This is a genomic window from Nonomuraea sp. NPDC059007 (assembly GCF_042740555.1).
Lineage (GTDB): Bacteria > Actinomycetota > Actinomycetes > Streptosporangiales > Streptosporangiaceae > Nonomuraea.
This window is the reverse complement of the sequence record NZ_JBHYJD010000003.1, coordinates 1-223,631: the sequence shown is the minus strand read 5'-3', so window position 1 is coordinate 223,631 and position 223,631 is coordinate 1. Positions and strand designations below refer to the sequence as shown.

Sequence of the window (223,631 nt, the reverse complement as noted above, 5' to 3'; positions counted from 1 at the left end):
TGCGAACCTCGAGCGGCGGGCCGCGGACCGTTGGAAGGCCGTGCTCCCGCCGCTCGGCGTCGCCGCGGGCACGGCGGCGGTCTTCGCCTTCGTCGGCGCGGTCGACCCGAACGAGCCGGGGCACTATCCGACCTGCCCGTTCCTGTGGCTGACCGAGAAGGCGTTCGGCACGGGGCTGTTCTGCCCCGGCTGCGGGACCCTGCGGACCATCCACGCGCTGGCCCACCTCGACCCGGTGGCCGCGCTGGGGCTCAACCCGCTCGCCGTCGCGGTCGTGCCGTTCCTGCTGTTCTGGTGGGGCCGGTGGCTGGTGCGGTCCTGGAAGGGGTCGCCCAGGCGGACGACCCTCGCCCATCCCGGCTACATCTGGGCCTTCCTCGCGGTCGTGATCGTCTATTGGGTCGTGCGAAATCTTCCGTTTGGGGCTTTTTTGGCTCCGTAGGCGGGCCCCGATGGTGAGGTGAGCGCGACCGGGCCGATACCATCGCAAGAGCAGGCCGGGAGCGGACGCGAAGCGAACTCTCAGCCGCCCCCAACACTGCCGACCGGAGGGACCCCAGCGCGTGAGTGTGCTCGACGACATCCTCGACGGGGTGCGAGCGGACCTGGCCACACGACAGCAGGCCGTGTCGCTTGACGAGCTCAAGGAACGGGCAGGGCGGGCTCCCACCCCCAGAGACGCCTATGCGGCACTGGGCGGCGACAGGGTGTCGGTGATCGCCGAGGTCAAGCGGTCCAGCCCGTCCAAGGGCGCGCTCGCCGCGATCGCCGACCCGGCCGCGCTCGCCGCCGACTACGAAGCGGGCGGCGCGCACGTCATCAGCGTGCTGACCGAACAGCGCCGCTTCGGCGGCAGCCTCGACGACCTGGCCGCCGTGCGCGCCCGGGTCGACATCCCGATCCTGCGTAAAGACTTCATCCTCACCGCCTACCAGCTGTGGGAGGCCAGGGCCTACGGCGCCGACCTGGCGCTGCTCATGGTCGTCTCCCTGGAGCAGGAGGCGCTGGTGTCGCTGATCGAGCGGGCGGAGTCGATCGGGCTCGCGCCGCTGGTCGAGGTCCACACCGTGGAGGAGACCGAGCGCGCGATCGCGGCCGGGGCCAGGATCATCGGGATCAACGCCCGCGACCTGAAGACGCTGGAGGTCGACCGCGACGTCTTCAGCAAGATCGCGCCGATGATCCCCGACGACATCATCAAGATCGCCGAATCCGGGGTACGCGGCCCGCACGACCTGCTCGCCTACGCGCGCGGCGGCGCCGATGCCGTCCTCGTGGGTGAGAGCCTGGTCACCGGCAAGGACCCGCGCAAGGCCGTGGAGGCGCTCGTGACCGCCGGCGCCCACCCAGCGACGCGCCCCGACCACGGATCAGAGGGATAGCAGTGGCACAAGACGGCTCCATCCTCACGGCCGCCGACCTGGCCGGCAACGGCGCCTACGGCGACGACCCCGACGTGCACGGCAAGTTCGGCATCTTCGGCGGCCGCTACGTGCCCGAGGCGCTCATCCCGGCGCTCGACGAGGTGGCCTCGGTCTACGAGACGGCCAAGAACGACGTGGGGTTCCTGCGCGAGTTCGACCACCTGCTGCGCACGTACGCGGGCCGGCCCACCACGCTGACCGAGGTCCCGCGCTTCGGCGAGCAGGCCGGCGGCGCCCGGATCATCCTCAAGCGCGAGGACCTGACCCACACCGGCGCCCACAAGATCAACAACGTGCTGGGACAGGCGCTGCTCACCAAGCGCCTGGGCAAGAAGCGGGTCATCGCCGAGACCGGAGCCGGCCAGCACGGCGTGGCCACCGCCACCGCCGCGGCCCTGCTCGGCCTGGAGTGCGTCATCTACATGGGCGCCGTCGACTGCGAGCGCCAGGCGCTCAACGTGGCCAGGATGAAGCTGCTCGGCGCCACCGTGATCCCGGTGACCAACGGCTCGCAGACGCTGAAGGACGCCATCAACGAGGCCTTCCGCGACTGGGTCACGAACGTCGACACCACCCACTACCTCTTCGGCACCGTCGCCGGCCCGCACCCCTTCCCCGAGATCGTGCGCGACTTCGCCCGCATCATCGGCGTGGAGGCGCGCCGCCAGATGCTGGAGCTGACCGGCGCCCTGCCGGACGCCGTCTGCGCCGCCGTCGGCGGCGGCAGCAACGCCATCGGCATCTTCCACGCCTTCATCGGCGACAAGGACGTCGCGCTGCACGGCTACGAGGCGGGCGGCCACGGCCTGGCCAGCGGCGAGCACGCGCTCACGCTGACCGCCGGCTCGGTCGGCGTCCTGCACGGCTCGCGCACCTACGTGCTGCAGGACGACGAGGGCCAGACGATCGAGTCCCACTCGATCTCCGCGGGTCTCGACTACCCGGGTGTCGGCCCGGAGCACGCCTGGCTGAAGGACAGCGGCCGCGCCACCTACCACGGCATCACCGACGCCGAGGCCATGGAGGCGTTCTCGCTGCTGGCCAGGACCGAGGGCATCATCCCGGCGATCGAGTCCTCCCACGCGCTCGCCGGAGCGCTCAAGCTCGGCCGTGAGCTGGGCCCGGAGGCGACCATCCTGGTCAACCTCTCCGGGCGCGGCGACAAGGACATGGGCACCGCCATGAAGTACTTCAACCTCTAGGGTTCACGATCATGACCACTCTTCAGACGGTGTTCGCCAAGGCCAAGGCGGACAACCGGGCGGCGCTCGTCGGCTACCTGCCCGCGGGGTTCCCGTCCAAGGACGGCGCCATCGCCGCCGCCGCGGCCCTGGTCGAGGCGGGCTGCGACGTCATCGAGATCGGCCTGCCGTACTCCGACCCGCTCATGGACGGTCCCACCATCCAGGACGCGGTGCACCGCTCGCTGACCAACGGCACCCGCATCGCCGACGTGTTCCGCACGGTCGAGGGGGTGGCCGCCACCGGGGCCGCCACGCTCGTCATGACCTACTGGAACCCGATCGACCGCTACGGCGCCGAGCGTTTCGCCCGCGACCTGGCCAGTGCGGGCGGGGTGGGCACGATCACGCCCGACCTCACGCCCGAGGAGTCCGGCCCGTGGCGCACCGCCTCGGCGGAGGCGGGCATCGACACCGTCTTCCTGGTGGCGCCCAGTTCCACGGAGGAGCGCATCAAGGCCGTGGTCGAGTGCTGCACCGGCTTCGTCTACGCCGCCTCGCTCATGGGCGTCACAGGCGCCCGCGAGAGCGTGAACGTGGCCGCAGAAGGCCTGGTCGAGCGCACCCGCGCGCACACCGACCTGCCCGTCTGCGTGGGCCTGGGCGTCGGCACCGGCGCGCAGGCGGCCGAGGTGGCCGCCTACGCCGACGGCGTGATCGTCGGCTCCGCCTTCATCCGCCGCCTGCTCGACGCGCCCGACGAGGCCGCGGGCCGCGCCGCCTGCGCCGAGCTGGCGCGCGACATGGCCGCGGGGGTCCGCTCCCACGCCTGATCTCCGGTACGGCGAAGCGCGGCCACCCAGGGTTTCCCGGGGCCGCGCTTTTCGTTTGTGTGTGCTTTCACCGGAGCCAGGGCGCAAAAGTGCAACAAGGCGCATGGTTTGTCCATAGAAGCGGTCCGGTGATCGCGCCAGGGTGGCGGCACGGACCCTTCGCACGAAAGGACGCACATGCGTCGACGATCCGCCGCGTTAGCCGGGCTCCTCGCGCTCGCCACCCTCACCACCACCCCCGCCCAGGCCACCCCCGCACACCCCTCCGCGCAGACCGGCGCACAACGAGCCTCGGAGACCGGCGGGCCGCAAAAGCTCCCACCCGCGGCCTCAGCCGCCTCACCGGAGGGCGCGGGAGCGCGGGAGCCCTCGCCCACCGACGCCCCGCCGGACGTCCGCCTACCGCCCACCGCGCCTCCCACCGCACCGCCCACGACCTCGTCCCCCTCTGAGGCGCTGTCCAGCCCCTTGGTGCCGTCGGCGGCCGTCGCGGATCCGGTGACGATCTCCTCGCGGGAGCTGTCCGTCTCCCTGGACCCGGCCTTTCCCCGGGTGCTCGGCTACACCGACCGGGCCGGCGGCGCCACCCTGGGCGGCAGTACCACCGCCCCGGTCGTGGTCCTGAACGGCACGCCGTACCCGGTGACGGGGACGCTCACCGGCACGGACGGGAAGACCGCCCGCTACCGGCTGACCTTCGCCGCGCTCGACGGTGTGGCGCTGGAGGCGTCGGTGGGGGTGCGGGGCCGGACCACGACGTTCAGGATCGACAAGGTGAGCGACACGGCCGCCTTCCGGGTCGGGGCGATCGACCTGCCCGGTCATGACCTGGTTTCGGTGGCCAGTGACCAGGCGGGGGCGGCGACGGCGTTCACCCGGCTGGATCCGAACTCGACGCGGACCGCCGACGTGTTCGCCAAGGTCACGGCGCAGACGGCGGCCGAGGCGCAGCCGGTCGGGGCGACCTACGGGATCGTCAACACCGACCGGCTGGCCGCGGCGATCGAGTCGAACTCCACCTACGACCGTCCCTCCGGCCCCACCGACGTGGACCGCGCCCGCTTCTGGCACCAGGCGCGCAAGGGGGCGGACGGTGTGGTCCGGGTGGGCGTGTGGAGCGGGCAGTGGACCTACCGGGCGGCGGGCGCGCCGTTCACCGAGGAACTGCCGTGGGCGAAGGTGGTCGTGACGCCCGACGCGAACGGCGACGGGACGCTGGACTGGCAGGACGGCGCGATCGCCTTCCGCGGCATCGGCGTCAAGGCGCGGGGCGCCGAGCAGACCAAGGACCGGGTGGCCATCCACATCCCGTTCAACTTCGCCAGCCAGGCGACCCACCCGTTCCTGCGCACGCTGGACGACGTCAAACGCGTCGCGCTGGCCACCGACGGACTGGGCCAGCTGGCGATCCTGAAGGGCTACCAGTCGGAGGGCCACGACTCGGCGCACCCGGACTACGGCGGCAACTACAACAAGCGCGCCGGCGGGCTCAAGGACCTGAACACGCTGCTGAAGACCGGCAGGCGATGGAACGCCGACTTCGGCGTGCACGTGAACGCCACGGAGGCCTACCCGGTGGCGAAGACGTTCAGTGAGACGCTGGTGAACAAGGACGCCAAGGGCTGGAACTGGCTCGACCAGTCGTACTACATCGACCAGCGCACCGATCTGACCACCGGCGACCTGGCCAGGCGGTTCGGGCAACTGCGCGAGGAGACCGGCGGCGACCTCGCGCTGCTCTACGTCGACGTGTACTACAGCCACGGCTGGACCGCCGACCGCACGCTGGCCGAGCTGCGCCGCCAGGGCTGGCAGGTCTCCACGGAGTGGTCGGACAAGCTGGAACGCGCCTCGCTGTGGTCGCACTGGGCCACGGACATGAGCTACGGCGGCGCCACCAACAAGGGCCTCAACTCCCAGATCATCCGCTTCATCCGCAACCAGGAGAAGGACGTCTGGAACGCCCACCCGATCCTCGGCAACGCCAGGATCGAGGAGTTCGAGGGCTGGACCGGTGAGGTCGACTGGAACGCCTTCACCCGCAACATCTGGGAGCACAACCTTCCGGCCAAGTTCCTGCAGCACTACCCGATCCTCGACTGGAACGCCGACGAGATCGTCTTCGGCGAGGGCGTGACCGGAACGGCCAGGAACGGCAGGCGCGAGCTGTTCCTCGGCAACAGCAAGATCCTGGACGGCACCACCTACCTGCTGCCGTGGAAGGGCAGATCCTACCACTACAACCCGGCGGGCGGCCCGACCACCTGGGACGCCGACCGGCCGATGCGCCTGTACAAGCTGACCGACCAGGGCCGCGTCCCCGCGGGCACGCTCACCCCGTCCGGCGGCAAGATCACGATCACCGCCGAGCCCGGCGTGCCGTACGTGCTGTATCCCGGTAAGGCCCCCAAGCAGGACACACCCGAGTGGGGCGAGCGCTCCGGCGTCGCCGATCCCGGCTTCAACGACGACACCCTGCGCGCGTGGGAGCGTACCGGCCAGGTCTCGATCGAGAAGAACGCCAAGGGGCAGCGGGTCGCGCTGCTGGCCGCCGGCCGGCCCGCCGCGATCGGGCAGAACCTCAAGGGCCTGACCCCCGGCCGCACCTACAGCGCCTCGGCCTGGATCGAGGTCGAGCCGGGCAAGACCCGTGAGACCACCCTGGAGGTCGGCGGTCAGGCCACGCGCATCAGCGGTTCCACGGCCAGGAACAACGTCGCGGCCGACGAGAAGCACGGCACCTACTTCCAGCGCGTCAAGGTCGTCTTCACCGCGACCGGGAACCACGCCAAGCTCCGCCTCGGCGCGGGCGGCGGTGACGGCGCGGTCCGCGTGGACGACGTCCGCCTGGTCACGACCGTCAAGCCCGGCCCGGTCGAGGACTTCGAGAACGTCGACCAGGGCTGGGGACCGTTCGTGAAGGGCGACGCGGGCGGCAGCACCGACCCGCGCACGCACATCGCCCAGAAGCACGCCCCGTTCACGCAGGCCGGATGGAACGGCAAGACCGTGGACGACGTGATCGGCGGCGAGGAGTCGCTCAAGGTCCACGAGGAACGGCAGGGCCTGGTCTACCGGACGGTCCCGCAGACCGCCCGGTTCGTGAACGGCCACGCCTACGAGGTCTCCTTCGCCTACCAGAACGCCCAGCCGGGCACGTACGCCTGGGTGAGCGGCTATGACAAGGGCGGCAGAAGCGTCGAGACCCGGCGCACCCCGATCCCCGAACAGCGCTCCACGACCCGCTTCACCGAACGGGTGGTCGCCGGGTGCGGCGAGGTCTGGGTGGGCCTGCGCTCGCTGCGGCCCGAGCAGGCCGGGGCCGACTTCATCCTCGACGACTTCGCGGTCAAGGACCTCGGCCCCGCCCAGGAGCCGCTGGCCTGCGCCTCGCTGGAGGTCCGGCCCGGCACGGCCACGCTGGAGCCGGGGGTGGCCAACGACGTGACGACGGTCTTCACCAACCTGGAGGACGCACCGGCCGGGGTGGGCGTGACGCTGGCCGTACCGGAGGGGTGGCAGGTCGGCGGGCAGGGGACCGGGACCGTGCAGCCCGGCGCCGCGCTCACCACCACCTGGAAGGTGACGCCGCCGCCCGACGCCCCCTACCGGGCCTACGACCTCAGGGCGAGCGCCGTCTACGGCGGCAAGCGGGTCGAGGCGGCGGTCACCGTGCGGACGCTGCCGCCACCGCCCTCCGGTACGGCGTGGGCCAGCGACCACGACTGGGTCAGCGCCGGCAACGGCTGGGGCCCGGCCGAGCGGGACCAGTCCAACGGCGAGCAGGGCGAGGGCGACGGCCGGCCGCTGACCATCGGCGGCGTCGCCTACGCCAAGGGCCTGGGCGTCCACGCGCCCAGCACGATCCGCTACTACCTGGGCGGACGCTGCACCGGCTTCACCGCCGCCACCGGCGTGGACGACGCGCAGCCCACGCGGGGGTCGGTGCGGTTCACCGTGCTGGCCGACGGGGCGGTCAAGGCGCAGAGCCCGGTCCTGCGCGCCGCCGACGCCGCCCACGAACTGCGCGCCGACCTGACCGGGGCCCGGTACGTGGACCTGGTCGTGGACGACGGCGGCGACGGCAACGGCAACGACCACGGCGACTGGGGAGGGGCCCAGTTCACCTGCGGGTGAACCGCTAGGATCCCCTCCCGGCGTGGAGGAGGGCGTGAGGATGGCGCAGCCGTACCGGCAGTGGATGCACTACCTCACGCCCGGCCCGGCCCACCGCGGTCTCGGCCTGGTCTGCCTGGGCGTCGGCCACCAGGACGGCGCGCTGCCGACCGTGGGCCCGCGCACCATGCAGAACCACGTGGCGGTCGTGGTGACCGAGGGCGGCGGCTGGTTCGCCGAGGCGGGCGGCGCGCCCGTGGAGGTGGCCGCGCCCGCCGTGCTCTGGCTGCGTCCCGGCGTCCGGCACCACTACGCGCCGCACCCGCCCGGCTGGACCGAGTGGTTCGTCGACTTCACCGGCTCGGCCGTCGCCGCCTACACCGAGCTGGGGTTCCTGGGCGACGGGCGGCCGGTGACGCCGCTGACCACGCCAGAGCCGGCCGCCCGCGCCATCGGGCGCATTCTCCAGGCGTGCCGGCGCGGCAGCCCGTACCTGGAGGTGGAGACGTCGGCGGTCGTGCACGAGGTGCTGGTGGCGCTGCGGCACGCCCGCGTGGACGAGGGGCCGGACGGCGTGCTGGAGACGCTCGCCAGGGACGCCTGCCTGCCGATCCCGGTGGCCGAGCACGCCAGGCGGCTGGGGCTGCCGCTGGCCGAGCTGCGGCGGCGGGTACGGCGGCTGACCGGGTGCAGTCCCAAGGACTACGTGCTGACGGTCCGGCTCAACCAGGCCAAGGATCTGCTGGCCGGGACCGATCTACCGGTGGCGGCGGTCGCGCGGCGGGTGGGGTATGACGATCCGGCGTACTTCACCCGGTTGTTCACCCGCCGGACGGGGATGCCGCCGAGTGAATTTCGCGCCCAACGTTTCGGTTAAGTCAGGACTTTTTGTCAAACTTCATGTCAAATAGGAGGACAATGGGGGTTCCAGGAGGAGGATCCCTTGCGTCGCTGGTTATCAGGGCCGCTCGCCGCCGTGCTGTCCCTCGCCATGGCCGCCCCGGCCCACTCCGCTCCGCCCGACCCGCCCCCGCCCCCGCTCACAACCCCGTTCCCGCTCAGGACGGCGCCCGATCCCGAGCCGCCGCCCGCCACACCTCGGGCGCCGACCTACGAGCTGCCTTCGCCGGAGGAGTCCGCGACCGGCGCGCCGCAACCGGGCGTTCAGCGCATCCTGCCCAGCCCCGCACAGGTCGCACGCCCCCTGACGCTCGCCTCCGGCGAGCTCGCCGTCGAGGTCGATCCGGGCTTTCCGCGCGTGCTCGGCTATACCGACCGCGCGAGCGGGGCACGACTGGGCGGCAGTACGGCGCTGCCGGCCGTCGTGCTGAACGGCCGGCCGTACCCGGTCACGGTGGCCCTCACCGGCACGGACGGGAAGTCCGCCCGCTACCGGCTGACCTTCGCCGGCCTGGGCGGCGTCGAGCTCGACGCGGCGATCAGCGTGAAACGGCGGGTGGCGACCTTCGCCGTCGTGGCCGTGCGCGACACCCCGGCCTTCCGCGTGGGCACGATCGACCTGCCCGGCCACGACCTGGTGTCGGTGGGCGGCGACCAGCCGGGCGCGGCGACGGCGTTCACCCGCCTGGATCCGAACTCGACGCGGACGGCGGACGTGTTCGCCAAGGTCACGGAGCCGGAGGCGGAACCGATCGGCGCGACCTACGGCATCGTCAACACCGACCGGCTGGCCGCCGCCGTCGAGACCAACTCCGTCTACGACCAGCCCGCCGGCGCCACCGACAAGGACGCCGCCCGCCTGTGGCACCAGGCGCGCAAGGGGGCGGACGGTGTGGTCCGGGTGGGCGTGTGGAGCGGGCAGTGGACCTACCGGGCGGCGGGCGCGCCGTTCACCGAGGAACTGCCCTGGGCGAAGGTGGTCGTGACCCCCGACGCCAACGGCGACGGCACGCTCGACTGGCAGGACGGCGCGATCGCCTTCCGCGACATCGCCGTCACCCCGCCCGGCGCGGGCGAGACGAGCGGGCGCGTGGTGACGCACATCCCGTTCAACTTCAGCAGCCAGGCGACCCATCCGTTCCTGCGCACGCTGGACGACGTCAAACGCATCGCGCTGGCCACCGACGGACTGGGCCAGCTCGCCCTCCTGAAGGGCTACCAGTCAGAGGGCCACGACTCCGCCCACCCGGACTACGGCGGCAACTACAACACCCGCGCCGGCGGCCTCAAGGACCTCAACACCCTGCTGAAGACCGGCAGGCGATGGAACGCCGGCTTCGGCGTCCACGTCAACGCCACCGAGTCCTACCCCGAGGCGAAGACGTTCAGCGAGACCCTGGTGGACAAGAACGTCAAAGGCTGGAACTGGCTCGACCAGTCCTACCGCATCGACCAGCGCCGCGACCTGACCGCGGGAACGCTCGCCGAGCGCTTCCGGCGGCTGCGCGAGGAGACCGACCGCAACCTGTCGGTCCTGTACGTGGACGTCTTCCGGCCGTTCGGCTGGGTCGCCGACCGCACGCTGGCCGAACTGCGCCGCCAGGGCTGGCAGGTGACCACGGAGTGGTCGGACAAGCTGGAACGCTCGTCGCTATGGGCCCACTGGGCCACCGACCTCAACTACGGCGGCGTCACCAACAAGGGCCTGAACTCCCAGATCATCCGCTTCATCCGCAACCACCAGAAGGACGTCTGGAACGCCCACCCCATCCTCGGCAACGCCCGCATCGTCGAGTTCGAGGGCTGGACCGCCGAGAACGACTGGAACGCCTTCTACCGCAACATCTGGGAGCACAACCTGCCGGTCAAGTTCCTGCAGCGGCAGCCGATCACGAAGTGGACGGACGGGGAGATCCTCTTCGAGAACGGCGTGCGCGGCACCCTCACGAACGGCAGGCGCGAACTGTTCGTCAACGACCGCAAGGTCCTCGACGGAACCGCCTACCTGCTGCCGTGGGAGGGCAGGTCCTACCACTACAACCCGGCGGGCGGCCCGACCACCTGGGCGGCCGACCGGCCGATGAGGATCTACCGGCTCACCCCGCAGGGCCGGGTCGCCGAGGGCACGCTCACCCCGTCCGGCGGCCGGATCACGATCACCGCCGAGCCCGGCGTGCCGTACGTGCTCTACCCCGGCGATCCGCCCCGGCAGCCCGAGCCCGGGTGGGGCGAGGGCAGCGGCCTGCGCGACCCCGGCTTCAACGGCGAGCGCGCCTGGACCACGACGGGCCCGGTGAGCCTGCGCGTCAACGACCTCGGCCAGCGCCACGCCCACCTCGGCGGCGGCGCGCCGGCCGCGCTGGAGCAGCGCGTCACCGGCCTGCGTCCCGGCCGCCGCTACGCCGCCGAGGCGTTCGTGGAGATCGAGCCGGGCCGCACCCGCGCCGTGACCCTGGAGATCGGCGGGCGGAAGGTCCGGCTGGACAGGTCCACGGCCAAGAACCACATCGCCTCCGACGAGAAGCACGACACCTACTTCCAGCGTGTCCGCGTGCGTTTCACCGCCCCCGCCGGGCCGGTCACGCTGCGGATCGCGGCGGCGGACGGGGAGGGGGCCGTGCTGGTGGACGACGCCCGCGTGGTCGCGACGACCGCGGGGCAGGACGGCTTCGAGGCGCCGGAGGCGGGCTGGGGGCCGTTCGTCAAGGGCGACGCGGGCGGGTCCTTCGACGCCCGCACCCACCTGGCGCAGCGGCGCGAGCCGTACACACAGAAGGGGTGGAACGGCAAGGCGGTCGACGACGTGCTGGCCGGAGACTGGTCGCTGAAGGTCCACGAGGAACGGCAGGGCCTGGTCTACCGGACGGTCCCGCAGACCGCCCGGTTCGTGAACGGCCACGCCTACGAGGTCTCCTTCGCCTACCAGAACGCCCTGGCCGACGCCTACACCTGGGTGACCGGATACGACAAGGGCGGCAGAAGCGTCGAGACCCGGCGTACCCCGATCCCCGAGCAGCGCTCCACCACCCGCTTCACCGAACGGGTCGTGGCCGGGTGCGGCGACGCCTGGGTGGGCCTGCGCTCGCTGCGCGCCGAGCAGCCGGGCGCCGACTTCATCCTCGACGACTTCGCCGTCAAGGACCTCGGACCCGTCGCCGAGCCCGCCGCCTGCGCCACGCTGGAGGTCAGGCCGGCCGCGCCGAGCGTGGAGCAGGGCGTCGCCAACGAGGTCACCACCGTCTTCACCAACCTGGAGGACGCGCCCGCCCGCGGCGTCGAGGTACGCCTCACCGGGCCGCCCGGCTGGAAGGTCGAGGGGGAGGGGCGCGGCGACGTCGAGCCGGGCGCGGCGCTCACCACTGTGTGGAAGGTCACCCCGCCCGCCGACGCCGCCCACGACAGCTACGAGCTGAAGGCGGTCGCCGCGTACGCGGGCAAGAGCGTGGCGGGCCTCGCGGTCGTCAGGACGCTCCCGCCGCCGCCCACGGCCGACGCCTACGCCGGCGACCTGGAGTGGGTGGTGGCCGGCAACGGCTGGGGGCCGGTCGAGCGTGACCAGTCCAACGGCGACCGGGCCCAGGGCGACGGCTCGCCGCTCACCGTCGGCGGCCGGGTCTTCGCCAAGGGCCTCGGGACGCACGCGCCCGCCAGGATCCGCTACTACCTGGGCGGACGGTGCGCCGCCTTCACCGCCGTCGTCGGCGTCGACGACTCGCAGGCCGCGCCGCGCGGGTCGGTGAGCTACACCGTGCTGGCCGACGGGGCGGTCAAGGCGGAGACGCCGGTTCTGCGCGGGCCCGATCCGGCCCACGAGCTGAGCGCCGACGTGCGCGGCGCGCGGTTCGTGGAACTCGTCGCCGGCGACGGCGGCGACGGGATCGGCAACGACCACGCGGACTGGGGCGATGCCCTGTTCCGGTGCGGATGAGGAAGGATTTTGCCTTAGCCGACGCTTATCCAGCCCGTGATCGGATGTCCTGCGAGTACTGTGCGCTGTCGCAGGCGAAGACATGAAGGAGATCACCGTGGCCGCGTCGTCATCGTCACGCAACGTCAGATCGGCGATACCCTGGGTCACGACCGTCGCCCGGTTGGTCCTGGGCGTGGTGCTGATCGTGGCCGGGGGGCTGAAGATCGGCAACCCGTCCGACTCGGTGGTGGCGGTCAAGGCGTACCAGCTGCTGCCCGAGTCGCTGGCCACCATCGTGGGCTACGCGTTGCCGATCGTGGAGATCATCATCGGCATCCTGCTCGTGATCGGCCTGATGACCAGGGTGGTGGCGGTGGTCGGGGCATTGCTCATGCTCGCCTTCGTCTTCGGCATCGCCTGGGCGTGGGCGAAGGGCTACAAGATCGATTGCGGCTGCTTCGGGGGTGGCGGCGAGCTCAAGAAGGGCCAGGAGCCGACGTACCTGATCGACATCCTGCGGGATTTCGGGCTGGTGGTGCTCGGCGTCTGGGCCGCGCGTTTCCCGCCGGGGCGTTTCGCCCTCGACGGGGCCCTCGGACTGCACACGGTGGATGACAAGGAGAACGACTGATGGGCAAGGGCGACCGCGAGAAGTCGGCGCGCGACAGGATCAAGGAGCAGCAGGCCGCCGATCGCAAGCGGGAGCAGCGCCGGCGGATCATCACCTACACCACGGCGGGCGTCGTGGCGGTGGCCGCGCTGGGGGCGGGGGTCCTCTGGAACATGAACCGCTCCAAGTCGGAGGAGACGGGCGCCAACCTCGCGCCGATCACCGTCGCGGCCGACGCGGGCGTCACGATGGGCAACGCCGGGGTCGACAAGCCGGTGATCGACATCTACGAGGACTTCCAGTGCCCGGCCTGCAAGGAGCTGGAGCGGGTCAGCGGGTCCACGTTCAAGAACCTGGCCGCCGAGGGCAAGGCCAAGGTGGTCTACCACCCCATCACGATCTTCAGCGAGGAGCCGACGCGCGGCAACTCCATCCGCGCCGGGGCCGCGGCCCGCTGCGTGAAGGACGGCAAGCAGTGGATGGCCTTCCACGACACCCTCTTCGAGAAGCAGCCGAGCGAGACCGTCGAGGGCTTCAAGATCGACCAGCTCGTCGGGTGGGGCAAGGACGCCGGCATCACCGCGGCCGACTTCGAGCCGTGCGTGACCAAGCAGCAGTACGCCGGTGTCCAGCAGAGCTACAGCGACAAGGTCAACAAGGAGCAAAACTTGACCGGCACACCCACCGTCAAGCTCAACGGCGTCGAGATGGACAACGAAGTCCTCTTCCGCCCGTCGGAGCTGCGCGAGGCCGTCCTCAACGCAGCCAAGTAGCCCGCCGGTCCGCTACCCTCACCTGACATGCCCCTTGTTGCCTCGATTCCCAGCCCTCCCCAAGGGGTCTGGTATCTCGGCCCGATTCCGATCCGGGCCTACGCACTCTGCATCGTGCTCGGCGTCATCATCGCCGTCTGGATGAGCGAGCGCCGCTGGCGCGCCCGTGGCGGCGCGCCCGGCACCATGATCGACATCGCCGTGCCCGCGGTGATCTTCGGTCTCATCGGTGGCCGGCTCTACCACGTCATCACCGACTGGCAGCTCTACTTCGGCCCCGAAGCCCCCAACGAGCCGTATGAGGCGCTGTTCATCTGGAACGGCGGGCTGGGGATCTGGGGCGCGGTCGCGCTGGGCGCGGTCGGCGTCTGGCTGACCTGCCGCAAACGCGGCATCTCACTGTCGGCCGTGGCCGACACGGTCGCGCCGGGCATCGCCATCGGCCAGGCGATCGGCCGCTGGGGCAACTGGTTCAACCAGGAGCTCTACGGCGGGCCGACCGATCTCCCGTGGGGGCTGGAGATCGACATCAACAAGGACGGCACGGTCGACGGGCTCTACCACCCGACCTTCCTGTACGAGTCCATCTGGAACCTCGTGCTCGCCTTCGTGCTCATCTGGGCGGGCAAACGCTTCACCCTGCGGCACGGGCGGCTGTTCGCGCTCTACGTGGCCGGCTACACCCTCGGGCGCTTCTGGATCGAGGGGCTGCGCATCGACCCCGTCGGCGGCGTGGACCACGCGGTGACGTTCCTGAGCCTGCGCATCAACCAGTGGACCGCGATCGTGCTGTTCGTCGCGGCGCTCGCCTTCTTCTTCGCGACGCGCGGCAAGGACACCGTGGAGTACGTGCTGCCGCGCGACGGCTCCGGGCCGCCGGGTGAGGACGCGTCGGCCGACCCGGCGCACGCGGCCGACCAGGCCGACGACGCCGACAATGCCGACAATGCCGACACCGTCCGGGACGCGGACACCGCGGAGAAGTCGGCCGACGACGCGGAGAAGGCGGAGGACGGCGAACCCGCCAAGGCGGACGCCTCCACCACCGGCGACGGACCCGCCGCCGACGCAACCGACGAGCCCGAGAAGCCCGCCGAGCCCGCGAAGACCGCTGCGCCCGCGAAGACCGAAGAGGCCGAGGTGCCCGTCGCGCAGACCGACGAGCCGGTCAAGGACGACGGGGTCAAGGACGACGCCGTCAAGGATGGCGCGGAAGCCGTACGGGAAGAGGAAAAGAACCCGCGATGAATGATCGCGCGGAGCAGCACCACCAGCATCGCGATGTCACCGGCGGCTGGCTTCGGCCGTCGGTGTTCGGGGCGATGGACGGGCTGGTGTCGAACTTCGCGCTCATCGCCGGTGTCGCGGGCGGAACCGACGACACCAAGGTCATCGCCCTGGCCGGGGTCGCGGGCCTGGCGGCCGGGGCGTTCTCGATGGCCGGCGGCGAGTACGTGTCGGTGGCCAGCCAGCGCGAGCTGGCCCTGGCCGAGATCGCCGTCGAACGGCGCGAGCTCGACCGCCACCCCGACGCCGAGCAGCAGGAACTCGCCGACGACTTCGTCTCCAAGGGCGTCGCGCCCGACCTGGCCGCCGAAGTGGCCAGGCAGATCTCGGCCAACCCCGAGCGCGCCCTGGAAGTGCACGCCCAGAACGAACTGGGCATCGGGCCCAAGGACCTGCCCTCGCCCAAGGTGGCGGCGCTGTCGTCGTTCGCCTCGTTCTCGGCGGGGGCGGTGCTGCCGCTGCTGCCGTACCTGCTCGGGGTGACCAGCCTGACGTTGTCGGCGCTCCTGTCCTGCGTGGCGCTGTTCGGGGCGGGCGCGCTCGTCTCGGCCGTGACCGCCCGCAGCTGGTGGTACTCGGGCCTGCGCCAGCTCGTCGTGGGAGCGGTGGCGGCGGGACTGACCTTCGCGCTCGGCAACCTGATCGGAGGAACGGGGCTGTGAGGAGCAGCAGCAGGAAGCGGCGGCGTACCCGGAGTACCCCGTCGTCGGACTGGCAGCTGCCGCTGCTCAGCGACATGGGCCTGCGGCCCGAGCAGCAGCGCCTGCTCGTGATCATCGGCTCGGCGCTCGGCGTCGTGGTCCTGGCCGTGGGGCTGGTGGCCGTCATCGGCTCGCTGGGCACCGGCTACCTGCCCGACCGCGCGGCCACCGCCGCGGCCGGCGGGCCCGGCACCGCCCGGCCGGACTCCTTCCACGGCTGGAGCTCGCCCAAGCTGTTCGAGCCGATCAGCGAGCGGGCCAAGGACGCCAAGCCGCTGAGCGAGAAGGAACTGTTCGCCGGAAAGACGCTGGCCGACGAGAAGAAACTCACGCTCAAGCTGGTCGCGCACGAGCTCGGCGCCGACTGCGCGGCCGTGCTGTGGGGCCCCTCGCTGGTCGAGAAGGCCGCCGACGGCGAGTGCACCCAGGCCGCCCGCGCCCTCTACACCAGCTCCGACGGCCGCTACGTGGCCCAGTACACCCTGCTCAACCTGCGCGACGCCAAGGCCGCCGACGAGCTGGTCACCGAGCTCAAGGCGGGCTACCGGGGCGGCTGGACCCACGCCCTGCAGAGCGAGAAGGCATCCTTCCCCGGCGGCGGCTACACCGAGGGCGGCGCCTACGCGCTCGGCCACTACCTGGGCGTGGTCTGGATCGGCCGCGCCGACGGCGCCGAGCCCACGCCCAAGGACGACTTCGTCTCGGCCACCCTCACCCTGCGCGGAGCGGAGAAGGCCGTCTACCGCCGCGTCGTCGCGATCACCGGGCAGCAGCCCTCGTGACCCACCGTCCCGCCGGAGCCCGCCGATGATTCCCGCTCGCGTGGCCGCGCCCGTGGCCGTGCTGATCGTGCTCGCCGCCGCCCTGGCCGCCTGGTTCCTCACCCGTGGCGGCCCGGCCCGGCCCGCGACCTTCCGCGGCGAGCCCACCTCGGCCATGTACGCCGCCATCGACTCCCGCCAGAGCGACGCCGCCCCGCTCACCACCGAGGAGGTCTTCCCCCCGGCCACCGCGAAGCTGGGCGAGCTGACCAGGGGCGCGGCCGAACAGCTCGACGACTGCGCCGACGCCCTGGCCGGACCCGAGGCCACCGGCTGCTCGCAGGCCCTGCGCGCCACCTACACCGGCCCGGCGGTCAACGGCCAGTTCGTCATCTTCAACCTGCCCGACGGCCGCGCCGCCGACGCCCTGGTCTCGGCGCTGGGCAAGGAGGGCTTCCTGGAGCAGGCGGTCGCCTTCGACACCGCCAGAAGCTGGGCGCAGGCGCGGGCGCTCGGCCACTACGTGACCGTCAGCTGGGTGGGCCCGGCCGCCGAGGGTGCCAGGGTGGACCTCACCCAGTCACAGGTGACCCTGGACACCTTGGCGCGCGTCGTGCAGTCCAGGGTCCTCAAGGCCGTCTGACCCGGCCACCGCGCCCCTTCCAGCCCGGCCGGTACGGCTACCGCCCCCCGCTCCACCGCGGCCGCGTGGGGCTTGACCAGCCACGTCGACAGCCGCACCCGTGACAGCCCGAGCGCCTGGGGTTACTCGCCCACGAGCAGGCCGGGCGTGAAGTCCCCGAGCTCGTGGTCGCCGACGCTCAGCAGGTGGGCGCCCGGTGGCCAGAAGCGGGCGCCGAGCAGCGGCACGGTCTCGGGGGTGGGGGCGACGTGACCGAGCGTGTGTCGGGCCCCGGCCTCTTCGAGCAGGCGTTCGAGCCCTTTCGCGCTCCATCGGGGCGGCATATCGGCCCTGGAATTCCGGGGTTTGGGACACAGGTGTCCGTATACCGGAACAGGTGTGATGTTCGCGATGTGGACCTGGTGGGCACCATTCGGGCAACGTGTTGTAACCTCTAACGCACAACTGCAGCAGGGCCAACGTCGTCCCTCGCCTTTGAAGCACCAAGAGCAAGCGAAGAGACGACGGGAGGGATTCAATGCCTGCTGCCCACCTCGGGTTCCCTGAACCCCAGGGCCTGTACCACCCCGCCAACGAGCATGACGCCTGCGGAGTGGCCATGGTGGCCGACGTCGCAGGGCGACGTGGTCACGGCATCGTGGAGAAGGCCTTGGAGGCGTTGTGCAACCTTGATCACCGGGGGGCCAAGGGTAGCGAGCCGGACACCGGCGACGGAGCCGGGATCCTGACGCAGATCCCCGATGCATTCCTGCGCGCGAACGTGCCGTTCGCGCTGCCCGCGGCGGGCGAGTACGCCGTGGGCACGGCCTTCCTGGCCAGCGACTCCGAGGCGCGCGAGATCGGCGTGCGCATGATCGAGGAGATCGCCGCCGAGGAGGGCCTGACCGTGCTCGGCTGGCGTGACGTGCCGGTCGACCGGGCTCTTCCCGGGCCGAGCGCCCGGGCCGTCATGCCGTTCTTCAAGCAGCTGTTCGTGGCCGGGCCCGATGGGGAGTCCGGGCTGGAGCTGGACCGGCTGGCGTACTGCCTGCGCAAGCGGGCCGAGCACGAGGTGGACGTCTACTTCCCCTCGCTGAGCGCGCGCACGATCGTCTACAAGGGCATGCTCACCCCGGACCAGGTCGAGCCGTTCTTCCCCGACCTGACCGACGAGCGCTTCGAGAGCGCGATCGCGCTGGTGCACTCGCGCTTCTCGACCAACACCTTCCCGAGCTGGCCGCTGGCCCACCCCTACCGGTACGTGGCGCACAACGGCGAGATCAACACGGTCAAGGGCAACCGCAACTGGATGCGGGCGCGCGAGGCGATGCTGGAGTCCGCGCACATCCCAGGCGATATTTCGCGACTTTTCCCCATCTGTGACCCGGACGGGTCCGACACCGCCTCCTTCGACGAGGCCCTGGAGCTCCTCCACATCGGCGGCCGCTCGCTCCCGCACGCGGTCCTCATGATGATCCCGGAGGCGTGGGAGAACCACACCGGGATGGACCCCGCCCGCCGCGCCTTCTACGAGTTCCACTCCTCGATGATGGAGGCCTGGGACGGCCCCGCCTCGATCACCTTCACCGACGGTACGCTGGCCGGAGCCGTCCTCGACCGCAACGGCCTGCGCCCAGGCCGGTTCTGGGTGACCGCCGACGGGCTCGTCGTGCTCGCCTCCGAGGCGGGCGTGCTGGACTTCAAGCCCGAGGAGGTCGTCCGCAAGGGACGCCTGCAGCCGGGCCGGATGTTCCTCATCGACACCGCCCGTGGCAAGATCATCGAGGATGACGAGATCAAGGCGGAGCTCGCGGCGGCGCTGCCGTACGAGGAGTGGCTGCACGCCGGGCTCGTCCGCTTCGAGGAGCTGCGCGCCCGCCAGCGCGAGATCCCCACGCACGAGGCGCTGGTCAAGCGGCAGCAGACCTTCGGCTACACCGAGGAAGAGCTGCGGATCATCCTGTCGCCGATGGCCAGGAACGGCGCCGAGCCGATCGGGTCGATGGGCACCGACACGCCCGTGGCGGTCCTGAGCGAGAAGCCCCGGCTGCTGTTCGACTACTTCACGCAGCTGTTCGCGCAGGTCACCAACCCGCCGCTGGACGCCATCCGGGAAGAGGTCGTCACCTCGATGGCCAGCGTGCTCGGCCCCGAGGGCAATCTCCTCGACCCCGGGCCGACGAGCTGCCGTCAGCTCGTGCTGCCCTACCCGGTGATCGACAACGACGAGCTCGCGAAGATCATCCACATCAACGACGAGGGCGACCTGCCCGGCTTCCACCCGCACACCATCTCGGGCCTGTACCCGGTGGCGGGCGGCGGCGAGGCGCTGCTCAGGCGGCTGGAGGAGATCCGCGCCGAGGCCTCCCGGGCCATCGAGCAGGGCGCGCGCATCCTGGTGCTGTCCGACCGAGGCTCCTCGGCCGAGATGGCGCCGATCCCGTCGCTGATGCTGACCGGCGCGGTGCACCACCACCTCATCCAGGAGAAGACCCGCACCAAGATCGGCCTGGTAGTCGAGACCGGCGAGGCCCGCGAGTGCCACCACATGGCCCTGCTCGTGGGCTACGGCGCCGGCGTCATCAACCCCTACCTGGCCATCGAGACCGTCGAGGACCTGGTCGACACCGGTGTGCTCGCGCTCGACAAGCACAAGGCCGTGCGCAACCTGATCAAGGCGTACGGCAAGGGCGTCATCAAGGTCATGTCCAAGATGGGCGTGTCCACCGTCGCCTCCTACACCGGTGCGCAGATCTTCGAGGCGCTCGGCCTGGGCGCCGAGGTCGTCGACGCCTGCTTCACCGGGACCACCTCGCGGCTCGGCGGCGTCGGCTTCGCCGTACTGGCAGAAGAGGTCGCGCAGCGGCACAAGCGGGCCTACCCGCGCGCCGAGAACGCGCACCGGCGCCTGGAGGTCGGCGGCGAGTACCAGTGGCGGCGCGAGGGCGAGCCGCACCTGTTCAATCCCGAGACGGTCTTCAAGCTGCAGCACGCCACGCGCACGCGGCAGTACGAGATCTTCAAGGAGTACACGAACCTCGTCGACGCGCAGGCCGAGAAGCTGATGACGCTGCGGGGCCTGTTCCGGCTCAAGCCCGGCAACCCGATCCCGATCGAGGAGGTCGAGCCGGTCAGCGAGATCGTCAAGCGGTTCTCCACCGGCGCGATGTCCTACGGCTCCATCTCGCGCGAGGCCCACGAGACGCTCGCGATCGCGATGAACCAGCTCGGCGGCAAGTCCAACACCGGCGAGGGCGGCGAGGAGCCGGACCGGCTCTACGACATCTCCCGCCGCTCGGCGATCAAGCAGGTGGCCTCCGGCCGCTTCGGCGTGACCTCCGAGTACCTGGTCAACGCCGACGACCTGCAGATCAAGATGGCCCAGGGCGCCAAGCCCGGCGAGGGCGGCCAGCTGCCCGGCCACAAGGTCTACCCGTGGATCGCCAAGACCCGCCACTCCACCCCGGGCGTCGGCCTCATCTCGCCGCCGCCGCACCACGACATCTACTCCATCGAGGACCTGGCCCAGCTCATCCACGACCTGAAGAACGCCAACCCGGTCTCCCGGGTGCACGTGAAGCTGGTCGCGGAGGTCGGCGTCGGCACCGTCGCCGCGGGCGTGTCCAAGGCGCACGCCGACGTGGTGCTCATCTCCGGCCACGACGGCGGCACCGGCGCCTCGCCGCTCACCTCGCTGAAGCACGCGGGCGCGCCCTGGGAGCTCGGCCTGGCCGAGACCCAGCAGACGCTCCTGCTCAACGGCCTGCGCGACCGGATCGTGGTGCAGGTCGACGGCCAGCTCAAGACCGGCCGCGACGTGGTGATCGCCGCGCTGCTCGGGGCCGAGGAGTACGGCTTCGCCACCGCCCCGCTGGTCGTGTCCGGCTGCGTGATGATGCGGGTCTGCCACCTCGACACCTGCCCGGTGGGCGTGGCCACGCAGAACCCGGAGCTGCGCAAGCGCTTCACCGGCAAGCCCGAGTTCGTGGTCAACTTCTTCGAGTTCATCGCGCAGGAGATCCGCGAGTACCTGGCCGAGCTGGGCTTCCGCTCGCTCGACGAGGCGATCGGGCAGGTCGGCCTGCTCGACATCACGGCCGCCGAGGACCACTGGAAGGCGAGCGGCCTCGACCTCGCCCCGATCCTGCACCAGGTCGACGTGCCCGCGGGCGACGCCCGGCGCCGGACCAAGTTCCAGGACCACGGTCTGGAGCACGCGCTGGACAACACCCTCATCCAGCTGGCCGAGGGCGCCATCGAGTATGGCGAGCCGGTCAAGCTCGACCTGCCGATCCGCAACGTCAACCGGACCGTCGGCACCATGCTCGGCCACCACGTCACCAAGAAGTGGGGCGGCGACGGCCTGCCCGACGACACGATCGACGTGTCGTTCACCGGTTCGGCCGGGAACTCGTTCGGCGCGTTCATCCCGCGCGGCATCACGCTGCGCCTGACCGGCGACGCCAACGACTACCTGGGCAAGGGCCTGTCGGGTGGCCGCATCACGGTCCGGCCGCACGACGCGGCGCCGCTGGACGGCCACATCATTTCCGGAAATGTCGCCCTTTACGGCGCTACTTCGGGTGAGGCGTTCATCCGGGGCGTCGTGGGCGAGCGGTTCTGCGTACGCAACTCCGGCGCCACCGCGGTCGTCGAAGGCGTCGGCGACCACGGCTGCGAGTACATGACCGGCGGCCGCGCCGTCATCCTCGGCCCCACCGGGCGCAACTTCGCCGCCGGGATGTCCGGCGGCATCGCGTACCTGCTCGACCTCGACCTGAACCGGGTCAACCGGGAGATGGTCGCGATCGAGGAGCCCACCGCCGAGGACGTGGAGTTCCTGCGCGAGACGGTCGAGCGGCACTTCGCCGAGACCGGCTCGTCGGTGGCCGCCGCGCTGCTGGCCACCTGGGATCCGGGACGATTCAGCAAGATCATGCCGACCGACTACAAGCGGGTCCTGCAGGCCGCCGAGGCCGCCCGCATCGAAGGCCGGGACATCGACGAGGCGGTCATGGCCGCCGCGGTTCAGGGATAGGGGGCTTCCATGGCTGACCCGAAGGGTTTCCTCACACACGACAGGGAGCTGCCCGCGCGCCGTCCCGTGGACGTGCGCATCCAGGACTGGAAGGAGGTCTACCACGACTTCCCCGCCGCCAAGCTGAAGCAGCAGGCCGCCCGCTGCATGGACTGCGGCATCCCGTTCTGCCACAACGGCTGCCCGCTGGGCAACCTCATCCCCGAATGGAACGACCTCGTCTACCGCGAGGACTTCCAGGAGGCGATCGAACGCCTGCACGCCACGAACAACTTCCCGGAGTTCACCGGCCGCCTGTGCCCCGCCCCATGCGAGGCCGCCTGCGTGCTCGGCATCAACTCCGACCCCGTGGCGATCAAGCGGGTCGAGGTCGAGATCATCGACCGGGCCTTCGCCGAGGGCTGGGTCCGTCCCGAGCCGGCGGCGGTGAAGACCGGCCGGCGCGTGGCCGTGGTCGGATCGGGCCCGGCCGGGCTGGCCGCCGCCCAGCAGCTCACCCGCGCCGGGCACGACGTCGTCGTGTTCGAGCGGGCCGATGCCATCGGCGGGCTGCTGCGTTACGGCATCCCCGAGTTCAAGATGGAGAAGCGCCACATCGACCGGCGCCTGGAGCAGATGCGGGCCGAGGGCACCGAGTTCCGCACCTCGGTCAACGCCGGCGTCGACATCACCGCCGCGCAGCTGCGCGCCGAGTTCGACGCCGTCGTCCTGGCCGGCGGCGCCACCCAGTGGCGCGACCTGCCCGTCGAGGGACGCGAGCTGCGCGGCGTCCACCAGGCGATGGAGTACCTGCCCCCCGCCAACCGCGCAGTATCTGATGCGCCCGAGTCCGGCGCGGATGCACACGCAGAGATCAACGCCCGAGGCAAGCACGTCGTGGTCATCGGCGGCGGCGACACCGGCGCGGACTGCATCGGCACCGCCATCCGCCAGGGCGCCGCGTCGGTGACCCAGCTGGAGATCATGCCTCGCCCGCCCGCGTCCAGGGCGGGTTCGCAGCCGTGGCCCACGTTCCCGACGCTGTTCAAGATGGAGAGCGCCCACGAGGAACTGGCCGACGGCGGCGGCGACCGCGTCTACGCCGTCTCCACCCTGGGCTTCGCCGGCGACGCGGAGGGCAACGTCCGGGCGCTGCGGCTGGTCGAGGTCGAGGGCCCGCAGAACGGCTTCAAGCCCATCCCGGGCACCGAGCGGGAGATCCCCGCCGACCTCGTCACGCTGTCCATGGGCTTCACCGGGCCCGAGAAGAGCGTGCTGCTGGAGGAACTGGGTGTCGCCTACGACAAGCGCGGCAACGTGGCGCGTGACGCCTCGTACATGACCTCGGTGGAGGGTGTGTTCTCGGCCGGGGACATCGGGCGGGGACAGTCGCTCATCGTCTGGGCCATCGCCGAGGGCCGCGCCGCCGCCTCCCGGGTGGACGCGTTCCTGACGGGGGAGACGGCGCTGCCGTACCCGATCCTCCCGACGGCCCGCTCGCTCGTCTAACCCCATCACGGTGTACGGCGGGGCGGCCCCAACCGCCCCGCCAAACCCGTCTCCCGCCCACCCGGCACCCCCAGCCAGTCCCGCACCCCTGACCTCCCGGCTCCCAGCGCGACCCGTCCCCCGGCCCGACCGGTCCCCGGCCTGTGGCCTCGACCGCCCGGTTTGTCCCAGGCCTCAGGGCCTCGGTCGCTGCCGGGCGTCCGGGTGACACCGGCGGCCTCACCCCCCGCTTCTCCGTGCCGCTGCCCCCGCGGCCCACCCCGCTCCGTCGGCCGTCCGGTTCCCCGCGCGACCCATCCCGCTCCGCCGGTCCTCCGGTTCCCCGGGACGTTGTGGGCTGCCCGGGGTCAGGCGACCGTGGCCGGGGCGGCGGTCCAGGTGTTGCAGGCCGACGGGGTTTCGGCGGCGAAGCCCTTGTTGAACCAGCGGGCCCGGTTGGCGCGGCTGCCGTGGTCGTTGGTCTTGCTGCCCTTCTCGCCGCCCAGCGACCACGCGATGGCGATCAGCGCGCCCCACTCCGGCACCGAGCGCTTCTGGGCGTCCCACACGCTGCCGATGTAGACCCCGGCCAGGCAGTCGGCCTGCAGCTCGTAGCGCCGCTGGGCTTCCAGGACGTGGGCCTTGGAGGTGTACTTATCCCGCATCGCCCCCTGCAGCACGCCGGTCAGCCGCTGGACGTGGTGACCGTACTCGTGCGCCATGACCAGCAGGAAGCCCACCTCGGGCGCGTACTCCCTGACCGGACCCGGCAGGTAGACGCCGATGACGCCGGTGGGGTTGCAGTAGGCGCCGGGCATGATGTCGGCGGCCTTGCCCTGGCAGAAGGGCGCGTTCCCGCTGGTCATGTAGGTGAACGCCGGCTTGGCCGAGGCCAGGCCGCCGGCCCGCAGGTGTTTGCCCCAGGCGGTGTTCAGACAGGCGTAGGTCCTGGTCAGGTACGCCCGCACGGCCGCGTGCCCGCGGTCGGCCGGGGCAGGGAGGCGGCAGGCGGAGGCCGGGAACTGGCCGGTCCGGTACAGGGCGTTGTGGGTGAGGCGGCGGTCCTTGATCGGGTACGAGCCGGCCATCGCCGGGCTCGGCGCGAGGCCGGCCAGAACCGCGGCGGTGAGCGCGGTGGCGGCGACGGCGGGGAGTCTCATGCCGTTCACGGTGGCTGGAGCCTCTTGAAAGCCGGTTGCCGCTCACCTGAAAGCCACCGCATCTACCAATAGATACCGAAATATCGTCATGAAGTTGACCGATTCGATGAGTGTCGGAAAGATGCGTTTTCTGGCTGGAACAAAGGGGGAGCAATGCGGCGGATCGCCTCAGTCTTGGCGGGGTTGGCCGTCGTCACCTCACTCACCGCCTGCGCCCCGGCCGCGCAGCGCCCCACCCTTTCCCAGGCGAGCGCGGACTTCCTGGTCTTCTACGCCGACGGCAAGCGGGGCCAAGCGCTCGGCGCGATCGGGCGGGCGGGCGGCTCCGCCGTACGGACTGAGGAACGGCTTGGATACGTGCTGGCCAGAGGCGCGGGGGAGAGGTTCGCCGCCGCGCTCGACGACGACCCGGCCGTCGTGGGCGTCTCCGCCGACCGCCAGATCGGGTACGCCTCGGCGAGCCCCGCGCACCCCGGTACGGCAAGCGCCGTCCCGGACGCCTCGGCCCGCGAGGGCGCGGTCAAGGGCCGCGAACCGCTGGCCACGCGGCAGTGGGACATGCGGATGATCGGCGCGGACAAGGCCAACGCCACCCTGCCCGGCAGCAAGAAGGTGCTGGTCGGCGTCATCGACACCGGCATCGACGGCAACCACCCCGACATCGCCCCGAACTTCGAGCGCGCCCTGTCGCGCAACTTCGTCACCGACCGCCCCAGCGACAAGAACGGCGAAACGCTCGACGGCCCCTGCGAGGTCGCCGGCTGCAAGGACCCGGTCGACCGAGACGACGACGGCCACGGCACCCACGTGGCCAGCACGATCGCCTCCCCGCTGAACGGCGTCGGCGTCGCGGGCGTCGCCCCCGGCGTGCGGCTGGTCAACATCCGCGCCGGTCAGGACTCCGGCTTCTTCTTCCTCAAGCCCAGCCTCGACGCCCTCACCTACGCCGCCGACATCGGCGTCGACGTGGTCAACATGAGCTACTACGTGGACCCCTGGCTGTTCAACTGCACCGCCAACAAGGACGACAGCGCCCGCGAGCGGTCCGAGCAGCGGGCCGTCATCACCGGCATGCAGCGCGCGCTCGACTACGCCAGGGGCAAGGGCGTCACGCTCATCTCCGCCCTCGGCAACGGCGCCACCGACCTGGGCAGGCCGAAGGTGGACAAGGACAGCCCCGGCTACCCGCGCGGCGACGAGCGCGTGCGCCGGGTCGACAACTCGTGCCTGAACGTGCCGGCCGAGTCGAAGGGCGTCATCTCGATCTCGGCGGTCGGCCCGTCCGGCCGCAAGTCGATCTACAGCGACTACGGCGTCGAGCAGACCGACCTGGCCGCGCCCGGCGGCGACGCGCTCGACGGCAAGGGCGCCTCGCCCACCCGCTCCATCCTCGCCGCCGCGCCCGAGTCCGCCCTGCGCGCCGGCAACAAGATCGACAAGAACGGCAAGCCGAAGACGAACGAGGTGATCCGCGACTGCGCCAAGGGCACGTGCGCGTACTACCAGTACATGGACGGCACCTCCATGGCCGCCCCGCACGCCACCGGCGTCGCCGCCCTGCTGGTCAGCCGCTTCGGCAAGCCCGGCAAGGGCGGCCTCACGCTGTCCCCGGCGACGGTGGAGAAACTGCTCTACAAGAGCGCCACGCCCAAGGCCTGCCCGTCGCCGCGCGCGTACGTCTACGAGGTGTACGGCGAGGAGGACACGCACACCTGCGAAGGCGGCACGGCCAGGAACGGCTTCTACGGCCGCGGAATCGTCAACGCCCTGAACGCCACCACCGTCAAGCGCTGAATGTAGGGTCGGGGCATGGGGTACCGCCTCATCGCAGAAGCCGCGATGCTGGTGCACTTCGCCTTCCTCGTCTACATGGCCGTCGGCGGGTTCCTGGCCTGGCGCTGGCCGCGTACCATCTGGATCCACCTGGGCGTGGTCGCCTGGGGTGTACTGTCGATCACGACAGGTGTGGAGTGCCCGCTGACCCTGGTCGAGGACTGGGGCCGTGAGCGGGCCGGGCAGGCGGGGCTGCCGGACTCCGGGTTCATCGACCACTACATCGAGGGCGTGATCTACCCGGAGGAATACACACTCTTGGCACGCTGGGGTGTGGCCGTTCTCGTGCTGTTCTCCTATATCGGCTACGTTCTCCGACGTCGATGACGGGGTCCTCACGGTGATGGCAGCGACCGAGGATGCTCGCTTCGCTCCATCAAGTGGTCTGTACCAATTAAGGTGGGACTCGTGACTCGTCGCGCGAAAATCGTCTGCACACTTGGCCCCGCCACATCCTCCCCCGAACGACTGCGCGAGCTGATCGCCGCCGGGATGGATGTCGCCCGTTTCAACCTCTCGCATGGCAACCATGAGATGCACAAAGAGGTATTCGACCGGGTGAGGGAGGTGGCGGCCGACCTCGGCCGCGGCGTAGGCGTGCTCGCCGACCTGCAAGGCCCCAAGATCCGCGTGGGAACCTTCGAGGAGGGTCCGGTCCGGCTCGGGTTCGGCGACGTCTTCACCGTCACCACCGAGGACGTGCCCGGCGACCGCGAGCAGGTCTCCACCACCTACAAGGGCCTGCCCGGCGACGTGCGCTCCGGCGACACGATCCTGGTCGACGACGGCCGCCTGGTGCTGGAGGTGACCCGCGTCGACGGCCAGCGCGTGACCACCCGCGTCGTGATCGGCGGGATGATCTCCGACAACAAGGGCCTCAACCTGCCGGGCGTCAACGTCAGCGCCCCCGCCCTCACCGACAAGGACGAGGCCGACCTGCGCTGGGCGCTGCGCACCGGCTTCGACATGATCGCGCTGTCGTTCGTGCGCCGTCCTTCGGACGCCGACGTGGTCCGCAACATCATGGAGCAGGAGGCGGTACGGCTGCCGCTGCTCGCCAAGATCGAGAAGCCGCAGGCCGTCGAACGCCTCCCGGAGATCGTCGAGGCCTTCGACGGCATCATGGTGGCCCGCGGCGACCTGGGCGTCGAGCTCCCGCTCGAAGAGGTGCCGATCGTCCAGCGGCGCATCATCGAGCTGTGCCGCGAGAAGGCCAGGCCGGTCATCGTCGCCACCCAGATGCTCGACTCGATGATGAACGCCCCGCGCCCCACCAGGGCCGAGACCTCCGACGTGGCCTACGCCGTCATGGACGGCGCCGACGCCGTCATGCTGTCCGGCGAGACCTCGGTCGGCAACTACCCCGTCGAGGCCGTCTCCACGATGGACCGCATCGCCTGCGCCGCCGAGAAGGCCTCCCTGACGGCCACACACAGCCTCGACCGGCTGCCGGAGACCACCGGCGGCGCCATCGCCCGCGCCGCCGCCGAGGTCGGCGCCATCGTGGGCGCCAAGGCGCTGGTCGCCTTCACGATGTCCGGCGAGACCGCGCGCCGCCTGGCCCGCTACCGCTCGCCGATCCCGCTGCTCGCCTTCACCTCGGCGCCGCACGTACGGGGGCAGCTGTCGCTGACGTGGGGCGTGGAGACGTTCCACGTGCCGTTCGTCCACCACACCGACGACATGGTCCGCCAGGTGGAGGCGTCACTGCTGTCGCTGGGCCGGCTGGAGAAGGGCGACAAGGTCGTCATCGTCGCCGGTTCCCCTCCCGGCACCCCGGGCTCCACGAACGCGCTGCGCGTGCACACCATCGGCTCCGCCGTGTCGCACGCCCACTAGCCCTTCCCGCCGAAACCCCGCGAGCGCCGCCTACCCGGTCTCGCGGGGTTTCCTGCCGTCTGGACTCAGTTGGCGTGCAGGGTGGCGTTCAGCTCGATGCGCTGACCGGTGCGGGCGACCGCCTCGACCGCGCCCGACTGCGAGTTGCGGCGGAACAGCAGGCCGCTGGAGCCCGACAGCTCCTTACCCTTGACCACGCGGCCGTCCGGCAGCGCGATCTTGGTGCCGGACGTGACGTACAGGCCCGCCTCCACCACGCAGTCGTCGCCCAGCGAGATCCCGACACCGGCGTTGGCGCCCAGCAGGCAGCGCTCGCCGATCGCGATGACCTCCTTGCCGCCGCCCGACAGCGTGCCCATGATCGACGCGCCGCCGCCCACGTCGGAGCCGTCGCCGACGACGACGCCGGCCGAGATGCGGCCCTCGACCATCGAGGCGCCCAGCGTGCCGGCGTTGAAGTTGACGAAGCCCTCGTGCATCACGGTCGTGCCGGCGGCCAGGTGGGCGCCGAGCCGTACCCGGTCGGCGTCGGCGACGCGGACACCGGAGGGCAGCACGTAGTCGACCATCCTCGGGAACTTGTCCACGCCGTAGACCGCCACCGCCCCCGTGGCGCGCAACCGCAACCGGGTCCGCTCGAACCCGTCCACCGGGCACGGCCCCCGGTCGGTCCACACGACGTTGGCCAGCAGCCCGAACAACCCGTCCAGGCTCAGCCCGTGCGGGCGTACCAGGCGCGACGACAGCAGATGCAGGCGCAGGTACGCGTCGTGCGCGTCGGCCGGGGCCTCCGACAGCTTGGCGATGCCGGTGCGCACGGCGACGACCTCGACGCCGCGCGCCGGGTCGGGGCCGGTCAGGGCGGCCAGCTCACCCGCCGCGTCGGCGTCGAGCCGTTCGGTGCCGGCGAAGGCGGGCTCGCCCAGCTCGGGCGCGGGGAACCAGGTGTCGAGCACGGTGCCGTCGGCGGCGATGGTGGCCAGGCCGATGCCGTGGGCGCCGGTGGTGGTGGGATCGATAGCAGTCACGGCCCCAAAATACCGGGTCAGATGGTGCCGAGGTCGGCCGACAGCCACCGCTCGGGCCGCATGTGGAAGGTGACGAGGACGGCGAGGTTCGACTGCCCGACATATCCGGCCACCGCGTCGTCGGGCAGGTAGCGGGCGACGATCCTGGTCATCTCATCCAGCGTGGTGGGATTCTTCGCCACCACCGGGCCTTCGGCGGACACGTAGCGGTAGGTGGGATGGCTCCGCTGGGCGAGCATCGACACCCGGCCCGCCTTGCCGATCAGCTGTGCCTTGACCGAATCGCCGTCGGTGAGGAACGACACCATGCCGCCCGGCTCGTAGTCGTACCAGATCGGCACGTTCAGCGGCGCCCGGCCCTCGCCCGCCTCCACCGCGACCGCCCCGATGTGCGGCTCGGCCAGGAACGCCTCCCGATCAGCAGCGCTCAGCGCCACGGCAACCCCCCGAAGATCGTCGTACTCCTGTGGCCGACCTTAACCCAGCGAAGCCCCGCCGAACGTGACGCGGACCGTCAGCCCGCCACCCGGGTTCGCCTCGGCCGCGACGACGGCGTCATGGGCACGGGCCACGGCCGCCACGATCGACAACCCGAGCCCCGCTCCCTCGCCGGGCGTGTGCTGGCGCTCGTGCAGCCGCCGGAACGGCTCGAACAGCAGCGGCACCACCTCGGCCGGAACCACCGGCCCCGTGTTCGTCACCGTCAGCTCCCCGGCACCGGTGACGATCTCCACCCTGCCGCCCGGTCGGTTGTAGCGGACCGCGTTGGCCACCAGGTTCCCCACCAGCCGCTCCAGCAGCACCGGATCGCCCTTCACCACCAGCGGGCCGCCCCGGACGAGCGCTCCGGCGTCGTCGCCCAGCGCCGCCGCGATGTGGTGGACCGCGACCGGCTCCCGCCGTTCCAGCCCCTGCTCCGACACCGACAGCAGCAGCAGTCCCTCGATCAGCCGCTCGTTGTCGTCGGCGAGGTCGATCAGCTTCTCCCGCATCCGCGACACCCGCGCCGCGTCCGGCTCGCCCGCCAGCCCGATCTCCGCCGCCGCCCGCTGCATCGCCAGCTGCGTACGCAGCTCGTGCGCGGCGTTGGCGGCGAAGCGCTGCTGCGCGCCGACCAGCCGCTCGATCCGGTCCAGCATGGCGTCGAAGGTGTCGGCCAGCTGCTTGAGCTCGCCCGACGGCGCGTCCAGGGCGATGCGCTCGTGCAGGTTCGCCCCCGACAGCCGCCGGGCGGTCCGCGTGATCACCGACACCGGCCGCAACATCCGACCCGCCATCCACCACGCCAGCACCACCGACGCCAGCGCGAACCCCGCCGCCGCCGCGATCGAGATCAACAGCAGCCGCTCCAGCGCCGTCTCCTCGACGAAGCCGAGCAACTGCACCGTGGTGGCGAAGTCCCCGCCGGACGGCACGTCGGCGCTCACCCTGGCACCCGGGAGCGCCATCGGCAGGCCCGGCTGCCTGGCCGCCGCCGAACTGATCGTGCTCACCAGGCTGTCCCGCAGCAGGAAGTAGATGAGCGCGACCAGCCCGCCGCCCGCCAGCAGCAGCAGCCCGCCGAACAACGCCGTCAGCCGGGTCCGCTCGTTCATGCGCCGATCCGGTAACCGGCCCGTGGCACCGTCTCCACCACCGGAGGGTCGCCGAGCTTGGCCCGCAGCTTGCTCAGCGTCACCCGCACCGCGTTCGTGAGGTAGCTGGTGTCCTCCTCCCACACCTGGTCGATGAGGTCCTCGTTGCTGACGACCGCGCCCTCGGCGCGCATCAGCGCCTCCAGCACCGCGAACTCCTTGCGCGACAGGTGCAGCGGGCGGCCGTCGCGGCCGGCCGTACGGCAGGCCGTGTCGAGCACCACCCCGCCGCGCTCGATGACCGGAGGCAGCGCGGGACGCGCGCGCCGCCCGAGCGCCAGCACCCGCGCCAGCAGCTCGTCATAGACGAACGGCTTGGGCAGATAGTCGTCGGCGCCCAGCCGCAGCCCGTCCACGCGCTCACGCACGCTGCCCGCGGCGGTCAGCATGAGCACCCGGGTCATCAGCCGGTACGCCACCACCCGGCGGCACACCTCGTCGCCGTGCACGCCGGGCAGGTCGCGGTCGAGCACCATCACGTCGTACTCGCCGGTCTCCAGCTTGCGCAGCGCCTCCCGGCCGTCATGGGCCACGTCCACGGCGAGCGCCTCCCGGCGCAGCCCCTCGGCGATCATCTCCGCCAGGAACGCCTCATCCTCTACCACCAGCACACGCATGCCCCCTCTCTACCTGAAGTGCGCATTTCCTTGCCATAAAGGCGGCCGTTAGAGCGGCGAAACGCGGCCTCGGGCCAGCCTGAGCAGCATGAAGACCACCATCGCCCTGGCCGCGCTCGTCCTGAGCCTGGCCGCCTGCGGCAACACCGCGCCCGAGAAGAACACGACCGTCAACTCCGGCGACCAGCGCCTCAAGACCGCCGAATGCCTGCGTGCCAAGGGCGTCAAGGTCGGCGACCCCGGCGGCCTCGGCAAGAGCCAGACGATCGACAGCGGCGGCATGGACCAGAAGGAGTTCGAGAAGCTGCTCAAGGAGTGCGGCGCGTTCGGCGGCACCGGCAAGCAGATCAGCCAGGCCGACAAGGACAAGGCCCTCGCCTTCGCCAAGTGCATGCGCGAGCAGGGCCTCGACTTCCCCGACCCCGAGTTCGACGGCGGCATGCAGGAGGCCAGGCCCGTGCCCGCCGACAAGGCCGCCTTCGAGAAGGCCAACAAGACCTGCAGCGAGAAGACCGGATGAACCGCGCCACGACGACGCTGACCGCGGGGGCCGTCCTGGCGGCGCTCGCGGGCGGTGTCGCCTTCGCCACGTTCGCCACGCCCGGCGGAGCGGAGCCGTCCGCCGCGCCCCCGGTCACCGCCGCCACCGGCACCGTCGACAAGGGTGACCTCACGCAGAGCGTCCGCGCCAAGGGCACGCTCGGCTTCGCCGGCCGCCGCACCGTCGGCGCCGCCCTCGGCGGCGTCCTCACCTGGCTGCCGCGCGCGGGCTCGGCCATCGGCCGCGACGAGCGCCTCTACGAGGTCGACGGCAAACCCGTCCGTCTCATGTACGGCGCCAAGCCCATGTACCGCACCCTTTCCCAGGGCGCGAAAGGCGCCGACGTGCGCCAGCTCGAAGCCAACCTCAAGGCCCTCGGCTACGGCTCCGGCATGACCGTCGACGACGAGTACACCTGGGCCACCGCCCAAGCCGTACGCGACTGGCAGGAGGACCACGACCTGCCCGAGACCGGCACCACCGGCCCGGAGCAGATCGCGTTCGCCCCCCGCGCCCTGCGCGTGCAGAAGCTCGAGAGCGCGACGGGCGACCGCGTGGCCCCCGGCGCCCGCCTGCTCACCGCCACCGGCGCAGAACGCGTCGTCACGTTCAAGGTGGACGTCACCGAGGCCGCCCACCTCAAGACCGGCGACCGGGTCACCGTCGAACTCCCCACCGGCAAACGCGCCAAAGGCCGCGTCGCCGGCATCGGCCGCACCGCCGAAGCCGACGACCAGGGCGCCGACAAGACCCCCAAGGTCGACATCACCGTCACCTTCGACCGCCGCGCCGGCGTCAAGGGCGTCGACCAGGCCCCCGTCAGCGTCCTCATCAGAGGCGAGACCCGCAAGGACGTCCTGTCCGTCCCGGTCACCGCGCTGCTGGCCGTACCCGGGGGCGGCTACGCCGTCCGCGTCGTCGGCGCCGGATCGCCGCGTGACGTGAAGGTCGAACTCGGCCTGTTCGCCGACGGCCGCGTCGAGGTCACCGGCGACGGGCTGGGCCAGGGCACGAAGGTCGAGGTGCCCGGCACATGAGCGTCGTCGAACTCACCGGCGTCACCAAGCGCTACCCCGGCGGCGTCGACGCCCTGCGCGGCGTCGACCTGCACGTCGAACAGGGCGAGCTCCTCGCCATCGTCGGCCCGTCCGGCTCCGGCAAGTCCACGCTCCTGCACATCGTCGGCACCCTCGACCTGCCCACCGACGGACACGTGCGCATCGTCGGCCACGACGTCGGCCGCCTGTCCGACCGTGCGCTGTCGGCCCTGCGCGCCCGCCACATCGGCTTCGTCTTCCAGGCCTTCCACCTCATGCCCGGCGTCACCGCCCTCGACAACGTCGCCGAAGGGCTCCTCTACACCGGCCTCTCCCCGGTACGGCGCCGCCACCGGGCCGCCGAGGCCCTGGAACGCGTCGGGCTGGCCGACCGCATGCGCCACCGGCCCCACGAACTGTCCGGCGGCCAGAAGCAGCGCGTGGCCATCGCCCGCGCCGTCGCCGGCGAACCCGATTTGCTCCTGGCCGACGAACCCACCGGCGCCCTGGACAGCGCGTCGGGCGCGGCCGTACTCGATCTCCTGCACGAGCTCAACCGCGACGGCGCGACCATCGCCGTGATCACCCACGACCCCGAGATCGCCGCCGCCCTGCCCCGCCAGGTACGCGTCAGGGACGGGCAGGTGATCGGCTGATGGCCACGCTCACCCCCGCCCGCCTGCGCCCGCGCGACATCGCCCACGTGGGCTCCGCCGGCCTGCGCGGCCGCCCGATGCGCGTGGTGCTGTCCGCCCTGGGCATCGCCATCGGCATCGCGACCATGATCGCGGTGGTCGGCATCTCGGCCTCCAGCAAGGAACAGCTGATGCGCCGGCTCGACCAGCTCGGCACCAACATGCTGGTCGTGACACCGGGCGACTCGATGTTCTCCGGCGAACGCGCCAAACTCCCCAAGGACGCCCCCGCCATGGCCGCCCGCATCGCCGGTGTGGAACAGGTGGCGGCCCTGGGCGCCCTGCCGTACCCGGTCTACCGCAACGACCGGGTGGACGAGCTCGACACCAACGGCATCACCCTGTCCGCCGCCGCGGAGTCCTTGCTGGCCGCCCTGCGCGGCCGCATGGCGAAGGGCTCCTGGCTCAACGCCGCCAACGGCCGCTACCCTTCCGTCGTCCTCGGCCACGTCGCCGCCCGCCGCCTGGGCATCACCGAGCCCGGCAGGCAGGTCTACCTGAACGGCCGCTACTTCACCGTCGTGGGCATCCTCGCGCCGCTGCCGATGGCCGAGGAGATCGAGCGCTCGGCGCTGGTCGGCTGGAAGGCGGCGCAGGACCTGCTCGCCTTCGACGGCCACCCCACGTCCATCTACGAACGTTCGACAGACGAGTCCGTCGTCAAGGTCAGAGACCTCCTCCCGCGAACCGTCAACCCGGAGCACCCGGAAGAGGTGGAGATCACCGACCCGTCCGCCGCCCTGCAGGCGAAGGCAGCCTCTGCCGGCGCCTTCACCAACCTGCTGCTCGGCCTGGGCGCGGTCGCCTTGCTGGTCGGCGGCGTGGGAGTGGCCAACACCATGATCATCTCCGTGCTGGAGCGCCGCCACGAAATCGGCCTGCGCCGGGCGCTGGGCTCCACCCGCGGTCAGATCCGCCTGCAGTTCGTGACGGAGTCGCTCCTGCTCTCCGGTCTGGGCGGCCTGGCCGGCGTCCTCCTGGGCGCCGCCGCGACCTGGATCTACGCGACCTCGGGCGGCATGCCCTGGGTCGTACCCCCGTGGGCGATGGCAGGAGGCTTCACCGCCACCCTGGCCATAGGCACGGTCGCCGGCCTGTACCCCGCCGTAAGAGCCGCCCGCACCTCCCCAACCGTAGCCCTCCACGCCACCTGACCCCCGGCCTGGCATCCCGTCTCCCGCCGTCCGGCCGGTGCCGGGTCCTGGGTCGGCCCGACGCCCGTCAGGGCCGGGTCACGCTGGCTCCGCCGTCCCGGCGAGAGCCGCCGTGCGCCCCGCTCGCCTCGGCAGCCCGGCGGCGCTCGGGAGCACCGCGGCCATGGCCTGCGCGGCCGCCTCGACGAGACCGGGCCAGGACGCCGAGCCGGAGATCATGAGCCGGTAAGACGACTCGCCGGTGGTGGACGACATGCCCGTCGCCGAATGCCGGGCGGCCGGGCAGGGGAGGGCTGCGTGGAGTGGAGCGCGCGGTTGACGGTATCGCAGGGGTGCATGCGCTCAGTGTGTCGGTCGTCACTGACAGTTCTGGTGGGGTGATGGTGCCGGAAGCGGGATTCGAACCCGCACGCCCTCTCGAGCGGGCGCTTTTGAGGCGCCTATGTCTGCCATTCCATCATTCCGGCTGGGAAAACCGGCAAAATCCGGTTTTGTGCCGGGACGCGCCTGAGTAGATCAGGTTCGGACACCGGCGTGGATCTAATGTAGCGGACCTCGGTACTCTTCTGCTCGTGAGTACGCAGCGGCGAGTAGTGATCGCGGAAGACGAGGCGCTGATCCGCCTCGACCTCAAGGAGATGCTTGAGGAGGACGGCTACGTCGTCGTGGGTGAGGCGGGTGACGGTGAGCAGGCGATCCTGCTGGCCACCGAGCTCAAACCCGACCTCGTCATTCTCGACGTCAAGATGCCCGTGCTCGACGGCATCTCGGCGGCCGAGCGTATCGTCGCCGAACGGGTCGCCCCCTGTCTCATCCTCACCGCCTTCTCCCAGCGGGACCTGGTCGAGCGGGCCAGGGACGCGGGGGCGATGGCCTACCTGGTCAAGCCGTTCACGAAGGCGGACCTGGTGCCGGCGATCGAGATGGCGGTCAGCAGGCACGAGGAGATGGTGGCGCTGGCCACCGAGGTCTCGAGCCTGTCCGAGCGGCTGGAGACCCGCAAGCTGGTCGAGCGGGCCAAGGGGCTGCTCATGGCGGCGCACGGGTGGAGCGAGCCGCAGGCGTTCCGGTGGATCCAGAAGGCCTCGATGGACCGGCGCCTCAGCATGCGCGAAGTGGCCCAGATCGTCGTCGCGGACGCCACCAAGTCCGAATAGCCCCCCGAAAGTCCGACCAACCCCGGCCGAGGGCGCCACATGGCCCTGGGGTCTCACAACCGCGCGCTTCGTGGGCCGCGCACCCTCATGGGGTCCGCGCCGCCCGGATGGTCAGCGCCCCTGCGGGTCCGTGTGCTCGCGGGGGTCCGTGTGCTCGCGGGGGCCCGTGTGTTCCTGGGGGACGTGTGTTCCTGGGGGTACGTGCGCTTCGCCCCGGCCCCGAGGCGCCCGGTGGTGTGGGGTCTACAGGCCGCAGGTCTTGCGGGCGTAGCCGAGGATGAGCTGGTCCAGGCGCAGGGAAGGCGTCTGGACGGTGTCGGAGCGGAAGACGAGGTATCGCGGTTCGCCGGTCCCCAGCGCCACCCGCGCGTTGAAGAGCATGGCGATCTTGGCCTCCGCGAACGAGTGCGGGTCGCAGCGGCCCGGGGTGATCCGGACGGGGATCTCCAACCGCGCCATTCCCGCCTTGAGCGTCATTTCCCGAGAATTCAGCTCATAGTGCACGTTGCCTGACAACTCGGTAACAGTCACATCTTGATTGCTATTGCGGCGCGTCACGATAACACTGCCGTGGAGGACCTTGTCCTTCTCGGTCCAAGCCTGACCGAACCCCACCGACACCGCCTGCTGCACGAGGAACTGCTCGCACTCCTCCCGGAAAAGCTTCGCCAGCAACGGGTCCGGATGGGGCAGTGCCCAGCTGACCTCGCGTGCGGGCTCGTCGCCTGCCTTGACGTGCGCGATCACCCGCGCCGGCCGCAGTTCCGGCACGGCTCCGGGGGCGCACTTGGCCGCGCCGTACGAGATGCGCAAAGCCACCGGAACGCTCTTGATGGCGGTGTCCATGCGCGAGAACCCGGTCTCCTGGAACGAGGGCCCGCTCACCCGCACGTCGGACACCCACACGGGGGTGCTTCCGCTGTTGGCCATGACCACGCTCAGCATGTGCTTGGGCATGTCGGATCGTCCCTGCGTGAGGGTCACGGTGAGCCCCTGGGGCGGGCTCGTGGAGGGGGCGGGCGGAGTGCCCCCGCAGGCGGAAAGGCCGAGGACCAGGACCAGGAGGGCGGCGGTGCGCTTCACATCGCCACAGTAGAGGCGGCCCGCGGCCGGGCCAGGTTAAGGAGGAGTCACGACTGCGCATCGTAAGGTCGCGGCCTCTCCCACCGGATATTTCCGGGGTCATGCTGATCGTGGATTTCGCGAACTCCATGTCCCCCCTGCGCATCTGCAAGAAGGAGATATCGATGATTCGGCGAGCGTTGGCCGTCGCGACCGCGGCGGTCTCGGCCCTCGCACTCGCGGCCTGCGGATCCTCCGGCCAAGACGTGGCCGGTACCCCGGCGAGCGACACGGCCTCCGCGCCGGGCACCACCGCCGCCAAGGGCGACGGCACGCTGGTCCTCGGCTCCGTACTCCCTCAGACCGGGAACCTGTCCTATCTGGGCCCGCCGATGTTCGCGGGCGTCGATCTGGCGGTCAAGGAGATCAACGCGGCGGGCGGCGTGCTGGGCAAGCAGATCTCGGTCTCGCACACCGACTCCGGCGACACCACGACCCAGATCGCCGCCCAGTCCACCGACAGCCTGCTGGCCAAGAAGGTCGACGCGATCGTGGGATCGGCCTCCTCCTCGGTCTCGCTGTCCATCCTCGACAAGATCACGGGCTCTGGGGTGCTGATGTTCTCGCCGTCGGCGACGGGCATCGAGCTCACCAACGCCAAGGACAACGGCCTGTTCTGGCGTACGGCCCCGCCCGACGTCCTCCAGGGCCGGGTGCTGGGCGACCTCGCGGTCTCGGAAGGCGACGACACGGTGGCGATCGTGGCCATGCAGGACGCCTACGGTTCCGGCCTGGCCGACTCGACGGAGAAGGCCGTTCTCGCCGGCGGGGGCGAGGTCGTGGAGAAGATCCTCTACGACCCCAAGGCGGCTGACTTCTCGGCCGACGTGGCCAAGGTGAAGGCGAAGAACCCGAAGGGCATCGTGCTCATCGGGTTCGCCGAGACCAGCAAGGTCGTCCAGGAACTGGTGAAGCAGGGCCTGACCAGCGACAAGCACCACTGGTACATGGTCGACGGCAACCTGTCCAACACCAACTACCTGAAGTTCCCCAAGGGCACGATGAAGGGTGTCAAGGGCACCCTGCCGGGCTCGGAGGCGCCGGGGGCGTTCCAGAAGAAGCTGCTGGAGGTCAATCCGGACCTCGACGTCTTCGGCTACGGCCCCGAGTCCTACGACGCGGTGAACCTGATCGCGCTGGCGGCCGAGGCGGCCAGGAGCGACGTGGCCGCCGACATGGCCGCGAAGCTGGGCGAGGTCAGCAAGGGCGGCGAGAAGTGCAACGCCTTCAAGGTCTGCGCGGACCTCCTCAAGGCGGGCAAGGACATCGACTACGACGGCGTGAGCGGGCCTGTGGAGTTCAACGACGCGGGCGATCCCGCGACGGCCACGATTGGCATCTACCAATTCGGGCAGAACAACACCTTCGACGCGGCCAAGGCTCTGGAGTATCGATCGGGGAACATCGCGGGGTAACAGGGCGTCAGCGGCCGGTTTCCCAGCTAACCGGCCGCTACCTGGGGGTTTTCTTCATAAGTTGAGGAGTGATTACGACTCAGCATCCAAGTGCCGACAGTTCTTCCAGGCATCTAGCTGGAAGCGTGCTGCTTTTTGTACGTTTCGCTCATTCGATCGGGAACGTCGGCGGTGCTGACAGCCTCCCGGCCTGGATGAAGGAGACACTTCATGACCCGCATTGCCCCACTCGGGCGCGTGCTCGCCGTCGCGGCTGCGGCGAGCCTCGCTCTGACGGCCTGTGGCGGCGGCGCTGACACCGCCGGCACCAAGGCCACCGATTCGGCCGCGCCGGCGACCTCGGCCGCGGCCGGCAAGGGCGACGGCACGCTGAACCTCGGCACCCTCCTCCCGCAGACCGGCTCGCTCGCCTACCTCGGCCCGCCCGAGTTCGCGGGCGTCGACCTGGCGGTCAAGGAGATCAACGACGCGGGCGGCGTCCTCGGCAAGCAGGTCTCGGTCTCGCACACCGACTCCGGCGACACCACGACGCAGATCGCCTCGCAGTCGGTGGACAGCCTGCTGGCCAAGAAGGTGGACGCCATCATCGGCGCCGCCTCGTCCTCGGTGTCGCTGTCCGTGATCGACAAGATCACGGGTGCCGGCGTGGTGCACTTCTCGCCCGCCAACACCTCCATCGAGCTCACCACCTACAAGGACAACGGCCTGTTCTGGCGTACGGCTCCGCCGGACATCCTGCAGGGCCGCGTCCTGGGTGACCTCGCGGTGGCCGACGGCGACGACACGGTCGCCATCCTCGCGCTGCAGGACTCCTACGGCACCGGCCTGGCCGACTCCACGGAGAAGGCCGTCATCGCCGGCGGCGGCGAGGTCGTCGAGAAGATCATCTACGACCCCAAGGCCGCGGACTTCTCGGCCGACGTCGCGAAGGTCAAGGCCAAGAACCCGAAGGGCATCGTGCTCATCGGCTTCGCCGAGACCAACAAGGTCGTCCAGGAGCTCGTCAAGCAGGGCCTGACCGCCGACAAGCACCACTGGTACATGGTCGACGGCAACCTGTCCAACACGAACTTCCTGAAGTTCCCGAAGGGCACCCTGAAGGGCGTCAAGGGCACGCTGCCCGGCGCGGCCGCTCCGGACACGTTCCAGAAGAAGCTGCTCGAGATCAACCCGAAGCTTGAGGACTTCAGCTACGCGCCCGAGTCCTACGACGCCGCCAACCTCATCGCCCTGGCCGCCGAGGCCGCCAAGAGCGACGCGGGCACCGACATCGCCACGAAGCTGGGCGAGGTCAGCAAGGGCGGCGAGAAGTGCAACGACTTCAAGACCTGCGTCGACCTGCTGAAGGCCGGCAAGGACATCGACTACGACGGCATCAGCGGTCCGGTCGAGTTCAACGACGCCGGTGACCCGGCGACGGCCACCATCGGCATCTACCAGTACGGCGCGGACAACAAGTACCCCGCCAAGGCCATCGACTACCGCACCGGCAACATCGACGGTTAAGTAGTCAGGCGGGAGCCCCGGGACCTCGGTCCCGGGGCTTCTTCGCGTTCACCTGCCCTTGCAGCCCTCGACGATCCTGTCGGCGGCGGCCCGGTAGTCCTTCAGGAGCGCCACCTGGCGCTTCCTGGGGGTCTGGGCGCTGGACAGGCCTTTCGTGGCGTTCTCGACCTTCTCCGCCTCGTCCTGGAGCACCTGGGGGAGCCGGGGGCCGAACTCCTGGACCATGCCGCGCAGCTCGGCCAGCCGGCCCAGGACGGCGTTCTCGAAGTTCTGCTCGTCCTCCCTGCCCGCGGGCAGGAGCAGCAGCCCGGCGTAGCCGATGGAGGAGACGACGCGGGTGCAGGGGTCGTCGTCGGGGTCGCCGCCGGTGCTGTACTTGGCGCTTTCGCTCGCCGCCGCCTGCGTCTTCTGCGCGGGCGGGCTGTTCTGGCAGGCCACGAGCATGGGCATGAGGAGGGCGATAGCCGTAATGCGTCGCACCATGCTCATTTAACGCGGAGAAGGGGCCCCAAAGGGACCCCTTCGCGCGAAACAGCGTGTTTACGCCCGTGCCAGCGTGCCCAGGTAGAGCTCGATGACCTTCGGGTCGTTGGCCAGCTGGCGGCCGGTGCCGGTGTAGGCGTTGCGGCCCTGGTCGAGCACGTAGCCGCGGTGGCAGATCTGCAGGCAGCGCCGCGCGTTCTGCTCCACCATGATCACGGTCACGCCCGCCTTGTTGATCTGCTGGGCCTGGATGAAGACCAGGTCCTGCAGCTTCGGCGACAGGCCGGCCGACGGCTCGTCGAGCAGCAGCACCGACGGCTCGGTCATGAGCGCCCTGGCCATGGCCACCATCTGCCGCTCACCGCCCGACAGGGAGCCGGCGCGCTGCTTGCGCCGCTCCTTGAGGGCGGGGAACAGCTCGGTGACGAACTCGAAGCGCTCCTTGAACTTCGTGGGCGCCTGGTAGGCGCCCATCTCGAGGTTCTCCTCGATCGTCAGGCTGGGGAAGACGTTGTTGGTCTGCGGGACGTAGCCGACCCCGCGGGCGACCAGCTGGTGCGCCTTCATGTTCGTGATGTCCTCACCCTTGAGCACGACCGTGCCGCTGCGGATGTTGACCAGTCCGAACATGGCCTTGAGCAGCGTCGACTTTCCGGCGCCGTTGGGGCCGATGATGCCGATCAGCTCGCCCTCGCCGACGTACAGGTCGGAGCCGTTGAGGATGTTGACACCGGGCAGGTAGCCGGCGATGAGCTCGTCGCAGCGGAGCACGGCGTTCTCGGCCCCCGCCACGTGGGCGCTGCGGTCGGTGACGGCCGCCTTGGAATCCGGGGTGCTGCTCACTTGCCTGCCTCCTCCTCGGCCTCGGCCTCGAGCGCGGCCTCGGCCTCCTGGAGCTGCTCTTCCAGCTCCTCCTCGGACAGCGGCGCGTCGTGGTGGGCGCCCAGATAGGCGTCGATCACCCGGGCGTCGGACATGATCGTGTCCGGCGGCCCCTCCGCGATCACGGTGCCCTGGGCCATCACGATCACCCAGTCGCTGATGTCGCGGACCATGTCCATGTCGTGCTCGACGAACAGCACGGTCATGCCCTGCTCGCGCAGGTCCTTGACGTGGCCCAGCAGCGACTGCGTCAGCGCCGGGTTGACGCCGGCCATCGGCTCGTCGAGCATGACCAGCTCCGGGCTGACCATGAGCGCGCGGGCCATCTCCAGCAGCTTGCGCTGACCGCCGGACAGGGAACCCGCGAAGTCCTCGCGCTTGGCGTCCAGCTTGAAGCGCGCGAGCAGTTCGTCGGCGCGCGCGGTGATCTCGTCCTCCTGGGCGCGCCAGGAGGACGGCACCAGCGCGCGGAAGAAGCTCTCGCCCTTCTGGTTCTGGGCGCCGAGGCGCATGTTCTCGATGACCGTCAGCTTCGACAGCGCCTTGGTCAGCTGGAACGTGCGGACCATGCCGGAGCGCGCGACCTTGTGGGCCGCGACGCCGTTCATCCTGGTGCCGTTGAACGTCCACTCGCCGGCGTCGGCGGTGTCGAAGCCGGTCAGCTGGTTGAAGAACGTGGTCTTGCCGGCGCCGTTCGGGCCGATCAGCGCGGTGATGGAACCGCGCTGGATCTCCACGTGCTTGACGTCGACGGCGGTGAGGCCGCCGAAGCGGCGCACGACGTTGTCGACGACCAGGATCGGGTCGGGCTTGGTGACGCCGGGCTCGCGCTGCAGGTCCTTGAAAGCGGCCAGCGCGGCGGCCTTGCTGTCAGTGGGCTTGGTTTCAGCGTGCATCGAGTGCGATCTCCCTCTTATCGCCGAAGATACCCTGCGGACGGAAGACCAGCAGCAGGACCAGGCCGAGACCGACCAGCATGAAGCGGAAGGCGCCGATCTGGTTGACCGACATCCACGTGATGTACTGCGCCTCGATCAGTTCGTTGAGCAGGTTGCCGATGAAGACGAGCAGCACCCAGAAGATGATCGAGCCGACGACCGGGCCGAAGACGCGGGCCGCGCCGCCGAGGATGACGATCGTGTAGGCGTAGAAGGTCAGCTCGGTCGAGAACGCGTCCGGCTGCACCGAGGCGTAACCCAGCGCGTAGATGTAGCCGCCGAAGCTGCCGATGAGGCCGCCGAGGATCAGCGACTGCATCTTGTACGAGAACACGTTCTTGCCCAGCGCGCGCACGGCCTCCTCGTCCTCGCGGATGGCCTTGAGCACGCGGCCCCACGGGCTCTTCATGAGCATGTAGATCACCAGGCACGACAGGGCGACGAGGATCCAGCCGATGAGCAGGACCCAGGTGACGCGCTCGTTGAAGGTGAAGGGGCCGATGCCGTACTCACCCCTGGAGAAGGGGTTCATCGCGAAGAAGCCCTCGGAGAACCCGTAGCGGCCGTCGGAGCCGCCGAAGTAGTCCTTGAAGGTGACCGAGCGGAAGATCAGGCGGACGATCTCGGCCGCCGCGATCGTGACGATGGCGAGGTAGTCGGCGCGCAGCCGCAGCGTCGGGATGCCGAGCAGCAGGGCGAGCAGGATGACCGAGACGAGGCCGACGCCGATGCCCACCCAGAACGGCAGGCCGATCGTGACCACGGTGACGGCCAGGCCGTACGCCGCGACGCCGAGGAAGGCCGCCTGGCCGAAGTTGAGCAGGCCGGTGTACCCGAAGTGCAGGTTGATGCCGATCGCGGCCAGCATGTAGAAGACCGTCTCGACGCCCACCGCCGCCTCGACGGTGGTCACCATGATGTTGAACCAGTCCATGATTCCCCCCGTCAGCCGATCCGCTCGCGGCGGCCGAGGATGCCCTGCGGCCGGAAGAGCAGGACGATGATGAGTACGGCCAGCGCGCCCACACTCTTGAGCTCAGGAGAGATCCAGAGGGTGGACAGCTGGATGAACAGGCCCACGATGAGGGAGCCGACCAGCGCGCCGAACGCGGTGCCGAGGCCGCCCAGCGTGACTCCGGCGAAGATGAGCAGCAGGATGTCCTGGCCCATCGTGAACTTCACGGTCTGCGACAGGCCGAGCAGGATGCCGGCCAGCGCCGCGATGGCGCCGCCCGCGGTCCAGATGACGCGGATGACCCGGTCGACGTTGATGCCCGATGAGGCGGCGAGCGCCGGGTTGTCGGCGACGGCCCGCGCGGCCTTGCCGGTGCGGGTCTTGAGCAGCGCGATGCCGACGATGACGAGCACGGCCAGTTCGATGGCCATCATGATGAAGTTCTTGGGCGCCGCGGTGATCGGGCCGACGCTGATGCCCGCCTGGGCGTTGAACTCGGTGTACGGCTCGCTGTCACCGCCGTGCAGGAACAGGAAGAGGAAGCGCAGGAACATCGCCACGCCGATGGAGATGATCATCATGGCGATGACGCCGGTGCCCCGCCTGCGCAGCTGCCCCCAGAAGAAGCGGTCCTGGAGGTAGCCGAAGGCGCCGCCGACCAGCACCGCGATGATCGCGGACGGGATGACGCCCAGGCCGAAGCCGACGTTGAAGAGGTAGGCGATCAGCGCTCCGAACGTCACCAGCTCGCCATGGGCGAAGTTGGTGAGCTTGGTGGTGCCGAAGATGAGCGACAGGCCCATCGCGGCGAGGGCGATGATCAGGCCGAGGTTGAAGCCCTCGAAGGTGAGCTGCGCGGCCCGCGTCCAGAAACTGCTGTCGCTGGTGTCGGTGGGAGCCGGGGCTCCGGGAGTCTGCTCGCCGCCGGCCTTGGGAACCAGGGCGAACAGGACGGTGGAGCAGTTGTCCTTATAAACCGTCGGGGTGCGGACGTTGTTGCCGCCGCGAACCTCAGCGGTCTGAGGGAGCGAGCTGACATCCAGGGTGACCTTGTACTTCCCTGGTTTGTCGACCTGGACGTCCCATGTGCCTTGGGCGTTACTGGCGACCTCCTTGACGGGTTTTCCGTCTTCGGTGGTCACGACGATTTTCGCGCCGTTCACTGGCTGGCCTTGGAGTTTGAGTGTGCCCTTCACTCCCTGACAGTCGGCAGGACCCGCGGACGCGGGGCTGGCGAGCAGGAAGATCAGTCCACCCAGGAAGGCCGTGAACGCGATCACGGCTCTGCGCAATGGTGCTCCCTCTATTAGGTCAAGGCGGGGCTTGGGTTGTACCCCTCCATCTCGACACGCGGGCATCGCAGGCACAACTGGGATGCTGTGGCGGGAGCCTATTCCGGCGACGTCCGGTTCCGAACCGTTCGTCACCAATTAGTGATGCGGGTGTGTCGGTGATGTGAGCAAATAAGAAGGCAGGTCAGGGGCTAAATCGAGGTATACCCCTGGCACGGGCGCGGAGCCGTACTAAAACGAGACCATAACGATCGGTCGGAAAGCGCTGCACAGGCGGGCGATGTATGCATCAAGCCCGCAAAGGTGGGATGACCCGCTTATTGAGCGGGTAAAAAAGAGCGAGCCCGGGGGTGACCTTTGGGACCGTGTCCGGCTTCCCCGGCCCGACACGTTATCTACTCGGCCTCCCCGCGGGCTCTGTCCGGTCAACCGTAGCGACCCACGGGGGCCGTGTGCAAAGGGTGAGCCGAACTGCCTTCGCCGTCTCAGGCGTCACGCAGCATGCACGTGAGGCGCGAGGTGCACACGCGCCGGCCCTCCTCGTCGGCGATCTCGATCTCGAACGTGGCCAGCGAGCGGCCGCCGTGAATACGCGTCGCCACGCCCGTGACGTGCCCGGACGTCGCGGCCCTGTGATGCGTGGCGTTGATCTCGATGCCGACGGCGATCCGGCCCTCGCCCGCGTGGATCGCCGAGCCGATCGAGCCCAGGGTCTCCGCCAGCACGACCGACGCGCCGCCGTGCAGCAGCCCGTACGGCTGCGTGTTGCCCTCGACCGGCATGCGGCCCACCACGCGCTCCGCACTGGCCTCGACGATCTCTATGCCCATGCGCTCGGCGAGCGTGCCGCGGTGAAGGGAGTCGATGGTGACCCGGTCTATCTGCGTCAAGGAGGAGCCTCCAGTCTTCCGAGCTCAGGTTTTCTGTCGCACATGGAGACTAGGCTTCTGGTGTGCCGAAGAGTGAAGTGACCCCCAACCGCCCATGCCTGTTGCTCCTTGACGGGCATTCGCTGGCCTATCGCGCGTTCTACGCGCTCAAGGACGCCAACCTCATGACCACCGACGGTCAGCACACCGAGGCGGTCTACGGGTTCACCTCGATGCTGACCAACATCCTGCGCGATGAGCAGCCGACCCACGTGGCGGTGGCCTTCGACCGGTCGGAGCCCACGTTCCGGCACGAGGAGTACTCCGAGTACAAGGCCAACCGCAGCGAGACGCCGGAAGACTTCAAGGGCCAGATGCAGCTCATCTTCGAGCTGCTCGACACCCTGCGCGTGCCGCGGCTGTCCAAGGCCGGCTTCGAGGCCGACGACCTCATCGCCACCCTGGCCACCCGCGCGTCCGGCGAGGGCATGGACGTGCTGATCGTCACCGGCGACCGCGACGCGCTGCAGCTCGTCGACGAGCGGGTGACCGTGCTCATGACCCGCCGCGGCATCAGCGACATGACGCGCTTCACGCCGGAGGCGGTCTTCGAGAAGTACGAGCTGACGCCCCGGCAGTATCCCGACTTCGCCGCGCTACGCGGCGACCCGAGCGACAACCTGCTGAGCATCCCCGGCGTGGGCGAGAAGACCGCCGCCAAGTGGGTGCGCGAGTTCGGCTCGCTGACCGAGCTGGTCGACCGGGTCGACGAGGTCAAGGGCAAGGTCGGCGACAAGCTGCGCGAGCACGTCGCCCAGGTGCTGATGAACCGCAGGCTCACCGAGCTGCTGCGCGACGTGCCGGTGGAGGCCGAGGTCGCCGAGCTCACCCAGGGCGTCTGGGACCGCGAGGAGATCAACAAGCTCTTCGACACCCTGCAGATCCGCGGCGAGCTGCGCGAGCGTGTGTTCAAGGTGCTCGGCAGCGGCGAGGAGGAGCCTGAGCAGGGCTTCGAGGTCGAGACGATCATCCTCGGCCCCGACCGCGTGGCCGGCTGGCTGGAGGCGATGCCCGCGGGCCGCGCCGGCCTGGCGTTCAAGGGCGCCTACGGCAGCGGCACCGGCCGCATCGACGGCATCGCGATCGCCTCGCCCGACGGCACCGCCGCCCACATCGACCCGACCAAGCTCACCGAGGCCGACTTCGCCGCGCTCGGCGCCTGGCTGGCCGCCGACGACCGGCCCAAGGCCGTCCACGACGCCAAGGGGCCGCTGCTGGCCCTGTGGACGCAGGGGCTCGACCTGCGCGGCCTCAGCGCCGACACCGCGCTCGCCGCCTACCTCGCCATGCCGGGCCAGCGCACCTTCGCCCTCGAAGACCTCGCCCGCCGCTACCTCCACCGCGACCTCAAGGTCGAGGAGGAGTCGGGCGGGCAGGCGGCGCTGTTCGGCGACGACGAGGACGCCCCGGCCAAGGACCTCGCGCTGCGCGCCCACGCGGTGCGCGAGCTGGCCGACTCGCTCGAGGCGTTCCTGTCCCAGCGCGGCGGCACCCAGTTGCTGGCCGACGTGGAGCTGCCGCTGGTGCGGGTGCTGGCCGAGCTGGAGCGGGCCGGCATCGCGGTCGACCGCGACTACCTCACCGGCATGGAGGCGCAGTTCGCCGCCGCGGTCAAGCAGGCCGTCGAGGAGGCGCACCGGGTGGTGGGCGAGCAGTTCAACCTCGGCTCGCCCAAGCAGCTGCAGGAGATCTTCTTCAACCAGCTCAACCTGCCCAAGACCAAGCGCACCAAGACCGGCTACTCCACCGACGCCGACCAGCTGGCGTGGCTGGCCACGCAGACCGACCACGAGCTGCCGGTCATCATGCTGCGCCACCGCGACCAGCAGAAGCTCCGCCAGACCGTCGAGGGCCTGATCAAGGAGATCGCCGACGACGGCCGCATCCACACCACGTTCAACCAGATCATCGCGGCCACGGGCCGGCTGTCGTCGGAGAAGCCCAACCTGCAGAACATCCCGATCCGCACCGCCGAGGGCCGCCGCATCCGGCAGGGCTTCACGGTCGGCGAGGGCTTCGAGACGCTGCTGACCGCCGACTACAGCCAGATCGAGCTGCGCATCATGGCGCACCTGTCGGGCGACGAGTCGCTGATCGCCGCGTTCGAGTCGGGCCACGACTTCCACGCCGCCACCGCCTCGCGGGTGTTCGACCTGCCGCCGGAGCAGGTCGACGGCGAGCTGCGCGCGCGCATCAAGGCGATGAACTACGGCCTGGCCTACGGCCTGTCCGACTTCGGTCTCGCCGGGCAGCTCAACATCCCGGTGGCCGAGGCGCGGGCGCTGAAGGAGGAGTACTTCGAGGAGTTCGGCGGCGTGCGCGACTTCCTCAACGCCATCGTCTCCCAGGCCCGCACCGACGGCTACACCGAGACGATCATGGGCCGCCGCCGCTATCTGCCCGACCTGACCAGCGACAACCGCCAGCGCCGCGAGATGGCCGAGCGCATGGCGCTCAACGCGCCCATCCAGGGCTCGGCGGCCGACATCATCAAGGTCGCGATGCTCAACGTGCGCCAGGCGCTGGGCGAGGAGGGGCTGCGCTCGCGGATGCTGCTGCAGGTCCACGACGAGCTCGTGTTCGAGGCGGCGCCGGGCGAGCTGGAGCGGCTGCGGCAGCTCGTGACCGACCAGATGAACGCCGCCTACCAGCTGCGGGTGCCGCTGGAGGTCTCGGTGGGCGTGGGGCGTACGTGGGAGGACGCGGGGCACTGATCTCCGCTCGGCACGGCGGGTCCGCTTCCGGGCCCGCCGTCGCCTTTTCCCGCCATCCGGTACGGCCCGCCGCGCCGCATTCCGGACATCTGTGATGTTGCACTGTGATGCGTGACATGGTCGGACACGGTGTGCCGTGGGCCTTCTGCGGAGGGCTTCTCGACTACCCTGGACCTTTGAAATCCCCCGACCGGTACGGGAGTTCTGTGCGGCCCTCACTGTCATCCACGCGTGTCATCGGTGCGGCGAACGTCGCGGTCATCCTCGTCGCGGTCGTCGCGCTGATGATCATGCCGGGCGACGATCCGGCGGCCCACGCGCCGCCGGAGGCGGTCAAGGTGGGGCAGACACAGCCGGCGCCCTCCTCGGGTCAGCCGTCCTCGCCGGTCCCGTCCGCGCAGCCGTCCGAGCCCGCCCCGATGCCCACGGCGAGTCAGCCGCCGGCGGTGGTCGCCACGCCGGAGTTCGCCAGGCAGGTGAAGGCCAACGAGGCCGGGCTGGTGCCGATCATCATGTACCACCGCATCATCAAGAAGCGGATGGCCTCGATCGACCGCACCCCCGCCCAGTTGCGGCAGGAGCTGGAGAAGCTGGCCAAGCAGGGCTACGTGCCCATCACCGCGGCCGAGTTCGCCGCCGGGCGCGTCCAGGTACCGGCCGGCAAGTTCCCCGTCGTGCTGACCTTCGACGACGGGCATCCGAGCCACTTCGCCCTGGACGACCAGGGGCGGCCCGCGAAGAACACCGCCGTCGCCATCATCTACGACGTCTTCCGCAAATACCCGTCCTTCCGGCCTGTCGCGACCTTCTGGGTCAATCACTACCCGTTCGGGCTGCAGAAGGAGGAACAGCAGGCCTCGGCCGTGCAGTGGCTGCACAAGCAGGGCTTCGAGGTGGCCAACCACACCTGGGCGCACCCCAACCTGCGGGCGATGGGCACCAAGAAGGTGCGCGAGCAGATCGCGCGGCTGGAGCGCATGCTGAAGAAGCTCGGGGTGCCGCCGTCCACGACGATGGCGCTGCCGTTCGGGAGCATGCCGCACAAGAAGAAGGCGGCCCGCAAGGGGGAGTGGGGCGGCGTGCCGTACGACTTCGACGCGGTCTTCCTGGCGGGGGCCGAGCCGTCGCTGTCGCCCTTCGCCAAGGGGTACGATCCTGGTGCCGTTCAGCGGATCCAGAGCAACGGCAAGAAGGGCGAATGCCGTAAGTGGTGCTCGCAGTACTGGCTGGAATGGCTGCAGAAGCACCCGGGGTGGCGCTATGTCTCCGACGGCGACCCCGACCGCGTCTCGGTACCGAAGAAGCTGCAGGGTAATATCGCGCCGAAGCGGAGAGACCAGGTCAACGCCTATTAGGCGCGCTGGTTCCCGAAGGTCATCGCCGTCTCGGATTGACCCCTGCCGCTAGGTCTCATATGCTGATCGCTGCGCTGTGGGCTCGCGCGCGCCTCAGACGGAGCGGGCTCGCGCTCGGTCACGTCGATGTCGTAATCCTCGGCTTGATGCGGAAGAGGGCCTGCCGCGCGCCGCCACATCGATATCTGTCCGCGTTCGGAGCAATTCCACACATGACGTCCAGCACTGAGGCCACCTCGAGCACCCCGCAGGTAGCGGTCAACGACATCGGGTCCGAGGAAGCCTTCCTCGCAGCGATCGACGAGACCATCAAGTACTTCAACGACGGCGACATCGTCGAGGGCACCGTCGTCAAGGTCGATCGAGACGAGGTTCTTCTCGACATCGGCTACAAGACCGAGGGTGTCATTCCCTCGCGAGAGCTCTCGATCAAGCACGATGTCGACCCCGCGGACGTCGTGGAAGTCGGCGAACACGTAGAGGCCCTGGTTCTCCAGAAGGAGGACAAGGAGGGTCGCCTGATCCTGTCCAAGAAGCGTGCGCAGTACGAGCGCGCCTGGGGCACGATCGAGAAGATCAAGGACGAGGACGGCATCGTCACCGGCACCGTCATCGAGGTCGTCAAGGGTGGTCTCATCCTCGACATCGGCCTCCGTGGCTTCCTCCCGGCCTCCCTGGTCGAGATGCGCCGGGTCCGTGACCTCCAGCCTTACGTCGGCCGCGAGCTCGAAGCGAAGATCATCGAGCTCGACAAGAACCGCAACAACGTGGTTCTGTCGCGTCGCGCCTGGCTTGAGCAGACGCAGTCCGAGGTCCGCCAGACCTTCCTCAACACCCTCCAGAAGGGCCAGGTCCGCAAGGGCGTCGTGTCCTCGATCGTCAACTTCGGTGCCTTCGTGGACCTGGGTGGCGTCGACGGTCTCGTCCACGTGTCGGAGCTGTCCTGGAAGCACATCGACCACCCGTCCGAGGTTGTCGAGGTCGGCCAGGAGGTCACTGTCGAGGTCCTCGACGTCGACATGGAGCGCGAGCGCGTCAGCCTCTCGCTCAAGGCGACGCAGGAAGACCCGTGGCAGCAGTTCGCCCGCACCCACCAGATCGGCCAGGTCGTTCCCGGCCGGGTCACCAAGCTGGTGCCGTTCGGCGCGTTCGTGCGGGTCGAGGAGGGCATCGAGGGCCTGGTCCACATCTCCGAGCTGGCCGAGCGCCACGTGGAGATTCCGGAGCAGGTCGTCCAGGTCGGCGACGAGATCTTCGTCAAGATCATAGACATTGACCTCGACCGCCGCCGGATCAGCCTCTCGCTGAAGCAGGCGAACGAGGGTGTCGGCACCGAGGTCGAGTTCGACCCGACCCTCTACGGCATGGCCGCCACCTACGACGACCAGGGCAACTACATCTACCCCGAGGGCTTCGACCCCGAGACGGGTGAGTGGCTGGAGGGCTTCGACCGCCAGCGCGAGGAGTGGGAGCGGCAGTACGCCGAGGCCCAGACTCGCTTCGAGGCCCACAAGAAGCAGATCGAAGAGGCCCGCAAGGCCGAGGCGGAGGCCGGCGAGGCCGCTCCTTCGTCCTACAGCGGTGAGACGCCGGCTCCGGCCAGCTCCTCCTCCTCGACCTCTTCTTCCTCCGCTCCGGCCAGCGGCGCCCTGGCCTCCGACGAAGCTCTCGCGGCTCTGCGCGAGAAGCTCGCCGGCGGACAGAGCTAACCGGCTCGGCAAGCGCGAACCGATCAAGCCCCGCACCCTCGTGGTGCGGGGCTTGACCCGTGTCCGGGGCCGGTCAGCCCGGCGAGGTCCGGGTGTAGGTGAGGCTGAAGTCGTGGGACCAGTCCGCGCCGTCCTTGGAGAACTCCCAGGCCGCGGCGATCCTCCGGCCGTCCTCCTCGAAGGCGCCGGTGAAGCGCTGGTGGAAGGCGGGCGCGTCGCGCCAGACCCGCCAGACGCCGTCCGCGAGCGTCATCCGGTAGACCCGGTGCACGCCGCGGGCGTCGGAGTGCAGGTAGGAGAAGGCGCCGGTGGCGTCGTCCACGCCGATGAGGCAGACGGACGGCAGGGGAGAGTCCGACTGCCACTCCTGCGGGGCGTCGCCCTCGGCGGTGCCGTACGCGCGGAAGGCGAGAAACGCTCCGCCCTCGATCCACTCGAACACCGCGCGGCCGCCCGAGACGGTGTGGCCGCCGACATGGGCCTCGACGCTCCATTCACCCAACAGGGCGTCGAGAGGGACGAGGGCGGGGTTGCGTGCCATGGGGCTCTCCTCCGTGGTCAGGCCCTCCGGCGCCATCCGGTAGGGTCGTCGGCCGTGCGTCCTGCACTCCAAAGAGATCGAAGGAACGACCATATGCGCAAGCTCACCTACTACGTCGCCGCCACCCTGGACGGCTACATCGCCGAGCGCTCCGACGCCGACCCGTCGGGCGGGTTGTTCGCCATCGGGCAGGACTACGTCGAGTTCGTCATCGCGAACTACCCGGAGACGCTGCCGGTCAACGCCCGTCAGGCGCTCGGTGTCACGGACGCGGGTACGCGCTTCGACACGGTGGTGGAGGGGCGGCGCTCGTACCAGATCGGCCTGGACATGGGCATCAGCGACGCCTACCCGCACCTTCGCCACCTCGTCTTCTCCCGCAAGCTCGCCCAGAGCACCGACGTCGAGGTCGTCGCGAGCGACCCCGTGGAGCGGGTCAGGGAGCTGAAGGCCGAGGAGGGTCTCGGCATCTGGCTGGTCGGCGGCGCTGAGCTGGCGGGTGTGCTCTATGAGGAGATCGACGAGATCGTGGTCAAGGTCAGCCCGGTCACGGCCGGTGCTGGGGTGCCGCTGTTCGCGGGGCGGAGCGAGGCCGAGGCGCGCCGGTTCACGCTGACCGATCACGTGATCCTGGACAGCGGCGTGGCCGTCATGACCTACTCCGCCTGAGCTCGTCGGGTGATGCCCGGTTCCTCCGGGTTGCTGTGGCGCACGCCCTCGCGCCTACCCGCAAACCAGCCCAGAACACGCCGGTCAGCACCCCGAGGCCTCAAGCCGGACGATCCGTCCGCTGATCACCTGCGCGTAGACCGCCTCGGTGCGCTCGGCGACGCGCGGCCAGCTGTAGCGGCGGCGGGCCCGGCGGGCTCCCGCGGCGCCGAGCTCCTCGCGCCGCTGCGGTGAGTCCAGCAGCTCACGCAGCGCTCTGGCCAGCGCCCGCGGCCGGCGCGGCGGCACCAGCGGGCCCCAGCCGGCGACCGTGTCGAGATGTCCGCCGACGGCCGAGGCCACCACGGGCACGCCGCACGCCATCGCCTCGATCGGGACGATCCCGAACGGCTCGTACCACGGCACCGACACCACCACGTCGGCCGAGCGCATCAGACCCGGCACGTCCGGCCGGGCCACGCTGCCGATCAGCCGTACCCGCCCGGCCAGGCCGTGCATGGCGGCGAGGCCGCGCAACCGGGCCGGCTCCCCGTCCTCCGGGACGCCGCCCGCGATCAGCAGTTCCACGCCGGGCAGCCGGCGTAGCGCCTGGACGACGGTGTCGGCGCCCTTGCGCGGCACCAGCCGGGCGATGCAGAGGACCCGGCCGCCGGTACGCGGGCCGTACCACCAGCGGCTCGCCTCCAGGGGATCGGGCGGCGCGGGATGAAAGCGTTCGAGATCGACACCGCACGGCACGACCGAGACCCGCTCGGACGGCACGCCCATCGCGGCCAGTTCGCGCACCTCGTCGCCGCAGGTGGCCACGATCGCGTCGGCGCGTCGCCCGATCTCGCGCTCGGCGTCCACGCGGTGCGGCGGGCTGGTGTCGGCCGCGCCCTGCCAGCGCCGCTTCACGGTGCCGAGCGCGTGGTAGGTCAGCACCACGGGGACGTCCGCCGCCGCCGCGAGCGCCGCCTGCCCGCTCATCCAGAAGTGCGCGTGGATCACGTCCGGCCGCTCGCGCCGCCAGCGCTCGCGCAGGATCCGCGCGAACTCCGGCATGTACGGCGCCAGCCCGTCCTTGGCCACCGGTTCAGGCGGCCCTGCCGGAACGTAGTCCACCGTGACGCCCGGCCCCATCGGCACCCGTTCCGCCTGGTGGGGTGAGGTGCGCCGGGTGTGGACGACGACCGTGTGCCCGCGCGCGGCCAGCGCCGAGGCCAGGGCGGCCACGTGAACGTTCTGCCCGCCGGCGTCCACTCCGCCGATCGCGGCCAGTGGGTCGGCATGCTCGGAGATCATGGCGATTCTCATGCGCTCGGCTCCTTTTCACCACGTGCTCGGCACATCCGTGCCCGGGGGCCTCGAAAGATCGCGGTAGCGCGCGCACGGCCGCGCCATGGCTGGGACGACTGGAGCGCCTCGCGGGCGCGGACCGTGGGTAAGGCTGGATCGTCCGGCGGGGAGTCGAACCCGGGACGTCTCATCTACTCTCCTCCCCGCCGGCTTCACCTTCGCTACCGAGAAACGCGGGGCTCAAACCTCACCGGCCCGCCGCATGACGCCGCGTCGCAGGGGTAGGCGCGCCGGATGAGGACATTGATCCACGACTGGACGGAACGAGCCGCCTGCCTGGAGGCCGACCCGGAGCTGTTCTTCCCCGTCTCCACCCATGGGCCGGGAGAGGAGCAGGTCATGGCGGCCAAGGCGGTGTGTGCCCGATGTCCGGTACGCGAGCAGTGCTTGGCCTACGCGCTGGACACCCGGCAGGCGGAGGGTGTCTGGGGTGGCACCGACCCGGGGCAGCGCGGGGTCAGGAGTCGCCGGTAGCGCGCTTGTCGGTGGGCGGGGCTTCCCTGACGAACAGTTCGATCAGGGTGCGTACCGGCGTGTGCGCCTCGGTCGGGTAGCGGAAGCCCTGGTCGAGGTTGAGTTCGTAGCGGTTGCGGCGGCCCACCCGGTCGCGGGTGAGGTAGCCGGCCTGCTCCAGGTCGGTCACGATGCCCTGCACGGCGCGCTCGGTGATGCCGATCGTGAACGCGATCTCGCGCAGCCGGGCATCGGGGTCACGGGCGATCTCCAGCAGCACCCGCGCGTGATGGGTCAGGAACGTCCACGACGACCGATCATCAGAGCTACCCATGTTTTCATCCTCCAGCGCCCCGACCTCAACTTCAATGACTGACGAACTCTCTTTCCGGAAAAGGTCATCGGGGTTAAGCTGATCCAGTGAGCGCTCTCGACGTCAGCTGCGAGCACACGCGCGGCGCCACGCTGATCCGCGTCACCGGTGAGGTCGACGCCACCAACTCCGCCGTCCTGGCGTCCGCGATCGAGGACGCGCGCCGTCCCGGGGTGCCGGTGGTGCTGGATCTGGCCGGGATGACGTTCCTCGACAGCAGCGGGCTGAAGGTGCTGCTGAGCGCCCATCTCTTCGGTGAGCACGACGGAGGGCAGGTGCATCTGGCCGCCGTGCAGCCGATCCCGGTTCGGGTCCTGCGGATCACCGGCGTGCTGGACCGGCTGAACGTCCACGACACCCTGGAGCGAGCCTGGGCGGCCGTCTCGGCGATCGGACATCGACCCTAAGAGTGGATTTTTCCCTCCTTGTCGGGAGTGGGTGGAGTGCTTTTTTGATGGTCGATGGGGTGATTGAGGGTGTTATGCGGGCAGGGGTGAGCTGGGAAAACCTGACGAGCAGGGCCCGCATTCCGGCCCATGCGAAAGGACAAGAGCATGCCTCGGGGATCAAGCCCGAAACGGGAACGCCAGTACGAGCACATCAGGGACAGCGCCAAGAAGCGCGGCACGAGCGACAAGCGGGCCAAGGAGATCGCCGCCCGCACGGTCAACAAGGAGCGGGCGCGGGCGGGTGAGTCGAAGACGGCCAGCCGTACCTCCACGCAGGACATCTCCTCCGGACGGCGCGGCGGGCTGCGCTCGCACTCCGGCGCCGGCGGACGCACGCGCGACCAGCTCTACGCCGAGGCCAAGCGCCGCGACATCAAGGGCCGCTCGAAGATGACGAAGGCGCAACTGCTGAAGGCGGTCGGCTGAGCCGCTGCCCCGTTTCCCTCTCCGGGCCGCCGACCCACCGGTCGGCGGCCCGGCGCGCTGTCAGCGGGATTCGAGGAGTTTGGCCAGGTTGTCCAGGGCCATGCGGGTGCCGGTCTCGTTGTCGGCGGCCGAGACGGCCTCCGGGAGGCCCTCGTGCAGGATGACGACCTCGGTGCCGCCGTCCACGTCGGTCAGCGTCGTCGTCATGGTCATCTCGCCGCCCAGCGCCGGATCCGCGCTCTCGAACTCGACGACCTCCACCACCCGCTCGTCCGGCACCAACCGCACGAACCGCCCGTGGTAGGTGTCGGTGTGGCCGCCGGACTTCCCCGCCTCGTCGGGGGAGTGGTAGGTCAGCGAGATGCGGAAGTAGCCGCCCTCCCGCGCCTCGAACGTGTGCACATGGCTGCTCATCCCGTCGGGCACCCGCCACGCCGCGATCGCGCTCGGGTCCAGAAAGGCCTGGTAGACGGCCGATCGCGGGGCTCGTACCAGCCGGGAGACCTGGGTCGTGGGCATGGGCCCACCCTACGGCCCGCCGTACGCTGTCGGGAGATCGTGTTTCGCGGCGGGAGAGGTGGGCGTGCGACTTCTAGGACCCCGAGAGACCCAGGCCGACCGGCTCGCCGCCTTCCGCGCGGCCCATCCCGCCGCCGAGGCCGCAGGGTGGACCTACCACGTCGCGGGGAGCGGGCCTGACACGCTCCTGCTGCTGCCCGGCGGGCTACGGCTGGGCGAATCGCTCTTCTGCCTCATCTCGGCCTTCGAGGACGAGTACCGCGTCATCGCCCCCACCTACCCGGCCGTGAGCACCGTCGCCGGGGTCGTCACCGGGGTGGAGGCCGTTCTCGACGCGGAGGGCGTGTCCGCCGTGCACGTGGCGTGGGGCACCTCGATGGGCGGCTTCCTGCTGCAGGCGCTCCTGCGCGCGATCCCCGGCCGGATCGGGCACGCGATCCTCGCCAACACGACCACGCCCGAGGGCTGGGGGCGTGATCTGGCCGCCCGTACCGCGCGGCTGGAGCGGATGCGGGCGATGCCGGAACCCGACCTGCTCGCCCTCATCCGCGGCCAAGCCGCCGAGGCCACCTCCGCCGGGCCGTTCTGGGCCGGTTTCCTCGCCGAGGCCGCCGCCCTCGACACCAAGGCGCACCAGATCGCCATGGCCGAGCTGGCCCTCGACTATTGCGCTCGTCAGTACACCCCGTCCGACCTGGACGGATGGCCGGGAAAGCTGATGATCATCGAGTCGGCCGACGACGCCGGGATGGACGCCGAGGCGCGCCGGCTGCTGCGCGCCCTGTACCCGAGGGCTGCGCTGCACCGCTTCGGCGAGGGCGGGCATTCGCCGCTGGCCACGCGTCCCGACGAGTACGCGCTGGTGGTGGCGGCCTTCCTGCGCGCCTGCCGCGCATAGGCTCGGGTGAGGGCGACGAAGGGTGGACGATGTCAGCGACACGCCTGCTGATCCTGGGTGCGGTACGCCGTCGCGGCCGGGCCCATGGCTACCAGGTGCGTTGTGACCTGGAGTCGTGGGGCGCCCATGAGTGGGCCGGTATGAAGCCGGGTTCGATCTACCACGGCCTCAAGCAGATGGCGGCCCAGGGGCTGATGCTGGCCCACGACGTCGCGCCGAGCACCGCCGGTGGCCCGCCGCGTACCGAGTACGAGATCACGGCGGCCGGTGAACAGGCGTACTTCACGCTGCTGCGTGACGCGCTGACCCGCCACGACCAGCGGCTGGACGTCATCACCGCGGGCGTCGGCCTGATCGAGGACCTGTCCAGGGCCGAGGCGGTCGAGTTGCTCCTGCGGCGGGTGCAGGGGCTGGAGGAGTGGCGGGCCGCGGTGACCAAGGAGTGGACGCCCGGGGCGGATCCGGAGGTGTGGGGATCGGTGGGCGAGGTGCTCGGGATGTGGGTGCACACGGCCGACAGCGGCGCCCAGTGGACGCTGGGCCTGATCGAACGGCTGCGCCAGGGGGCGTACACGATGGCCGACGACGCGTAACTCCGGACAATCGGCTCGAAGTGGGTATATATCCCTGCATGAAGGACAATGCGGAGGATGTCGGGATGTTGCTGTTGCGGGTGCCCGCTGGACTCCTGCTCATGGGACACGGCGCGCAGAAGCTCTTCGGCTGGTTCGGCGGCGGCGGGCCCGACCAGACCGGCGAGATGATGACCGCGCTCGGCTACCCCAACGGCAAGCTCATGGCGCTGGCCGCCGGGCTCGGCGAGTTCGGGTCGGGCGCCGGGATCGCGCTCGGCGCCGCCACTCCGCTCGCCTCCGCCGGGCTCGTCTCCGTCATGACGAACGCCGTCGTCTCCGTCCACCTGCCCAAGGGGCTGTGGGCGCAGAACGGGGGCTTCGAGTACCCGATGCTCCTGGGCATCGGGGCCACCGCGCTGGCCGTGCACGGACCGGGCAGGTTCTCCGTGGACGCGCTGCTCGGGCTGGACCGCAAGGGGATCGGGTGGGGGCTGGCCGCCCTCGCGCTGGGGGCCGGGGCGGCGGCGGCCGTACTGTCGATGCGTGGCAGGGACGCGCCCGGCGAGGATGAGTAAAGTGGGCGGGTGCTGATAGAGCGGGCAGTCGTGGCCGACGCCGGGGAGATCCTCACGCTTCAGCGTGCGGCCTACGTGACCGAGGCCCAGCTCTACGGCGACCCGTTCATCGCCCCGCTCGTGGAGTCCGCCGAGCAGGTGCGCAAGGCCGTCGAGTCCGCGACGGTCCTCAAGGCCGTCGACGGCGGCCGCATCGTCGGCGCCGTACGCGGCCAGCTGTCCGGCGCCACGTGCCTGGTCGGCCGGCTCGTCATCGCGCCCGACCGCCAGGGCCAGGGCATCGGCACCGCCCTGCTGGCCGCCCTGCACGAGCAGGTGCCGCAGGCGACGGCCTTCGACCTGTTCACCGGGCACCTGTCCATGAGCTTGCGGCTGTACCACAAGCTCGGCTACCGCGAGACGCACCGCGAGCGGATGGACGACCACCTGACGCTGGTGCATCTGCGCCGCCCGGTCTCGGTACGCTGATCACGTGCTGAAGGTGGGACTGACCGGCGGGATCGGCTCCGGTAAAAGCGAAGTGTCCAAACGCCTGGCCGCCAAGGGCGCCGTGGTGATCGACGCCGACAAGATCGCCCGCGAGGTCGTCGAACCCGGCACCGTGGGCCTGGCCCGCGTCGTCGCCGCCTTCGGCCGGGAGATCCTCCGCCCGGACGGCACCCTGGACCGCGAGAAGCTCGGCGCCATCGTCTTCTCCGACGCCGACCAGCTCGCCACCCTCAACGCCATCGTCCACCCGCTGGTGGGCGAACGCGTGGCCACCCTCCAGAACCAGGCCGCCGCCGACGCCATCGTCGTCTACGACGTGCCGCTGCTGGCCGAGAACAACCTCGCCCCCATGTACGACGTGGTCATCGTCGTGGACGCCGCCGACGACACGCGTATCCGCCGCCTGGCCGACCACCGCGGCATGCCGGAGGCGGACGCGAAGGCCCGCATCGCCGCCCAGGCCTCCCGCGAGGCCCGCCTGGCCATCGCCGACCTGGTCGTGCCCAACGAGGGTTCGCTGGAGGACCTGGGCGGGCGGGTGGAGGAGGCGTGGGAGGAACTGCGCCGACGTGCGGGCCGCGGGTAGTCGGCGGCCGGACAGCTTGATACGCCGGCAGCCCATCCTCAGCCCGCACCGGAGCGGTGGCGCGCGCGTCTGCCGCCGGACGAGGTCATGGATGGCGGTGGAGCCGGCGCAGGGTGAGGGCCAGTTGCAGGCGTAGCCGGCCCTCGGGATCGCGGATGGTCCAGCCGAGCAGGTGTTCGGCGTGGGCCAGGCGGTCCTGGAGCGTGGAGTGGTGGACGGGGAGCTGGGCCGCGGCGGCCCGCAGGCTGGTGGCGTACGCGATCGCGTGCAGCGTGGCGAGCATCCAGGGAGCGGCGGAGGCGGCGTGCTCCAGGGCGTGGACGTCCGGGACGGGGTCGGCCCCCGCGGGAACCGCCGCCGCCAGCGCGGCCAGTCCGCCCAGGCTGTCGTAGAGGACGACGCGCGGGCCGGGATCCTGGTCGGTGCCGTCGGCGGCCAGGCGCAGGGCCAGCCGGGCCAGCGGCCAGGAGGCGGGCAGCTCGCGCACGGGTACGGCGGGCCCGACACCGGTCCTGCGGGCGGGAGGCGCGGAACCCGGATCGGTGCCGGCGGGCACGATCCTGGCGTCGCCGCCCGCGAAGGCCACGGCCCTGGCCTCGCCGCTCACCTCCAGGCCCAGGGACCGGGCGGCGCGCAGCCGGGCCTGCTCCGGGGCGGTGCCGTCCAGGACCAGCTCGACGAGCGCGGGGTCGTCGCGCGAGGGAGCCCGTCCCCGCGTCCGGTCGAGGACGTCCCTGGCGGCCACGGCGGCGCGTTCGAGCACCACCGCGTGCACGGGCCCGGCCGGACCCGGCATCTCCAGCCACAACCGCGCGGCCCCGCCGGGCGCGGCCCCGGCCGGCCAGCCCGGATCCACCCGCTCGTGCCAGCGGCCGGCGGCGGGGCCACTGCGGCGGCCGTCGGCCAGCACCCGGACGCGGACGTTGCGTTCCTCGTCGACCAGGCGGACCGGGCACCCGGCCAGTACGGCCGCGCCCCGCACGATCGCCTCAAGCCCGGCCCGCGCCTCCACCAGCCGGTCGAAGTACGCGATCACCTGAAGTGCCGCCCCCGCGTCAGGATCGAGGGCGGACAGCCTGCCCGCGAGCTCCTTCACACGGCCATCATGTCTCAGCCGCCGAGCAGGCGCCGCAGCCAACGCAGCCGCGCCTCCTTGGCGTCCTGCGAGAGCGCGGCCTGCGGGGCGAAGCCGTCGAAGCCGTGGAAGCCGCCCGGCCACACGTGCAGTTCGGCCCGGCCGCCGTCGCGCCAGATGCGCACGGCGTAGTCGACGTCCTCGTCGCGGAAGGTCTCGGCCGAGCCGACGTCGATGAACGCGGGCGGCAGGCCGGACAGGTCGGTGGCGCGGGCGGGCGCGGCGTAGGGCGACACGCCGGGGCCGCCCCGCGAGGAGCCGAGCAGCGCGGTCCAGCCGGTCTCGTTCGCGGTGCGGTCCCAGATGCCCAGCCCCGCCATCTGGTGGGCGGACGGGCTGTCGTTGCGGTCGTCGAGCATGGGGCAGATGAGCAGCTGGCCCAGGATCGCCGGCCCGCCGCGGTCGCGGGCCATCAGGACGACGGCGGCGGCCAGCCCGCCGCCCGCGCTGACGCCGCCGACGATGATGCGCTCGGGGTCGATGCCCAGCTCCGCGGCGTGCTTGGCGGTCCATTCGAGCCCGGCGTAGCAGTCCTCGACGGGCGCGGGATGCGGATGCTCCGGGGCCAGGCGGTACTCGACCGAGACGATGGCGACGCCGAGTTCCAGCGCCAGCTCGGCCAGGTCGGGCAGGCTCTGGCGGCGGTTGCCGACGATCATGCCGCCGCCGTGGACGAAGTAGAGGGCGGGCACCGGGCCGACGGCGGCCGCGGGCCGGGCCACGAGCAGGATGATGTCCGGCTCGCCCGCCGGGCCCGGCGCGGTGTGGTCGGCGATGACGAGCGCGCCGCCCCGGCTGACCTCCTCGTCCGTGGGCTGCGGCAGGCCCGCGCGGGCCGCGCGCAGCGCCGGGATCATGTCCGGCGTGATCGACGAGGACAGGGCCTCGCCGAACATCTCCAGGGCCGCGGTGAGTTCGGGGTCGAACGGCGGTGGTGTGCTCATGACGTTCATGGTGCGGTACGGCTCCGCCCGCCCGCGAGCGCCACGTGGAGGACACAACCCGCCATCTGGCGGGTTCAGATGTCGGCCTCCAGCGGGATCTGCCGCACTCCCGGCAGGTACACGTCCAGCTCCCCGAGCTCGAACCTCGACATCCCCACCACATGCCAGAACTGACCGCCGACCTGCCCCTCCAGCTTGTACCTGCCGTCGGGAGCCAGCGCCGCCCAGCCTTCCGGCAGGCCCAGGAGCGTCGCCTTGCGTTCGGCCCCCTCCCACAGGATCACCACGCCGTCGTCGCCGGCGCTGGCCAGGAGGTCTTCCGCGGGGTTGAAGGAGACCGACCAGACGCGGCGGGCGTGGCCGTACAACGTGTGAAGGAGATGGCCGGAGGCCGTGTCCCACACCCGCACGGCGGGATCGTCGCCGCCGGTCGCCAGCTGGGAGCCGTCGCGGGAGAAGGTGACGCTCCACAGCCGCCCGACGTTCTTGGTGAGCGTGTGCAGGAGGCGCGGCTGCCACGGCTGGCCGGGGCGCAGCTCCCAGACCATGGCCTTGCCGTCGTTGCTGGCGCTGGCCAGTTGCCTGCCGTTGGGGGAGAAGACGACGGAGTAGACGCGGTCGGCGTGGCCTTCGAGGGTGGCCACGCGCCCGCCGGAGTCGACGTGCCAGATGCGCACCAGGCGGTCGTCGCAGCCGGTGGCGACGAAGCGGCCGTCGGGGCTGAAGGCGATCGAGCGGACCCGGCCGCGATGGTCGGCGAGGTTGCTGAGCAGGCGCGCGGTGGGCCGGTACCAGACGCGCACGCTGTCGTCGTCGTTGGCGGTGGCCAGCAGGGAGCCGTCGGGGCTGAACGCCTCGGCCCACACGTGGTCGGTCTCGGCGTTGAGCTCGCGCTCGTAGTCGCCGGTGGCGCCGTTCCAGAAGTGGACGCCGCCGTCGTTGCTGGAGGTGGCCAGGAGGGGTCCGGACGGGGCGAACGTGGCGGAGATCAGCCGGTCGGCGCTGCCGGTGATCTCGCGCAGCCGGCGCCCGGTGCGCGGCTCCCAGATGCGGACGATGCCGTCGTTGCCGCTGGTGGCCAGCATGGAGCCGTCGGCGCTGAACCGGGCGGAGGAGATACGCCTGCCGTGGCCGCGCAGCACCCTTTGGCAGCGGCCGGTCGCCGGCTCCCACAGCCGGACGGTGCCGTCGTTGCTGCTGGTGGCCAGCTGCTCGCCGTCGGGGCGGAAGGCGAAGGGCCACACCGAGCTGCGGTGGCCGCTCAGCTCGGTACGGCGGCCGCCCCCGACATCCTGCAGCCGCACGGCCCCGTTGGCGTCACCGGTGGCCACGGTGTGCCCGTCGGGAGAGAAGGCGACCTGGTAGACGGCGGCCGAATGGCTGGTGTGAACGCCGTGCGCGGCGCCGCTGGCCGGGTCCCACAGCCGTACGACGCCCGCGGTGTCGCCGCTGGCCAGCAGGTTGCCGCCGGGGGAGAAGGCCACGCAGTAGACGCTTCTGGCGTGCCCGGTCAAGGTCTGCTCCAGGGCCCAGGTGCTGGCGTTCCAGACGCGGACGGTCCCGGCCTCGTCGCCGGTGGCCACCCACCGGCCGCCGGCCACGACCCGGTAGACGGCGCCGCGGTGCCCGCCGAGCGAGCCGATCAGGTGGCCGGTCGCCACGTCCCACACCCGCACCACCCCTCCGGCGTCGCCGGTCACCAGCGCGCCGCCGGCGAACGCGGCGGTGAACACGGGCGCCTGGTGGCCGGTCAGCTCGTGGACGAGGTCGCCGGTGGCGGTGTCCCACACGTGGATGACGCCGTCGGCGTCGCCCGCCGCGACCAGCGCGCCGTCGGGACTGAGCCGTAGCGGCCAGACGCCGTCGGGGTGGCCGACGCGGCGGTGGCGCAGCTCGCCGGTGAGCGCGTCCCACAGCAACACCTGTCCGTCGCTTGCCCCGGTGGCCAGGACGTCCCCGGCGAAGCCCACGGCGTAGACGCGGCCGTTGTGCTCCTGGAGCGTGCGGACGGGCTGGCCGTCCACGCACAGCAGCACGCCGCCGTCCTGGTTGCCGATCGCCAGCGTGGAGCCGTCGGGGCTGTAGGCGACGGGCTCGGGCAGGCGCGTGGTCTGGAAGTGGAAGCCGTACGGCACGCCGATCCCGGCCGGCGCGAGCTGCACCTCGACCGGATGCCCCGGCACGACGGCGGCGCCGTGCAGCTCGGACATCGGCGGCAGGGTGCCGGTCACGTTGATCAGCGAGGCGCGGTGCCAGCGGGTGCCCTCGGCGGCCACGTCGCTGAGGTCGGTCTTGGCCAGACGGGCCCCTGACAGGTCGGCGCCGGACAGGTCGGCGCCGGTGAGCCGGGCCCCGTCGAGCTTGGCCCCGGCCAGCCTGGCCGCGTTCAGCCTGGCCCGCGACAGGTTCGTGCCGGCGAGGGTGGCGCCGGTCAGGTCGGCGCCGGTGAGGTCGACACCGGTCAGGTCACGGCCGGACAGGTCCTCGCCGCGCAGGTCCGCGCCGCGCAGGTCGGCCTGGGCGGGCGTACGCAGCCGCGTGCTGACCTTGATGGCGTTGCCGGTGGCCACGTCGTCGGCCGGCGGGTCGGCCAGCCAGGCCCGCAGCGCCGCGGAGTCGGCCAGGTCGCACAGGAACTCCACGGTCAGCGCCGACAGCGGGCGCCGCGACAGCGCCTCCCAGTGCCCGGCCGCGATGTGCCGGGCGATCAGCCACTCCATGACGGAGGCGTGGATGAAGCCGAACATGCCCTCGTCGGTGCGGACCATCAGGCTGCCGGTGCCCACGGCGTGCGCGGTCTGCGGGCCGGTGAGCTGCCCGTCGGCCAGATCGGTGAGCGTCTCGGCGAGCTCGGTCAGCTCGGCCAGGCCCAGGAAGGCCTCCCCGGTGTCCCACAGCCGCAACGCCAGCGCGGTGACGGCCCGCCACAGCTCGTCCACGCTGAGCATCCCGGCCGAGCCGGGCATGCTGGTGCGCTGCTCCTCGAAGCGCAGCCACGAGCTGAGGATCTCCTCGTACAGCAGCGCCGGGCTGATCGTGTGGCGGGTCGTGGCCACGGTACGCAGCCGGTCGGCGTCCAGGTCGGCGATGAAGCTGAGCATGCGCGGGTTCTGCGCGAGGTCCAGCAGGTCCTTGATGCCCTCCATGAGCGACATGCGGGCCACGGCCTCGTCGCCGTCGGTGAACCGGTTCTCCAGGTACGTGCGGATCTGGGCGTGCGTGAAGTCCTCCACGGCGAAGACCCGCCGCTGCGGCAGCACCCCGACGCGCTCGCCGAGCGTGGTCAGCACCTGGCTCTGCGACTTGAAGTGCTGGGTACGGCTGGCCACCACGATCTTCGCCTTGTCCACGGCGGCGGCCAGCAACGTGGACAGGTGGTCGGCCGCCCGGTCGTAGGTCAGCCGGGTCACCAGCTCGTCGAACCCGTCGAACAGCAGCACGATGCGCCCCTGCGCGAGCAGGTAGCGGAACGCCTTGAGGTCGATGACCTCCTCGCGGTGGTTGGCCAGGTGCGCGGCGACGAGCGCGTCGACCGAGTGCGCCTTGTCCAGGGCCCGCAGCTCGATGAAGATCGGCGTCAGGTGGGGCAGCTCGGCCGGGATGCGCCGGGCCAGCTCGCGCAGCGCGAACGTCTTGCCGTGCCCGAACTCGCCGAGCAGCAGCAGGAACCGGCCGTGGTCTGCCGAAAGCTGGCGCATCATCTCGTCGGTCAGCCCCTGCTCGACCTTGCCGGGGCGGTCGAGCGCCCGGTAACGCTGCGGGACGTACAGGTCGGGCGGGTAGCGCCGGTCGCCGACGAGCCTGGCGGTCTGCTCGGCGACGTAGCCGGACAGGTCGAGCAGGCCCTGGAACTCGGTGAAGCTGCGCAGGCGCACACCCCGGCGCATGAGGTCCTCGCGCAGGGAACGTTCCGGCGGCGGACCCTGGTAGACGAGCTCGCCCTGCAGGCCGGTGGCGTGCGCCTGCCGGACGAAGCGCTCGGCGTCCCCGGCGGCGGGCGTGCCGACGTGCGCGCCGACCATGGACAGGCGCACGAACCCGTCCTCGGGGTAGGTGACCACCAGGTGGTCGGGGAAGCGGCGGATCCTGGCCCGCTCGTGCCGTGCCTCACAGACCTCGGTGAGCCGGTCGAGCAGCAGGTCGACCGGCCGCGGCGCGGGGGGAGCGGGCTCGGGCTCGGTGTCGGGAACCGGCCCCGGCACCGTCGGGGCGTCCTGGTCGGCGCGGAAGGTCTCCTGGGCCGAGCGCCAGGCGCGCGTGTCGCGCTCGGGCTCGCCGGGGCCGTCCGGCGTCCAGGCGCGCAGGCCCTCGCGGGTGAGCTCCAGCACGCGATGGCTGCCCGGCCGCAGCTCGGGCCCGTCCAGCAGCAGGTTGACCCGGTGGGCGAGCAGGCGCTCATAGGTGGCGGCGTCGCTGAGGTCGCGCACCGGATGGCCGATCGCGCCGAGCCGTAGCCAGCCGCGCTCCTCGTAGGGGCGCAGCCGTTCGGCGAACCAGGCCGCCTGGCCCTCGCCGAGCAGCGCGTACGCGTCGCGCTCCAGGTGGCTCATCGCCATCGTGGAGTTGAAGCCCGCGAGGACGACCTTGAGATCGGGGATCTCGAACATCGACCACGGCTGCCCGCCGTCGAAGACCCGGTCGTCCAGCCCCTGGAAGACCTCGGCGAACAGCCCGGCGAAGTGCCGCCACTTCGGCCAGTACGGCGGCTGCGGGCTGACGTCGTCGGCCTCGCAGGTCAGGAAGTACGCGCTCGCGGCGGCCTTGGTGACATCGCGCGGCCCCGGCACGACGGCCAGCCGGTGCGGTTCGAGCCCGACGAGGTGGCGCAGGTCGGTGAGGAAGCGGGTGGCCTGGCCGAACTGGCCGAGGCTGCCGGACTCGGTGAGGTTGCCGCTGACCACCATCAGGTCGGGACGCGGCATGCCCCTGTCGTACATGCCGGTCAGGTCGGCCCAGATCCTCGCCTGCATGTCCTCGGGCGTGAACGGCTCGCCCGGGTCGGGCAGCGCCCGGCCGAAGCGCGGCCCGCCGACGTGCAGCACGCTGACCGACTCGCGCGAGCGGGCCGCCTCCGCCTGGGGCGGGAAGCCGGGCGCCGTCACCGGCGTGCGCCTGGCGCGTGAGCGCTCGCCGGGTTCCGGCAGCGTGGGCGCGGGGGCGGGCTCGCCCGTGCCGTCGGGGAAGGCGGGCGCGAGTTCCGGCTTGGCCCGGCCGGCCAGCGACTCGCGTACCCGGCCGAGCAGCAGCGCCCTGGCCAGGCCGGGGTCGGTCACGCCCAGCAGGTCCACCCACGTGATCGTGGACAGCAGCCCTTCGAGCTGGACGTCCTCCAGCCGGATGGTGACGAGCTTGTTGGAGGGGTTGTCCGGGTCGGCGCGCAGCGCCGCCTGCCACTCCATGCGGCCGTAGCGCGAGGTGAGGTAGTTGCGCGAGAGCACCGCCACGACCAGCTGCGCCTCGCTGACGCCGCGGTCCATGAAGTCGATGAAGTTCGTGCCCGGCACGAAGTCCCAGTCCTGGATCATCGTCCGGTATCCGGCCGCCTCCAGTTGCCAGGCGATCCATGTGGCCCACGCCGTGTCGGCGGGGGAGTAGCTGACGAAGATGTCCGTGGGCCTTCCGTCACGCGCCATCTGCCCAGTATTCCGCGTGGGATCGGCGTTTTGGAGGTGGTGTGCGATCATCTTCGGGTGTGGAGGCGACTGTCCGCGCTCGACTGGGTCAGGATCGGGCTGCTCGCGCTGGGACTGATCTTCGTGGCGACGGGCTGGCTGCCGCTGAACGTCGCGGTGGAGAAGTTCGACGAGATCGCCCCGCTGCTGCTGTTCCTCGTCGGCGTGATCGTTCTGGCCGAGCTGACGAAGGAGGCTCAGGTCTTCGACGCGATCGCGGCGAGGATGGCGGTGTTCGGCCGCGGCAGCTATCTCGCGCTGTTCTTCTTGTGTACGGCTTTCGCCTCCTTCGTCACGATATTTCTGAACCTGGACACCACGGCGGTCCTCCTCACCCCGGTCATGCTCGCCCTGGCCGCCCGCGCCGGCATCGCCGCGCTGCCCCTGGCCATGACCACGATCTGGCTGGCCAACACCGCGAGCCTCCTGCTGCCGGTCTCCAACCTGACGAACCTGCTGGGCATGAACGCCCTGCAGATGTCCAACCGGGAGTTCGCCACCCGCATGTGGGCGCCACAGGTCGCCGCGATCGCGGTGACGATGGTGTTCCTGTGGCTGTTCTTCTGGCGCAGGGGGCGCCGCGGCGAGATCCGCTACACCCCGCCCAGCTTGGAGCCGATCGCCGACACCGTCCTGTTCTGGGCGGCTTCGGCGGCGTGTGTGCTGTTCATCGGCGCGCTCCTGCTCGACCAGCCGGTCCACGTGGCCGCGACGGTGGCCGCGCTGATCGTCGTGGCGGCGTTCCTCGTACGCGACCGCAAGCGCCTGACCTGGAACCTGATCCCCTGGCAACTGCTCATCTTCGTCACCGGCCTGTTCCTCGTCGTCCCGGCGCTCAGCCTGCACGGCCTGGCCGACGTCATGACCTGGATGATCGGCAACGGGGACAATCCCTATCGCACCGCCGCCGTGGGCGCGGGCCTGTCCAACGCCATCAACAACCTGCCCGCCTACCAGGCGCTGGAGGAGGTCGCCGGGCGCGACCAGTTGCTGGCCGTACTGATCGGCACCAACGTCGGCCCGGTCATCACCCCGTGGGCGTCGCTGGCCACCCTGCTGTGGTTCGAGTCGTGCCGCCGCCACGGCGTGAAGGTGCCGATGCGCCGCTTCCTGCTCACCGGCGCGGTCCTGGCCGTCACCGCCCTGGTCGCCGCGGTCTGGGCGCTGGGCGCGGTATGAGCTGTTCGCATGATCGCCACCTGCCCGTAATGGGATAGTTTCCTACCTTTGACACGCTCTCCGCCATGTCTCTCGCACCCTCCCGCCGCGGCTTCCTCGCCCTCGGCGCCGGCATCGCGGCCGGCTCGCTGCTGCCCCCCTCCGTCCACCGGGCCCTGGCCATGCCCGTCCCCCAGGGCGGCCTGTCGGCCATCAAGCACGTGGTCTTCCTCATGCAGGAGAACCGCTCGTTCGACCACTACTTCGGCAGCATGCGCGGGGTGCGCGGCTTCGCCGACCGCAACGCGGTCACGCTCAAGAACGGCAAGCCCGTCTACGAGCAGCCGAACGGGACAGGGAGCGTGCTGCCCTTCCCGGTACGCGAGGCGGCCGAACTGGTCGGCAAGGACCTGCAATGGATCAGCGCCCTGGCCCACGGCTGGACCGACGGCCAGCGCGCCGCCGCCAAGGGCTGGCACGACGGCTGGATCCCGGCCAAGAGCCCGGCCACGATGACGTTCTACCGCCGCGCGGACATCCCGCTGCAGTACGAGCTGGCCGACACCTTCACCATCTGCGACAACTACCACTGCTCCGTGCTCTCCTCGACCAGCCCGAACCGCAACTACCACGTCTCTGGCCACACCGGCTACGAGCCCGGCACCACCAAGCGGGCCATCGACAACGCCGCCTACAGCGAGGACACCCACCAGGGCTACGCCTGGGCCAACGCGGGCGAGATCCTCCAGGCCGCCGGCCGCAGCTGGAAGGTCTACCACGAGTGGGACAACTACCAGGACAACAACCTGGAGTTCTTCGCCCGCTTCCGCCAGGTCGCCCGCAAGGCGCTCCAGGGCGACTTCAAGAGCATGGACACCTTCTACGGCCAGGTGAACGGCGCCGCCGAGCCCAGGCGTCAGCAGCTCCTGGACCGCCTGGAGGAGGGCGTGGCCAAGCTCGACCCGCAGGAGCGCGAGCTGTTCGAGCGCGGCCTGCGCCGCGTGCCGGCCAAGCAGCTTGCCGCCTCCTTCCGCGCCGACGTCCAGGCCGGAACATTGCCCGAGGTCAGCTACATCGTGCCGGCGGCCGCCGACTCCGAGCACCCGAGCGCCTCCTCGCCCCTGCAGAGCGCCCGCATCACCTACGACATCCTCGACGCCATCGCCTCCCACCCCGAGACCTGGCAGTCGACCGCGCTGTTCATCACCTACGACGAGAACGACGGCTTCTTCGACCACGTCCCGCCGCCGCTCCCGCCCGCCGAGCAGACCTCCGACTGGTACGACGGCAAGCCCATCGGCCTCGGCATCCGCGTCCCGATGACGGTCGTCTCCCCCTGGACCGCCGGCGGCCACGTGGCCTCGCAGATCTTCGACCACAGCTCGACCTGCCGCTTCCTGGAGACCTGGCTGGGCGTGCGCTTCCCCGACATCACGCCCTGGCGCCGCACGGTCGCCGGCGACCTCACCTCCGCCTTCGACTTCTCCGGTACGGCCCAGCCGCCCGCCCCCGCCACCCCGGCGCCGGTCCCGGCCTTCAGCGGCCGGTGGAGGCCGGCGCCGCCGGCCAGCCAGTCGATGCCGGAGCAGGAGCCGGGGACCAAGCCGGCGCGGGCGCTGCCGTACCAGCCGAACGCCTGGGCGCGGGCGCTCGGGAAGGAGCTGGAGGTGACGCTCGCCAACACCGGCGCGGCGAGCATGCACATGACGCTCTATCCCTACAAGGGGGAGTTCGACCTGCCGCAGCACTTCGACGTGCAGGGCGTGAGCACGCGGCGAGTGGCGGTGGGCGATGCGTACCACCTGGCGGTGACCGGGCCGAACGGGTTCCGGCGCGAGTTCGCCGGGACGCTGTCGGCGGCGGCGGGCCGGGTGGAGGCGCGGGCGGTGATCGACATCGACCCGCGGCGGCTGCGCGTCGAGATCACCAACCTGGGCGAGTCGCGGGTGAAGCTGCGGGTCCGTGCGCTGGCCTACGGCGGGAAGGAGCAGGCGGTGCCGCTGCGGGCCGGGCAGTACCGGCAGGTGGTGTGGCCGCTGGAGGGCTCGCACGGCTGGTACGACCTGGAGATCACCTGCGAGGAGGACCCGTCCTACCGCCGCCGCCTGATGGGCCACGTCGAAAACGGCCGCCCCAGCGTCACGGGCTGACCTGCCCTCCCTCCGCGGGTCACCCCGGGCGGTGGTGACCCGCGCCGGGCCGGGTCGCTGAGGTGAGGAGGGGGAGGAGGGTGGGGAGGGTGTCGGGGTGGGCGGCGACGAAGCTGCGGTCCGCCGCGGTGCCGTTGACGTTCTCGTCGAACGGCGAGCCGTCCAGCGCCCGGATCTCCATCCCCGCCTCCTGGGCGATCAAAGCGCCCGCGGGCAGGTCGACCGCCTCCGCGCGGTAGCCGACCATGCCGTCGATGTCCCCCCTGGCCAGCATGACCCAGGACAGCAACGGGGCCCAGAGCTGCAGGACGCGCCGCGAGTGCAGTTCCAGGGCCGCCTTCAGCCCGAGGACGGTCGCGTCGTCACGGGTGACCGTGTAGCCCTGGGTCCAGGCCAGCAGGGGGCCGTGGGGGAGGGGGCGGGCGGGCGGCGCCAGCCGTACACCTGAAGGGGACAGTGCCCCGTGACCGCGGATCGCCGACCACGTCTGGCGGGTCACGGGGTCGTGCACGACCCCGAGCACGGGACGGCCGGCGTGGCACAACGCCAGCCCCACCACGTAGGCGGGCAGGCCGATGGCGACGTTGTTGGTGCCGTCGAGCGGGTCGACCAGCCAGGTCCACTCCGCCCCGGCGGCGCCCAGCAGGCCGGACTCCTCGGCGATCACCGCGTGGCCGGGGTAGGCGGTCAGGATGCGTTCGACCAGCACCTTCTCCGAGGCCAGGTCGAGGTCGGTGACGACGTCACCGGCCGCGCCCTTGGCGTGCACGCCGAACGCGTCCGCCGTGCCGGCCGCCAGCAGCCGCCCGGCCGCCCGCGCGGCCTCCACAGCCAGTTCGCGCGCACGCTCCAGATCCATCACGGACCCCCAAAGTGAGTCAGGACCAGCTGGACGGCCAGCGCCCGTTCCCCGTCGTCGAGCGGGCGGCGGGCGACATGGTGGCCGGGCGCGCCGAGCGGGCCCAGCGACAGGTCGCGGCTGCCGGTACGCCCCGAGCCCAGCGCGATCGTGGCGGCCTCGCCGCCCTCGGGCACGACGCTGGAGTGGAAGCTGTCGGCGGGCAGCGTGTAGGTGTCGCCGGCGCCGAACACCTCGACCAGCCCGGTCGAGTGGCGCACGGTGCGCGGCGTGGGCGAGATGCGGTCGCCGTCGGCGCCGCTGACCACCTCGAACACCCGGTGGGTGGCCTCGGCGGCGGGCGTGTCGGTCACGACGGCGTGGACGTTGCGCACCTGGCCGTACAGGACGTGGCTGACCAGGTCCCAGCTGTGGCAGTGGATCTGCGAGGTGGTGCTGCCCGCGCCGGGCAGGCGGCGCGACCACAGGTGCAGGCAGACGCCGTCGCCGCCGGTGCGGTCGAGCGGCAGGCAGACGAATCCCAGCGGATGGTGCACACCGTGGAAGTCCCCCCGGATGGCGGTGCTCACCCATGCGCGGGCGCGCGCCGCGGTGAGTTCCTCATGTGCGCTGCGGTAGCTCATACGGATCCTTGGCCCGCAAGGCCTTGCGGGCGATGTCGACGATGTCGCGATCGTTGTACGTCCTGGGCAGCGGCAGCTCGACCCCGCGGAAGAGTTCCTGGACCTCTTCGACCGTGGGCTCGTCGCTCAGCGGTACCTGCTTGTAGGACTCCAGCGGAACCCGGCGCGCCTGCTCCAGGCTGAGCCGGAGCTCGGTGTCACAGCTTTCGTAGTAGAAGGTTCCGGCCAGGGCGGTCATCGCGCGGTTCGGGTCCTCGATCGTCATGATCACCCTGCTGGCGGACAGATCCCAGCGGAAGGTGGTCATCGTGGAGGACAGGCCCACGCCGATGTCGAGCAGGCCGTAGCGCTGGCGGTGCCAGAACGCGGCCAGGATCGTCGCGAAGGACTCCTTCCTGACCCGGTCGGTGGTCCACGTCTCGCCGGTGACGTCCGGGGCGTCGGCCAGCGAGCGGCGGTAGTGGGCGTACGCCTCGCAGACCTCGTTGTCGGTCGGATCGATGATCTCGATGCGGACGGTCAGGTGACGCTTGTCCTTGCGGGCGGCCGCCACGCACTCGGGCAGCGTGACGGCGCGCAGGAACGTCCCGGTGCCGCCCTTGAAGCTCCACCGGGTGGTGCCGGTACGCGCGTCGCCGTGCGCCTGGGCGATCTCCAGCGGGCTGGCCAGAACCCTGACCAGCTGGAGTTCGTCGAGGGCGCGCCGGGTGCCGGTGACGAGGGTCTCGATCTGCTCCAGCCGGGCCAGGCGGACCGGGAGCTCGGACAGGGCGCCAGAGGTGATGGTCGCCTCGACGGGGGCCTGGCGCAGCCGGTCGCGCAGCAGGGCGGTGGCGACCAGCGCGAGGATGACCAGCGTCGCGGCGCTGACGAGCTGGTTCTGGATCTCCTGGCCGTCCTTGCCGAAGAGCTCGTCCGGCATGATCCCCAGGATGCCCACGGTGATCGCCAAGCCGAGCGCGATCGCGCCGTCGGCGTTCTGCGCCGCCCACGGAGCGACCCGCTTCAGCGCCGCGCCGACCCGCCCCATCGTCTCGCCCCGCATCCGCAACGATCAGTCAGTTCCCCCACGTCATGGTAACGAGCCGGTCATGCGATCACCAGAGCATGATCCCGTACCTGGGGAGGAGACGAGAATCCACCCCTTTGATGAGGTACGCCGCTGACCTGGTCTTACGCTAGTTGTGGGGGTTGCAAACGGGGATGAAGTGGGTCAGGGCGGCGGGGGCCGTCGTGTGCGCTCTGGTGCTGGTCGTGTTCACGGTCTGCCCGGTGCTGCCGTGGACGATGAGACAGGTGGTGGCCGCCGAGCGGGCCGACCGCTTCGTCCAGGTCGTCGCGCACGCCGACGACGACCTGCTCTTCATGAGCCCCGACCTGTTCGGCGCGGTGGCCGGCGGCCGGGTCACCACGACGATCTACCTGACCGCCGGCGAGGGGCCGACCGGGGTGGAGGACGACCGTGACCCGCGCGCCTACGTCCGCGACCGGCAGGACGGCATCAAGGCCGCCTACGCCTACCTCGCCGGGGTGCCGAACGTCTGGCGTTCGCGCGTCCTGAGCCTCGGCCGGCTGCCGGTCCGCGTCGACACGCTCGCCGCCAGCCCCAGGATCAGGCTCGTCTTCGCCGGTCTGCCCGACGGCGGCGACCCGCGAGCCGACGGCGGGCACGACGCGCTGGCCAGGATGTGGTCCAGGGACGCCTGTGTCCGCAGGTTCACCGGGCCGTGCCCGCACCCGTGCGTACGCAGGGAGGACGTGCTCGCCACGCTGCGCGCGCTCTACCAGCGCTACCGGCCGACCGTGCTGCGCACCCTCGACCCCAACCCGCCCGACGGGCACGGCGACCACACCGACCACACGGCCTCGGCCAAGTTCGCCGCCGAGGCCGCGCGGGGGATGAAGCTCAAGCTGCTGGCCTACCGCGGCTACACGATGACCGGCTGGCCGTCCAACCTCGACTGGCGGGCCAGGCGGCTGAAGGAGGCCGCGTTCCAGGTCTACCGGCGCCACGACTACCGCGCCGAGTCAGGGCCGCGCTACGCCGCCTGGCTCAAGAGGATGTACCTCGTCCGGCCCGGGATGTTCGGGCCGTGAGCCAGGCGGCGGGAGCGTTCTAGAACCAGCCGCGGCGGCGGGCCATCGCCTCAAGGCCCTGCTGGAGCGCCTGCTCGGCGGCGCCGGGGTGGTCGCCGTAGCGGACGGTGAACCGGTTGTAGGAGTCGCCGCCCGAGCTGAGGAAGCCGCCCCGGTTGTCGGCCTCCAGGATGACGTCCATCTGGGACGGGCCCGCGATGAAGGTCAGCTCCAGCTCGTTGAAGTGGCGCCGCCACTGGCCGCCGGCGTAGTACTCGATCTCCTGGAAGAACGGCATCGTCGAGCCGTACAGCGTGCCGCGTTCCAGGTCGGCCTTCTTGAAGCCGAAGCCCAGCCGGTCCAGGGCCGTGATGATGTGCTCCTGGGCAGGCAGCGGGCTGACGAACAGCGGGTCGAGGTCGCCCTTGTCCAGCGCGCCGGCCAGCGCCAGCTCGGTCTGGACGCCCAGCCGCATGCCCGGCAGCGCGTGGCCGCCGATCGCGCTGATCGGCGTCTCCCACGGCACCGGGATCTCGAACGGGTGGCTGTGCGAGGTCCCCGCCGCCAGGTGGAACGGCCCCGACACCTGCTGGCGCAGGAAGCTGTAGGTCGAGCGGTACTCGCTGTCGCCGCTCTCGATCTCGACCACGGCGGTGAACTCGATGTGGATGCCCTCGACCTTGTAGTCGGAGCCGCTGCTCTTGAAGTGCACGTCGCCGCGGAGCATCTCACCCGGGCGGACGGTGGCATTGCTCAGGACGGTGTCGACCTCGACGCCGGCGCCGAACGCGGCCTTCAACTTGCGGAACACCATGGGGTTCTCCTAAGAGGTAGTGCCTGACCCGTTTCCGTGGGAGCCGGAGAGCCGGGGGAGGAGCTGGGCGAGCAGCAGGGTGGACATCGGGTCGGACTGGCCGCCGGCCGTACGAACCACGAGGGGCTGAGGAGCGCTCTCGGCCAGTTTGGCACCGACGTCGAGGCGGCGGCGAGCCAGTTCATACTGCAGGACGGCGCGGTTGTCGCGGTAGGACTCCGCCAGCCTGCGCAGCGCCTTCGCCTCGTTCTCCGCGGCGGTGAGGTCGGCGCGGCCGCGGGCCTCGATCTCCCAGCGCACGCGCTGCGCCTCGGTCTCCTGCTCCTCCAGCATGCGGGCGACGTCCTTGCGGGCCGTGTTGTGCGCGGCCTTGACCTCGACGACGCGGGCGTCGCGGGTCTTCTTGGAGCGCTCGATCTCCATGAGCAGCGTGTCGATACGGCGCTTGCGCGTCAGCTCCCACTCGCGCTCGTAGGCGGACAGCTCCTTGGCGACCTTCTCGCGGGTGGCCAGGTGCTGCTGGTACTGGTCGGGCAGCTGGACGTCGGGGATGTTGGCGCCGATGATGCGCACGCCGTACCGGCCGAGCTGGCGGCTGAGCGCGTCCTGCATGTCGCCCACGTCGGAGCCGCGCAGGTCGTAGGCGCGCTCGGTGTTGACGCGGCGGCTGCGCTGGCGGATGGCGTCCTGGACGGCGCTGGACAGCACGAGGTCGAAGTTGCCCGCGCCGATGGTGCGCACGAAGGCGACCGGGTCGACGATGCGGAACTTCAGGAAGAACTCGATCGACTTCAGCGGCACGTTCTCGGCCGTCGGGCAGGCCACGATCGGCGCCGAGTAGGGGATCTCGGTGGAGGTGTCGACGACGGCGTCGACACGGTCCCACGGCAGCCAGAGGTAGTGGCGGCCCGGCGGGAGCGTTCCGGTGATCGCGCCCCACCTGCTGCGGACCCCGGTGGTGCCCTCCTCGATCTCGATGATGGCCTTGCGCCACATCCACACGGCCGCGATCACCACCAGCGCCGCGGCAGACAGAGCCGCCCAGAGCCAGCCGGAGAAGATCGCCAGCCCGGCGAAGTACAGGGCCAGGAAGATCAGGGCCATCCACGCGAAGCCGCGCCGGTCCTTGGGAATCACGACCGGCACCAGCTGGCCCTGCTCGCCGCCGCGCAGCAGCTGCCTGATGTCCGACCAGGAGGCCAGCGACTCCTTGATCTTCGAGAACTCGCGCGCCATCAGAGCTCACCCTCCTTCTGTACGGCAGGCAGCGGACGCTCCACGGTCTTGTCCGCGTCGCCGGGCGGATCGGCCGCGATCTCCGGCAGCTCGGTGGCGTCGGCCGGCTGGGCGACCTTCTTCAGCAGCGCGGCGATCTCGACCTCGCGGCCGGCCACCCGCTGCCCGATCTCGGAGAGCCTGCTCCTGATGGCGGCCATGTCCTCGGGCGAGAACAGCGCCGCCCCCTTGCCGCCGATCAGCTGCTGGGCCAGCGCGAGGAAGTCGATGTCGGTCTCCTCGCCCACCTGCACCACCTGGGGCAGCTTCGCGGCCACGGACTCCAGCTTGGTCAGCAGGTCCTGCTGGAAGCGGTAGTCGAGGATCTCCGGCGCCTCGGCGGCGCTCAGCGCCCTGATGTCCAGCGCCTGCGCCTCCAGGAGGGCGGCGTTGGCGTTGGCGGTGGACTCCGCCTCGACCAGGCGCTGCCCGGCCTGCGCCTTGGCCTGGTGGCTGGCCCGCTCAAGGGCGGTGTCCATCCTGGCCTGGTAGCCGGCGATCTCGGCCTGGATGGCGCTGAGCGTCTCCTGCAGCCCGGCCAGCTCCTTGATCAGGTCGCCCTCGTTCTGCTCCTTGCGCAGCTGGAGCTCGTACTCGTAGGTGTAGGCCTCCTTGGCCACCCGTACCATCTCGGGGGCCGCGAGGTCCATGCGGTACTCCTGGCTGGAGGGCTCGGCGTGGGTGATGTTCACGTCGGTCAGCCGTACCGCCGGCAGGAACTGCTGGTTGAGGCTTTCCAGGATGCCCTGGGTGCTCTCGCCCACCAGGTCGTAGATGTCCTCGGCGCGCTGGGCGTAGATGAGGGAGCGGGTGACCTCGCTGACGGAGTTCTGCAGCTTGGACTGGAAGCCGCTGACCGAGCCGAGCACGAAGATGAACTCCGCCGGGTTCTCGATCCTGAACTGCAGGAACAGGTCGACGCTCGCCTTGACGCCCTGCTGCGTCGGCGCCTCGCTGATCGGGGCGTTGAACGGGTACTCGCGGGTGGTGTTGACGATGTAGCTGACCCGCTTCCACGGGTTGAGCAGCGTCACCCGGCCGGGGTCGGCGATCTGCACCAGCTTGCCGAACTTGGTGATCAGGGCCTTGCAGCCCTCGGGCACCATGACGACGCTGCGCCGCCACCACAGGAACACCGCGGCCAGCACCAGCACGAGCCAGTAGTGAGGGCCGAAGAACAGATCGGTGTTCGGGATGATGCCGCCGAGCGCGCCGATGAGGCCGAGCACCACGAGGATGCCGAGCGGCACCACCACCTTGGCCGTCGTCCCCTTGGGGATCACGACGGGGGAGATGACGTGCATGCCGTTCTCGCTGAAGCTGCGGTTGACGATCTCGCCGGCTTCGTTGAGCGAGGCGCTCCTGGCCTCGATGACCGTGCCCGTCGACACGCCGCCGTCCCGGGCGGCCGCGAAGTCATGCGGGTTGAGGGCGAACCCAGGAGCTTGGGCGGCGAGTTGCTGCCCGGCCTGGTCCACCGCCTGGCCGACCGCCTGCCGCAGGTCGCCACCTTGAACCACCGCTTGGGCTATCCCCTGGCCTGCCTGGATCAGGGCCTCTCTGGGTCGTGACATCGCACCTCTCTTTTCCTGTTCAGGCCGCTCTTGACCGTATCGGGTGCGACTTACTGTTCGCTTGCAATGCCCTGTCACAGATGTATTGCGGTGCATAGCAGGTGTGCTATCAATGTAGTAGTCCTACTATCGGGAGGGATGATGGAGGCTCTGAGCGAGCTCCCACTGAACGCGGAACCCGCCCGCGACGACGCCGTCATCGAGGTCAGCGGCCTGCGGATGAACTACGGTCCGCGCGAGGTGCTGAACGGTGTCGGCTTCACCGTGGAGGCGGGAGAGGTGATCGCCCTGCTGGGTCCCAACGGGGCGGGCAAGACGACCACGATCGAGATCCTCGAAGGGTTCCGCGGGCGCTCCGCCGGGCACGTCCGCGTGCTCGGCCAGGACCCCGCCCAGGGCGGGGAGGCGTGGCGGGCCAGGATCGGCGTCGTGCTGCAGTCGTGGCGCGACCACGGGCGGTGGCGGGTCAGGGAACTGCTGCGGCACGTCGGGCGCTATTACGAGCCGTACCGCACGCCGTACCCCACGGACGAGCTCATCGAGGCGGTCGGGCTCGCCGAGCACGCGGGCAAGCGCGTCAACCGGCTGTCCGGCGGGCAGCGGCGCAGGCTCGACGTCGCGATCGGCATCGTCGGCCGGCCGGAACTGCTCTTCCTCGACGAGCCGACCGCGGGCTTCGACCCGCAGGCCAGGCGCGACTTCCACGACCTGGTGCACCGGCTGTCCGACCTGGACTCCACCACCATCCTGCTGACCACCCACGACCTCGACGAGGCCGAGAAGCTCGCCGCCCGCATCCTCATCCTGTCGGGCGGCCGCATCGTCGCCGACGGCAGCCCCGACCAGCTCGCCCGTGGCGTCTCGCGCGACGCCCAGGTCCGCTGGAGCCGCGAAGGCGAGCTGTTCGTGCACGCCACCGACGACGCCACCCGCTTCGTGCAGGGCCTTTTCGCGCAGTACGGCGACGCGATCGAGGACCTGGAGGTACGGCGGGCCACCCTGGAGGACACCTACATGGCCATCGTGCGGAAGGAGGAGCGGTGAACGCCACCACTCACGCGGTGAAGCTCGGCCTGGCCAGGGGCTGGATCGAGTTCCGGCACAGCCTGACCAGCTCCACCGACATGTACTTCAACGCCCTCATCTCCCTGGCGTTCGTCGTCGTGCTGTACTTCCAGCGCGAGGTGAAGCTGCCCGGCACGAACCTGTCGCTGGCGGCGGCCACGCTGCCCAGCATGCTCGCCCTGCTCGTGGCCGTGGGCGGCCTGGTCGGCACCGTCGGCACGCTGGCGGTCGAGCGCGAGGACGGCACGCTGCTACGGGCCAAGGCCATGCCGCACGGCATGACCGGCTACCTCATCGGCAGGATCGTCAGCACCTCCACGGCCGGGCTGGTCACCCTGCTGATCGTGCTGGCGGCGGGGTTGATCCTGGTGCCCTCGATGCTCGGCACCGGGCCGGGCGGCTGGCTCATGTTCGCCTGGGTGATCGTGCTCGGACTGCTGGCCACGCTCCCGCTGGGCGCCGTCGTCGGCTCGCTGACCAGCAACCCGCAGGCCGCCGCCGGCTTCTCCATGCTGACCATCGGCGCCCTCACCTCGGCCTCCGGCATCTTCTACCCGATCACCTCCATGCCGGAGTGGCTCCAGACGGTCAGCCAGATCTTCCCCCTGTACTGGCTCGGCCTCGGCATGCGCTCGGCCTTCCTGCCCGACTCGGCGGTCACCGCGGAGATCGGCCAGTCGTGGCGGTTCTTCGAGACCACGGGCGTGCTGGGCCTGTGGGCGGTGGCCGGGCTGCTGCTCGCGCCGCCCATCCTGCGCAGAATGGCCAAGCGTGAGTCCGGCTCGCTGGTGCAGGAGCGCCGCGAGCGGGCGATGCAACGGGTGAGCTGAGAAGATAGGCGGCGATGAGCGAGATCGTCTACAACCGCATCGCCCTGCTGCGGGCCGAGCGCGGCGTCACCCGCAGGCAACTGGCCGACGCGCTCGGCGTCCACTACCAGACAGTCGGCTACCTGGAGCGGGGGGAGTACAGTCCCAGCCTGTACCTGGCGCTGCGCATCGCCGCCCACTTCGAGGTGCCGGTCGAGGTCGTCTTCTCCACCACGCCGTTCCCGCGCATCGGCGAGCGTACGGCGTGAACTGTCGGTGCGGTTGCCTACAGTGGCAGCATGCGACCGGTCACAGATTTGCAGCGCAAGGTGGCGCCCTTCGAGGTGATCACCGAGATGACTCCCTCGGGCGACCAGCCCACGGCCATCGCCGAGCTGGAGCGCCGCGTCACGGCCGGTGAGAAGGACAACGTGCTGCTGGGCGCCACGGGCACCGGCAAGACCGCCTCCATCGCCTGGCTCATCGAGCGCCTCCAGCGGCCGACGCTGGTCATGCAGCCCAACAAGACCCTGGCCGCGCAGTTCGCCAACGAGCTGCGTGAGATGCTGCCCAACAACGCGGTCGAGTATTTCGTCTCCTACTACGACTACTACCAGCCCGAGGCGTACGTCCCGCAGAGCGACACCTACATCGAGAAGGACTCCTCGATCAACGACGAGGTGGAGCGGCTGCGCCACTCGGCGACGAACTCGCTGCTGACCCGCCGCGACACCGTCGTGGTCGCCTCGGTCTCGTGCATCTACGGCCTGGGCACGCCGCAGGAGTACGTCGACCGCATGGCCAGGCTCAAGGTCGGCATGGAGGTCGAGCGCGACCAGCTCCTGCGCCGCCTGGTCGACATGCAGTACACGCGCAACGACCTGGCCTTCACCCGGGGCACGTTCCGGGTCAGGGGCGACACGATCGAGATCATCCCGAAGTACGAGGAGCTGGCCGTACGCATCGAGATGTTCGGCGACGAGGTCGAGAAGCTCGCCACGATGCACCCGCTGACCGGCGAGGTCATCACCGAGGACGACGAGCTCTACATCTTCCCCGCCTCCCACTACGTGGCGGGCGAGGAGCGCATGGCCAAGGCCGTGGCCGGCATCGAGGCCGAGCTGACCGGCCGCCTGGAGGAGCTGGAGCGCCAGGGCAAGCTCCTGGAGGCCCAGCGCCTGCGCATGCGCACCACCTACGACATCGAGATGATGCGCCAGATCGGCACCTGCTCCGGCATCGAGAACTACTCGCGCCACATGGACGGCCGCGAGGCGGGCAGCGCCCCCAACACGCTGCTCGACTACTTCCCCGAGGACTTCCTGCTGGTCCTGGACGAGTCCCACCAGACGGTCCCGCAGATCGGCGCCATGTACGAGGGCGACGCCTCCCGCAAGCGCACCCTCGTCGACCACGGCTTCCGCCTGCCCTCCGCCCTGGACAACCGCCCGCTGAAGTGGGAGGAGTTCCTGGAGCGCATCGGCCAGACGGTCTACCTGTCGGCCACGCCCGGCTCCTACGAGCTGGGCCGGGTCAAGGGCGACGTCGTCGAACAGGTCATCCGCCCGACCGGCCTGGTCGACCCCGAGGTCGTGGTGAAGCCCACCAAGGGCCAGATCGACGACCTGGTCCACGAGATCCGCGAGCGGGCCGACCGCGACGAGCGCGTCCTGGTCACCACGCTCACCAAGAAGATGTCGGAAGACCTCACCGACTACCTGCTGGAACTGGGCATCCGCGTCCGCTACCTGCACAGCGAGGTCGACACCCTGCGCCGGATCGAGCTCCTGCGCGAGCTGCGCAGCGGCGAGTTCGACGTCCTGGTCGGCATCAACCTGCTGCGCGAGGGCCTCGACCTGCCCGAGGTGTCCCTGGTGGCCATCCTCGACGCCGACAAGGAAGGCTTCCTGCGCTCGGAGACCTCCCTCATCCAGACCATCGGCCGCGCCGCCAGAAACGTCTCCGGCCAGGTCCACATGTACGCCGACAAGATCACCCCCTCGATGGAGCGGGCGATCGACGAGACCAACCGGCGCCGGGCCAAGCAGATCGCCTACAACGAGGCCAAGGGCATCGACCCCCAGCCGCTGCGCAAGAAGATCGCCGACATCCTCGACTCGCTGCAGCGCGAGGACGCCGACACCGAGCAGCTCATGGGCAGCGGCCGCCAGCAGTCACGCGGCAAGGCGCCCGTACCCGGGTTCGCGGCGAAGGCGGCGGGGCAGCACGCCAAGGCGATCGCGGGAGAGATGCCGCGGGCGCAGATGGAGTCGCTGATCGAGTCGCTGACCGAGCAGATGCACCAGTCTGCGGCCGACCTGCAGTTCGAGGTCGCGGCCCGGCTGCGCGACGAGATCAAGGAACTGAAGCGGGAACTGCGTGACATGCGGGAGGCAGGCGTCAAGTAGGGCGTGGTCCCTCGCTGTCGCCCGGGGCTGTGACGGCGGGGCTCTGCCCCACACCCCGGGCGAGGGAGAACCCTCGCGCTCCCCGCGTGGTTGCGGCTGGGTGACGTGCGCTGGGTGGTTCGCGGGCTGAGGGCCGTCACGTCGTGGCCGGGTGCTTGTCGGCGCCAGCGTCACAGGCTCGCTGTGGTCCACCACGGACCGGCCACGGTCGTCGGTGTGAGGGGTGGTGGTTCTTTGGCGACAGGTGGCGAGCTTCTGCCAGGGGCGGTGCCCGGGGTCATGGCTCTGAGCTGCGGTTCGGGTTGTGGGCTGGGGGGTGTGACGAAGGCCACGGCCAACTCGGGTCATCACAAGAATCGATTGGCCCACCGGCCACGGTAAACACAGCGTAATCTGACGGTCACCCTTTGAAAGGAGTCCGCTGTGTCCGGACCGCAGGTGTACGAGATGCCGCTGGAGATGGTCAGGCGGCATCCGAGTCTCGTCCTGGAGTTGATGTCGGTCGCTCAGGGTGGGCTGCCGACCGGGTATCGGGATGCGCGGCTTGTCGCGGATGAGCCGGAGGCGCCGATGGTGGAGGTCACGGCGGTCAACGGCGGGCGGATCAATGTGTGTCTGCGGTTTCCGTTGGCACAGGTTGGCGGGCGGGTGGATGACACAGGGCTGCTGATGGTCGTCTGTTTTGACGAAGAGGTGGCCGACCAGTTCCGGCATGGGCTGGAGACCGTGGTGGTCGGGCCGCGGGACCTGCGGCGCTGGTACGCGTTGGACAAGATCGCGGAGTCGCCCGAACTGGCCACACTGTGGGCTATCGCCAGTGGTGACCCGGATGTCCGTGCGTGTGTGGCCAAGGCGCTGCTGGTGTTGAAGGATGAGCGCGGCGCCCACTACTACTCGTACTTGAGCTCCCGGCTTTCTGCCCAGGACCGGGCGGAGCTGGAGAACCTGATGATGGGCGAGCGTTACCTGCTGATCGAGAACGCCGTCACCGGGCCCTTCTGGGAGGCCGGGCGCTGGCACGGGCGGCGCGAGACGTTGCGGTGGCTGCTGGAGCATCGGCGGCTCAAGGTGGACCGGGTTCAGGACGAGGCCATCGACTCCTGCCGGCGTCAGTCGACGGTGCGGGAGTGGATGCTGCGCGCCCTGACCGCCGCCACCGCCGAGGACGTCTTCACCAAAACTCCTTGAGCTGTTCCGCCGCGACAAGACGCATCCAGGACGTCAACGCTGCCGAGAAAGAGACTCTCCCTCGTTGACCACGGGAGGATGGAGTCTGGTGGCCACCCACGGGGCCAGGTCGTCGTAGCCGGCGCCCTTGTTGATACGGGCCCGCAGGTTCTGGGCCTGGGCGGTGGTGAACATTCCGCCCGCCAGCACCAGCGGGAAGCCGAGGCGCCAGCTCAGCAGGGCCTTCTCGCTGTGCCGGTGCGCGTTGCGGAGCACGGCCGCGCCCACCCGGACCGCGTGCTCGTTCAAGGGCGGCACGCCGGGACGGTCGGGCTCCCTGGCCGAGTAGCGGAAACCCTCGTCCAGATCGCACGGCGGGCACCCGGCCGGGCCCCTGCCCCGGCAGCTGCCGCAGGCGGGGCAGGTCAGGCGGTCGAAGGCGGCGTCCACGACCCGCCACGCGTAGGGCTTGATCTCGCTGACGATCATCTCGGCGAGGTCCGGGTCGTCGGGCAGCGACTCCTCCTTCAGGAAGGCCTGGTAGCCGTCCTCCACGAGGGTGTCCAGGAGGTCGCGGCAGCGGGCGCAAGAGGGGGCGCCGCCGTACTCGAAACAGCCGCATCGCGGGCACCGGTGCATCCGCCCAGCGTAGCGAGGGGTAATTCGGTTGCGGGTGGTCGGCGGGGTGGGCATACTCGTCGGAGCTTCGAGAGCGAGGAGGTCGAGACCATGGCGAATGTCTTCCGCGTGCCTTTTTCCGCGTCCTCAGACCTCCCCACCGGTCAGCCGCTGACCTGATCGCCGCGCCGGTGGGCCTTCACTCTGGAGCCTTTCACCGTGCCGAAGCAGTACCGCAAGCGTGGCAAGAACGCCCTCGACGCCGACGACATCGAGTGGCTTGAGAACAATCACCGCGACGAAGCCGACGAAGACGGTCCGCCCGAGGGGGATCGCTGGTCCACCTGGGACCTCAGCGTGCCGACCGAGCGCGGGCCCCGGCCGTACCCCGGCTGGCTGGTCACCGAGCTGGCCGCGGTCGACACCGAGCTGGGCGTGCTCAAGACCGGCAAGGAAGCCGACGTGCACCTCATCTCGCGCGGCGTGCCCGGCACCGACCGCCAGTGCCTGCTGGCCGCCAAGCGCTACCGCTCGGGCGAGCACCGCCTCTTCCACCGCGACGCCGGGTACCTGGAGGGGCGCCGCATGCGCGACAGCCGCATGTCGCGGGCCATGGCGGGGCGCACGGCGTTCGGCAAGCAGGTGATCGCCGGGCAGTGGGCGGGCGCGGAGTTCGCGGCGCTGACCCGGCTGTTCGAGCTGGGGCTGCCGGTTCCCTACCCGGTTCAGATCGTGGGGACGGAGGTGCTGGAGGAGTTCATCGGCACGCCCGACGGCTACGCGGCGCCGCGCCTGGCCAACGTCTCGGACGACCTGCCCGGCCTCTGGGAGCAGCTCGTCGACGCGATGGTACGGCTGGCGCACGAAGGCCTGGCCCACGGCGACCTGTCGCCCTACAACATCCTGGTCCACAAGGGCCGCCTGGTCATCATCGACCTGCCCCAGATCGTGGACGTGATCTCCCACCCCGCCGGGCCCGAGTTCCTGGACCGGGACGCCCGCAACGTGGCCACCTGGTTCGCCGGAAAGGGCCTGTCCCGGGCCGACCCCGACGGACTGGCCGCCCTCCTGCGCGCGGAGGCCCGGGTGAGGTGAACCGGGGTCGTTCAGAGCACGGCGGTGCCCATGACGTGGAACGCCCACGGCGTTCGCCCGCCGGGGAACAGGAACCGGTCGAGCCGCCCCACCCGCAACCCGGCGCGCTCCACGGCCGCGACCGTGTCCCGCCCGCAATGGCAGCCGCCGAGCAGGCGCGGGCCCACGGTCGCGTCGATGACCCGCTGGGCCCGCCGGATCCCGGCGGTGTCGGCGCGTACGTGCTCCAGGAACCGGAACCGGCCACCGGGCGCCAGCACGCGGCGCACCTCGCGCAGCGCCGCGGCCTGGTCGCGCACCGAGCACATCACCAGGCACGACACCACGCCGTCGAACTCCCCGTCGGCCGCGGGCAGCCGCTCGGCCAGCCCGTCGACGACCTCGACGGGCACCGGCGCCTCCTTGGCGGCCTGCCGGGCGGCCGCGCGCAGGCTGGGCTCGGGTTCGACGGCGAGCACCTGGGTGACCTCGCGCGGATAGTGGCGGAAGTTCATGCCGTTGCCCGCGCCGATCTCCAGCACGCGGCCGTGGAGCGGGGCGAGCAGCGCCTGGCGTTTCTCGCGCATGCCGCCGCGCTCCATGGCGTGGCTCAGCCGGATGTAGAGGCGGGCGAAGATCGGATGCTTGACGTCCACCCCTCCATCACATCACCCGAGGGCGGGTTCTTCGACGAGGGCGACGCGCACGTCCGCGGGGGCGCCGCCGTACAGGGGGATGGAGAAGACCGCGGTACGGCCCCGCGCCGCATAACTCGCAAACCGCAGCCCGTCCTCATCCCAGAAGTCCTGGATGTCCGAGGACAGGTGGGCGGCGGCCGTGCAGTAGGCGGGGCTGCGATAGAGCAGCCTTAGCGAGGTCTCCAGCGGGATCAGCCCCGGCTCGCGTACGGCCAGCGGACGCGTCAGCCGTACCAGGAGCTGCCGTGACGGCGTGAGCCAGTGACGGTCGAGTTCGGGGGAGAGGGCCAGCAGGGCGAGGGCCTCGGCGCCGGCTATCACGAGCGCGAGCGGCTCGACCGGGGACGGCCCGGCCGTCACCGCCAGCACGCTCATGGCCAGCAGAAGCCCGGCGCGGGCGAACGAACGCCACTCGACCGGCCGGCCGTGGGCGCCCAGGCAGCCGCAGGACGAATCGGGGACGGCGATCGCGGAGTAGGCCAGGTAGGCGAGGAAGCCGGTGGACAGGGCGGCGGCGGCCGTACCCTCCCAGGGGGAGGACGGCGGCGCGAGCAGGACGCCCGCCACCGCGAGCTCGGCCACCGCCACCAGACGGAGCAGAGGGACCGCGCGCGCCGGGCCGGACAACCGGGCCAGCGCCGTCCGCCCGGCCTGCGACCGCATCCGACGGCTGAGCAGTTTCATCAGGGCCGCCCAGACCAGGAAGGCGGCGATCACGTAGGGCTGCAGCGCGGCGATCCCTTGCATCACACGCTCCTAGTGCGGGGAGAAGACGGTGGCGATGTCGACTTCGTTGGTGTCGGGCCGCCAGGCGCCCAGGACCTGGACGTGCTGGCCGACGCGCAGGAGCGACAGGTCGGCCGACGGCGGCGCGTCGGAGTGGACGGCCACGGACCTGCCGGGTACGACGTGGCAGAGCACGTCCTTGCCGTTGTGGTCGAGGTGGATCTTCTCGCTGGTGATGTTCCTGACGTGGCCCTTGATGTTGACGATGTTGAGCCACACGGACTCGGCGGCGAGCATGCCGTCGGGCATGCGGACGCCTCTGGCGTAGAGGCCGTCGCCGGGCCTGGCCTGGTCGAAGCCGACCGGGCCGAGCTTCCACAGGCTCGTCCCGTCGACGACCCTGATCTGGTGGAAGACCATGTTCGAGCCGAGCACGATCAGGGTGTTGTCCTTGACGGCCCGGATGCGGCCTTCGGCGAAGTCGGGGTCGGGGACGCCGGGTTCCGGCTGGTCCGGTGCGGCGGCGAAGGCCGCCTCGGGGCCGAGCGAACCCATCGCGGTGGCGGCCACGACCGTGGCGCCGCCGCCCAGGAGCGCGGATTTGAGCATCTGCCTGCGCGTGGTCATCCTCAGCTCCCTCAGGCCGTCGAGATCTCGCACGGGCGCAGGCCCGTGGACAGGCTGGCGATCCTGGAGTAGGCCGCCGGGGTGAGGTCGATCAGCCGGTTGCTGGCGCAGGTGGCGCCGCAGCAGCTGCGCTCACCGCAGAACAGGTCGGTCTGCGGGCCGCAGTCGGCGATGGTGGTGACGATGCTGCCGCCGCCGCACAAGGACATGGTCCGGTGGCGGAACCCGCAGGTCCGGCGGGACAGGGCGTCGCCGCAGCGGTCGGGACGGGTGATGTTCCAGCAGGCGTCGGAGGTGTTGGGCCAGGCGTGCTGCAGGCTGCCGGAGTTGCAGGTGCCGCAGGCACCCTTGCCGGTGGAACTGCAGGGTCCCCAGGCGTTCCCGCAGCAGAACCACGAGACTTCGCCTTGGACCGGGCCGAGTAAGTCGATGGGGTCAGTGGGCGTGCTGCGCACCATGCTCGTCCTCCTTGGGGGGTGGATGGGGGAGGCGGTGCAGCGCTGCGTTGAAACTTTCCGACTCGATCTATCAATAGCATGTAAGGAAGTTTCGTCAACGCCCAAAAATGCGGGTGTGCTTCAGATGAGCTTGGTGTAGTCGAGATGGATGCCCGTCGGGACATAGGCCTTCACGGCCGGTTCGAGCTCGAAGGTGTAGGCGACCGCTGCGCCGTCTTCCTCTTCGATGCGCCAGAAGAACCTGATCCCGGCGTCGGCGTATTTGCTCGGCTTGGTGGTCCGGTCCAGTTCCTCGGACGCTTTGGAGACGACTTCCACGATCAGGTGGACCTCGTCGGGCGAGTAGGACGTCCGGTGTGGCTGCGATGCGGCCGTTCGTGACACCGCCATGACGTCGGCCTCGGGGCGTTGCCGCTCGCCCAGTGCCACGGTCATCTCGCGTGCGACTGCCAGGTGGTGCGGCGGCCTGATGCCCGAGGCTCGGTCGATCAAGAGATTGACCACGTAGGCGTGGAAGTTGGTCTGCGGTGACCTCGTGAAGAGGGATCCGTCGATCAGATCGACATGCTTGGGCGCGTCGGGAAGGAGGTGGTCGAGCATGTCGGCGGTCCAGCCCTCCCGGGGGCCGGGATGGAACCAGTCGGGCAGCACGGTGGCCATGATCTCACGGAGAGTGATGTCAGGAGGGCTCTTGGCGGTTCTGGATGGTCTTGCGGTAGAGGTCGTCGATCTCGTCCAGCGGGTCGGTGAAGGGGGCCGGGCGGCGGGCCTCGATCTCCAGGTCGGTGCGGGAGGAGAGGTCGTCGATGCCGCCCGAGGCGTGTTGCACCTGCGTGCGCATGAGGTCGGCGCGGATGCGGGCGCACATGGCCGTGAGCTTGGCCTGGTGTTCGCGCAGGCGTTCGGCCGTGACGTGGTCGACGACCGAGGAGATGCGCAGCTGCTGGGCGTAGATGCCCAGTTGCTGGTCCTGGACCTCGGCCTGCTTGGCCAGCTCGGCCATCAGGTGGGGCAGGTCGCCCAGGCCCCAGCCCGACGCGTGCGCCTGGTCGATCGCCTGGCGGGTCAGCCCGACCTCGCGGCGCAGGTCGAGGCGGAGGCGCTCGATCTCGGCCGCCTCGCCGGTGCCCATCGCGTTGACGTGGGCGCTGAGCCGGGTCGTCGCCTTCTTGGCGGATTTGGCCGCCTTCTTGCCCAGCTTGACCATGAAAAAGATCGCCACCCCGCCGAGCACCAGGATCAGCAGGAAGACGACAAGCAGAATCGCGAAGATCGTTTCGATCGGAGGCACCTCCCGTGCACTGAGCATAGTCCGCCGAATCGGCCCGCATGAGGCTCAGCCAGATCGCGTTCCGCTGCGTTCTTATCGCTCTGACCAACGCCGGATGGGGCTCAGGTAGTTCCATCCCGAGCGGATTCGGCACAGGACAGCGAACCGAGCAAGCTCTTGATTGTGTCAGGGGCCTGTGGTTCAGTGCGTCCATTGTCCCGGGCCGCTTGAGGAGCCGCGCATGCTCGACGGGAAGGTCGTCGTCGTCACCGGGGGAGCGCGCGGCATGGGCGCCGCCACCGCCCGCCGTTGCGCCGCCGCGGGCGCTCGCGTGATCGTCACGGACGTCCTTGCCGAGGAGGGTACGGCTACCGCCAAGGAAATCGGCGGCCGCTTCCTGCCCCACGACGTCACCAGCGAGGCCGACTGGGCCCGCGTCATGGACGAGACCGGCCCCTTCCACGGCCTGGTGAACAACGCCGGAATCGTCTCCACCCAGCCGATCGAGCAGACGACGCTGGACGACTTCGAGCGGGTGCTGAACGTCAACCTGACCGGGGTCTTCCTCGGCCTGCGGGCCGCCGTCGGGCCCATGCGGGCGGCGGGCGGCGGCGCCATCGTCAACCTGTCGTCGGTGGCGGGACTGTTCGCGTTGCCCGGCACCTCCGGGTACGGCGCCTCCAAATGGGGCGTACGCGGGCTCACGAAGATCGCGGCGCTGGAGTTCTCGCCCCCCCGGATCCGGGTCAACTCCGTGCATCCCGGGATGATCGTCACGCCCATGACCGAGCAGTTCGGGGCCACGCCGGCGGAGGGCGCGTTCCCGCTGGCGGCCAGCGGGCGGTGGGGCACGCCCGAGGAGGTGGCCGAGGCCGTCGCGTTCCTGCTGTCGGACGCGGCCTCCTACATCACCGGCGCCGAACTCGCCGTGGACGGCGGCTGGACCGCCGGAGAAGTCGCCCTGATCGCCCGGTCGCCCATCCCCACGCCACCTGCGGCATCCACGACGTTCGCGACACCTCCAGAGCCGGGCCCCGCCGCGCCGCCGGGGGTCTGACGTGGGTGAAGGGCCGCGCGGGTGCCGGGTGCGGGGATCCGACGTGCCGAAAGACCCGCCTTCGCGACCTCCGGCACATGGAGCCGGTGACCCCGCCGCCGCTGTGGTGATCAGGCAGGGGGTCTGGCGTGGTGACAGATGCGGTGGTGGCCCCGGGGCGGCGGTCGCGGGGCTGGTGTGGTGAGGCTTGAGGAGGTACGGCGTGGCCGTTGACGAGAGCACGCGGGTGGTCATCGACGTGCTGACCGGCGTCTTTCCGAAGATCGGCACCGAGGTGTTCGACGCCGCCGAAGCCCGGCGCATCCTGGCCCGTGCGCCCGCCATGGCGGCGGAGCCGTACCCGGTCGGCGGGGTTGAGGATCGGATGGCGGGTGAGGTGCCCGTGCGGGTCTACCGGCCCGAGGGGGACGGGCCGCATCCCGTGGTCGTGTACTTCCACGGCGGCGGTTTCACGCTGTGCACGCTCGACACCCACGACGGCGTCTGCCGGACGCTCTGCGCGGGCGCGCGGGCGGTCGTGGTGTCGGTGGACTACCGGCTCGCGCCCGAGCATCCCTATCCGGCCGCCGTGGAGGACGCCTACGCGGCGACCGTCTGGGTGCATGAGCACGCGGCGGAGCTGGGCGGGGACGCGGCGCGGATCGCGGTGGCCGGTGACAGCGCGGGCGGGAACCTGGCCGCGGTCACCTGCCTCAAGGCGCGTGACTCGGGGCAGGGGCCGCCGATCCGGTTCCAGTTGCTCGTGTATCCGGTGACCGACTCGGCGATGGACACGCCGTCGCACGACGAGAACGGTGAGGGATATTTCCTGACCAATGCGCATATGCGGTGGTACTGGGACAACTACCAGCCGGACCTGGCCCGCCGGGCCGAGCCGTACTGCTCGCCCATCAGGGCCGACGCGCACGGGCTGCCGCCCGCGATGGTGATCACCGCCGAGCACGACCCGCTGCGCGACGAGGGCGAGGCCTACGCCGACAAGCTGCGCGCGGCCGGTGGCGAGGCGCGGACGTTGCGCTTCGAGGGCATGTTCCACGGCTTCTTCGGCATGGACGCCTTCCTGCCGGCCGCCAAGTCCGCCTCCGAGCACGCCTGCGCGGCGCTGCGCGAAGGCCTGAGGTAGGGAGGCGCATGCCGTACGCGCGGGTCGCCGAGGACGTCCGGCTCTTCTACACCGACGACGGCGCCGGAGAGGCGACGCCGTTGCTCCTGGTGCACGGCTGGGGCGCCGACTCGCACCAATGGTCCTGGCACCTCGACGCCCTGGCCGCCGGGCGCCGGGTGATCGCCGTTGACCTGCGCGGCCACGGCTACTCCTCCGTGCCCGCCGAGCACAACACGCCCCGCCGCATGGCCGAAGACCTCGCCGCGCTGCTGGCCGCGCTCGGCGTCGCGAAGGTCGTCGCGATCGGCCACTCGATGGGCGGCCAGATCGTCTCCATCCTCGCCGTCGAGCATCCCGGCCTGGTCGAGCGGCTGGTCGCGGTCGATCCGGGGTACGGCATCGCGCCCGAGGTGGCCGGGATGTTCCCCCGGACGATCGCCGCCCTGCGCTCGGAACACGCACACGAGGCGGCCGTCGAGATCGACCGCTGGTGCACGAACCGGCGTACCCCCGCGCTCATCCGCCGCTGGCACCGGCGCCGGCTGTACGGCATGCCGCCACACGTGCTGGCCCAGGCGTTCGAGGCGATGTTCGCGCTGGAGGACTCGATCGGCGTACGGCCCGCCTCCGACGCCTACCTGGCGCGAAGGGCCTGCCCGGTGCTGTCGCTGTGGTGCGACCCGAACCAGGCGGCCTGGGAGGAGGGGCTGCTCAAGCACCCGGACTCGAAGGTCGTCGTCTGGGAGGGCGCCGGCCACCGCCTGCACGAGGAGCGGCCTGACGACTTCGTCGCGCTCGTGCTCGGCTGGCTAGCCGGGTGAGCGGTCGCGGCGGCGGCGCCGTACCTTTCTGATCACCCACCACGCGAGCAGGGCCAGCCCGATGAGCAGGACGACCACCAGCAGCGGGATGAAGATCGCCACGAGGCTCACGCCGAGCGAGCCGGCGTCCTCGACGGTGCTCATCACGGGCGCGCCGACCCCGCCGGTGCCGACGTTGACGACCGGGCGGGCCGTGGCCTTCAGCGCGTGTACGGCCAGCGCCACCAGGATGCCGAGCACCCAGCTGAGCCACGGGTTCTCGGTGAGCCAGGTGGAGTTGTCGAGCTCGGCCGCGGCCGAGGTGGCGCTGAACACCACGCCGCCGGAGGCCGGCCGGACCGCCGTCTGGATCATGTCGTTGACGCTGTCCACGGCCGGGATCTTGTCGAGCACCACCTCGGCCAGCAGCAGCACGGCAAGCACCGCCAGCACGCCCCAGTTCGACAGCCACGCGTAGCCGTCGGGCAGCTTCACGCGGTCGGTGAAGTTGGCCAGCACCCCGACCACGAGCAGCGGGATGTAGGCGTTGAGCCCGGCGGCCGTCGACAGACCCAGGCCGGTGAGCGTGGCGAACATGACACCAACCTAGCCCGCCCGCCCGGCGTCAGGTCACCTCGGCGACACCTCCGTGTATCCGCAGGTCGATCAGGGGCTCCGCCTCCTGCGGCCGCGCCCGGACCACCTCGCCGTCGAGGGCGGGTACGGTCGCGGCCGGATCGCGCACGTCGCCCGCCACGACGTGGAAGGCGCCGCCCCGGTCGTAGGCGAGCACGACCGGGTCGTTGCCGACGCCGCCACCACCGCGTCCGGCCGCACCCGGCGGGCGACGGCGCCGACGTCGGGCGGGGTGGGGATGCCGGTGCCGAGGTCGACGATCTGGGCGACGTGGCGGGCGCAGTGGGTCACGGCGCGGCGCATGAACCTGCGGTTGGCCCAGGCCAGGTCCCTGCCTTCGGGGAAGACCCGCATGGCGTGCTCGGCGGCCCGGCGGTCGGCCTCGTAGTCGTCCTTGCCGCCGAGCACGTGGTCGCAGACCCGCGCGGGCGAGGGCAGAGCCGGCTCATCGCCGCATGGTCAGTCGGGGCGGGTGGCCTCGTCCAGGAGCGTGGGCAGGGCGGGGCCGGTGAACTCGGCCATCGCGCGCTCGTACTTCTCCATGCCCCACGACCAGAAGTCGAAGTCGATGGACTCGTTGGCGCCGTCCTGGATGGCGGCCCACAACGTCCAGCCGTACTTGGACATGAGGCCGAGCAGCCGCGCCCGTGCGATGCGGTTGCGCAGGCGGCGGCCGTAGTAGGCGGTGACGAGCTCCTCCAGCTGCTCCAGCGACAGGTCGGACTCGCTCCAGATGTTGCCCAGCTCGAAGCAGGCGTCGTTGTTGCCCGAGTACTCGTAGTCGATGAGCCACAGGCGCTCGCCGTCGTCGATGAAGTTGCCGGGCAGGAGATCGTTGTTGCAGGGGACGGTTCCCTCGTCACGGACCTTCAACGCTTCACGGATCTGCGCCACGTGAGGCTCGAAATCCCGATATTTCGCAGGGAGGCGGAAATTTCGGGATTGGACGATCTTCAGGTATCCCTTCTGGATCTCGAACATGTCGAAGTCCCGGGAGAAGCGCGGCCCGGTGTGCAGCCTCTGGCACGCCTCGGCCACTCGCGGCAGGTTCGCCGAGTCCCGCAGGTCCGCCTCGGTGAACGTCCGCCCCGGCAGGTACCCCACCACCAGCACCCCGAGCTCCCGCAGATAGGCGTGGACCGGCGCCCCGACCCCCGCCCGCTCGGCCGCGATCGAGTTGGCGTGCTCGGCGTCCCTGTCGATGCCCAGCAGCCCGCCCTCGCTGGCCGGCACCCTGACCACGTACGCCGCGCCCGGCACGCTCACCTTGTAGTTGCGGTTGGTGAGCCCCCCGGGAAGCTCTTCGACGGTACGCGGCAGGCCCGCCAGCAGGGGAATACGGTCGAGAACCTCGTCCATGGGCGCTCTCCTCGTCAAGATTGACCGGCGATGCTAGCACCGTGCCCCCACCTCCGATCGTGCCTCACGCACCCGCGACACGCGCTCGATCGACCAGGAAACGGTCTAGACCTTTTACGGCCAGCCGGTTAGCGTCGCGAGCATGAGCGACTCGGCCCGGATCGTGATCATCGGCGGTGGCGTCGGCGGCGCCAGCGTGGCCTACCACCTGACCGAACTCGGCGAACGCGACGTCCTGGTCCTCGACCGCGACGAACTGACCAGCGGCTCCACCTTCCACTCCGCCGGACTCGTCGGCCAGTTGCGCGCCGACCCCACCCTGACCCGCATGAACCAGTACTCGGTCGAGCTCTACCGCAAGCTCGACGTCTGGACCGAGTGCGGCGGCATCAAGCTCGCCTCCAGCCCCGAGCGTATGGAGGAGATCCGCCGCCAGATCGGCTGGGCCCGCACGTACGGCCTGCCGCTGGAGGAGATCTCGGTGGCCGAGGCGGCCGGGTTGTTCCCCCTCATGGACCCCGAGGGCGTGGTCGGCGCCGCGTACCTGCCGACCGACGGCCAGATCGACCCCTCCCAGCTCTGCTACGCGCTGGCCGGCCTGGCCCGCGAGGGCGGCGCCACGATCCGCACCCACACCCGGGTCCTCGGCATCGACGTCGAGCGGGGCCGGGTCCGCCGGGTCCGTACCGACCGGGGGGACGTCGACTGCGAGATCGTGGTGAACTGCGGCGGCATGTTCGCCCCGGAGATCGGCCGCATGGCCGGGGTACGCGTGCCGATCATCCCGATGTCGCACCAGTACGTGGTGACGGAAGGCTTCCACGAGCACACCGGCCTGCCCACGCTGCGCGACCCGGACCTGCTCGTCTACTACCGCCAGGACGTCCAGGGCCTGGTCATGGGCGGTTACGAGCGCACCTCGGCCCCCTGGCTGGACCCGGTCCCACCGGACTTCAACGGCCGCCTGCTGCCGGAGGACTGGGACCGATTCACCGAAATTTCCGACAATGCCGCCATTCGCGTCCCCGCCCTGGGCGACGTCGGCATCCGCAAGATGATCAACGGGCCGGAGGCGTTCACCCCGGACAACGAGTTCTGCCTGGGCGAGACCGAGGTCGGCGGCTTCTACGTGGCGGCCGGCTTCTGCGCGCACGGCATCGCCGGGGCGGGCGGCATCGGCATGGTCATGGCCGAGTGGATCGTCGAGGGCGAGCCGTCCATGGACCTGTGGCACATGGACATCCGCCGCTTCGGCCGCCAGTACCGCTCACCCTCCTACACGCGCAAACGCGTCGTGGAGAACTACGAGACCTACTACGACATCCGCTACCCCGGCCACGAGCGCGCCGCCGGCCGCCCGCTGCGCACCTCGCCGGCCTACGCCTGGCACGCCGCCCACGGCGCCGTCTTCGGCGAGAAGTCGGGGTGGGAGCGGGTCAACTACTACGCGCCGAACGCGGCGGAGCCGTACCGGAAGGAAGAGGAGCCGCGCGGGTGGGCGGCGCGTGGCTGGCATCCCGCGATCGGCGCCGAGCACCGCGCCACCCGCACCGGCGCGGGACTGTTCGACGAGAGCTCGTTCGCCAAGATCGAGGTGAGCGGCCCCGACGCGGCCGGGCTGCTGGAGTGGGTCTGCGCCAACCGCGTCGCCCGCGAGCCCGGCCAGGTCACCTACACGCAGGCGCTCAACCGGCGCGGCGGCATCGAGTGCGACTTCACCGTCACCCGGCGCGGCGAGGAGGACTTCCTCATCGTCACCGGCACCGCGTTCGGCTCCCACGACCTCGGCTGGCTGCGCAAGCAGGCCAGGCTGCGCGGCTCGGGGGCGCGGATCACCGACGTGACCGGGCAGTACGCCTGCTTCGCCCTGTGGGGTCCGAAGGCGCGCGACATCATGGCGACGCTCACCGCCGACCCGCTGGACGCGCCGTTCATGTCCGCGCGCGAGCTGACCGTGGGCGACGTGCCGGTGCTGGCGCTGCGGGTGACGTTCGTGGGCGAGTTCGGGTGGGAGCTCTACTGCTCCAGCGAGTACGGCAGGGCGCTCTGGGACACCCTGTGGGCCGCCGGCGAGCCGTACGGGCTGATGGCCTGCGGCTACAAGGCCATCGACAGCCTGCGCCTGGAGAAGGGCTACCGGGTCTGGGGCGCCGACCTCGGCCCGGAGACGACGCCGTACGAGGCGGGCCTGGGCTTCTGCGTCAAGATGGACAAGGAGTTCCTGGGCCGCGCGGCGCTCGACCCGTCGCCGCCGCGGCGGCTGCGCCGCATCACGCTGGACGACCCGCGGGCGGTCGTGCTCGGCAACGAGCCGGTGCGCGTCGAGGGCCGGGTGGAGGGGCGCGTCACCTCGGGCGGCTACGGCTACACGCTGGGCGCCTCGCTGGCCTACGCCTACCTGAACGCCGAGCCGGGCACCGCCGTGGAGGTCGAGCTGTTCGGCGAACGCGTCACCGGCACGGTCGGCTAGGTCCGCACCGTCAGGCGGACCCGGTCGGGACGGTAGAGATCGCGGGCGTGCTCCACCGGCACGCCCGCGACCGCGTAGGCGGTGCGCTCGATGCGCATGAGCGGCGTGCCCGGCGCCACGTCCAGCTCGGCGGCCTGCTCGGGGGTGGCCACCACCGGGTCCAGGTGCTCGACCGCGCGGCTGGGCGCCAGCCCGTAGCGGGCGGCCAGCAGGTCGTACAGGGAGCCGCCGAGGTCCTCCCGCAACAGGCCCGGCAGGAGCGCCGCGGGGAAGAACGACAACTCCAGCGCCACCGGCGAGCCGCCCGCCGAGCGCACCCGGGCGATCTCGTGCACCGGCGCCGCGGGCTCCAGCTCCAACGCCGCCGCGACCTCGGGCGGCGCCCGGCGCGTACGCGCCCGCAGCAGCCTGGCCTCGGCGGTCAGGTGGGCCCTGCGCATCCGCTCGGTGAACCCGGCCAGCCCCGTCAGGTCGCACTCGACCCGGGGCTCGGCCACGAACGCCCCGCCGCCGCGCCCCTGCGTACGGACCAGGACACCGCGCGCCTCCAGCGTCGCCAGCGCCTGCCGCAGCGTCATCCGCGACACGCCGAGCCGCGCCGCCAGGTCGCGCTCGCCCGGCAGCCGGTCGCCCGGCGCGATCTCGCCGCGCGCGATCGACTCCAGCAGCCAGCGCTCGATCTGGACGTGCGCGGGCACCCCGCCGCCCCTGGCCAGCTCGACGAACTCCACCGTTCTACTCTGACAGGCGCCGCAGCCGCTCCACCGCGTCGGCGAACTCGCTCACCATCGCGTAGACCACCTCGCGGGCCGGCCTGACCTGGTCGAGCTGGCCCACGACCTGGCCGACGAAGTAGTTGGCCAGCTCCACGGCGCCCGGCTCGCCGCGCTCGGCCGCCGCGCCGATGCGGGCCATCGCGCCCTCGGCCACCAGCATCTGCAACGGCATCCCCAGCGGACCCGGGCTCTCGGGTGCGGCGTCCCACTCCTCGGTCCACGCCGACTTCAGCTGCCTGGCCGGCTTGCCGGTGCGCGAGCGCGAACGGACGGTGTCGAGCGAGGAGGCGGCCAGCATCTTGCGCTTGACCGCCGGGGCCGTCTCGGCCTCCTCGGTGGTCAGCCAGACCGAGCCGCACCACACGCCCTGCGCGCCGAGCGCCATCGCCGCGGCCATCTGGCGCCCGCCGGCGATGCCGCCGGCCGCCAGCACGGGGATCTGGCCCACGGCGTCCACGACCTGCGGCACCAGCACCATCGTGGAGATCTCGCCGGTGTGCCCGCCGGCCTCGGTGCCCTGGGCGACGATGACGTCCGCGCCCGCCGCCACCTGCCTGCGCGCGTGCTCCACGGTGCCGACCAGGGCGGCCACCGGGATGCCGTGCTCGCGGGCCCTTGCCACCATCTCGGGCGGCGGCGGTCCCAGGGCGCTGGCGATGAGGCCGATCGGGTGCTTCAGCGCCACGTCGATCAGGCCGGTCGCGCCGGCCGCCGTCACCCTGCCCGCGAACTCGTCGGCCGAGCGGATCTCCCGGCCGGAGGCGGCGGCGACGCCGTACTTGCGGAAGAGGTGCGCGACGAAGTCGCGGTGCCGTTCGGGGATGAAGGCCGCGACGTCCACGCGCGGCCCCTCGATCTTCCCGGGAACGAGCACGTCCACCCCGTACGGCCGGCCGCCCACCCGCTCGTCGATCCAGGACAGTTCGGCGTCCAGCTCGGCGGGGGAGTAGGCGATGGCGCCCAGGACGCCGAACCCGCCCGCGTTGGTGACCGCGGCCACCACGTCCCTGCAATGGCTGAAGGCGAACAACGGGAACTCCACGCCGAGCCTGTCGGCCAGTTCGGTGCGCATGCCGCGACGCTAACCCCCAGAACCTTGTTCGGTCTAGGACTCGTCCTCGTCGTCGTCATCCTCGCCCTCGACCGTCCACGACACCGACGTCACCGAGGGCTCCAGGCTGAGCCGGCTCGTGGCCGACTCGAACAGGTTCTCGTCGCGGCGCAGGCTGTCCACGATCGCGATCACCTCCACCTGGCCGCGCCGGTCCGCCTCCTGCCCCTGCAGGCTGCGCAGCCGCAGCTCAGGCCGGGTCAGCGCGTTGACGACCAGCTTGCGCACGTGCGCCTGGTCGTCGTCCCAGCAGCGCACCTCGAACCGGTAGCGGGTACGGCGGGCCGCCCGCCGCCGGTCGAGGAAGCGGCCCAGCGGGCGCATGGCCGTGTTCGCGCCCACGATCAGGAAGGTCCCCGCCGTGGCCATCAGGTACATGCCCGCCCCCGCCAGCGAGCCGACCGCCGCCGCGCACCACAGGGTCGCCGCGGTGTTGAGGCCGCGGATGTTGAACCCCTCGCGCAGGATCACGCCCGCGCCGAGGAAGCCGATGCCCGAGACGATCTGCGCGGCCACACGGGTCGGGTCGGCGGTGGCACCCTGGAAGCCGTACGCGCTGAGCAGCACGAACAGGGCCGCGCCGACGGCGACGAGCAGGTTCGTGCGCAGGCCCGCCATCCGGGCCCGCCACTGCCGCTCGATGCCGATGACGGCGCCGAGCACCGCGGCCGCGACCAGGCGCAGCAGCAGATCGATCTCCACGCCCGGTATGTCCCCCGCCGGGACGGGCGCGAGGCGGCCTTTGCCGGGTTATGAACGGTCCATGGGTGCTTCGGGCGGCCCGTGGTGGTTCAGGCGGTCGCCTGGCGGTCCAGCGAGGTGATCGCGGAGGTGCCGGGGGAGTGCCAGCCCAGCGCCGGATCGTAGCGGCGCACCAGCTTGGCCGGGATGCCCGCCACCACGCTGTGGTCGGGGAACTCGCCCCGCACCACCGCGCCGCCCGCCACCACGCACTGCCGCCCCAGCCGGGTGCCCGGCAGGATGATCGCGCCGGCGCCCAGCCACGAGCCCGAGCCGATCGAGACCGGGCTGTTCCTCGGCCACTGCCGCCCGATGGGCACCTCGGGGTCGTCGTAGACGTGGTTCTGGTCGGTGATGTACACGTACGGGCCGGTGAACACGTGGTCGCCGATGTCGATCGACTGGTGCGCCACGACGTGGCTGCCGCGCCCGATCGAGCAGCTTCCGCCGATCCGCAGGATCGAGTCGGGGCCCAGGTCCACGCCTGGACCCATGCCGCACGACAGCGAGACCCGCTCCCCGATGAGCGTTCCCTCGCCGATCTCGATCCACTGCTCGCCGAAGATCGCCCCGGGCGGGAACGCGATCGACACCCCTTGGCCCAGATGGCGGAAGCGATAGCCTGCCGGACTGGACGGGCTGATCGCGCCGGCTCTGCGCAAAGCGGCGTAGGCGCGGTGAATCAGCGCGCCCGCCGCCCGCCGTACGTGTGACATAGGGCCCAAAGTTACCGCTTGGTCATGCCGTTCGGGCATGTCGGGGGCGTTCTTTGATATCCTGAGAGCCCGTGGACACATCGACCACACCTCGAGCCACGGGAGCCCCTTTGCGCAGCGCATCGCAAACCAAGCATCTGTTCGTCACCGGCGGTGTCGCCTCCAGTCTCGGCAAGGGGCTCACGGCTTCCAGCCTCGGCCGTCTGCTCAAGGCACGCGGGCTACGGGTCACGATGCAGAAGCTCGACCCCTACCTCAACGTCGACCCCGGCACGATGAACCCGTTCCAGCACGGCGAGGTCTTCGTCACCGACGACGGCGCGGAGACCGACCTCGACGTCGGGCACTACGAGCGTTTCCTCGACACCGACCTGCACGGCTCGGCCAACGTCACCACCGGCCAGGTCTACTCCAACGTCATCGCCAAGGAGCGGCGCGGGGAGTACCTCGGCGACACCGTCCAGGTCATCCCGCACATCACCAACGAGATCAAGGACCGCATCCGCGGCATGGCCGGTCCCGACGTGGACGTGGTCATCACCGAGGTCGGCGGCACCGTGGGCGACATCGAGTCGCTGCCGTTCCTGGAGGCCGTGCGCCAGATCCGCCACGAGGTGGGCCGTGACAACGTCTTCTTCCTGCACGTCTCGCTGCTGCCGTACATCGGTCCCTCCGGCGAGCTGAAGACCAAGCCCACCCAGCACTCCGTCGCGGCGCTGCGCAGCATCGGCATCCAGCCCGACGCGATCGTGCTGCGCTCCGACCGGCCCGTGCAGACCTCCATCAAGCGCAAGATCAGCCTGATGTGCGACGTCGACGAGGACGCCGTCGTCAGCGCGGTCGACGCCGCCTCCATCTACGACATCCCCAAGGTGCTCCACACCGAGGGCCTCGACGCCTACGTCGTGCGCCGGCTCGGCCTGCCGTTCCGCGACGTGGACTGGAAGGAGTGGGAGCAGTTGCTGCGGCGCGTGCACCGCCCGGCCAAGGAGGTCACGATCGCGCTGGTCGGCAAGTACATCGACCTGCCCGACGCCTACCTGTCGGTCACCGAGGCACTGCGCGCCGGCGGCTTCGCCAACGACGCCCGCGTCAACATCCGCTGGGTCAAGTCCGACGACTGCGAGACCGACGAGGGCGCCTCCCGCGAGCTCGACGGCGTCGACGGCGTGCTCATCCCGGGCGGCTTCGGCGTACGCGGCATCGAAGGCAAGATCGGCGCCATCAAGCACGCCCGCGAGAACAAGGTGCCGCTGCTCGGCATCTGCCTCGGCATGCAGGGCATGGTCATCGAGGCCGCGCGCAACCTGGCCGGGGTCGTCGACGCCAACTCCGCCGAGTTCGACCCCGACACCAAGCACCCCGTCATCTCCACCATGGCCGACCAGGAGGACGTCGTCGCCGGCGAGCGCGACATGGGCGGCACCATGCGCCTGGGCGCCTACACCGCCAAGCTCGGCGAAGGCAGCCTGGCCAGGCAGCTCTACGGCAAGGCCAAGGCCGACGAGCGCCACCGCCACCGCTACGAGGTCAACAACTCGTACCGCGAGCAGCTGGAGAAGGTCGGCCTGGTCTTCTCCGGCCTGTCGCCCGACGGCCGCCTGGTCGAGTACACCGAACTGCCCGCCGAGACCCACCCGTTCTTCATCGGCACCCAGGCGCACCCCGAGTTCAAGTCGCGCCCGACCCGGGCCAACCCGCTGTTCAAGGGCCTCATCGCCGCGGCCCTCGCCTTCGCCGACGGCCGCGTCTCCGCCAAGGTCGCCAAGTGAGGGACACCGCGCAGCAGTGGGACGTCGTCGCCTCCAAGAACCACTTCCAGGGCCGGGTGATCGGCCTGCGCACCGACTCCGTGCGCATGCCGGGTGACGACGTCGCCGACCGCGACTACGTCGTCCACCCCGGCTCGGTCGCCGTCCTCGCGCTCGACGAGGACAACCGGGTGCTGCTGCTGCGCCAGTACCGGCACCCGGTGCGCCACCTGTTGTGGGAGCTGCCCGCCGGCATCCGCGACGTCGAGGGCGAGCCGCTGGTCACCACCGCGGCGCGTGAGCTGGCCGAGGAGGCCGGGTACGCCGCCGACACCTGGTACACGCTGGTCGACCTGATGAGCTCGCCGGGCATGACCGACGAGCGCATCCGGGTGTTCCTGGCGCGGGGGCTGCGCCGTACCGAGATCGACTTCGAGCGCAAGCACGAAGAGACCGACATGCCGGTCGAATGGGTACCCCTCGCCGACGCCGTCGAGAAAGCGCTCATGGGAATGATCCACAATTCCCCGGCCGTGGCCGGTATCCTCGCCGCGTACGCGGCATCGGTCGAAGGGTTCGGGCTGTTGCGGCCCGCCGACGCACCTGAGGAGTGAGCTTTCGTGGAGGCGGTGCTCTCCAGCTACCTCGCCCATCTGGCGGTGGAGCGGGGTCTGGCTGTCAACACGCTCGCCTCCTACAAGCGTGACCTGCGCCGCTACGTCGACCATCTCCAGGCGCGCGGGCGCCTGGAGCTCGACCAGGTGGCCGAGGCCGACGTCCTGGCTTTTCTGTCCGCGCTGCGCGAGGGCGACGGCGAGCACCCCGCCCTCGTGGCCAGCTCGGCCGCGCGGGCGGTCTCGGCGGTACGCGGCCTGCACCGCTTCGCCCTGCGCGAGGGCGTCACCGGCCACGACCCCGCCCACCAGGTGCGCCCGCCCCGCCAGCTGCGCCGCCTGCCGAAGCCGATCACCGTCGACGAGGTCGAGCTCCTCATCGCCGCCTCCGGCCCCGAGAGCGCGCCGCTGACCCTCCGCAACCGCGCCCTCCTGGAGGTCCTGTACGGCACCGGCGCCCGCATCTCAGAAGCCGTCGGCCTGGCCGTCGACGACCTCGAAGCCGAGCAGGTACGGCTGCGCGGCAAGGGCGGCCGCACGCGCGTCGTCCCGCTGGGCCGCTATGCCCGCGAAGCCCTCGACGCCTACCTCGTCCGGGCCCGCCCCGGTCTGGTGGCCCATGGGCGGGGCACGCCCGCGTTGTTCCTGAACGCCCGGGGCGGCCGGCTGACCCGGCAGGGCGCCTGGGAGGTCCTCCAGGCCGCCGCGGAACGAGCCGGACTTGCCGGGATTTCCCCCCACGTGTTGCGCCATTCCTTCGCAACCCACCTCATCGACGGCGGCGCCGACGTTAGGGTGGTCCAGGAGCTACTCGGTCACGCCTCGGTGACCACCACCCAGGTCTACACGCTGGTGACGGTCGACAGGCTCCGCGAGGTCTACGCCGCGGCGCATCCGCGTGCCCGGCAGTGATCTATAGTCTTTGCGACGTGCGGCGAGTACGGCGTGCCGCCTTGCCGCGTTAAGTGCTGACGCCATAGTGTCCGTCCGGACGGTCCGGTTCGGGATCGTCAGGGAGGTTCGAGCTGGTGACTGTGACGACCAACGGATCGACCCAGGGGAACCCCGAAAACCCCTGGGGTGACACGAAGACGGCCACGCCCACCGCCGGCGTGAACCTGGGCCCCACCCGAAGGCCGCGTCCAGTGTTCCCGGAACCAGCCCGGCGCGAGATCCACGGGCCCGCCCGCGTGGTCGCGATGGTCAACCAGAAGGGTGGCGTCGGCAAGACGACCACCACCATCAACCTGGGCGCCGCGCTCGTCGAATACGGGCTGAAGGTCCTGCTCGTCGACTTCGACCCGCAGGGCGCGCTCTCCGTCGGCCTCGGCATCAACCCCCATCAGCTCGACCTCACCGTCTACAACCTGCTGATGGACCGCAACGTCTCCGCCGAGGACGTGCTGCTGGAGACCGGCGTCGACGACCTCGACCTGCTGCCCAGCAACATCGACCTGTCCGCGGCCGAAGTCCAGCTCGTCACCGAGGTGGCCCGCGAGCAGGTGCTCGGCCGCGTGCTCAAGCCGCTGCTGCCGCACTACGACGTCTGCCTCATCGACTGCCAGCCGTCCCTGGGCCTGCTCACCGTCAACGCGCTGACCTGCGCCCACGGCGTCATGGTGCCGCTGGAGTGCGAGTTCTTCGCGCTGCGCGGCGTCGCCCTGCTCATGGACACCATCGCCAAGGTGCAGGAACGCCTCAACGACGAGCTGGAGATCGAAGGCCTGCTCGCCACCATGTACGACGCGCGTACCCTGCACGGCCGCGAGGTCCTCGCCCGGGTCGTCGAGGCCTTCGGCGACAAGGTGTTCCACACCGTGATCAACCGCACCGTCCGCTTCCCCGACGCCACCGTCGCCGGGGAGCCCATCACCACCTTCGACCCGTCCTCGCTCGGTGCCAACGCCTACCGGGAGCTCGCCCGCGAAGTGCTGTCGCGCTGGCCCGCTCCTGCGACAATGGCCAGGTGACATCGACCTCGACCGAGCAAGGCGGCTTCCAGGTCCACCTGGACGTCTTCGAGGGCCCCTTCGACCTGCTGCTCGGCCTGATCTCCAAGCACAAGCTGGACATCACCGAGGTCTCCCTGTCGAAGGTCACCGACGAGTTCATCGCCTACATCAAGTCGCGCGGGCCCGAATGGGACCTCGACCAGACCAGCCACTTCCTCCTCGTGGCGGCGACCCTGCTCGACCTCAAGGCGGCCAGGCTGCTGCCGTCCGGCGAGGTGGAGGACGAAGAGGACCTCGCGCTCCTGGAAGCGCGTGACCTGCTGTTCGCCCGGCTGCTGCAGTACAAGGCGTACAAACAGGTGGCGAAGATCTTCGCCGGCAGGATGGCGGAGGAGGCGTTGCGCTTCCCGCGCATCGTGCCCATGGAGCGGGAGTTCGCCGACCTGCTGCCCGAGCTGATCCTGGGGATCGGGCCCGACCAGCTCGCCAGGATCGCGGCCAAGGCCTTCACCCCGAAGCTGCCGCCGACGGTGAGTGTCGGTCACATCTACCAACCGCTCGCCAGCGTCCGCGAGCAGGCGGCTATCCTGGTGCTTCGCCTGCGGCGGATGCGCAAGGCCACGTTCCGCGCCCTGGTCGCCGACTGCGAGGGCACGTTCGAGGTGATCGCCCGGTTCCTGGCGGTGCTGGAGTTGTTCAGGGAGTCGGCCGTGACGTTCGACCAGGTCGAACCGCTCGGCGACCTCCACGTCACCTGGACCGGAACCGACGACGGCGACATCTCGGTCGGCGACGACTACGAAGAACCCGCGGAGAAGAAGACCGATGCCTGAGCACGACACCCCGCCCGCCCCCCGCCGCTCCGCGGACCCGGACCTGCCCGCCTGGATGACGCTCCCCGGCGCCCTGTCCACCACCCCGCCCACCCCGGCACCCCGCCTGCCCGCCGACTCCGAGGACGACCGCCTCGCGACGGACCTCCCCACCGAAACGCCCACCGCCGACGACGACCCGGCCCCCGTGTCTCCGGAAGACACCGCGGACCCGGCTGACGAGGCTCCGGTCCCGTCGGACTCCGTTGGTGTGGCGCCCGCCACCTCGGGCCGGGCCTCGGATCCGGAGGTTCCTGTCTCGTCGGTGTCGGACTCCGTTGGTGCCGCCTCGGATGCGGAGACCGCGGCACCTTCTGGCCGGGTTGATGAGGCTCCGGTCCAGTCGGTTGAGGTGGCTTCGGGTGTGTCGGACTCGGAGTGCTCGGTCGCTGTTGGGTCGTCTTCCGGGGACGTTCCGGAAACGGGTGGCGAGGCGGGGCTGGGGTTGAAGGCTTCGCTGGAGGCGATTCTGCTGGTGGTGGATGAGCCGGTGGCCGAGGTGACGCTGGCTCAGGTGCTGGAGAGGCCGACGCAGGAGGTCGGACGGGCGCTTTCGGAACTGGCGGCGGAATACACGGCCGATCGGCGGGGTTTTGATCTGAGAGAGGTGGCGGGCGGCTGGCGTTTCTACACGCGGGCCGAGTGCGCGCCTCTGGTCGAGCGCTTCGTGCGCGACGGGCAGCAGACGCGGCTCACGCAAGCTGCTCTGGAGACTCTCGCGGTCGTGGCTTACCGGCAACCGGTGAGCCGTGCCCGCGTGGCCGCGGTACGCGGTGTGAACAGCGACGGCGTCATGCGTACGCTCGTCGCCAGGGGGCTGGTCGAAGAGGCCGGCACCGACCCGGAGAGCCAGGCAGTGCTCTACCGGACAAGCTCATACTTCCTGGAGCGTCTGGGACTGAAGGACATCGGCGAGCTACCTGAGCTTGCGCCGCTCCTCCCGGACGACGTGGAGAACCTCGAGGAGACAACGAAGTGATCAACAGGCGAAGCACCCCGTCCGGTGATGGACGCGGTCGAGGACGTTCGGGCGGCCACGCGGGCCGCGGCGGGCGTCCCGCCTTCCGCTCCGACGACCGACGCGGCGGCGGGGACCGAGACTCCCTGCGCGCCGACCGGGGCGGCTCCCGGACCCGCCCCACCAAGCCCACCGACCGCCGCGACGACCGCCGAGACGACCGTGGTGGCTACCAGGGCCGTGACGACCGTGACCGTGGCGGTTACCAGGGTCGCAGCGACGACCGTGGTGGCTACCAGCGGCGCGATGACCGTGACCGTGGCGGTTACCAGGGCCGTAGCGATGACCGTGGTGGCCAGGGTCAGCGCCGTGACGACCGTGGTGGCTACCAGCGCCGTGACGACCGCGACCGTGGCGGTTACCAGGGTCGCAGCGACGACCGTGGTGGCTACCAGCGCCGCGATGACCGTGACCGCGGCGGCTACCAGCGGCGCGATGACCGTGACCGCGGTGGGTTCCAGCGGCGTGACGACCGTGACCGCGGTGGGTTCCAGCGTCGCGACGACCGAGGCGGCTATCAGAGCCGTGACGACCGTGGTGGGTATCAGCGGCGCGATGATCGTGACCGTGGCGGCTATCAGGGTCGTAGTGATGACCGTGGTGGGTATCAGCGGCGCGATGACCGTGACCGCGGTGGGTTCCAGCGGCGTGATGACCGTGACCGTGGCGGCTACCAGCCCCGCGACGAGCGGGCGGAGCGGCCGGAGCGTTCCGGGGGCGACGGGTTCCGGGCCGCTCGGGGTGGGCGGCGTGACTCCGCCCCCGGCCCCACCAGGGCACGGTACGGCAAGCGCGACGACGTCCAGACGATCGGCGGCAGCCGTACCGGAGGCAAGGCTCCCAGCGGCAGAGGGTCGCGGCGTGACGAGCGGCCGGGCAGGGGCGACAGGCCGGCGGACCGGTTCAAGACCGCCCGCCAGCCCATTCGCGACACCGCGTTCTTCGAGCCCGGCTACACCGACGAGCGGGACACCACCGAGGTCCCCGGCGGCGTCAGGCTGCAGAAGGTGCTCGCCCAGGCGGGCGTGGCCAGCCGGCGTGCCTGCGAGGAGATGATCGGCGCCGGTCGCGTGACCGTCAACGGCCAGATCGTCCGCCGCTTCGGCGCGAAGGTGGACCCGGCGGCGCAGGTCATCCATGTGGACGGCAAGCGCATCCCCACCGCCCCCGACCTCGTCTACTACGCGCTGAACAAGCCGATCGGCGTCGTGTCCACGATGGAGGACCCGCAGGGACGTCCGTGCCTGGCCGACTACGTGCAGGAGCTGGCGCCGCGGCTGTTCCACGTGGGCCGGCTGGACACCGAGACCGAGGGCCTGCTGCTGCTCACCAACGACGGCGAGCTGGCCAACCGGCTGACGCACCCGAGCTACGGGGTGCAGAAGAAGTACTGGGCGAAGGTGCCGGGGCCGATCCCGCGCGACCTGGGCCGCAGGCTGCGTGAGGGCATCGAGCTGGAGGACGGCCTCGCCCGCGCCGACTCGTTCTCGATCGTGCAGGAGCACGGCCAGCAGGCGCTGGTCGAGGTGGTGCTGCACGAGGGCCGCAAGCACATCGTGCGCCGCATGCTGGAGGAGTCGGGTCACCGCGTGATCGACCTGGCGCGGATCGAGTTCGGGCCGGTCAAGCTGGGCCGGACGAAGGCGGGCACGCTCAGGGCGCTGTCGCTGGCGGAAGTCGGCGAGCTGTACGCCGCCGTCAAGATGTAACCTGGCAGCCCATACCAAGGAGCCCGTACCGCCGCGTACGGGCTCCATGCCTTATGAAGGGGACGAGCACCATGGTCCGGGCGATTCGCGGGGCGATCCAGGTCGGCGCCAACACCCGCGACGCGATCATCGAGGCGACGACGGAGCTGGTGAGCACGCTCATGGAGCGCAACCGGCTGTCGACCGACGACGTGATCAGCGTGTTGTTCACCGCGACGCCCGACCTGACGGCGGAGTTCCCCGCTCTGGCCGCGCGCAAGCTGGGCTTCCACGACGTGCCGCTCATCTGCTGCACGGAGATCGACGTGCCGGGCGCGCTGCCGCGCGTGGTACGGCTGATGGCGCACGTGGAGACCGACCGGCCACGCGGCGAGATCAGCCACGTCTACCTGCGCGGCGCCGTCGCGTTGCGTGAGGACATCGCCCAATGAAGCTCGAGACCGTCCTCATCCTCGGCACCGGCCTGGTCGGCACCTCGATCGGGCTGGCGCTGCGCCAGCGCGGCGTGAGCGTCCTGCTGGCCGACCGCGATCTCGGCGCGGTACGCCTGGCCAGGGAGATGGGCGCCGGCCAGGAATGGCATTCCGGCGAGCAGGCCGACCTGGCGATCGTCGCGGTCCCCCCGGACCACGTGGCGACCGAGCTGCGCGGCCTGCAGCGGCGCGACGCCGCCCGCTTCTACACCGACGTGTCGAGCGTGAAGGCCATGCCGATCGCCAGGGCCGTCGAGCTGGGCTGCGACATGGGCCTCTACGTGGCCTCGCACCCGATGGCCGGCCGCGAGAAGGCGGGGCCGGGCGCGGCCAGGGCGGATCTGTTCCTGGGGCGGCCGTGGGCGCTGTGCCCGACGGAGGCGGCGCGGCCCGAGGCGAAGCGGGCGGTGCTGGAGCTGATCGAGCTGTGCGGCGCCAACCCGGTCGAGGTGAGCGCCGAGGAGCACGATCGCGCGGTCGCGCTGGTCTCGCACGCGCCGCACGTGGCCGCCTCCGCGGTGGCGGCCCGGCTGTCGGAGGCCTCCGACGTGGCGCTGGGCCTGGCCGGTCAGGGCGTACGGGACGTGACCAGGATCGCCGGCAGCGACCCCGGCCTGTGGCTGGGCATCCTGTCGGGCAACGCCGCGCCCGTCGCCGAGGTGCTGGAGGCGGTCTCGCGTGACCTGACCGAGGCCGCGGCGGCGCTGCGCGCGCTGGCCGGAGGCGACCAGAGCGCGGGCCCCGACGTCACGCAACTGCTCAAGCGCGGCGTCGCCGGGCACGGGCGCATCCCGGGCAAGCACGGCGGCCCGGCCGCCGCCTACGGCATCGTCCAGGTGGTCATCGGTGACCGGCCGGGGCAGCTGGCCCGGTTGTTCCAGGTGTGTGATGAGGTCGGGGTCAACGTCGAGGACGTCCGGCTGGAGCACGCTCCCGGCCTGCCCCTGGGCCTGGCGGAGGTGTCGGTGCAGCCGGACGCGGTGGCCGTCCTGCAGGAGGCTCTGCACGAGCGTGGCTGGCAGGTGCCGTAGCGCCCGCGCGGGTGCCTTACGCCCGCGCGGGTTACGTCCGCTCAAGTGCCTCTTACGCCCGCGCAGGTGCCTCGGCGCCGGCGGATGTCACGTTCTGAGGCGGTGGATCCGTCTTCCCGGCATGACACACATCATGGTTCTGGGAGCCGGATACACCGGGATGATGGCGGCGATCCGGGTCGCGGTGAAGACCCGCCGCCACGGCGTCAGGGTGACGCTGGTCAACGCCTCGCCGCGCTTCACCGAGCGGCTGCGCATGCACCAGACGGCCGCGGGCCAGCGGCTGACCGGCCACGACATCGACAAGGTGATCGCCGGGACGGGCATCACCTTCCTGCGTGACCGGGTCACCGGGCTCGATCCGGGACGGCACGAGGTCACGCTCCAGAGCGGCCGCGTCGCCCGGTACGACACGCTCGTCTACGCGCTCGGCACCGTCACCGACCGCTCCACCCCCGGCGTGCGCGAGCACGCCCACGTCTTCGACGACCACGACGGCGCGGTACGGCTGGCCGACGCGCTGAAACGCCTCACCGAGGGCACGGTCGTGGTCGCCGGCGGCGGCCTGACCGGCGTCGAGTCGGCCACCGAGATCGCCGAAGCCCACCCCCACCTGCGCGTGGTCCTGCTCAGCCGGGGCGCCCCGGCCTCGATGATGGGCGACCGGGCCCGCGCCTACGTACGGCGGGCGATGGACCGCCTCGGCATCGAGGTGCGCGCGGGCGTCGAGGTGGAGAAGGTGCTGCCCGACGCGGTGGAGCTGGCCGGGGGCGAGCTCGTCCCTTCCTCGGCCACGCTGTGGACCGCGGGCACCACCGGGCTGCCGCCGGCACGGGAGTCGGGGCTGGCCGTCGACGGCCGCGGGCGCGTGGTCGTCGACGCGACGCTGCGCTCGGTCTCGCATCCGGACGTGTACGCGGTCGGGGACGCGGCGGCCGTCAGCCAGCCGTACGGGGTCATCCACGGCACCTGCCAGAGCGGCATCCCCACGGCTCTGCACGCGGCCGACGTGATCGCCGCGAGGCTGCGGGGCCGGCGGGCCAGGCCGTTCCGGTTCGGGTACTTCCACCAGCCGCTCAGCCTGGGGCGGGCCGACGGGGTCATCCAGTTCACGCGGGGCGACGACAGCCCGCGGCGGGCGTACCTGACCGGGCGCTTGGCCGTGCTCTACAAGGAGGCGGTCAGCAGCAGCCCGTTGCCGGGTTTCGCGCTGCTGAAGCGGGGCCTGGTGCCCGCCCGCGCGTTCCGTCTGAGCAGCGGTTGAGAAGCGAAGCTGGATCGGCGAGTGACGCGGAGGCGGTAGCCTCTTCAGGTTGAGGTAAAGCCGTGAAGAGGGAGAGACCGTGGCCGGTCTGGTCGTCGCCATGGACGGCCCTTCGGGGTCGGGCAAGTCGAGCGTGTCGCGCGGGGTGGCCCGTGCGCTGCGTCTGCGCTACCTGGACACCGGGGCGATGTACCGGGCGATGACCTGGTGGATGCTCGAACAGGGCGTCGACGTGGCCGATCCGGCCGCCGTCGCGGCGCGCTGCGGCGAGCCCGAGATCGTCAGCGGCACCGACCCGGACGGCCCGACCATCCACGTGGGCGCCACCGACGTCGCGGGGCCGATCCGCACCGGCGAGGTCACCGGCTCCGTCTCGGCGGTGGCCGCGGTGCCCGAGGTGCGGACCCGTCTGGTCGCCCTGCAGCGGGAGATCATCGGTGCCGGCGGCATCGTGGTCGAGGGCCGCGACATCGGCACGGTCGTCTGGCCGGAGGCGGCCGTCAAGATCTACCTCACCGCCAGCGCGGAGGCGCGCGCCCTGCGGCGCACCGCGGAGCTGTCGGGCACCACGGTGGAGGCGCAGCAGGCCGCCATGGCCAGGCGTGACACCCTGGACTCGACACGCAAGGCAGATCCACTGTCGATGGCGGATGGCGCCATCGAGCTCGACACCACGCCGCTGACCCTGCAAGAGGTCATCGACGCGGTGCTGAGTGTGGTCGCGCGGCACGAGGGCCCGGGCGGGCTCCGGAGCGAGCGCGACTGGGTAAACGAGCGCGCCTGACCTTCAGGTGCGGTACTCACGCGAAGGACGAGAACATCGTGAACACGGGGGACTGGGTCGAGGCTGAGTTCGACGACCTGCAGATCAGTGACCATGACGACGACAGCGGGCCGCTGCCCGTCGTGGCCATCGTCGGACGCCCGAACGTCGGCAAGTCCACGCTGGTCAACCGCATCATCGGCCGCCGCGAGGCGGTCGTGGAAGACGTGCCGGGCGTCACCCGCGACCGCGTCGCCTACGACGCCAACTGGCGCGGGCGCCGCTTCACCGTGGTGGACACCGGCGGCTGGGACCCCGACGCCACCGGCATGAACCTGCGCATCGCCGAGCAGGCCCAGGTGGCCGTCCAGCTCGCCGACGTGATCCTGTTCGTGGTCGACGCCACCGTGGGCGCCACCGACGCCGACGAGATCGTCGGCAACGTGCTGCGCCAGTCCGGCAAGCCGGTCATCCTGGCCGCCAACAAGGTCGACAACCAGCAGCTCGAGCTGGAGGCCTCCGGGTTGTGGGCGCTGGGGCTGGGCGAGCCGTACCCCGTCTCGGCCCTGCACGGGCGCTCCAGCGGCGACCTCCTCGACATCGTGCTGGACGCGCTGCCGGAGACGCCCGAGCTGAAGTTCGGCGAGCAGGGCGGCCCGCACCGGGTGGCGCTGCTCGGCAAGCCCAACGTCGGCAAGTCCTCCCTGCTCAACAAGCTCGCGGGGGAGGATCGGGTGCTGGTCGACCCGATGGCGGGCACCACCCGTGACCCGGTCGACGAGCTGATCGAGCTCGGCGGCAAGCCGTGGCGCTTCGTCGACACCGCCGGCATCCGCCGCCGCGACCGCGAGCTGCAGGGCGCCGACTTCTACGCCGCCATGCGCACCCGCGCCGCGCTGGAGAAGGCCGAGGTGGCGGTCGTGCTCATCGACGCCTCCGAGCCGCTCACCGAGCAGGACCTGCGCATCATCGGGCTGGTCATCGAGTCCGGCCGGGCCATGGTCGTGGCCTTCAACAAGTGGGACCTGGTCGACGAGGACCGGCGCTACTACCTGGAGAAGGAGATCGACCGGCAGCTCGTGCGGACCCCGTGGGCGCTGCGCGTCAACATCTCCGCCAAGACCGGCCGGCACGTCGACCGGCTCGTCCCGGCGCTGGAGAAGGCGCTCGACTCCTGGTCCACCCGGGTGCCGACGTCGCGGCTCAACGCCTTCCTCACCGAGCTGGTCCAGGCGACGCCCCCGCCCGTGCGCGGCGGCAAGCAGCCCAAGATCCTGTTCGCGACGCAGGCGTCCACCGAGCCGCCGAAGTTCGTGCTGTTCACCTCGGGCTGGCTGGAGGACACCTACCGGCGCTTCATCGAACGCCGGCTGCGCGAGGAGTTCGGCTTCGCCGGTTCGCCTCTTGAGGTGACGATGAAGATCCGCGAGAAGCGCAAGAGCGGCGGGGCCCCGGCCAAGAAATGATAAGTTGACCGGCAACGCGTAGACGGAGATGAGTAGTCCGGGGACCACGCGGGTCCAGAGAGCCGCCGGCAGCTGAGAAGGCGGTCCCGCGCCCCGGGCGAAGACACTCCCGAGTGCGGGGAGGAAATGCCCCGCCGGTCTGACCCCCGTCATCGGGTCGTGGAGGCCGCCTCCTCGCGGGGCGGCGAAAGTGCGGTGGCACCGGGAGCTCCCTTCTCCCCCGCACTCCCAAGGGGTCATGCATCTTCCCTGAGGAGTTGTGATGATCTCTCGTGTCCTGTCGGCGGAGCTCGCTGAGCACGCCGGGCAACGAGTCAAGATCGCCGGATGGGTTCATCGCCGCCGGCAGCTGAAATCCGTGTCGTTCCTCGTCGTACGCGACCGTGCGGGCCTGGCCCAGGCGGTCACGGCCAGCCCGGATCTGCCGGGTGAGGAGAGCGTCGTCGAGATCACCGGGATCGCCACGCCCAGCGCGCGGGCGCCCGGCGGCGTGGAGATCACCGAACCCGAGATCACCGTGCTGGGCGAGGCCGCCCGGCCGCCGTTCGAGCTGTTCCGTCCCGAGGTGGGCGCGGCGCTGCCGACCGTGCTCGACCACGCGCCGCTGGCCCTTCGCCATCCCGCGCTCCGCCTGCCGCTGGAGATCTCCGCGGCCAGCGTGGCGGGGTTCCGGGAGACGCTGGACCGGCTGGCGTTCACCGAGATCCACACGCCCAAGCTGGTCGAGTCGGCCACCGAGTCCGGCGCGAACGTCTTCTCCGTCGACTACTTCGGCCGCCGCGCCTACCTGGCCCAGTCGCCGCAGTTCTACAAGCAGATGATGGTCGGCGTCTTCGAGCGCGTCTACGAGGTCGGGCCCGTCTTCCGCGCCGAGCCGCACGACACCGCCCGCCACCTGGCGCAGTACACCAGCCTCGACGCCGAGCTCGGCTTCGTCGCCGACCACCGCGACGTCATGGCGGTCCTGCGCGAGGCCGTCGCGGGCATGGTCGAGTCGGTACGGCGCCGCGTCCCGCAGGCCCGCGACCTGCTGCCCGAGGTGCCCGCCGAGATCCCGGCGGTGCGCTTCTCCGACGTCAGCGACGAGCCCGACCTGTCACCGGCGCGCGAGCGCGAGCTGTCGGAGTGGGCGCGGCGCGAGCACGGCTCGGACTTCCTGTTCGTCACCGGCTACCCGATGGCCAAGCGTCCCTTCTACACCCATCCCGACCCGGCGCGGCCCGGCTACTCCAACGGCTTCGACCTGCTGTTCCGGGGGCTGGAGCTGGTCACGGGCGGGCAGCGGCTGCACCGGCACGCCGACTACCTCGCCGCGCTGGCCGAGCGGGGGGAGGCGGCGGAGCCGTACCGGGGATATCTGCAGGCCTTCGCGTACGGCATGCCGCCGCACGGCGGCTTCGCCATCGGCCTGGAGCGCTGGACGGCCCGGCTGACCGGCGCGGCGAACATCAGGCAGGCGACTCTGTTCCCGCGCGACCTGCATCGCCTCTCGCCGTAGGCATCCAGAGGGCCACCACGGCGCCCAGCAGGCAGAGCACGGCGGTCACGAGGAACATCTCGGTGTACTCCACGTGCAGGGCCGCCTTCACCTTCGCGGTGTAGACGGCCAGCTGCTGGGCGTAGGTGGCCGCGTCGACGCCGACGGGCAGCGGGGTGTCGAGGTCGGCGGTGAGCGACTGGAAGCGGTAGAAGCCCCAGGCGGACACGCCCGCGATGCCGATGAGCATGCCCATCATCCTGGCCACGACGACGGCGGCGGAGGCGACGCCGTGCTGGACCGCCGGGGTCACGCGCAGCACCGCGGCCGAGATCGGCGCGATGACCAGGCCCAGGCCGAGGCCGGCGACGATGAGCGCGAGGTCGATCGGGTGCCCGGTCAGGTCGAGCGGCCAGCGGTTCATCAGCACGTATCCCACGGTGGCGACGAGCAGGCCGGAGACCGTGACGGGGCGGTCGCCGAGCCTGCGGGCCAGCACGCCGCCGAGCACGGCGCCGACCGGCAGCGCGATAAGGAAGCGGCCCAGCACCAGCGAGGCCTCCAACGCCTCCAGGTCCAGCAGCGTCTGCGCGGTGAACTGCACGAACACCATGGTGACCAGGAGCGCGGCGCCGGCGAGGAAGCTGACGCCGAGCGTGGCCAGCAGCGGGCCCTTGCGGGTGCCGGCCAGGTCGAGCAGGCGTACCGGCGAGCGGATCTCCCACCAGACGAACACCGCCCCGACGACGAGGCCGGCGGCGATCGCCGGCAGGCCCCACGGCGGCAGGATCGCCTTGGCCGGGTCGTTGTTGTAGAAGCCGACGACCAGCAGGGCCAGCGCGAGCGCGAGCAGCACGCCGCCCACGGTGTCGATCCTGGCTCCCGCCGGGGCGACCGGGACCGCCGGGCGGCCGGGAACCGTGCGGTGGACCGCGATCGCGGCCAGTGCGGCCAGCGGGAGGTTGATCCAGAAGATGGCGTGCCAGCCGCCCAGCTCCACCCCGAACACCTGGAAGGCCGGGACCAGCGCCAGCACGCCGCCGTAGAGCGGGCCCAGGGCGCTGCCGAGCTCCTGTGCGGCGCCGACCGCGCCCAGGGCGACGGGGCGCTCGCGCTCGTCCCACAGGTCGCCGATGAGCGCCATCGTGATCGGCAGCAGCGCGCCGCCCGCGATGCCCTGCAGGGCGCGCCCGCCCACGACCATGGGCAGCGATCCGGCCAGCGCGGTCAGCAGGGAGCCCAGGGCGAACGCGGCCAGGCAGGCGTGGATGAGGGGACGCCGGCCGTACCGGTCGGACAGTTGCCCGAGCAGCGGCATCGCGGCGATGTAGCCGAGCAGGAAGCCGGTCACCACCGGCGTGGCCCGCTCCAGGTGGTTCAGCGGTACGCCGACCTCGGTGGCGATGTCGATCAGGACGGTCACCACGACGTAGGCGTCGAGCGCGGCCAGCAGCACCACCGTCCCGCCCACGCCGAGGGCGACCCGGCGTGCCGCCCTCATCCCGCGGGCGGGGTGATCGTGACCGGGGCGTCGTAGTCGCTGAACGAGACGATCACCGAGCCGTCCTGCAGCGGCAGGGTGGCCTTGGTCAGGCGGGAGGAGGCCTTGTCGACGAGGAGCTGTCCGTTGACGCCCTGGGAGACGCCGGGGATCAGCTTGCCCAGGACCTCGGGCGAGAAGGTGGCCGCGACCTTGTACGCCGCGCCCTCCTCGCCCTCGACCCGCGGGTCCGTGGCGGTCGACAGGAGCTTGGCGATGCCCTCGGCGGGCGACAGGATCAGCGACGGGTCGTAGATCTGGGCCAGGTCCTTCTTCGACATCTTCTGGAAGCCGCCGGTGGGGCCCTTGAAGTGGACGGTGTCGCCGACCACGAAGAAGCTGATCTCCTGCAGGCTGCCGAGCACCTCGATGGTGAGCGTGCCGTCGGCGTCGCCGGCGGAGGTCAGCCGGCCGTCGGCCTTGCGGATCTGCACCTTGGGCTTGCCCTCGGTGGCGATCGCGAACGAGGCGGACTTGACCGACTTCATCGCCTCGGCGGACTTCTTCATCAGGTCGGGACCGCTGGGCAGCGCCGCCCCGCCGCCGGACGAGCAGGCCGCGGCCAGCGCTAGAGCAAGGACGATCAGCAGCTTTCTCAGCATGTCCGGATCGTAGCGAGCGTGCGGGAGCCGACGGGCCGGTCGCCGGTATCGGTTGGGTGTCAGCGCAACTTCTTGAGATGCTCCACGATCGGCGTGTACGCGGCGTCGAGCTCGTCGAGCTGGTCGTCGGTGAGCCGGTCCACGAAGTGCTCGCGGACGCTGGCCACGTGGTGGGGCGCCACCCGCTGGATCGTCTCCCAGCCCTGCCCGGTGAGCACTGCGAACGTTCCACGACGGTCGTCGCGGCAGTCCTCCCTGACCACCAGGCCCTTGGCCTCCATGCGGGAGATCTGGTGCGACAGGCGGCTGCGTGACTGGATCGTGGCGTCGGCCAGGTCGCTCATCCGCATCCTGCGCTCCGGGCTCTCGGAGAGGTTGACCAGGATCTCGTAGTCGTTGAGCGACAACTCGAACTCCTGCAACTCCCGATCGAGGCGGTGCATCAGCAGCTTGTGCAGAGCGAGATGAGCACGCCATGCGCGCTGCTCGGTGTCGGTCAGCCAACGAGGGGCGTTCATGATCTCAATCTACCTCTCGCGAGCGCCTGCTCCCCTCCCCAAACCCTGCCGGACCTGTGTCGAAACCCGCATACCCATGTGTTCCCGGAGCCGCTTCGCGCTTTGGTGCGCGCTTTCATGGGCGCTTCGTTGCGGAGTCACCTGATTTCGAAGGTGCCCAAGATCGCTCACGTAGAGTGATGGCCATGGCGGAGGGTGCGGGCGAGAGCTTCTGGACGGTGCTGGTCGCGGGCCTGGCCAACCTGGCCATCGCCGTGGCCAAGCTGGTCGCGGGCCTGTTCAGCGGATCCGCCGCGATGTTGTCGGAGGCGGCCCACTCGGCCGCCGACACGGTGACGGAGGTCCTGCTCCTGGTCGCGGTCCGGCAGACGGGCAGGCCGGCCGATCGGCGCCATCCTTTCGGATACGGCAAGGCCGGGTTCTTCTGGGCGATGACGGCGGCCGTGGCCACGCTGGTGGGCGGGGCCGGGTTCTCCATCACGCACGGGGTTCACACGATCGTCCACGGCGAGTCGCTGGGCGACTTCACCATCTCCTACGTGGTGCTCGGGGTGTCGTTCGCCATCGAGGGCGTCTCGTTCCTGAAGGGGTTCTCCCAGGCGCGCCGCGAGGCGCGGCGGTGGGGGATCGGGCCGGTGCGGCTGGTCGCCCGCACCTCCGACACCTCGCTCAAGGCGGTCATGCTGGAGGACGCCGCCGCGCTGGCCGGGCTGGTCATCGCCGCGGGCGGGCTGCTGGGTGCGCAGCTCAGCGGGTCGGCGCTGTGGGACGGGGCGGCGTCGGTCGCGATCGGGGTGCTGCTGCTGGTCGTGGCGCTGGCGTTGATCGCGGCCAACGTCTCGCTGCTGATCGGGCAGGCGGCGCCGCGGCCGGTGGAGACGGAGATCCGGGCCCTGTTGCTGGCCCAGCCGGAGGTGGCCGACGTGGTCGAGCTGCTGACCATGTATCTGGGGCCGGGGCGGCTGCTGGTCGCGGCCAAGATCGATTTCGACGACGCGGCGAGCGCGGCCGGGGTGGAGATCGCCTGTGACCAGGTGGACCGGCGGCTGCGCGCGCACGTGCCCACGATCTCCCAGGTCTTCCTCGACCCGACCCCCACCCGCCGCTAAGGGCCACAACATCAGCGGTCTACCACGGCGCCTTCTTCGGAGTCGGATCCACGGTGGTAACGGGGTTGTCACATTTCGTGGTGGGCTGACAACAGGTGAGCCGGGTCTCATAGCTTTTGCGCAAATTCAGCAGAAAGCATCGACCTACTGGACAACTCGTCAGTAAGGTGACTGCTCCGGAGTCGCCCCGGTTCACGAGGTGGTCATGACGGTAACCAAGGCGGAGCGCTGATGGCCGGTTACGTCGGCCGGAAGGCCGGGTCGGCCCTGGGACAGGTGGGTGAGCTTTTCGTCATCGTCCTGGAGGGCCTGCGGCGTACCTGGGACGTCAGAAGCTGGTGGTGGGAGTTCGTCGAGCAGTGCTGGTTCCTGGCCCGGGTGACGAGTGTGCCCGTGCTCCTGGTCTCGCTGCCGCTCGGCGCCACCGTCGCCCTCCAGGTGGGCGAGCTGGCCTGGCAGCTCGGCGCCGCCTCCGCCACCGGCAGCGCCGTCTTCGTCGGCCTCATCCGGGAGGTCGCCCCGCTGGCCAGCGCCCTGCTCATCGCCGGCGCCGGGGGCAGCGCCATGACCTCCGACATCGGCGCCCGCCACATCCGCGACGAGCTGAGCGCCATGGAGGTCATGTCCGTCAACCCCATCCACCGGCTGGTCACGCCGCGCATGTGGGCGGCCAGCACCGTCGCCGTGTGCCTGTGCCCGCTGGTCATCCTGGCCGGCGCCTCGGGCGGCTACTTCTTCAACGTCGTCGTCCAGGGCGTCACCCCCGGCGCGTACTTCGACGGCGCGCTCTCGCTCGTCGTCGGCTCCGACCTCTACGTCACCCTCTTCAAGGCGTGGGTGTTCGGCTTCATCGCCGCGGCCGTCGCCTGCTACAAGGGCATGACCTGCGCGACCAGCCCGGTCGGCGTCGGGCGGGCGGTCAACCAGTCCACCGTGGTCACGTTCATGCTGGTCTTCGCGTTCAACTACGTGATCTCCGCCGTCTACTTCCTCGCCTACCCGCCCAAGGCGCTGTGATGGCCACCCGTACGGCGGGCCTCAGGTTCGCCCGGCAGGGCCGGGAGATCGGCGAGAAGTTCGCCACGCTCGCCGACTGGCCGTTGTTCGTCTGGCGGGTGCTGTTCTACTCCGTACGCGACATCGTCCTGCGCCTGCGCTACTTCAAGGTCGTCATGCGGCAGGTCAGCGACGTCGTGATCGGCGTGGGCGCCACCGTCATCGGCGGCGGCATGATCTTCGTGGTGTTCACGATGGCCTTCGTCGTGGGCGCCACCGTCGGGCTCCAGGGCTACCAGGGGCTCCAGGCGATCGGCGCCGAGTCGTTCATGGGCCTGGTGGGCAGCTTCGCCAACGTCCGCGAGATCACGCCGATCATCGCCGCCACGGCGCTGGCCGCGCAGGTCGGCTCGGCGTTCACGGCGGAGCTGGGCGCGATGCGGATCTCGGAGGAGATCGACGCGCTGGAGGTGATGGGCATCAACGCCTTCACCTACCTGATCTGCACCCGTGTGGTGGCGGCGCTGCTGGCGCTGATGCCGATCTACCTGATCGCGTTGTTCGCCAGCTTCTTCGCCACCCGGCTGATGAGCACGGTGCTGTTCGGCCTGGCGCCGGGCGTGTACGACTACTACTTCTACCTGTACCTCCCGGTCAGCGACATCGTCTTCAGCGTCGCCAAGGTCGGGGTGTTCGCGTTCACGGTCATCGTCATCCACTGCTACCACGGCTTCTACGCCACCGGCGGCCCGGTCGGCGTGGGCGTCGCGGCCGGGCGCGCGATCCGCCAGTCGATCGTCACGATCGTCCTGCTCAACCTGCTGTTGTCGTACCTGTTCTGGGGTGGCGGCGGCAGCGTGAAGCTGACGGGGTGAGGGGCATGGGACGCAAGGAACTCACCCTGCCCGCCCGGATGGCGATCGCCGCCCTGGTGCTCGTGACGCTGGTGGCGGCGACGGTCTTCATCGTGCGCAACGCCACCCAGGTGAGCGGGACCCGGATCGACGCGGTCTTCGGCCGCGCCGGGCAGGGCATGGACACGAACTCGCCGGTCAAGATCCGCGGCATCACGGTGGGCGACGTGACCGGCGTCGCGCTCAACGCCAAGGGGCAGGCGGTGGTGACCATGCACGTGCAGGCGGGCGTGCGGGTGCCGCAGTCGGCGGTCGCCTCGATCGAGCCGGCCTCGGTCTTCGGGCCCAAGTACGTCAACCTGAAGCTCGGCTCGGGGGAGGGGGCGGGGCCGTACCTGGGCAGCGGGGCGGTCATCACGAAGACCGAGGACCCGCTGGACCTGTCCGACACGCTCGGCGACGCCTACCGCGGCCTGGACGCGGTCGACCCGCGCGAGGTCACGGTCATCGTGCACACGCTCGCCAAGGGCCTGGAGGGACAGGGCGAGGACCTGCGCGAGCTGATCGACGACGCGGGCACGGTCGTCGGCGTCGCGCACAAGCACCGCGGGCTGGCCCAGCGCTTCCTGCGCGACACGGCGGCCCTGTCGGGCGCGCTGGCCGACAAGGGCGACGAGCTCGTGGCCATCAGCGAGGACCTCAACACGATCACCCCCGACCTGCTGAAACGGGCCGACAAGGTACGCGCCCTGCTCAAGGAGATGACCGACATCTCCGATCTGAGCGCGCACGGCCTGCGCAAACACCGGCAGAACCTGCGCGCCGGCGTGCACTCCGGCGAGCGGGTGGCCGCGCTCATCTACGCCCAGCTCGGCCTGGCCGGAGACGGCGTACGCGGGCTGCGCACGCTCGTGGACCTGCTCAACGAGCTGATCGAGGCGCCGGGCCCGGACGGCGCCCGGCAGATCCAGGTGGAGGCGTTCGTCTCGACCGACATCTGCGAGCTGATCGTCGGCGCCTGCGGCCCGACCGACGGGAGGCGCTGAGGTGGCCGCCCCCGCCAGGACCTCGCCGCAGATCGTGCGGCGCCGCTGGACCCTGGCGAAGTTCGCGCTGTTCTTCGGCGTCGCGGTGGGCCTGATCGGGCTGATCACCGTCCAGATCGCCCGGGTCTCCACCGGCGGAGGCTACAGCCTCGTCGCGACCTTCGACGACGTCTCCGGTCTGGTGGAGGGCGACCAGGTCAAGATCGCGGGCGCGCCGGTCGGGCAGGTCGGCACCATCAAGGTGGTGAACGGCAGAGCCGAGGTCACCATGGAGGTGCAGGAGGGCATCACCGTGCCCTCCGACACCGAGGCGGCGATCCGCTGGCGCAACGCCGTGGGCCAGCGCGTGGTCTACCTGCTGCCCGGCACCGCCAAGGACCGCCTGCCGCCCGGCGCGCGCATCGCCCGCACCGCCTCGGTCGTGGACATCGGCGAGCTGGTCAGCGACCTCGGCCCGCTGACCAGGAGCCTGGACCCCGAGCAGATCAACCAGCTGCTCACCGCCGCCGCCAAGGCGCTCAAGGGCAACGACAAGAACATCCCGAGACTGCTCGACAACGTCAACGCCATCACCGGCACGCTCACCGAGCGCAGGCAGACGATCCGCGGCCTGCTGAAGGACTACGCGACCGTCAGCGGCGTGGTCGCCAAACGCGACGAGCAGATCTCCCAGCTGGTCGACAACCTGGTGGTGCTGTCGGAGGCGTTCGCGGACAACAGGAAGCTCATCGACGACTCGATCGTGGAGCTCAGCGCGACCCTGCACACCTCCAACGAGGTGCTCGGCAAGAACGCCGGCGAGCTGGGCGCGCTCGTGGAGAACCTGTCGCGCCTGACCGGCGGCATCCGGCGCAACGTGGGCACCATCGAGAAGACGGTCAACACCTTCCGCCCGCTGTTCGAGCGCGCCTACTCCAGCGTCAACCGCGGCCACTACTTCATCTCCGCGGTCCCGTGCGTGGCCCTGGGCCCGTCGCCGTGCCCGTACCCGATGACCACGCCGCCCCCGCTGCGCGGCAGCAAGAAGATCGCCAGCACCAAGGACCTGCGGAAGCTCATGGTGGGTGACTGATGGCCCTGAAGTCCTTCCGCGACCGCAACAAGATCGTCGTCGGCCTCGTGTCGATGGCCGTGCTCGGCTCGCTGCTGGTCGCCACGTTCCTGGTGGGCAGCCTGGGCCTGCTGGAGGGCGGCTACACGATGTCGGGCACGTTCACCGACTCCGGCGGCCTGCGCGGCGGGCAGGACGTGCGGGTGGCGGGCGTGCGCGTCGGCGAGGTGACGGAGGTCCGCGCGGACTACGCGCAGGGCCACGTCGTGGTCACCTGGCGCGTCGACTCCGACGTACGGCTCGGCCGCACCACCCGGGCCGACATCGCCCTGTCCAATCTCCTCGGCGGCCGCTACCTCAGGCTGACCGGCCCGGTCGCCGCCCCCTTCATGGACCAGCTCCCCGAGGGGCAGCGCCGCATCCCGGTGGAGCGCACCGGCACCCCCACGCTGATCAACGACGCGGTCAAGGACGCCACCCGCCTGGTCAAGGCCCTGGACACCGACGCCGTGGACGACCTGCTCACCGAACTCGGCAAGATCGACACCAGCAAGCGCGGCCGTATCACCCGCCTGCTGAAGAACATCGGCGACCTGTCCGACACCATCAGCGAGAGCGAGCCCCAGCTGCAGAAGCTCCTCGACAACGGCACCCGGATCATGGACCTGCTGGAGAAGAAGGACAAGCAACTGGCCCGCCTGATCGACGCCATCGAGATCATGCTGAACGAGCTGCGCGGCCGCAGGAACGAGCTGCGCACGCTGCTGGGCGACGGCAGCGACCTGGTCCAGAGCACCACCAAGCTGATCAACGAGCACGAGAAGGCGCTGGTCCAGGTCCTCGACGACAACGGCGCGATCACCACGCGGCTCAATGCGGGCAACCAGGAGTTCAACAAGCTCGTGGCCTGGATCGGCCCGACGTTCTCCGGCCTGGCGACCATGGGCGGGCAGGGGCCCTGGATCGAGGCGATCGCCACCGGTCTCGGCCCGATCAACCCGGAGGTGCTGGGCGCCATCGCCAAGGACAGGAAGAACGACCGATGAGAGTGCTGAAGCTGCTCGTGGCGACGCTCCTGCTGGTCTCCTCCGGTGGGTGCGGGCTGGTGGGCGGGGCGGCGCCGTACACGATCACCGCGATCTTCTCGAGCGCGCCCTCCCTGTACGAGCAGGCGCGCGTGAAGGTGATGGGCCTGGACGCCGGGTACGTGGAGCGGATCGCGATCGAGGGCGACAAGGTCCGGGTGACGATGTCGGTGGACGCGCGGGTGCCGCTGCCGGAGCAGGTGAAGGCGGTGGTCGCGCCGCAGAACACGCTCGGCGAGCGCAACGTGGTGCTGTATCCGCCGTGGAAGCCGGGCGAGCGGCGGGCCGGGCCGGGCACGGTCATCCCGCTGGGGCGTACGGACCTGCCGGTGGAGATCGACGACGCGCTGGACGCCTTCACGAAGCTGACCGACGCCCTGGACGACGAGAAGCTCGGCGACGTCGCGGGCAACCTGGCCGACGGCGTACGCGGGCGGGGCAAGACGATCAACAACGCGCTCTCCGACACCGCGGAGCTGACCGGCACGCTCGCCAAGCAGGACCAGCAGCTCATCGACCTGGCCAAGGGCCTGAACCGGCTGGCCACCAGCCTCAACGACCGCCAGGGCCAGGTGACCAGGGCCATCGACGCCTTCTCCGAGGCGAGCGCGATCCTGGCCGAGGAACGCCGCAGGCTGCGCGGCTTCATCTCGGGCATGGCGGACTTCGTCCGGCGCGGCGACGTGATCATCGAGGAGTACTCCGAGCGCCTGCCCAGAGCCGCGGGGACGCTGGCCGAGCTGGTGCTGACCGTGCGGGCCAACAGCGAGTCGCTGGCCGCGGGCATCAAGGGCGCGGCCGACTTCGCCGACGTGCTGGTCGAGGCGTGGGACAGGAAGAACCACCTGCTGAAGATCCGCGTCGTGCTCAACGCGATGACGAGGGCGTGGCTGCAGCCGTTGTTCGACGCGCTGAACCTGGGCAAGGTGCCGTGCCTGCCCGGTCAGCTCAGCAACTGCCCGTTCCAGAAGAAGAAGGGCGGACGATGACAGCGCGTGCCCTGACCGGCCTGCTCGCCCTGGCGATCACCACCTCGTGCTCGCTCCAGACGCTCGGCGGGACGAGCGGCGACCTGACGCTCCACGCGACCTTCGACGACGTGCAGAGCCTGGTCACCGGCCACAGCGTGCAGGTCTCCGACGTCAAGGTGGGCTCGGTCACCGAGATCCGCCTGCAGGGCTACCGGGCCAGGGTCACCATGGAGATCGACGGCGCGCACCGGGTTCCGCAGGGGACGACCGCGACGGTGGCCAAGACCTCGGTGCTGGGCGAGAACTACGTCGCGCTCATCCCGCCGCCGGGCAAGGACCTGTCCACCGGTCCGTACCTGCCCGCGGGCGCGACGATCACCGACACCTCGGTGGAGCCCGACATCGAGCAGGTCACCGAGAAGGCCGGCCCGCTCATCGAGGCCATCGGCGCGCAGGACGTCAACGCCATCCTGGACGCCGCCTCGACCGCCTTCGCCGGCAAGGGCGGCGACGTCAACAAGCTCATCAGGCAGACCACCGAGGTCACCGACAGTTATGCCGCCGCCCGCACCGAACTGGCGGCCACCGTGGACTACCTGGCGCGGCTCGGCGACGACCTGGCCAAAGGCGAGAAGGAACTGGACAAGCTGCCCGGCACGCTGGCCGCGGCGACCGCCAGGATCGCGCACGGCCGCAAGCACGTGAAGAAGGCCATCGTCGCGCTGACCGGCCTGGCCAAGGAGGCCAACACCACCGTCTACCCGCGCCACGCGGCCCGCCTGCGCACGATCATGCGCGAGCTGGACGGCGTCACCGGCGCGATGGTGCGCGGCAAGGAGGACCTCAAGCGCCTCATGGCCAGGATCCAGTACTTCATCGACACGCCGCCGATCACCGTCAACGGCCAGGTGCTCATCTACGTCTGGCTGAAGGGCCTGCTGGTCAACGACAACAGGGGCGTCATCCCCAACGACATCAAGGTCGAGCCGCCGGCGCTGCCGAACCAGCTCAAGGACTTCCAGCTGCTGTGGGAGCCACCGCGATGAAGAACCTGCGCATCTACGTCAACCTGGGCTTCTTCGCGCTGCTGGGCATCGTGATGACGATCTGGGCGTTCACCACGATCATCAAACTGGACGCGATCGAGCAGCCGTACCGGGTCTCGGCCGAGTTCGAGTCCTCGCCCGGCCTGATCCGCGGCTTCGACGTCGCCTACCTGGGCGTGCGGGTCGGGCGGATCGGCGACGTACGGCTGGCGCCCGGCAAGATCGTCGTGGGCCTGGACATCGAGCGGGAGGTCCGGCTGCCCAAGGCGCTGACGGCCGAGGTCCGGCGCAAGTCGGCGATCGGCGAGCCGTACGTGGAGCTGTCGCCGCCCAAGACGATGACCGGCCAGAACCTCGCGCCCGGCGACACGATCCCGCTGCGTAAGACGTCGGTGCCGCTGGACTACAAGAAGTTGTTCGAGGGCGTGGGCAAGCTGCTGAACGCGGTCCCGCCCAAGGACGCCAAGACGATCACCCACGAGCTGGCCGTGGCGCTGGAAGGGCGCTCGCCGGCGATCAGGAGCATCGTCGACGACGCCCACGGCCTGACCGACACGCTGGCCGACAACTCCGCGGTACTCGACGAGCTGTCGGTGCAGCTCACCGAGCTGACCCACACGCTGGCCGGGAAGAGGAACGAGCTGGCCTCGGGGATCGGGAACACCGAGCTGGTGACCTCCTCGCTGGTGGAGTCGCGGCAGGACCTCAACGCGTTCCTGGACCAGGGGCCGGGGGTGTTCGCGCAGATCGACGGGCTGCTCCAGCGGGCCAGGCCGGGCTTCTCCTGCCTGCTGTCGGCGGCCGGGTCACCGCACAAGCCGATCTTCTCCCCGGATTCCGAGCGGAACATCCATCACCTGCTGAGCACGATGCCGACGGCGCTCAGCCTGGCCGACGACATCAGCGACCGCCGCGACGGCACCGTCTACGGGCGCAACATGTTCGTCTTCAGCGTGCCGGGCGGGCCGAAGGTGGCCGAGGAGTACGCCGAGCCGCTGGGGCCCCCGGCCATCCCGGGCCTGCGCGCCTGCCCGAAGCGGGCGCCCGCCGCTCCCGAGGCCGCCGCGGAGCGCCCTCGCGAGGAGGACGCGCGCGCGGCCCGGCCCGTGACCTCGGAGAAGAAACCGGAGCCCACGGAGAAGAAGCCCGAGCCCACGGAGAAGGCGGAACCCACGGCAGAAGCGACACCGACCCCGGAGAAGGACGTCCCCGCCAGGACGGCCTCGGCCGACACCCCACTCGACCACACGCCGCTGATTGCCGCGATTTTCCTCGCGGTCGTCGCGGGCGGTGGCATCGTGGGCTGGATCGCGGTGGGCCGTGCCGCCCGCCGGCGCGAAACGGAGCTTTCATGACCACCGACCAGGAAACCCCCGCGAAGGCTGAGTCTGAAGTAGAGGTTGAGACCGAGGCTCAGGCGAAGGTCGACTCCGGGTTCCGCATGAAGATCATGGGCGCCGTGGCCGCCATGCTCGTCGCCGCGCTCGCCGCGACGGCCGTGCTCCAGTGGATCTCCGCCGGCCGGGCCCAGGACGCCCGCGCCGCGCTGGAGGCCGACCGGGCGCTGCGCCTGGAGGTCTCGCAGGCCGCGCACACCTTCGGCCAGTCGCTGCTCAGCTACGACTACCAGAGCCTGCAGGCGACCAGGACCAAGCTCATGGCCATGGCCACCGGCGACTTCCTCAACACCTACGACGACGCCTTCGGCGGCGTGATGGAACAGGTCATCGTCAAGCTGCAGGCCGTCTCCGTCGCCACCGTCCGCGACGTCTACCTCGCCGATGTCGACCAGTCCTCCGCTCATGCCATTGTGGTGGTGGACCAACAGGTGACGACCGCCAAGGCGATCAGAAGCGTCAAGGACTCGCACCTGAAGATCGCTCTGGTGCGGGAGAAGGGGTCATGGAAGGTTCGCGAGGTCACGGTGCTCGGCGCGGCCCAGGAGAACCAGTACAACAAGGACGGCACGCCCCTGGCCGACCCGAGCCCCACACCCACCAGGAAGAAGTAGCCGCCACGGCTGTCGTCATGGGCGCGCCTCCCGAGCAGGTGCTCGCCCCCGCCGCCTGGCTCACCGACGTCGAGCGCGCCCGCTCGGCCCGCTTCGTGCACGAGGCCGACCGCCGCGCGTTCGTCGCCGCCCATCTCCTGGTACGGCTCAGCGCCGCGGCCTGCCTGGACGCCGACCCGGCCACGCTCACCCTGCTGCAGTACTGCGAGATCCATGGGGAGGGGCACGGCCGGCCGTACCTGAAGGAGTTCCCCGGCCTCGGCGTCAGCCTGAGCCACACGCGCGGCTACGTCGCGGCGGCGGCGGGGCCGGGAAAGGTGGGCGTCGACGCGGAGCGGGTCCCCCCGGGCGCCTTCGACACCACGCTGGCGGCCCAGATCGCCGCGCCCACGAGCGTCACCGACAACACGGAGCTGATCCGCCTGTGGGCGCGCAAGGAAGCGCTCATCAAACGCGGCGAACTGTCCCTGGACACGGTCCGCACCCCGATCGCGTGGGACGGTCACCACGTGCTCGAATGGCAGGAGCCGCCGGACGTCGTGGTGGTGGCGGTCACCGACGTGAAGGCCGAGCGGGTGCCTCATGGCCGGGAGCCGTCGTGGTAGTGCGGGAGGTCGAGCGGCGGCACCGGGAAGCCGCCGGCCGCGGGCACGCGGGACAGCTCCGCCTGCCGCGCCTCCTCGCGCCGCTGTCTCACGGTGTCGAACCGTAGCCAGACGGCCAGCGTTCCCACCACGATGACCACGCCGAGGCCGATGCCCAGCGGCTCGGCGCCGTTCACCACAAGGTTGCGCACCGCCGCCACCACCATGATCCAGGCCAGGCCGGCCGGGATCAGCACCTTCCACCCCAGCGCCATCAGCTGGTCGTAACGGACGCGGGGCAACGAGGCGCGTACCCACACGACGAAGCAGAAGACCAGCACGAACTTGACCAAGAACCAGAGCGGTCCCCACCAGCCTTCGTCCGGCAGGCCGAACGGCGCCCGCCAGCCGCCCAGGAACAGCGTGATCGCCATCGCCGACGCGGTGAACGTGTGCAGGTACTCGCCCATCATGATCAGGGCGAACTTCAGCGACGAGGAGTACTCGGTCTGGAACCCGCCGACCAGCTCGCCCTCACCCTCGGGCAGGTCGAACGGGATGCGCGCGGCCTCGCCGAACATGCAGACCACATAGATCAGGAATGACGGCAGCAGCAGCAACGCGAACCAGGTCCGCTCCTGCGCCCCGACGATCTCCGAGGTGGACAGCGTCCCGGCGACCAGGAACACGCCGACGAACGACAGTCCCATGGCGATCTCGTAGGAGACCACCTGCGCCGCGCTCCGCAAACCACCCAGCAGCGCGTACGGCGAGCGCGACGACCACCCCGCCAGCACCACCCCGTACACCGACACCGCCCCCATGGCCAGCGTGAACAGCACCGCCACCGGCAGGTCCACGAGCTGCAGCGGCGTCCGCACCCCGAACAGGCTCACCACCGGCCCGAACGGCACGATCGAGAAGGCCAGGAACGCCGGCACCACCATGATGACCGGCGCCAGGAGGTACAGCACCCGGTCCACCGCGCGCGGGAACAGGTCCTCCTTCAGGCCCATCTTGATCGCGTCCGCGACCGACTGCAGGATGCCGGACGGTCCGGCCCGGCTGGGCCCGCGGCGGTGCTGCATGCGCGCGATCAGCTTACGCTCGAACCAGACCCCGAAGACGACCCCCAGCGCCAGAAAGAGGAAGAGCATCACCGCCTTCACGATGATGATCCACAACGGGTCCGCGCCGAAGTCGGCGAGGGTCGGATCGGCCATGACGTGGTGCCCCTTCCGCAGAGGAAGGTCACGCTAACCGGCGAGCCGATCGTTGTATTGAACGAATGCGAACAGCTGTTTCGGCGTCATCTCCGCCATCGCCCTGATCTCCCGGGCGAGGTGGGACTGGTCGGCGTAACCGCAGGCGAGGGCGGTGTCCAGCCGGGCTCGCGGCCGTCTCCACGTGTCGACGGTCCGCTGGAACCGGGCGATCCTGGCCACCGTTTTGGGCGACAACCCCACCACCCGGCGGAACCCGAGCTCGACATGGCGACGGCTGACGCCCAGCTCAGCGGCGAGGGCGGCGATCGTGGGTGGCCCGGCCGGATCCTGCAGCCGTGACCAGGCGCGCATGACCAGCTCGTCGCGGCCGGTGCCGGGACGCAGCCACGCCGTCAGCCGCTCCTCCAGCACGCCGAAGCGCTCCGCCCAGCCCGCCGCCGCCGTCAACCGCCCGGTCAGCTCCTCGGCCCGTGCGCCGAGCAGATCCTCCAGCCGCACGGTCGTCCCGGTCACCTCGCGCAGCGGCACGCCCGTCAGCGCCGACATCCCGGCGGGGGTGAGCCCGAGCGCGACCCCGTGCCGCCACGGCGAACGGGCCGAGAACGTCACGGCGGCACGCGGGCCGGTGACGATCGTGTCCATGCCGGTGAAGTCGACGATCAGCGTGGCCGCGTTGAGCGGCAGCATCCGGCTGGGCAGGTCGGCCTCGCCCGCGCGAAACCCGGCCCATCCCAGCACGTACGGACGCAGCCACGGCGGCGGCAGCCGGGCGGTCATCTCGTACGGCTCCGCCTGCGGCCGCGTGGGCAGCGAATGAATCGCCATCACCCCGCCCAGCCTGCCCTAACCCGCCCGGCCCCCGGCATCCGGGCCGCCTCCTACGGGGAAACCGCATGGTCGAGTCGTGCGTTCCGCATCTGCCCTTTGACGGCCGGCGGGCCGAGGTTTGAGTCATGACATCGACAACACTCCTGTGGCTCAGGAACCGCTGGCCCACCGCCCTCGCGCTGGCCATGTCAGCCCTCACCGCCGGTGGCGGCCAATCGGACGCGGCGGTGGGCTCGCTCGCGGGCACGCTGCTGATCCTGCCGCTGCTCTACCTCGTCGTCGCCAAGCTCGGCCGCCGGGAGGCCACCTGGCCGGGGCTCGTGATCGGGCTCGCGCTCGTCGTCGGGCTGCGGATGCTGGACGTGGTCGAGCCGGCGTTCGTGTACGCGGGGATGGCGCTGGTCGTCCTCGTCTGGGGCGCGGTCGACGGGCAGCTCAGGAGCTCCGGGACGCTGCGGGTCCAGGCGGTGGGGATGCTGGCGTTCGGGGTGCTGGCCTTCGCCGGTCTGATCGTCGATCCGGAGATCGGGCGGTATCTGGTGGCGGCGGGGTGGTTCTTCCACGGGGTCTGGGACTTCGTGCACCTCAAGCTCGACAAGGTCGTGGCCCGCAGCTACGCCGAGTGGTGCGGGGTCGTGGACGTGGTCATCGCCGTCCAGCTCGTCTTCATGCTCTAACGCCGGAAGTTCAGGACGAAGCGGATGCGGTCGCCCTGGATGCGGCGCCGTACGAACAGGACGGGCGCGCCGCCGGGGTCGCAGCTGACGCCCTCGCGGACCAGCAGCGGGCTGCCGATGGCCACGCCCAGGTGCTCGGCGTCGCCGATGTCGGCGGCGGTCGCGCTGAAGGCCCGCCAGTCGTACTGCAGGGCCACGCCCAGGGAACGGACCACGTTGCCCTCCGGCGGCAGGCGGCCGGGCAGCAGGTGCTTGGGCAGCCAGTACGTGCTGATGGCCCAGGGCTCCGACTCGATCCAGATGAGCGTGTCGATGCGGGCCAGCTCGCCGGGGCCGCGTCCCAGGTGGGCGGCGGCCTCGCGGTCCTCGGGGGCGTTCGCGGCGGTGGCGGTGGCGACGATGCGCTCGATGGCGCCGTCCACGCCTTCCGCGGGCAGGCCGGCGTGCATGCTGCCCAGGTCGACCCGCTGGCTGAGGGGGTCGACGTCGATGGAGACCCGGGTGACGGGGGAGCGGACGAAGGTTCCGATGCCGCGGCGGATCTCGACGGAGCCGGCCCGGTCGAGTTCCGCGATGGCCTGGCGGATCGTCAGCCGGTTGACGCCGAACTCCGCCGACAGCTCGGGCTCGCTGGGCAGCCGGGATCCGGCGGGCAGGGCGCCCGAGTCGATCCGTTCCTGGAGCGTGCGGGCGAGCCGGAGGTAGACCGGGATGGAGGAACGCATGTTCACCAGCTTGCCATCGGCAGTATTGACCCGCGTCAACTTCAACATCTAGACATCTAGATGTGTCTCTCATGAACTTCCGTGAACCGCTTCCCGGGGCTCTGTTCCGCTCCGCGCAGCCGTTCGCCTCCTGCTGGCCCGGAGCGCTTGAGCAGCTCCGCGGCGTGCGCTCGATCGTGGACTTCCGTGGCGCGGCCGAGCGTGTGCCCGGCGAGTGGGACCGCGTGCCCGGGTGCGTCGTGCACCACCTGCCCCTGGACGTCACCGGGGTGATTCCGCCCATGGAGACCGGTGCCGACCTGGGCGCCTTCTACGTGCGGATGGCGGAGGGCGCGCCCGGCGTCATCGCCGCGGCGGCGGAGATCGTCGCCTTCCAGGGGCCCGTCCTCGTGCACTGCGCGGCGGGCAAGGACCGGACCGGGCTGTTCGTGGCGTTGCTGCTCGACCTGCGGGGCGTGCCCAGGCAGGAGATCGTGGCCGACTACGTGGCGACCGCGGCGGCCCTTCCGGACATCTTCCGGGAACTGGCCGCGGGGCACGCGAGTGTCACCGCGCTGAACGAAGGCGCCGCCGGGCAGGCGGGGGTCGAGGCGCTCCGTGAGCGGCTCGCCAAGATCCCGCCACCGCTGCTCCATGCTCCCGCGGAGGCGATCACCGCCTTCCTCGCCACGATCGGGTCCAGGCACGGCGGCGCGGAGAAGTTCCTGCTGCGCTGTGGCGTCTCACCGGCGGCGATCGCGGCCATCCGTGGCTGAGCTCGTCCTGGTGCGCGCGCCCCGCCGTACCGTCACGGCGCTGCTCGTCACCGAGTTGCTGCTCACCTTCGCCCTTGCCACCCCGCTCATCGCCACCCTCGGGCTCAAGGCCAACGAGATCGACCCGGCCGCCAAGGAGAGCCTGCTCGGCGTGGTCACGGCCGTCGGCGCGCTGGCCGCGTTCCTGCTCAATCCGGTTTTCGGCCACCTGTCCGACCGCACCCGCAGCCGTTACGGCCGCCGCCGCCCCTGGATCGTGGCCGGGCTGGCCGGCGGCGTGCCCGCGGCCGTGGTGATGGCCACCGCGACCGGGACCGCCCAGCTCCTGATCGGCTGGCTGCTGGCCCAGGCGTCCTACAACGCCGCGCTGGCCGCGCTGTCGGCCGTGATCGCCGACCGGGTGCCGCCCGAGCAGCAGGCGACGGTCTCCGGGTTGTTCGGCGCCGCCGGGTTCGCCGGTGTCACGCCGGGGCTGGTCCTCGTGGGCCTGCTGCCGGGCAACGTCGCCGCCCTCTTCCTCATCCCCGCCGCGGCCGGGGCGCTCGGCGGGCTGCTGGCCTGGCGGATGCTGCGCGACGACGGCGACGACACAGCCCTGCCCGAGGCCGCGCCGGTCAACCTGCGCAGCGTGCTGTCCAGCATGGTCTTCGACCCGCGGCTCTCGCCCAGCTTCACGGTGGTCTGGGTCCAGCGCTTCCTGCTGCAGTTCGCCAACGCGCTCATCGGCACCTTCGGGCTCTTCTACCTGATGAGCCGGCTGGAGATGAGCACCGCCGCGGCGGCAGCGCTGGTCTCGGCCACGGGCCTGCTCTCCCTGCTGCTGAACGTGGCCGCCGCGGGCGTCTCCGGCAAGCTCGCCTCACGTACGCGGGCGTACCGGGCCTTCATCGTCGTGGCCGGGCTGCTGCTGACGGCCTCGATGCTGGTCAAGATGGTCGCCGACACCGTCTGGCCGATCTACCTGGCCACCGGCCTGGCCGGGATCGGGCTCGGCGTCTTCTACGCCGTCGACCTCGCGCTCGTCATCCGGGTGATGCCCGGCAGCGCGGACTCGGCCCGCTACCTCGGCGTGTTCAACATCGCCAAGGCCCTGCCGCAGTCGATCGCCCCGGCCGTCGCGCCGCTGCTGCTGGCCGTGGGCGGCGACCCGGTCGCGCCGGCGGCGGACAAGAACTACTTCCTGCTCTTCTGCGGTGGTGCCGTCGCAGCCCTGCTCGCCACCGCCCTGACCCCCTTGATCCGGAAATGACGCCTGATTCGGAAATGACGCCCTACAAGAACCCCGCGCTGCCCGTGGAGGACCGGGTCACCGACCTGCTCGGCCGCATGACCCTGGAGGAGAAGGCCGGGCTGATGTGCCACGGCCGCATGTTCCCGGGCTCCGGCGCCGAGCTCGTCACCGAGCGGCACCTCACCCACTTCGCGATGATGCACGTGCCCTCCCCGGCCGAGATGGCCGAGTGGAACAACACGGTCCAGGACCTGGCCGCCGGCACCCGGCTCGGCATCCCCGTCACCTTCTCCTCCGACCCGCGCCACGGCTTCGCCGGCAACCCGGCGACCGCGCACACCGGCGGCGGCTTCAGCCCGGGGCCCGAGCCGATCGGCCTGGCCGCGAGCGACGACCCCGGCCTGGTGGAGCGCTTCGCCGCGATGGCCGGGCGGGAACTGCGCGCGGTGGGCATCCGGCTGGCCCTGCACCCGATGGCCGACCTGGCCACCGAGCCGCGCTGGGCGCGTATCAGCGGAACCTTCGGCGAGGACGCCGGGCGCGCCGCGCGCATGGTCGCCGCCTACATCCGCGGCATGCAGGGCGCGGGCGTCGCCTGCATGGTCAAGCACTTCCCCGGCGGCGGCCCGCAGGCCGCCGGTGAGGACCCGCACTTCTCGTACGGCAGGCACCAGGCCTACCCGGGCGCCAACCTCGACTACCACCTGCGCCCGTTCGCCGCCGCCTTCGCGGCCGGGGTGAGCCAGCTGATGCCGTGCTACGCCATCCCCACCGGCAGCGGCCTGGCCGAGGTCGGCGCCAACTTCAACCACGACGTGATCACCGGCCTGGCCCGCGGCCGGTTCGGCTTCGACGGCGTGGTCTGCACCGACTTCAACGCGCTGACCGGCTTCGAGATCCCGGGTGTGCTCTCCCTGCCGCCGCGCAACTGGGGCGTCGAGCACCTGCCGGTCCCGGACCAGCTGGCGATGATGCTGGAGGCCGGCGTGGACCAGCTCGGCGGCGAAACCCGCCCGGAGCTGCTCACCGAGCTCGTCGGCGCCGGCCGCGTGCCGGAGTCCCGCCTCGACGTCTCCGTGCGCCGGCTCCTGCGCGAGAAGTTCCGGCTCGGGCTCTTCGAGAACCCGTACGCCGACCCGGACGCGGCGAAGCGGCTGGTGGGCGGGCCCGAGCACCGGAGCCTGGGCCGGGAGGCGCAGCGCCGTTCGCTGGTGTGGCTGACCGGCGGCCCGCGCGGCGCGCGGACCCTCTACGTGGAGAACGTCGACCCGGACGTCGCCGCCCGCTACGGGCAGGTGGCCGACCGGCCGGAGGACGCCGACCTGGCGGTGATCCGCCTGACCGCGCCCTACGAGCCGCGGGAGGGACTGCTGGAGTCCCACTTCCACGCGGGCTCGCTGGAGTTCCCCGCCGCCGAGCTCGACCGGCTGCGCGCGGTGGCCGCGAAGGTCGCGGCGGCCTTCTGCGTCCACCTGGATCGCCCGGCCGTCCTGACCGGGCTTGTGCCCGTCGCCGACCGGATGCTGGCCGACTTCGGCGCGGCCGACGAGGTGGTGCTGGACGCGCTGCTCGGCCGGGCGCCGGTGGACGGGGTGCTGCCCTTCGACCTGCCCTCGTCCATGCGGGCGGTGCGCGAGTCGCGCGAGGACGTGCCGTTCGACACCCGCGACCCGCTCTTCACCGCCGGTCACCCCGGCGCGTCGGCCAGGAAGTCGAGCACCAGCGGTCCCGCCTCCTCGCGGAACTCCTCGAAGTAGGCGTGCCGCGCGCCCCTGATCAGGTGCATCCTGGCCCCCGGGATGCGCTCGGTCAGCAGGGGCGCGTTGGCCGCCGGGTTGAACAGGTCGTCGGTGCCGTGCACGACGAGCGTCGGCGCGGTGATGCGGGGCAGCGCGTCCCACGCGTCGTGCCGGGCGCTGGCGGTCAGGTGGCGGCGGCGGGCGTAGGCGGGCATGCCGGGGTCCCCGACCGTGTGGTACGGCCCGGCGTGCCCGGCCAGCCACTCCGGGGTGTACATCAGCTCCAGCGTGTACCGCCCGGCCCCGGGCGCGGCCAGTGCCCTGCGCACCTCCTGCGAGCGCTCCACGCCGTGGGCGCCGCCCGGCGAGGTGCACCCGAGCACCAGCGCGCGTACCCGGCCGGGGTGGTCGGCCGCGACCCACTGCGCGACCCGGCCGCCCATGGAGGTGCCGTAGACGGCGGCGCGCTCGATGCCGAGCTCGTCGAGCACCCGCACCACGTCGGCGGCGAAGCCCCGCGTCGAGTAGGGGATGTCGGGCTTGTCGCTGTCGCCGGTGCCGGGCCAGTCGAGCGTGATCGTGGTGTGCCGGGTCTCGAAGTCCTCCCGGACGCTCTCCCACCACAGGTGCGAGTTGGCCTGCCCGGCCAGCAGCACCAGGGGCTCGCCGCCGCCGCGTACCTGATGAGCGATGTACACCACGGAACTCTAGCTCCTTCACCGTGCGTCGAACCGGCGCGCCAGGACCGCCAGCAGCCCCGCGCCGGCGGCCAGCGCGGCCGAGACCGTGATCACGCTGGACCAGCCGCCGCTCTCCCACCGCTGGGCGGCCAGCGCCCCGAACACCGAGCTGCCCGCGTAGTACGCCAGCAGGTACAGGCCCGCCGCCTGCCCCACACCCACGCCCACCCGCTGCGCGCGGTCCGAGACCCAGCCGCTGACCAGCGAGTGCGTGCCGAGGAAGGCGAAGGTCAGCACCGCCACCCCGGCCGCGATCGCGGGCAGCTGGGGCGCGGCGGTGAGCAGCGTCCCAGTCAGCAGCAGCGCCACGCCGAGCAGGACCGTCGCGCCCCGGCCCCGGCGCAGCGCGAGCCGTCCGGCCGCGATGGGCGCCGGCACGCCGAAGGGGTAGGCGAGGAAGACCAGCACCCCCGCCCCGCCCAGCAGGTACGGCGCCGCCTCCAGCCGGAAGGTGAGCGCGTTCCACAACCCCACGAACGCGCCCATGGTCGCCGCCCCGACCAGGCACAACGCCACCAATGCAGGGTCGCGGAGCGTCAGCGCGGTGTTGCGGGCCAGGCCGCGCAGGCTCGGCGTGGACCGGGTGAAGCCGCGCGAGGGCGGCAGCAGTACCCACAGACCGGCCGCGCAGACGAGCATGACGCCGCCGACGGCCAGCGTGGCGCCCTGCCAGCCCCACAGCGCGTGCACGGGGCCGGGCAGCAGCCGCGCGGCGGCGCCGCCGACGGCGGTGCCCATGACGAAGGTGGCGTTGGCGCGCACGTGTGCCTGCGGCGGGGTCTCCTCGCGCAGGTAGGCCAGCGCCACGGCGGGCAGCCCGGCCAGCGTGATCCCCTCAAGGCCGCGCAGCACGAGCAGCGCGTGCCAGGTCGGCGCGAACGCGCCGGCGATCCCGAGCACCGCGGAGCCGAGCAGGGAGGCGCGCATGATGGCCACGCGGCCGGTCATGTCGGAGATCGGGCCGACGAACAGCAGCGCGAGCGCCATCGTGATCGTGGTCAGCGACAGCGCCGCCGTGGACTCGGCGGGGGAGACGCCGAAGCGGGCGGCGATCCCGGGCAGCAGGGGCTGGACGTAGTAGAGGGCCAGGAAGTTCGCCAGGCCGCCGAACATCAACGCATATCTCACGCGGCGGATCACGGCCACGATGCTGCCCGGTCTCGCCTGATGCTCAAAATGCACTGGTTGACGCTGCTGATGCGTCTGGCGCATCATCGCTGGATGGACGTGCAGACGCTGCGCTGGTTCCTTTCGTTGTGCGAGACCGAGAACATGCGCGACACCGCGGCGCTGGAACGCGTCAACCAGTCGACGCTCTCGCGGGCGCTGGCCAGGCTGGAGGCCGACCTCGGGGCCGAGTTGTTCCACCGGCACGGGCGGCGGCTGGCCGTGAACCGGTTCGGCACCCTGTTTCGCGAGCACGCGGCGCGCGCGGTCGCCGAGCTGACCGAGGCGCGCGCCCGGATCGAGGCCCTGACCGATCCGGGCACCGGCCTGATCCGGCTCGGGTTCCTGCACTCGGTGGGACGCTGGCTGGTGCCCGAGGTGCTGCGCGAGCACCGGGACCGGACGCCGGGCATCCGCTTCGAGCTGCGGCAGGGGTTCGGCAGGGAACTGTACGCGTGGCTTCAGCAGGGCGACATCGACGCCGCCCTGGTGACGCCGCCGCCGCAGGCGCACCCGGCCCGCTGGCACGGGCTGCGCGAGCAGCAGTTGTGCATCGCGCTGCCGGTCGAGCACCCGCTGGCCGTACCGGGGCTGCGGCTGCGTGAGGTACGGCGGGAGCCGTTCATCGCGTTCGCGCCCACGACGGACCTGCGGCACGTCATCGACCGGCTGTGCCGGGCGGCCGGGTTCCAGCCGGTGATCGCCTTCGAGAGCGAGGAGATCGCGACCGTGCGCGGCCTCATCGCCGCCGGGCTGGGCGTCGGCATCCTGCCCGGACCGGCGGTGCCGGAGCACGACGACCCCGTCTACCTGCCGCTCGTGCCCGCCCAGCAGCGGCCCATCGGCGTCGCCTGGGACGCCCGCGCCACCCCCACACCGGCGGTGGCGCGCTTCCTGACCACCCTGGGCGCCTAGGACAGCAGGGTGGCCATCCAGCCCTCGATCTCGTCCGGGTGGCGGGGGAGGGCGGCGGACATGAGGCGGGCTCCGTCACGGGTGATGACGAGGTCGTCCTCGATGCGCACCCCGATGCCCCTGAACTCCGCGGGCAGCGTGAGGTCGTCGGGCTGCAGGTAGAGGCCGGGCTCGACGGTGAGCACCTGGCCCTCCTCCAGCACGCCGTCCAGGTAGACCTCGGAGCGGGCTCTGGCGCAGTCGTGCACGTCCAGGCCGAGCATGTGGCCGCTGCTGCACAGTGTGTAGCGGCGGTAGAGACCGCTGTCCATGAGCTCGTCGGCCGAGCCCCTCAGCAGGCCCCAGTCCCGCAGGCCCTCGGCGATCACCCGCATGGCGGCCAGGTGGAAGTCGCGGAAGCGGGCGCCGGGACGCAGCGCGGCGATCCCGGCGTTCTGCGCCTCGTACACCAGCGTGTACACCTGGCGCTGCACCGGGCTGAAGCGGCCCGACAGTGGCAGCGTGCGGGTGATGTCGGCGGTGTAGAGGCTGTCGGCCTCGACTCCGGCGTCCATGAGCAGCAGCTCACTCGGGTCGAGGCGGCCGTCGTTGCGGATCCAGTGGAGCACGCAGGCGTGCGCGCCGGAGGCCACGATGCTGTCGTAGCCGACCGCGTTGCCCTCCAGCCGCGAGCGCAGCCCGAAGATGCCCTCCAGGTAGCGCTCGCCGCGGGTGTGCCGCAGGGCCTCGGGCAGGGCGCGGACCACGTCCTCGAAGCCGCGTACGCTGGCGTCCACGGCCCCCTGCAGCTCGCCGATCTCCCATTCGTCCTTGACCAGCCGCATCTCCGACAGGAAGGTCGCGAGGTCCGCGTCGCCCTCGCCGGGCGCGACGGCCGCGTCCACCACCGGGTCCACGCCGCGCAGCACGCGCGCCGGTCCGGCCGGGCGGAAGTCGTGGATGTCCGCGCACTCCACCTGGTAGAGCCGCTCGGCCTCGGCCAGGTCGGGGCGGCGGCCCACCCAGAACTCGCCGTAGCGCCGGTCGCGGTAGAACGCCTCCGAGCCCTCCTCGCGCGGCGAGCGCGGGCGCAGATACAGCCTGGCCTGCCCGTCGGGCTCGATCACCAGCACGTCGTCCGGCTCGCTCGCCCCGGTCAGATAGGAGTACGCGCTGTGCGGCCGGAACCGGTGGTCGCTGTCGTTGCTGCGTACCCGGAGCACCCCCGCCGGCACGATCAGCCGCTCGCCCGGGAATCGGGCGGCCAGGGCGGCCCTGCGCTTGGCCGCCCAGGGCGCGATGGGCAGCGCGCTCAGGTCGGTACGCCGGGTGTCGGCCCAGCCGGTGCGCATGAAGGCGGCCAGTTCTTCGGTGATGGGCAGGTCGTGGCTACCGGTGTTCAGCTGCTCGTTCATCGCTTCCCTGCGCTGCGGTCGGAGAGTGGTATTTCACATATTAATAGGGCATCGGCGCGGCAAGCCAGCCTACTTGCCGACGGATGAGGGCACGGAGTGCTTAACCCAGGCGTTGAGCGGGGAAAGACCCTCCTACGAGAGCCGAGGTGGTGCAGATGCTCATTGGAACTATCTTGCGCAACAAGGGCAACGACGTGATGACGGTGGCACCCGGAGCCACGGTCAGGGACCTGCTGGCACAGCTCGCCGAACACAACATCGGCGCCGTCGTCGTCTCAGCCGACGGCGAGACGATCGACGGCATCGTCTCGGAACGCGACGTCGTCCGCCGCCTGCACGACCAGGGCGCCGCCGTCCTGGAGGCCGAGGTCGCGACGATCATGACGACGGAGGTCCGCACCGTCGGGCCCAACGCCAACGTCGACGAGCTGCGCCGGATCATGACGACTCACCGCTTCCGCCACATGCCTGTCGTCGACCAGGGCCGCCTGGTCGGCATCGTGAGCATCGGCGACGTGGTCAAGAGCGCGATAGAGGAGCTGGAGACGGAGAAGGCGTCCCTGGTGGACTACCTGCACCGGTGAGCTCGGCCCGGCTGTCGGCCCAGCGGTCCAGCAGGACCTCGTCGTGGCTGATGGCCAGCACGCCGGCTCCCGTCCTGTCGCGGTAGGCGTTGACCACCGCGACCAGATGAGCCTGCGTGGAAGCGTCCAGCATCGTGGTCATCTCATCACAGATCAGGTAGCCGGGATCCAGCGTCAGCGCCCGCGCCAGGCAGGCCCGCTGCAGCTGGCCGTCCGACACCTCGTGCGGGCGGCGGGTCAGCAGGTCGCCGGTCAGCCCCACCTCGGCGGCCAGCGCGCTCACCCGCGACTCGTCGGTACGCCCCATGGCCGCCAGCGGCTCGGCGACGATCTCGCGCAGCCGCAGCTTCGGATCCACCGCCAGCCGGGGCTGCTGGTAGAGCAGCGCCACCCGGGTACGCAGCTCGCGCGGCGCCCGCTGCCGCCAGCTACGCACCGGCGTGCCGTCCACGCTCAGCGCGCCGCCCGCCGGGCGCAGCATCATCGCCAGCACCCTGGCCAGCGTCGACTTGCCGCAGCCGCTCGGGCCGCCCAGCCCCACCACCTCGCCGGGCGGCAGGTCGAACGAGACCCGGTCCAGGACCGTCCGCCGGCCGTACCTCACGGTGATCTCATGCGCGCGCAACATGTCCGGCCCTCCAGCAGGCGACGCCGTCCTCCAGCGCGGGGACGGTACGGCAGGCGTCGGCGGCCCGCGGGCAGCGGGGCGCGAACGCGCAGCCGTCGGGCAGAGCGGTCAGCTCGGGCGGCAGCCCGGCAATCGGGACGAACGCCCGGTCGGGCTGCGCGTCGACCAGCCCGGCCGTGTAGGGGTGGCGCGGACGTTCCAGGATCTGCTCGGCGGGGCCGGCCTCGACCAGGCGGCTGGCGTACATGACCGCGATGTCGTCGGCCACCCGCTCGGCCGCGCGCAGGTCGTGCGTGATCAGCAGCACCGCGCGGCCCTCGTCACACAGCTCGCGCAGCGCGTCCATGGCCCGCTCCACCAGGGGGCGGTCCAGGCCGGTCGTGGGCTCGTCGGCCAGCAGCAGCCCGGGGTCGCCGGCCAGCGCGATCGCGTTGGCGACCCGCTGGGCCATCCCGCCGGACAGCTCGTGCGGGTAGCGGTCGAGGTCCCTGGCACTCAGGCCGAAGCGCTCGGCCAGCTCGTCGGCGGTGTGCCGGGCGCCGAGCTCCCTGCATGCCTCGGCGAGCTGCGCCCGCGCGGTCCGCACGGGGGTCAGGTGCGTGGCCGGGCTCTGCGGGATCAGCCCGATCATGCGCCCGCGCACCCTTTTCGCCAGTACGGCCGGCGCCGCCGACAGCAGGTCGAGCGGCTCGCCTCCGGCGTGGAGACGGGCGGAGCCGGTGATGGTGGCGTTGGCCGGCAGCAGGCCCAGCAGCGCGTGCGCGAGCACGGACTTGCCGCAGCCCGACTCACCGACCAGGGCCAGGCAGCGGCCGGGTCGTACCTCGAAGGAGGCCTCTGTGACGGCCCGCACCACCGCGCCCGGGACGCGGAAGCGGACCGACAGGCCGGACACGTCGAGCTTCACAGCGACAGCTCCGATCGGGTGCGCGGGTTGAGACGGTCGCGCCAGTGCTGGGTGAGCACCGAGACCGCCAGCGTCGGCACGAGGATGAACAGGCCGGGCGCGAAGCTCGACCACCAGTCGCCCGACAGCAGCGAGCGCTGGCCGTCGTTGATCATGTTGCCCAGCGAGGCCAGATGCGGCGGCAGGCCCAGGCCCAGGAAGCTGAGCGCGGTCTCGTGCCAGATCGCGTGCGGCACCATCAGCACGGTGGCCAGCAGCAGGTGCGGCGCCAGGTGGGGCAGCAGGTGCCGCCTGACCACCCGGGCGCGGCTCGCGCCCCCGGAGATCGCCGCCTCCACGAACGGGCGCTCGCGCAGCGACAGCACCTCCGAGCGCACGATCCGCGCGGCGGTCGTCCAGTGGGTCACGCCCACCGAGACGATCACCGCGTACGGGCTCGGCGCGAACATCGCCACGATGAAGATGCCGAGCAGCAGATGGGGCAGCGCGGAGAAGCCGTCCACCACCCGCATGAGCAGGCGGTCGGGCAGACCCCCGAGACTGCCCGCCGCCAGTCCGAGCAGGCCGCCGATGACCATGCTGACCAGCGCGGCCACCAGACCGACCAGGAACGAGACGCGCAGGCCGTACAGCGAGCGCAGCAGCACGTCGCGGCCCATCTCGTCGGTACCGAGCGGGTGCGTGAGCGACGGCGCCAGGCCCGCCGAGCGCAGGTCGACCAGTTGCTGGTCGAGCTGGACGATCGGCGGCACCACCAGCACGGCCAGCGCGAGCACGCCCAGCGTGATCGCGGCCGCCCACACGCCCTTGCGGCGGACCTTCACCACCGCCACGTCCGCCGTCGTGTCCGCCGCCGCCATGTTCGCCGTGCTCATGAAGTCGCCACCCTCGGGTCGGCCAGCCGGTAGGCCAGGTCGGCCACGAGGTTGCCGGTCAGCACCGCGACGGTGCCGAGCAGCGTCAGCACCGCCAGCAGCGGGAAGTCCACCGCCAGCGCCGCCTGCACCGAGGTCGAGGCCACCCCCGGCCAGGAGAAGACGGTCTCCACCAGGATCGCGCCGGTGACCAGCTCGGGGATGCGGGCGCCCAGCAGCGTCAGGAACGGCAGCAGCGCCGAGCGCAGCGCGTGCCGGATCAGCACCGTGCGTTCCTTGAGCCCGCGGGCCCTGGCGCCGGTGACGAAGTCCTCGCGCAGGGTGCCGATCACCGACTCGCGCACGTACAGCACCAGCCACGACGACTGCGAGACCGCCAGCACCGTCACCGGCAGCACCATGTGCCTGGCCACGTCGAGCGGGTCCACGGTGGTCGAGGCGGCGTCGGTGAGGCCGCCCGCCGGCAGCCAGCCGAGCTTGACGGAGAAGACGTAGACGACCAGCAGCGCCAGCCAGAACACCGGCGCGGACTCGTTGGCGAACGCGGCGCCGGTGATCACCCGGTCCAGGGCGCCGCCCTGCCGCCAGGCGGCCAGCGTGCCCACGACCAGGCTGCCGGCCAGCATGAGCACGATCGCCGAGCCGGTCGCCAGCAGCGTCCACGGCAGGCGCTCGGTCACCACGTCCAGGACCGGGCGGTGGAAGGAGCGCGACTCGCCCAGGTCGCCCTGGACGAGGTTGCCGAGCCAGGTGGCGTACTGCTCCATGATCGGCCGGTCGAGCGCCCAGTTGGCCCGGATCTGGGCGACGACCTCGGGAGAGGTGGTCATCGCCCGATCACCCAGATACTGCCGGACCGGGTCGAACGGCGAGGCGCTGGCCAGCGCGAACATCCCGATCGTGACCATGATCAGGACGGGCACGGCGAACGCCAGCCGCCACAGGACGAGGCGGAGCATCAGGCGCCGGGCTTCCAGGTGTGGATGTCACGGAACAGCCCGCCGGTCGCGTGCTCGTGGGCGTCGACGCTCTGCTGAATGCCCTGGTAGGAGCCGCGCACCACGTAGACGTGCTTGAGGAAGGCCAGGTAGGTCCAGGCCTCGTCCTCGCGGATGAGCTTCTGGAACTCGTCGTAGGCCTGCTTGCGCACCGCCGGGTCGGCCGACTCGCGGCCCTTCTCCAGGAGCTTGTCCACGGCCGGGTTGTCGTAGTGGCCGGGGTTGAAGAAGCCCTTGCCCGCCTGGGAGGAGTGGAACAGGTCGTAGTTGATGTAGTCGGGGTCGTACGGCGAGCCGTACCCCATCATGAGGGCGTCCTGGGCCATGCGGGGCTCGATGGCGTCCCAGTCGAGGCCGGCCAGCTTCACCTCGATGCCCGCCTTCTTGGCGTCGGAGGCGGCGGCCAGGGAGAGCTCCTTGCGCAGCGAGTCGCCGGCCGGGTACATGAGCGTGAAGCTCGCCTTGGTGCCGCCCTTGGCGCGGATGCCGTCGGCGCCGGGCTTCCATCCGGCGTCGTCGAGCAGCTTCGAGGCCTGCGGGAGGTCGGCGGCCGGGTTGCCGGTGATCTCCTTGTTGTGCCAGGCGATGTCGTGCGGCACCGGGCCGAAGGCGGGCTCGCCGGCGCCGGCGAGGATGGAGTCGACCATCGCCTGCCGGTCCACGGCCAGGCTGAACGCCTTCCTGATCGCCTTGTCGCCGGTCACCGCGGGCTTCGACGGGAACATGATGCCCCGGTAGTCCGCGCTGTGCTGCTTATACACGGTCAGGCCCTGCTGGCCCTCGAAGCGCTTGGCCGCCTTCGGCGGGAGCACGGTCGCGTCGAACTCGCCGGCCGCCAGGCGCGTGGAACGCACGTTGTCGTCCGGGGCGAAGGCGACCACGACCTTCTTGATCGCCGGGGCGCCGCCCCAGTACTTCTCGTTGGCGGCCAGCGAGATCTTGTCGCCGGGGGTCCACTGGGTGAAGGTGTACGGGCCGGTGCCCACGGGCTTGGCCGGGTCGATGCCGCCGTCGGGCACGATGCCGAGCGTGGTGCGCTGGGTGAGCGGCGCGTAGGGGTACTTGAGCGTGAACTCGACCGTCCTGGCGTCCGGCGCGGCGACCTTGTCGATGGCCGCGTAGTCGCCGGAGATCGGGGAGCTCGCCTTGGGGTCCAGGACGGTGGTGTAGGTGTAGACGACGTCCTTGCTGGTGAGAGCGCGGCCGTCGTGGAAGGTGACGCCGTCGCGCAGCTTGAAGGTGACCTTCTTGCCGTCGGGCGAGGTGACCGGGGGCTCGGCCGCCAGCGCCGGCTTCAGCGAGAGGTCGGGGGACCTGGACATGAGGCCGTCGAACATCAGCGAGCCGCCGTCGGCCGCGTAGCCGAGGATCGGGCTGAGGTTCTCGAACTCCGAGCTGATGCCGATGACGAAGGTGTCGTCGCCCTTGTTCTGGGCGCCTGGCTGTGCCGGGCCGGCCGGCGCGGAACAGGCGGTGAACGCGGCGATGGACAGCACGGCGGCGGGCCGGGCCAGCCTCATGGGGAACCTCCGGGGAAGGGTAGGACTCCGGCGAGCATAATCTGCACCTGCGAACTTGTCGCAATAAGGGGGGTTGTTACGGGGTAGGTGAGGCGTGGGAGTCTTGTCCGGTGACGTACGGGCCTCCCGAACCACCCCGCGCGACGAGCAGTCCGTCGGTGATCCTTCTCGTCGCGGGACTGACGGCCGCGCTGGGGTTCCTGATCGGGTACTTCGCCGGGCTGGGCGAGGGGGAGCCGATCACCTCGCCGGGGCCGACGGTGACGGTCACGATGGACGAGCCGTTACCGGACGAGAGCGCCCCGCCCTCTGCTCAGCCCTCCTCTCAGGTTTCTGCTCAGCCGTCGGGTCTGCCCTCGTCGCTGCCGTCCGGTCTGCCCTCGGGGCTGCCCTCGGGGCTGCCTTCCGGGCTGACGTCCGGGCTCGCGGGCGGGACCAAGACGCTGGCCGTCCCGCAGGAGATGCAGCCCGGCACCTACCGCACCACCGGCCCCGCGCCCGGCCAGGGCACCTGCTACTGGGCCCGCCTCAAGGGCGTCAGCGGGATCGGCGACGTGATCGCCGCCGACATGGTCACCGGCCCCGCCACCGTCACCATCCAGCCGGCCGACAAGGCGTTCCAGACCGGCGGCTGCGCCGACTGGGTCAGGGCATCCTGAACCCTCGGCGGGGGAATCTACAACCAAACGTCCCGAGGAGGATGCCATGTCCGTACTGCGCAGCCTGGTGGAGTCCGTCCGCAGCGGCGCGATCGAGGTCGTCGACCTGACCGCGCCGCTGTCGTCCGAGACCCCGATCCTGCAGCTGCCCGAGCCGTTCGGGAACACCATCCCCTTCCGGCTGGAGGAGATCAGCCGCTACGACGACCGCGGCCCCGCCTGGTACTGGAACGACATCCACACCGGAGAGCACACCGGAACCCACTTCGACGCCCCCGTCCACTGGGTGAGCGGGCGCGACGGCCACGACGTCGCCCAGGTGCCGGCCGGTCACCTGCTCGCGCCCGCCGTCGTACTCGACGTGGCCGCCGAGGCGGAGAAGGACCCCGACTTCCTGCTGCGGGTCGAGCACGTCCAGGAGTGGGAGCGGGCCAACGGCGCGCTGCCCGAGGGCGGCTGGCTGCTGTACCGCACCGGCTGGGACGCCCGCTCCCACGACCAGGCCGCCTTCCTCAACGCCGACGAGACCGGCCCGCACAGCCCCGGCATCTCCGTCGAGTGCGCCCGCTGGCTGGCCGAGCAGACGCCCATCCTCGGCGTCGGCGTCGAGACCGTCGGCACCGACGCCGGCGCCGCCCACTCCTTCGACCCCCCGTTCCCCTGCCACTCCTTCCTGCTCGGCGCCGGCAAGTACGGCCTCACCCAGCTCCGCAACCTCGACCGCCTGCCCGTCACCGGCGCCGTCGTCCTGGCCCCGCCGCTGCCGATCGTGGGCGGCTCCGGCAGCCCCGTGCGCGTCCTGGCGCTGGTCGAGCATGCCGCCCCCGAGGCCGCGCGGTGATCGTCGCGGAGGCCGTCGGGCGGCTGCTGGCCGCCGCGGGGGTGGACACCGCGTTCGGGGTGGTCGGCAGCGGCAACTTCCACCTCACCAATGCCCTGGTACGGCACGGCGCCCGCTTCGTCGCCGCCCGGCACGAGGGCGGCGCCGCCACCATGGCCGACGCCTACTCCCGCATGAGCGGCCGGGCCGCCGTGCTCTCGGTCCACCAGGGCCCCGGCCTCACGAACGCGATGACCGGCATCGCCGAGGCCGCCAAGAGCCGCACACCCCTGCTCGTCCTGGCCGCCGACGTCACCGAGCCGCACTCCAACTTCCACCTCGACCAGGCGGCGCTGGCCAGGGCGGTGGGGGCGGTGCCGATGCGGCTGACCTGCGCGCAGGACGCGCTGGAGGCGTTGCGGGTGGCCCGCGAGGACCGGCGCACGGTCGTCCTGAGCCTCCCGCTGGACATCCAGTCCACCCCGGCCCCGGACTGGCCCACCCTGGAACCCCTCGTCACCCAGGCCCACACGGCCCCCCTTCCGCCCGGCCCGCACCCCCTTTCCTCCAGCACGGACATGCCTTCCCCCGGCCCGGACATGCCTTCCCCCGGCCCGGGCACGCCGTCCCCGGTGCCGGACGGGCCCTCACCCCAGCAGGGCGTGCTCTCACCGGCGGAGGAGACCGGTGCGGCGGGGTTGGGCGCGGGTTCGCCCTGGGCTGCCGGGGCCGAGGCGCTTGGCGGCGGCCGTGGGGCTCATGAGGAGCTTTCCGGCGTGCCGGAAGCGGATCGCGGGGCCGGGCCTGGGGTGGGGGAGTTGGCGCGGTTGCTGGGAGAGGCTCGGCGGCCGGTGTTCGTGGCCGGGCGGGGTGCGCGGCACGCGCAGCGGGAGCTGGAGGATCTGGCCGACCTGACCGGCGCGCTGCTCGCCACCTCCGCCGTGGCCAAGGGCCTGTTCCGCGGCAGCCCGTGGGACCTGGACGTCAGCGGCGGCTTCAGCACCCCGCTGACCGCCGAGCTCATCAGCGGCGCCGACCTCGTGGTCGCCTGGGGCTGCGCGCTCAACATGTGGACCACCCGGCACGGCTCCCTGATCTCCCCGGGCACCCGCGTCGCCCAGGTTGACCTCGAACACCCGGTCGCCGCCCGCCACGTCCCGGTGGATCTGCCGGTGACCGGCGAGGTCGCCCAGGTGGCCACCGCCGTGCGGGAACTCCTGCCCACTCCGCCGGAGGGCCCGCCCGCCGGACATAGCTCGCCCGCCGGACATCGCCCGCCCGCCGAGTCTCGCTCCCCCGCCGGGTATCGCCTGCCCGCCGGGTATCGCTCGGCCGAGCTGGCCGGGCGGATCGTGGCGGAAGGGCGGTGGCGGGCGGTGCCGTTTGAGGACGAGACGGGGGGAGGGCGCATCGATCCGCGGACCCTCACCGTCGCCCTGGACGACATCCTCCCGGCCGAGCGCGTCGTCGCCCCTGATTCCGGAAATTTCATGGGATATCCGTCAATGTGGATGGATGTCCCGGATGAGCGGGGCTTCTGCTTCACCCAAGCTTTCCAGTCGATCGGGCTCGGGCTGGCCACGGCGATAGGCGCCGCGCTGGCCCTGCCCGACCGGCTGCCCGTCGCCGCCCTCGGGGACGGCGGCGCGCTCATGGGCATCTCCGAGCTCGAAACCGTCGCCCGGCTCGGCCTGCCCATGGTGATCGTGGTCTACGACGACGAGGCGTACGGCGCGGAAGTCCACCACTTCACGGGCCAGCCGCACGACACCGTGACCTTCCCGCCCACCGACCTCGCGGCCGTCGCGCGGGCCCTGGGCATGGCCGCCGTCACGGTCACCGAAACCGCCGACCTGCGAGCCGTGTCCGACTGGCTGGACGGCCCCAGGGACCGCGCGATCCTCGTCCACGCGAAGATCACGAGAGAGCGGCCGTCCTGGTGGCTGGAGGAGGCGTTCAAAGGCCACTAGCCCTTGCGGAACGTGCGCGCCTCCTCGGCCGCGGCCACCACCTGGGCCAGCGGCGCCCCCGCGCCCGAGGTGACGGCGGCGGCCACCGCGCCCTCCACGAACGGCACGTCGGCCAGCACCACCCGCCCCGGATCCACCAGCAGCCGGGCGGTCAGCACCGAACTGCCCAGATCCGGGATGAGCACCACCCCGTCGCCCTGCTCGACCGCGCCGACGGCGGCCTCGATCAGGTCGAAGCTGGTACCGAGCCCGCCGCCGTCCGTCCCGCCCGCCGCGGCCATCGGCACCTGCTCGCCCGCGATGCCGCGCGCCAGCGCCACCGCCTCGGCGGCCAGCCCGGCGCTGTGCGAGACCAGCACGATGCCCACCATCACGCCTCCCCGCCCGCCGTGACCAGCGCGCCCACGATCAGCGCGGACGAGGCCGCGCCCGGGTCCTCGTGTCCCGCGCTGCGCTCGCCCAGATAGCTCGCCCGCCCCTTGCGCGCGACCAGCGGCACCGTCGCCAGCGCGCCCGCCCGCGCCGCCTCCGCCGCCCGCTCGAACGCCGCGCGCGGCTCCGCCCCATCCCGTACGGCTCCCGCCAGCGCCCTGGCCGCGGGCCCGAGCGCGTCCAGCATCGTCTTGTCCCCTTCCACGGCCTTGCCGAGCCGCGCCACCTCCTCCACCCCCGCCTGGAAGGCCGCCGCGAACTCGGCCAGGGTGAACGACTCGCCGAGCGCCTTGCCCATGGCCCGCAGCAGGGAGCCGTAGAGCGGCCCCGAGGCCCCGCCGACCTTCCTGATCAGCGTCACCCCGGCCACGGCCAGCGGCTGGCCGGGTTCGCCCGCCGCCAGGGCCTGCCGTACCTCGGAGAAGCCGCGGTCGAGGTTGGCTCCGTGGTCGGCGTCGCCGATCGCGGCGTCGAGGTCGGTCAGCCGTTCGCGCTCCGCCGTGACCGCCAGCGCGGCGGCCTCCAGCCACGCGGCGCAGAACGCGGCGTCCATCAGCGGCCCCATCGCAGTCCCGGCGTCTCGACCGGCGCGTCCCACAGCCGGGTCAGCTCGTCGTCCAGCCGGCACACGGTGACCGAGAAGCCCTGCATGTCCAGGCTCGTCACGTAGTTGCCGACCAGCGAGCGCGCCACCCGCGCGCCCTTCGCCCGTACGTACGCCTCCACCTCGGCGAAGACCACGTAGAGCTCGATCAGCGGCGTCCCGCCCATGCCGTTGACCATGACGAGCAGGTCGCCGTAGAGGGGCAGGTCGCCGTGGACGGCGTCCATCGCGACCTCGGCCAGCTCCCGCGCGGGGGCGTGCGGGACCCGGCGGCGGCCCGGCTCGCCGTGGATGCCGATGCCCAGCTCCACCTGGTCGTCGGGCAGGTCGAACGTCGGCTTGCCGGCCGCGGGCGTCGTGCACGAGGTCAGCGCGATGCCGAACGAGCGGCTGCGCCCGTCCACCTCGGCCGCCACCCTGGCCACCTGGGCCAGCGGCGCGCCCTGCTCGGCCAGCGCCCCGGCCATCTTCTCCACGAACAACGTGGCGCCGGTGCCGCGCCGGCCGGCGGTGTACAGCGAGTCCTGGACCGCCACGTCGTCGTCGACCAGCACGGCGGCCACCTCGACGCCCTCGGTCAGGTCGGCGGCCAGCTCGAAGTTGAGCGTGTCGCCGGTGTAGTTCTTGACGATGTGGAGCACGCCGGCGCCGCCGTCGACGGCCCGCGTGGCGGCGATGATCTGGTCGGGCACCGGTGAGGTGAAGACCTCTCCTGGACAGGCCGCGTCGAGCATGCCGTACCCGACGAAACCGGCGTGCAGGGGCTCGTGCCCCGAGCCGCCGCCGGAGACCAGCCCGACCTTGCTCGCGCGCGGCCCCGCCGCGCGGTAGACGACCTGGTCGGCCACCCGCAGCGACGGATGCGCTGCCGCCATGCCCTTCAGCGCGTCGCCGACCACGTCGCCGGGCGAATTGATGAGCTTCTTCATGGTCACTAACCAATGCCCGTTCTCACCGGAGAGCAAGCGGAATAGCGTGGTCCGGGTGGAGCTTGTCTACAGTCCTTACGATCCCGCGGTCATCGAGGACCCGTTCCCGGTCTACGCCAGGATGCGCCGCGAGGCGCCGCTCTACCGCAACGACGCGCTCGGCTTCTGGGCGCTGTCCCGGCACGCCGACGTCGCCGCCGCGCTGCCCGACAGCGACCTGTACTCCAGCGACCACGGGCCCATGATCGATCCCGGCGCGTGGGGGCCGAAGGCGCGTACCTACCTGTCGTTCGTCGCCATGGACCCGCCCGACCACACCCGGATGCGGGCGATCGTGGCCCGCGGCTTCACCCAGCGCCGCGTCGCCGCCCTCGAACCCATGGTCAGGCGGATGGCCCGCGCGTACGTGGCCGCCGCGGTGGACAAGGGGAGCTTCGACTTCGCCACGGAGCTGTCGGCCCGCCTCCCGCTCGACGTCATCTCCGAGCTCATCGGCGTGCCGCCCGCCGACCGGGCCGAGATCCGCGGCCGCTCCGACGCCCTGCTCCGCTACGACCCGGACGGCGAGATGGGCGAGGACGGGCTCAAGAGCATCATCGGGCTCGGCGACTACTACCTCTCCATCGTCACCGAGCGCCGCGCGTCGCCGCGTGACGACCTCGTCTCCGTCCTCGTCGCCGACGACGAGCTGAGCGACGGGGAGATCGTCGCCTTCCTCATGCTCCTGATCGGCGCGGGCGCGGAGACGACCACCCACCTGCTCAACGCCGCCTGGTACCACGCCTGGCGCCACCCCGCGCAGCGCGCCGCCGCGTTCGCGGGCGCGATCGGGGAATGGGCCGCCGAGACGCTGCGCTACGACACCCCCGCGCACGGCATCGCCCGCCGCCTCACCAGGCAGATCGAGCTGTACGGCGAGCGTCTCCCGCCCGGCGCCAAGATCTGGCTCCTCATCGGCTCGGCCAACCGCGACGAGAGCGCCTTCCCCGAGGCCGGCGCCTACGACCTGACCCGCGACACCTCCCGCGCGATCAGCTTCGGCGCCGGCCGCCACCACTGTCTCGGCGCCGCCCTGGCCAGGCTCGAAGCCCGCGTCACGCTGGAAGAACTCGTCCAGGCCGTGGAGCCGGGCTACGACGTGGACCCGTCCGGAATCCGGCGCGCCAGCCACGGCAACGTCCGGGGAATGGTCACTCTCCCGACCACCGTCCAACCTAGGCTACGGTTCGGGCATGGCTGAGATCGTGTACCCGCCGGTGATCGCGCTGGCGCGGACCCTCTTCAAGGTGATGGACTACCGCTTCCACATGGAGGGGACCGAGCACGTGCCGAGGACGGGCGGCGCGGTGCTGGTCAGCAACCACATCAGCTATCTCGACTTCATCTTCGCCGGGTTCGGGGCGCTGCCGTCCAAGCGGCTGGTGCGGTTCATGGCCAAGCAGGACGTCTTCGACCACAAGATCTCCGGGCCGTTGATGCGCGGCATGAAGCACATCCCGGTCGACCGGGGCGCCGGCGCGGGCAGTTACGCCACCGCGTTGCGCATGCTGAAGGCGGGCGAGGTCGTCGGCGTCTTCGCCGAGGCCACGATCAGCCGTTCGTTCACCGTCAAGGAGATCAAGAGCGGCGCCATCCGGATGGCCCAGGCCACCAACGTGCCCCTGATCCCGGTCGCCCTCTGGGGCAGCCAGCGGCTGTGGACCAAGGGCCGCTCCAAGCAGCTGACCCAGCGGCACGTGCCCATCAGCATCCTGGTGGGGGAGCCGATGCACCCCAAGCGCGGCGAGAACGTCAACGAGCACACCGCCACCCTGCAGACCCGCCTGACGGAGCTGGTCGACCGGGCGCAGCGCACGTACCCGGAGATCCCGCAGGGCGTCTGGTGGCAGCCCGCGCACCTCGGCGGCACCGCGCCGACGCCCGAGGAGGCGGCGGCCATGGACGCCGAGGAGGCCGAGCTGCGCGCCAAGAAGGACTGATCAGGGGCTGACGAGGCAGAACTCGTTGCCCTCCGGGTCGGCCATCGTCTGGAAGGCGCCCACCGCGTCCACCTGGAGTTCGCCGACGGCGCGCCCGCCCAGCGCGAGCACCGCCCGCGCGGCCCCGGCGGGGGAGGCGACGGCCAGGTCCAGGTGGAGGCGGTTCTTGACCGTCTTTCCCTCGGGCACCCGCTGGAAGGCCAGGCGCAGCCCGTCCGGCGGATGGACCGACGACCAGCCGGCGTCGCGGTGCACGGGCTCCGCGCCGAGGACGGCGGCCCAGAACTCGGCCAGGCGGGCCGGGTCGGCGCAGTCGAGGACGAGCTGGCTCTGACGGGCGATCACGCCGCACACCCTATCTCCCCCAGAAGGCGGATCTTCCCGGCGCCCGCGCATCTTAGGTTGCCTCCGGTCCAGTCGCCGCCCGGGGCTCGTTTACGCTGGCCAGACCGATGACGACCCTACGCCAGCTCCTCGCCGCGCACCCGCGCGCCGCCGACACGCTGTTCGCCTGCGCGGTGACGCTGCTCGGCGTGCTGCTGCGGCTGAGCGAGGGCCTGCCGGGCGATCCGGCGACCGCCGCGACGCTGCTGGCGCTGATCCTGGCCCAGGGACTGCCGCTGGTGTGGCGGCGTAGCCACCCGTGGCCGGTGATGGCCGTGGCCGGTCTGGCCTACGTGGTGTACGAGCTGGCCGATCCGGTCGTCGGCTACAACGACGGGGTGTTCGTGGCCCTCGCCGGGTACGCGGTGGCCCGCTACGCCCGGCCGCCGGGCAGCGCGGCGATGATCGTGGTGGTGACGGCCGCGGTGCTGGGGCCCGAGGTGCTGCGGCCGGTGCTGGGAAGGCCCGCGCCGCCGGGACTGTCGCTCGGGCCGCTGGAGTGGGTGCTCGTGGGGAGCCTGGCGTGGGGATTGTGGCTGCTGGGCAGTGCGCAGCGGCGCGTACGGGATGATGCCCGGCGCCTGCGCGAGCTCACCGACCGGCTGCGCGCGGAACAGGAGCTCAGCGCCCGCCGCGCGGTCACGGCCGAGCGCGCCCGCGTCGCCCGCGACCTGCACGACCTGGTCGCCCACCACGTCAGCGCGATCGCCATGCAGGCGCGCGCCAGCGCCGAGGCACTTCCCGGCGATCCCGGCGTGCGCGCGATCGGCTCGGCCGCCGACACCGCGCTGGAGGAGATGCGCCGCCTGCTGGGCCTGCTCGCCGACGGCGGCCCCGGCGACACCGGGCCGAGCGCCTCCCTCGGCCACCTCGACCGGCTGGCCGCCGCCGCGGAGTCGGCCGGCTGCCGGGTCGAGCTCACGTTCACCGGCCGGGAGGCGGCCCCGGTGCCGCAGGCCGCGCAGGTCTCGGCCTACCGCATCGTCCAGGAGGCCCTCACGAACGTCCTGAAGCACGCCGGCCCCGTGGCCGTCCGCGTCGACGTGCGCCAAACCCCCGGCGGCCTGTCCGTCGTGGTCGCCAACGGCCCGCCCGCGCCCGGCCACAGCCCGCTGCCCGGCTCCGGTCTCGGCCTCATCGGCATGCGCGAGCGCGCCGCCCTCTTCGACGGCGACCTGCGCGCCGGCCCGCACCACGGCGGCTGGCGCGTCGAGGCCAGGCTGCGATGGGCGGCACCGGGATGATCCGCGTGCTGATCGCCGACGACCAGGCACTGGTCCGCGCCGCGCTCAAGGCCATGCTGGTACGGCGGGCCGACCTCGACGTCGTCGGCGAGGCGGCCGACGGCAGGCAGGCCGTGGCCATGGCCGCCGGCCTGTGCCCCGACGTCATCGTCATGGACGTGCGCATGCCCGGCCTGACCGGCGTCGAGGCCACCGCAAGCATCCTGTCCGGCTGGCCGCACCGCGACCGGCCGCGCCCGCGCGTGCTGGTCCTGACCACGTTCGACCTCGACGAGTACGTGCACGCCGCCCTGCGCGCCGGAGCCGGCGGCTTCATGCTGAAGAACTCCTCGCCCGAGCAGCTCGCCGAGGCGATCAGGGTGGTCGCGGCCGGTGACTCCATGCTGGCCCCGAGCGTGACCAGGCGGCTGATCGGCGCGTTCGCCGCGGTGCCCGCCGCCCTCCTGGACCCGCCGGAACGCCCCCGGGCGCCAGGACCGCTCACCCGGCGCGAGCTGGACGTCCTGATCCTGGTGGCCAAGGGCCTGTCCAACGCCCAGATCGCCGCCGAACTCGACCTGTCCGAGGCCGGGGTGAAGAGCCGTGTCAACCGCATCCTGACGAGGCTCGGGCTGGAGAACCGGGTCCAGGCCGCGATCTTCGCCTATGACAGCGGCCTGCTGCGGCTGCCCGGCGGGTGAGGATCACTCCTCGATGGCGCCGCCCACCGCGCGCAGGTACTCGCGGAAGGTGAGGCCGGGTGCGGCCCGCCGTTCGGCCAGATAGTCGCCGAACCGCAACTGCTCGCGCAGGGAGCGGCCGGCGCGGATGCGGTCGGCCTGCGCGCGTTCGGCGTCTCGGATCCCCTCCGCCAGGCCGAGCACCTCCGCGGCCCGCTCGGCCGGCACGAACAGCACGCCGTCCTCGTCGCCCGCCACGAGGTCGCCGCGTCCCACCGTCCATTCGCCCACGCGGGCGCTGCCGAGCGCGTCGGCGGGCCGCGGGTCCAGCCGCAGCGGGCCGGTCGGCAGCGCGCCCATGCTGAACACCGGCAGCCCGATCGCCCTGATGTCCGCGGTGTCCCGGTGCAGGCCCCAGATGACGACCCCGGCCACGCCGGCCGCCCGCGCCTCCAGCACGGCCAGGTCGCCGACGCAGGCCTCGTCGGTGCGGCCGTCGTTGTCGACCACGAGGACGTCGCCCGGTTCTGCCGACTCGTACGCCTCCAGGAACACGTCGACGCTGCCGGCATGCCGGGCGGGCAGGACGCGTCCGATCACGCGGGAGCCGGGGACCACGGCGCGTACCGCCGAGGGCGCGCAGCGGACCTGGACTCCGGCGCGGATGCACCCGTCGGCCAGGTGCGCGGTGGTCAGGGTCGCGAACCGCTCAAGATCCTGCATGCTCCGACCTTACTTGGCCGTCTTGCGCGCGTCCGGATATGTCCTGCCTTGGGGTGGGGGGTGGCGTAGACATGGGGTATGACGGTGTATTCGGCGGTGGTGACGACGGGGATCTACTGTCGTCCTGGGTGTGGGTCGCGGCCGTTGGCGGAGAATATCCGGCTTTATGGGCATGCTGGGGCGGCGGAGGCGGATGGGTTCCGGGCGTGCCTGCGATGCCGGCCGTACCGGGTGGCGGGGCCGGTGTCGGCGGACGTGCCCCGGCTGGTGTGCGCCGCCTGGCAACTGATCATCTCCGGTGTTCTGGACGGCGGGACCGAGGCGGTGCTGGCCGAGCGGGTGGGCGTGTCGTCGCGGCATCTGCGCCGGTTGTTCCTGAAACATCTGGGGGCCAGTCCTGACCAGCTCGCGCGGTCGCGGCGGGCCCACTTCGCCCGACGGCTCCTGGACGACACCGATCTCACCGTGCTGGACATCGCCTTCGCGTCGGGGTTCGGGAGCCTGCGGCAGTTCAACAGGACCATGCGGGAGATCTTCCACGCCGCGCCCGGCGAACTGCGTGAACGCAGGCACCGGGCCGATCGGCTGGTCGCGGATGGCGGGCTGGCGCTGCGGCTGCCGGTTCTGCCGGGGTACGACTGGCCGGCCGTCCGGTCCTACCTGGGGGCTCGGGCCATCCCGGGGGTGGAGGAGGTGCGCGACGGTGCGTACCGGCGGACCGTGAGCCTGGACGGGGCGCCCGGCGTGCTCGAAGTGCGGGCCGGGAGCGATCCCGGCCACCTGGTGCTGACCGCGCACCTGCCCTACTGGGAGGGGCTCATCCACGTCGTGGACCAGGTCGGCCGGCTGCTGGGCCTCGACACCGATCCGGCGCCCGGGGCCGCCGCGCTGGGGGCTGATCCCGTTCTGGGGCCTTTGGTGGCGTCCCGTCCGGGGCTGACGGTTCCCGGCGCGTGGAGTCCGCTGGAGATCGTTGTGGCGGGCGTGGCGGGTGACGGGCTCGCGACCTTGGTGCGCGGCCTGGGTACGGCCGTGCCCGGGTTGCCCGGCGGGCTGACCCATGTCTTCCCCGATGCCGCGGCGCTCACGGAGGCCAACCTGGAGGCGCTGGGGCTGCCGGTCGAACTCGCCAAGGCGGCCACCGTCACCTCTCAGGCTGGTTCCGGCCTGGCCTTCCGGAGCGGAGATTCCGAGGCGTGGCCCGCGTCCGACCCCGGACTGCGCGCCGCCGTGGCCGAGCTGTTCCCCGGAGGCGTCGACCCCGAGCGGTGGCGGCCCTGGCAGGCGCTGGCCGCCATGCACCTGATCACCCGCTGAACCGGGTCGTCAGATGGCGGCCTGGAAGCTGCTCGCCCGCACGCCCGCCAGCAGACCGGCCGTGTGCTCGTTGGTGAAGCGGCGGGCCGGGTCGTGGTGCAGCAGGCCCTCCAGCAGCGGGCGGAGGATTCCGGCGCGGCGGGGGGTCGGGAAGCTGCCGGTACGGGCCATGGCGAGGACGGTCGCGGCGTCCTGGCCCGGGTAGGGCGGCTGGCCCTCCAGGGCGCTGTACAGGGTCGCGCCGAAGGACCACATGTCGGCCTCTTTGGTGGCGGCGCCGCCGTACAGGCGTTCGGGAGCCATGAACGCGGGCGTGCCGCGCAGGCGGCGGGACGTCGTCGTGCGGATGTCGCCCTCGGCCGTCGCGATGCCGAAGTCCGTGAGCACCACCCGGTCGCCGGTGAGCATCACGTTCGCCGGTTTGATGTCGCGATGCAGAACGCCCGCCTGGTGCGCGGTACGCAGGGCGGCGAGCAGGTGCTGCCCGATCGCGGCGACGCTCTGGGCGGGCAGCGTGCCCACCTGGGAGAGAAGCTGGTGCAGGGAGAGGCCGTCGAGGTACTCCATGACGATCCAGAGCTTGCCGCTCTTCTCGATCAGGTCGTGGACCGTGACGATGTTGGGGTGCGTCAGTCCGGCGGCCATGCGGGCTTCCCGCAGCACTCGCCTGCGCACCACCTCGGCCTCACCGGCCAGCGTCAGCTCCTTGAGGGCAACCTCTCGATGGAGGAGCTGATCGAAGGCCCGCCAGACGACTCCCATACCCCCACGACCGGCCTCCTCGCTGAGGAGGTACCGTCCGCCGATCTCCCGCATGCCATCCCCTCGTTGCTCCGGGGCAATCATGTCATCTCAGCGCAAGCCATAGGGTACCTAACGTGATCTGGTTATGTCGGGAATAGTCAAGGTCCAGCTCAACGCCCCGGAAATTAGATCCCCACCCCTGCACGCGACCGGCCCCCAGAGCCTCGCAACTCGGCACCCCACCCCCCAAACCTCTACCCACAAGCACTTAACGCCGTTCTCCCGCGCCCGTCACCCGCCCGCGCTCAACGCCGTTCCTCACGTCTGCCACCCGCCCGCGCTCAACGCCGTTCCTCACGTCTGCCACCCGCCCGCGCTCAACGCCGTTCCCCGCGTCTGCCACCCGCCCGCGCTCAACGCCGTTCCCCACGCGCTGCTCGCCGCCACCCCTGCCGTGCCGCCGCCGCGGTCTTCGCCACGAGGTCTCGCCGCAGAGACCGTTCCGACGCCGTGCCGGCATCTGCGCTGTGGCGCTTGCTGTGCCGTCACCACGCGGTCCGGCGTGACGCCGATGGCCTCGCCTTGTGAGGCGTCGGCCAGCGTGTCAGCGGCGATCCTGGTGGCGCCTCTTCCAGGGTTGTCGACCACTGCGCTCGTTGGTGTCCTGCGCGCTGGCGAGGGGCGAGGGGCGAGGGGCGAGGGGCGAGGGGGATTAGGGGTGGGGGGTTGAGGGGGTGAAGGCGGGGATCGCGCGGGAGATCAGGGCTACGGCGGCCAGGCAGATGGCTAGCGAGGCGATGAAGACCGATAGAAGGCCCCAGGCCTCGCCCATCAGGCCGGCCACTCCGGCGCCGATCGGCATGCCGCCCATACCTATCAGTCGGTAGGCGGAGTTGACGCGGCCGAGCAGGCCGTCGGGGATGATCCGCTGGCGGGTCGAGATGACGATCACGTTGGACCAGGTGTTGGTGGCGCCCCACAGGATCGCCACGGGGAACAGTACGGCCGGGTGCGGCGCCAGGATGGGGGCCGCCAGTAGCAGGCTGCTGACCAGCCAGGAACCCACCAGCATCCGTCCCTCGCCACCCCATCGGATCACGCGGTCGCTCACGAACGAACCTCCCACGGCGCCGACGGCGAAGGCGGTCATCATGAGGCCGTACGCGGCGGGCGAGAGCTCCATGCGCGATCCCGGGCCGACGACCCACAGCACGAACACGGCGAAGAAGGCGGCGTTGCCGAGGTTCAGCATCCCGCTGCAGACCGCCAGCAACCTCAGGAACCGGTGCGCCCACAGGTACCGCAGGCCCTCGCCGATGTCACCCACCAGACTCCGCCGGTACGGCCCCGCCCCACCGTCCACCCCCGATCCGGACGCCTCAGAGCCTCCGGCCGCCCCGGAACCCAAGGCACCGGCGCCCTCCGGATCGGGCGCGATGCGTGCGGGCGGTCCGGAGACGGCCCGGTCCGGGGTGGTGTGTGCGGGCGATCCGGAGGTGGCCGGATCGGGGGTGGTGTGTGCGGGTGATCCGGGGACGGCCGGGTCCGGGGTGGCATGTCCGGGCGTGCGGGTCGGGTTCGGAGTGGTGTGTGCGGGTGCGCTGGGACGGGTGGCGGTGTGTGCGCGCGAGCCAGGCCCGGAGGCGGACACCGCGTCGTGGGTGGTGAGGGCGGACGAGGCGGCGGCTGGTGTGGTGGTTTCCGTGGTGGGGGCGGGGGTGGGGCGGTAGGTGCCTTGCATGCCCAGCAGCAACAGCCCGGCGAAGCCGTACAGGATGCCGGGGGTGCCGAGGATGGCGGGTGGGATAAGGGCGACCAGGACGCCGGCCAGCGGCGAGCCGATGAAGTCGTTGCCGACCGTCTGGGCGCCTACGATGCGGCCGTTCGCCCAGGCCAGGCGGTCGGGCGGGACGGTCATCGGCAGGACCGACTGGGCGGAGGTGTCGGCGAAGACCTCGGCCATGCCGGAGAGGAGGACGGCGGCCAGCAGGATCCCGAGCGACAACGTGCCGGACCAGGCGAAGGCGGCGACGGCCACCAGCAGGGCGGCGCGGAAGGCGTTGGCGAGGACCATGATGCGCCGCCGGTCCTGGCGGTCGGCCACGGCCCCGGCCGGCAGGGCGAGCAGGAGCCAGGGCAGGGTGGTGGCGACGCCGGCGAGCGCGACCTCGGCCGGGGAGCGGGTCAACGTGACGGCCAGCAGGGGGGTGCCGACCTTGAGCACGCCGTCGGCGAGGTTCGACAGCGCCGATGACGACCACAGAAATCCGAACGAACGCATCACGGCTCCGCTAGTGTGTAAAGAAAACTGTGCATGTGTTTCTTTGCAAAGATAGGTTTGCACACTCATGGCGGGCAAGCGCTTTTCCAAGAGGACCCTCGACGTGAACGCCATGAAGTCGTTCGCTCACCCCCTGCGACTGCGGCTGTTCGAACTGCTGGAGGAGCTCGGCCCCTCCACCGCCACCCAGCTGTCAGGCCGCGTCGGCGAGAACACCGGCTCCACCAGCTACCACCTGCGCGAACTGGCCAGGCACGGGATGATCGAGGTCGCGGAGGGGATGGGGAAGGGCAAGGAGAAGTACTGGCGGGTGACCCCCGGCGGCTTCGGCTACGGCACGCCCGAGGACGCCGCCGACAGCGAGACGCTCGGCGTCATCCGCGTCCTCCTCCAGGACCTGGTGCGGCAGCGCGGCGCCGAACTCGAACGCTGGCTCGCCGAGGAACCCGAAACCCCCAGGGAGTGGGTGGAGGCCAGCGGCCTGTCCCGCCGTTCACTGAGGCTGACGACCGAGGAGAGCATCGCCATGCGCGACGCCGTCATGGAGGTGATCGAGCCCTACCGCGTGGTGTCGGACGAGCGCGGGCCCGGCCATCCGGGCACCGCCCGGGTCATCGTCCACTTCGACGTCTTTCCCACGGGGGCCGGGTAGAGTGTGCGCCGACGTTCACGCCATAACGGGAGGCCGCGTGGTATCCAACGAGGCTCTCCGTTATCCGCCGGGCTCGCTCGTGATCTTCACCGGGCTGCCGGGTGCCGGCAAGAGCACCCTGCTGACCCGCCTGTACGGCCTGACCGGCGACGAGCACGAGCCCGTGGCCATCGGCCAGGTCCGGGTGATCGACTCGCGCCAGTCGCGTAACCGGTGGGGGCGCAGGCTGTCGTGGGCGCCCAAGCCGGTGCGCACGTTCGTGGTCTACGTCGGGCACGTGTCGCGCATCGGGCGCGAACTGTCCGCCGGGCACTCCGTGGTCGCGCACAACCGGGGCGCCTGGCCGCACGTCCTGCACGGGTTCGCGTGGCTGGCCAGGCGGCGCGGCCGGCCGTTCCATCTGATCCTGCTGGACGTGGACCCGCGCACGGCGCTGGAGGGGCAGCACGCGCGCGGCCGGGTGGTGCCGGCCGCGACGTTCGACCGGCACAGCCGCCGCTGGCGGCGGCTGCTCACCCAGGTCCGCGCCGGTTCGCCGGGGCCGGCGGCGAGCGCGACGGTGCTGGACCGCGCGGCGGCCGACGCCCTGCGCGCCCTGGTGTTCGAGGACGTCCCGACGGTGGTGGACACCGGCTCGTAGCCGTGTTCAGTCGTGCCGGGGGATGCCGGAGACCTCGTGGTCGGCGTGGAACAGCGCTTCGTGGATCAGCGCGCGCACGTGGGCGTCGCGGGCCCGGTAGAGGACCCGGCGGCCGTCCCTGCGGGTCTCCACCAGGCCCGCCAGGCGGAGTTTCGCCAGGTGCTGCGAGACCGACGGCCGGGGCACGCCGACCGACTCGGCCAGCGACCCGACGTCGTACTCGCCCGATGACAGCAGCCACATGAGCCGGAGCCGCGTGCCGTCGCTGAGCATGCGGAACGCCTCGACGGCCGCCTTCACCTGCTCGGCGTTCGGGTCGGGTGCGCGCATGACTCCCTATGGTCCCCGTGGGCCCGGCCCCTGGCAAACCCGCGCGCCGTCCGCTCAGCGCCTGGCCATCAGCAGGCCGATGACGCCGTAGGTGCCGATCAGCCAGGCGGCGCTGACGTACGTGGACACCGCCGGACCGCCGAGGATCTGGGCCGCCATCGTCACCGGGAACCACAGCCCGGCCAGCAGGGGCAGCCACCGCAGCGGCCCTTCGACCCGCCCGGCGGCGGCGATCGTGATCCCCAGCGCCAGCATCCCGAGCATGCTCAGCGGCCACGCGGCGTCCAGGATCTGCATCCAGAGCGGGAACTCGTCGTGGGTGGCGTAGCCGAAGGACAGGACGTTGAGCAGGAACGCGGCGGGCAGCAGCACGAGCAGGCCGAGGGGGACGACCCGGCCGAGACGCTCGCCGGTGGCCCGCGTCGTCCAGACCCGCCACACGAACGCCCAGACGCCCGCCACGAACATCATCCCCGTGACGGTGTCGAGCGTCTGGACGCCCTCCTGGATCTTCTCGCCCACGACGACCGTGCCGGCGGCCCACGCCGCAGCGCCGGCGGAGAGCAGCGCCCCCGCGAGCCGGCCGCCCTCCGCCCTGGCCGAAGTGCTGTGGGTGATCATGGGTGCCTCCTGAAGGTCGATGAGGCACCCACGCTCTCCCGCCGCCGTCCCGGGCCACCAGAGCACGAGGTCCCGGTCTGAGCGGGGCAGATGTCCCGGTCCGGGAGGGATACCGGTCCCCTGTCACGGGTGTCCTGCTGTGTCACGCTGGAACGGTGTTCTGGTACCCCCTGCCCAGAGCCGCCGCCACCGCCGTGGCCGTGCTCTCCGCCGCCGGCGTCCTCGCCGCCACCTGCCTGGACCTTCTCTCCGGTACGGCCCCGCGCCCCGAACCCCTCGACTGGTCGATCTGGTCGTCCACGATCCCGGCTCTGGCCCTGGCCGGGGCCGGACTGGTGCTGTCCAGCCGCCTGCCCCGGCACCCGATGACCTGGCTGCTGCTCGGCAGCGCGCTCGTGGCGAGCCTGAACGGGCTCGGCGCCGCCTACGCCGTGCTGTCCTCGCAGACGTACGGCGGGCGGCTCCCGCTGACCGCCGCCGCCCTGTTCACCGGCGCCCGCCTGGGCCCGCTGCTGAACCTGGTGACCCCGCTGGTCCTGCTGTACTTCCCCGACGGCCGCCTGCCCACCCGCCGCTGGCGGCCCGCGGCATGGGCGACGCTGACCTCGGCGGGGCTCGCGGTGGCGGTCTTCGTCACGGTCCCCTGGCGCCTGGTCACGGACACCGCGCGACAGGGCGCCCCGTGGCCGGGGGTCGATCTGCCGGTTCCGTTCCTGCCGGACCAGGTGTGGCTGTCGGTGCTGCCGGCCGTACCCGCGCTGCTGGCGCTGAGCACGGTGGTGCCCGTGGTGGCGTTCGTGCGCCGCTTCCGCGGCTCGGCAGGCGTGCTGCGGGCTCAGCTGCGCTGGATGGCGCTGGCCGCGGTGCTGAACGGCGTGCTGATCGTGCTGCCCCTCGCGGTGGACGGCATCCCGCAGGACCTGACGTTCGTCGCGTCGCTCCTGGCCGTCGCGGGCGCCGTGCTGGTCGCCGTCGGCCGCTACCGGCTCTACGACATCGACCCGCTGCTCGGCTGGACCATCCTGTACGGCGGGCTGGCCGTGGCGGTGGTGGCCGTCGACGTCCCCATCTTCGTGGGCCTGGGCGCGCTGATCGACGAGCCGGTGGCCGCCGTGCTGGCCGCCACGGTGGTCGCCGTCGCCTACGCCCCGGTCCGCGACCGGGCACGCCGCTGGGTGAACCGGATGCTCACCGGCAGGGCGGAGCCGTACGAGGTGGTGTCGGCGCTGGCCGAGCGGCTGGAGGAGGCGAGCGGGCCGGGCGGGCCGCTGCCGGAGGCCGCGCGGGCGGTGTCGCGGGCGTTCGGCTCGCCGTACGTGAGGGTGGAGCTCGACGGGCAGGACGGCGGCACGCTCACGGCCGAGTACGGCGAGCCGCGCGCGGACGTGCTCGTGCTGCCGATCACCTACCGCGGCGAGCGGATCGGCCGCCTGGCGCTGGTGCCGCGCGGCCGGCTGGCAGAGGCGGACCAGCGGCTGCTGGCCGACGTCGTACGTCAGACGGCCGCGGCGGTGCGGGCGGTGGCGCTCACCGAGGAGCTGCGGCTCAGCCGCGGGCGGCTGGTCACCGGCGTGGCGGAGGAACGCCGCAGGCTGCGCAGGGACCTGCACGACGGGCTCGGCCCGGCCATGGCCGCCGCGGCGCTGAAGGTGGAGGCGGCCCGCAACCTGCTGGACCGCGATCCGCGGGCGGCGGGGGAGGTGCTCGGTCAGGTGCGGGGCGATCTGGGCACGGTCATCGAGGACGTCAGGCGGCTCGTGCACAACCTGCTGCCGCCCGCCCTGGACCGCTGGGGCCTGGCGGAGGCGCTGAAGCGGGAGGCGGAGCGCTTCCGCGGCGGCGGCCTGGACGTGCGCGTACGGGTGGACGCCGACCTGGGCGAGCTGCCCGCCGCGACGGAGGTCGCCGCCTACCGCATCGTGTGCGAGGCTCTGGTGAACGTCGCCAGGCACGCGGCGGCCCGTACCTGCGAGATCCGCCTGAGCACGGCGGAGGGCGAGCTGGAGGTCGAGGTGGTCGACGACGGCCGGGGCGTGGGTCCCGAGATCGCGCCGGGCGTGGGGCTGGCCGCCATGCGGGAGCGGGCGCGCGAGCTGGGCGGCCGGTGCGCGGTCACGCCCGGCGCGGGCGGCGGCACGCGGATCCACGCGGTCCTGCCGTCGGGCTGGGCCGGATGAGCGTACCGAGGGTCGTGCTGGCCGACGACCATCCCGTCTACCGCGACGGGCTGCGCATGATGCTCGACTCGACCGGGCGGGCCGAGGTGGTCGGCACCGCGGCCGACGGGCTGGGGGCTGTCGAGCTGGCCGTGCGGCTGCGGCCGGACGTGGTCGTGCTCGACCTGCAGATGCCCGGCATGGACGGCATCCGCGCCACCGAGCGGATCGTGGCCGAGGTGCCGGAGGCCGGCGTGCTGGTGCTGAGCATGCACGAGGACGACGACACCGTGCTGGCGGCGATGGTCGCCGGTGCCCGCGGCTACCTGCTCAAGGGCGCCGACCAGGGCGAGATCCTGCGGGCCATCACCGCGGTCGCGGGCGGGGAGGTGATCTTCGGGCAGGCGCTGGCGGCCCGGGTGAGCGGGTTCTTCGCCCGGCTGGCGCGGGGAGAGGCGCCGGGGGCGAGGCCGTTCCCGCACCTGACCGCGCGTGAGCGTGAGGTGCTGGAGCTGATCGCGGCCGGCCGCTCGAACGGCGAGATCGCCGAGCGCCTCCATCTGTCGCCGAAGACCGTGCGCAACAACGTCTCCAACATCTTCGCCAAGCTCCAGGTGGCCGACCGGGCGCAGGCGATCGTCCGGGCGCGCGAGGCGGGGCTGGGGCGCGGCGGGTGAGGCAGTAGGTTAGTGGCATGTCCGCGCCCTTACCCGAGCTGGTGCCGCCCGACGAGCCGCTGGCCCTGCTGCTGAGCTGCCCGCCCGCGCTGCTCGACACGAGCCTCGACCAGCTCAGGACGCTGGCCGTGGTCCGGCGGACGGGCTCGGCGCTGCAGGCGGCGCGGCTGCTCGGCAGGGAGCAGTCCAGCGTGCAGAAGCAGCTCGACAGCCTCAACCGCACCTACCAGGCGCTCTGCGGCGAGGTCCTGGTCAGCAAGCGCGGCAGGGGCAAGGACTTCGTGTTCACACCCACCGGCGAGAGCCTGGTCGAGCGGGCGCAGGAGGTGCTGGCCGAGCTGATGGACGACGTGCACGCCGGCCGGCGGCGCATCGGCACGACGCTGACCGTGGGCACGACCGAGTTCACGCTGTGGATCCTGTCGCGGGCGTGGGATCGGGTGGCGGCGGAGTTCACGCGGCGCGGCGTGGAGTTCCGGCTCGTGCACGTGCGCACCAAGGACTTCTGGCCGCGCCTGGACGAGGGCCGCGTGGACCTGCTGTGCGGCAGCGTCGTCACCCCGGTCGGAGCGCCCGCCGCCCACGACGCCTACGACGTGCTCGAATGGCGCCGCGGCAGCCCCGTCCTGCTGACCAACCTGCCGCACGAGGACCTGCCCGGCCCCTCGGCGCCGGTCAGCGCGCTCGCGAAACTGCCGCTGGTCGTGCCGGGCAGCGGGCTGATCGCCGATTTCCTGACGCGCTGGTTCGGGCCGGCCTTCCGCGAGCGCCTCACGATCGCCGCGGAGATCGAGGACGTCCAGTACGGCCTCGCCCTGCTGCGCTCCCGCCTGGCCAGAGGCTGCATGATCGTCACCCGCACCCTGGCCAGACGCGTCGCGGAAGGCGGGTCGCTACGCGTCGTTGACCTGGTGCACGACGTCGAGTCCAAGGTCGAGATGGTCTCCGCGGTGTTCACCAGGAAGGGCGAACGCGAACGCTACGCCCCGGACCACCCGCTGAACCTCCTGTGGGAGGCCCTGCGCGAGGAGACCGCCGAGACCGGGCACCCGTCAGTTCGCTAGCGCGGCCAGCCTGCGGCTCGTCTCGTACGCCTCCTGACCCCCGGCCTCGTCGCCGTGGCGGGCGCGTACGTGCCCGATCTGCTCGGCCGCCTCCACCACGTCGCGCGCGAGATCGCCGGCCACCTGCAGCACCCAGCCGAACGCCCCCTCCGCCTGCGCCGGGTCCCGGTGCAGCACCCACAGCAGGCAGGCGGCGGCGGGGAAGGCGTCGCGGGCCGTACGGGGGACGGTGCGCCAGGCGGCTTCGGCCGCGTCGAGGTCGCCGTGCCGTGCCGCCAGCACGCCGAACAGCACCCACGCCCTCGGCTCCAGCTCGGCCTGCCCCACCTCGCGCAGCCGGCCGATCCCCGCCTCGGCGCCCTGCCTGCCCGACTCGATCGAGAACAGGAACCCGGCATGGGCGGCGCCCCACGGCGCGTGCAGCGGATGGCCGCTGTCCATGGCCAGCTCGAACTCGCGCAGCGCCGCCTCACGCTCGCCCTCCGCCAGCAGGTTCGCGCCCCTGGAGAGGGAGTCGGCCGGGTCGAGGAGGCTGAGCCGTTCCAGCATGTCGTGGGCCTTGGCCTGGTCCTCGGGCCCGCCGACCCGTACGGCCAGCCGCCAGGCGGTCTCGGCGCTCTGGAGGTCGCCCTCCCTGGTCTCCAGGATGCCGAGGTTGACCGCGGCCTTCCCGCTGAACATCGGCTGCTGCCGGGCCACGGCGTCCTGGTAGGCGCGCCGTGCGCCGGCGGCGTCGCCGTTCTCCTCCAGGAGGGTGGCGAGGTTGAACAGGCCGCCCGCGGCCGCCATCGGGTCGGGACCGGCGGCGACGCGGCGCAGCTCGGCCAGACCGGCGTCGAGGTCGCCCAGCTCGCGCGCGAGCAGCACCCCGATGTTGACGGCCGCCATGGAGGCCGCCCAGCCCTCGCCCCGCTGCGCCTGCCTGAGCACGGCGATCGCCCGGTCGTGCTGCCCCCGGGCGCTGAGGATGGACGACAGGTCGACCGCCGCCATGGGGCCGTAGCGGGGGTGCCCGGTGGCGATCGCGCGCTCCAGCGCCGGCACGGCCTGGCCGGGCTCGCCCGCCAGCGCCAGCGCCGAGCCCAGGTAGGCGAGGCCCTCGGCGGCCAGGTCGGGGATCGGCGACTCCGTGGCCTGGCCGAACGCGTGGGCCGCCGCCCGCAGGTCGCCCTCCGCGACCCACATCCGGCCGCGCGCCAGCGCCGCGCGGCCGATCACCTCCTCGGCCGTGGCGGGGCTGGTGCGCGGCTCGACGTCGTGGCGGGCGAGCACCTCGAAGTTGTCGCGCGCGATCTTCGCGACCTGCCCGGCGCCGTGGTCGGCGGCGTGGCGCCACGCGGCCTGGGCGGTGGCCATGTCCTCGTCGACGAGCACGTCGCCGATGCGCAGCGCCGCGTGCGGGGCGAGTTCGGGCTCGCCGCCCTCCACGATGAGCGAGAACCAGTCGAGCGCGTCGGCGTCGTCGCCCTCGGCGAACAGCGTCTCCGCGCACTCGGCCAGCATCTCGGCGCTCTGCCGGTCGCCGGACATGGAGGCCGCCATGGTCAGAATCACGATGTTGAGACCGCTGTCCGGCGGCAGCTGGGGGACCCTGCCGATTCTTCGCGTCAATGCCTTGCCTTTCCTGCGCTCCGATCAAGAACAGAGTGCTTTCTACCAAGAGGTATGGACGAAATGGCCGAATTTCGCGGTAATGATCGGAGGATCATTCGGAGTTATCCGCCAGACATTTCGCCGAGCCAGAGGAGAACCCACGGTGACAGCCCGTCTGACCGCCGTCGTCGCCTGCTTAGTGCTGACGGCCTGCACCGGTCCTGATACCGTCCGGCATTCGCCGGGACAGCAAAAAGCCGATCTGGTGATCGGGGTCCTGCCCATCATCGACGTGGCGCCCGTGTATATCGCCGACAAACGCGGCCTTTTTCGGAAGGAAGGGCTCAATGTCAAGATCGAGGTCCTGGGCGGCGGCGCCGACGCGCTCCCGCGGCTCATCGGCAAGAGCATGGACATCTCCTTCGGCAACTACCTGACCTGGTTCAACGCCCAGGCCGGCGGCCTGGCCGACCTCAAGGTCGTGGCCGACGGCTACCACACCGGCAAGGGCACCCACCGGATCGTCGCCGCCAAGGACTCGCCCATCCGGACCCTCGCCGACCTGTCCGGCAAGAAGATCGCCGTCAACGCCCTCAACTCCGTCCCGAGCCTGCTGGTCCGCCGGGCCGCCGGGGAGGCGGGCGTCAAGCTCGACGACAAGCGCGACTTCGTGGCCGTGCCGTTCCCCGAGATGATCCCGGCGCTGGAGAACAAGCAGGTCGACGCCGCCTTCCTGGGCGAGCCGTTCGCCGGCGCCGCGGCGGCCAAGGGCATGACGACCGTGGCGGAGATCCCCGCCGGCTTCCCCGTCGCCGGATACGCCGCCACCGCCGCGTTCGTGAAGGACAACCCCGACACCGTCGCCGCCTTCCAGCGCGCCATGGCCGCCGGGGCCCGCATCGCCGCCGACCGCGTGGCACTCGGCGAGATCCTGCCCACGTACGTCAAGGGCCTCAACCCCGCTCCCGGGGGCCTCGCGATCGGCACCTACCCGCAGGCCGCCGACGCGGCGACCCTTCAGGGCGTCTCCGACACGATGGCCAGGCTCGGCTACTTCGGCGGCAAGCGGCCGGTCAGGGCGGCCGATCTGATCACGCCCGCGCGGTGAGGCGCGTGCTGCTCGGCGCGGCCGGCTTCCTGCTGCTCGGCCTCGCCCTCCAGGCGGCCGCCGCGGCGGGCGTGCCGGGCGCGGTCGACGTGCTGCGCGCGGGGGTGGACCTCGGGTCCGATCCGGGCTTCTGGACCCAGCTCGCCGGTACGGCGGGCACCGCGCTCCTCGGCGTCCTGATCGCCCTGGCGCTGGCCGTACCGGCGGGGCTCGCGCTCGGCTGCCTGCCCGCGCTGGAGCGGCACGCCCGCGTGGTGATCGAGTTCGCCCGGCCGGTGCCGTCCCTGGCGCTCATCCCGCCGGCCATCCTCATCCTCGGCCCCGGCCTGCCGCTCAGGGCCGGGCTCGCCGCCTACGCCTGCGCCTGGCCCATCCTGTTCAACGCGCTCTACGGGGCGCGCTCCGCCGATCCGGTCGCCGTCGACACGTTGCGGGCCTTCGGGTTCCCCTTTGCGGCGATCGTGGCCAGACTGCATCTGCCGAGCGCGGTGCCGTACGTGGTGACGGGGGTGCGGCACGCGGTCGCGGTCGCGCTGATCGTCACCGTGGGGGCCGAACTGCTGGCGGGCGGGTCGGCGGGGGTCGGGACGTTCCTGCGGGATCTGGCCGGTGGGCCGGGCAACCGGGCGGCGATGCTCGCCGCCGCCGTCTGGACCGGGGTGCTCGGGCTGGCGCTGAGCCGCCTGCTGGTCCTGGCCGAGCGTACGGCGCTGCGGCGGTTCGGGCCGGCGGCCCGGTGAGGCGGTGGTGGGCGGCGATCGTGCTGGCCGCGCTCTGGGAGGCCGGTGCCCGGATGGCGGGGCAGGCGTACTATCCGCCGCCGTCGGGGATCGTCGTGGCGGCGTGGGAGCTGTGGTTCTCCGGGCCGCCCGCCCGGCTGTTCCTGACCGACGAGGCGCTGGAGGACTTTGTGCCCAGCCTCGCGCACCTGCTGAGCGGCTGGGCGATCGCCGGCCTGGCCGGGGTCGCCGCGGGGACGCTGGTGGGCCGCTCGCGTACCGCCTCCTCCGTGGCCGAGCCGGTGGTGCACCTGCTGCGCTCGATCCCGCCGCCCGCTCTGGTGCCCCTGTTCGTGGCGCTGTTCCAGTTCGGCGCGCCGATGCAGATCGCCACGATCGCCTGCGGGGTCGTGTGGCCGGTGCTGATCAGCACGATGGACGGCGTCAGGGCGGCCGACCCGGCCCATCTGCAGGTGGCCGCGGTCTACCGGCTCAGCCGGGGGCAGCGGCTGCGGTTCGTGGTCGTGCCGTCGGCTGCGCCGTACATCGCGGCGGGGCTGCGGATCAGCCTGCCCGCCGCGCTCGTCCTCATGGTCCTGGCCGAGCTGGTCGGGACCACCGGCGGGATCGGCCACCGCCTGATCTTCGCCCAGCAGTCGCTCGACCCGCCCCAGATGTGGGCGGCCGTCGCCGTTCTCGGCGCCGTGGGATACACGCTGAACGCGGCCTTCCTCGCGGCCGAGCGACGGCTGCTCGCCTGGCACCACCACACGGGAGGATGACCCATGCACGTGCTGATCGCCGGAGCCGGAATCGGCGGCCTGACCACCGCGCTGAGCCTGCACGCCGCGGGCCTGGACGCCGTGCTCGTCGAGCAGGTCGCCGACCTGCGGCCGATCGGAGCCGGCATCAACCTGCAGCCGCACGCCGTCAAGGAACTGTCCGAGCTGGGCCTGGCCGGCGACCTGGAGGCACGCTCGGTGGCCACGGCCCACATGCGCTACGTCGACCGCCACGGCAACATGATCATGGACGTGCCGCGGGGGCGGGCGGCCGGGTACCGCTGGCCGCAGTACTCCATCCACCGCGGGCGGTTGCAGATGCTCCTGCTCGACGCCGTACGCGCCAGGCTCGGCCCCTCCGCGCTGGTCACCGGCAGGGCCGAGCGCTTCGAACAGGACCGCGACCGGGTCCGGCTCCACCTGGACGACGGCCGGGTGCTCGACGGCGACGTGCTCGTCGGATGCGACGGGCTGCACTCGGCGGTCCGGGCGCGGCTGCATCCGGGGGAGGGGGCGCCGCTCTGGAACGGGGTGCGCATGTGGCGGGGGACGGCTGCGGCGCAGCCGTACCTGGACGGGCGGACCATGATCGTGTCGGGGGCGAACGAGGTCGGGAAGTTCGTCTGTTACCCGATCGGCGACGGGCTGGTCAACTGGGTAGCCGAGCTCAGGACCGGCACGCCGGGACCGGTGGCCCGAGCCGGCTGGAACGTCACCGGCCGCCACGAGGACGTCCTGGAGCACTTCGGCGAGCGCCGCTTCCCGTGGCTCGACGTGGCGGGACTCATCGCCCGCTCGCCGCAGGTGTGGGAGTTCCCCATGGTGGACCGCGACCCGCTGCCCTGGTGGACGCGCGGCCGGGTCACCCTGCTGGGCGACGCGGCGCACCCGATGTACCCGATCGGCTCGAACGGCGGCTCGCAGACCGTCGTCGACGCCCGCGTCCTCGCCTACCACCTGGCCACCACCGCGAGCCTCGCCGCCTACGAGAGCGAGCGCCGCGCCAAGGTCAACCGCCTGGTCGAGAACCACCGGCGGATGGCGGTCGAGGAGATCCTTGACGAGATCGCCCGGCGCGCCCCCGGCGGCTTCGGGCACATCGACGAGGTGCTGAGCGCCGAGGAGCGGGCCCGGCTGCACGGCTTCCACGCCCGCGTCACCGACATGGAGGTCGCGGAGCTCAACGCCGCCAGGTCATGGACGGTCGCACCGACGGGTACGGCACGCGCCCCACGACCGTGACCCGATCGTCGCGTGCGGTGCGTGCGGGGGTCAGGACGGCGGGCTGACGGCGGTGCCGAGGACGTGGCTGACGTGCTGGAAGGTGAAGCGGTCGAGGTCTTCGAGCACGAAACCCGCCGCCTGGATCGCGGCGACCGGGTCGCGGCTGGGACGGCAGCCGCCGCTGGCCCGCGACCAGAGCGGGCTGACCAGCGCCTCGGTCAGGGCCAGGACGGGGTTGGCCGAGCGGACATGCTCGTAGAAGCGCAGCCGGCCACCGGGGCGCAGGATCCGGCGGGCCTCGGCGAGCGTACGTTCGGGGCGGGCGCAGCAGCACAGGGTGAGCGAGTGGACCACGGCGTCACAGGAGCCGCTGTCCAGCGCCACCCGGGCAGGGTCGCCGCCGACGATGCTGACCAGAGCGGGCACCTCGTCCGCCACCCGCTCCGCCGCGGCCCGCAGGAACGGATCGGGTTCGACCAGGACGATCTCCTGGACCTCCGGGGGGTAGCAGGTGAGCTTGACCCCGTCACCGGCGCCGAACTCGACCACCCGGCCGGTGAGCCCGGACATCAGTCGTGCACGCTGGGGCGTCGGCCGGAACGCGGCGCCGCGGCCCGCGCAGACCGGGCGAGGGTGGTGGAACTGCTCCATGCCGCGACCGATGTCGGTCCTGCTGTCGGGAGGACGATCAGAGGCGATAGCCGTCATGCCTCCACTATCGGCCCACACCCCCCGCATACGGCCCGCCGGCCATGAAATCCCCATGCCCAACCCCTCAATCCTGACGCCCCCTTGACGCCCCACGGGTGAGCGAGGGGCGGTGGGGGGCTCTCGCCGCATGAGGTCGCCCCGTGTCCCGCGGGGTCATGCCCTCGCGGGACCACGGGGGATCGGGGACCCGGGCGTGGGCGGTCGGAGGGGTGTCAGCGGGGGCGTTTCAGCAGGGCGGGGGTGAGGTCGGGGGCGGGCACGGCGGGGTCGAGGGGGTGGATGGGGCGGGTCAGGCGGGTGTAGGGGAGAGCCGGCAGGTCCTGGCTCACGCCGCCCGGCGTGAGGGCGAGGATCGAGGCGGCGGCGGCCCGGTGCAGGTCGGGCTCCAGGTAGCCGATCTTGATGGCGGTCAGGTCGTGCCGCCACGGGTCGAGGTCCAGGTCGGTGAGGTCCTGCACGAGGTGGTACGGCTTGCGCCGCGTCGTCAGCACCGCGTGCACGCCTCCGGCCCGGACCACGGCCAGGTCGCCGCCCACCGGGTCGGCGGGCCGTACCGCGTGGACGGTGCCCTTCAGGTGCACCGGTGGGTCGCCGGAGTAGACGCCGCCCACCCGCACGGACACCTCGCCGCCGACGCCCGCCGCCACGCAGGCGGCCACCGCCGCGGGGTCCACGCAGGATGCCCAGATCGCGCTCTTCCCGCCGCCCGCCAGCGCGGGGGCGGACAGGAGGTCGGACAGGAAGAACGCCGCGTCGCCCGAGCCCCCGGCCGTGGGGTTGTCGCCGGAGTCGCTGATGAAGTACGGGCGGTGGGGTGAGGACAACGCCTGTTCGATGGCGGCGCGGGGTGGCAGGGCGGGCATGGCGAAGGCGAAGTCGTCGCGGGAGCGCCACAGGGCGCCGGCCAGTTCGGTGGTGGCGGCGGTGACCGCCTCCGGACAGGTGCCGGTGGTCAGGATGTTGACGCTGGAGCGCGGGGCGTCGGCCCAGGCGTAGCCGATCCAGATCGAGGCGTCCAGGACGCCGGGGCGTCGCTCGATCTCCGGCAGGCGGGCGTAGATCGCGGCGGCCGGGTCCAGGCGGGTGCTGGTGCGTTCGCCGGGCAGCAGCAGCGGCAGCCGTACCCAGGAGCGGACCACGTCCAGGTCCTCCGCCAGCGCGCGGACGAGCAGGCGGCAGGCGCGCTCGCGCGTCTCCTCGACGTCCACGTGCGGCGCGGTGCGGTAGGCGGTGGGCAGGTCGACCAGTTCGGCGAAGCGGCGCGACACCTGGCCGTGCAGGTCCATGGAGGCGGCGATCGGCGCGCGGGGGCCGACGACGTCCCTGACCGCCGCGGCGAGCGCGGCCTCGGCGTCGTCGCGGCCCTCGACGTGCATCGCGCCGTGCAGGTCCAGATAGACGCCGTCGAACGGCCCCGCCGCCCGCAACCCGGCGAGCAGTTCGGACTCCAGCCGCTCGTACGCCTCCCGGGTGACCTGGCCGCCCGGCAGCGCACGGGCGACCAGGATCGGCACGAACTCCACCCGGACCCCCGCCACCTCCTCAGGCCACCGCCCAGAGTCCTGACAAAGAAACGGATAACGCGAAAAATCGTGCCAAAGGGTGAAGTCTCGGTAACCAGTGCGGTGTGCGCTGAACGTGCTCGACTCTGTGCCGATGCCGCAGATCGCCACGCGCCTAGTCGCGGGTGTGGTCACGGTAGACCTCCAGCTCCCCGTCCAGCCGGACCTCCAGCACCGTGCACAGCGGATCGAGGTCGGAGTCGGCCAGGAAGACGTACTCCCATCCGGGCACCTCGTTCAGCCCGCCGAACCGCTCGTGCCGCAGCTCACCGGCCCCGCCCAGCACGCGTACCGAGGTGACCTTGTTGCGCACCCCGCGCAGCACCACGAACTCGTTGGGCCGGTCGAACACGAACAGGTACAGCGTCCGCCGGTCGGCCGAGACCGTGCTGGCCCCGTTGAAGTGGCCGGGCGGCAGCCCGCGTCCCGTCGGGTAGACCGCCTCGGCCCGCGGCCGGATCCAGTCGCCCAGCTCCCGCAGCCGCGAGGCCTGCTCGGGCGTGATGGTCCCGTCCGCGCGCGGCCCCACGTCGAGCAGCAGGTTGCCCCCGCCGCCGATGGTCTCGGCGAAGATCCGGACGAGCTGGCGCACCGACTTGTGGTTGGTGTCGTGCCCCTGGTAGCCCCACGAGTCGTTGATCGTCAGGCACAGCTCCCAAGGACCGGCCGGCGGCTCGATCGGCACGCCCTGCTCGGGCGTGGCGTAGTCGCCCTCGCCCTGCATCCGCCCGTTGATCACGACCCCCGGCTGCCGGGCGAGCAGTTCCTCGCGCAGCTCGCTCATCCGCCAGGTCGCGGCGTCGCGCTCCCAGTCGCCGTCGAACCACAGCAGGTCGGGCGCGTAGCGCTCCTGAAGCTCCCGCAACTGCCCCCGGTGGAAGGCCAGGAACCGCTCCCACGCGGCCGGATCCTCCTTGCCCGGCTCCGGGTGGGCGAAGCGGTTGTCGCCGGTGCCCACGCTGGCGTAGTCGGGGTGCGACCAGTCCAGGTGCGAGAAGTACAGGCCCGCGTGCAGCCCGCGCTCGCGCATCGCGCGCACGTACTCGCCGACGAAGTCGCGTCCGGTGCGCAGCTCCGACCACGCCGTCGGCCAGAGCGCGAAACCGTCATGGTGCTTGGCGGTCAGCACCGCGTATCGGGCACCCGCCGCGGCGAACAGATCCGACCACTGCGCGGCGTCGAAGCGGTCGGCGGTGAACCCGTCCACCTGCTTCATGTAGTCGTCGTACCTGACCCGCCCGTCGAAGAACGACCACGATTCGGCCACGCCGTCGACGGCGTAGATGCCCCAGTGAACGAAGATCCCCAGTTTGGCCTGGGGGAACCACGACTGTATCGCCATGACTGGAAATTTCGCCTTTCATCGGATGTCTGTGGGACCACTATAGAAGCACCCCTCACCCCGATTTCCTGAGCCTGGTCCTGTTCGGGCACTCTTGCGGGTGAAGAGGTGAGGAAGAGATGCGAAAGATCGCAGTATTCGGGGCCGGTTACATCGGCCTGGTGACCGCCGCGTGCCTGGCCGAGCTCGGCCACACCGTCGCGGTCCGCGACATCCAGGACGAGCGCATCCGCCTCCTGAACGCCGGGCGGGTGCCGATCCACGAGCCCGGCCTGGGCGAACTCATCGCGGCCAACGCCGGACGCCTCACCTTCACGCTGAGCGCCGAGGAAGCCCTCGCGGGCACCGAGATCGTGTACGTCTGCGTGGACACCCCGCCGACCGCGGCGGGAGACGCCGACCTGTCGCGCGTCTGGTCGGTGGTCGAGTCGCTGAAGGGCGCCGAGCACCTGAAGGCCGTCGTGGTGAAGAGCACGGTCCCGGTCGGCACCGGCGCCAGGGTACGGGCGGTGCTCGACGAGAGCGGCCTGGCCCACGTCGGCTACGCCTCCAACCCCGAGTTCACCGCGGAAGGCCAGGCGGTGGCCGACTTCATGCGCCCGGACCGGGTCGTCGTCGGCGCCTCCGACGAGAGCGTGATCCGGCTCGTCACCGAACTGCACGAAGGCGTGGCGGGGCCGGTCGAGGTGATGGACGTGGCCTCGGCCGAGATGGTCAAGCTGGCCAGCAACGCGATGCTCATGACCAGGATCAGCTTCATGAACGAGATCGCGGTGCTGTGTGAGCTGACCGGCGCGGACGTGGAGCAGGTCTCCAAGGCGGTCGGGCTGGACCACCGGATCGGCCCGCACTTCCTGCGCGCCGGCATCGGCTGGGGCGGCAGCTGCTTCCCCAAGGACTCCGAGGCGCTGAAGCAGCTCGCCAGCAACACCGGCCACCACACCCAGCTGCTGAACGCCGCCATCGAGGTGAACAACCTGCAGAAGCGGCGGGCCATCCAGAAGCTGAAGGACGCGCTCGGCGGCCTCGGCGGCACCAGGATCGCGGTGCTCGGCATGACGTTCAAGCCGGGCACCGACGACATGCGCGAGGCGCCGAGCACCGTGCTGGCAGCGCGGCTGCTGGCCGAGGGCGCCAAGGTGACGTGCTGGGATCCGCTGGCCCCCGACGGGCAGCCCGAGCCCTGGGCGTCAGCCGTACGGCATGGCAGCCCGCAGGAGGCGCTGGCCGGCGCGGACGCGGCGATCCTCGCCACCGCCTGGCCCGAGCTGCGCGACGTGCCCTGGGCCGACGTCCGCGACACCATGCGCAGGCCGGTGCTGTTCGACGGCCGCAACCACCTCGACCCGGCCACCATGCGCGCCCTCGGCTACACCTACATGAGCGTCGGACGCCCCTAAGCCCCGGAGCGTCGCACCGCCCCGAACACCAGCGCCGCCGCACCCAGCGCGCCCAGGGCGGCGAGCGCGCCGAGAACCTGCTGCTGGCGGCGGACCCGGCGGCGCACCCGCGCGTACGGGACGGTGGAGAAGGAGATCAGCTCGTAGCGCGAGACGTAGCGGCCGGGCAGCGCCTCCTGCAGGGCGTGCTCGGCCCGCCTGGCCAGCCGGTAGACGGGCGAGGCGACCTTGTCGCGCATCTCGACGAAGTTCGCCAGCGCCATCTCGGCGATCGCCTCGGTGTCGGCCCGCCGCGCCCGCTCGAACCTCGGCAGCGCGCGGCCCCAGTCGTCGCCGGTCTCGTCCAGGCAGCGGTCGAGCACCACGACGTCCTCGAACGCGCAGTTCGCGCCCTGGCCGTAGAAGGGCACGATCGCGTGCGCCGCGTCGCCGATGAGCCCCACGCGCCCGCCCGCCTGCCACGGTACGGCCCGCACCGTGCCCAGCCGCCCGACGGGGTTGGCCGCGAAGTCGTCCACCAGATCGGGAATGAGCGGGACCGCGTCCGGATACACCTCGCCGAAGTGCCGCGCGATCGCCTCCGGTGAGTCGAGCGCGTCGAAGTCCTCGTCCGGCCAGAACAGCGTGCACGTGAACGAGTGGTCCGGGTTCGGCAGCGCGATCATCATGGAGGTGCCGCGCGGCCAGATGTGCAGCGCGCCCGGGTCCATCGCGAACGCGCCGTCCCGCGCCGGGATCGTCAGCTCCTTGTAGCCGTGGCCGAGGAAGTCGGTGCGCTCGCGCAGTCCGGCGTGCTCGGCCAGCCGCGCCCGTACGGCGGAGCCGGCCCCGTCCGCGCCGAGCACCACGGCCGCCTTCTCCTCCTGCCCGCCGTCGAAGCGCATGGTCCCGGTGGCCGGGTCCAGCCCGGTGAGCCGGTGCTCGAAGCGGACCTCGGCGTGCCGTTCGGCGGCGTCCAGCAGGGCCGCGTTGAGCCGGGCCCGGCTGATCGAGTTGATCGAGCGGAGCCCGTCGGAGCTGTAGAGCTGCAGGTCCAGCTCGCCCCGCACCGGGTGGATCAGCCGGCCGCGCATGGGCAGCGCCTCGGCCATGACCTGCTCCTCCAGGCCGATGCCGCGCAGCGCCGACAGCCCGCGCTCCGACAGCGCGAGGTTGATCGAGCGGCCGCGCTCGGCGCCCTCGGCGCGCGGGTCGGGCCGCCGTTCGTACAGCGTGACCCGGTGCCCGCGCCTGGCCAGGTAACAGGCGAGCAGGCAGCCGGCAAGACCGGCGCCGACGATCGCGACCTCTGGGGAACCTGCCACGGGAAAACTCCTCACATGAAGGTGCGGGCGGTCCACAGCTCGGGGAAGACGGTCCGGGCCATGCTGCGCTCCAGCCAGACGAGCCCGGCCGAGCCGCCGCTGCCGGCCTTGGCGCCCATGGCCCGCTTCACCGACTGCAGGTGGTGGTAGCGCCAGTCGCCGAAGCGCTGGGCGACCTCGGTGAGCGCCTCGCCGAGCAGGCGCAGGTGGTTGTCGGGGCCGGTGTCGGCGTAGATGGTCACCCAGGCCTGCACGACCTGCTCGGGCTCGCCGGCCAGGCCGCGGCGGCGCAGCAGTTCCAGCGTCTCGTCCCACAGCGAGGGCGCCTCGAAGCTCGCGCGCAGCTCGGCGTGGATCTCGGGCTGGCCGCGGAAGGGGCGCATGAGCTGCTCGGACTTGAGGCCGAGCGTGAACTCCAGGTGCCGGTACATGGCCGACTGGAAGCCGGAGCCCTCGCCGAGCAGGTCGCGGAAGCGGTTGAACTCGGCCGGCGTCATCCAGCGCAGCCCCTGCCAGGAGGCGTTGAGCGCCTCCAGGTGCAGCGCGGACCGGCGCAGCGGCGCCAGCGACGCCCAGACGTCGTCGCCGGCCAGGAGGTCCTGGGCGTGGCGCAGCTCGTAGCGGATCAGGCCGAAGTACAGCTCCATGACCTGGCTGACCATGAGGAAGGACATCTCGCCGGGGTCATCGCTGAGCGGGGTCTGCAGGGCGTGCAGCGTGCTCGCGCGGACGTAGCGGTCGTAGGGCGCCTGCCGGTCGAACTCGAGCGTGGGCGCGCCGCCGTTGGCCTGGGCTCGCTCCTGCCGTTGGAGTGCGGTGATCGGGGTGACATCCATGGGGCTCATGATGCCCGCGCGGGGCCCGTACGTGGAATGACGATTCAACGGCCTTTAGGGTGTTCCACCAGGCGGATGGTGCCTGATTTGGGCTTCTGGGTTTCGGTGGTGAAAGTGGACGAGATGGATTGGCTGCTGCTGCGTGAGCTGCAGGCCGACGCGCGGCTGTCCTTCAGCGAGTTGTCGCGGCGGGTGCACCTGTCGCCGCCCGCGGTGGCCGAGCGGGTGCGGAAGCTGGAGGAGGCCGGGGTGATCGGCGGCTACCGGGCACACGTGGACCCCCGGGCGGCGGGGCGCGGCGTGGTGGCGCTGGTCACGATGTCCTGCTACGGGCCGGGGTGCGTGCTGCGGCACCCGGACGCGCTGGACTCTCCCGACATCTTCGAGGTGCACCGGGTCACCGGCGGGGCCTGCTGCGTGCTGCGGGTCGCGGTCGCGACGATGACCGACTTCGAGGGGCTGATCGACCGGCTGGCCGGGTACGGCACGCCGAGCAGCTCGATGGTCCTGTCCACCCCGGTCCCCTGGCGAGCCACCCTGCCACCGAGCTAGCGGCGACGGGTGCGGTAGGTTAGCCTAACCTAAATCCCCCGTGTGATCAGTGGAGCTTGTCGTGGTTGAACCCTTTCGCTTGTTCGATGTGCGGGTGCGGGGGCTGGAGTTGCTCAGCCCGTCGTTCCTGCGCGTGACCTTCACCGGGGAGGACCTCGACCTCTTCGCCGACAACGGGTACGACCAGCGGATCAAGCTCATCTTTCCCCTGCCCGGCCACGGCCTGACGCAGTTCCCGACCGGCCCCGACTGGTTCCAGCGCTGGCGGGCCCTGCCCCAGGACCGCTGCAACCCGATGCGCACCTACACCGTCCGCAACGTGCGCCCGGACCTGCGCGAGGTGGACGTGGACGTGGTGCTGCACGGCGACGGCGGCCCCGCCGCGCGCTGGGCCGGCGCCGTCCGGCCCGGCGACGAGGTCGGTCTCTTCGGCCCCGACGCCCGCTACGGCGAGCCGCACGGCGGCCTGGAGTTCCACCCGCCGGAGGGCACTGGCGCCATCCTGATGGCCGGCGACGAGACCGCCGCCCCGGCGATCTGCGCCACCCTGGAACGCCTGCCCGCCGGCACCCGCGGCGCGGCCCTCATCGAGGTGCCGCACGCCACCGACTTCCTGCCGATCGACTCCCCGAGCGAGGTCACCGTCACGTGGCTGGCCCGCGAGGGCGGCGACCACGGCGACAAGCTCATCCCGGCCGTCGAGGCCGCCGCCGGGCGCCTGCTTCCCGACCACAAGCCCGCCGACGCCTTCGAGGACATCGACTTTAGGGACATAGACGTCGATGTCGACGAGCTCTGGGAGGTGCCGGAAGAGCAGGCGGAGGGCCCCCTCTACGCCTGGCTGGCCGGAGAGGCGGCGATGATCAGAGCCCTGCGGCGTCACCTGGTCGCCGAGCGCGGCATGGACAAGCGCGCCGTGGCCTTCATGGGCTACTGGCGTATGGGCAGGGCGGAGAACAACGCGTGAAGCGCATCATCCTGGCGCTCGCCGTCCTCCTGAGCACCGTCGCCTGCGCCCCGGACAACCTGACCGCCGCCCCGGCCACGAGTGCCCCCGCGGCGAAGGGGTTCACCCCGGTCACCATCGAGCACAAGTTCGGCAGCACCACCGTCAAGGCGCCGCCCCAGCGGGTGGTCACCGTCGGCCTCGTCGAACAGGACGCCCTGCTCGCCCTGGGCGTGGTCCCCGTGGGCACCACCGAGTGGTTCGGCGAGCACCCCGGCGCCGTCGGCCCCTGGGCCAAGGACGAGCTGGGCGGCGCGGCCGTACCCCAGGTGCTGAAGGACACCGGCACCGGACCGCAGGCCGAGAAGATCGCGGCGCTGCGTCCCGACCTGATCATCGGCCTGTACTCCGGGCTGACCAAGGAGCAGTACGCGACGCTGTCGCAGATCGCCCCGACCGTCGCCCAGCCGAAGCAGTACATCGACTTCGGCATCCCGTGGCAGGAGCTCACCAGGACGATCGGCTCGATCGTCGGCAAGCCCGCCGAGGCCGACACGATGGTCAAGGGCGTCGAGGCACGCTTCGAGCAGGTCAAGAAGGACAACCCGGCCTTCGTCGGCGCCGGCGCGCTGATGGTCAGCATGTACGAGGGGTACTTCGTCTTCGGCAGCCAGGACCCGCGCAGCCGCCTGCTGGCCTCGCTCGGCTTCACGCTCCCGCCCGACCTGGACAAGGTGATCGGCGACAAGTTCGGCGCCAACATCAGCCGCGAGCGGCTCGACCTGCTCGACCGGGACGTCCTGATCTGGAGCGTCACCAACGCCGACAAGGACGTGGCCGCGCTGCGCGGCGACGGCGTCTACAAGAACCTCAAGGTGGCCAAGCAGGCCCGCGAGGTGTTCGTCGTGGACGGCACCGACTTCGCCGACTCCGCCTCCTTCATCACGGTGCTCAGCCTGCCGTACCTGCTGGACCGGCTGGTTCCCATGCTGTCGGCGGCCGTCGACGGCAAGCCGGAGACCAAGCCAGAACCCTCCTCGTGAGATCGGCCGCGCTGAAGCCCGGCGCGGGGCTTCAGCCCGCGGCGCGCCTGGGCCGCGGCGCCATCCTGCTCGGAGTGCCGATCGCCGGGCTCGTGGTGCTGTGCGCGCTGTCGCTGTCGGTCGGCGCGCGGGCGATCCCGCTCGACCAGGTCGCGCAGGCGCTGACCGGCGGCGAGGTCACCAAGGCGGTCCACGACGTCATCTGGTCGGTACGCGTGCCGCGCACCCTGCTCGGCCTCATGGCCGGGGCGGCGCTCGGCCTGTCCGGCGCGCTCATGCAGGCGCTGACCCGCAACCCGCTGGCCGACCCCGGCATCCTCGGCGTCAGCGCGGGAGCCGCGTTCGCGGTCGTCGTCGCCATCGCCGCCTTCGGCATCGGCTCGCTCTACGGCTATGTCTGGTTCGCCTTCGCCGGCGCGCTCGTGGTCAGCGTCGCCGTCTACGTGCTGGGCGGCCTCGGCCGCGACGGCCTCACCCCGGTGAAACTGGCGCTGGCCGGAGTCGCCGTCACCGTCATGCTCAGCTCGCTGACCAGCGCCATCGTGCTGGCCGACCCGGAGTCGCTGAACCGCTACCGGTTCTGGTCGGCCGGATCGCTGGCCGGGCAGGGCGCGCAGCTCATGCCGCAGCTGCTGCCGTTCGTGGCGGCGGGCATGGTGCTCGCGCTCGCCTCGGCGCCCGCGCTCAACAGCCTCGCGCTCGGCGACGACGTCGCCGTGGCGCTGGGCCGCAGGGTGGGCCTGGTCAGGCTCCAGGGCGCCGCCGCCGTGACGCTGCTGACCGGCGCCGCGGTCGCGGCGATCGGCCCCGTGGTCTTCGTCGGCCTGGTCATCCCGCACCTGGCCCGGCTGGTCGCCCGCTGGGCCGGTGGCGAGAGCGACCACCGGCTGCTGCTGCCGCTGTCGGCGGCGCTCGGCCCCTGCCTGCTGCTGGCCGCCGACGTCACCGGACGGATGATCGTCGCGCCGATCGAGGTGCAGGCGGGCATCATCGTCGCGTTCATCGGCGGCCCGATCTTCGTGATCCTGGCCCGCCGCGCCCGTCTCGCGGAGCTCTGATGACCAACCTCACCGTCCGCCTGCCCGCCCCGCCCGTCTCCTGGCAGGTGCGGATCCGGCTCGTCGCCGTCTGCCTCGGCCTGGCCGTGCTCGCGTTCCTGGCGTTCTGCCTCGGGGTGGGGCTCGGCGACATCCCGCTCGGGCTCGGCGAGGTCGTCGGCGCGCTGTTCGGGCAGGGCGAGCAGGGGCAGCTGTTCGTGGTCTGGCAGCTGCGCCTGCCCAGGGCGCTGGTCGGGCTGATGGCCGGGGCCGCGTTCGGGCTGTCCGGCGCGCTGTTCCAGACCATGACCCGCAACCCGCTGGCCAGCCCCGACATGATCGGCGTCACCCAGGGCGCGGGCGTCGCCGTCGTGGCCGGGATGGTGTTCGGCCTCGACGCCGGTCCCGGCGTCCAGGTGCTCGCCTTCGCCGGCGCCGTGGCCGCCGCGCTGCTCACCTACCTGCTCGCGTGGCGGCACGGCGTCACCGGCTACCGCGTCGTGCTGGTCGGCATCGGGTTGTCGTGGATGTTCACCAGCGCCACCGAGTACCTCATGGTGATCACCGAGGCCTTCCAGGCGCAGGCCGCGCTCGGCTGGCTGTTCGGCAACCTCAACGGCCGCACGTGGGACCAGGTGACGCCGCTCGCCCTGGCTCTCGCCGTGCTCGCGCCGCTCGCCCTGCTGCTCGGCCGCTCGTCGCGGGCGCTGCAGCTGGGCGAGGACGTCGCGGTCGTGCTGGGCACGCCCGTGCAGCGGGCCCGGCTCGCGCTGCTGGCGACGGGCGTGGGGCTGGTCGCCTTCGGCACCGCCGCCGCCGGTCCCATCGCGTTCGTCGCCCTCGCCGCCCCGCAGATCGCCCGCCGCCTCGCCGGTACGGCCTGGCCGCCCCCGCTGGCCTCCGCGCTCACCGGGGCTTTCCTGGTGCTCGCGGCCGACCTGGTGGCCAGGCGCGTCATCCCGGACCTGGAACTGCCGGTGGGCGTGGTCACCGGCGTCCTGGGCGCTCCGCTGCTCCTGTGGCTCCTGGCCAGAGCCCGCCGCGCCTGAGGTGAGGACCTGTCGCGCCTGAGATGAGAGCGCGCCGCGCCTGAGGTGGGGGCCCGCCGCGTCTGAGCGGGCCCCCACCGTTAGTCGGCGACCAGGCGGCCGCGGCCGCCGCGCCGCCAGCCGCGGTGGTCGAGCTCCCGCTGGCGGCGCACCACGTACGTGCCGGGGGCGAAGCCGCTCGCCCCGTGCTCGGGATGCAGGAGGTAGACCGGCCGGACGCAGCGGAACACGCCCAGCGCCAGGTCCATGGTGTCGCGGACGTCCCAGGTCCACACGCAGGCGCCGTCGTCGGCCACGAGCGTGTGCGGATTGCCGCCCGCGGCTCCGCGCAGGACCTCCAGCCCCCTTCCGAACACCTTCGACCAGCGGGCCGGCGGCGGGAAAGAGATGGCCACGGCCACCATGGGCATCGGGACGATCAGCAGGTCGCCCTGGGCCTGGAGGCCGTCGAGCACCGGGATGGCGACCTGCCGCTCCAGGTGGTCCAGGACGGTCAGGCCGGTACGGCGGGACAGGGTGTCGAGGTTCACGGGTTCTCCTTTCATGTGCGCCGGGCCAGCTGGGTGTAGTGATGGGCGGACAGGCCGTAGGTCCAGGCGGCCGCCGCCACGGGGTCGTCGATGAAGTGCGGGACGCCGAGGCCGTAGCGGCGCCGCCGCCCGTCGCGTTCCTCCGAGCCGTTGACGGCCAGCAGGACCCTCGGGCGGCGGCCGAGGGCGGTCGGCGGCAGGTCGTACAGCTCCAGGCCGAAGCCCGGGTTGCCGGGGTCGGGGGCCGAGGCGACCAGGCTCAGCCCGGCCTCCTCGATGTAGCGGCCCCACCCGAGGCGTTCGATGGCCAGCCGCCGGACCTCCACGTTCGGCTCCGCGGCGATCTTGCCGGGCGTGGGCCCCGTGATGACCCACTCGGGCACGACGAAGCCGTTGAGCGCGTGCACGGACCAGCCGTCGGGGAAGGTGACGGCCGGGCCGTCGTCGCCGTGCAGGCGGCCCTCGCGCAGGCGGATCGACAGCGGGCGCTCGGCGATCACGCACCGGTCCTCGAGCGGCCACCACCAGCCGCAGGACCGGGCCAGCTCGGCCCACGGCTCGAGCTGGGCGGTCAGGGCGCCGTAGCGGAGGCCGCCCACGCGCCGCCAGGCGTCGTAGTGGGCGATCCAGCAGGCGTCGTGCTGGCCGTACCAGGTGAGGCGGTCGGCGAGGGGGAGCGCGAGGCGGAGGGGAGTGCACACGCCGTCGCGGACGGTCTCGCGCAGGGGATCGCGGACGACGGCGTCGAGCGGGTCGGGGCCGCGCGACGGCCAGCCGGGGTCCCAGACATGGCCGACGTGCTGGTCGAGGGCGTGGCGCAGGGTGGAGACGAGGGTCGCGAGGCGTTGCGCGACGGACAGTTCGGCGGCCGTGTTCAGCCGGCCGAAGGCCTGGACGGGCATGCCGCGTGGCACGTGGTTCAGCGCGGCGGCGGGGGAGTCGGTCCAGACGAACGCGGGCGCGGGACGGCCGAGCCGTTCGTACAGGGAGGTGATGGCCGCCTGCGCGGCGGGCCGGTCGGCGGGCCGCGTGGACAGTGCCCAGCCCAGCCATTCATCGTGGATGTCGGCGGCCACCGGCCGCCGCTGCTCACTCACGGAGCGAGGGCGCGCACGCCCTTTCTGATGACGATCATGTGGGCCAGGATGGCAGGCCGGGCGCGCCCCGCGCAAGTGCCGGTCAGTGCGGGATCACCATCGGCGTGGCCCTGCGCGGGTCGGCCACGATGTCGCAGTCGAGCCCGAACACCCGCTTGACCAGCTCCGGCGTGAGCACCTCTGCCGGCGGGCCCTCGGCGACCACCCGGCCCGCGTCCATGACGACGAGGTGGGTGGCGAAGCGGGCCGCCTGGTTGAGGTCGTGCAGGACGGCCACGATGGTCCGGCCCTCCTGGTGCAGCTCGCGGCAGAGCTCCAGCAGGTCGTACTGGTGGGAGATGTCCAGGAACGTCGTCGGCTCGTCGAGCAGCAGCAGGTCCGTCTGCTGGGCCAGGACCATGGCGATCCACGCGCGCTGGCGCTGGCCGCCGGACAACCGGCCGGCCTGCGCGCCGGTCAGCTCGCGCAGGCCGGTGCGCTCCAGGGCGAAGCCGATCGCGGCGTCGTCGCCGGGCGACCACTGGCGCAGCAGCGTGTGGTGGGGGTACCGGCCGCGCCGTACCAGGCCGCCGACGGTGATGCCGTCGGGGGCGACGGGGTTCTGCGGCAGCAGCGCCACGTGCCTGGCGGCCTCCCTGCCCCGGTAGGACCACAGGTCGCGGCCGTGCAGTGTGATCGTGCCCTCGGCCGGCTTCAGGACCCTGGCCAGGGCTTTGACGAGGGTGGACTTGCCGCAGCCGTTCGGGCCGATGACCATGGTGAAACCGCCGTGCGGGATGTCCAGGCTGACATCGCGTACGACGGGGTCGCCGCCGTAGGAGACGGTGAGGCCGCGCGCGGCCAGGGTGTACACGCCGACCGGCAGGTTGACGGGCAGGGGCGACTGCTGGGCGGGGAGGTCGGCCAGCACCAGCAGCAGCGCGCCGACCAGCGCCGACAGCGTCAGGTGCGGCCCCGGCCGACAGGCTGCCGTTGACGTAGGCGGTCAGCATGGTCGCCTTGTCGCGTTCCACCGCGTAGACGACGTACTGGATGATCCTTGTGCTTCATGGAACGGCGCGGCGACGCGTACGGCCGCACGGCGAAACATCGAGTGCTCCGCTTCGCAAGTTAGGTAAGACTAAGCTACTTCTCTCCGCAGGAACCTTGATCCAGGACTGAAGGTGATTTTCCCGACACTTCGGTACGTTGGGATATATGCCTGCTGCCCGTCCCGACGACGTCGCCGCCGCCCCGCCCGTACCCGCCGTCGCCGCCGGGACGCCCGCGCGGCTGGCCTGGCTCGACGCCCTGCGCGGCCTCGGCGCGCTCGCCGTCGTGGGCGAGCACCTGCTGACCTGGGCGATGCCGTGGCTGCGCCCCACCTCCTTCAATCTCGGCATGTACGGCGTGCTCGTCTTCTTCCTGGTCAGCGGCTACATCATCCCGGTGTCCCTGGAACGCAAAGGCGACGTACGCGCGTTCTGGATCAGCCGCTTCTTCCGCCTCTACCCGCTCTACCTCCTGGTGATCGCGGTGGTGCTGGCGTTGTCGTTCTGGCTGCCGGTGCGCAGGGAGGTGCCCCGCGACGCCTCGGCGCTGGCCTCGCACGCCACCATGCTCCTCGACGTGGTCGGCGCCGGAGGCGTGGTCAACACCATGTGGACCCTCTCCTACGAGATGGTCTTCTACCTACTGGTCGCCGCGCTGTTCGTGGCGGGCGTGCGGGTGGGCCGCAGCGCGCTGTCGGTCGCCTTCGCCGCCGCCGCCATGGCCGCCGGGCTCGCGCTGAGCAACGCGCCCCTGACGGGCGCGTGGCTGTCCTGGGCGTCACTGGCCGTCTTCGGGCTGGGCCTGACCTGCGTCATCACCGGATATTTCCGTACGGCCGCCGCCGTCGCCCTCGGCGTCATGGCCCTCACCCTGCTGCTGACCGCCAGCCCCACGCCGTGGTTCGGGGCGGCGATCCTGTCGGTGATGTTCGCCGGGACCGCCGTCCATCGATGGGAGCGCGGGAACGGGCGGTTGTGGCCGGTGGCCGTGACCGCGATCCTCGTGGCGCTGACCCCGGTGTGGGCGCTGGACGCCGGGTGGTGGTGGGTGCGGCCGCCGGTGTGGATCACCACGATCGTGCTGGCGGCGGCCACGTTCGCCGGTGGCATGCTCCTGCGTACCCGCCGGGTGCCGGCGCCGCTGGTGTGGCTCGGGGTGATCAGTTACTCGCTCTACCTGCTGCACCTGCCGATCCTGACGGGGGTGATCGCGATAACCGGCGACCTGCGCTGGGCGCCCGCCCCCCTGCAGATCGGGATCAGCCTGTTGTGCCTGCTGCTGATGCTGCCCGCGAGCTGGCTGACCTACCGCTACCTCGAACGCCCCATGCAGTCCTACGCCCGCCGCCTCACCACCCCACCCTGACCAGCGTGCCCGGCGGCACCTCCCTGCTCGGAGACCTGGACTTCACGGCAGCAGGGCACTCCGGCGGCGCGGCGAAAGGGGCGGCCTCCAGGGGCCTGGGGCCTCCTCGGGGTCGAAGGGCCCGGGCGCTGCCGGCGTGAGCGCGGGGTCGGGGTGGGGCGGTCGGAGGTTGGGGGTGGTCAGGCGTGGGGGTGGTCAGGGGCGGGGGGTGGTGATGCGGGCGGCGAGGCCGTCCAGGACGCAGGTCAGGCCGAAGGAGCGGCCCGAGTCGCGCGGCGCGTCGCCCACGTCGGCCAGCGCCTCGACCAGGGCGGGGAAGCGGCTGGCGTGCCGGTCCAGGATCTGGGCCAAAGCGGGGCTGGCCTGGCGGTCCTCGGCCCACGGCTGGGTGCCCGCCGTCGCGAGCGACTGCGTGTTGCGCAGGTGGCCGAAGATCAGCAGTGCGGCGTCCATGCGCTCGCCGCCGGTCAGGCCGGTCCCGTTCAGGGCGCCGACGGCCGCCTCGGTCCAGCCGATCTCGCGCGGCCCCATCATCCGGTCGCCCAGCGTGGCCCACGGCAGCCACGGGTGCCGGGCCCAGACCGCCGCCACGAGCCGGGCCAGTTCCTCCAGCTTGGGCCGCCAGCCTCCCTCGATGCCCGACAGATCGGGCGGATCGCCCACCGCCCGCTCGATCATCACGGCGACGAGGTCGGCCTTGCTGGAGACGTACCGGTAGAGCGACATCTTGGTGAACCCGAGGTCGCCCGCCACCCGCTGCATCGAGACCGCCTCGATGCCGTCGGCGTCGGCGATCGCGATGGCCGCCTGGGCGATGTTGGGGAGGCTGAGCGAGGGCCGTGCGGGCGCGGGCTGTTCCCACAGGAGTTCTTCGATCTTGTTTCCTGCCGCCATGCGCTCCTCCTCGGATCCACCACGTGGTGTGTCTTGAGGATATCTCTGTTTACACAAGACACGTCAGGCCATGACGAGAACACTCCAGAGGTGACCGTCGAGGTCCCGGAAGCTGCGGCTGTACATGTACTCGTTGTCCTCGGGCTCGCCCGTCTCGCTCGCCCCGTTGGCCAGCGCGGTCGTGAGCATCTCGTCCACCTTGGCGCGCCCGCCCTCCACCTGCAGCGCCAGCGCCACCTCGGTGCTCGCGCCGGTGTCCGGGATCGCCTTGCCGGTGATGGAGGTGAAGAACGGCTCCGTGACCAGGAGGAGGGAGACGCCCTCGCCCAGGTTCACGCAGCCGGCGTCGTCGTTGGTCAGCTGCTCGTCGACGCTGTAGCCGAGCTTCTCGAAGAATCCGAGGCTGGCGGCGAGGTCCTTGACGTGCAGGTTGACGAAGAGCGACATGAGTGTCCCCTATCTCAGTAATCTCTCCTCCGGAGACTTTGTGTCCGCCGGATACTGAGCTTTACAGTAGACACCGAGCGGGTACCCGCGCAAGAGGCTTTTCAGCGGGGAAGGACGGCTGCCAGCTCCGGGATACGCGCCCGGTACGCGTCGAGCAGCCGCCGGGCCACGTCCACCGAGTCGACCAGCGGATGCAGCGCCAGCGCCTCGACCGCCAGCGCGGAAGAACCGGTGAGCGCCGCCTCGATGGCCGCCTGCTCCACCGCCTTGACCTGCTGCATCAGGCCCAGGAACCGGCCGGGCAAGGGCCGCGTGGCCAGCGGCTGTACGCCCGCGCCGCTCACCGCGCACGGGATCTCCACCACGGCCTCCGCCGGCAGCCCGGGTACCGCGCTGCCGTTGCGCACGTTGAGGATCATCGTGGACGGCTCGCCCCGCGCGATCGCCGCCATGAGCGCCAGCGCGATCCCCTCGTACCCGCCCGCCTGGAGGTCGGCGGCCTCACGCTCACCGGCGCCGGTGAGGTCGCGGGTGTCGGCCATGTAGCTGGCGTCGCGCTCCCGGCGTGTCCTGGTCCACTCGCTCAGCGCGTCACCGGGCCGCTCGCGCACGGCGGTGTAGAAGCGGTCCTGCTGCAGGACCAGCGACTCGCCCCGGGTGTGCTCGGCGGCCCGGGCCGCGGCCACGGATTCGCGGTTGAAGTAGTAGTAGTACAGGTACTCGTTGGGCAGCGCGCCGAGCGTGCGCACCCAGTCGCCGCCGAAGATCCGCGCCTCCTCCACCTGCCGCAGCGCCGCGTCGTCGGCGAGCAGGCCGGGCAGCACGTCGCGGCCCTCGTGGACCAGCCCGCGTAGCCAGCCGAGGTGGTTGAGCCCCACGTAGTCGGGGGAGACGCGCGCGGAGTCCAGGCCGAGCGCCGCCGCGGTCCGCCTGATCAGCCCGATCGGCGAGTCGCAGATGCCGACGACCCGGTCGCCGAGCACGCCGCGCATGGCCTCGGTGATCATCCCGGCCGGGTTCGTGAAGTTGATGACCCAGGCGCGCGGCGCCACCGCCGCCACCCGCTCGGCCACGCGGACCGCCACCGGGATCGTACGCAGCCCGAACGAGATGCCGCCCGGCCCGGTGGTCTCCTGCCCGAGCAGGCCGAACTCCAGCGCCACCCGCTCGTCGGCCGTGCGCCCCGCCAGCCCGCCCACGCGGATGGCGGAGAAGACGAAGTCGGCGTCGGCCAGCGCGGTGTCCAGGTCGGTGGTGGTGCGCACCCGCGGTGGGCGCTCGTGCCCCTCGGCCAGCTGGCCGAGCACGTTCTCGATGGCCGCCAGCCGCCGTTCGGACACGTCGTGGAGCACCACCTCCTCCACGCGCGGCTTCGCCTGGTCACGCAGGAGCGCGCCGTACACGAGAGGGACCCTGAAGCCCCCGCCGCCGAGAACGGCCAGTTTCATGCGAGCACCACCTCCGCGCCGGCCGCCGCGCAGGCGCGCAGCGTGCTGTCGTCCGCGCCGTCGTTCGTGACGACGACGTCGAGATCCTCTGGCCCGCACACCCGCAACGCGCCGGTGCCGGGAAACTTGTGCCGGTCGGCCAGCAGCACCACCTGCCCCGCCGCCGCGATCATGGCGCGCTTCAGCGGGACCTCGGCGAGCGTCGTGTCGACGACCTGCCCGTCGCGCCGCACGCCGCTCGCGCTGAGGAAGACCCGGTCGGCGACCACCTGCCGCAGCGCCTCCTCCGTGAGCACCCCCACCAGCGAGTGGTACGGCCGGCGCACCATCCCCCCGAGCACCAGCAGCTCCACCTCGGGATCGGCGCGCAGCACGTCGAGCACGGCCAGGCTGGAGGTGACCACGGTGACCCGGCGCCCGCGCAACTGCCTGGCCAGGCGCATCGTGGTGGTGCCGATGTCGAGCAGGACCACGTCGCCCTCGCGCACGAGCCGCCCCGCGCACACCGCGACCGCCTCCTTGTCGCCCTCGTGGATGGCGGCGACCTGCGCGAACGGCATGTCGGTGTCGGCGTCGACGCTGGGCAGCGCGCCCCCGCGCACCCGCTTGAGCGTGCCGTCGCGGTCGAGGACCTCCAGGTCGCGCCGGATGGTGGACGGACTCACACCGAGCTGCCTGGCCAGGTCGTGCACGCTCGTGGCGCCGGACAACCGGACGCGGCGCATGATCTCCTCATGCCGGAGGCGCTGAAGCACGTACGGATCGTATCAGTCATTTTCGCGCATCAGTGAGCACGATTTACCAATGGCCCTTGCTATGAGCGAGCAAACGTGCAAGATTGCGCACATCTTCGATCTGTCGAGGAGGACCGGCTATCGTGTACGACCCTCTCGCCCAGCGGCGAAGCTCCGAGGGCCCCCAGTTCGACGTCTTCCTGGCAGGCATGGTCTTCCTGGACATCGTCTTCACCGGCCTGCCCGCCATGCCCACCGCCGGAAGCGAGGTCTGGGCCGAGGGGATGGGCTCCTGCCCCGGCGGCATCGCCAACCTCGCCATCGCCACCAGCCGCCTGGGCCTGCGCACCTCGCTGGCCGCCGCGTTCGGCGACGACGACTACGGCGACTTCTGCTGGCGGACCCTGGAGGAACAGGAGAGCGTCGACCTGTCGAGGTCGCGCCGCTTCGAGCACTGGCACTCGCCCGTCACCGTCTCCATGGCCGTCGACCGCGACCGCAGCATGGTCACCCACGGCCATCCCTCGCCCATGGCGGCCTCGGAGATGATCGGCAAGCCGCCGCGCACCCGCGCCGTCATCGTCACGCTCTCCCCGGACGAGCCGCTCGGCGGTTCCGAAGGCGACCGCAACTGGGCCGACCTCGCCTACCGCGACGGCGCGCTGGTCTTCGCCGACGTCGGCTGGGACCCCTCGGGCGCCTGGTCGCAGGCGGTGCTCGACCAGCTCGCCGTCTGCCACGCCTTCATGCCCAACGCCGTCGAGGCCATGGCCTACACCGGCATGGACACCCCGCGCGACGCGCTCTACTCCATCGCCGACCGGGTACCCCTCGCCGTGGTCACCGACGGCGCCAACGGCGCCATGGCGATCGACTCCACCACCGGCGAGGAGGCGTTCGTCCCCTCGCCGCGGGTGAACGCGCTCGACCCCACCGGCGCCGGCGACGTCTTCGGCGCCGCGTTCGTGCTCGGCACGCTGTGCGAGTGGCCGCTGACCGACCGGCTGTCGTTCGCCGGGCTCTGCGCGGCGCTGGCCGTACAGCAGTTCGGCGGGTCGCTGGCCGCGCCGGGCTGGGGCGACATCGCCGACTGGTGGCACGAGGTGCGGGCCTCCGCCGGGCACACCGGCGCCTACGGCGAGTCGCTGGCGCGGCGCTACGCCTTCCTCGACACCCTGGTCCCCGCGGTACCGGTGGGCGCTGTCCGCAGGGCGGCCGCGACCATCGCCCGCTACGCCGATTTGGGGATGGCTCCCCAGCCGCCTGCCCAGAAGGAGTAACCCATGAACGCCTCCACGCGCGCCGCGCTGGCCGCCGGTGCCGTGGCGCTCGCCGCGGCCGCCTGCGCCCCCGGGTCCTCGGCGCCGCCGGCCGCATCGTCGCCGGCCGCGTCGAGCCCGGCCGCGGTCCGCACCGACGCCGCCGCGCTCGGCAAGGTGACGCTGACCGTCTGGGACCAGGAGGTACGCGGCGCGCAGAACGCCCAGATGACCGCGCTCAACACCGCGTTCCAGGCCAAGTACCCCAACATCACGATCAAGCGGGTCTCGCGCTCCTTCGACGACCTCAACACCACGCTGCGCCTGGCCCTGAGCGGAAACGAGCCGCCGGACGTGGTCCAGGCCAACAACGGCCGCCCCCAGATGGGCGCCTTCGTCAAGGCCGGCCAGCTCCGCCCGCTCGACGCCTACGCCGACGCGTACGGCTGGAAGAAACGCTACCCTCAGTCCGTCCTGCAGTACGTCAGCTACACCCCCGACGGCAAGGACTTCGGACAGGGCAGCGTGTACGGCATGCCCCAGGCCGGCGAGGTCGTCGGCCTCCTCTACAACCGCACCAAGCTGACCAAGCTCGGCCTCCAGCCGCCCACGACCTGGGCGGACTTCCAGGCCGCGCTGGAGAAGGCCAAGCAGGCCGGCGAGCAGCCGCTGATGCTCGGCAACCTCGACAAGTGGCCCGCCGTGCACGTCTTCGGCACCGTCCAGGGCCAGTTCGTGCCCAAGGAGCAGATCGCCACGCTCGGCTTCGGCCGCAAGGGAGCCACCTGGTCCACGCCGGAGAACACCAAGGCCGCCCAGCAGCTCGTCGACTGGATGGACAAGGGCTACCTCAACAAGGACGTCAACGGCCTCGGCTACGACGCCTCCTGGCAGGCGTTCGGCAAGGGCAAGGGCGTCTTCTACATCGGCGGTAGCTGGCTGATCGGCGAGCTCGGCAAGAGCATGGGCAAGGACCTGGGCTTCTCCCTGCCGCCCGGCACGCCCGCCGCCACCGGCGGCACCGGCCTGCCGTTCGCCGTCACCGCCAAGAGCCCCAACCCCGACGCCGCGGCGGCCTACCTCGACTTCATCACCAACGCCGACGCGATGAAGGTGCTCACGCAGAACGGCCTGCTGCCGGTGGCCGACACCGACCAGCAGACGGTGGAGGAGGGCCCGACCAAGGACATGTTCACCGCCTTCGCCGCCATCACCAAGCAGGACGGGCTGCTGCCGTACCTCGACTACGCCACCCCGACCTTCGCCGACACGCTCGGCGCGGCGCTGCAGGACCTCATGGCCAAGAAGGCGACGCCGGAGGAGTTCCTGGCCACGCTGGAGAAGGACTACAAGAAGTTCGTGGACAGCAACGGATGACCCGCCCGCCAGGCGAGCCCCGGCGCGTCGCCTACCTGTTCCTGCTGCCGGCCTTCGCCGTCTACGCGGCCTTCCTGCTCTACCCGATCGGCCGGGCGGTGCAGCTGTCGCTCTACGACTGGGACGGGCTGACGCTCGGCACGTGGGCGGGACTGGACAACTACGCGGCGATCATCGCCGACGGGGAACTGCGCGACGCCTTCGGGCACGCCCTGGTGCTCATGTTCTTCTACGCCGTGCTGCCGCTGGCGATCGGGCTGATGCTGGCGGCGATACTCAACCACGCCAAGGTGCGCGGGCTGGGGTTCTTCCGGACGGTGGTGTTCCTGCCCCAGGTCGTGGCCATGGTCGTGGTGGCCGTCGCCTGGCGGCAGGTCTACTCCTCCGACGGCTCGCTCAACGCCCTGCTCGAAGCGGTCGGCCTCGGCGGGCTGGCGCGCGGCTGGCTGGGCGACTACGCCTTCGCGCTGCCGGCCGTCGGCGTGGTCGGCACCTGGTTCGAGACCGGGCTGGTGACCGTGCTGATGCTGGCCGGGATGAGCAAGATCCCGCTGGAGCTGTACGAGGCCGCGCGGCTGGACGGCGCGGGCGCGGTGCGCGAGTTCTTCGCGGTCACGCTGCCCTCGGTGCGCGGCGAGATCGCGGTCGCGCTCACGCTGACCGTGATCGCCGCGCTGCGCACGTTCGACCTGGTCTACATCACCACCGGGGGCGGGCCGGGCAACTCCACCTCGGTGCCGTCCTACGAGGTCTACCACCGCGCCTTCGAGCTCGGCCAGGTCGGCTCGGCGGCGGCGATCGGGGTCACGCTGACCCTTTTCATCTTCGCGGTCTCCTTCGTGATCAACCGCTTCGCCGACAGGAGCGTCCCGTGATCTCCCGCGCCGAGCGACTGGGCAACTACGCGATCCTGTCGGTGTTCGCGATGTTCGCGCTCTTCCCCATCCTCACCATCCTCCAGGCGGCGGCCGGCGGCGGCGTCGAGGGGTTCGCGCAGGCCTGGGAGACCGGGCACTTCCACACCTACCTGCGCACCAGCCTCGGGGTGTCGGCGTTCGTCGTGGTCGTCAGCGTCACCCTGTCGATCATGAGCGGGTACGCCTTCGGCACCATGCGCTTTCGCGGGCAGAACATCCTGTTCTACCTGTTCCTGCTCGGGATCATGATGCCGAGCGAGGCCATCGCCGTACCCCTCTACTTCGACCTGCGCACGCTCGGGCTGACCGACACGTTCTGGTCGGTGGCGCTGCCGCAGGTGGCGCTGTCGGTCGCGTTCGGCACCTTCTGGATGCGGGCCTACTTCCGCTCCTCCAGCCGCGCCATCGTCGAGGCCGCCCGCATCGACGGGGCCTCGGTCTGGCGGACGCTCTGGCAGGTGCTCGTGCCCCCGGCCAGGCCCGCGATCGTCACCCTGATCCTGCTGGTCTTCATGTGGACGTGGAACGAGTTCCTCATCCCGCTGATCATGGTGACCAGCGAGGGGCTGCGCACCGCCCCGCTCGGACTGGCCTTCTTCCAGGGCCAGTACACCTCCGACTTCGCCCTGCTCGCCGCCGGGTCCGTGATCGTCGCGACGCCGGTCGTGATCTTCTACCTGTTCCTCCAGCGCCACTTCATCCGCGGGCTGCTCCAGGGGGCGGTCCGCGAATAGCCCCTCCGGAGGTTCCATGCTGACACCCTTAATCGCCACGCTCCTCCTCCTGACGCCCGCCGTACCCGCTCAGGCTGAGCCGGCGAAGGACCTGGGCGTGCTCTTCGTCGGCGCGCACCCCGACGACGAGGCCTTCAGCCTGTCCACGCTCGGCCAGTGGAAGGAAGACCACGGCGTGCGCACCGGCGTCGTGACCGTCACCCGCGGCGAGGGCGGCGGCAACGCCGTCGGGCCCGAGGAAGGGCCCGCGCTCGGCCTGCTGCGCGAGGGGGAGGAGCGCCGGGCGGTCGCCAAGGCGGGCGTCACCGACGTGTTCAACCTCGACGACGTCGACTTCTACTACACCGTCAGCGCCCCGCTCACCGACCGCATCTGGGGCGGCGACACGCTGGCCAAGGTCGTGCGGATCGTCCGGCAGACCCGGCCGGAAGTGCTGCTCACCATGGACCCCGCCCCGTCGCCCGGCAACCACGGCAACCACCAGCAGGCCGCCAGGCTGGCCGTCGAGGCGTTCTACGCCGCCGCCGACCCCAAGGCCTTCCCCGAGCAGCTGAGAGAAGAGGGCCTGCGGCCGTTCGCGCCCGCCCGCCTGCTGCTCGGCGGCGCGCGCGGCATCACCGCGCCGGCCGGCCCCGGCTGCTCGGCCGTCACCGACCCGGTGCGCAACGTCTACGGCGTGTGGAGCGGGCGCGCCTCGTCCGCCCAGGGACGCACGTGGGCGGCGATCGAGCGCGACGCCCAGCGCGTCTACGCCTCACAGGGCTGGGCCGGGTTCCCCGACGTGCCCACGGATCCGGCCAAGCTCGGCTGCGACCTGTTCACGCAGGTGGACGCGCGGGCGCCGTTCCCGGCTCCGGGTGGCCAGGCCGCCGCCGCGCCGACCGCGATCCTCGACGGCGCGCTGGTCAGGGCGCCGGGGACGGTGCCGCTCGGCACCGAGTTCACGCTCACCCCGAGCGCCTTCGACGTGCGGCCGGGCAAGGCGTTCACCGTGCGCGCCGCCGTACGGGGCCGGGCGGCGCTCGGCCGCTCGTCGGTGACGCTGCGCGTGCCCGCCGGGTGGCAGGTCAGCGGCTCGGGTGAGCTCGGCAGGCTGTCCGCGGGGCGCGCGGGCGCCGCCGTCTTCACGGTGACGCCGCCGCAGGGCGCCGCCACCGGCCAGCGGGTACGGCTGGCCGCCACCCTGGCCACCGAGCGGGGGAGCGGGTACACCGATCGGCAGGTCGAGGTCGGCGTGGCCGTACGCGCGACGCAGCAGTTGCTCCCCCAGGTCGGCCAGTACGAGACGTGGGCCGGCGAGCTCGCCCCGCAGCTGCGCGGCCTGGTCACCCCCGTGCTCACGCTGGGCTCCGGCGGCTCGCGGCAGGTCGGCGTCGTCGTCACGAACGTCTCCGGCACCGCGCAGTCGGGCAGCGTGAAGGTGGAGCTGCCGGACGGGTTCACCGCCGACCGCGTGGAGGCCCCCTACAGCGGGCTGGCGCCGGGCGCGTCGGTCACCGTGCCGTTCACCGTCACCAACTCCGACCCCTCGCTGAAGACCTCCAACGAGGGCGGCGACTACGCCTACACGATCACCGCCACCAGCGGGGAGGGCTCCAGCGTGAGCAAGCCCGCGCTGGAGCTCGTCCCGGCGACCGTGATCCCGGCCGCCGCGCCCACCGTGGACGGGGCCGAGGCGGACGGCGAGTACCCCGGGCCCGCGCTCGACATCTCCCGGCTCTGGGAGGGCAGCGCCTGCGCCTCCCCGGCCGACTGCTCGGGCACGGCCAAGCTCGCCTGGCGTGACGACACCCTTTACGTGCTGGCCCGGATCAAGGACGACGTGGTGGGCACCAAGCTGCCGGCCGCCGACTGCAAGCGGCACTGGCGTACCGACGCGCTGGAGGTGACGCTCGACCCGCGCGGCGTCTCGGAGAACACCTCCACCACCTTCAAGGCGGCGGTGCTGCCGGTGACCGCGGAAGGGCCGCCGTGCGTGCTGCGCGACGCCGACAACCGGCAGGGGCCGGTGAACCTGCCGGTGGCCGCCAAGACCGGGGACGGCGGCTACACGGTGGAGCTGGCCATTCCGCTGGAGCAGGTGCCCGGCGCCGTCGACCCCGCCCGGCTCGGGGTGAACATCCTCTTCTACGACTCCGACACCCAGGACAAGACCGGGCAGACCCGGATCGGCTGGTCCACATGGGGCGGCGTACAGGGGGACCCGTACCGGTGGGGCCTGGCCACCATGCCCGGCTACCAGCCTCCGGCCGGCCGGCCCACCACGCCGCCCGACCCGGTGATCCCGGACACCGGGCTGTCCAGCCTGGACTCGCCGGAGTCGCTGGAGCAGGCCGTACGGCTGGGCCTGCCGCTCGCGGGCGGCCCGCCCGTCGCGCGCGCGGCCTTCGGGCGGGTCGTCTCGGCCGTCGTTCGCGGGGACTCGGTCAAGGTCACGCTGGTCACGGGCGCCGCGGGCAAGGCGCACCTGTTCGTGCGCGACGCCAAGGGTACGGCGGGCGGCCACGTGGTCACCGTGTCAGGAAAGGGGAGCACGACGGTCAGCGTGCCCCTCACCCGGGCGTTGTCCGGCAGGGCGGCCGTGGTCGCGGGCTGGCAGGCCGGACCCGGGACGCAGGCCTCACAGGCCCGCCTCACGGGCGGCAGGTGAAGTCCTTGCCGGGGAGCTCGCCACCCCCGAGGTAGGCGTTGACGGCGCGGTCCGCGCAGGGCAGCGGACTGCCGCCGTCGGCGCCGCGCCCGTACACGCCGTGCGCGCGGATCTCGGCCGTCAGCAGCCGCGATCCGCGCAGCCGCCGGTGCAGGACGAGCGCACCGCCGAGGTTGTCCGACCTGGCCTGCAGCATCAGCACGGGTACGGCGTTGCCGATCGCGGTGACCGGTTCGCGCGAACCCACCTCCCAGTACGCGCACGGCGCCATCATCCCGTTGACCAGCGGCCCGAACACCGGCTGCGCGGCCCGGCTCTGCCGCATGTTCCGCCAGTACGTCTCCGGATCGTCCGGCCACCCGCCCGCGGGCCAGCCGGCGTCGCCGCACATGAAGAACGTGGCGCCCAGCATGCTGCCGGCCAGGTCGGGCGAGCGGAGCAGGTCCAGCATCGCCCGCAGGTGGGGTCCCGGCCTGACCGGCCGGTTCACCAGGTCGCGCACCACCCCGGCCAGCGCCTCGTCCTGCTCCCGGTGCTGGACGAGCTGTCTCAGCAGCAGGCGCAGGACGGCCGCGTCCAGCCGTACGCCGTCCACCACCGGCGGCCTGCGCTCGGCCCGCTCGACCAGCCGCCGCACCGCCGCCCGTACCGCCGCTCCGGTACGGCCCAGCCGGTAGCGGTCGTGCCGGGCGGCGGCCCAGCGGGCCCACTGGTCCAGGGCCCGCTCCAGCGGTCCGCCCGACTGCCGGAACAGCTCGTACTGCGTGGCCCTCGGGTCGCTGGAGGAGTCGATGACCATGCGGTCCACCCGGCCGGGGAACAGCTGGGTGAAGACCGCGCCCAGGTCGGCGCCGTAGGAGACGCCGAAGAAGGACAGCTTCCGCTCGCCGAGGGCGGCCCGAATGGTGTCCATGTCCCTGGCGACGTTGTTCGTGGTGGCGTGGGGCAGGAGTTCCCTGTTGCCGCCCTTGTCCAGACAGCGGCGCGCGGTGTCGCGGGCCGCGCGCAGCGACTCCTCGAACTCCCTCCGGGGAGAGGTGGTGCGTGGCGGTTCGGGCTTGGGGGCGGTCTTGCCGCAGGTGATCGGGGTGCTCTCGCCGAGGAAGCGCGGGTCGAACCCGATCAGATCGTACCGGCCGGCGACGCCCTTCAACGTGGCCCGCAGATGCGCCGCGAACCCCAGCCCCACGCCGCCGGGCCCGCCCGGGTTGGCCAGCAGGATGCCGCGCCGATCGCCCGTGGCCTTGACGCGCGAAACCGCGATCTCGATGGTACGGCCCGCCGGATCGTCGTAGTCGAGAGGCACGCGCACCTTGGCGCACTGGGCGCCCGCCCGCTTGAGCTGCCTGTCCTTGCAGGCACCCCAGGCAACGGCCTGGTCGGCGGTTGTCGTGACAGCGGCGGCCTGGTCGGTGGTTGTCGTGGCGGCGGCCGGCAGGGCGAGCGCGGGCAGCAGCGCCACCCCGAGCCCGGCCGCCACCACGCGGCCCGCCCACCGGCGCCCGGCCCGCGGGCCCGGGGAGGTGGGAAAAGAGGTGTGGATCATCGGCATGTGCAGCGACGCTAGTGGCCGCCGATTTCCCGGCGTATCGGCCGGATGACGGAGATCACCCGGCCGTTCGGCCGACCCGGGTGGAGCCGAGGATGGATCGGGAGCGGGTTGTGCGGCATGGCGTTTTGTTAGGTGTGGCGGTGAGGTGGGAATCTTGGGCGGTGGAAGGTGGTGTGGTCGGGTCTGGTGGGGCGGTGGCTAACGCTGAAACCCTGAAAAACTCGGAGCGACCAGAAATATCGCCTGATAGTCGGATATGTGGCGTATATACGGTTGGGTTTTCGGCTGAAAGCCGGGGGTTTCGGGCCTTGACAGCGTTTATTGGCTTTTGTCATGTCGGCGTTATGGTGCTTATTCGCACGCTGATCGCGACCACCCTCATCGCGACGGCTTTCCACGCCCCGGCCCACGCACAGCCGGCCGACATCGACTTCACCCGTCCGGAAGTAGTGGCGAGCGGCCTGCAGATTCCCTGGGGCCTCGCCTTCCTGCCGGACGGGAGCGCGCTGGTCTCAGAACGCAACAGCGCCAGAATCGTCCAGGTACGCCCCGGCGCCGTCCCCGTCGAGGTGGCCCGCGTCCCCGGCGTCTCGGCCTCCGGCGAAGGCGGGTTGCTCGGCATCGCCGTATCCCCGACCTACGCCCAGGACCGTTACGTCTACGCCTACCACACCGCCGCCTCCGACAACCGGATCGTCCGCTTCACCCTGTCCGCTCCCGGCACGCCCACCCTGATCCGCGGCGGCATCCCCAAGTCCGGCATCCACAACGGCGGCCGCATCCACTTCGGCCCCGACGGCATGCTCTACGCCAGCACCGGCGACGCCAACCAGACCGGCAACAGCCAGAACCTCCAGAGCCTCGCCGGCAAGATCCTGCGCATGCGCCCCGACGGCACCGTCCCCCCGGACAACCCGTACGCCGGCTCACTCGTCTACACCCTCGGCCACCGCAACGTGCAGGGCTTCGCCTGGACCGCGGCCGGCCAGATGTACGCCACCGAGTTCGGCCAGAACACCTGGGACGAGGTCAACCAGATCGTCGCCGGCGGCAACTACGGCTGGCCGGTCGTCGAGGGCAACGGCGGCGCGCCCCGCTACCGCGACCCCCTCGTCACCTGGACCACGGCGGAGGCCTCGCCGAGCGGCGCCGCCATCATCGGCGACACCCTGTTCGCCGCCGCGCTGCGCGGCACCCGCCTCTGGCGTGTCCCTCTCCCGGGCGGCACACCCGACAACGTCCTGCGGGGCACGTACGGCAGGCTCCGCCACGCCGCGGTGGCACCCGACGGCCACCTCTGGATCCTGACCGGCAACCGCGACGGCCGCGGCACCCCCGCACCCCAGGACGACCGCGTCGTCCGCTTCCCGCCCGGAGACACCGGCGGCGGCGAGACGGTCTACGAGGACGACTTCGAGACGGACAAGGGCTGGACGACCCCCGGCGCGTCCGACACGGCGACCTCCGGACGGTGGGAGCGCGGCGACCCCGAGCCCACCACGTACTCCGGCGCCACCATCCAGCCCGGCAACGCCGCCGGAGGCGCCAACTCCCTGGTCACCGGCCGCACCGCCGGCAGCCAGGCGGGCGCCAACGACGTCGACGGCGGCCTGACCACCGTGCGCTCCCCGCAGATCACCCTGCCCGCCGCCACCCGGCTGACCCTCACCTTCTCCGCCTACCTGTCCCACCTCAACAACTCCTCCTCCGCCGACTACCTGCGCGTACGCGTGGGCGGCACCACCGTCTACGAGCGCCTGGGCGCGGCATCCCAGGTGGCGGGGGCGTGGCAGCAGGCCAGTGCCGACCTGACCGCCTTCGCCGGCCAGACAGTCCAGCTGGAGGTCCAGGCCAACGACGCCGCCACCGCCAGCCTCCTGGAGGCCGGCCTGGACAGCGTCCGCATCACCAAGTCCTGACCCGGGGGGTGCCGCGCCCACCCCTCACGGCACCCCACCCCGGCGGTTTGTATCAGCCGGCGCTCAGCGCCCTCCGTACAGGTGGCACGTAACTCGCACCCCGGAGGGTCACATGAGCGGCCGGATCACCGACACCGGCGTGGAGCAGTACTACGACGACGAGCTCGTCGTCGACCTGGTGCACCTCAGAGCGGTCACGCACCTGATCGACACATGGGCGGACATCGACGGCCCCGCGTGGGTGCGGCGGGACGACGAGGCGGGCAGCGCCCTGCTCGGGCTGGCGCGGATCGAGGTCACCGGGCTGCCGGCGGTGGCAAGGACGTTACGCGAGCGGCGGGACCTGGTGCCGCGGGGCACGAAGACACCGGTGGAGGATCTGGATCTCCTGCTGCGCGCGCTGCGGGAGGAACGCCCGGAGTTCGTGATCGGCAAGCACCGGCTGGTGGAGAACGTCGAAGGACTCGCGTCCGCGGGCGCCCCGCGCAACGTCCCGGGCGGCGTACGGCTGGCGCCCAGGAGCCTGACCGATCACCCAAGGCTGCGCGTCGGCATCCTGGACACCCCGATCTGGCCGCACGACCAGCTCGCGGGCCGGTTCATGGCGGACTCGGCGGCCCTGCTGCCACGGGTGCGCGAGGCGCCCACACCGATGCTGGCGGGACACGCCACGTTCGTCGCCGGGATCATCGCCGCCCACGCCCCCGACGCCGAGCTGGTCGTGCGGGCCGCACTCGACGAGGACGCCGTCTGCGCCGACTCCTGGGACGTCGCCACCCGCATGGTGAGCTTCGTCGCCGAGGAGGTGGACCTGCTGCAGCTGTCCTTCGCCTGCTTCACCGCCGACGACGAGCCCCCGCTGGTCATCGGGCGCGCGGTGGCCCGCCTCAGGGAGCAGGCCGTGCTGGTCGCCGCGGCGGGCAACCACGGGGCCGAGCCGGGCGGGCGGCGGCACGCGAAGGCGTTCCCCGCCGCCTGCGAGGGTGTGGTGGCGGTGGGGGCGGAGGCGGAGTTCAGCCCGAAGGCGCCGTGGGTGGCCCTGCACGCCCCGGGGGCCGGGGTCACCTCGACCTACCTGGAGGGCAGGGTGAGCCTGCCCAAGGGCGAGGAGGCCTTCTACTCCGGCGCCGCCACCTGGAGCGGGACCTCGTTCGCCGCGGCGGCGGTGAGCGGCGCCATCGCGGGCCTGGCCCACCGGCGCGGATCCAGCGCCAGGGAGGCCAAGGAGTACCTGCTTCACCGCCCGGCGGTCCACGACATCCATCCGCCAGGCCAGACCTGAGCCGATGAGGGACGACCCGGAGGTCGTGGCCCTGGTCACGCGGGCGAGAAAGGGCGACCAGGCCGCCTGGGACGAGATCGTCGAGCGTTACTCCCCGCTGGTGTGGTCGATGTGCCGCCGCTTCCGCCTGGTGCGGCCCGACTCCGACGACGCGGCGCAGACGGTGTGGCTGCGCCTGGTCGAGAACCTGGACGCCCTGCGCGAACCGGCCGCCCTTCCCGGCTGGCTGGCCAGGACCGCCCACCGGGAGTGCCTGCGCAGGGCGCGGGAGGTCCAGCGGCGCGGCGGCGTGGAGCGGCCGCTGGACTTCGAGCCGGAGACCGGGCCGGACCTGATCGCCGAAGAGCTGGAGAAGGCCGAGCGCGACCTGCTCCTGCGCCGGGCGTTCGCCCAGCTCCCGCCGCGCTGCCGCGACCTGCTGACGTTGTGCCTCGGCCCGGATCCGCTGCCGTACGCCCTGATCGGCGAGCGGCTCGGCATGCCGGTCGGCGGGATCGGCCCGAGCCGCGGCCGGTGCCTGGCCAGGCTCCGCCGCATCCTGGAGGGGAGCGGGCATGCCGCAGGGCCCGCCCAGCCTGCCGAGGTGGAGGCGCGCGGCCCGTGCCCGCCGTCCCACCCGGCCACGCCGGGCGAGAAGGGCCGCTTCACGATCCGGCCGCTGCCTCGCTTCCCGTTCTATCTGCTCTGCCGTACGGCGGGCGGCAGGAAGACCGTCACCGGCTGGATTCTCGGCTGACCGGATGTATCACGAGGGGTTCGCCCGCCTCCGTAGGGGTGAACGGAACGTTCCCACGCAGGAAGGCGATCTTCATGATCCCTCTCAAGCACGGCGACTCCGGTCCCGACGTGCGGCAGCTCTACATGTTCCTCAAGCGCTTCGGCTACTTCCCCAACCCGGGCCTGCGCACCGGCAACGCCCTGTTCCGCCCGGCCGTCGTCTTCGCCCCGGAGGACCTGACGCTGTTCGACGACCGGATGGAGCTGGCGCTCTCGGAGTACCAGCGCCAGCACGGCATCGAGCCGACCGGCGCGCTGAACGAGGAAACGCTGACGATGATGCGCACCCCGCGCTGCGGCTTCCCCGACCAGCCGTCGGCGGGCCAGTTCGTCGCGCAGGGCAACCGGTGGCCGACGAACGAGGTCACCTACAGCTTCACCCCGCCCTTCAGCCCGGACGTGTCGGAAGCCGACCAGCGCGCGGCGCTGCGGGCGGCCTTCGACCGGTGGGCGGCGGTCACGAACCTCACCTTCACCGAGGTCGGGAACAACGGCCAGATCCGGATCGCCTGGGCGGCCCGCGACCACGGTGACGGCTTCCCCTTCGACGGCCAGGGCAGTGTGCTCGCGCACTGCTTCTACCCGCCGCCCAACGGCGGCGACATCGCCGGGGACTGCCACTTCGACGAGGACGAGACCTGGTCGGTCAACGTACCGCCGAGCGGGTTCGACCTGTACACGGTTGCGCTGCACGAGATCGGCCACGGGCTGGGCCTGGCCCACTCGGCCGACAACAACGCCGTCATGTTCCCGTCCTACCAGGGCGTACGCCGCGAGCTCAGCGACGACGACATTCAGGGCATCCGTTCCATCTACGGCGCCCGCCCGCAGTGGTCGTCGCTGCAGGGCGTCGTCTTCGCCACGGCCGCGGGCACGAACGCCGACGGCCGCCTGGAGGTCTTCGTCCGCGGCACCGACAACGCCGTGCACCACAACTGGCAGACGAGTCCCGGCGGCGGATGGAGCGGCTGGTCGAGCCTGGGCGGGGTCCTGCAGGGGCGGATCGCGGTCGGGCGCAACCACGACGGGCGGCTGGAGATCTTCGGCCGGGGGACCGACGGCGGGCTCTACCACAACTGGCAGACGGTCCCGAACGGCGGCTGGTCCGGCTGGCACGGGCTCGGCGGCTGGATCGAGGACCCCGAGGTCGCCGTCAACCCCGACGGCCGGCTGGAGGTGTTCGTCCGGGGCTCCGACTCGGCCCTGCACCACATCTGGCAGGTCACCCCCGGCGGCGGCTGGTCCGGGTGGGCCTCGCTCGGCGGCTGGATCGACGAGCCCTCCGTGGCCCGCAACGGCGACGGCAGGCTGGAGGTGTTCGTCCGCGGCCTGGACAACACCGTCTACCACATCTGGCAGGTCTCGCCCGGCGGCGGCTGGTCCGGCTGGTCCGGGCTCGGCGGCGAGATGCTCGAAGGCCCGATCGCGACCACCAACCACGACGGGCGGCTGGAGGTCTTCATCAAGGGCACCGACTCCGCGCTCTGGCACCGCTGGCAGACCGCGCCCAGCAACGGCTGGTCGTGACCTCAGCGTGGCGCGCCGGTCACCCACGGGGTCCGCACGACGCCCTCCTGCGAGCGGCAGCGGATCCGGAAGGTGCCGGACGGCGCTGAGGGGAAGACGAAGCAGCCGGCCTCGTCGATCGGGGTGGTCTCGGCCTCCCCGGTCGCGAGCTGGCGCTCGGCCGTACCGGGCCGGGGTGGGAGCAACTGCCCGAGCAGCGTCTCGGGTCCCACCTCGGCCTCGATCGTGTCCTTGGCGGTGCGGAAGATCAGTACCCGCTGCCCGCCCCTGGTGACCGCCACGAGCTCCCGGTCCAGCGCCGAGTCGTAGACCAGCCCGGCCAGTTCGGCCTCGACGTCACGCCACACGAACGCGACCTTGGCCGCGCTCACGAACTCCGGCGGCACCTCTTCGGCCGCCCGCTTGGCCTGGCCGAGCGCGGCCAGCAGCCGCTCGTCGTCCGCCCACCACGGTGACTCCATCGCGTCAGCCTCCCTCCGAGCGGATCAGCGCCGCGACCTCCGGGCGCCGCCGCAGCTCCGCCAGGCAGCGTCCGCGCGTGGGGCCGATCGAGCCCACGGGGATGCCGAGCGTCGCGCTGATCTCCTCGTACGGCGCCGGCGGCAGCCGTACCAGCAAGGACAGCAGAGCCCTGCACCGCTCGCCCAGCTGGCGGAAACCCGCGTAGAGGGCGGTGTTGCGCTCGGCCTCCAGCAGTTCGCGGTCGACCGGCTCGTCGTCGGCGGGCGCGTCGTGGTCGGCCCACGGCTTCAAGTGCGTGCGCTGCCAGGCGGCGGAGGCGCTGCGCCGGCCGCACTCGCGCCGCGTCACCGTGGCCAGCCAGCCCGGCAGCGCCGCCGGCTCGCGCAGCCGGTGGTCCAGCAGCGCCAGCCACACGGTCTGGGCCACGTCGTCTGCCTCGTCCCGGCTGAGGCGGAAGGCCCGGCAGGTCGCCCACACCAGCGGAGCGTAGCGCTCCACGATCTCGTCCCACGCGTCCTTGTCGCCGGCGTGTGCGCGCCGGACAAGGGACACAACCGCTGGATCATCGCGCATCACGCCATTTTCATACGGCGGGCGCCGCCGGGAAAGCGCATCATGCCGGCCTCCGTCACAGTCGTTCTCACTCCTTACAGAGGCAGGCGGCGGCGCCCTGATACGTCAGAGCCGCAGAACGGCCCCGATACCCCGCTCGTGCCGGGTGGCGTCCAGCACCGCCCGCCTGGCGTCCTCGGGACCGCCGCCGTGCGTAGCCAGGTGGGCGGCGGCGATCCCGGCGACCAGCGGTGCGGAGAAGGAGGTGCCGTCCCAGCGGGCCATGCCGGCGAAGTTCTGCCTGGCGGGGCGCCGGGGCGGCTCGCGGTAGGTGTAGGTGCCGGTGGCGTAGGCGTTGACCAGGCCTTCGCCGAGCGTGTACACGTCCACCCACGGGCCGTGGTTGCTGAACCAGGCGCGGTGGACCTGGTCGGGGCCGAGCGCGCCGACGGCCAGCGCCCACGGGAAGGCGGCGGGGTAGAAGGGGCGGCAGGTGCCGTCGTTGCCGGCCGCGGCCACGAGCAGCACGTCCGGGAAGAGGTCGGGGAACAGGGAGAAGCCGAGCGAGTCCCAGCGGTTGCGGGTGTAGGTGCCCGCGGACAGGTTGACGACCTGCGGGCGCAGGTCCCTGATCAGCCGGATGATCTTGTTGATGATCACGTTCTCCCGCTCCGCCCCCGACTCGGCGAAGTGGTCGGCGACGTACACCTCCGCGTCCGGCGCCGTGCAGCGCGCGACCCCGGCGGCGAAGGTCCCATGGCCCTGGAACTGCTCGATGTGCGCCAGCCCCGAGGGCAGGATCGGCCCGATCCGCTCGACGTCGCCGCGCACCCCCGCCAGCCAGGGGTGCGGGAGGTCTTCGAGAATGCCGGTGTCCACGATCCCGATCAGGATTCGCCGCGCCTTCTCCGCCGGGGCCCGCTGGGGCGGCCACGGCTGCGCGGGCATCCCGCCCGGCACCTCGGGCTCGACCGCGGGGCACAGCCGGGTGATGTGCAGCACGTGGTTGGGCGAGGCCAGCGGCGGCCCGTCCGCGGCACGGGCCGAGCCGTCCCGCTCCTCCAGCAGGTCGAGCGCCTCCGGCACGGTACGCCGGCCGTCGTCCAGGTTCTCGATCGACACCAGCATCGTGGTGTTGCCGGGCTGGCGTTCCTCTCCTTCCGGCCGCTGCCGTTCCTCGGGAACGACCTCGGCGCCGGGCAGCAACTCCCTGACCCGGCCCACGTTCCTGCCCTCGTCGATCACCAGCAGGCGATCGGCCTCGTACACGTAGTCGACCTGCCCGTCGGGAGTCCACGCCACCTCGGCGGTGACCCCCCTTGCCGCCATCCTGCGCTGGATGGCTCGGAACTGCGCCTCGAAGACCGCATCCATAGCCAGTACATCGCCGTAGGGCTTGCGGGCGCTACGGCCGGCGCGCATTGTCGGACTCATGGCGGCCGACCTGCTCCCCCTCGCGCTGTCGCGCCCCAACGAGGCGCTGGAACGTGCCCGCCGGCTGCTGGCCGACGATCCAGGCCCGTACGCCGCCTCGCTCGCCCGGCAGGCCATCGGCATCGTGCTGCGTGAGTTCGGCGACATCGAGCAGGCGGTACGGGAGCTGCGCGCGGCCCGGCGGCTGGCCAGGAAGTCCCGCTCGGCCGAGCGGGAGGCCGACGTCCTGGCCACGCTCGGCGTCGCGCTCGTCTTCGCCGGGCGCACCGCCTCCGGCCGCACCGCGCTCAACACCGCCGTGGAGCTGTCCACCGGCCTGACCCACGGCCGCATCCTGCTCAGGCGCGGCGGCGTGCTGCTCGTATTGGGCCGCCACCGCGCCGCGCTGGCCGACCTGAACGCCGCCATCTCCGTCCTGCGCGTGGCCGGTGACCTGCTGTGGGAGGCCCGCGCCCGCACCGAGCGGGCCTTCTGCCACCTCGCGCTGGGTGCGCTGGCCCGCGCCGCCGCCGATCTCGGCCGGGCCGGGGAGCTGTTCGTCCAGACGGGGCAGGAGCTGGAGTCGGCCGACGCCACCGCCAACCACGGCGTGCTGGCGCTGCGCGTCGGCGACCTGCCCGCCGCGCTCGGCCACTTCGACGCCGCCGCCCGCCACTACGACCGGCTCGGCGCGGCCGACGCCAACCTGAGCCTGCACCGCTGCGCCGCCCTGCTGACCGCCGGGCTGCCAGAGGAGGCGCTGGCAGAGGCGGACGAGGCCATCGAGCGGCTGCTCGGGACGCGCGGGCAGCGCTCCAAACAGGCCGAGCTCATGCTGACCGCGGCCGACTGCGCCCTCGCGGCCGGCCGCCCCGCCGCCGCGCTGGAACGTGCCGAAGGCGCCGCCCGGCTCTTCGACCGGCAGCGCCGACGGTGGTGGCGGGCGCACGCGCGGCTGGTGATGGTGCGGGCCGAGTTCGCCGCCGGGTCGCCGACCGGCGCGCTGCTGCGGGCGGCCGGGGCGTGCGTGCGCGAACTGGCCGCGCTCTCCTCACCGCACCTGCCGCTCGGCCACCTGCTGGCCGGCCGGATCGCGCTCGCGCTGGGCCGTACCCGGGTGGCGCGCGAGCACCTCACGGCGGCGGCGCGGGCGCGGCGGGGCGGCCCCGCGCAGGCACGGACCACGGGCTGGCTCGCCCACGCCCTGCTCGCGCGGCTCGAAGGCGACGCGCGGGCGCTCCTGCACGCCTGCGGCCGCGGCCTCGCCGTCATCGACGAGCACCGCGGCACGCTCGGCTCCTCGGAACTGCGCGCCCAGGCCACCGCGCAGGGCGCCGAACTGGCCGCGCTCGGCCAGCGCCACGCCTTGCGCGCGGGGCGGCCGAGGATGTTGCTGACGTGGAGCGAGCGGTGGCGGGCCGGCGCGCTGGCCGTCCCGCCGGCCCGCCCGCCCGACGACCCCGACCTGCAGGCCGACCTCGCCGCGATCCGCGCGGTCGCCGGACGGCTGGCCGACGCGCACGCCCGCGGCCTGCCGACCGCGCTCCTCCAGGCCGAGCAGGTACGGCTGGAGCGCGCGGCACGGGCCAGAGCGCTGCGCGCCCGCGGCGACCGGATCGCCTGCCCGCCCTTCGACCCCGGCAGGCTGCTGGCGGCGCTGGGCGGGGACCTGCTGCTCGAACTCGTCGAGGTCGACGGCGGCCTGCACGTCCTGCTGTGCGGCGGCGGCCGGGTCAGGCGGCTGCCCGCGGGCCCGCTGGAGCAGGCGGCGCGGCAACTGCACCTGGCCAGGTTCGCGCTGTCGCGCCTGGCCCACGGCCGCTCCACGCTCGCCCCCGCGGCGCTGCTGAACCAGCTGGAGAGCGCGGGAGCCGAGCTGGAACGGCTGCTGCTCGGCGCGGCCGGGCGGGCGCTCGGCGACCGTGACGTGGTGATCGTGCCGCCCGGCCGCCTGCACGGGGTGCCGTGGAGCATGCTGCCGTCGTTGCACGAGCGCGTGGTGAGCGTGGCGCCGTCGGCCGCCTCCTGGCTGCGCGCCCGCGAGCCGGGCGCGGACGGCGCGGGCGTGGTGCTGGTACGCGGGCCCGGCCTGGCCTCGAAGGGCGCCGAGGTACCGAAGATCGCCGCCGGGCACGCCGACCCGGTCGTGCTGGAGGACGGGACGGCGACCGTACCGAGGATTCTGGCGGCGATGGAGGGACGGCGGCTCGCGCACATCGCCGCGCACGGGACCTTCCGCGCCGACAGCCCGCTGTTCTCGGCGCTGCGCGTGGACGACGGGCCGCTGACGGTCTACGACCTGGAGCGCCTGCGCCGCCCGCCGCGGCAGGTGGTGCTGTCGAGCTGCGAGTCGGGGCGGGGCGCCGCGGCGGGCGCCGACGAACTGCTCGGCCTGGTGGCCTGCCTGGTGGAGCTGGGGACGGCCGGGGTGGTGGCCAGCGTCGTCCCGGTCAACGACGCGGCCGCGGTGCCGCTGATGGTCAGCCTGCACCGGGAGCTGCGCGCCGGGGCGGCGCTGCCCGCCGCGCTGACGGCCGCCCGCCGCGAGTGCGCGGGTGACCCGGTGGCGGTGGCGACGGGCTGGTCGTTCCAGTCGTTCGGGGCGGGATGAGACAACTCCTTACGGCCTAAGGTATCGTGGTCGCAGATAATCGCTTATGCCGTAAAGAGATAAGGGGGCATCCCATGCCGAACGCGACCCTCCACGACGGGCAGACCATCGAGTTCGAGATCCACGGAGACGGGCCCGCCCTGCTGCTGCCGGCCAACCCGCACCCCGCGCAGGACGCCGCCAAGGCCGAGGAGGCCGCCAAGTGGGGCGCCGACCTCTCGCTCGGCCACCACCTCGTCCAAGGGCTGAGCGAGGGCCTGCGCGTCATCGTCTTCGACTACGAGGGGCACGTGCTGAGCCGGCCCAAGCCCGAGACGCTCACGCCGGACAACCTCGCCCGCGACATGCTCGCCGTCGCCGACGCGGCGGGCGCCGGGACCTTCGCCTACTACGGGTACTCCTGGCTGGCGCTGACCGGGTTGCAGCTCGCCATCCGCACCGACCGGCTCTCCGCGCTGGTCATGGGCGGATATCCGCCGCTCGGCGGGCCGTACGAGGCGATGCTGGCCGTGACCATGGCCACGTACCAGATGGCGCTGGAGGCGCCCGCCCAGCCCGCCGAGCCTGCCGGACCCGCCGAACCCGCCGAGCCGGGGGACTGGTCGAGCGCCACGGTGACGATGTCGCCCGCGCAGACCCGGCAGTTCGCCACGCTCTACCAGGCGTTGAAGGGCTTCGACGACGCCGCCGTCCAGGAGCGGGTGACCTGCCCCCGGCTGGCCTTCGCCGGATCCGGCGACGTGATCGAGTACGGCCCGGCGTGGGGCGACACGGTCGTCGACATCGCCGGGCCGTTCAAGCAGCGGCGGGCGGAGATGGAGGCGCACGGCTGGGACGTGCGCCTGCTCGACGGGCTCGACCACATGAGCGCCATGCAGGCGTCCGCGGTCGTGCCCCTCATCCGGCCTTGGCTGGCCGCCGCCCTCTGAGGGAACTCAGCGGTTGACGTGAACCTTGCCGAACTCCACGGCCGGGGTGCCGCCGGCGAAGTTCCGGTCCACCTCGGCCCGTTCCGCCGCGTTCGGGTTGGGGTTGGTGCAGCTCGTGCCCGCGCTCGAACCCGACATCAGGTCCGTGCAGCGGCCGGTGCGGCGGTCGGGCAGGCCCAGGATGTGGCCGATCTCGTGGGTGGCGATGCGCAGCGCGTTGTGACCCTGCGCGGTGGCCTGCCGGCCCATCCAGATGGTGCCGCGGCCCAGGCTGGTCGGCAGCGCCCGGGGCCAGCCGTTGTCGGCCAGGACGGTGATCTGCGCGGGGGTGCCGGGGACGAGACGGACGTTGACGACGTGGCTGTTCCAGATCTGCGCCGCCTGGTCCACCGTGGCCCGGAACTCCTGCGCCCGGCTGGCGTCGTAGCGCAGCACGCGCACCACGGAGCCCTGCGCGGGCGAGCTGAGCAGCAGGAAGGTGAGGGAGAGGACGAGGGACAAGGACAGCCGAAGGATTCGTGACATGGATCCTCCTCAAAGTGGGGGGTGCTGTCACGGTAAGCGGCTCATGCTCTCCAGGGGGCCCCGCCAGATTGCCCCTATCACCGTGTTATGCCCGGCGCAGTTCGGCGGAGCGGAAGGCCGCCACGCACACCAGAAGCGCCGCCGCGAACACCGGCAACCAGGCCACACGGGCCACCACCCAGTCCGATTCGACCGGCGCGGTGTGCAGTCCCGGCAGGGGCCCCGCCGCCGCCAGGCCCAGCGCGGTGACCGCGATCATGGCCGTCTGGTGCCAGAGGAACACCGTCATCGCCGACAGGTTCGCCAGCGCCACCGCCGCCCACGCCGCGGGCCGGCGCAGCGCCCGCGTCAGCGGACCGTGGGCGAGCAGCGCCGCCCCGCACTGGGCCAGGCCGAAGGCGACCGCGGCGAGGGTGGGCGGGTTCAGGTTGGAGATCGCCGCGCCCGGCACGCCCACCATGGACGCCGGATACCCGGCCCAGACGACCAGCGCCGCGGCACTCACCCCGCCACCCACCAGCAGAACCCACCCGGCACCCCGGCCGCCCAGCCCGCCGCGCGTTCCGGTTCCGCCCAGTGTGCCGCGGGTCCAGGCCGCGCCCAGCGTGTACGGCACCAGCCAGCCCGCTGCCAGGTTGACCCAGCCGAGCCAGTCCGGGGCCGCCAGGCCGTACCGGAGCAGGTCGACCGTCGCGACGACGGCCAGCGGCCACACCGGGTGCAGGCGGACGGCCAGTGGCGTGGCCGCCGTCAGCGCCGCGAACACCAGCAGGAACCACAGCGGCGAGACCACCAGCCGCACCAGCGCGGTCACCGTCTCGAGCTCGGCCCCGGCCACGAGCATCCCGCCCGCCGCCACGCACCACACCAGCAGCACCGGCACGACGGGACGGCTCAGCCGGGCCAGGCGCGCGCGGATCCACGGACCGTAGTTAGTGGCCGAGGCGTAGGACTTGGCCGCGGTCATGCCGCCGACCAGGAAGAACAGTGCGAGCGTCTGGAACACCCAGGAGATCGGCGCCAGTTCGGGCACGGCCTTGAGCGGGCTGGTCACCCGGACCGAGCCGCTGTCGGCGACCAGCGCGGTCACCAGCCAGTGGCCCAGCACGACACCGAGGATGGCCAGGGCGCGCAGCCCGTCCACGGCGCGGTCGCGGCCGGGCGGGGTGGCCGCGCCGATGCGCCCGGACAGCGTCGGCTCAGACGCCATGGCCGGACACGATCGCGGAGATGGCGCGCAGCGAGGGCGTGCCGGCGTTCAGGTAGTCGCTGTGGGCGGCCGCGCCCGCGGGGAAGATCCGGGCGCCGAAGCCGGGCGAGACCGGGTCGGCGCCCAGGCCGAGGGTGGCGAAGGGCAGCGTGAGGCGGGTGTGCGGCACGCCGGAGATCCAGTCGCGGGCGCCGCGCCCGGCCCAGACGCCGGCGGTGGTACGCAGGGCGGCGGCGGTGTCCGCGCCGGTGCCGGGGCTGCCGTACAGGACGATCTCCTCGACGGGCAGGCCGGGCGCGGCGCTGCCGCAGACGACGGCGCCGTAGGAGTGGCACACGAGCGAGATCCGCGCGCCCGGTTTGGCGGCGCGCAGCTCGCGCACGAACGCGCGCAGGCCGGGCGCCGCCTCGTCGGCCAGGGCGGTGGTCAGCACCTGCGCGCTCACGGTGGCGGGCGTGCGGTAACCCACCCAGGCGACGACCGCCCCGCCTTCGCCGAGCTGGGCGGCCAGGCGGGTGGCGCCGCCGTAGAGGCGGCCGTAGGAGTCGAGGTCGGTGTCGGAGCCGGGGACCAGCACGGCGATCGTCGCGGCCCGCGACAGGTCGCCGAAGACCTCGGCCGTCCGGCCGCCGTCGCGGCCGTCAAAGGACAGGAACGTACGGTCCCGGCCCGCCATCGCCCGCAGCGCCGCGGCCCGGGAGGGGTGCCCAGCCGCGGCCGCCGACCGCTCGGCCGCCAGGACCGAGGTACGGTTCGCCGCGTACCGGCCGGCGAGGACGGCGGGATCGGCCGAGGACAGCGGCGGCTGGACGGCGGGGACCGGGGCGGGCACCGCCGACGAGCCCGCCGCCCCCGAGATCGGTACGGCCACCGCCGCGGCGACCAGTGCGCGCAGCAGCAGCCGGCTGATGTTGGGCATGCCCGAAAACTTAGGGATCGCCCCAGGTCGTAAGCGTCCCGCCGGGGAGTGGATCTTCGCCTAGCCCTCAGGTACCATCCGCGCGCAGTTCGGCGTCGCGCAGGACGGCGAGAGCCGCGGTGGCCAGTCGTTCCGGTAGCTCCTCGGGGTCGTTTCTGGCCAGCAGCATCCAGGCCAGCACCGTCCCGCCGAACATCGCGTGGAACAGGTCCATGTCCGGCAGGCGCGCCAGCTCGCCCCTGCGTACGGCCTGTTCGAGCATCGCGGCGTTGCCCAGGCGCTCCGGCTCGATGAAGGCGGCCACGAAGCGGTCGGCCAGGCCGGGGTCGGTGTCGACCTCGCCGAGCAGGCCGATGAGCGCCTTGGTGGCCGGGCCGCTGAGGTGGCCGACGATGGTGCGCGCGAGCTGTTCCAGGTCGCCGCGGAGCGTGCCGGTGTCGGGGATCGGCAGATGGTCCCCGTGGATGGCCACGGCGAAGACCATCTCCTGCTTGGAGGGGTGCCGCCGGTAGATCGTGGCCTTGCTGATCCCGGCCCTGGCGGCGACCTCGTCCATGGTCAGCCGCGCGTAGCCGACCTCGCCCAGCAGTTCCAGCGTGGCTTTGGCGATGGCGGTGTCGACCCGGCCCTCGCGGGGGCGGCCCATCCGTTGCGCTTGTTCGTGCACTGTGCCACTATACGACACCGTTAGATTCGAAACTCTCAGTTTCATAAGGAGGAGCCGCATGTACCGATCGCGGATCGTGATCGTCGGAGCCGGGTTCGCCGGCTTCCACGCCGCCCGTACGCTGGCCCGCAAGGCCGGAGCCGAGACCGAGATCGTGCTGGTCAACCCGACCGACTACTCGCTGTACCTGCCGCTGCTGCCCGAAGTGTCCGCCGGCGTCCTGGACCCGCGCCGCATCGCGGTGCCGCTGACCGCCTCGCTGCGCGGGGTGCGCGTCGTGCTCGGCACCGTCGACCACGTGGACGTGCGGGCCGGGCGGGTGCGCTACCGCGACCCCGAGGACGTCCACCGCGAACTGGACTACGACCGGCTCGTGCTGGCCGTGGGCGGCGTCAACAAGATCCTGCCCATCCCCGGAGTGGCCGAGCACAGCCACGGCTTCCGCGGCATCCCCGAGGCCGTCTACCTGCGCGACCACGTCATCAGGCAGATCGAACTGGCCGCCGAGGCCGAGTCCGCGGCCGAGCGCGCGGCCCGGTGCACGTTCGTGGTGGTCGGCGCCGGATACACCGGCACCGAGGTCGCCGCCACCGGGCAGCTTCTGACCCGGTCGCTCACCCGCCGCCACCCGCGCCTGCGCGACCAGCCGGTGCGCTGGCTGCTGCTCGACCTCGCGCCCCGCGTGCTGCCCGAGCTGTCGGCGCGGCTGTCGGCGAGCGCCGGGCGGGTGCTGCGGCGCAGGGGAGTGGAGGTGCGCACGGGCACCTCCGTCCAGGAGGCGACGCGCGACGGCGTGCTGCTCACCGACGGCGAGTTCGTGCCCACGCGGACCATCGTGTGGGGCGCCGGAGTGCGGCCCGACCCGCTCGCCTCCGACCTCGGGCTGGAGACGGTACGCGGGCGCATCCTCGTGGACGAGAACCTGGCCGTGCCCGGCCACCCGGAGATCTTCGCCTGTGGCGACGCGGCGGCCGTACCGGATCTGACCAGGGACGGCGAGCTGTGCGCGATGACCGCCCAGCACGCCGAGCGCCAGGGCAGGGCGGTCGCCCGCAATGTCGCGGCCTCGCTCGGGTACGGCAAGCCGCGCCCCTACAAGCACCACGACCTCGGCCTCGTCGTCGACCTCGGCGGCATGCAGGCGGCGGCCCAGCCGCTCGGCGTTCCGCTGACCGGTTTCCCGGCCAAGGTCGTCACCCGGGGCTACCACCTGATGGCGATGCCGGCCAACCGGATCAGGACCGCCGTCGACTGGTTCCTGGATGCGGTGCTGCGGCGGCAGAGCGTGCAGTTCGGGCTGGTGCGCTCGCCGGCGGTCCCCCTCGATTCGGCCGACCCGGAACTGCCCGCCCGGGTCCCCGCGGCCGACTGGCCGGCATGACCAAAGCCACCTTTCCCGCTCCACCCCGCCGGCGGCCACCCGGTCACCGGATGCGCCGGGCTTCCCGTCCCGCGCGGCACCACGACAGGCTCGTGGTCCGGGGCCGGCTTCCGCTCGCCCTCGCGGGGGCGGCGAGCGCGGCGTCGTTGCGGGACGGGGCGAAGTCTTCCCTCGCTGGATTGCGGGTGCCGATCGCGGGGTGGTCACCCACTACCTTCGCAGACGTGGTCAATGCGGTCATTGCTGCATGGAAGGCTGACGTCCTATGAGTACCGTCGAGACCCTCCTGGCCCACCCCTATCCGCTGATCCGCGGTGGCGGGCTCTTCCTCCTGTTTCTCGGCCTCGGCTTCCTGCTGAGCTGGATCTTCCGTTCGCGCTGGCTGGTCTTCGTCATCGGCGGTTTCGCCACCGGCCTGACCGCCAGCGGGCTGAGCGCGCTGCTGCCCTCGCTCGGCAAACCCTCGTTCATCCACATCGCCGGCCTCGCCGGGGCCATCGTGATCGAGATGGGGCTCATCTACCTGGTGCTGACCCGCTACAAGGACGCGGGCGAGCGCACGCTCATCCTGTCCATCCTGCTCGTCGTGGGCGTGCACTTCCTGCCCATGGGGCTGGCGCACGGGCCGCTCATCGTGGTGCTCGGCCTCCTGCTGATCGTCAACGCCTTCGTCGGGCTACGGGCCCAGCAGGTGCCCATGCGGGTCTTCGGCATCGCCGACGCTCTGCTCAAGATCGGTTTCGGGGCCGTCATGCTGCTGGCCTACCCGGCGCTCACGTTCACCTGAGCCTTTGAGCCTTTGAGCCGAACAAGTCTATTGACCTTGTAGGAAATATCGGAATCCTGGAGGTATGGCGCTCTGGACCCCTGATCCCACCTTCTATCCCTCGCCCCGCGACGCTGCCGCGGGGCCACCCGAGAAGCTCGCGTACGTCGCCGCCTTCGACCGCAAAGCCGAGCGGCCCGACGCGATCGCCGTCCTCGACACCGACCCCGGCTCGGCCACCTACGGCGAGCTCGTCGGCTGGACGGACCTGCCCAACACCGGCGACGAGCTGCACCACTTCGGGTGGAACGCCTGCAGCAGCGCGCTGTGCCCGTCGGCCCCGCACCCGCACACCGAACGACGCTACCTCGTCGTCCCCGGGTTACGCAGCTCCCGGATCCACATCTTCGACACCAAGGACCGGATCAGCCCGGAACTGGTCAAGGTCATCGAGGCGGACGAGCTTGCCGAAAAGGCCGGGTACTCGCGACCGCACACCGTGCACTGCGGGCCCGACGGGCTCTACGTCTCCGCGCTCGGCGGGGTAGACGGGCAGGACGGGCCGGGCGGCATCGCCGTACTGGACCATCGGACCTTCGAGGTGCGCAGGCGGTGGGAGAGCGAGCGCGGGCCGCAGTACCTCGCCTACGACTTCTGGTGGCACCTCAACCACGACGTGCTGATCACCTCGGAGTGGGGCACGCCGTCGATGATCGAGGACGGGCTCGTCGGCGAGCTGCTGCTCGGGCGCAAGTACGGCCACCGGCTGCACGTCTGGGACCTGCCCAAGGGCCGCCACCTGCAGGAGATCGACCTGGGCGACCAGTACCAGATGCCGCTGGAGCTGCGCTCCGCCCACGACCCCACCCAGCAGTACGGCTTCGTCGGCGTCGTCACCAGCGTCGAGGACCTGTCGGCGTCGGTCTGGCTGTGGTACCGCGAGGGCGAGCGGTTCGCGGTGCGCAAGGTCATCACGATCCCCGCCGAGCCCGCCGCGGCCGGGGACCTGCCGCCGCTGCTGCAGCCGTTCGGCGCGGTGCCGCCGCTGGTCACCGACATCGACCTGTCCGTTGACGACCAGCGCCTCTATGTCTCCTGCTGGGGCACCGGCGAGCTCAAGCAGTTCGACGTCGCCGACCCCTTCAACCCGGTCGAGATCGGCTCGCTGCGCATCGGCGGCATCACCGGCCGTACCCCGCACCCGGCCCGCCCCGGCCTGGAGTTGCGCGGCGGCCCGCAGATGGTCGAGGTCAGCCGCGACGGCAAGCGCGTCTACCTCACCAACTCCCTGTACGGCGCCTGGGACGACCAGTTCTACCCCGAGGGCGTCGGCTCCTGGCTGGCCAAGGTCGACACCGACGCGTTCGCCTTCGACGAGCGGCTGTTCGTCACCGACTTCCGCGGCCTGCGCCCCCACCAGGTCAAGCTCCAGGGCGGCGACGCCTCCTCCGACTCCTACTGCTTCCCGTGACGGTCGCGGCGATCCTGCTGCTCGGCGCCTTCCACGGGCTCAACCCGGCCATGGGCTGGCTGTTCGCCGTCGCCCGGGGCCTGCAGGAGCGCTCACGCGGCCGCCTGCTGGCCTCCCTGCCCGCCATCGCCGCCGGTCACCTGGCGTCGGTGGCGCTGGTGGCCGTGGTCGTCGCCGTCACCGGCTCGCTGGTCACCGGCGGCGCGCTGGCGATCGGCGGCGGCGTCCTGCTGGTCGGCTTCGGCCTGTGGCGTCTGCTGTCCGACCGGCACTTCCGGTGGGCGGGGATGCGGCTGACGCTGCCGCAGCTGGCCGGGTGGTCGTTCCTCATGTCCTCGGCGCACGGGGCGGGGCTGATGCTGCTGCCCGTCTTCTCCGGCATGCACGAGCACGGCCACGCCATGAGCGGCGGCCTGGGCGCCGCCGGTCTGCACACGCTGGCCATGTTCGCGGCGGCGGCGGTGACGGCGGTCCTCGTGTACGAGCTCGCCGGCCTGACCATCCTGCGCCGGGCGTGGTTCAACGTGGACCGCATGTGGGCGGCGGCCCTGGTGGCGGCGGGGGTGATCACGCTGGCGCAGGCCGTGCTCTGAACCTCGACAGGATCTCGACAAACCCTGCGGGAGCATCCCACACCGGCTTGATGTGCTGGCGCCGTGACCCTGACACGACGACGCGGGCCGGAGCCCCGCGAGGTGCGCTGGACCTTGGGCTGCGCTTTCCCGGCGGTCATCGCGGTGCTGTGCTCCACGACGGGGACGCTGCTGGAGATCCGCCTGGCGTGGTGGGCGCGGGCCAACTGCCTGGGCGGTGAGCGGTTCGCGCTGGTCGTGTCCAGTGTGTTCTGGGCCCTGGGGCGGATCGTCGTGTTCCCGGCCGTCTCGATCGCGTCGGCCTCGGTCGCGCTCCTGGTGCTGCTGGTCGCGCGGGCGCGGTTGCTGCGGCGGTGGTGGCTGGAGCCGTTCCTGCTCGTGCTGGTCGTCGTGATCTCGTTCGCCGGGCCGGTGGCGCTGGCCGTGCACGACTATGACACGGTACGCGCCTGCGGACGGACGCTCGCGGCGTCACCACAACATGGCGCTCACCAGGCCGAGAAGGAGCAGGGCGGCGGCGACGCGCATGACCCATGTGCACATGCGTCAACCATAGGTTGACGCTTAACGTCCGTCAACCCAGCGTTGACGGACAGGCCGGGGGGTGGGAGGGTGCCTGCCCGGGGCCTATCTTCGGCCCAATCCGGCTCGTGGTCGTTCCACCTGGTCGCTGAACGGGGTGCCGGTGCCGCCGTCGTCGTAGGCCACGGTCAGGCGGATCCGTCCTGGGGTGTCGCCCGGACTCCGGGCGAGCGTGATGTCGGTGACCGTGCCCGGTCTGCCGCCGACGATGACCTCGTCACCGACGGCGAAGCGGCTCATCTGGCCGCGGTCGCGCCGTACCCACATGCCTATCTCACGCAGTCCGAGCTTTCTCGGCTCGGTGCGGCCCGGCTTGCGGAGGGTCGCTGTTTCGGGAGCTGATCCGGAGAACGCCACCCAGATCTCCCAGTCATCGCGGACGAGCGTCATCATCGGCCCGTCCCCGTCGTACTCGCTGACAACCTGCCAGCCGCGTTGCTGCGCTTTGGTCTCTAACGCGTTCGGATTCATTGTGACCTCCTCGTGCGCCGAATCGTTACCTTCCTAGTAGAAGAGATGGGGCGTGTGGTCGAAGTAAACAGACGGTCGATATTTGGTTGTGCCCTGGGCCGAGGCACCCATGCGTAGCCGTCCCGGCACTGTTCGCCACCTCGAAAGACACCCTTCTACCTGCACTTTGTCCATATGACAGTGCTTCGGCGGACAGAGAGGCCAATGTCACAAAGATTCATCACGGCAGTGCGCGTCCCGACAGCAGATGGCGGATCTGATCGGGGGTGCCGATGCGCTCCTTCACCACCCGCCACCCTTCAGAGTAGCCGAACAGATACGGCGTCAGCACCGACGGCCGCACGTGGGCCAGCGCCAGGCCCGCCTCTTCCTCGCTCAGCAGCGCCCAGCGCGACAGGTAGGCCGCCACCTCGCCGTCCGGGCGGCCCTCCGCCGCCAGGAACGCGGCGTTCGCCCACACGCCCCACACGACGTTCCTGAACGTGTGGATCGCGGCCAGGTCGGCGCCGTCCGGCCGGATGCCGAGCCGCGGCAGCACGGCTGAGTCCAGCCACTCCCGCGCCTGGCCGCCCGGGAAGACGATCTCCTGGGCGCACAACCCCAGACCCTCGCTGACCAGGAACGACGGCGACAGCATGAACCGCACCCGCTGCTCGGGCAGGCCCGTCCTGGAGATCACCAGCGACTCGGCGATGTGCCCCGGGTAGCCCTCGTGGGCCACGACGTAGAGCAGGTCGGCGACGTTGAACGGCAGGTCGCCGTTGACGTAGATCGTCGAGCGGGAGCCGCCGTCGTGATGCCCGGCCGCGTGGTACGGCACCCCGCCCACCACCCGACAGTCGAGCCGGTCCGAATCCGGCAGGCCGACCAGGGCCTCCGTCCGCGCCCGGCACTCGGCCGCCGCCTCGGCCACCAGCTCCGGCAGGAGCTCCATCCTGGTCAGCCGGTGGACGTCCTGCCAGGCCGCCAGCCGTACGGCCAGAGTGCCGGGGCCCTTGGGCAGCGCGCGGTCGAGCAGGTCGTGCGCCCGCGCGAACTCCTCCTCCGGCCGCCACCCGGGCCGCACCCCCAGCACCTCGCCCGCGAACCCGGCGAGCGGCAGCCGCTCCCCGGCCAGATGGCGGGCGACCGCGCGCATCGCCCTGAGCTGGGCCGCCATGTACGGGGACGGCTCGCCATCCAGCAGCCGGTCGGCCAGGCCGGCGAGCTCACCCGGATCGGGCGCGGGACGCGCGCCCGCCTCCCGCCGCCACTCCTCGGGCCCCCGGTAGATGAGGACCGTTCCGTGAATCAGGCGGTCGAGGAGCAGGGCCAGCATTGCGTAGTCCTTCATGCCCGGCAGGCTAGCTGTACGGTTTTCCGTACAGTGCACGGAAGGGAGAACAGTGTCCATCTGGTTCCGGGAGGAAGAGCCCGCGCGCAAGCCGCGCCTGACCCGCGAGCGCATCGTCGCGGCCGCCGTCGGGCTGCTGGACGCCGAGGGCCTGGCCGGGTTCTCCATGCGCGCGCTCGCCGCCCGCGTGGGCGCGGGCACGATGTCGCTGTACGAGTACGTGCGGACCAGGGAGGACGTGCTCGACCTGGCCCTGGACGAGGTGTTCGGTGAAATCGACCTGCCCGGGCCAGAGAGCCTGCCCTGGCGCGAACTGCTGGCCCGGCAGCTCGCGCGCAGCCGCGCCGTCATGCGCCGCCATCCCTGGGTGCCCGGCCTGACCGCCACCCGCCCGCTGGCCGGGCCCAACGCCCTGGCCCGCGCCGAGCTCTTCCACGCGGAGCTCGCGCGGGCCGGGCTGAGCGGCCCCGCCCTGAGCGCCGCAGTCGGCGCGCTGTCGTTCTACGTCAGCGGCTTCACCGCCGCCGAGAACACCTGGTGGGCGCTGGTCCGTACCCCGGAGGCCGACGCCGACATCAGGGCCGGGCTCCAGCGCCACCTGGAGCGCACCGCCCACACCACGCTCGCGACCTCGGCCGACGTGGAGAACCAGGACTTCGACGGCCAGTTCGCGCTCGGCCTGGACGTGATACTCGACGGCATCGAGGCCCGCCTTTGACCAGTGGCACGCCCACCTCAGTCCTTCCTACACCCGCCGCAGACAGAGATCACCACGATGAGCGAGGGGGACGGCGGTGCGCGACGCCACGTTCGTACCCCGGGCCCGCCACGAGGTGATCCTGGTGTCTCCGGCCGCCCGCCACCGGCAGAGGCCCTGACGAGCCCCGGTACCCGTATCGGCACCGGCTGACGCCCACGCTCGCCCGGCCCATCGCGCCGTCCTGTCCAAGATCACGCCGAAAGGCACGGACCGTGCGCACCAACCCCCGCGACCTGCGGAACATCGGCATCCTCGCCCACGTCGACGCCGGCAAGACCACCGTCACGGAACGCATCCTGCACCTCACCGGCGCCACCTGCAAACGTGGCGACGTCCACCACGGCACCACCGTCACCGACTTCGACCCCCAGGAACGCGACCGCGGCATCACCATCTTCGCCGCCGCGGTCAGCTGCGACTGGAACGGCTACCGCGTCAACCTCATCGACACCGGGATCGGGAGGTGGGGCGCTTCAGGGGGTGGCGAAGCCGGTGCCGGCCAGGGCTATGGCTTGGCGCATGGCGTCGGTGCGGGCCGACGGGACGGCGTCCTGGGAGGCCACGGCGCTCACGGCGCCCACGCAGGCACCCAGGTGGGCGGCGCAGCGCAGCATGTCAAGACCGGGATAGCGCCCGGCGATCGCGTCGAGGATGCGCGTCTGCACCCCGTGCAGGCGTACGGCCAGCGACGGCGGCATCCCGCCCGACTCCCGCGCCACCAGCACCCTGACCGGCGCCAGCGCGTCGATGTTGGTGTCGGCCACGTCAAGGGCGTCGACCAGCGACTCCACCGCCCGCTGCACCGCCTCCCACGCCGTCGTCCCGGCGGGCAGCGTGGAGACGCGGGCGACCGCGATCTCCACGTACCGCTCGATGTGGTGGAACAGCACGTCCTCCTTGGAGGCGAAGTGCAGGAAGAACGTCCGCGGCGCCACCCCGGCCCGGCCGGCGATATCGGCCACGGTGGTCCGCGCGAAGCCCCGGCCGGTGAACAGCTCGGTCGCGGCCAGCACGATCGCCTCCCGCGTCATCCGCCGCTTGCGATCGCGCAACCCCGTCGATTTCGGCATGCCGCACATCCTACCGCCTTTCGCTACATTAGTGCATAAATGCATAAGTGCAGTGAAAGGACGAAACGATGACACGCACCTACGTGGTCACCGGCGCCGACACCGGCATCGGCGCGCTCACCGCCGACCTGCTGGCCGACCGCGGAGCCAGGGTGATCCGCTGCGGCGTGGCGGCGGGCGCCGACGTCCGCGCCGACCTCGGCGCCGCTGACGGCAGGGCCGCGCTGGTCCAGGACGTGCAGCGGCTGGCTCCCTCGGGCATCGACGGCCTCGCGCTGGTCGCGGGCATCGCCGCCCCCACGGAGGCGACCGTCCGGGTCAACTACTTCGGCACGCTCGCCGTCCTGAACGGCCTGCGCCCGCTGCTCGCGCGGTCGGGCGCGCCGCGCGCGGTCGTGGTGTCGTCCGCGTCGTCGCTGTCGGCGGGCGACGGTGACGTGGTCGCCGCGTGCCTGCGCGACGACGAGGACGCCGCGGCCGCGGCGGCCCGGCGGGCGATCGCCCGGGGGAAGGGCGGCGTGCTCTACCGCTCCACCAAGATCGCCCTCAACCGATGGGTACGCCGCGCCGCCCCCGGCTGGGCCGGATCCGGCATCCCGCTCAACGCCGTCGCCCCCGGCATCGTCGGCACCGAGAGCGCGCGGACGACGATGCTCGCCACCCCCGCCCAGGCCAAGCTCATGGCCGAGGCCCTGCCGCAGCCGCTCGGCTTCCCCGGCCCGGCCGACGCCGTGGCCGAGGCGCTGGCCTGGACGATCGGCCCGGCGAACACGTTCATGACCGGCCAGATCCTCTACGTCGACGGCGGCGCGGACGCCACTCTGCGCGGCGATGCCCCGTACGCCGACGGTGTCTCCTACGGCCCGGTGGCGATGGCCAGGATGATCTATTGGTCGCTGGTGGCCAAGCTCCAGGCGCGCAAAGCCACCGGTTGACTTCATTTGCTTGCACATACATACTCCTATCCAGTCGCTTGTATGTGCAAGGAGTTTCCTCATGGCATGGATCTATCTGCTCGTGGCCTCGGTCTTCGAGGTGGTGTTCGCGCTGGGCACCAACGCGACCAACGGCTTCACCGAACTGGTGCCCTCCATCGTGACGATCGTCGCCGCGGCGGGCGGCATCTTCTTCCTCAGCCTGGCCCTGAAGTCCCTGGACGTCGGCGTCGGCTACACCGTGTGGACCGGCATCGGCGCCACCGGCACCGTCGTTCTCGGCACGCTGATCTTCGGCGAGTCCATGAACGTCTGGAAGGCGGTCGCCTTCGTCCTGATCATCGGTGGCGTCCTCGGGCTGAAGTTGTCCGACAAGCTCACCGCCGCCTGACCCCTTAAGGAGCACACCCATCATGGCCTGGTTCTTTCTCGCGCTCGCCGTCGTCTTCGAAATCGCCTTCGCCCTCGGCACCAACGCCACCAAGGGCTTCACCAAGTTGTGGCCGTCGCTGTTCACCCTGGTGGCCGCCGCCGGCGGCATCTACTTCCTCAGCCTCGCGCTCAAGACCCTGGACGTGGGCGTCGGCTACACCATCTGGACCGGTCTCGGCTCGATCGGCACCGTCGTCCTCGGCGCCCTGATCTACAAGGAGAAGATCACGCTGCCGAAGGTGCTGTCGTTCGCCTCGATCATCCTCGGCGTGATCACTCTCAAGATCGCCTCAGGGCTCTGAGGTCAGAGCCGGACCAGGGTGGTTCCCCGGTGCCTGCCGTTCAGCTGGCCGATGAGTGCGCCGGGGACCGCGGGCAGGCCGCCTTCGATGACGGTGTGGGGGAAGACGAAGCGGCCTTCGCGTACCCACTGGCTGTAGTGCTCGTTCCAGGCGGGGTCGTGGTCGTAGGGGGTGGTGAAGCCGCGGATGGTGACGTCGCGCAGGACGGCGGGTTCGAGGTCGAGGGTGGGGTTGCGGCCTGATAGGGAGCCGCAGAGGACGAAGCGGGCGTTGGGGGCGGCCAGGGCCAGGGCGGCCTCGAACTGGTCGCCGGCGACGTTGTCGAAGAAGACGTCGATGCCGTCCGGCGCGAGGTGGGCCAGCCGGTCGGTGATGGGTCCGTCGTGGTAGTCGAAGGCGGCGTCGAAGCCCAGCTCGTCGA

The 223,631-nt window shown here is 71.7% G+C and carries 213 protein-coding genes, 1 tRNA gene and 3 pseudogenes (1 of these 217 running past the window's edge); 127 read left to right on the top strand and 90 right to left on the bottom strand.

Translation table 11 applies throughout. The features are described from left to right. The 13 genes from ACFWY5_RS06375 to ACFWY5_RS06315 form a co-directional block, all read left to right on the top strand. Window positions 1-442, top strand: partial view of a DUF2752 domain-containing protein gene (locus ACFWY5_RS06375; protein WP_379624083.1) — the 3' portion only. 8 nt of this gene lie to the left of the window's left edge; 442 of the gene's 450 nt are visible here — the last part of the coding sequence; its start codon lies beyond the left edge, outside the window; it ends in the stop codon at window positions 440-442. 121 nt (window positions 443-563) lie between these two features. After that, window positions 564-1,382, top strand: a complete 819-nt coding sequence (gene trpC / locus ACFWY5_RS06370) for an indole-3-glycerol phosphate synthase TrpC (RefSeq protein WP_379624085.1) — start codon at window positions 564-566, stop codon at window positions 1,380-1,382. A gap of 38 nt (window positions 1,383-1,420) precedes the next feature. Further along, window positions 1,421-2,626, top strand: coding sequence for a tryptophan synthase subunit beta (gene trpB / locus ACFWY5_RS06365; protein ID WP_379624113.1), 1,206 nt, complete (start codon window positions 1,421-1,423; stop codon window positions 2,624-2,626). 11 nt (window positions 2,627-2,637) lie between these two features. Beyond that, a complete protein-coding gene (gene trpA, locus ACFWY5_RS06360) occupies window positions 2,638-3,438 on the top strand; it encodes a tryptophan synthase subunit alpha (RefSeq protein ID WP_379624087.1) in 801 nt (266 codons plus the stop codon). 177 nt (window positions 3,439-3,615) lie between these two features. Next, window positions 3,616-7,575 (top strand): endo-alpha-N-acetylgalactosaminidase family protein, encoded by a 3,960-nt coding sequence (locus ACFWY5_RS06355; RefSeq protein ID WP_379630709.1) that lies wholly within the window; start codon window positions 3,616-3,618, stop codon window positions 7,573-7,575. Window positions 7,576-7,615: 40 nt separating this feature from the next. Further along, window positions 7,616-8,431 carry an AraC family transcriptional regulator gene (locus ACFWY5_RS06350; protein ID WP_379630821.1) on the top strand — a complete coding sequence of 272 codons (816 nt, stop codon included), beginning with the start codon at window positions 7,616-7,618 and terminating at the stop codon, window positions 8,429-8,431. A 66-nt stretch (window positions 8,432-8,497) separates the two neighbouring features. Then, a complete protein-coding gene (locus ACFWY5_RS06345; protein ID WP_379630708.1) occupies window positions 8,498-12,382 on the top strand; it encodes an endo-alpha-N-acetylgalactosaminidase family protein in 3,885 nt (1,294 codons plus the stop codon). Window positions 12,383-12,464: 82 nt separating this feature from the next. Beyond that, complete coding sequence (locus ACFWY5_RS06340; RefSeq protein WP_379624095.1) at window positions 12,465-12,995, top strand: MauE/DoxX family redox-associated membrane protein; 531 nt, start codon at window positions 12,465-12,467, stop codon at window positions 12,993-12,995. Beyond that, window positions 12,995-13,747 carry a thioredoxin domain-containing protein gene (locus ACFWY5_RS06335; protein WP_379624097.1) on the top strand — a complete coding sequence of 251 codons (753 nt, stop codon included), beginning with the start codon at window positions 12,995-12,997 and terminating at the stop codon, window positions 13,745-13,747. The genes ACFWY5_RS06340 and ACFWY5_RS06335 overlap by 1 nt, the downstream gene beginning before the upstream one ends. Before the next feature lie 27 nt (window positions 13,748-13,774). Beyond that, on the top strand, window positions 13,775-14,995 hold the full coding sequence (gene lgt / locus ACFWY5_RS06330) for a prolipoprotein diacylglyceryl transferase (protein WP_379630707.1): 1,221 nt from the start codon (window positions 13,775-13,777) through the stop codon (window positions 14,993-14,995). Further along, entirely contained in the window at window positions 14,992-15,696 is a 705-nt protein-coding gene (locus ACFWY5_RS06325; protein WP_379630706.1) for a VIT1/CCC1 transporter family protein, read from the top strand. Before lgt ends, ACFWY5_RS06325 begins: the two co-directional genes overlap by 4 nt. Next, window positions 15,693-16,517 carry a hypothetical protein gene (locus ACFWY5_RS06320; protein ID WP_379630705.1) on the top strand — a complete coding sequence of 275 codons (825 nt, stop codon included), beginning with the start codon at window positions 15,693-15,695 and terminating at the stop codon, window positions 16,515-16,517. Before ACFWY5_RS06325 ends, ACFWY5_RS06320 begins: the two co-directional genes overlap by 4 nt. 25 nt (window positions 16,518-16,542) lie before the next feature. Beyond that, entirely contained in the window at window positions 16,543-17,139 is a 597-nt protein-coding gene (locus ACFWY5_RS06315) for a hypothetical protein (RefSeq protein ID WP_379630704.1), read from the top strand. A 122-nt stretch (window positions 17,140-17,261) separates the two neighbouring features. Here the strand turns inward: ACFWY5_RS06315 and ACFWY5_RS06310 are convergent, their stop codons facing one another. Beyond that, on the bottom strand, window positions 17,262-17,462 hold the full coding sequence (locus ACFWY5_RS06310; protein WP_379630703.1) for a hypothetical protein: 201 nt from the start codon (window positions 17,460-17,462) through the stop codon (window positions 17,262-17,264). 194 nt (window positions 17,463-17,656) lie between these two features. On the opposite strand from ACFWY5_RS06310, the gene gltB reads away from it, so the two are divergent. Next, a complete protein-coding gene (gltB, locus tag ACFWY5_RS06305) occupies window positions 17,657-22,156 on the top strand; it encodes a glutamate synthase large subunit (RefSeq protein ID WP_379630702.1) in 4,500 nt (1,499 codons plus the stop codon). A 9-nt stretch (window positions 22,157-22,165) separates the two neighbouring features. Beyond that, window positions 22,166-23,644, top strand: a complete 1,479-nt coding sequence (locus ACFWY5_RS06300) for a glutamate synthase subunit beta (protein ID WP_379630701.1) — start codon at window positions 22,166-22,168, stop codon at window positions 23,642-23,644. 347 nt (window positions 23,645-23,991) lie between these two features. Here the strand turns inward: ACFWY5_RS06300 and ACFWY5_RS06295 are convergent, their stop codons facing one another. Continuing rightward, the gene (locus ACFWY5_RS06295; protein ID WP_379630700.1) at window positions 23,992-24,783 is read right to left on the bottom strand and encodes a neutral zinc metallopeptidase; all 792 of its coding nucleotides are present in this window, start codon (window positions 24,781-24,783) and stop codon (window positions 23,992-23,994) included. A gap of 153 nt (window positions 24,784-24,936) precedes the next feature. On the opposite strand from ACFWY5_RS06295, the gene ACFWY5_RS06290 reads away from it, so the two are divergent. From ACFWY5_RS06290 to pyk, 3 genes are all read left to right on the top strand, one after another. Next, window positions 24,937-26,577 carry a S8 family serine peptidase gene (locus ACFWY5_RS06290; protein WP_379630699.1) on the top strand — a complete coding sequence of 547 codons (1,641 nt, stop codon included), beginning with the start codon at window positions 24,937-24,939 and terminating at the stop codon, window positions 26,575-26,577. 15 nt (window positions 26,578-26,592) lie between these two features. Then, the gene (locus tag ACFWY5_RS06285) at window positions 26,593-26,943 is read left to right on the top strand and encodes a DUF2784 domain-containing protein (RefSeq protein WP_379612983.1); all 351 of its coding nucleotides are present in this window, start codon (window positions 26,593-26,595) and stop codon (window positions 26,941-26,943) included. 81 nt (window positions 26,944-27,024) lie between these two features. Then, window positions 27,025-28,455 carry a pyruvate kinase gene (pyk, locus tag ACFWY5_RS06280; RefSeq protein ID WP_379630698.1) on the top strand — a complete coding sequence of 477 codons (1,431 nt, stop codon included), beginning with the start codon at window positions 27,025-27,027 and terminating at the stop codon, window positions 28,453-28,455. Window positions 28,456-28,520: 65 nt separating this feature from the next. Here the strand turns inward: pyk and dapD are convergent, their stop codons facing one another. Genes dapD through ACFWY5_RS06260 form a run of 4 tightly spaced genes read right to left on the bottom strand, consistent with a single transcriptional unit; the run spans window position 28,521 to window position 31,734 of the window. Next, window positions 28,521-29,483 carry a 2,3,4,5-tetrahydropyridine-2,6-dicarboxylate N-succinyltransferase gene (gene dapD / locus ACFWY5_RS06275; protein ID WP_379630697.1) on the bottom strand — a complete coding sequence of 321 codons (963 nt, stop codon included), beginning with the start codon at window positions 29,481-29,483 and terminating at the stop codon, window positions 28,521-28,523. Between the two features lie 17 nt (window positions 29,484-29,500). Continuing rightward, the gene (locus ACFWY5_RS06270) at window positions 29,501-29,920 is read right to left on the bottom strand and encodes a pyridoxamine 5'-phosphate oxidase family protein (RefSeq protein ID WP_379612981.1); all 420 of its coding nucleotides are present in this window, start codon (window positions 29,918-29,920) and stop codon (window positions 29,501-29,503) included. A 39-nt stretch (window positions 29,921-29,959) separates the two neighbouring features. Further along, the gene (locus ACFWY5_RS06265) at window positions 29,960-31,078 is read right to left on the bottom strand and encodes a sensor histidine kinase (RefSeq protein WP_379630696.1); all 1,119 of its coding nucleotides are present in this window, start codon (window positions 31,076-31,078) and stop codon (window positions 29,960-29,962) included. Continuing rightward, window positions 31,075-31,734 carry a response regulator transcription factor gene (locus ACFWY5_RS06260; RefSeq protein WP_379630695.1) on the bottom strand — a complete coding sequence of 220 codons (660 nt, stop codon included), beginning with the start codon at window positions 31,732-31,734 and terminating at the stop codon, window positions 31,075-31,077. The genes ACFWY5_RS06265 and ACFWY5_RS06260 overlap by 4 nt, the downstream gene beginning before the upstream one ends. A gap of 88 nt (window positions 31,735-31,822) precedes the next feature. Between ACFWY5_RS06260 and ACFWY5_RS06255 the strand changes: the two genes are divergently transcribed. From ACFWY5_RS06255 to ACFWY5_RS06240, 4 genes are read left to right on the top strand one after another with little or no spacing between them, the layout of a single operon-like run. Then, window positions 31,823-32,254 (top strand): hypothetical protein, encoded by a 432-nt coding sequence (locus ACFWY5_RS06255; protein ID WP_379612978.1) that lies wholly within the window; start codon window positions 31,823-31,825, stop codon window positions 32,252-32,254. Beyond that, complete coding sequence (locus ACFWY5_RS06250) at window positions 32,251-33,312, top strand: peptidoglycan-binding protein (RefSeq protein ID WP_379630694.1); 1,062 nt, start codon at window positions 32,251-32,253, stop codon at window positions 33,310-33,312. The genes ACFWY5_RS06255 and ACFWY5_RS06250 overlap by 4 nt, the downstream gene beginning before the upstream one ends. Then, the gene (locus tag ACFWY5_RS06245) at window positions 33,309-33,968 is read left to right on the top strand and encodes an ABC transporter ATP-binding protein (RefSeq protein ID WP_379630693.1); all 660 of its coding nucleotides are present in this window, start codon (window positions 33,309-33,311) and stop codon (window positions 33,966-33,968) included. Before ACFWY5_RS06250 ends, ACFWY5_RS06245 begins: the two co-directional genes overlap by 4 nt. Continuing rightward, entirely contained in the window at window positions 33,968-35,161 is a 1,194-nt protein-coding gene (locus ACFWY5_RS06240) for an ABC transporter permease (RefSeq protein WP_379630692.1), read from the top strand. Before ACFWY5_RS06245 ends, ACFWY5_RS06240 begins: the two co-directional genes overlap by 1 nt. Window positions 35,162-35,239: 78 nt before the next feature. Here the strand turns inward: ACFWY5_RS06240 and ACFWY5_RS06235 are convergent, their stop codons facing one another. Next, window positions 35,240-35,416, bottom strand: a complete 177-nt coding sequence (locus ACFWY5_RS06235) for a hypothetical protein (protein ID WP_379630691.1) — start codon at window positions 35,414-35,416, stop codon at window positions 35,240-35,242. Window positions 35,417-35,542: 126 nt separating this feature from the next. Continuing rightward, window positions 35,543-35,628: transfer RNA gene (locus tag ACFWY5_RS06230), tRNA-Leu, on the bottom strand. Window positions 35,629-35,733: 105 nt separating this feature from the next. On the opposite strand from ACFWY5_RS06230, the gene ACFWY5_RS06225 reads away from it, so the two are divergent. Then, a complete protein-coding gene (locus tag ACFWY5_RS06225; RefSeq protein ID WP_312896323.1) occupies window positions 35,734-36,318 on the top strand; it encodes a response regulator in 585 nt (194 codons plus the stop codon). A 243-nt stretch (window positions 36,319-36,561) separates the two neighbouring features. On the opposite strand, the gene ACFWY5_RS06220 is transcribed toward ACFWY5_RS06225, so the two are convergent. Next, the gene (locus tag ACFWY5_RS06220; protein ID WP_379612973.1) at window positions 36,562-37,401 is read right to left on the bottom strand and encodes a hypothetical protein; all 840 of its coding nucleotides are present in this window, start codon (window positions 37,399-37,401) and stop codon (window positions 36,562-36,564) included. Window positions 37,402-37,565: 164 nt separating this feature from the next. Between ACFWY5_RS06220 and ACFWY5_RS06215 the strand changes: the two genes are divergently transcribed. After that, window positions 37,566-38,855, top strand: coding sequence for an ABC transporter substrate-binding protein (locus ACFWY5_RS06215; protein ID WP_379612972.1), 1,290 nt, complete (start codon window positions 37,566-37,568; stop codon window positions 38,853-38,855). 210 nt (window positions 38,856-39,065) lie between these two features. Next, a complete protein-coding gene (locus ACFWY5_RS06210) occupies window positions 39,066-40,361 on the top strand; it encodes an ABC transporter substrate-binding protein (RefSeq protein ID WP_379630690.1) in 1,296 nt (431 codons plus the stop codon). A 48-nt stretch (window positions 40,362-40,409) separates the two neighbouring features. Here ACFWY5_RS06210 and ACFWY5_RS06205 read toward each other — a convergent pair whose 3' ends face one another. From ACFWY5_RS06205 to ACFWY5_RS06180, 6 genes are all read right to left on the bottom strand, one after another. Then, window positions 40,410-40,811 (bottom strand): hypothetical protein, encoded by a 402-nt coding sequence (locus tag ACFWY5_RS06205; protein ID WP_379630689.1) that lies wholly within the window; start codon window positions 40,809-40,811, stop codon window positions 40,410-40,412. 90 nt (window positions 40,812-40,901) lie between these two features. Further along, complete coding sequence (locus tag ACFWY5_RS06200) at window positions 40,902-41,687, bottom strand: ABC transporter ATP-binding protein (RefSeq protein ID WP_379612969.1); 786 nt, start codon at window positions 41,685-41,687, stop codon at window positions 40,902-40,904. After that, the gene (locus ACFWY5_RS06195) at window positions 41,684-42,622 is read right to left on the bottom strand and encodes an ABC transporter ATP-binding protein (RefSeq protein WP_379612968.1); all 939 of its coding nucleotides are present in this window, start codon (window positions 42,620-42,622) and stop codon (window positions 41,684-41,686) included. The genes ACFWY5_RS06200 and ACFWY5_RS06195 overlap by 4 nt, the downstream gene beginning before the upstream one ends. Continuing rightward, window positions 42,612-43,598 (bottom strand): branched-chain amino acid ABC transporter permease, encoded by a 987-nt coding sequence (locus tag ACFWY5_RS06190; protein ID WP_379612967.1) that lies wholly within the window; start codon window positions 43,596-43,598, stop codon window positions 42,612-42,614. Before ACFWY5_RS06190 ends, ACFWY5_RS06195 begins: the two co-directional genes overlap by 11 nt. A gap of 11 nt (window positions 43,599-43,609) precedes the next feature. Next, a complete protein-coding gene (locus ACFWY5_RS06185) occupies window positions 43,610-44,911 on the bottom strand; it encodes a branched-chain amino acid ABC transporter permease (protein WP_379612966.1) in 1,302 nt (433 codons plus the stop codon). A 485-nt stretch (window positions 44,912-45,396) separates the two neighbouring features. Beyond that, the gene (locus ACFWY5_RS06180) at window positions 45,397-45,741 is read right to left on the bottom strand and encodes a PaaI family thioesterase (RefSeq protein WP_379630820.1); all 345 of its coding nucleotides are present in this window, start codon (window positions 45,739-45,741) and stop codon (window positions 45,397-45,399) included. A gap of 122 nt (window positions 45,742-45,863) precedes the next feature. On the opposite strand from ACFWY5_RS06180, the gene polA reads away from it, so the two are divergent. The 3 genes from polA to rpsA all read left to right on the top strand — a co-directional run bounded on the left by polA (window position 45,864) and on the right by rpsA (window position 51,618). Further along, entirely contained in the window at window positions 45,864-48,554 is a 2,691-nt protein-coding gene (gene polA / locus ACFWY5_RS06175; protein WP_379612965.1) for a DNA polymerase I, read from the top strand. Between the two features lie 206 nt (window positions 48,555-48,760). After that, window positions 48,761-49,909 (top strand): polysaccharide deacetylase family protein, encoded by a 1,149-nt coding sequence (locus ACFWY5_RS06170; RefSeq protein WP_379612964.1) that lies wholly within the window; start codon window positions 48,761-48,763, stop codon window positions 49,907-49,909. Between the two features lie 212 nt (window positions 49,910-50,121). Next, window positions 50,122-51,618, top strand: coding sequence for a 30S ribosomal protein S1 (rpsA, locus tag ACFWY5_RS06165; protein WP_184960885.1), 1,497 nt, complete (start codon window positions 50,122-50,124; stop codon window positions 51,616-51,618). Window positions 51,619-51,691: 73 nt separating this feature from the next. Here the strand turns inward: rpsA and ACFWY5_RS06160 are convergent, their stop codons facing one another. Beyond that, entirely contained in the window at window positions 51,692-52,159 is a 468-nt protein-coding gene (locus ACFWY5_RS06160; protein ID WP_379630688.1) for a hypothetical protein, read from the bottom strand. Window positions 52,160-52,252: 93 nt separating this feature from the next. Here ACFWY5_RS06160 and ACFWY5_RS06155 point away from each other — a divergent pair, with 93 nt between their 5' ends. Beyond that, window positions 52,253-52,828, top strand: a complete 576-nt coding sequence (locus tag ACFWY5_RS06155; RefSeq protein ID WP_379612962.1) for a dihydrofolate reductase family protein — start codon at window positions 52,253-52,255, stop codon at window positions 52,826-52,828. An 84-nt stretch (window positions 52,829-52,912) separates the two neighbouring features. Here the strand turns inward: ACFWY5_RS06155 and ACFWY5_RS06150 are convergent, their stop codons facing one another. Further along, window positions 52,913-54,124, bottom strand: a complete 1,212-nt coding sequence (locus ACFWY5_RS06150; protein WP_379630687.1) for a glycosyltransferase — start codon at window positions 54,122-54,124, stop codon at window positions 52,913-52,915. A 276-nt stretch (window positions 54,125-54,400) separates the two neighbouring features. On the opposite strand from ACFWY5_RS06150, the gene ACFWY5_RS06145 reads away from it, so the two are divergent. Further along, window positions 54,401-54,640 (top strand): WhiB family transcriptional regulator, encoded by a 240-nt coding sequence (locus ACFWY5_RS06145; protein WP_379612960.1) that lies wholly within the window; start codon window positions 54,401-54,403, stop codon window positions 54,638-54,640. On the opposite strand, the gene ACFWY5_RS06140 is transcribed toward ACFWY5_RS06145, so the two are convergent. Then, window positions 54,624-54,953 carry a helix-turn-helix transcriptional regulator gene (locus ACFWY5_RS06140; protein ID WP_379630686.1) on the bottom strand — a complete coding sequence of 110 codons (330 nt, stop codon included), beginning with the start codon at window positions 54,951-54,953 and terminating at the stop codon, window positions 54,624-54,626. The two genes, ACFWY5_RS06145 and ACFWY5_RS06140, sit on opposite strands and share 17 nt — an antisense overlap. Before the next feature lie 86 nt (window positions 54,954-55,039). Between ACFWY5_RS06140 and ACFWY5_RS06135 the strand changes: the two genes are divergently transcribed. Together ACFWY5_RS06135 and ACFWY5_RS06130 are read left to right on the top strand one after the other, a co-directional pair. Then, the gene (locus ACFWY5_RS06135) at window positions 55,040-55,399 is read left to right on the top strand and encodes an STAS domain-containing protein (RefSeq protein WP_379612958.1); all 360 of its coding nucleotides are present in this window, start codon (window positions 55,040-55,042) and stop codon (window positions 55,397-55,399) included. 147 nt (window positions 55,400-55,546) lie between these two features. Continuing rightward, a complete protein-coding gene (locus ACFWY5_RS06130) occupies window positions 55,547-55,867 on the top strand; it encodes a plasmid stabilization protein (protein WP_379630685.1) in 321 nt (106 codons plus the stop codon). Window positions 55,868-55,927: 60 nt separating this feature from the next. Here the strand turns inward: ACFWY5_RS06130 and ACFWY5_RS06125 are convergent, their stop codons facing one another. Continuing rightward, window positions 55,928-56,386 (bottom strand): SRPBCC domain-containing protein, encoded by a 459-nt coding sequence (locus ACFWY5_RS06125; protein WP_379630684.1) that lies wholly within the window; start codon window positions 56,384-56,386, stop codon window positions 55,928-55,930. A gap of 64 nt (window positions 56,387-56,450) precedes the next feature. Between ACFWY5_RS06125 and ACFWY5_RS06120 the strand changes: the two genes are divergently transcribed. From ACFWY5_RS06120 to coaE, 5 genes are read left to right on the top strand one after another with little or no spacing between them, the layout of a single operon-like run. Further along, window positions 56,451-57,284, top strand: a complete 834-nt coding sequence (locus tag ACFWY5_RS06120) for an alpha/beta fold hydrolase (RefSeq protein ID WP_379630683.1) — start codon at window positions 56,451-56,453, stop codon at window positions 57,282-57,284. Between the two features lie 29 nt (window positions 57,285-57,313). Further along, complete coding sequence (locus tag ACFWY5_RS06115) at window positions 57,314-57,877, top strand: PadR family transcriptional regulator (RefSeq protein ID WP_379612954.1); 564 nt, start codon at window positions 57,314-57,316, stop codon at window positions 57,875-57,877. A 38-nt stretch (window positions 57,878-57,915) separates the two neighbouring features. After that, window positions 57,916-58,434, top strand: coding sequence for a DoxX family protein (locus ACFWY5_RS06110; protein WP_379612953.1), 519 nt, complete (start codon window positions 57,916-57,918; stop codon window positions 58,432-58,434). A 12-nt stretch (window positions 58,435-58,446) separates the two neighbouring features. Further along, a complete protein-coding gene (locus tag ACFWY5_RS06105; protein ID WP_379612997.1) occupies window positions 58,447-58,902 on the top strand; it encodes a GNAT family N-acetyltransferase in 456 nt (151 codons plus the stop codon). 4 nt (window positions 58,903-58,906) lie between these two features. Continuing rightward, window positions 58,907-59,509 (top strand): dephospho-CoA kinase, encoded by a 603-nt coding sequence (gene coaE / locus ACFWY5_RS06100; RefSeq protein WP_379630682.1) that lies wholly within the window; start codon window positions 58,907-58,909, stop codon window positions 59,507-59,509. An 85-nt stretch (window positions 59,510-59,594) separates the two neighbouring features. On the opposite strand, the gene ACFWY5_RS06095 is transcribed toward coaE, so the two are convergent. The 3 genes from ACFWY5_RS06095 to ACFWY5_RS06085 form a co-directional block, all read right to left on the bottom strand. After that, window positions 59,595-60,605 carry a helix-turn-helix domain-containing protein gene (locus ACFWY5_RS06095; protein ID WP_379630681.1) on the bottom strand — a complete coding sequence of 337 codons (1,011 nt, stop codon included), beginning with the start codon at window positions 60,603-60,605 and terminating at the stop codon, window positions 59,595-59,597. 14 nt (window positions 60,606-60,619) lie between these two features. Next, complete coding sequence (locus tag ACFWY5_RS06090) at window positions 60,620-61,588, bottom strand: alpha/beta hydrolase (RefSeq protein ID WP_379612950.1); 969 nt, start codon at window positions 61,586-61,588, stop codon at window positions 60,620-60,622. 74 nt (window positions 61,589-61,662) lie between these two features. Continuing rightward, on the bottom strand, window positions 61,663-67,221 hold the full coding sequence (locus ACFWY5_RS06085) for a TIR domain-containing protein (protein ID WP_379630680.1): 5,559 nt from the start codon (window positions 67,219-67,221) through the stop codon (window positions 61,663-61,665). A gap of 57 nt (window positions 67,222-67,278) precedes the next feature. On the opposite strand from ACFWY5_RS06085, the gene ACFWY5_RS06080 reads away from it, so the two are divergent. After that, window positions 67,279-68,439: an SLC13 family permease gene (locus ACFWY5_RS06080; RefSeq protein ID WP_379630679.1), complete on the top strand. Its 1,161-nt coding sequence runs from the start codon at window positions 67,279-67,281 to the stop codon at window positions 68,437-68,439. Window positions 68,440-68,504: 65 nt separating this feature from the next. Next, window positions 68,505-70,568: a phosphocholine-specific phospholipase C gene (locus ACFWY5_RS06075; RefSeq protein ID WP_379630678.1), complete on the top strand. Its 2,064-nt coding sequence runs from the start codon at window positions 68,505-68,507 to the stop codon at window positions 70,566-70,568. Window positions 70,569-70,587: 19 nt separating this feature from the next. Here the strand turns inward: ACFWY5_RS06075 and ACFWY5_RS06070 are convergent, their stop codons facing one another. The 3 genes from ACFWY5_RS06070 to ACFWY5_RS06060 are packed head-to-tail and all read right to left on the bottom strand — an operon-like array spanning window position 70,588 to window position 73,095. Continuing rightward, the gene (locus tag ACFWY5_RS06070) at window positions 70,588-71,427 is read right to left on the bottom strand and encodes an inositol monophosphatase family protein (protein WP_379630677.1); all 840 of its coding nucleotides are present in this window, start codon (window positions 71,425-71,427) and stop codon (window positions 70,588-70,590) included. Next, entirely contained in the window at window positions 71,427-72,050 is a 624-nt protein-coding gene (locus tag ACFWY5_RS06065) for a hypothetical protein (RefSeq protein WP_379612945.1), read from the bottom strand. The genes ACFWY5_RS06070 and ACFWY5_RS06065 overlap by 1 nt, the downstream gene beginning before the upstream one ends. Beyond that, window positions 72,028-73,095 (bottom strand): hypothetical protein, encoded by a 1,068-nt coding sequence (locus tag ACFWY5_RS06060; protein WP_379630676.1) that lies wholly within the window; start codon window positions 73,093-73,095, stop codon window positions 72,028-72,030. The genes ACFWY5_RS06065 and ACFWY5_RS06060 overlap by 23 nt, the downstream gene beginning before the upstream one ends. A gap of 158 nt (window positions 73,096-73,253) precedes the next feature. On the opposite strand from ACFWY5_RS06060, the gene ACFWY5_RS06055 reads away from it, so the two are divergent. Further along, window positions 73,254-74,147, top strand: a complete 894-nt coding sequence (locus ACFWY5_RS06055) for a PIG-L family deacetylase (RefSeq protein WP_379630675.1) — start codon at window positions 73,254-73,256, stop codon at window positions 74,145-74,147. Window positions 74,148-74,166: 19 nt separating this feature from the next. Here the strand turns inward: ACFWY5_RS06055 and ACFWY5_RS06050 are convergent, their stop codons facing one another. The 3 genes from ACFWY5_RS06050 to ACFWY5_RS06040 are packed head-to-tail and all read right to left on the bottom strand — an operon-like array spanning window position 74,167 to window position 77,789. After that, window positions 74,167-74,940 carry a sporulation protein gene (locus ACFWY5_RS06050; RefSeq protein ID WP_379612942.1) on the bottom strand — a complete coding sequence of 258 codons (774 nt, stop codon included), beginning with the start codon at window positions 74,938-74,940 and terminating at the stop codon, window positions 74,167-74,169. A gap of 9 nt (window positions 74,941-74,949) precedes the next feature. Next, the gene (locus ACFWY5_RS06045) at window positions 74,950-76,176 is read right to left on the bottom strand and encodes an SPFH domain-containing protein (protein ID WP_379612941.1); all 1,227 of its coding nucleotides are present in this window, start codon (window positions 76,174-76,176) and stop codon (window positions 74,950-74,952) included. Next, a complete protein-coding gene (locus tag ACFWY5_RS06040) occupies window positions 76,176-77,789 on the bottom strand; it encodes an SPFH domain-containing protein (RefSeq protein WP_379612940.1) in 1,614 nt (537 codons plus the stop codon). Before ACFWY5_RS06040 ends, ACFWY5_RS06045 begins: the two co-directional genes overlap by 1 nt. A gap of 138 nt (window positions 77,790-77,927) precedes the next feature. On the opposite strand from ACFWY5_RS06040, the gene ACFWY5_RS06035 reads away from it, so the two are divergent. The 5 genes from ACFWY5_RS06035 to ACFWY5_RS06015 all read left to right on the top strand — a co-directional run bounded on the left by ACFWY5_RS06035 (window position 77,928) and on the right by ACFWY5_RS06015 (window position 83,259). After that, on the top strand, window positions 77,928-78,833 hold the full coding sequence (locus ACFWY5_RS06035) for an ABC transporter ATP-binding protein (RefSeq protein WP_379630674.1): 906 nt from the start codon (window positions 77,928-77,930) through the stop codon (window positions 78,831-78,833). Next, a complete protein-coding gene (locus ACFWY5_RS06030; protein WP_379630673.1) occupies window positions 78,830-79,684 on the top strand; it encodes an ABC transporter permease in 855 nt (284 codons plus the stop codon). The genes ACFWY5_RS06035 and ACFWY5_RS06030 overlap by 4 nt, the downstream gene beginning before the upstream one ends. 14 nt (window positions 79,685-79,698) lie before the next feature. After that, on the top strand, window positions 79,699-79,932 hold the full coding sequence (locus ACFWY5_RS06025) for a helix-turn-helix transcriptional regulator (RefSeq protein ID WP_184960935.1): 234 nt from the start codon (window positions 79,699-79,701) through the stop codon (window positions 79,930-79,932). A 30-nt stretch (window positions 79,933-79,962) separates the two neighbouring features. Continuing rightward, window positions 79,963-82,071, top strand: a complete 2,109-nt coding sequence (gene uvrB, locus ACFWY5_RS06020; RefSeq protein WP_379612937.1) for an excinuclease ABC subunit UvrB — start codon at window positions 79,963-79,965, stop codon at window positions 82,069-82,071. Between the two features lie 423 nt (window positions 82,072-82,494). Then, window positions 82,495-83,259 (top strand): hypothetical protein, encoded by a 765-nt coding sequence (locus ACFWY5_RS06015; RefSeq protein ID WP_379630672.1) that lies wholly within the window; start codon window positions 82,495-82,497, stop codon window positions 83,257-83,259. Window positions 83,260-83,292: 33 nt separating this feature from the next. On the opposite strand, the gene ACFWY5_RS06010 is transcribed toward ACFWY5_RS06015, so the two are convergent. After that, window positions 83,293-83,877, bottom strand: a complete 585-nt coding sequence (locus ACFWY5_RS06010; protein ID WP_379630671.1) for a hypothetical protein — start codon at window positions 83,875-83,877, stop codon at window positions 83,293-83,295. 198 nt (window positions 83,878-84,075) lie between these two features. Here ACFWY5_RS06010 and ACFWY5_RS06005 point away from each other — a divergent pair, with 198 nt between their 5' ends. After that, window positions 84,076-84,951 carry a serine protein kinase RIO gene (locus ACFWY5_RS06005; RefSeq protein ID WP_379612934.1) on the top strand — a complete coding sequence of 292 codons (876 nt, stop codon included), beginning with the start codon at window positions 84,076-84,078 and terminating at the stop codon, window positions 84,949-84,951. Window positions 84,952-84,962: 11 nt separating this feature from the next. On the opposite strand, the gene ACFWY5_RS06000 is transcribed toward ACFWY5_RS06005, so the two are convergent. The 6 genes from ACFWY5_RS06000 to ACFWY5_RS05975 form a co-directional block, all read right to left on the bottom strand. Beyond that, a complete protein-coding gene (locus tag ACFWY5_RS06000) occupies window positions 84,963-85,586 on the bottom strand; it encodes a class I SAM-dependent methyltransferase (protein ID WP_379630670.1) in 624 nt (207 codons plus the stop codon). 12 nt (window positions 85,587-85,598) lie between these two features. Further along, entirely contained in the window at window positions 85,599-86,375 is a 777-nt protein-coding gene (locus tag ACFWY5_RS05995) for a MauE/DoxX family redox-associated membrane protein (protein ID WP_379630669.1), read from the bottom strand. A 9-nt stretch (window positions 86,376-86,384) separates the two neighbouring features. After that, window positions 86,385-86,981 (bottom strand): cell wall protein, encoded by a 597-nt coding sequence (locus ACFWY5_RS05990; protein ID WP_379612931.1) that lies wholly within the window; start codon window positions 86,979-86,981, stop codon window positions 86,385-86,387. An 11-nt stretch (window positions 86,982-86,992) separates the two neighbouring features. Next, window positions 86,993-87,439 carry a hypothetical protein gene (locus ACFWY5_RS05985; protein ID WP_379630668.1) on the bottom strand — a complete coding sequence of 149 codons (447 nt, stop codon included), beginning with the start codon at window positions 87,437-87,439 and terminating at the stop codon, window positions 86,993-86,995. 120 nt (window positions 87,440-87,559) lie between these two features. Beyond that, complete coding sequence (locus ACFWY5_RS05980; protein WP_379630667.1) at window positions 87,560-88,099, bottom strand: Uma2 family endonuclease; 540 nt, start codon at window positions 88,097-88,099, stop codon at window positions 87,560-87,562. A 19-nt stretch (window positions 88,100-88,118) separates the two neighbouring features. Then, a complete protein-coding gene (locus ACFWY5_RS05975; protein WP_379612928.1) occupies window positions 88,119-88,730 on the bottom strand; it encodes a hypothetical protein in 612 nt (203 codons plus the stop codon). A gap of 220 nt (window positions 88,731-88,950) precedes the next feature. On the opposite strand from ACFWY5_RS05975, the gene ACFWY5_RS05970 reads away from it, so the two are divergent. From ACFWY5_RS05970 to ACFWY5_RS05960, 3 genes are all read left to right on the top strand, one after another. Continuing rightward, window positions 88,951-89,766 carry a glucose 1-dehydrogenase gene (locus tag ACFWY5_RS05970; RefSeq protein WP_379630666.1) on the top strand — a complete coding sequence of 272 codons (816 nt, stop codon included), beginning with the start codon at window positions 88,951-88,953 and terminating at the stop codon, window positions 89,764-89,766. A 202-nt stretch (window positions 89,767-89,968) separates the two neighbouring features. After that, window positions 89,969-90,889, top strand: coding sequence for an alpha/beta hydrolase (locus ACFWY5_RS05965; protein WP_379630665.1), 921 nt, complete (start codon window positions 89,969-89,971; stop codon window positions 90,887-90,889). An 8-nt stretch (window positions 90,890-90,897) separates the two neighbouring features. Next, on the top strand, window positions 90,898-91,692 hold the full coding sequence (locus ACFWY5_RS05960) for an alpha/beta fold hydrolase (protein WP_379630664.1): 795 nt from the start codon (window positions 90,898-90,900) through the stop codon (window positions 91,690-91,692). On the opposite strand, the gene ACFWY5_RS05955 is transcribed toward ACFWY5_RS05960, so the two are convergent. The 3 genes from ACFWY5_RS05955 to ACFWY5_RS05945 all read right to left on the bottom strand — a co-directional run bounded on the left by ACFWY5_RS05955 (window position 91,681) and on the right by ACFWY5_RS05945 (window position 93,666). Then, window positions 91,681-92,268: a DUF4126 domain-containing protein gene (locus ACFWY5_RS05955; RefSeq protein WP_379630663.1), complete on the bottom strand. Its 588-nt coding sequence runs from the start codon at window positions 92,266-92,268 to the stop codon at window positions 91,681-91,683. The genes ACFWY5_RS05960 and ACFWY5_RS05955 overlap by 12 nt on opposite strands. Window positions 92,269-92,337: 69 nt before the next feature. Next, a complete protein-coding gene (locus ACFWY5_RS05950) occupies window positions 92,338-92,745 on the bottom strand; it encodes an SAM-dependent methyltransferase (protein ID WP_379630819.1) in 408 nt (135 codons plus the stop codon). Window positions 92,746-92,766: 21 nt separating this feature from the next. Further along, window positions 92,767-93,666, bottom strand: a complete 900-nt coding sequence (locus tag ACFWY5_RS05945) for a phosphotransferase (RefSeq protein WP_379612922.1) — start codon at window positions 93,664-93,666, stop codon at window positions 92,767-92,769. 142 nt (window positions 93,667-93,808) lie between these two features. Here ACFWY5_RS05945 and ACFWY5_RS05940 point away from each other — a divergent pair, with 142 nt between their 5' ends. After that, window positions 93,809-96,136 (top strand): FAD-dependent oxidoreductase, encoded by a 2,328-nt coding sequence (locus tag ACFWY5_RS05940; protein WP_379612921.1) that lies wholly within the window; start codon window positions 93,809-93,811, stop codon window positions 96,134-96,136. Here ACFWY5_RS05940 and ACFWY5_RS05935 read toward each other — a convergent pair. The 4 genes from ACFWY5_RS05935 to ACFWY5_RS05920 all read right to left on the bottom strand — a co-directional run bounded on the left by ACFWY5_RS05935 (window position 96,133) and on the right by ACFWY5_RS05920 (window position 99,480). Continuing rightward, window positions 96,133-96,867, bottom strand: a complete 735-nt coding sequence (locus tag ACFWY5_RS05935; RefSeq protein ID WP_379612920.1) for a GntR family transcriptional regulator — start codon at window positions 96,865-96,867, stop codon at window positions 96,133-96,135. The two genes, ACFWY5_RS05940 and ACFWY5_RS05935, sit on opposite strands and share 4 nt — an antisense overlap. Before the next feature lie 4 nt (window positions 96,868-96,871). Then, the gene (locus ACFWY5_RS05930; RefSeq protein ID WP_379630662.1) at window positions 96,872-97,984 is read right to left on the bottom strand and encodes an NAD(P)H-dependent flavin oxidoreductase; all 1,113 of its coding nucleotides are present in this window, start codon (window positions 97,982-97,984) and stop codon (window positions 96,872-96,874) included. 33 nt (window positions 97,985-98,017) lie between these two features. Continuing rightward, window positions 98,018-98,725, bottom strand: a complete 708-nt coding sequence (locus tag ACFWY5_RS05925; RefSeq protein ID WP_379612918.1) for an MgtC/SapB family protein — start codon at window positions 98,723-98,725, stop codon at window positions 98,018-98,020. A gap of 89 nt (window positions 98,726-98,814) precedes the next feature. Further along, window positions 98,815-99,480, bottom strand: coding sequence for a DapH/DapD/GlmU-related protein (locus ACFWY5_RS05920; protein ID WP_379630661.1), 666 nt, complete (start codon window positions 99,478-99,480; stop codon window positions 98,815-98,817). 110 nt (window positions 99,481-99,590) lie between these two features. On the opposite strand from ACFWY5_RS05920, the gene ACFWY5_RS05915 reads away from it, so the two are divergent. From ACFWY5_RS05915 to aspS, 13 genes are all read left to right on the top strand, one after another. Continuing rightward, complete coding sequence (locus tag ACFWY5_RS05915; protein WP_379612916.1) at window positions 99,591-101,252, top strand: CTP synthase; 1,662 nt, start codon at window positions 99,591-99,593, stop codon at window positions 101,250-101,252. Then, on the top strand, window positions 101,249-101,845 hold the full coding sequence (locus tag ACFWY5_RS05910) for an NUDIX domain-containing protein (protein WP_379612915.1): 597 nt from the start codon (window positions 101,249-101,251) through the stop codon (window positions 101,843-101,845). The genes ACFWY5_RS05915 and ACFWY5_RS05910 overlap by 4 nt, the downstream gene beginning before the upstream one ends. A gap of 6 nt (window positions 101,846-101,851) precedes the next feature. Then, complete coding sequence (locus tag ACFWY5_RS05905) at window positions 101,852-102,757, top strand: site-specific tyrosine recombinase XerD (protein ID WP_379612914.1); 906 nt, start codon at window positions 101,852-101,854, stop codon at window positions 102,755-102,757. A gap of 116 nt (window positions 102,758-102,873) precedes the next feature. Next, the gene (locus tag ACFWY5_RS05900) at window positions 102,874-103,815 is read left to right on the top strand and encodes a ParA family protein (RefSeq protein ID WP_379612913.1); all 942 of its coding nucleotides are present in this window, start codon (window positions 102,874-102,876) and stop codon (window positions 103,813-103,815) included. After that, window positions 103,812-104,630, top strand: coding sequence for a segregation and condensation protein A (locus ACFWY5_RS05895; protein WP_379612912.1), 819 nt, complete (start codon window positions 103,812-103,814; stop codon window positions 104,628-104,630). The genes ACFWY5_RS05900 and ACFWY5_RS05895 overlap by 4 nt, the downstream gene beginning before the upstream one ends. A gap of 478 nt (window positions 104,631-105,108) precedes the next feature. Beyond that, window positions 105,109-105,648 carry an SMC-Scp complex subunit ScpB gene (gene scpB, locus ACFWY5_RS05890; protein ID WP_379630818.1) on the top strand — a complete coding sequence of 180 codons (540 nt, stop codon included), beginning with the start codon at window positions 105,109-105,111 and terminating at the stop codon, window positions 105,646-105,648. Then, window positions 105,645-107,396: a pseudouridine synthase gene (locus ACFWY5_RS05885; protein ID WP_379630660.1), complete on the top strand. Its 1,752-nt coding sequence runs from the start codon at window positions 105,645-105,647 to the stop codon at window positions 107,394-107,396. The genes scpB and ACFWY5_RS05885 overlap by 4 nt, the downstream gene beginning before the upstream one ends. A gap of 71 nt (window positions 107,397-107,467) precedes the next feature. Further along, entirely contained in the window at window positions 107,468-107,827 is a 360-nt protein-coding gene (gene aroH / locus ACFWY5_RS05880) for a chorismate mutase (protein WP_379612910.1), read from the top strand. After that, window positions 107,824-108,900, top strand: a complete 1,077-nt coding sequence (locus ACFWY5_RS05875) for a prephenate dehydrogenase (RefSeq protein ID WP_379612909.1) — start codon at window positions 107,824-107,826, stop codon at window positions 108,898-108,900. Before aroH ends, ACFWY5_RS05875 begins: the two co-directional genes overlap by 4 nt. Window positions 108,901-109,021: 121 nt before the next feature. Further along, the gene (locus ACFWY5_RS05870) at window positions 109,022-110,164 is read left to right on the top strand and encodes an NAD(P)/FAD-dependent oxidoreductase (RefSeq protein ID WP_379630659.1); all 1,143 of its coding nucleotides are present in this window, start codon (window positions 109,022-109,024) and stop codon (window positions 110,162-110,164) included. 100 nt (window positions 110,165-110,264) lie between these two features. Then, on the top strand, window positions 110,265-110,948 hold the full coding sequence (gene cmk / locus ACFWY5_RS05865; RefSeq protein WP_379630817.1) for a (d)CMP kinase: 684 nt from the start codon (window positions 110,265-110,267) through the stop codon (window positions 110,946-110,948). 38 nt (window positions 110,949-110,986) lie between these two features. Further along, on the top strand, window positions 110,987-112,393 hold the full coding sequence (der, locus tag ACFWY5_RS05860) for a ribosome biogenesis GTPase Der (protein WP_379612907.1): 1,407 nt from the start codon (window positions 110,987-110,989) through the stop codon (window positions 112,391-112,393). Window positions 112,394-112,655: 262 nt separating this feature from the next. Continuing rightward, a complete protein-coding gene (gene aspS / locus ACFWY5_RS05855; protein ID WP_379612906.1) occupies window positions 112,656-113,891 on the top strand; it encodes an aspartate--tRNA(Asn) ligase in 1,236 nt (411 codons plus the stop codon). On the opposite strand, the gene ACFWY5_RS05850 is transcribed toward aspS, so the two are convergent. Genes ACFWY5_RS05850 through ACFWY5_RS05840 form a run of 3 tightly spaced genes read right to left on the bottom strand, consistent with a single transcriptional unit; the run spans window position 113,842 to window position 116,530 of the window. Next, entirely contained in the window at window positions 113,842-115,371 is a 1,530-nt protein-coding gene (locus ACFWY5_RS05850; protein ID WP_379630658.1) for an MFS transporter, read from the bottom strand. The genes aspS and ACFWY5_RS05850 overlap by 50 nt on opposite strands. Then, window positions 115,368-116,012 carry an LppX_LprAFG lipoprotein gene (locus ACFWY5_RS05845; protein WP_379612904.1) on the bottom strand — a complete coding sequence of 215 codons (645 nt, stop codon included), beginning with the start codon at window positions 116,010-116,012 and terminating at the stop codon, window positions 115,368-115,370. The genes ACFWY5_RS05850 and ACFWY5_RS05845 overlap by 4 nt, the downstream gene beginning before the upstream one ends. A 59-nt stretch (window positions 116,013-116,071) precedes the next feature. Continuing rightward, window positions 116,072-116,530, bottom strand: a complete 459-nt coding sequence (locus tag ACFWY5_RS05840; RefSeq protein ID WP_379612903.1) for a MarR family winged helix-turn-helix transcriptional regulator — start codon at window positions 116,528-116,530, stop codon at window positions 116,072-116,074. A gap of 185 nt (window positions 116,531-116,715) precedes the next feature. On the opposite strand from ACFWY5_RS05840, the gene ACFWY5_RS05835 reads away from it, so the two are divergent. The 11 genes from ACFWY5_RS05835 to ACFWY5_RS05785 all read left to right on the top strand — a co-directional run bounded on the left by ACFWY5_RS05835 (window position 116,716) and on the right by ACFWY5_RS05785 (window position 127,304). Next, entirely contained in the window at window positions 116,716-117,639 is a 924-nt protein-coding gene (locus ACFWY5_RS05835; protein ID WP_379630657.1) for a cation diffusion facilitator family transporter, read from the top strand. Between the two features lie 231 nt (window positions 117,640-117,870). Further along, complete coding sequence (locus tag ACFWY5_RS05830; protein ID WP_379612901.1) at window positions 117,871-118,656, top strand: MlaE family ABC transporter permease; 786 nt, start codon at window positions 117,871-117,873, stop codon at window positions 118,654-118,656. Then, entirely contained in the window at window positions 118,656-119,510 is an 855-nt protein-coding gene (locus ACFWY5_RS05825) for an ABC transporter permease (RefSeq protein ID WP_379630656.1), read from the top strand. The genes ACFWY5_RS05830 and ACFWY5_RS05825 overlap by 1 nt, the downstream gene beginning before the upstream one ends. A 5-nt stretch (window positions 119,511-119,515) precedes the next feature. After that, window positions 119,516-120,535 carry an MlaD family protein gene (locus ACFWY5_RS05820; protein ID WP_379612899.1) on the top strand — a complete coding sequence of 340 codons (1,020 nt, stop codon included), beginning with the start codon at window positions 119,516-119,518 and terminating at the stop codon, window positions 120,533-120,535. A 1-nt stretch (window position 120,536) separates the two neighbouring features. Further along, the gene (locus tag ACFWY5_RS05815; RefSeq protein WP_379630655.1) at window positions 120,537-121,607 is read left to right on the top strand and encodes an MCE family protein; all 1,071 of its coding nucleotides are present in this window, start codon (window positions 120,537-120,539) and stop codon (window positions 121,605-121,607) included. Beyond that, window positions 121,607-122,632 carry an MlaD family protein gene (locus tag ACFWY5_RS05810; protein WP_379630654.1) on the top strand — a complete coding sequence of 342 codons (1,026 nt, stop codon included), beginning with the start codon at window positions 121,607-121,609 and terminating at the stop codon, window positions 122,630-122,632. Before ACFWY5_RS05815 ends, ACFWY5_RS05810 begins: the two co-directional genes overlap by 1 nt. Continuing rightward, the gene (locus tag ACFWY5_RS05805; RefSeq protein WP_379612896.1) at window positions 122,629-123,660 is read left to right on the top strand and encodes an MCE family protein; all 1,032 of its coding nucleotides are present in this window, start codon (window positions 122,629-122,631) and stop codon (window positions 123,658-123,660) included. The genes ACFWY5_RS05810 and ACFWY5_RS05805 overlap by 4 nt, the downstream gene beginning before the upstream one ends. Next, the gene (locus ACFWY5_RS05800) at window positions 123,657-124,688 is read left to right on the top strand and encodes an MCE family protein (RefSeq protein ID WP_379612895.1); all 1,032 of its coding nucleotides are present in this window, start codon (window positions 123,657-123,659) and stop codon (window positions 124,686-124,688) included. The genes ACFWY5_RS05805 and ACFWY5_RS05800 overlap by 4 nt, the downstream gene beginning before the upstream one ends. Next, the gene (locus ACFWY5_RS05795) at window positions 124,685-126,043 is read left to right on the top strand and encodes an MlaD family protein (RefSeq protein WP_379612894.1); all 1,359 of its coding nucleotides are present in this window, start codon (window positions 124,685-124,687) and stop codon (window positions 126,041-126,043) included. The genes ACFWY5_RS05800 and ACFWY5_RS05795 overlap by 4 nt, the downstream gene beginning before the upstream one ends. Beyond that, window positions 126,040-126,699 (top strand): hypothetical protein, encoded by a 660-nt coding sequence (locus ACFWY5_RS05790; RefSeq protein WP_379612893.1) that lies wholly within the window; start codon window positions 126,040-126,042, stop codon window positions 126,697-126,699. Before ACFWY5_RS05795 ends, ACFWY5_RS05790 begins: the two co-directional genes overlap by 4 nt. A gap of 17 nt (window positions 126,700-126,716) precedes the next feature. Then, entirely contained in the window at window positions 126,717-127,304 is a 588-nt protein-coding gene (locus tag ACFWY5_RS05785) for a 4'-phosphopantetheinyl transferase family protein (RefSeq protein WP_379612892.1), read from the top strand. Here the strand turns inward: ACFWY5_RS05785 and nuoH are convergent. Further along, a complete protein-coding gene (nuoH, locus tag ACFWY5_RS05780; protein WP_379612891.1) occupies window positions 127,280-128,506 on the bottom strand; it encodes an NADH-quinone oxidoreductase subunit NuoH in 1,227 nt (408 codons plus the stop codon). The genes ACFWY5_RS05785 and nuoH overlap by 25 nt on opposite strands. 33 nt (window positions 128,507-128,539) lie before the next feature. Beyond that, entirely contained in the window at window positions 128,540-129,334 is a 795-nt protein-coding gene (locus ACFWY5_RS05775; protein ID WP_379612994.1) for a helix-turn-helix transcriptional regulator, read from the bottom strand. 128 nt (window positions 129,335-129,462) lie between these two features. On the opposite strand from ACFWY5_RS05775, the gene ACFWY5_RS05770 reads away from it, so the two are divergent. Next, window positions 129,463-130,014 (top strand): hypothetical protein, encoded by a 552-nt coding sequence (locus tag ACFWY5_RS05770; RefSeq protein ID WP_379612890.1) that lies wholly within the window; start codon window positions 129,463-129,465, stop codon window positions 130,012-130,014. Here ACFWY5_RS05770 and ACFWY5_RS05765 read toward each other — a convergent pair. Next, a complete protein-coding gene (locus tag ACFWY5_RS05765) occupies window positions 130,011-130,739 on the bottom strand; it encodes a GntR family transcriptional regulator (RefSeq protein ID WP_379612889.1) in 729 nt (242 codons plus the stop codon). The genes ACFWY5_RS05770 and ACFWY5_RS05765 overlap by 4 nt on opposite strands. Before the next feature lie 71 nt (window positions 130,740-130,810). Between ACFWY5_RS05765 and ACFWY5_RS05760 the strand changes: the two genes are divergently transcribed. The 3 genes from ACFWY5_RS05760 to ACFWY5_RS05750 are packed head-to-tail and all read left to right on the top strand — an operon-like array spanning window position 130,811 to window position 134,482. Next, a complete protein-coding gene (locus ACFWY5_RS05760) occupies window positions 130,811-131,494 on the top strand; it encodes a tyrosine-protein phosphatase (RefSeq protein ID WP_379612888.1) in 684 nt (227 codons plus the stop codon). After that, complete coding sequence (locus ACFWY5_RS05755) at window positions 131,487-132,743, top strand: MFS transporter (protein WP_379630653.1); 1,257 nt, start codon at window positions 131,487-131,489, stop codon at window positions 132,741-132,743. Before ACFWY5_RS05760 ends, ACFWY5_RS05755 begins: the two co-directional genes overlap by 8 nt. Before the next feature lie 14 nt (window positions 132,744-132,757). Beyond that, window positions 132,758-134,482, top strand: coding sequence for a glycoside hydrolase family 3 protein (locus ACFWY5_RS05750; protein ID WP_379630652.1), 1,725 nt, complete (start codon window positions 132,758-132,760; stop codon window positions 134,480-134,482). On the opposite strand, the gene ACFWY5_RS05745 is transcribed toward ACFWY5_RS05750, so the two are convergent. After that, window positions 134,413-135,162 (bottom strand): alpha/beta fold hydrolase, encoded by a 750-nt coding sequence (locus ACFWY5_RS05745; RefSeq protein ID WP_379630651.1) that lies wholly within the window; start codon window positions 135,160-135,162, stop codon window positions 134,413-134,415. The genes ACFWY5_RS05750 and ACFWY5_RS05745 overlap by 70 nt on opposite strands. Before the next feature lie 18 nt (window positions 135,163-135,180). Next, complete coding sequence (locus tag ACFWY5_RS05740; protein WP_379630650.1) at window positions 135,181-136,344, bottom strand: MFS transporter; 1,164 nt, start codon at window positions 136,342-136,344, stop codon at window positions 135,181-135,183. Between the two features lie 81 nt (window positions 136,345-136,425). Between ACFWY5_RS05740 and ACFWY5_RS05735 the strand changes: the two genes are divergently transcribed. Beyond that, window positions 136,426-137,286 (top strand): LysR substrate-binding domain-containing protein, encoded by an 861-nt coding sequence (locus ACFWY5_RS05735; protein WP_379612882.1) that lies wholly within the window; start codon window positions 136,426-136,428, stop codon window positions 137,284-137,286. On the opposite strand, the gene ACFWY5_RS05730 is transcribed toward ACFWY5_RS05735, so the two are convergent. Continuing rightward, entirely contained in the window at window positions 137,283-138,680 is a 1,398-nt protein-coding gene (locus tag ACFWY5_RS05730) for an aminopeptidase P family protein (protein WP_379612881.1), read from the bottom strand. The genes ACFWY5_RS05735 and ACFWY5_RS05730 overlap by 4 nt on opposite strands. Before the next feature lie 155 nt (window positions 138,681-138,835). Here ACFWY5_RS05730 and ACFWY5_RS05725 point away from each other — a divergent pair, with 155 nt between their 5' ends. Then, window positions 138,836-139,264, top strand: a complete 429-nt coding sequence (locus tag ACFWY5_RS05725; RefSeq protein WP_379612880.1) for a CBS domain-containing protein — start codon at window positions 138,836-138,838, stop codon at window positions 139,262-139,264. Here ACFWY5_RS05725 and ACFWY5_RS05720 read toward each other — a convergent pair. The 5 genes from ACFWY5_RS05720 to ACFWY5_RS05700 are packed head-to-tail and all read right to left on the bottom strand — an operon-like array spanning window position 139,200 to window position 144,192. After that, window positions 139,200-139,892: an ABC transporter ATP-binding protein gene (locus ACFWY5_RS05720; protein WP_379630649.1), complete on the bottom strand. Its 693-nt coding sequence runs from the start codon at window positions 139,890-139,892 to the stop codon at window positions 139,200-139,202. The genes ACFWY5_RS05725 and ACFWY5_RS05720 overlap by 65 nt on opposite strands. Further along, complete coding sequence (locus ACFWY5_RS05715) at window positions 139,876-140,799, bottom strand: ABC transporter ATP-binding protein (protein WP_379630648.1); 924 nt, start codon at window positions 140,797-140,799, stop codon at window positions 139,876-139,878. The genes ACFWY5_RS05720 and ACFWY5_RS05715 overlap by 17 nt, the downstream gene beginning before the upstream one ends. Next, window positions 140,796-141,674, bottom strand: a complete 879-nt coding sequence (locus ACFWY5_RS05710) for an ABC transporter permease (protein ID WP_379612877.1) — start codon at window positions 141,672-141,674, stop codon at window positions 140,796-140,798. The genes ACFWY5_RS05715 and ACFWY5_RS05710 overlap by 4 nt, the downstream gene beginning before the upstream one ends. Next, window positions 141,671-142,633 (bottom strand): ABC transporter permease, encoded by a 963-nt coding sequence (locus tag ACFWY5_RS05705; protein ID WP_379612876.1) that lies wholly within the window; start codon window positions 142,631-142,633, stop codon window positions 141,671-141,673. The genes ACFWY5_RS05710 and ACFWY5_RS05705 overlap by 4 nt, the downstream gene beginning before the upstream one ends. After that, window positions 142,633-144,192: an ABC transporter substrate-binding protein gene (locus ACFWY5_RS05700; RefSeq protein ID WP_379630647.1), complete on the bottom strand. Its 1,560-nt coding sequence runs from the start codon at window positions 144,190-144,192 to the stop codon at window positions 142,633-142,635. The genes ACFWY5_RS05705 and ACFWY5_RS05700 overlap by 1 nt, the downstream gene beginning before the upstream one ends. A 158-nt stretch (window positions 144,193-144,350) precedes the next feature. Between ACFWY5_RS05700 and ACFWY5_RS05695 the strand changes: the two genes are divergently transcribed. Genes ACFWY5_RS05695 through ACFWY5_RS05685 form a run of 3 tightly spaced genes read left to right on the top strand, consistent with a single transcriptional unit; the run spans window position 144,351 to window position 147,641 of the window. After that, window positions 144,351-144,851, top strand: a complete 501-nt coding sequence (locus ACFWY5_RS05695; protein ID WP_379630646.1) for a hypothetical protein — start codon at window positions 144,351-144,353, stop codon at window positions 144,849-144,851. Window positions 144,852-144,897: 46 nt separating this feature from the next. Next, on the top strand, window positions 144,898-145,692 hold the full coding sequence (locus ACFWY5_RS05690; protein WP_379630645.1) for a cyclase family protein: 795 nt from the start codon (window positions 144,898-144,900) through the stop codon (window positions 145,690-145,692). Next, on the top strand, window positions 145,689-147,641 hold the full coding sequence (locus ACFWY5_RS05685; RefSeq protein ID WP_379630644.1) for a thiamine pyrophosphate-binding protein: 1,953 nt from the start codon (window positions 145,689-145,691) through the stop codon (window positions 147,639-147,641). The genes ACFWY5_RS05690 and ACFWY5_RS05685 overlap by 4 nt, the downstream gene beginning before the upstream one ends. Here the strand turns inward: ACFWY5_RS05685 and ACFWY5_RS05680 are convergent. From ACFWY5_RS05680 to dhaK, 3 genes are read right to left on the bottom strand one after another with little or no spacing between them, the layout of a single operon-like run. Next, window positions 147,638-148,012 carry a PTS-dependent dihydroxyacetone kinase phosphotransferase subunit DhaM gene (locus ACFWY5_RS05680; protein WP_379612871.1) on the bottom strand — a complete coding sequence of 125 codons (375 nt, stop codon included), beginning with the start codon at window positions 148,010-148,012 and terminating at the stop codon, window positions 147,638-147,640. The two genes, ACFWY5_RS05685 and ACFWY5_RS05680, sit on opposite strands and share 4 nt — an antisense overlap. Then, window positions 148,012-148,626, bottom strand: coding sequence for a dihydroxyacetone kinase subunit DhaL (gene dhaL / locus ACFWY5_RS05675; protein ID WP_379630643.1), 615 nt, complete (start codon window positions 148,624-148,626; stop codon window positions 148,012-148,014). The genes ACFWY5_RS05680 and dhaL overlap by 1 nt, the downstream gene beginning before the upstream one ends. Next, a complete protein-coding gene (gene dhaK / locus ACFWY5_RS05670; protein WP_379630642.1) occupies window positions 148,626-149,606 on the bottom strand; it encodes a dihydroxyacetone kinase subunit DhaK in 981 nt (326 codons plus the stop codon). The genes dhaL and dhaK overlap by 1 nt, the downstream gene beginning before the upstream one ends. Window positions 149,607-149,661: 55 nt before the next feature. On the opposite strand from dhaK, the gene ACFWY5_RS05665 reads away from it, so the two are divergent. Beyond that, window positions 149,662-150,846 carry a cytochrome P450 gene (locus tag ACFWY5_RS05665; RefSeq protein ID WP_379630641.1) on the top strand — a complete coding sequence of 395 codons (1,185 nt, stop codon included), beginning with the start codon at window positions 149,662-149,664 and terminating at the stop codon, window positions 150,844-150,846. After that, a complete protein-coding gene (locus tag ACFWY5_RS05660; RefSeq protein WP_379612867.1) occupies window positions 150,839-151,585 on the top strand; it encodes a lysophospholipid acyltransferase family protein in 747 nt (248 codons plus the stop codon). The genes ACFWY5_RS05665 and ACFWY5_RS05660 overlap by 8 nt, the downstream gene beginning before the upstream one ends. Here the strand turns inward: ACFWY5_RS05660 and ACFWY5_RS05655 are convergent, their stop codons facing one another. Continuing rightward, the gene (locus ACFWY5_RS05655) at window positions 151,586-151,930 is read right to left on the bottom strand and encodes a VOC family protein (RefSeq protein ID WP_379612866.1); all 345 of its coding nucleotides are present in this window, start codon (window positions 151,928-151,930) and stop codon (window positions 151,586-151,588) included. It abuts the gene before it with no gap. Between the two features lie 107 nt (window positions 151,931-152,037). Here ACFWY5_RS05655 and ACFWY5_RS05650 point away from each other — a divergent pair, with 107 nt between their 5' ends. Together ACFWY5_RS05650 and ACFWY5_RS05645 are read left to right on the top strand one after the other, a co-directional pair. After that, a complete protein-coding gene (locus tag ACFWY5_RS05650) occupies window positions 152,038-153,213 on the top strand; it encodes a sensor histidine kinase (RefSeq protein WP_379630640.1) in 1,176 nt (391 codons plus the stop codon). Then, window positions 153,195-153,893, top strand: coding sequence for a response regulator (locus ACFWY5_RS05645; RefSeq protein WP_379630639.1), 699 nt, complete (start codon window positions 153,195-153,197; stop codon window positions 153,891-153,893). Before ACFWY5_RS05650 ends, ACFWY5_RS05645 begins: the two co-directional genes overlap by 19 nt. A 3-nt stretch (window positions 153,894-153,896) precedes the next feature. On the opposite strand, the gene ACFWY5_RS05640 is transcribed toward ACFWY5_RS05645, so the two are convergent. Then, complete coding sequence (locus ACFWY5_RS05640; RefSeq protein ID WP_379630638.1) at window positions 153,897-154,595, bottom strand: RraA family protein; 699 nt, start codon at window positions 154,593-154,595, stop codon at window positions 153,897-153,899. 78 nt (window positions 154,596-154,673) lie between these two features. On the opposite strand from ACFWY5_RS05640, the pseudogene ACFWY5_RS05635 reads away from it, so the two are divergent. Further along, a pseudogene (locus ACFWY5_RS05635) lies at window positions 154,674-154,808 on the top strand (Ada metal-binding domain-containing protein); the annotation flags it as partial. A gap of 30 nt (window positions 154,809-154,838) precedes the next feature. Beyond that, a complete protein-coding gene (locus tag ACFWY5_RS05630; protein ID WP_379630816.1) occupies window positions 154,839-155,912 on the top strand; it encodes an AlkA N-terminal domain-containing protein in 1,074 nt (357 codons plus the stop codon). Between the two features lie 9 nt (window positions 155,913-155,921). On the opposite strand, the gene ACFWY5_RS05625 is transcribed toward ACFWY5_RS05630, so the two are convergent. Together ACFWY5_RS05625 and ACFWY5_RS05620 are read right to left on the bottom strand one after the other, a co-directional pair. Further along, the gene (locus ACFWY5_RS05625) at window positions 155,922-156,728 is read right to left on the bottom strand and encodes a serine/threonine-protein kinase (protein WP_379612862.1); all 807 of its coding nucleotides are present in this window, start codon (window positions 156,726-156,728) and stop codon (window positions 155,922-155,924) included. A 640-nt stretch (window positions 156,729-157,368) separates the two neighbouring features. Then, on the bottom strand, window positions 157,369-158,937 hold the full coding sequence (locus tag ACFWY5_RS05620) for an MFS transporter (protein ID WP_379630637.1): 1,569 nt from the start codon (window positions 158,935-158,937) through the stop codon (window positions 157,369-157,371). Between the two features lie 112 nt (window positions 158,938-159,049). On the opposite strand from ACFWY5_RS05620, the gene ACFWY5_RS05615 reads away from it, so the two are divergent. Further along, window positions 159,050-159,589, top strand: a complete 540-nt coding sequence (locus tag ACFWY5_RS05615; protein WP_379612992.1) for a winged helix-turn-helix domain-containing protein — start codon at window positions 159,050-159,052, stop codon at window positions 159,587-159,589. A 37-nt stretch (window positions 159,590-159,626) separates the two neighbouring features. Next, window positions 159,627-160,229 carry an AAA family ATPase gene (locus ACFWY5_RS05610; protein WP_379630636.1) on the top strand — a complete coding sequence of 201 codons (603 nt, stop codon included), beginning with the start codon at window positions 159,627-159,629 and terminating at the stop codon, window positions 160,227-160,229. A 6-nt stretch (window positions 160,230-160,235) separates the two neighbouring features. On the opposite strand, the gene ACFWY5_RS05605 is transcribed toward ACFWY5_RS05610, so the two are convergent. Together ACFWY5_RS05605 and ACFWY5_RS05600 are read right to left on the bottom strand one after the other, a co-directional pair. Continuing rightward, the gene (locus ACFWY5_RS05605; protein WP_379612859.1) at window positions 160,236-160,559 is read right to left on the bottom strand and encodes an ArsR/SmtB family transcription factor; all 324 of its coding nucleotides are present in this window, start codon (window positions 160,557-160,559) and stop codon (window positions 160,236-160,238) included. Window positions 160,560-160,613: 54 nt separating this feature from the next. Then, on the bottom strand, window positions 160,614-161,180 hold the full coding sequence (locus ACFWY5_RS05600) for a hypothetical protein (protein ID WP_379612858.1): 567 nt from the start codon (window positions 161,178-161,180) through the stop codon (window positions 160,614-160,616). A gap of 155 nt (window positions 161,181-161,335) precedes the next feature. Between ACFWY5_RS05600 and ACFWY5_RS05595 the strand changes: the two genes are divergently transcribed. Genes ACFWY5_RS05595 through ACFWY5_RS05585 form a run of 3 tightly spaced genes read left to right on the top strand, consistent with a single transcriptional unit; the run spans window position 161,336 to window position 165,077 of the window. Further along, window positions 161,336-163,357, top strand: coding sequence for a sensor histidine kinase (locus ACFWY5_RS05595; protein ID WP_379630635.1), 2,022 nt, complete (start codon window positions 161,336-161,338; stop codon window positions 163,355-163,357). Next, window positions 163,354-164,013: a response regulator gene (locus ACFWY5_RS05590; RefSeq protein WP_379630634.1), complete on the top strand. Its 660-nt coding sequence runs from the start codon at window positions 163,354-163,356 to the stop codon at window positions 164,011-164,013. The genes ACFWY5_RS05595 and ACFWY5_RS05590 overlap by 4 nt, the downstream gene beginning before the upstream one ends. 17 nt (window positions 164,014-164,030) lie before the next feature. Next, the gene (locus ACFWY5_RS05585; RefSeq protein ID WP_379630633.1) at window positions 164,031-165,077 is read left to right on the top strand and encodes a LysR family transcriptional regulator; all 1,047 of its coding nucleotides are present in this window, start codon (window positions 164,031-164,033) and stop codon (window positions 165,075-165,077) included. Here ACFWY5_RS05585 and ACFWY5_RS05580 read toward each other — a convergent pair. Next, window positions 165,066-166,688 (bottom strand): tetratricopeptide repeat protein, encoded by a 1,623-nt coding sequence (locus ACFWY5_RS05580; RefSeq protein WP_379630632.1) that lies wholly within the window; start codon window positions 166,686-166,688, stop codon window positions 165,066-165,068. The genes ACFWY5_RS05585 and ACFWY5_RS05580 overlap by 12 nt on opposite strands. A 145-nt stretch (window positions 166,689-166,833) precedes the next feature. Between ACFWY5_RS05580 and ACFWY5_RS05575 the strand changes: the two genes are divergently transcribed. Genes ACFWY5_RS05575 through ACFWY5_RS05560 form a run of 4 tightly spaced genes read left to right on the top strand, consistent with a single transcriptional unit; the run spans window position 166,834 to window position 170,521 of the window. Next, entirely contained in the window at window positions 166,834-167,778 is a 945-nt protein-coding gene (locus ACFWY5_RS05575; RefSeq protein ID WP_379630631.1) for an ABC transporter substrate-binding protein, read from the top strand. After that, window positions 167,775-168,518 (top strand): ABC transporter permease, encoded by a 744-nt coding sequence (locus ACFWY5_RS05570; RefSeq protein ID WP_379612852.1) that lies wholly within the window; start codon window positions 167,775-167,777, stop codon window positions 168,516-168,518. Before ACFWY5_RS05575 ends, ACFWY5_RS05570 begins: the two co-directional genes overlap by 4 nt. Further along, on the top strand, window positions 168,515-169,279 hold the full coding sequence (locus tag ACFWY5_RS05565) for an ABC transporter permease (protein WP_379630630.1): 765 nt from the start codon (window positions 168,515-168,517) through the stop codon (window positions 169,277-169,279). Before ACFWY5_RS05570 ends, ACFWY5_RS05565 begins: the two co-directional genes overlap by 4 nt. 3 nt (window positions 169,280-169,282) lie before the next feature. Next, window positions 169,283-170,521, top strand: a complete 1,239-nt coding sequence (locus ACFWY5_RS05560; RefSeq protein ID WP_379630629.1) for a flavin-dependent oxidoreductase — start codon at window positions 169,283-169,285, stop codon at window positions 170,519-170,521. Window positions 170,522-170,551: 30 nt separating this feature from the next. Here ACFWY5_RS05560 and ACFWY5_RS05555 read toward each other — a convergent pair whose 3' ends face one another. The 3 genes from ACFWY5_RS05555 to ACFWY5_RS05545 all read right to left on the bottom strand — a co-directional run bounded on the left by ACFWY5_RS05555 (window position 170,552) and on the right by ACFWY5_RS05545 (window position 174,118). Next, entirely contained in the window at window positions 170,552-171,211 is a 660-nt protein-coding gene (locus ACFWY5_RS05555; RefSeq protein ID WP_379630628.1) for a class I SAM-dependent methyltransferase, read from the bottom strand. Window positions 171,212-171,426: 215 nt separating this feature from the next. Further along, the gene (locus ACFWY5_RS05550) at window positions 171,427-172,887 is read right to left on the bottom strand and encodes a M81 family metallopeptidase (RefSeq protein WP_379630815.1); all 1,461 of its coding nucleotides are present in this window, start codon (window positions 172,885-172,887) and stop codon (window positions 171,427-171,429) included. A gap of 4 nt (window positions 172,888-172,891) precedes the next feature. Continuing rightward, entirely contained in the window at window positions 172,892-174,118 is a 1,227-nt protein-coding gene (locus ACFWY5_RS05545) for an alpha-L-fucosidase (protein ID WP_379630627.1), read from the bottom strand. A 119-nt stretch (window positions 174,119-174,237) separates the two neighbouring features. Between ACFWY5_RS05545 and ACFWY5_RS05540 the strand changes: the two genes are divergently transcribed. Next, window positions 174,238-175,518: a UDP-glucose dehydrogenase family protein gene (locus tag ACFWY5_RS05540; protein ID WP_379612847.1), complete on the top strand. Its 1,281-nt coding sequence runs from the start codon at window positions 174,238-174,240 to the stop codon at window positions 175,516-175,518. On the opposite strand, the gene ACFWY5_RS05535 is transcribed toward ACFWY5_RS05540, so the two are convergent. Beyond that, complete coding sequence (locus ACFWY5_RS05535) at window positions 175,515-176,822, bottom strand: FAD-dependent oxidoreductase (protein WP_379630626.1); 1,308 nt, start codon at window positions 176,820-176,822, stop codon at window positions 175,515-175,517. The genes ACFWY5_RS05540 and ACFWY5_RS05535 overlap by 4 nt on opposite strands. Before the next feature lie 11 nt (window positions 176,823-176,833). Then, window positions 176,834-177,658 carry a tryptophan 2,3-dioxygenase gene (locus ACFWY5_RS05530; protein ID WP_379612845.1) on the bottom strand — a complete coding sequence of 275 codons (825 nt, stop codon included), beginning with the start codon at window positions 177,656-177,658 and terminating at the stop codon, window positions 176,834-176,836. A 123-nt stretch (window positions 177,659-177,781) separates the two neighbouring features. Between ACFWY5_RS05530 and ACFWY5_RS05525 the strand changes: the two genes are divergently transcribed. From ACFWY5_RS05525 to ACFWY5_RS05505, 5 genes are all read left to right on the top strand, one after another. After that, a complete protein-coding gene (locus ACFWY5_RS05525; protein ID WP_379612990.1) occupies window positions 177,782-178,210 on the top strand; it encodes an Lrp/AsnC family transcriptional regulator in 429 nt (142 codons plus the stop codon). Window positions 178,211-178,271: 61 nt separating this feature from the next. Continuing rightward, entirely contained in the window at window positions 178,272-179,177 is a 906-nt protein-coding gene (locus ACFWY5_RS05520; protein WP_379630625.1) for a siderophore-interacting protein, read from the top strand. Then, window positions 179,174-180,199, top strand: a complete 1,026-nt coding sequence (locus tag ACFWY5_RS05515; RefSeq protein WP_379630624.1) for an iron-siderophore ABC transporter substrate-binding protein — start codon at window positions 179,174-179,176, stop codon at window positions 180,197-180,199. The genes ACFWY5_RS05520 and ACFWY5_RS05515 overlap by 4 nt, the downstream gene beginning before the upstream one ends. Continuing rightward, window positions 180,196-181,257, top strand: coding sequence for a FecCD family ABC transporter permease (locus tag ACFWY5_RS05510; protein WP_379612842.1), 1,062 nt, complete (start codon window positions 180,196-180,198; stop codon window positions 181,255-181,257). Before ACFWY5_RS05515 ends, ACFWY5_RS05510 begins: the two co-directional genes overlap by 4 nt. Continuing rightward, window positions 181,257-182,285 carry a FecCD family ABC transporter permease gene (locus ACFWY5_RS05505; RefSeq protein ID WP_379630623.1) on the top strand — a complete coding sequence of 343 codons (1,029 nt, stop codon included), beginning with the start codon at window positions 181,257-181,259 and terminating at the stop codon, window positions 182,283-182,285. Before ACFWY5_RS05510 ends, ACFWY5_RS05505 begins: the two co-directional genes overlap by 1 nt. A gap of 80 nt (window positions 182,286-182,365) precedes the next feature. On the opposite strand, the gene ACFWY5_RS05500 is transcribed toward ACFWY5_RS05505, so the two are convergent. The 3 genes from ACFWY5_RS05500 to ACFWY5_RS05490 form a co-directional block, all read right to left on the bottom strand. Further along, the gene (locus ACFWY5_RS05500; protein WP_379612840.1) at window positions 182,366-182,815 is read right to left on the bottom strand and encodes a hypothetical protein; all 450 of its coding nucleotides are present in this window, start codon (window positions 182,813-182,815) and stop codon (window positions 182,366-182,368) included. A gap of 11 nt (window positions 182,816-182,826) precedes the next feature. Next, window positions 182,827-183,912 carry a DUF6745 domain-containing protein gene (locus ACFWY5_RS05495; protein WP_379630622.1) on the bottom strand — a complete coding sequence of 362 codons (1,086 nt, stop codon included), beginning with the start codon at window positions 183,910-183,912 and terminating at the stop codon, window positions 182,827-182,829. Window positions 183,913-183,994: 82 nt separating this feature from the next. Then, entirely contained in the window at window positions 183,995-184,765 is a 771-nt protein-coding gene (locus ACFWY5_RS05490) for an ABC transporter ATP-binding protein (RefSeq protein WP_379630814.1), read from the bottom strand. 344 nt (window positions 184,766-185,109) lie between these two features. On the opposite strand from ACFWY5_RS05490, the gene ACFWY5_RS05485 reads away from it, so the two are divergent. After that, window positions 185,110-186,309 (top strand): acyltransferase family protein, encoded by a 1,200-nt coding sequence (locus ACFWY5_RS05485; RefSeq protein ID WP_379630621.1) that lies wholly within the window; start codon window positions 185,110-185,112, stop codon window positions 186,307-186,309. A 195-nt stretch (window positions 186,310-186,504) separates the two neighbouring features. On the opposite strand, the gene ACFWY5_RS05480 is transcribed toward ACFWY5_RS05485, so the two are convergent. The 4 genes from ACFWY5_RS05480 to ACFWY5_RS05465 all read right to left on the bottom strand — a co-directional run bounded on the left by ACFWY5_RS05480 (window position 186,505) and on the right by ACFWY5_RS05465 (window position 189,853). Then, the gene (locus ACFWY5_RS05480) at window positions 186,505-187,203 is read right to left on the bottom strand and encodes a TetR/AcrR family transcriptional regulator (protein WP_379612836.1); all 699 of its coding nucleotides are present in this window, start codon (window positions 187,201-187,203) and stop codon (window positions 186,505-186,507) included. Between the two features lie 63 nt (window positions 187,204-187,266). Next, window positions 187,267-187,650, bottom strand: coding sequence for a VOC family protein (locus tag ACFWY5_RS05475; protein ID WP_379612835.1), 384 nt, complete (start codon window positions 187,648-187,650; stop codon window positions 187,267-187,269). A 101-nt stretch (window positions 187,651-187,751) separates the two neighbouring features. Next, window positions 187,752-189,098, bottom strand: a complete 1,347-nt coding sequence (locus ACFWY5_RS05470; protein ID WP_379612834.1) for a 6-phospho-beta-glucosidase — start codon at window positions 189,096-189,098, stop codon at window positions 187,752-187,754. Beyond that, window positions 189,095-189,853: a DeoR/GlpR family DNA-binding transcription regulator gene (locus ACFWY5_RS05465; RefSeq protein ID WP_379612833.1), complete on the bottom strand. Its 759-nt coding sequence runs from the start codon at window positions 189,851-189,853 to the stop codon at window positions 189,095-189,097. The genes ACFWY5_RS05470 and ACFWY5_RS05465 overlap by 4 nt, the downstream gene beginning before the upstream one ends. Before the next feature lie 122 nt (window positions 189,854-189,975). Between ACFWY5_RS05465 and ACFWY5_RS05460 the strand changes: the two genes are divergently transcribed. Genes ACFWY5_RS05460 through ACFWY5_RS05440 form a run of 5 tightly spaced genes read left to right on the top strand, consistent with a single transcriptional unit; the run spans window position 189,976 to window position 196,769 of the window. Further along, window positions 189,976-191,112 (top strand): PfkB family carbohydrate kinase, encoded by a 1,137-nt coding sequence (locus ACFWY5_RS05460; RefSeq protein WP_379612832.1) that lies wholly within the window; start codon window positions 189,976-189,978, stop codon window positions 191,110-191,112. A 3-nt stretch (window positions 191,113-191,115) separates the two neighbouring features. Beyond that, window positions 191,116-192,468, top strand: coding sequence for an ABC transporter substrate-binding protein (locus tag ACFWY5_RS05455; RefSeq protein WP_379630620.1), 1,353 nt, complete (start codon window positions 191,116-191,118; stop codon window positions 192,466-192,468). Next, on the top strand, window positions 192,465-193,343 hold the full coding sequence (locus ACFWY5_RS05450) for a carbohydrate ABC transporter permease (protein WP_379612830.1): 879 nt from the start codon (window positions 192,465-192,467) through the stop codon (window positions 193,341-193,343). The genes ACFWY5_RS05455 and ACFWY5_RS05450 overlap by 4 nt, the downstream gene beginning before the upstream one ends. Beyond that, window positions 193,340-194,119, top strand: coding sequence for a carbohydrate ABC transporter permease (locus ACFWY5_RS05445; RefSeq protein WP_379612829.1), 780 nt, complete (start codon window positions 193,340-193,342; stop codon window positions 194,117-194,119). Before ACFWY5_RS05450 ends, ACFWY5_RS05445 begins: the two co-directional genes overlap by 4 nt. 16 nt (window positions 194,120-194,135) lie before the next feature. Next, a complete protein-coding gene (locus ACFWY5_RS05440; protein WP_379630619.1) occupies window positions 194,136-196,769 on the top strand; it encodes a sugar-binding protein in 2,634 nt (877 codons plus the stop codon). Here ACFWY5_RS05440 and ACFWY5_RS05435 read toward each other — a convergent pair. Further along, window positions 196,753-198,321: an alpha/beta hydrolase gene (locus tag ACFWY5_RS05435; protein WP_379630618.1), complete on the bottom strand. Its 1,569-nt coding sequence runs from the start codon at window positions 198,319-198,321 to the stop codon at window positions 196,753-196,755. The two genes, ACFWY5_RS05440 and ACFWY5_RS05435, sit on opposite strands and share 17 nt — an antisense overlap. A gap of 344 nt (window positions 198,322-198,665) precedes the next feature. On the opposite strand from ACFWY5_RS05435, the gene ACFWY5_RS05430 reads away from it, so the two are divergent. From ACFWY5_RS05430 to ACFWY5_RS05410, 5 genes and pseudogenes are all read left to right on the top strand, one after another. Further along, window positions 198,666-200,240: a PQQ-dependent sugar dehydrogenase gene (locus ACFWY5_RS05430; RefSeq protein WP_379630617.1), complete on the top strand. Its 1,575-nt coding sequence runs from the start codon at window positions 198,666-198,668 to the stop codon at window positions 200,238-200,240. A gap of 112 nt (window positions 200,241-200,352) precedes the next feature. Then, entirely contained in the window at window positions 200,353-201,522 is a 1,170-nt protein-coding gene (locus ACFWY5_RS05425; RefSeq protein WP_379630616.1) for a S8 family serine peptidase, read from the top strand. A gap of 4 nt (window positions 201,523-201,526) precedes the next feature. Then, window positions 201,527-202,258 carry an RNA polymerase sigma factor gene (locus tag ACFWY5_RS05420; RefSeq protein WP_379630615.1) on the top strand — a complete coding sequence of 244 codons (732 nt, stop codon included), beginning with the start codon at window positions 201,527-201,529 and terminating at the stop codon, window positions 202,256-202,258. 74 nt (window positions 202,259-202,332) lie between these two features. After that, a pseudogene (locus tag ACFWY5_RS05415) lies at window positions 202,333-202,569 on the top strand (peptidoglycan-binding domain-containing protein); the annotation flags it as partial. Window positions 202,570-202,575: 6 nt separating this feature from the next. Next, window positions 202,576-203,826: a matrixin family metalloprotease gene (locus ACFWY5_RS05410; protein ID WP_379612989.1), complete on the top strand. Its 1,251-nt coding sequence runs from the start codon at window positions 202,576-202,578 to the stop codon at window positions 203,824-203,826. Window positions 203,827-203,828: 2 nt separating this feature from the next. Here the strand turns inward: ACFWY5_RS05410 and ACFWY5_RS05405 are convergent, their stop codons facing one another. The 3 genes from ACFWY5_RS05405 to ACFWY5_RS05395 form a co-directional block, all read right to left on the bottom strand. Further along, window positions 203,829-204,287: a hypothetical protein gene (locus ACFWY5_RS05405; protein WP_379630614.1), complete on the bottom strand. Its 459-nt coding sequence runs from the start codon at window positions 204,285-204,287 to the stop codon at window positions 203,829-203,831. Between the two features lie 4 nt (window positions 204,288-204,291). Then, on the bottom strand, window positions 204,292-204,840 hold the full coding sequence (locus tag ACFWY5_RS05400; RefSeq protein WP_379612822.1) for an RNA polymerase sigma factor: 549 nt from the start codon (window positions 204,838-204,840) through the stop codon (window positions 204,292-204,294). A 126-nt stretch (window positions 204,841-204,966) separates the two neighbouring features. Next, window positions 204,967-206,274, bottom strand: coding sequence for a S8/S53 family peptidase (locus tag ACFWY5_RS05395; RefSeq protein WP_379630613.1), 1,308 nt, complete (start codon window positions 206,272-206,274; stop codon window positions 204,967-204,969). Between ACFWY5_RS05395 and ACFWY5_RS05390 the strand changes: the two genes are divergently transcribed. Next, window positions 206,273-208,864 (top strand): CHAT domain-containing protein, encoded by a 2,592-nt coding sequence (locus ACFWY5_RS05390; RefSeq protein ID WP_379630612.1) that lies wholly within the window; start codon window positions 206,273-206,275, stop codon window positions 208,862-208,864. The two genes, ACFWY5_RS05395 and ACFWY5_RS05390, sit on opposite strands and share 2 nt — an antisense overlap. Window positions 208,865-208,938: 74 nt before the next feature. Continuing rightward, the gene (locus tag ACFWY5_RS05385; protein ID WP_379630611.1) at window positions 208,939-209,793 is read left to right on the top strand and encodes an alpha/beta fold hydrolase; all 855 of its coding nucleotides are present in this window, start codon (window positions 208,939-208,941) and stop codon (window positions 209,791-209,793) included. A gap of 6 nt (window positions 209,794-209,799) precedes the next feature. Here the strand turns inward: ACFWY5_RS05385 and ACFWY5_RS05380 are convergent, their stop codons facing one another. From ACFWY5_RS05380 to ACFWY5_RS05365, 4 genes are all read right to left on the bottom strand, one after another. Beyond that, window positions 209,800-210,318, bottom strand: coding sequence for a snapalysin family zinc-dependent metalloprotease (locus ACFWY5_RS05380; protein WP_379612818.1), 519 nt, complete (start codon window positions 210,316-210,318; stop codon window positions 209,800-209,802). Window positions 210,319-210,403: 85 nt separating this feature from the next. Continuing rightward, the gene (locus ACFWY5_RS05375; RefSeq protein WP_379630610.1) at window positions 210,404-211,528 is read right to left on the bottom strand and encodes an acyltransferase; all 1,125 of its coding nucleotides are present in this window, start codon (window positions 211,526-211,528) and stop codon (window positions 210,404-210,406) included. Beyond that, window positions 211,518-212,447, bottom strand: coding sequence for an alpha/beta hydrolase (locus ACFWY5_RS05370; protein WP_379630609.1), 930 nt, complete (start codon window positions 212,445-212,447; stop codon window positions 211,518-211,520). The genes ACFWY5_RS05375 and ACFWY5_RS05370 overlap by 11 nt, the downstream gene beginning before the upstream one ends. Window positions 212,448-212,514: 67 nt before the next feature. After that, window positions 212,515-213,114 (bottom strand): TetR/AcrR family transcriptional regulator, encoded by a 600-nt coding sequence (locus ACFWY5_RS05365; protein WP_379612815.1) that lies wholly within the window; start codon window positions 213,112-213,114, stop codon window positions 212,515-212,517. Window positions 213,115-213,172: 58 nt separating this feature from the next. Between ACFWY5_RS05365 and ACFWY5_RS05360 the strand changes: the two genes are divergently transcribed. From ACFWY5_RS05360 to ACFWY5_RS05340, 5 genes are all read left to right on the top strand, one after another. After that, window positions 213,173-214,495 carry an NAD(P)/FAD-dependent oxidoreductase gene (locus ACFWY5_RS05360; protein ID WP_379630608.1) on the top strand — a complete coding sequence of 441 codons (1,323 nt, stop codon included), beginning with the start codon at window positions 213,173-213,175 and terminating at the stop codon, window positions 214,493-214,495. A 265-nt stretch (window positions 214,496-214,760) separates the two neighbouring features. Then, entirely contained in the window at window positions 214,761-215,282 is a 522-nt protein-coding gene (locus ACFWY5_RS05355) for a DUF6609 family protein (RefSeq protein ID WP_379612813.1), read from the top strand. 64 nt (window positions 215,283-215,346) lie between these two features. Next, window positions 215,347-216,732: a selenium-binding protein SBP56-related protein gene (locus tag ACFWY5_RS05350; RefSeq protein ID WP_379630607.1), complete on the top strand. Its 1,386-nt coding sequence runs from the start codon at window positions 215,347-215,349 to the stop codon at window positions 216,730-216,732. After that, window positions 216,729-217,325 carry a hypothetical protein gene (locus ACFWY5_RS05345; RefSeq protein ID WP_379612811.1) on the top strand — a complete coding sequence of 199 codons (597 nt, stop codon included), beginning with the start codon at window positions 216,729-216,731 and terminating at the stop codon, window positions 217,323-217,325. The genes ACFWY5_RS05350 and ACFWY5_RS05345 overlap by 4 nt, the downstream gene beginning before the upstream one ends. 63 nt (window positions 217,326-217,388) lie before the next feature. After that, window positions 217,389-217,886, top strand: a complete 498-nt coding sequence (locus ACFWY5_RS05340; RefSeq protein ID WP_379630606.1) for a hypothetical protein — start codon at window positions 217,389-217,391, stop codon at window positions 217,884-217,886. 66 nt (window positions 217,887-217,952) lie between these two features. On the opposite strand, the gene ACFWY5_RS05335 is transcribed toward ACFWY5_RS05340, so the two are convergent. After that, window positions 217,953-218,378: a hypothetical protein gene (locus ACFWY5_RS05335; protein ID WP_379612809.1), complete on the bottom strand. Its 426-nt coding sequence runs from the start codon at window positions 218,376-218,378 to the stop codon at window positions 217,953-217,955. A 220-nt stretch (window positions 218,379-218,598) separates the two neighbouring features. Next, a complete protein-coding gene (locus ACFWY5_RS05330; RefSeq protein WP_379630605.1) occupies window positions 218,599-219,711 on the bottom strand; it encodes a hypothetical protein in 1,113 nt (370 codons plus the stop codon). 52 nt (window positions 219,712-219,763) lie between these two features. On the opposite strand from ACFWY5_RS05330, the gene ACFWY5_RS05325 reads away from it, so the two are divergent. Together ACFWY5_RS05325 and ACFWY5_RS05320 are read left to right on the top strand one after the other, a co-directional pair. Continuing rightward, entirely contained in the window at window positions 219,764-220,429 is a 666-nt protein-coding gene (locus ACFWY5_RS05325) for a TetR/AcrR family transcriptional regulator (RefSeq protein ID WP_379630604.1), read from the top strand. Between the two features lie 254 nt (window positions 220,430-220,683). Then, a pseudogene (locus tag ACFWY5_RS05320) lies at window positions 220,684-220,863 on the top strand (GTP-binding protein); the annotation flags it as partial. 81 nt (window positions 220,864-220,944) lie between these two features. On the opposite strand, the gene ACFWY5_RS05315 reads toward ACFWY5_RS05320, so the two are convergent. Beyond that, window positions 220,945-221,541 (bottom strand): TetR/AcrR family transcriptional regulator, encoded by a 597-nt coding sequence (locus ACFWY5_RS05315; RefSeq protein WP_379630603.1) that lies wholly within the window; start codon window positions 221,539-221,541, stop codon window positions 220,945-220,947. A gap of 68 nt (window positions 221,542-221,609) precedes the next feature. On the opposite strand from ACFWY5_RS05315, the gene ACFWY5_RS05310 reads away from it, so the two are divergent. The 3 genes from ACFWY5_RS05310 to ACFWY5_RS05300 all read left to right on the top strand — a co-directional run bounded on the left by ACFWY5_RS05310 (window position 221,610) and on the right by ACFWY5_RS05300 (window position 223,210). Beyond that, window positions 221,610-222,476 (top strand): SDR family oxidoreductase, encoded by an 867-nt coding sequence (locus tag ACFWY5_RS05310; RefSeq protein ID WP_379630602.1) that lies wholly within the window; start codon window positions 221,610-221,612, stop codon window positions 222,474-222,476. A 61-nt stretch (window positions 222,477-222,537) separates the two neighbouring features. Further along, the gene (locus tag ACFWY5_RS05305) at window positions 222,538-222,867 is read left to right on the top strand and encodes a DMT family transporter (protein WP_379612803.1); all 330 of its coding nucleotides are present in this window, start codon (window positions 222,538-222,540) and stop codon (window positions 222,865-222,867) included. Between the two features lie 22 nt (window positions 222,868-222,889). Continuing rightward, on the top strand, window positions 222,890-223,210 hold the full coding sequence (locus ACFWY5_RS05300) for a DMT family transporter (protein WP_379630601.1): 321 nt from the start codon (window positions 222,890-222,892) through the stop codon (window positions 223,208-223,210). Window positions 223,211-223,212: 2 nt separating this feature from the next. Here the strand turns inward: ACFWY5_RS05300 and ACFWY5_RS05295 are convergent. Next, on the bottom strand, window positions 223,213-223,631 hold a 419-nt coding region (locus ACFWY5_RS05295; protein ID WP_379630600.1), incomplete at its 5' end, for a zinc-binding dehydrogenase.

Bases quoted from the DNA above. Each gene is read 5' to 3' on its own strand.
- trpA (WP_379624087.1), top strand. From the start codon at position 2,638: ATGACCACTCTTCAGACGGTGTTCGCCAAGGCCAAGGCGGACAACCGG.
- ACFWY5_RS06355 (WP_379630709.1), top strand. From the start codon at position 3,616: ATGCGTCGACGATCCGCCGCGTTAGCCGGGCTCCTCGCGCTCGCCACC.
- ACFWY5_RS06350 (WP_379630821.1), top strand. From the start codon at position 7,616: ATGGCGCAGCCGTACCGGCAGTGGATGCACTACCTCACGCCCGGCCCG.
- ACFWY5_RS06340 (WP_379624095.1), top strand. From the start codon at position 12,465: ATGAAGGAGATCACCGTGGCCGCGTCGTCATCGTCACGCAACGTCAGA.
- ACFWY5_RS06335 (WP_379624097.1), top strand. From the start codon at position 12,995: ATGGGCAAGGGCGACCGCGAGAAGTCGGCGCGCGACAGGATCAAGGAG.
- lgt (WP_379630707.1), top strand. From the start codon at position 13,775: ATGCCCCTTGTTGCCTCGATTCCCAGCCCTCCCCAAGGGGTCTGGTAT.
- ACFWY5_RS06325 (WP_379630706.1), top strand. From the start codon at position 14,992: ATGAATGATCGCGCGGAGCAGCACCACCAGCATCGCGATGTCACCGGC.
- ACFWY5_RS06315 (WP_379630704.1), top strand. From the start codon at position 16,543: ATGATTCCCGCTCGCGTGGCCGCGCCCGTGGCCGTGCTGATCGTGCTC.
- ACFWY5_RS06310 (WP_379630703.1), bottom strand. From the start codon at position 17,462: ATGCCGCCCCGATGGAGCGCGAAAGGGCTCGAACGCCTGCTCGAAGAG.
- gltB (WP_379630702.1), top strand. From the start codon at position 17,657: ATGCCTGCTGCCCACCTCGGGTTCCCTGAACCCCAGGGCCTGTACCAC.
- ACFWY5_RS06300 (WP_379630701.1), top strand. From the start codon at position 22,166: ATGGCTGACCCGAAGGGTTTCCTCACACACGACAGGGAGCTGCCCGCG.
- ACFWY5_RS06295 (WP_379630700.1), bottom strand. From the start codon at position 24,783: ATGAGACTCCCCGCCGTCGCCGCCACCGCGCTCACCGCCGCGGTTCTG.
- ACFWY5_RS06290 (WP_379630699.1), top strand. From the start codon at position 24,937: ATGCGGCGGATCGCCTCAGTCTTGGCGGGGTTGGCCGTCGTCACCTCA.
- ACFWY5_RS06285 (WP_379612983.1), top strand. From the start codon at position 26,593: ATGGGGTACCGCCTCATCGCAGAAGCCGCGATGCTGGTGCACTTCGCC.
- ACFWY5_RS06265 (WP_379630696.1), bottom strand. From the start codon at position 31,078: ATGAACGAGCGGACCCGGCTGACGGCGTTGTTCGGCGGGCTGCTGCTG.
- ACFWY5_RS06260 (WP_379630695.1), bottom strand. From the start codon at position 31,734: ATGCGTGTGCTGGTGGTAGAGGATGAGGCGTTCCTGGCGGAGATGATC.
- ACFWY5_RS06255 (WP_379612978.1), top strand. From the start codon at position 31,823: ATGAAGACCACCATCGCCCTGGCCGCGCTCGTCCTGAGCCTGGCCGCC.
- ACFWY5_RS06250 (WP_379630694.1), top strand. From the start codon at position 32,251: ATGAACCGCGCCACGACGACGCTGACCGCGGGGGCCGTCCTGGCGGCG.
- ACFWY5_RS06245 (WP_379630693.1), top strand. From the start codon at position 33,309: ATGAGCGTCGTCGAACTCACCGGCGTCACCAAGCGCTACCCCGGCGGC.
- ACFWY5_RS06240 (WP_379630692.1), top strand. From the start codon at position 33,968: ATGGCCACGCTCACCCCCGCCCGCCTGCGCCCGCGCGACATCGCCCAC.
- ACFWY5_RS06235 (WP_379630691.1), bottom strand. From the start codon at position 35,416: ATGTCGTCCACCACCGGCGAGTCGTCTTACCGGCTCATGATCTCCGGC.
- ACFWY5_RS06215 (WP_379612972.1), top strand. From the start codon at position 37,566: ATGATTCGGCGAGCGTTGGCCGTCGCGACCGCGGCGGTCTCGGCCCTC.
- ACFWY5_RS06210 (WP_379630690.1), top strand. From the start codon at position 39,066: ATGACCCGCATTGCCCCACTCGGGCGCGTGCTCGCCGTCGCGGCTGCG.
- ACFWY5_RS06205 (WP_379630689.1), bottom strand. From the start codon at position 40,811: ATGCCCATGCTCGTGGCCTGCCAGAACAGCCCGCCCGCGCAGAAGACG.
- ACFWY5_RS06195 (WP_379612968.1), bottom strand. From the start codon at position 42,622: ATGCACGCTGAAACCAAGCCCACTGACAGCAAGGCCGCCGCGCTGGCC.
- ACFWY5_RS06190 (WP_379612967.1), bottom strand. From the start codon at position 43,598: ATGGACTGGTTCAACATCATGGTGACCACCGTCGAGGCGGCGGTGGGC.
- ACFWY5_RS06180 (WP_379630820.1), bottom strand. From the start codon at position 45,741: ATGGGCATAGAGATCGTCGAGGCCAGTGCGGAGCGCGTGGTGGGCCGC.
- rpsA (WP_184960885.1), top strand. From the start codon at position 50,122: ATGACGTCCAGCACTGAGGCCACCTCGAGCACCCCGCAGGTAGCGGTC.
- ACFWY5_RS06160 (WP_379630688.1), bottom strand. From the start codon at position 52,159: ATGGCACGCAACCCCGCCCTCGTCCCTCTCGACGCCCTGTTGGGTGAA.
- ACFWY5_RS06155 (WP_379612962.1), top strand. From the start codon at position 52,253: ATGCGCAAGCTCACCTACTACGTCGCCGCCACCCTGGACGGCTACATC.
- ACFWY5_RS06150 (WP_379630687.1), bottom strand. From the start codon at position 54,124: ATGAGAATCGCCATGATCTCCGAGCATGCCGACCCACTGGCCGCGATC.
- ACFWY5_RS06145 (WP_379612960.1), top strand. From the start codon at position 54,401: ATGAGGACATTGATCCACGACTGGACGGAACGAGCCGCCTGCCTGGAG.
- ACFWY5_RS06140 (WP_379630686.1), bottom strand. From the start codon at position 54,953: ATGGGTAGCTCTGATGATCGGTCGTCGTGGACGTTCCTGACCCATCAC.
- ACFWY5_RS06130 (WP_379630685.1), top strand. From the start codon at position 55,547: ATGCCTCGGGGATCAAGCCCGAAACGGGAACGCCAGTACGAGCACATC.
- ACFWY5_RS06125 (WP_379630684.1), bottom strand. From the start codon at position 56,386: ATGCCCACGACCCAGGTCTCCCGGCTGGTACGAGCCCCGCGATCGGCC.
- ACFWY5_RS06115 (WP_379612954.1), top strand. From the start codon at position 57,314: ATGTCAGCGACACGCCTGCTGATCCTGGGTGCGGTACGCCGTCGCGGC.
- ACFWY5_RS06110 (WP_379612953.1), top strand. From the start codon at position 57,916: ATGAAGGACAATGCGGAGGATGTCGGGATGTTGCTGTTGCGGGTGCCC.
- ACFWY5_RS06090 (WP_379612950.1), bottom strand. From the start codon at position 61,588: ATGAGCACACCACCGCCGTTCGACCCCGAACTCACCGCGGCCCTGGAG.
- ACFWY5_RS06085 (WP_379630680.1), bottom strand. From the start codon at position 67,221: ATGGCGCGTGACGGAAGGCCCACGGACATCTTCGTCAGCTACTCCCCC.
- ACFWY5_RS06075 (WP_379630678.1), top strand. From the start codon at position 68,505: ATGTCTCTCGCACCCTCCCGCCGCGGCTTCCTCGCCCTCGGCGCCGGC.
- ACFWY5_RS06070 (WP_379630677.1), bottom strand. From the start codon at position 71,427: ATGGATCTGGAGCGTGCGCGCGAACTGGCTGTGGAGGCCGCGCGGGCG.
- ACFWY5_RS06065 (WP_379612945.1), bottom strand. From the start codon at position 72,050: ATGAGCTACCGCAGCGCACATGAGGAACTCACCGCGGCGCGCGCCCGC.
- ACFWY5_RS06060 (WP_379630676.1), bottom strand. From the start codon at position 73,095: ATGCGGGGCGAGACGATGGGGCGGGTCGGCGCGGCGCTGAAGCGGGTC.
- ACFWY5_RS06055 (WP_379630675.1), top strand. From the start codon at position 73,254: ATGAAGTGGGTCAGGGCGGCGGGGGCCGTCGTGTGCGCTCTGGTGCTG.
- ACFWY5_RS06050 (WP_379612942.1), bottom strand. From the start codon at position 74,940: ATGGTGTTCCGCAAGTTGAAGGCCGCGTTCGGCGCCGGCGTCGAGGTC.
- ACFWY5_RS06045 (WP_379612941.1), bottom strand. From the start codon at position 76,176: ATGGCGCGCGAGTTCTCGAAGATCAAGGAGTCGCTGGCCTCCTGGTCG.
- ACFWY5_RS06040 (WP_379612940.1), bottom strand. From the start codon at position 77,789: ATGTCACGACCCAGAGAGGCCCTGATCCAGGCAGGCCAGGGGATAGCC.
- ACFWY5_RS06035 (WP_379630674.1), top strand. From the start codon at position 77,928: ATGATGGAGGCTCTGAGCGAGCTCCCACTGAACGCGGAACCCGCCCGC.
- ACFWY5_RS06025 (WP_184960935.1), top strand. From the start codon at position 79,699: ATGAGCGAGATCGTCTACAACCGCATCGCCCTGCTGCGGGCCGAGCGC.
- uvrB (WP_379612937.1), top strand. From the start codon at position 79,963: ATGCGACCGGTCACAGATTTGCAGCGCAAGGTGGCGCCCTTCGAGGTG.
- ACFWY5_RS06010 (WP_379630671.1), bottom strand. From the start codon at position 83,877: ATGCACCGGTGCCCGCGATGCGGCTGTTTCGAGTACGGCGGCGCCCCC.
- ACFWY5_RS05995 (WP_379630669.1), bottom strand. From the start codon at position 86,375: ATGCAAGGGATCGCCGCGCTGCAGCCCTACGTGATCGCCGCCTTCCTG.
- ACFWY5_RS05990 (WP_379612931.1), bottom strand. From the start codon at position 86,981: ATGACCACGCGCAGGCAGATGCTCAAATCCGCGCTCCTGGGCGGCGGC.
- ACFWY5_RS05985 (WP_379630668.1), bottom strand. From the start codon at position 87,439: ATGGTGCGCAGCACGCCCACTGACCCCATCGACTTACTCGGCCCGGTC.
- ACFWY5_RS05980 (WP_379630667.1), bottom strand. From the start codon at position 88,099: ATGGCCACCGTGCTGCCCGACTGGTTCCATCCCGGCCCCCGGGAGGGC.
- ACFWY5_RS05970 (WP_379630666.1), top strand. From the start codon at position 88,951: ATGCTCGACGGGAAGGTCGTCGTCGTCACCGGGGGAGCGCGCGGCATG.
- ACFWY5_RS05960 (WP_379630664.1), top strand. From the start codon at position 90,898: ATGCCGTACGCGCGGGTCGCCGAGGACGTCCGGCTCTTCTACACCGAC.
- ACFWY5_RS05955 (WP_379630663.1), bottom strand. From the start codon at position 92,268: ATGTTCGCCACGCTCACCGGCCTGGGTCTGTCGACGGCCGCCGGGCTC.
- ACFWY5_RS05945 (WP_379612922.1), bottom strand. From the start codon at position 93,666: ATGGACGAGGTTCTCGACCGTATTCCCCTGCTGGCGGGCCTGCCGCGT.
- ACFWY5_RS05940 (WP_379612921.1), top strand. From the start codon at position 93,809: ATGAGCGACTCGGCCCGGATCGTGATCATCGGCGGTGGCGTCGGCGGC.
- ACFWY5_RS05930 (WP_379630662.1), bottom strand. From the start codon at position 97,984: ATGCGCACCGAACTGGCCGACAGGCTCGGCGTGGAGTTCCCGTTGTTC.
- ACFWY5_RS05920 (WP_379630661.1), bottom strand. From the start codon at position 99,480: ATGTCACACGTACGGCGGGCGGCGGGCGCGCTGATTCACCGCGCCTAC.
- aroH (WP_379612910.1), top strand. From the start codon at position 107,468: ATGGTCCGGGCGATTCGCGGGGCGATCCAGGTCGGCGCCAACACCCGC.
- ACFWY5_RS05875 (WP_379612909.1), top strand. From the start codon at position 107,824: ATGAAGCTCGAGACCGTCCTCATCCTCGGCACCGGCCTGGTCGGCACC.
- ACFWY5_RS05870 (WP_379630659.1), top strand. From the start codon at position 109,022: ATGACACACATCATGGTTCTGGGAGCCGGATACACCGGGATGATGGCG.
- cmk (WP_379630817.1), top strand. From the start codon at position 110,265: ATGGACGGCCCTTCGGGGTCGGGCAAGTCGAGCGTGTCGCGCGGGGTG.
- aspS (WP_379612906.1), top strand. From the start codon at position 112,656: ATGATCTCTCGTGTCCTGTCGGCGGAGCTCGCTGAGCACGCCGGGCAA.
- ACFWY5_RS05850 (WP_379630658.1), bottom strand. From the start codon at position 115,371: ATGAGGGCGGCACGCCGGGTCGCCCTCGGCGTGGGCGGGACGGTGGTG.
- ACFWY5_RS05845 (WP_379612904.1), bottom strand. From the start codon at position 116,012: ATGCTGAGAAAGCTGCTGATCGTCCTTGCTCTAGCGCTGGCCGCGGCC.
- ACFWY5_RS05840 (WP_379612903.1), bottom strand. From the start codon at position 116,530: ATGAACGCCCCTCGTTGGCTGACCGACACCGAGCAGCGCGCATGGCGT.
- ACFWY5_RS05835 (WP_379630657.1), top strand. From the start codon at position 116,716: ATGGCGGAGGGTGCGGGCGAGAGCTTCTGGACGGTGCTGGTCGCGGGC.
- ACFWY5_RS05830 (WP_379612901.1), top strand. From the start codon at position 117,871: ATGGCCGGTTACGTCGGCCGGAAGGCCGGGTCGGCCCTGGGACAGGTG.
- ACFWY5_RS05825 (WP_379630656.1), top strand. From the start codon at position 118,656: ATGGCCACCCGTACGGCGGGCCTCAGGTTCGCCCGGCAGGGCCGGGAG.
- ACFWY5_RS05820 (WP_379612899.1), top strand. From the start codon at position 119,516: ATGGGACGCAAGGAACTCACCCTGCCCGCCCGGATGGCGATCGCCGCC.
- ACFWY5_RS05810 (WP_379630654.1), top strand. From the start codon at position 121,607: ATGGCCCTGAAGTCCTTCCGCGACCGCAACAAGATCGTCGTCGGCCTC.
- ACFWY5_RS05805 (WP_379612896.1), top strand. From the start codon at position 122,629: ATGAGAGTGCTGAAGCTGCTCGTGGCGACGCTCCTGCTGGTCTCCTCC.
- ACFWY5_RS05800 (WP_379612895.1), top strand. From the start codon at position 123,657: ATGACAGCGCGTGCCCTGACCGGCCTGCTCGCCCTGGCGATCACCACC.
- ACFWY5_RS05795 (WP_379612894.1), top strand. From the start codon at position 124,685: ATGAAGAACCTGCGCATCTACGTCAACCTGGGCTTCTTCGCGCTGCTG.
- ACFWY5_RS05790 (WP_379612893.1), top strand. From the start codon at position 126,040: ATGACCACCGACCAGGAAACCCCCGCGAAGGCTGAGTCTGAAGTAGAG.
- ACFWY5_RS05785 (WP_379612892.1), top strand. From the start codon at position 126,717: ATGGGCGCGCCTCCCGAGCAGGTGCTCGCCCCCGCCGCCTGGCTCACC.
- nuoH (WP_379612891.1), bottom strand. From the start codon at position 128,506: ATGGCCGATCCGACCCTCGCCGACTTCGGCGCGGACCCGTTGTGGATC.
- ACFWY5_RS05775 (WP_379612994.1), bottom strand. From the start codon at position 129,334: ATGGCGATTCATTCGCTGCCCACGCGGCCGCAGGCGGAGCCGTACGAG.
- ACFWY5_RS05770 (WP_379612890.1), top strand. From the start codon at position 129,463: ATGACATCGACAACACTCCTGTGGCTCAGGAACCGCTGGCCCACCGCC.
- ACFWY5_RS05765 (WP_379612889.1), bottom strand. From the start codon at position 130,739: ATGCGTTCCTCCATCCCGGTCTACCTCCGGCTCGCCCGCACGCTCCAG.
- ACFWY5_RS05760 (WP_379612888.1), top strand. From the start codon at position 130,811: ATGAACTTCCGTGAACCGCTTCCCGGGGCTCTGTTCCGCTCCGCGCAG.
- ACFWY5_RS05750 (WP_379630652.1), top strand. From the start codon at position 132,758: ATGACGCCCTACAAGAACCCCGCGCTGCCCGTGGAGGACCGGGTCACC.
- ACFWY5_RS05735 (WP_379612882.1), top strand. From the start codon at position 136,426: ATGGACGTGCAGACGCTGCGCTGGTTCCTTTCGTTGTGCGAGACCGAG.
- ACFWY5_RS05730 (WP_379612881.1), bottom strand. From the start codon at position 138,680: ATGAACGAGCAGCTGAACACCGGTAGCCACGACCTGCCCATCACCGAA.
- ACFWY5_RS05725 (WP_379612880.1), top strand. From the start codon at position 138,836: ATGCTCATTGGAACTATCTTGCGCAACAAGGGCAACGACGTGATGACG.
- ACFWY5_RS05720 (WP_379630649.1), bottom strand. From the start codon at position 139,892: ATGTTGCGCGCGCATGAGATCACCGTGAGGTACGGCCGGCGGACGGTC.
- ACFWY5_RS05710 (WP_379612877.1), bottom strand. From the start codon at position 141,674: ATGAGCACGGCGAACATGGCGGCGGCGGACACGACGGCGGACGTGGCG.
- ACFWY5_RS05705 (WP_379612876.1), bottom strand. From the start codon at position 142,633: ATGCTCCGCCTCGTCCTGTGGCGGCTGGCGTTCGCCGTGCCCGTCCTG.
- ACFWY5_RS05700 (WP_379630647.1), bottom strand. From the start codon at position 144,192: ATGAGGCTGGCCCGGCCCGCCGCCGTGCTGTCCATCGCCGCGTTCACC.
- ACFWY5_RS05690 (WP_379630645.1), top strand. From the start codon at position 144,898: ATGTCCGTACTGCGCAGCCTGGTGGAGTCCGTCCGCAGCGGCGCGATC.
- ACFWY5_RS05680 (WP_379612871.1), bottom strand. From the start codon at position 148,012: ATGGTGGGCATCGTGCTGGTCTCGCACAGCGCCGGGCTGGCCGCCGAG.
- dhaL (WP_379630643.1), bottom strand. From the start codon at position 148,626: ATGGACGCCGCGTTCTGCGCCGCGTGGCTGGAGGCCGCCGCGCTGGCG.
- dhaK (WP_379630642.1), bottom strand. From the start codon at position 149,606: ATGAAGAAGCTCATCAATTCGCCCGGCGACGTGGTCGGCGACGCGCTG.
- ACFWY5_RS05660 (WP_379612867.1), top strand. From the start codon at position 150,839: ATGGCTGAGATCGTGTACCCGCCGGTGATCGCGCTGGCGCGGACCCTC.
- ACFWY5_RS05650 (WP_379630640.1), top strand. From the start codon at position 152,038: ATGACGACCCTACGCCAGCTCCTCGCCGCGCACCCGCGCGCCGCCGAC.
- ACFWY5_RS05645 (WP_379630639.1), top strand. From the start codon at position 153,195: ATGGGCGGCACCGGGATGATCCGCGTGCTGATCGCCGACGACCAGGCA.
- ACFWY5_RS05640 (WP_379630638.1), bottom strand. From the start codon at position 154,595: ATGCAGGATCTTGAGCGGTTCGCGACCCTGACCACCGCGCACCTGGCC.
- ACFWY5_RS05625 (WP_379612862.1), bottom strand. From the start codon at position 156,728: ATGCGGGAGATCGGCGGACGGTACCTCCTCAGCGAGGAGGCCGGTCGT.
- ACFWY5_RS05620 (WP_379630637.1), bottom strand. From the start codon at position 158,937: ATGCGTTCGTTCGGATTTCTGTGGTCGTCATCGGCGCTGTCGAACCTC.
- ACFWY5_RS05615 (WP_379612992.1), top strand. From the start codon at position 159,050: ATGAAGTCGTTCGCTCACCCCCTGCGACTGCGGCTGTTCGAACTGCTG.
- ACFWY5_RS05605 (WP_379612859.1), bottom strand. From the start codon at position 160,559: ATGCGCGCACCCGACCCGAACGCCGAGCAGGTGAAGGCGGCCGTCGAG.
- ACFWY5_RS05600 (WP_379612858.1), bottom strand. From the start codon at position 161,180: ATGATCACCCACAGCACTTCGGCCAGGGCGGAGGGCGGCCGGCTCGCG.
- ACFWY5_RS05590 (WP_379630634.1), top strand. From the start codon at position 163,354: ATGAGCGTACCGAGGGTCGTGCTGGCCGACGACCATCCCGTCTACCGC.
- ACFWY5_RS05585 (WP_379630633.1), top strand. From the start codon at position 164,031: ATGTCCGCGCCCTTACCCGAGCTGGTGCCGCCCGACGAGCCGCTGGCC.
- ACFWY5_RS05560 (WP_379630629.1), top strand. From the start codon at position 169,283: ATGCACGTGCTGATCGCCGGAGCCGGAATCGGCGGCCTGACCACCGCG.
- ACFWY5_RS05555 (WP_379630628.1), bottom strand. From the start codon at position 171,211: ATGACGGCTATCGCCTCTGATCGTCCTCCCGACAGCAGGACCGACATC.
- ACFWY5_RS05545 (WP_379630627.1), bottom strand. From the start codon at position 174,118: ATGGCGATACAGTCGTGGTTCCCCCAGGCCAAACTGGGGATCTTCGTT.
- ACFWY5_RS05540 (WP_379612847.1), top strand. From the start codon at position 174,238: ATGCGAAAGATCGCAGTATTCGGGGCCGGTTACATCGGCCTGGTGACC.
- ACFWY5_RS05530 (WP_379612845.1), bottom strand. From the start codon at position 177,658: ATGGATGTCACCCCGATCACCGCACTCCAACGGCAGGAGCGAGCCCAG.
- ACFWY5_RS05525 (WP_379612990.1), top strand. From the start codon at position 177,782: ATGGATTGGCTGCTGCTGCGTGAGCTGCAGGCCGACGCGCGGCTGTCC.
- ACFWY5_RS05505 (WP_379630623.1), top strand. From the start codon at position 181,257: ATGACCAACCTCACCGTCCGCCTGCCCGCCCCGCCCGTCTCCTGGCAG.
- ACFWY5_RS05485 (WP_379630621.1), top strand. From the start codon at position 185,110: ATGCCTGCTGCCCGTCCCGACGACGTCGCCGCCGCCCCGCCCGTACCC.
- ACFWY5_RS05480 (WP_379612836.1), bottom strand. From the start codon at position 187,203: ATGGCGGCAGGAAACAAGATCGAAGAACTCCTGTGGGAACAGCCCGCG.
- ACFWY5_RS05475 (WP_379612835.1), bottom strand. From the start codon at position 187,650: ATGTCGCTCTTCGTCAACCTGCACGTCAAGGACCTCGCCGCCAGCCTC.
- ACFWY5_RS05470 (WP_379612834.1), bottom strand. From the start codon at position 189,098: ATGAAACTGGCCGTTCTCGGCGGCGGGGGCTTCAGGGTCCCTCTCGTG.
- ACFWY5_RS05455 (WP_379630620.1), top strand. From the start codon at position 191,116: ATGAACGCCTCCACGCGCGCCGCGCTGGCCGCCGGTGCCGTGGCGCTC.
- ACFWY5_RS05450 (WP_379612830.1), top strand. From the start codon at position 192,465: ATGACCCGCCCGCCAGGCGAGCCCCGGCGCGTCGCCTACCTGTTCCTG.
- ACFWY5_RS05440 (WP_379630619.1), top strand. From the start codon at position 194,136: ATGCTGACACCCTTAATCGCCACGCTCCTCCTCCTGACGCCCGCCGTA.
- ACFWY5_RS05435 (WP_379630618.1), bottom strand. From the start codon at position 198,321: ATGCCGATGATCCACACCTCTTTTCCCACCTCCCCGGGCCCGCGGGCC.
- ACFWY5_RS05430 (WP_379630617.1), top strand. From the start codon at position 198,666: ATGGTGCTTATTCGCACGCTGATCGCGACCACCCTCATCGCGACGGCT.
- ACFWY5_RS05425 (WP_379630616.1), top strand. From the start codon at position 200,353: ATGAGCGGCCGGATCACCGACACCGGCGTGGAGCAGTACTACGACGAC.
- ACFWY5_RS05420 (WP_379630615.1), top strand. From the start codon at position 201,527: ATGAGGGACGACCCGGAGGTCGTGGCCCTGGTCACGCGGGCGAGAAAG.
- ACFWY5_RS05410 (WP_379612989.1), top strand. From the start codon at position 202,576: ATGATGCGCACCCCGCGCTGCGGCTTCCCCGACCAGCCGTCGGCGGGC.
- ACFWY5_RS05405 (WP_379630614.1), bottom strand. From the start codon at position 204,287: ATGGAGTCACCGTGGTGGGCGGACGACGAGCGGCTGCTGGCCGCGCTC.
- ACFWY5_RS05390 (WP_379630612.1), top strand. From the start codon at position 206,273: ATGGCGGCCGACCTGCTCCCCCTCGCGCTGTCGCGCCCCAACGAGGCG.
- ACFWY5_RS05395 (WP_379630613.1), bottom strand. From the start codon at position 206,274: ATGAGTCCGACAATGCGCGCCGGCCGTAGCGCCCGCAAGCCCTACGGC.
- ACFWY5_RS05385 (WP_379630611.1), top strand. From the start codon at position 208,939: ATGCCGAACGCGACCCTCCACGACGGGCAGACCATCGAGTTCGAGATC.
- ACFWY5_RS05380 (WP_379612818.1), bottom strand. From the start codon at position 210,318: ATGTCACGAATCCTTCGGCTGTCCTTGTCCCTCGTCCTCTCCCTCACC.
- ACFWY5_RS05375 (WP_379630610.1), bottom strand. From the start codon at position 211,528: ATGGCGTCTGAGCCGACGCTGTCCGGGCGCATCGGCGCGGCCACCCCG.
- ACFWY5_RS05370 (WP_379630609.1), bottom strand. From the start codon at position 212,447: ATGCCCAACATCAGCCGGCTGCTGCTGCGCGCACTGGTCGCCGCGGCG.
- ACFWY5_RS05360 (WP_379630608.1), top strand. From the start codon at position 213,173: ATGTACCGATCGCGGATCGTGATCGTCGGAGCCGGGTTCGCCGGCTTC.
- ACFWY5_RS05355 (WP_379612813.1), top strand. From the start codon at position 214,761: ATGAGTACCGTCGAGACCCTCCTGGCCCACCCCTATCCGCTGATCCGC.
- ACFWY5_RS05350 (WP_379630607.1), top strand. From the start codon at position 215,347: ATGGCGCTCTGGACCCCTGATCCCACCTTCTATCCCTCGCCCCGCGAC.
- ACFWY5_RS05335 (WP_379612809.1), bottom strand. From the start codon at position 218,378: ATGAATCCGAACGCGTTAGAGACCAAAGCGCAGCAACGCGGCTGGCAG.
- ACFWY5_RS05330 (WP_379630605.1), bottom strand. From the start codon at position 219,711: ATGAAGGACTACGCAATGCTGGCCCTGCTCCTCGACCGCCTGATTCAC.
- ACFWY5_RS05315 (WP_379630603.1), bottom strand. From the start codon at position 221,541: ATGCCGAAATCGACGGGGTTGCGCGATCGCAAGCGGCGGATGACGCGG.
- ACFWY5_RS05310 (WP_379630602.1), top strand. From the start codon at position 221,610: ATGACACGCACCTACGTGGTCACCGGCGCCGACACCGGCATCGGCGCG.
- ACFWY5_RS05305 (WP_379612803.1), top strand. From the start codon at position 222,538: ATGGCATGGATCTATCTGCTCGTGGCCTCGGTCTTCGAGGTGGTGTTC.
- ACFWY5_RS05300 (WP_379630601.1), top strand. From the start codon at position 222,890: ATGGCCTGGTTCTTTCTCGCGCTCGCCGTCGTCTTCGAAATCGCCTTC.